Origin of the sequence: Janthinobacterium leeuwenhoeki, from assembly GCF_051380795.1 — a bacterium.
Classification (GTDB): Bacteria; Pseudomonadota; Gammaproteobacteria; order Burkholderiales; family Burkholderiaceae_D; genus Janthinobacterium.
This window is the reverse complement of sequence record NZ_JBNYXT010000002.1, coordinates 1-229,405: the sequence shown is the minus strand read 5'-3', so window position 1 is coordinate 229,405 and position 229,405 is coordinate 1. Positions and strand designations below refer to the sequence as shown.

Annotated in this window: 194 protein-coding genes, 1 tRNA gene and 1 pseudogene; 107 read left to right on the top strand and 89 right to left on the bottom strand. The window is 62.7% G+C overall.

Annotation, left to right across the window (positions count from 1 at the left end):
* The first annotated feature begins 26 nt into the window (after positions 1 to 26).
* Positions 27 to 1,442, top strand: coding sequence for a sensor histidine kinase (locus tag ACQ4WS_RS02915; RefSeq protein WP_436473505.1), 1,416 nt, complete (start codon positions 27 to 29; stop codon positions 1,440 to 1,442).
* 65 nt (positions 1,443 to 1,507) lie between these two features.
* Here the strand turns inward: ACQ4WS_RS02915 and ACQ4WS_RS02910 are convergent, their stop codons facing one another.
* A complete protein-coding gene (locus ACQ4WS_RS02910; protein WP_034783188.1) occupies positions 1,508 to 2,317 on the bottom strand; it encodes a Crp/Fnr family transcriptional regulator in 810 nt (269 codons plus the stop codon).
* 226 nt (positions 2,318 to 2,543) lie between these two features.
* The gene (locus tag ACQ4WS_RS02905) at positions 2,544 to 4,601 is read right to left on the bottom strand and encodes a methyl-accepting chemotaxis protein (protein ID WP_436473502.1); all 2,058 of its coding nucleotides are present in this window, start codon (positions 4,599 to 4,601) and stop codon (positions 2,544 to 2,546) included.
* A gap of 174 nt (positions 4,602 to 4,775) precedes the next feature.
* On the opposite strand from ACQ4WS_RS02905, the gene ACQ4WS_RS02900 reads away from it, so the two are divergent.
* Entirely contained in the window at positions 4,776 to 6,452 is a 1,677-nt protein-coding gene (locus tag ACQ4WS_RS02900) for a peptide chain release factor 3 (RefSeq protein ID WP_436473636.1), read from the top strand.
* Between the two features lie 77 nt (positions 6,453 to 6,529).
* On the opposite strand, the gene ACQ4WS_RS02895 is transcribed toward ACQ4WS_RS02900, so the two are convergent.
* Positions 6,530 to 8,422 (bottom strand): putative bifunctional diguanylate cyclase/phosphodiesterase, encoded by a 1,893-nt coding sequence (locus tag ACQ4WS_RS02895; RefSeq protein ID WP_436473500.1) that lies wholly within the window; start codon positions 8,420 to 8,422, stop codon positions 6,530 to 6,532.
* Between the two features lie 578 nt (positions 8,423 to 9,000).
* Here ACQ4WS_RS02895 and rnk point away from each other — a divergent pair.
* The gene (gene rnk / locus ACQ4WS_RS02890) at positions 9,001 to 9,408 is read left to right on the top strand and encodes a nucleoside diphosphate kinase regulator (RefSeq protein WP_162835757.1); all 408 of its coding nucleotides are present in this window, start codon (positions 9,001 to 9,003) and stop codon (positions 9,406 to 9,408) included.
* Positions 9,409 to 9,471: 63 nt separating this feature from the next.
* Here the strand turns inward: rnk and ACQ4WS_RS02885 are convergent, their stop codons facing one another.
* The 3 genes from ACQ4WS_RS02885 to ACQ4WS_RS02875 form a co-directional block, all read right to left on the bottom strand.
* Positions 9,472 to 10,500, bottom strand: coding sequence for a transporter (locus tag ACQ4WS_RS02885; RefSeq protein ID WP_436473498.1), 1,029 nt, complete (start codon positions 10,498 to 10,500; stop codon positions 9,472 to 9,474).
* Positions 10,501 to 10,616: 116 nt separating this feature from the next.
* Entirely contained in the window at positions 10,617 to 11,315 is a 699-nt protein-coding gene (locus ACQ4WS_RS02880) for a YXWGXW repeat-containing protein (protein ID WP_436473496.1), read from the bottom strand.
* 187 nt (positions 11,316 to 11,502) lie between these two features.
* Positions 11,503 to 11,751, bottom strand: a complete 249-nt coding sequence (locus ACQ4WS_RS02875; protein WP_436473494.1) for a hypothetical protein — start codon at positions 11,749 to 11,751, stop codon at positions 11,503 to 11,505.
* Positions 11,752 to 12,117: 366 nt separating this feature from the next.
* Between ACQ4WS_RS02875 and ACQ4WS_RS02870 the strand changes: the two genes are divergently transcribed.
* From ACQ4WS_RS02870 to ACQ4WS_RS02855, 4 genes are all read left to right on the top strand, one after another.
* Positions 12,118 to 14,433, top strand: coding sequence for a coiled-coil domain-containing protein (locus tag ACQ4WS_RS02870; protein WP_436473492.1), 2,316 nt, complete (start codon positions 12,118 to 12,120; stop codon positions 14,431 to 14,433).
* A 19-nt stretch (positions 14,434 to 14,452) separates the two neighbouring features.
* The gene (locus ACQ4WS_RS02865; protein ID WP_436473490.1) at positions 14,453 to 16,765 is read left to right on the top strand and encodes an SUMF1/EgtB/PvdO family nonheme iron enzyme; all 2,313 of its coding nucleotides are present in this window, start codon (positions 14,453 to 14,455) and stop codon (positions 16,763 to 16,765) included.
* A gap of 224 nt (positions 16,766 to 16,989) precedes the next feature.
* Complete coding sequence (locus ACQ4WS_RS02860; protein WP_353656554.1) at positions 16,990 to 17,388, top strand: OsmC family protein; 399 nt, start codon at positions 16,990 to 16,992, stop codon at positions 17,386 to 17,388.
* Positions 17,385 to 18,272, top strand: coding sequence for a pirin family protein (locus ACQ4WS_RS02855; protein WP_436473488.1), 888 nt, complete (start codon positions 17,385 to 17,387; stop codon positions 18,270 to 18,272). Before ACQ4WS_RS02860 ends, ACQ4WS_RS02855 begins: the two co-directional genes overlap by 4 nt.
* Before the next feature lie 6 nt (positions 18,273 to 18,278).
* On the opposite strand, the gene ACQ4WS_RS02850 is transcribed toward ACQ4WS_RS02855, so the two are convergent.
* The 5 genes from ACQ4WS_RS02850 to ACQ4WS_RS02830 all read right to left on the bottom strand — a co-directional run bounded on the left by ACQ4WS_RS02850 (position 18,279) and on the right by ACQ4WS_RS02830 (position 25,017).
* Positions 18,279 to 20,756, bottom strand: a complete 2,478-nt coding sequence (locus ACQ4WS_RS02850; RefSeq protein ID WP_436473486.1) for a TonB-dependent siderophore receptor — start codon at positions 20,754 to 20,756, stop codon at positions 18,279 to 18,281.
* A 114-nt stretch (positions 20,757 to 20,870) separates the two neighbouring features.
* On the bottom strand, positions 20,871 to 21,839 hold the full coding sequence (locus ACQ4WS_RS02845; RefSeq protein WP_436473484.1) for a FecR domain-containing protein: 969 nt from the start codon (positions 21,837 to 21,839) through the stop codon (positions 20,871 to 20,873).
* Positions 21,839 to 22,357 carry a sigma-70 family RNA polymerase sigma factor gene (locus ACQ4WS_RS02840; RefSeq protein ID WP_436473483.1) on the bottom strand — a complete coding sequence of 173 codons (519 nt, stop codon included), beginning with the start codon at positions 22,355 to 22,357 and terminating at the stop codon, positions 21,839 to 21,841. Before ACQ4WS_RS02840 ends, ACQ4WS_RS02845 begins: the two co-directional genes overlap by 1 nt.
* A gap of 105 nt (positions 22,358 to 22,462) precedes the next feature.
* Complete coding sequence (locus ACQ4WS_RS02835) at positions 22,463 to 23,065, bottom strand: metal-dependent hydrolase (protein ID WP_436473481.1); 603 nt, start codon at positions 23,063 to 23,065, stop codon at positions 22,463 to 22,465.
* A gap of 386 nt (positions 23,066 to 23,451) precedes the next feature.
* Positions 23,452 to 25,017, bottom strand: coding sequence for an FHA domain-containing protein (locus ACQ4WS_RS02830; protein WP_436473480.1), 1,566 nt, complete (start codon positions 25,015 to 25,017; stop codon positions 23,452 to 23,454).
* A 345-nt stretch (positions 25,018 to 25,362) separates the two neighbouring features.
* Here ACQ4WS_RS02830 and ACQ4WS_RS02825 point away from each other — a divergent pair, with 345 nt between their 5' ends.
* A complete protein-coding gene (locus tag ACQ4WS_RS02825; RefSeq protein WP_436473478.1) occupies positions 25,363 to 25,782 on the top strand; it encodes a DUF2177 family protein in 420 nt (139 codons plus the stop codon).
* Here ACQ4WS_RS02825 and ACQ4WS_RS02820 read toward each other — a convergent pair.
* The 3 genes from ACQ4WS_RS02820 to ACQ4WS_RS02810 form a co-directional block, all read right to left on the bottom strand.
* The gene (locus tag ACQ4WS_RS02820) at positions 25,763 to 26,713 is read right to left on the bottom strand and encodes a PP2C family protein-serine/threonine phosphatase (protein WP_436473476.1); all 951 of its coding nucleotides are present in this window, start codon (positions 26,711 to 26,713) and stop codon (positions 25,763 to 25,765) included. The genes ACQ4WS_RS02825 and ACQ4WS_RS02820 overlap by 20 nt on opposite strands.
* Before the next feature lie 143 nt (positions 26,714 to 26,856).
* The gene (locus ACQ4WS_RS02815) at positions 26,857 to 27,303 is read right to left on the bottom strand and encodes a glycine zipper 2TM domain-containing protein (RefSeq protein ID WP_436473474.1); all 447 of its coding nucleotides are present in this window, start codon (positions 27,301 to 27,303) and stop codon (positions 26,857 to 26,859) included.
* Between the two features lie 120 nt (positions 27,304 to 27,423).
* Complete coding sequence (locus ACQ4WS_RS02810) at positions 27,424 to 27,954, bottom strand: GNAT family N-acetyltransferase (protein ID WP_436473472.1); 531 nt, start codon at positions 27,952 to 27,954, stop codon at positions 27,424 to 27,426.
* Between the two features lie 175 nt (positions 27,955 to 28,129).
* On the opposite strand from ACQ4WS_RS02810, the gene ACQ4WS_RS02805 reads away from it, so the two are divergent.
* Positions 28,130 to 29,578 (top strand): M20/M25/M40 family metallo-hydrolase, encoded by a 1,449-nt coding sequence (locus tag ACQ4WS_RS02805; RefSeq protein WP_436473470.1) that lies wholly within the window; start codon positions 28,130 to 28,132, stop codon positions 29,576 to 29,578.
* 55 nt (positions 29,579 to 29,633) lie between these two features.
* Complete coding sequence (locus tag ACQ4WS_RS02800) at positions 29,634 to 30,539, top strand: LysR family transcriptional regulator (RefSeq protein ID WP_436473468.1); 906 nt, start codon at positions 29,634 to 29,636, stop codon at positions 30,537 to 30,539.
* 94 nt (positions 30,540 to 30,633) lie between these two features.
* On the opposite strand, the gene ACQ4WS_RS02795 is transcribed toward ACQ4WS_RS02800, so the two are convergent.
* The 4 genes from ACQ4WS_RS02795 to ACQ4WS_RS02780 all read right to left on the bottom strand — a co-directional run bounded on the left by ACQ4WS_RS02795 (position 30,634) and on the right by ACQ4WS_RS02780 (position 36,780).
* A complete protein-coding gene (locus ACQ4WS_RS02795; protein WP_436473466.1) occupies positions 30,634 to 32,070 on the bottom strand; it encodes an MFS transporter in 1,437 nt (478 codons plus the stop codon).
* A 122-nt stretch (positions 32,071 to 32,192) separates the two neighbouring features.
* The gene (locus ACQ4WS_RS02790; RefSeq protein WP_436473464.1) at positions 32,193 to 33,521 is read right to left on the bottom strand and encodes a hypothetical protein; all 1,329 of its coding nucleotides are present in this window, start codon (positions 33,519 to 33,521) and stop codon (positions 32,193 to 32,195) included.
* Positions 33,522 to 33,651: 130 nt separating this feature from the next.
* On the bottom strand, positions 33,652 to 35,781 hold the full coding sequence (locus tag ACQ4WS_RS02785; RefSeq protein ID WP_436473462.1) for a T6SS effector phospholipase Tle3 domain-containing protein: 2,130 nt from the start codon (positions 35,779 to 35,781) through the stop codon (positions 33,652 to 33,654).
* 141 nt (positions 35,782 to 35,922) lie between these two features.
* Positions 35,923 to 36,780: an MBL fold metallo-hydrolase gene (locus ACQ4WS_RS02780; protein WP_436473461.1), complete on the bottom strand. Its 858-nt coding sequence runs from the start codon at positions 36,778 to 36,780 to the stop codon at positions 35,923 to 35,925.
* 176 nt (positions 36,781 to 36,956) lie between these two features.
* On the opposite strand from ACQ4WS_RS02780, the gene ACQ4WS_RS02775 reads away from it, so the two are divergent.
* The 7 genes from ACQ4WS_RS02775 (at position 36,957) to ACQ4WS_RS02745 (ending at position 45,915) form a co-directional block, all read left to right on the top strand.
* Positions 36,957 to 37,193: a hypothetical protein gene (locus tag ACQ4WS_RS02775; RefSeq protein WP_436473459.1), complete on the top strand. Its 237-nt coding sequence runs from the start codon at positions 36,957 to 36,959 to the stop codon at positions 37,191 to 37,193.
* 123 nt (positions 37,194 to 37,316) lie between these two features.
* Positions 37,317 to 37,565 carry a hypothetical protein gene (locus tag ACQ4WS_RS02770; RefSeq protein WP_436473457.1) on the top strand — a complete coding sequence of 83 codons (249 nt, stop codon included), beginning with the start codon at positions 37,317 to 37,319 and terminating at the stop codon, positions 37,563 to 37,565.
* A gap of 337 nt (positions 37,566 to 37,902) precedes the next feature.
* Positions 37,903 to 38,790, top strand: coding sequence for a methylisocitrate lyase (gene prpB, locus ACQ4WS_RS02765; RefSeq protein WP_096236075.1), 888 nt, complete (start codon positions 37,903 to 37,905; stop codon positions 38,788 to 38,790).
* 76 nt (positions 38,791 to 38,866) lie between these two features.
* Positions 38,867 to 40,021, top strand: a complete 1,155-nt coding sequence (gene prpC / locus ACQ4WS_RS02760) for a bifunctional 2-methylcitrate synthase/citrate synthase (protein ID WP_436473455.1) — start codon at positions 38,867 to 38,869, stop codon at positions 40,019 to 40,021.
* Between the two features lie 11 nt (positions 40,022 to 40,032).
* Positions 40,033 to 42,627 carry a Fe/S-dependent 2-methylisocitrate dehydratase AcnD gene (gene acnD, locus ACQ4WS_RS02755; RefSeq protein ID WP_436473634.1) on the top strand — a complete coding sequence of 865 codons (2,595 nt, stop codon included), beginning with the start codon at positions 40,033 to 40,035 and terminating at the stop codon, positions 42,625 to 42,627.
* Positions 42,628 to 42,724: 97 nt separating this feature from the next.
* Entirely contained in the window at positions 42,725 to 43,915 is a 1,191-nt protein-coding gene (gene prpF / locus ACQ4WS_RS02750) for a 2-methylaconitate cis-trans isomerase PrpF (protein ID WP_436473453.1), read from the top strand.
* 113 nt (positions 43,916 to 44,028) lie between these two features.
* Positions 44,029 to 45,915 (top strand): propionate--CoA ligase, encoded by a 1,887-nt coding sequence (locus ACQ4WS_RS02745; protein WP_436473451.1) that lies wholly within the window; start codon positions 44,029 to 44,031, stop codon positions 45,913 to 45,915.
* A gap of 44 nt (positions 45,916 to 45,959) precedes the next feature.
* On the opposite strand, the gene ACQ4WS_RS02740 is transcribed toward ACQ4WS_RS02745, so the two are convergent.
* On the bottom strand, positions 45,960 to 46,673 hold the full coding sequence (locus ACQ4WS_RS02740) for a S24 family peptidase (protein WP_436473449.1): 714 nt from the start codon (positions 46,671 to 46,673) through the stop codon (positions 45,960 to 45,962).
* 149 nt (positions 46,674 to 46,822) lie between these two features.
* On the opposite strand from ACQ4WS_RS02740, the gene ACQ4WS_RS02735 reads away from it, so the two are divergent.
* The 4 genes from ACQ4WS_RS02735 (at position 46,823) to ACQ4WS_RS02720 (ending at position 48,336) form a co-directional block, all read left to right on the top strand.
* Positions 46,823 to 47,233 carry a FeoC-like transcriptional regulator gene (locus ACQ4WS_RS02735; protein ID WP_436473447.1) on the top strand — a complete coding sequence of 137 codons (411 nt, stop codon included), beginning with the start codon at positions 46,823 to 46,825 and terminating at the stop codon, positions 47,231 to 47,233.
* Positions 47,234 to 47,311: 78 nt separating this feature from the next.
* Positions 47,312 to 47,740 carry a hypothetical protein gene (locus ACQ4WS_RS02730; RefSeq protein WP_436473445.1) on the top strand — a complete coding sequence of 143 codons (429 nt, stop codon included), beginning with the start codon at positions 47,312 to 47,314 and terminating at the stop codon, positions 47,738 to 47,740.
* A gap of 69 nt (positions 47,741 to 47,809) precedes the next feature.
* Positions 47,810 to 48,049 (top strand): hypothetical protein, encoded by a 240-nt coding sequence (locus tag ACQ4WS_RS02725; RefSeq protein WP_436473443.1) that lies wholly within the window; start codon positions 47,810 to 47,812, stop codon positions 48,047 to 48,049.
* On the top strand, positions 48,049 to 48,336 hold the full coding sequence (locus ACQ4WS_RS02720) for a hypothetical protein (protein ID WP_436473441.1): 288 nt from the start codon (positions 48,049 to 48,051) through the stop codon (positions 48,334 to 48,336). The genes ACQ4WS_RS02725 and ACQ4WS_RS02720 overlap by 1 nt, the downstream gene beginning before the upstream one ends.
* A 27-nt stretch (positions 48,337 to 48,363) precedes the next feature.
* Here the strand turns inward: ACQ4WS_RS02720 and ACQ4WS_RS02715 are convergent, their stop codons facing one another.
* Positions 48,364 to 53,406 (bottom strand): diguanylate cyclase domain-containing protein, encoded by a 5,043-nt coding sequence (locus ACQ4WS_RS02715; RefSeq protein ID WP_436473439.1) that lies wholly within the window; start codon positions 53,404 to 53,406, stop codon positions 48,364 to 48,366.
* 678 nt (positions 53,407 to 54,084) lie between these two features.
* Complete coding sequence (locus ACQ4WS_RS02710; protein WP_436473437.1) at positions 54,085 to 54,471, bottom strand: cupin domain-containing protein; 387 nt, start codon at positions 54,469 to 54,471, stop codon at positions 54,085 to 54,087.
* A gap of 24 nt (positions 54,472 to 54,495) precedes the next feature.
* Here ACQ4WS_RS02710 and ACQ4WS_RS02705 point away from each other — a divergent pair, with 24 nt between their 5' ends.
* Both ACQ4WS_RS02705 and ACQ4WS_RS02700 read left to right on the top strand, forming a co-directional pair.
* The gene (locus ACQ4WS_RS02705) at positions 54,496 to 55,485 is read left to right on the top strand and encodes an AraC family transcriptional regulator (RefSeq protein ID WP_436473435.1); all 990 of its coding nucleotides are present in this window, start codon (positions 54,496 to 54,498) and stop codon (positions 55,483 to 55,485) included.
* Positions 55,486 to 55,579: 94 nt separating this feature from the next.
* Complete coding sequence (locus ACQ4WS_RS02700) at positions 55,580 to 55,765, top strand: hypothetical protein (RefSeq protein WP_436473433.1); 186 nt, start codon at positions 55,580 to 55,582, stop codon at positions 55,763 to 55,765.
* 316 nt (positions 55,766 to 56,081) lie between these two features.
* Here ACQ4WS_RS02700 and ACQ4WS_RS02695 read toward each other — a convergent pair.
* Positions 56,082 to 56,165, bottom strand: a tRNA-Leu gene (locus ACQ4WS_RS02695).
* Positions 56,166 to 56,267: 102 nt separating this feature from the next.
* Entirely contained in the window at positions 56,268 to 58,547 is a 2,280-nt protein-coding gene (locus ACQ4WS_RS02690) for a TonB-dependent receptor (RefSeq protein WP_436473431.1), read from the bottom strand.
* A 494-nt stretch (positions 58,548 to 59,041) separates the two neighbouring features.
* Between ACQ4WS_RS02690 and ACQ4WS_RS02685 the strand changes: the two genes are divergently transcribed.
* The gene (locus ACQ4WS_RS02685; protein ID WP_436473429.1) at positions 59,042 to 60,439 is read left to right on the top strand and encodes an HD-GYP domain-containing protein; all 1,398 of its coding nucleotides are present in this window, start codon (positions 59,042 to 59,044) and stop codon (positions 60,437 to 60,439) included.
* Between the two features lie 22 nt (positions 60,440 to 60,461).
* On the opposite strand, the gene ACQ4WS_RS02680 is transcribed toward ACQ4WS_RS02685, so the two are convergent.
* The 3 genes from ACQ4WS_RS02680 to ACQ4WS_RS02670 form a co-directional block, all read right to left on the bottom strand.
* On the bottom strand, positions 60,462 to 60,674 hold the full coding sequence (locus ACQ4WS_RS02680; RefSeq protein ID WP_099403040.1) for a hypothetical protein: 213 nt from the start codon (positions 60,672 to 60,674) through the stop codon (positions 60,462 to 60,464).
* A gap of 79 nt (positions 60,675 to 60,753) precedes the next feature.
* Positions 60,754 to 61,257, bottom strand: a complete 504-nt coding sequence (locus tag ACQ4WS_RS02675) for a DUF2939 domain-containing protein (protein WP_436473427.1) — start codon at positions 61,255 to 61,257, stop codon at positions 60,754 to 60,756.
* Positions 61,258 to 61,382: 125 nt separating this feature from the next.
* Entirely contained in the window at positions 61,383 to 61,829 is a 447-nt protein-coding gene (locus ACQ4WS_RS02670) for a DUF2939 domain-containing protein (RefSeq protein ID WP_436473425.1), read from the bottom strand.
* Between the two features lie 112 nt (positions 61,830 to 61,941).
* Here ACQ4WS_RS02670 and ACQ4WS_RS02665 point away from each other — a divergent pair, with 112 nt between their 5' ends.
* A complete protein-coding gene (locus ACQ4WS_RS02665) occupies positions 61,942 to 62,778 on the top strand; it encodes a hypothetical protein (protein WP_436473424.1) in 837 nt (278 codons plus the stop codon).
* 219 nt (positions 62,779 to 62,997) lie between these two features.
* Here the strand turns inward: ACQ4WS_RS02665 and ACQ4WS_RS02660 are convergent, their stop codons facing one another.
* Together ACQ4WS_RS02660 and ACQ4WS_RS02655 are read right to left on the bottom strand one after the other, a co-directional pair.
* Positions 62,998 to 64,179, bottom strand: coding sequence for a trans-sulfuration enzyme family protein (locus tag ACQ4WS_RS02660; RefSeq protein WP_436473422.1), 1,182 nt, complete (start codon positions 64,177 to 64,179; stop codon positions 62,998 to 63,000).
* On the bottom strand, positions 64,176 to 65,567 hold the full coding sequence (locus ACQ4WS_RS02655; RefSeq protein WP_436473420.1) for a pyridoxal-phosphate dependent enzyme: 1,392 nt from the start codon (positions 65,565 to 65,567) through the stop codon (positions 64,176 to 64,178). Before ACQ4WS_RS02655 ends, ACQ4WS_RS02660 begins: the two co-directional genes overlap by 4 nt.
* Positions 65,568 to 65,857: 290 nt before the next feature.
* Here ACQ4WS_RS02655 and ACQ4WS_RS02650 point away from each other — a divergent pair, with 290 nt between their 5' ends.
* Positions 65,858 to 66,406 (top strand): thymidine kinase, encoded by a 549-nt coding sequence (locus tag ACQ4WS_RS02650; protein ID WP_436473419.1) that lies wholly within the window; start codon positions 65,858 to 65,860, stop codon positions 66,404 to 66,406.
* 2 nt (positions 66,407 to 66,408) lie between these two features.
* On the opposite strand, the gene ACQ4WS_RS02645 is transcribed toward ACQ4WS_RS02650, so the two are convergent.
* A complete protein-coding gene (locus ACQ4WS_RS02645) occupies positions 66,409 to 66,681 on the bottom strand; it encodes a putative signal transducing protein (protein WP_092709723.1) in 273 nt (90 codons plus the stop codon).
* Positions 66,682 to 66,732: 51 nt separating this feature from the next.
* On the bottom strand, positions 66,733 to 68,703 hold the full coding sequence (locus ACQ4WS_RS02640) for a methyl-accepting chemotaxis protein (protein ID WP_436473416.1): 1,971 nt from the start codon (positions 68,701 to 68,703) through the stop codon (positions 66,733 to 66,735).
* Positions 68,704 to 69,226: 523 nt separating this feature from the next.
* On the opposite strand from ACQ4WS_RS02640, the gene ACQ4WS_RS02635 reads away from it, so the two are divergent.
* Positions 69,227 to 71,497: a carboxy terminal-processing peptidase gene (locus ACQ4WS_RS02635; protein WP_436473414.1), complete on the top strand. Its 2,271-nt coding sequence runs from the start codon at positions 69,227 to 69,229 to the stop codon at positions 71,495 to 71,497.
* 161 nt (positions 71,498 to 71,658) lie between these two features.
* Here ACQ4WS_RS02635 and ACQ4WS_RS02630 read toward each other — a convergent pair whose 3' ends face one another.
* Positions 71,659 to 72,585 (bottom strand): LysR family transcriptional regulator, encoded by a 927-nt coding sequence (locus ACQ4WS_RS02630; RefSeq protein ID WP_436473412.1) that lies wholly within the window; start codon positions 72,583 to 72,585, stop codon positions 71,659 to 71,661.
* A 119-nt stretch (positions 72,586 to 72,704) separates the two neighbouring features.
* On the opposite strand from ACQ4WS_RS02630, the gene ACQ4WS_RS02625 reads away from it, so the two are divergent.
* Entirely contained in the window at positions 72,705 to 73,919 is a 1,215-nt protein-coding gene (locus ACQ4WS_RS02625; protein WP_436473410.1) for an MFS transporter, read from the top strand.
* Positions 73,920 to 74,097: 178 nt separating this feature from the next.
* Here the strand turns inward: ACQ4WS_RS02625 and ACQ4WS_RS02620 are convergent, their stop codons facing one another.
* The gene (locus tag ACQ4WS_RS02620; protein ID WP_436473408.1) at positions 74,098 to 74,781 is read right to left on the bottom strand and encodes a pentapeptide repeat-containing protein; all 684 of its coding nucleotides are present in this window, start codon (positions 74,779 to 74,781) and stop codon (positions 74,098 to 74,100) included.
* A gap of 308 nt (positions 74,782 to 75,089) precedes the next feature.
* Between ACQ4WS_RS02620 and alaC the strand changes: the two genes are divergently transcribed.
* The 11 genes from alaC to ACQ4WS_RS02565 all read left to right on the top strand — a co-directional run bounded on the left by alaC (position 75,090) and on the right by ACQ4WS_RS02565 (position 91,119).
* A complete protein-coding gene (gene alaC / locus ACQ4WS_RS02615) occupies positions 75,090 to 76,307 on the top strand; it encodes an alanine transaminase (RefSeq protein WP_436473407.1) in 1,218 nt (405 codons plus the stop codon).
* Between the two features lie 264 nt (positions 76,308 to 76,571).
* Positions 76,572 to 77,474: an HNH endonuclease gene (locus tag ACQ4WS_RS02610; protein WP_436473405.1), complete on the top strand. Its 903-nt coding sequence runs from the start codon at positions 76,572 to 76,574 to the stop codon at positions 77,472 to 77,474.
* A 386-nt stretch (positions 77,475 to 77,860) separates the two neighbouring features.
* A complete protein-coding gene (gene metE, locus ACQ4WS_RS02605; RefSeq protein ID WP_436473403.1) occupies positions 77,861 to 80,149 on the top strand; it encodes a 5-methyltetrahydropteroyltriglutamate--homocysteine S-methyltransferase in 2,289 nt (762 codons plus the stop codon).
* Positions 80,150 to 80,359: 210 nt separating this feature from the next.
* Positions 80,360 to 80,854 carry a hypothetical protein gene (locus ACQ4WS_RS02600; protein ID WP_436473401.1) on the top strand — a complete coding sequence of 165 codons (495 nt, stop codon included), beginning with the start codon at positions 80,360 to 80,362 and terminating at the stop codon, positions 80,852 to 80,854.
* Positions 80,855 to 81,786: 932 nt separating this feature from the next.
* Entirely contained in the window at positions 81,787 to 81,981 is a 195-nt protein-coding gene (locus ACQ4WS_RS02595; protein WP_436473399.1) for a Nif11-like leader peptide family natural product precursor, read from the top strand.
* Between the two features lie 85 nt (positions 81,982 to 82,066).
* On the top strand, positions 82,067 to 84,853 hold the full coding sequence (locus tag ACQ4WS_RS02590; protein ID WP_436473397.1) for a type 2 lanthipeptide synthetase LanM family protein: 2,787 nt from the start codon (positions 82,067 to 82,069) through the stop codon (positions 84,851 to 84,853).
* 885 nt (positions 84,854 to 85,738) lie between these two features.
* Positions 85,739 to 87,328: an aspartate:alanine exchanger family transporter gene (locus ACQ4WS_RS02585; protein WP_436473395.1), complete on the top strand. Its 1,590-nt coding sequence runs from the start codon at positions 85,739 to 85,741 to the stop codon at positions 87,326 to 87,328.
* A gap of 496 nt (positions 87,329 to 87,824) precedes the next feature.
* Entirely contained in the window at positions 87,825 to 89,015 is a 1,191-nt protein-coding gene (locus tag ACQ4WS_RS02580) for an acyl-CoA dehydrogenase family protein (RefSeq protein WP_436473393.1), read from the top strand.
* 16 nt (positions 89,016 to 89,031) lie between these two features.
* The gene (locus ACQ4WS_RS02575) at positions 89,032 to 90,177 is read left to right on the top strand and encodes an acyl-CoA dehydrogenase family protein (RefSeq protein WP_436473392.1); all 1,146 of its coding nucleotides are present in this window, start codon (positions 89,032 to 89,034) and stop codon (positions 90,175 to 90,177) included.
* The gene (locus ACQ4WS_RS02570; RefSeq protein WP_436473390.1) at positions 90,174 to 90,671 is read left to right on the top strand and encodes a MaoC family dehydratase; all 498 of its coding nucleotides are present in this window, start codon (positions 90,174 to 90,176) and stop codon (positions 90,669 to 90,671) included. The genes ACQ4WS_RS02575 and ACQ4WS_RS02570 overlap by 4 nt, the downstream gene beginning before the upstream one ends.
* Positions 90,664 to 91,119 (top strand): MaoC family dehydratase, encoded by a 456-nt coding sequence (locus ACQ4WS_RS02565; protein ID WP_436473388.1) that lies wholly within the window; start codon positions 90,664 to 90,666, stop codon positions 91,117 to 91,119. Before ACQ4WS_RS02570 ends, ACQ4WS_RS02565 begins: the two co-directional genes overlap by 8 nt.
* Here the strand turns inward: ACQ4WS_RS02565 and ACQ4WS_RS02560 are convergent, their stop codons facing one another.
* The 17 genes from ACQ4WS_RS02560 to ACQ4WS_RS02480 all read right to left on the bottom strand — a co-directional run bounded on the left by ACQ4WS_RS02560 (position 91,120) and on the right by ACQ4WS_RS02480 (position 112,137).
* On the bottom strand, positions 91,120 to 92,043 hold the full coding sequence (locus tag ACQ4WS_RS02560) for a diguanylate cyclase domain-containing protein (protein ID WP_436473386.1): 924 nt from the start codon (positions 92,041 to 92,043) through the stop codon (positions 91,120 to 91,122).
* Positions 92,040 to 96,518 carry a PAS domain-containing protein gene (locus ACQ4WS_RS02555; RefSeq protein WP_436473384.1) on the bottom strand — a complete coding sequence of 1,493 codons (4,479 nt, stop codon included), beginning with the start codon at positions 96,516 to 96,518 and terminating at the stop codon, positions 92,040 to 92,042. Before ACQ4WS_RS02555 ends, ACQ4WS_RS02560 begins: the two co-directional genes overlap by 4 nt.
* Before the next feature lie 393 nt (positions 96,519 to 96,911).
* A complete protein-coding gene (locus ACQ4WS_RS02550) occupies positions 96,912 to 97,274 on the bottom strand; it encodes a YgiW/YdeI family stress tolerance OB fold protein (protein WP_436473382.1) in 363 nt (120 codons plus the stop codon).
* A 27-nt stretch (positions 97,275 to 97,301) separates the two neighbouring features.
* Complete coding sequence (locus ACQ4WS_RS02545) at positions 97,302 to 97,874, bottom strand: prepilin-type N-terminal cleavage/methylation domain-containing protein (protein ID WP_436473380.1); 573 nt, start codon at positions 97,872 to 97,874, stop codon at positions 97,302 to 97,304.
* A gap of 87 nt (positions 97,875 to 97,961) precedes the next feature.
* A complete protein-coding gene (locus ACQ4WS_RS02540) occupies positions 97,962 to 98,684 on the bottom strand; it encodes a hypothetical protein (RefSeq protein WP_436473378.1) in 723 nt (240 codons plus the stop codon).
* Entirely contained in the window at positions 98,684 to 99,457 is a 774-nt protein-coding gene (locus tag ACQ4WS_RS02535; protein ID WP_436473376.1) for an ABC transporter permease, read from the bottom strand. Before ACQ4WS_RS02535 ends, ACQ4WS_RS02540 begins: the two co-directional genes overlap by 1 nt.
* The gene (locus ACQ4WS_RS02530) at positions 99,457 to 100,173 is read right to left on the bottom strand and encodes a type II secretion system protein (protein ID WP_436473374.1); all 717 of its coding nucleotides are present in this window, start codon (positions 100,171 to 100,173) and stop codon (positions 99,457 to 99,459) included. Before ACQ4WS_RS02530 ends, ACQ4WS_RS02535 begins: the two co-directional genes overlap by 1 nt.
* Positions 100,170 to 100,904 (bottom strand): hypothetical protein, encoded by a 735-nt coding sequence (locus ACQ4WS_RS02525; RefSeq protein WP_436473372.1) that lies wholly within the window; start codon positions 100,902 to 100,904, stop codon positions 100,170 to 100,172. Before ACQ4WS_RS02525 ends, ACQ4WS_RS02530 begins: the two co-directional genes overlap by 4 nt.
* Entirely contained in the window at positions 100,901 to 101,329 is a 429-nt protein-coding gene (locus tag ACQ4WS_RS02520) for a hypothetical protein (protein WP_436473370.1), read from the bottom strand. The genes ACQ4WS_RS02525 and ACQ4WS_RS02520 overlap by 4 nt, the downstream gene beginning before the upstream one ends.
* On the bottom strand, positions 101,326 to 102,024 hold the full coding sequence (locus ACQ4WS_RS02515; RefSeq protein ID WP_436473368.1) for a hypothetical protein: 699 nt from the start codon (positions 102,022 to 102,024) through the stop codon (positions 101,326 to 101,328). The genes ACQ4WS_RS02520 and ACQ4WS_RS02515 overlap by 4 nt, the downstream gene beginning before the upstream one ends.
* Entirely contained in the window at positions 102,021 to 103,583 is a 1,563-nt protein-coding gene (locus ACQ4WS_RS02510; RefSeq protein WP_436473366.1) for a hypothetical protein, read from the bottom strand. Before ACQ4WS_RS02510 ends, ACQ4WS_RS02515 begins: the two co-directional genes overlap by 4 nt.
* Positions 103,584 to 103,590: 7 nt before the next feature.
* Complete coding sequence (locus ACQ4WS_RS02505) at positions 103,591 to 104,796, bottom strand: type II secretion system F family protein (RefSeq protein WP_436473365.1); 1,206 nt, start codon at positions 104,794 to 104,796, stop codon at positions 103,591 to 103,593.
* Positions 104,796 to 106,499: a GspE/PulE family protein gene (locus ACQ4WS_RS02500; RefSeq protein WP_436473363.1), complete on the bottom strand. Its 1,704-nt coding sequence runs from the start codon at positions 106,497 to 106,499 to the stop codon at positions 104,796 to 104,798. The genes ACQ4WS_RS02505 and ACQ4WS_RS02500 overlap by 1 nt, the downstream gene beginning before the upstream one ends.
* A 7-nt stretch (positions 106,500 to 106,506) precedes the next feature.
* Positions 106,507 to 107,922 (bottom strand): tetratricopeptide repeat protein, encoded by a 1,416-nt coding sequence (locus ACQ4WS_RS02495; protein ID WP_436473361.1) that lies wholly within the window; start codon positions 107,920 to 107,922, stop codon positions 106,507 to 106,509.
* Complete coding sequence (locus tag ACQ4WS_RS02490; RefSeq protein WP_436473359.1) at positions 107,919 to 109,871, bottom strand: secretin GspD/PilQ domain-containing protein; 1,953 nt, start codon at positions 109,869 to 109,871, stop codon at positions 107,919 to 107,921. The genes ACQ4WS_RS02495 and ACQ4WS_RS02490 overlap by 4 nt, the downstream gene beginning before the upstream one ends.
* A gap of 107 nt (positions 109,872 to 109,978) precedes the next feature.
* A complete protein-coding gene (locus tag ACQ4WS_RS02485; RefSeq protein ID WP_436473357.1) occupies positions 109,979 to 111,412 on the bottom strand; it encodes an ExeA family protein in 1,434 nt (477 codons plus the stop codon).
* A complete protein-coding gene (locus ACQ4WS_RS02480) occupies positions 111,409 to 112,137 on the bottom strand; it encodes an ABC transporter ATP-binding protein (RefSeq protein ID WP_436473355.1) in 729 nt (242 codons plus the stop codon). Before ACQ4WS_RS02480 ends, ACQ4WS_RS02485 begins: the two co-directional genes overlap by 4 nt.
* Before the next feature lie 208 nt (positions 112,138 to 112,345).
* Here ACQ4WS_RS02480 and ACQ4WS_RS02475 point away from each other — a divergent pair, with 208 nt between their 5' ends.
* The 18 genes from ACQ4WS_RS02475 to ACQ4WS_RS02390 all read left to right on the top strand — a co-directional run bounded on the left by ACQ4WS_RS02475 (position 112,346) and on the right by ACQ4WS_RS02390 (position 131,058).
* Positions 112,346 to 114,049, top strand: coding sequence for a GspE/PulE family protein (locus ACQ4WS_RS02475; protein ID WP_436473353.1), 1,704 nt, complete (start codon positions 112,346 to 112,348; stop codon positions 114,047 to 114,049).
* 1 nt (position 114,050) lies between these two features.
* On the top strand, positions 114,051 to 115,283 hold the full coding sequence (locus tag ACQ4WS_RS02470) for a type II secretion system F family protein (protein WP_436473351.1): 1,233 nt from the start codon (positions 114,051 to 114,053) through the stop codon (positions 115,281 to 115,283).
* Positions 115,280 to 115,831 (top strand): type II secretion system protein, encoded by a 552-nt coding sequence (locus tag ACQ4WS_RS02465; protein ID WP_436473349.1) that lies wholly within the window; start codon positions 115,280 to 115,282, stop codon positions 115,829 to 115,831. Before ACQ4WS_RS02470 ends, ACQ4WS_RS02465 begins: the two co-directional genes overlap by 4 nt.
* Positions 115,832 to 115,889: 58 nt before the next feature.
* On the top strand, positions 115,890 to 116,357 hold the full coding sequence (locus ACQ4WS_RS02460; protein WP_436473347.1) for a type II secretion system protein: 468 nt from the start codon (positions 115,890 to 115,892) through the stop codon (positions 116,355 to 116,357).
* Positions 116,358 to 116,480: 123 nt separating this feature from the next.
* The gene (locus ACQ4WS_RS02455; protein ID WP_436473345.1) at positions 116,481 to 117,059 is read left to right on the top strand and encodes a pilus assembly FimT family protein; all 579 of its coding nucleotides are present in this window, start codon (positions 116,481 to 116,483) and stop codon (positions 117,057 to 117,059) included.
* Positions 117,046 to 117,675 carry a prepilin-type N-terminal cleavage/methylation domain-containing protein gene (locus ACQ4WS_RS02450; protein WP_436473344.1) on the top strand — a complete coding sequence of 210 codons (630 nt, stop codon included), beginning with the start codon at positions 117,046 to 117,048 and terminating at the stop codon, positions 117,673 to 117,675. Before ACQ4WS_RS02455 ends, ACQ4WS_RS02450 begins: the two co-directional genes overlap by 14 nt.
* Positions 117,672 to 118,565 carry a prepilin-type N-terminal cleavage/methylation domain-containing protein gene (locus tag ACQ4WS_RS02445; protein WP_436473342.1) on the top strand — a complete coding sequence of 298 codons (894 nt, stop codon included), beginning with the start codon at positions 117,672 to 117,674 and terminating at the stop codon, positions 118,563 to 118,565. The genes ACQ4WS_RS02450 and ACQ4WS_RS02445 overlap by 4 nt, the downstream gene beginning before the upstream one ends.
* Positions 118,562 to 119,011, top strand: coding sequence for an agglutinin biogenesis protein MshP (locus ACQ4WS_RS02440; RefSeq protein WP_436473341.1), 450 nt, complete (start codon positions 118,562 to 118,564; stop codon positions 119,009 to 119,011). Before ACQ4WS_RS02445 ends, ACQ4WS_RS02440 begins: the two co-directional genes overlap by 4 nt.
* A gap of 23 nt (positions 119,012 to 119,034) precedes the next feature.
* On the top strand, positions 119,035 to 122,757 hold the full coding sequence (locus ACQ4WS_RS02435; RefSeq protein ID WP_436473339.1) for a LamG-like jellyroll fold domain-containing protein: 3,723 nt from the start codon (positions 119,035 to 119,037) through the stop codon (positions 122,755 to 122,757).
* A 168-nt stretch (positions 122,758 to 122,925) separates the two neighbouring features.
* On the top strand, positions 122,926 to 123,870 hold the full coding sequence (pilM, locus tag ACQ4WS_RS02430; protein WP_436473337.1) for a type IV pilus biogenesis protein PilM: 945 nt from the start codon (positions 122,926 to 122,928) through the stop codon (positions 123,868 to 123,870).
* Complete coding sequence (locus ACQ4WS_RS02425; RefSeq protein WP_436473336.1) at positions 123,867 to 124,529, top strand: MSHA biogenesis protein MshA; 663 nt, start codon at positions 123,867 to 123,869, stop codon at positions 124,527 to 124,529. Before pilM ends, ACQ4WS_RS02425 begins: the two co-directional genes overlap by 4 nt.
* Before the next feature lie 44 nt (positions 124,530 to 124,573).
* Positions 124,574 to 125,248 carry a hypothetical protein gene (locus ACQ4WS_RS02420; protein ID WP_436473334.1) on the top strand — a complete coding sequence of 225 codons (675 nt, stop codon included), beginning with the start codon at positions 124,574 to 124,576 and terminating at the stop codon, positions 125,246 to 125,248.
* On the top strand, positions 125,233 to 125,631 hold the full coding sequence (locus ACQ4WS_RS02415; protein WP_436473332.1) for an MSHA biogenesis protein MshK: 399 nt from the start codon (positions 125,233 to 125,235) through the stop codon (positions 125,629 to 125,631). The genes ACQ4WS_RS02420 and ACQ4WS_RS02415 overlap by 16 nt, the downstream gene beginning before the upstream one ends.
* 13 nt (positions 125,632 to 125,644) lie before the next feature.
* Positions 125,645 to 127,432, top strand: coding sequence for a pilus (MSHA type) biogenesis protein MshL (gene mshL, locus ACQ4WS_RS02410; protein WP_436473632.1), 1,788 nt, complete (start codon positions 125,645 to 125,647; stop codon positions 127,430 to 127,432).
* Positions 127,433 to 128,338, top strand: coding sequence for an ExeA family protein (locus ACQ4WS_RS02405; protein WP_436473330.1), 906 nt, complete (start codon positions 127,433 to 127,435; stop codon positions 128,336 to 128,338).
* A 17-nt stretch (positions 128,339 to 128,355) separates the two neighbouring features.
* Complete coding sequence (locus tag ACQ4WS_RS02400) at positions 128,356 to 129,423, top strand: tetratricopeptide repeat protein (RefSeq protein WP_436473328.1); 1,068 nt, start codon at positions 128,356 to 128,358, stop codon at positions 129,421 to 129,423.
* Positions 129,424 to 129,496: 73 nt separating this feature from the next.
* Positions 129,497 to 130,144, top strand: a complete 648-nt coding sequence (locus tag ACQ4WS_RS02395) for a hypothetical protein (RefSeq protein ID WP_436473326.1) — start codon at positions 129,497 to 129,499, stop codon at positions 130,142 to 130,144.
* Positions 130,145 to 130,155: 11 nt separating this feature from the next.
* Positions 130,156 to 131,058, top strand: a complete 903-nt coding sequence (locus tag ACQ4WS_RS02390) for an alpha/beta hydrolase (protein WP_436473325.1) — start codon at positions 130,156 to 130,158, stop codon at positions 131,056 to 131,058.
* A 116-nt stretch (positions 131,059 to 131,174) separates the two neighbouring features.
* Here ACQ4WS_RS02390 and ACQ4WS_RS02385 read toward each other — a convergent pair whose 3' ends face one another.
* From ACQ4WS_RS02385 to ACQ4WS_RS02375, 3 genes are all read right to left on the bottom strand, one after another.
* On the bottom strand, positions 131,175 to 132,278 hold the full coding sequence (locus tag ACQ4WS_RS02385; RefSeq protein ID WP_436473323.1) for an HD-GYP domain-containing protein: 1,104 nt from the start codon (positions 132,276 to 132,278) through the stop codon (positions 131,175 to 131,177).
* 47 nt (positions 132,279 to 132,325) lie between these two features.
* Entirely contained in the window at positions 132,326 to 133,504 is a 1,179-nt protein-coding gene (locus ACQ4WS_RS02380; RefSeq protein ID WP_436473321.1) for a pyridoxal phosphate-dependent aminotransferase, read from the bottom strand.
* Positions 133,505 to 133,588: 84 nt separating this feature from the next.
* The gene (locus ACQ4WS_RS02375; RefSeq protein WP_215404692.1) at positions 133,589 to 134,023 is read right to left on the bottom strand and encodes a putative toxin-antitoxin system toxin component, PIN family; all 435 of its coding nucleotides are present in this window, start codon (positions 134,021 to 134,023) and stop codon (positions 133,589 to 133,591) included.
* A gap of 30 nt (positions 134,024 to 134,053) precedes the next feature.
* On the opposite strand from ACQ4WS_RS02375, the gene yaaA reads away from it, so the two are divergent.
* Positions 134,054 to 134,824 carry a peroxide stress protein YaaA gene (gene yaaA, locus ACQ4WS_RS02370; protein WP_436473319.1) on the top strand — a complete coding sequence of 257 codons (771 nt, stop codon included), beginning with the start codon at positions 134,054 to 134,056 and terminating at the stop codon, positions 134,822 to 134,824.
* A gap of 125 nt (positions 134,825 to 134,949) precedes the next feature.
* On the opposite strand, the gene ACQ4WS_RS02365 is transcribed toward yaaA, so the two are convergent.
* The gene (locus ACQ4WS_RS02365) at positions 134,950 to 135,753 is read right to left on the bottom strand and encodes an outer membrane protein assembly factor BamD (protein WP_436473317.1); all 804 of its coding nucleotides are present in this window, start codon (positions 135,751 to 135,753) and stop codon (positions 134,950 to 134,952) included.
* A gap of 89 nt (positions 135,754 to 135,842) precedes the next feature.
* Here ACQ4WS_RS02365 and ACQ4WS_RS02360 point away from each other — a divergent pair, with 89 nt between their 5' ends.
* Entirely contained in the window at positions 135,843 to 136,868 is a 1,026-nt protein-coding gene (locus ACQ4WS_RS02360) for an RluA family pseudouridine synthase (protein WP_070220225.1), read from the top strand.
* Positions 136,868 to 137,653, top strand: coding sequence for a peptidoglycan editing factor PgeF (gene pgeF, locus ACQ4WS_RS02355; protein ID WP_436473315.1), 786 nt, complete (start codon positions 136,868 to 136,870; stop codon positions 137,651 to 137,653). Before ACQ4WS_RS02360 ends, pgeF begins: the two co-directional genes overlap by 1 nt.
* Before the next feature lie 16 nt (positions 137,654 to 137,669).
* Here pgeF and ACQ4WS_RS02350 read toward each other — a convergent pair whose 3' ends face one another.
* Positions 137,670 to 137,894: a hypothetical protein gene (locus tag ACQ4WS_RS02350; RefSeq protein WP_436473313.1), complete on the bottom strand. Its 225-nt coding sequence runs from the start codon at positions 137,892 to 137,894 to the stop codon at positions 137,670 to 137,672.
* 114 nt (positions 137,895 to 138,008) lie between these two features.
* On the opposite strand from ACQ4WS_RS02350, the gene phaC reads away from it, so the two are divergent.
* Positions 138,009 to 139,733 (top strand): class I poly(R)-hydroxyalkanoic acid synthase, encoded by a 1,725-nt coding sequence (phaC, locus tag ACQ4WS_RS02345; RefSeq protein ID WP_436473311.1) that lies wholly within the window; start codon positions 138,009 to 138,011, stop codon positions 139,731 to 139,733.
* 225 nt (positions 139,734 to 139,958) lie between these two features.
* Positions 139,959 to 140,522, top strand: coding sequence for a polyhydroxyalkanoate synthesis repressor PhaR (gene phaR, locus ACQ4WS_RS02340; protein WP_010399000.1), 564 nt, complete (start codon positions 139,959 to 139,961; stop codon positions 140,520 to 140,522).
* A gap of 127 nt (positions 140,523 to 140,649) precedes the next feature.
* Here the strand turns inward: phaR and ACQ4WS_RS02335 are convergent, their stop codons facing one another.
* Complete coding sequence (locus ACQ4WS_RS02335) at positions 140,650 to 142,245, bottom strand: hypothetical protein (protein WP_436473309.1); 1,596 nt, start codon at positions 142,243 to 142,245, stop codon at positions 140,650 to 140,652.
* 308 nt (positions 142,246 to 142,553) lie between these two features.
* On the opposite strand from ACQ4WS_RS02335, the gene rimO reads away from it, so the two are divergent.
* Both rimO and ACQ4WS_RS02325 read left to right on the top strand, forming a co-directional pair.
* A complete protein-coding gene (gene rimO / locus ACQ4WS_RS02330) occupies positions 142,554 to 143,909 on the top strand; it encodes a 30S ribosomal protein S12 methylthiotransferase RimO (RefSeq protein ID WP_436473630.1) in 1,356 nt (451 codons plus the stop codon).
* Between the two features lie 107 nt (positions 143,910 to 144,016).
* A complete protein-coding gene (locus ACQ4WS_RS02325; protein WP_436473307.1) occupies positions 144,017 to 145,183 on the top strand; it encodes a cystathionine beta-lyase in 1,167 nt (388 codons plus the stop codon).
* Between the two features lie 37 nt (positions 145,184 to 145,220).
* Here ACQ4WS_RS02325 and ACQ4WS_RS02320 read toward each other — a convergent pair whose 3' ends face one another.
* Entirely contained in the window at positions 145,221 to 145,583 is a 363-nt protein-coding gene (locus ACQ4WS_RS02320; RefSeq protein ID WP_436473305.1) for a DUF4870 family protein, read from the bottom strand.
* Positions 145,584 to 145,669: 86 nt separating this feature from the next.
* Between ACQ4WS_RS02320 and ACQ4WS_RS02315 the strand changes: the two genes are divergently transcribed.
* Positions 145,670 to 147,535, top strand: a complete 1,866-nt coding sequence (locus tag ACQ4WS_RS02315; RefSeq protein ID WP_436473303.1) for a serine hydrolase domain-containing protein — start codon at positions 145,670 to 145,672, stop codon at positions 147,533 to 147,535.
* 4 nt (positions 147,536 to 147,539) lie between these two features.
* Here ACQ4WS_RS02315 and ACQ4WS_RS02310 read toward each other — a convergent pair whose 3' ends face one another.
* The 7 genes from ACQ4WS_RS02310 to ACQ4WS_RS02280 form a co-directional block, all read right to left on the bottom strand.
* The gene (locus tag ACQ4WS_RS02310; protein WP_436473301.1) at positions 147,540 to 147,797 is read right to left on the bottom strand and encodes a hypothetical protein; all 258 of its coding nucleotides are present in this window, start codon (positions 147,795 to 147,797) and stop codon (positions 147,540 to 147,542) included.
* On the bottom strand, positions 147,794 to 148,648 hold the full coding sequence (locus ACQ4WS_RS02305; RefSeq protein ID WP_436473299.1) for an MbnB/TglH/ChrH family RiPP precursor modification enzyme: 855 nt from the start codon (positions 148,646 to 148,648) through the stop codon (positions 147,794 to 147,796). Before ACQ4WS_RS02305 ends, ACQ4WS_RS02310 begins: the two co-directional genes overlap by 4 nt.
* Entirely contained in the window at positions 148,638 to 149,558 is a 921-nt protein-coding gene (locus ACQ4WS_RS02300) for a TIGR04222 domain-containing membrane protein (protein ID WP_436473297.1), read from the bottom strand. The genes ACQ4WS_RS02305 and ACQ4WS_RS02300 overlap by 11 nt, the downstream gene beginning before the upstream one ends.
* Entirely contained in the window at positions 149,555 to 150,283 is a 729-nt protein-coding gene (locus tag ACQ4WS_RS02295) for a hypothetical protein (RefSeq protein WP_436473295.1), read from the bottom strand. The genes ACQ4WS_RS02300 and ACQ4WS_RS02295 overlap by 4 nt, the downstream gene beginning before the upstream one ends.
* A 107-nt stretch (positions 150,284 to 150,390) precedes the next feature.
* Positions 150,391 to 151,233 carry a phosphoserine phosphatase SerB gene (gene serB / locus ACQ4WS_RS02290; protein ID WP_436473628.1) on the bottom strand — a complete coding sequence of 281 codons (843 nt, stop codon included), beginning with the start codon at positions 151,231 to 151,233 and terminating at the stop codon, positions 150,391 to 150,393.
* Positions 151,234 to 151,287: 54 nt separating this feature from the next.
* On the bottom strand, positions 151,288 to 154,731 hold the full coding sequence (gene mfd / locus ACQ4WS_RS02285) for a transcription-repair coupling factor (RefSeq protein WP_436473293.1): 3,444 nt from the start codon (positions 154,729 to 154,731) through the stop codon (positions 151,288 to 151,290).
* Between the two features lie 87 nt (positions 154,732 to 154,818).
* Complete coding sequence (locus ACQ4WS_RS02280; RefSeq protein ID WP_436473291.1) at positions 154,819 to 155,763, bottom strand: 5'-nucleotidase; 945 nt, start codon at positions 155,761 to 155,763, stop codon at positions 154,819 to 154,821.
* A gap of 341 nt (positions 155,764 to 156,104) precedes the next feature.
* Here ACQ4WS_RS02280 and ACQ4WS_RS02275 point away from each other — a divergent pair, with 341 nt between their 5' ends.
* The 4 genes from ACQ4WS_RS02275 to ACQ4WS_RS02260 all read left to right on the top strand — a co-directional run bounded on the left by ACQ4WS_RS02275 (position 156,105) and on the right by ACQ4WS_RS02260 (position 159,757).
* Positions 156,105 to 157,847: a methyl-accepting chemotaxis protein gene (locus tag ACQ4WS_RS02275; protein ID WP_436473289.1), complete on the top strand. Its 1,743-nt coding sequence runs from the start codon at positions 156,105 to 156,107 to the stop codon at positions 157,845 to 157,847.
* Positions 157,832 to 157,981, top strand: a complete 150-nt coding sequence (locus tag ACQ4WS_RS02270; RefSeq protein ID WP_436473288.1) for a hypothetical protein — start codon at positions 157,832 to 157,834, stop codon at positions 157,979 to 157,981. Before ACQ4WS_RS02275 ends, ACQ4WS_RS02270 begins: the two co-directional genes overlap by 16 nt.
* 265 nt (positions 157,982 to 158,246) lie before the next feature.
* The gene (locus tag ACQ4WS_RS02265; protein ID WP_436473286.1) at positions 158,247 to 158,666 is read left to right on the top strand and encodes a hypothetical protein; all 420 of its coding nucleotides are present in this window, start codon (positions 158,247 to 158,249) and stop codon (positions 158,664 to 158,666) included.
* 2 nt (positions 158,667 to 158,668) lie between these two features.
* On the top strand, positions 158,669 to 159,757 hold the full coding sequence (locus tag ACQ4WS_RS02260) for a hypothetical protein (RefSeq protein ID WP_436473284.1): 1,089 nt from the start codon (positions 158,669 to 158,671) through the stop codon (positions 159,755 to 159,757).
* 16 nt (positions 159,758 to 159,773) lie between these two features.
* Here the strand turns inward: ACQ4WS_RS02260 and ACQ4WS_RS02255 are convergent, their stop codons facing one another.
* Both ACQ4WS_RS02255 and ACQ4WS_RS02250 read right to left on the bottom strand, forming a co-directional pair.
* Entirely contained in the window at positions 159,774 to 160,700 is a 927-nt protein-coding gene (locus ACQ4WS_RS02255) for a lipase secretion chaperone (RefSeq protein WP_436473283.1), read from the bottom strand.
* Between the two features lie 10 nt (positions 160,701 to 160,710).
* Entirely contained in the window at positions 160,711 to 161,625 is a 915-nt protein-coding gene (locus ACQ4WS_RS02250) for a lipase family alpha/beta hydrolase (protein WP_436473281.1), read from the bottom strand.
* Between the two features lie 343 nt (positions 161,626 to 161,968).
* Here ACQ4WS_RS02250 and ACQ4WS_RS02245 point away from each other — a divergent pair, with 343 nt between their 5' ends.
* A complete protein-coding gene (locus tag ACQ4WS_RS02245) occupies positions 161,969 to 162,664 on the top strand; it encodes a TetR/AcrR family transcriptional regulator (protein ID WP_436473279.1) in 696 nt (231 codons plus the stop codon).
* 110 nt (positions 162,665 to 162,774) lie between these two features.
* On the opposite strand, the gene ACQ4WS_RS02240 is transcribed toward ACQ4WS_RS02245, so the two are convergent.
* Complete coding sequence (locus tag ACQ4WS_RS02240) at positions 162,775 to 165,102, bottom strand: penicillin-binding protein 1A (protein WP_436473277.1); 2,328 nt, start codon at positions 165,100 to 165,102, stop codon at positions 162,775 to 162,777.
* Positions 165,103 to 165,301: 199 nt separating this feature from the next.
* Between ACQ4WS_RS02240 and ACQ4WS_RS02235 the strand changes: the two genes are divergently transcribed.
* Together ACQ4WS_RS02235 and ACQ4WS_RS02230 are read left to right on the top strand one after the other, a co-directional pair.
* A complete protein-coding gene (locus ACQ4WS_RS02235; RefSeq protein ID WP_436473275.1) occupies positions 165,302 to 167,569 on the top strand; it encodes an OPT family oligopeptide transporter in 2,268 nt (755 codons plus the stop codon).
* Between the two features lie 379 nt (positions 167,570 to 167,948).
* Complete coding sequence (locus tag ACQ4WS_RS02230) at positions 167,949 to 168,176, top strand: hypothetical protein (protein ID WP_035819625.1); 228 nt, start codon at positions 167,949 to 167,951, stop codon at positions 168,174 to 168,176.
* A 9-nt stretch (positions 168,177 to 168,185) separates the two neighbouring features.
* Here the strand turns inward: ACQ4WS_RS02230 and ACQ4WS_RS02225 are convergent, their stop codons facing one another.
* The 3 genes from ACQ4WS_RS02225 to ACQ4WS_RS02215 are packed head-to-tail and all read right to left on the bottom strand — an operon-like array spanning position 168,186 to position 170,983.
* On the bottom strand, positions 168,186 to 168,569 hold the full coding sequence (locus tag ACQ4WS_RS02225) for a hypothetical protein (protein ID WP_436473274.1): 384 nt from the start codon (positions 168,567 to 168,569) through the stop codon (positions 168,186 to 168,188).
* Between the two features lie 11 nt (positions 168,570 to 168,580).
* Complete coding sequence (locus tag ACQ4WS_RS02220; protein WP_436473272.1) at positions 168,581 to 170,284, bottom strand: hypothetical protein; 1,704 nt, start codon at positions 170,282 to 170,284, stop codon at positions 168,581 to 168,583.
* A 12-nt stretch (positions 170,285 to 170,296) separates the two neighbouring features.
* Positions 170,297 to 170,983 carry a UPF0149 family protein gene (locus ACQ4WS_RS02215; protein ID WP_436473270.1) on the bottom strand — a complete coding sequence of 229 codons (687 nt, stop codon included), beginning with the start codon at positions 170,981 to 170,983 and terminating at the stop codon, positions 170,297 to 170,299.
* On the opposite strand from ACQ4WS_RS02215, the gene ACQ4WS_RS02210 reads away from it, so the two are divergent.
* Positions 170,973 to 171,104: a hypothetical protein gene (locus ACQ4WS_RS02210; RefSeq protein ID WP_436473268.1), complete on the top strand. Its 132-nt coding sequence runs from the start codon at positions 170,973 to 170,975 to the stop codon at positions 171,102 to 171,104. The genes ACQ4WS_RS02215 and ACQ4WS_RS02210 overlap by 11 nt on opposite strands.
* Positions 171,105 to 171,114: 10 nt before the next feature.
* On the opposite strand, the gene ACQ4WS_RS02205 is transcribed toward ACQ4WS_RS02210, so the two are convergent.
* Positions 171,115 to 172,563 (bottom strand): peptide MFS transporter, encoded by a 1,449-nt coding sequence (locus tag ACQ4WS_RS02205; protein WP_436473626.1) that lies wholly within the window; start codon positions 172,561 to 172,563, stop codon positions 171,115 to 171,117.
* Between the two features lie 368 nt (positions 172,564 to 172,931).
* Between ACQ4WS_RS02205 and ppnN the strand changes: the two genes are divergently transcribed.
* The 11 genes from ppnN to ACQ4WS_RS02150 all read left to right on the top strand — a co-directional run bounded on the left by ppnN (position 172,932) and on the right by ACQ4WS_RS02150 (position 183,486).
* On the top strand, positions 172,932 to 174,302 hold the full coding sequence (gene ppnN, locus ACQ4WS_RS02200) for a nucleotide 5'-monophosphate nucleosidase PpnN (RefSeq protein WP_436473266.1): 1,371 nt from the start codon (positions 172,932 to 172,934) through the stop codon (positions 174,300 to 174,302).
* 193 nt (positions 174,303 to 174,495) lie between these two features.
* On the top strand, positions 174,496 to 175,563 hold the full coding sequence (locus ACQ4WS_RS02195; protein ID WP_436473264.1) for a LacI family DNA-binding transcriptional regulator: 1,068 nt from the start codon (positions 174,496 to 174,498) through the stop codon (positions 175,561 to 175,563).
* Between the two features lie 220 nt (positions 175,564 to 175,783).
* Positions 175,784 to 176,590 carry a transporter substrate-binding domain-containing protein gene (locus ACQ4WS_RS02190; RefSeq protein ID WP_436473262.1) on the top strand — a complete coding sequence of 269 codons (807 nt, stop codon included), beginning with the start codon at positions 175,784 to 175,786 and terminating at the stop codon, positions 176,588 to 176,590.
* Between the two features lie 91 nt (positions 176,591 to 176,681).
* A complete protein-coding gene (locus ACQ4WS_RS02185; RefSeq protein ID WP_099410165.1) occupies positions 176,682 to 177,374 on the top strand; it encodes an amino acid ABC transporter permease in 693 nt (230 codons plus the stop codon).
* A gap of 1 nt (position 177,375) precedes the next feature.
* Positions 177,376 to 178,026: an amino acid ABC transporter permease gene (locus ACQ4WS_RS02180; protein ID WP_436473259.1), complete on the top strand. Its 651-nt coding sequence runs from the start codon at positions 177,376 to 177,378 to the stop codon at positions 178,024 to 178,026.
* Entirely contained in the window at positions 178,013 to 178,747 is a 735-nt protein-coding gene (locus ACQ4WS_RS02175; protein ID WP_436473257.1) for an amino acid ABC transporter ATP-binding protein, read from the top strand. Before ACQ4WS_RS02180 ends, ACQ4WS_RS02175 begins: the two co-directional genes overlap by 14 nt.
* Entirely contained in the window at positions 178,744 to 179,490 is a 747-nt protein-coding gene (locus ACQ4WS_RS02170) for a sugar phosphate isomerase/epimerase family protein (protein WP_436473255.1), read from the top strand. Before ACQ4WS_RS02175 ends, ACQ4WS_RS02170 begins: the two co-directional genes overlap by 4 nt.
* On the top strand, positions 179,487 to 180,434 hold the full coding sequence (locus tag ACQ4WS_RS02165) for a sugar kinase (RefSeq protein ID WP_436473253.1): 948 nt from the start codon (positions 179,487 to 179,489) through the stop codon (positions 180,432 to 180,434). The genes ACQ4WS_RS02170 and ACQ4WS_RS02165 overlap by 4 nt, the downstream gene beginning before the upstream one ends.
* 20 nt (positions 180,435 to 180,454) lie before the next feature.
* Positions 180,455 to 181,414 carry a 2-hydroxyacid dehydrogenase gene (locus ACQ4WS_RS02160; protein ID WP_436473251.1) on the top strand — a complete coding sequence of 320 codons (960 nt, stop codon included), beginning with the start codon at positions 180,455 to 180,457 and terminating at the stop codon, positions 181,412 to 181,414.
* Between the two features lie 35 nt (positions 181,415 to 181,449).
* On the top strand, positions 181,450 to 182,472 hold the full coding sequence (locus tag ACQ4WS_RS02155; RefSeq protein ID WP_436473249.1) for a porin: 1,023 nt from the start codon (positions 181,450 to 181,452) through the stop codon (positions 182,470 to 182,472).
* 12 nt (positions 182,473 to 182,484) lie between these two features.
* Positions 182,485 to 183,486, top strand: a complete 1,002-nt coding sequence (locus ACQ4WS_RS02150; protein ID WP_436473247.1) for a Gfo/Idh/MocA family protein — start codon at positions 182,485 to 182,487, stop codon at positions 183,484 to 183,486.
* 72 nt (positions 183,487 to 183,558) lie between these two features.
* On the opposite strand, the gene lysS is transcribed toward ACQ4WS_RS02150, so the two are convergent.
* The 3 genes from lysS to prfB all read right to left on the bottom strand — a co-directional run bounded on the left by lysS (position 183,559) and on the right by prfB (position 186,915).
* Positions 183,559 to 185,088, bottom strand: a complete 1,530-nt coding sequence (gene lysS, locus ACQ4WS_RS02145; RefSeq protein ID WP_436473245.1) for a lysine--tRNA ligase — start codon at positions 185,086 to 185,088, stop codon at positions 183,559 to 183,561.
* An 18-nt stretch (positions 185,089 to 185,106) separates the two neighbouring features.
* Entirely contained in the window at positions 185,107 to 185,808 is a 702-nt protein-coding gene (locus ACQ4WS_RS02140) for an HAD family hydrolase (RefSeq protein ID WP_436473243.1), read from the bottom strand.
* A gap of 2 nt (positions 185,809 to 185,810) precedes the next feature.
* Positions 185,811 to 186,915 (bottom strand): peptide chain release factor 2 gene (gene prfB, locus ACQ4WS_RS02135; RefSeq protein ID WP_436473241.1). Its coding sequence is split into 2 segments (ribosomal slippage): positions 185,811 to 186,833 and positions 186,835 to 186,915, totalling 1,104 coding nucleotides; the frame shifts between segments, so codons are not numbered across the junction.
* A gap of 202 nt (positions 186,916 to 187,117) precedes the next feature.
* Between prfB and ACQ4WS_RS02130 the strand changes: the two genes are divergently transcribed.
* Positions 187,118 to 189,151: a bifunctional 2',3'-cyclic-nucleotide 2'-phosphodiesterase/3'-nucleotidase gene (locus ACQ4WS_RS02130; protein ID WP_436473239.1), complete on the top strand. Its 2,034-nt coding sequence runs from the start codon at positions 187,118 to 187,120 to the stop codon at positions 189,149 to 189,151.
* Positions 189,148 to 189,627: a tetratricopeptide repeat protein gene (locus ACQ4WS_RS02125; RefSeq protein ID WP_436473237.1), complete on the top strand. Its 480-nt coding sequence runs from the start codon at positions 189,148 to 189,150 to the stop codon at positions 189,625 to 189,627. The genes ACQ4WS_RS02130 and ACQ4WS_RS02125 overlap by 4 nt, the downstream gene beginning before the upstream one ends.
* Before the next feature lies 1 nt (position 189,628).
* On the opposite strand, the gene ACQ4WS_RS02120 is transcribed toward ACQ4WS_RS02125, so the two are convergent.
* On the bottom strand, positions 189,629 to 190,042 hold the full coding sequence (locus ACQ4WS_RS02120) for a hypothetical protein (RefSeq protein ID WP_436473235.1): 414 nt from the start codon (positions 190,040 to 190,042) through the stop codon (positions 189,629 to 189,631).
* A 24-nt stretch (positions 190,043 to 190,066) separates the two neighbouring features.
* Positions 190,067 to 190,975, bottom strand: coding sequence for a GumC domain-containing protein (locus tag ACQ4WS_RS02115; protein ID WP_436473233.1), 909 nt, complete (start codon positions 190,973 to 190,975; stop codon positions 190,067 to 190,069).
* Positions 190,976 to 191,027: 52 nt separating this feature from the next.
* Here ACQ4WS_RS02115 and ACQ4WS_RS02110 point away from each other — a divergent pair, with 52 nt between their 5' ends.
* The 5 genes from ACQ4WS_RS02110 (at position 191,028) to ACQ4WS_RS02090 (ending at position 196,177) form a co-directional block, all read left to right on the top strand.
* Positions 191,028 to 191,189, top strand: coding sequence for a hypothetical protein (locus tag ACQ4WS_RS02110; protein ID WP_436473231.1), 162 nt, complete (start codon positions 191,028 to 191,030; stop codon positions 191,187 to 191,189).
* Between the two features lie 153 nt (positions 191,190 to 191,342).
* Positions 191,343 to 192,500 (top strand): ABC transporter substrate-binding protein, encoded by a 1,158-nt coding sequence (locus ACQ4WS_RS02105; RefSeq protein ID WP_436473229.1) that lies wholly within the window; start codon positions 191,343 to 191,345, stop codon positions 192,498 to 192,500.
* Positions 192,501 to 192,593: 93 nt separating this feature from the next.
* Positions 192,594 to 193,484, top strand: coding sequence for a branched-chain amino acid ABC transporter permease (locus tag ACQ4WS_RS02100; protein ID WP_034782923.1), 891 nt, complete (start codon positions 192,594 to 192,596; stop codon positions 193,482 to 193,484).
* Positions 193,485 to 193,491: 7 nt separating this feature from the next.
* Positions 193,492 to 195,444, top strand: a complete 1,953-nt coding sequence (locus ACQ4WS_RS02095) for a branched-chain amino acid ABC transporter ATP-binding protein/permease (RefSeq protein WP_436473226.1) — start codon at positions 193,492 to 193,494, stop codon at positions 195,442 to 195,444.
* A gap of 10 nt (positions 195,445 to 195,454) precedes the next feature.
* Positions 195,455 to 196,177 carry an ABC transporter ATP-binding protein gene (locus ACQ4WS_RS02090; RefSeq protein ID WP_436473224.1) on the top strand — a complete coding sequence of 241 codons (723 nt, stop codon included), beginning with the start codon at positions 195,455 to 195,457 and terminating at the stop codon, positions 196,175 to 196,177.
* 61 nt (positions 196,178 to 196,238) lie between these two features.
* Here ACQ4WS_RS02090 and ACQ4WS_RS02085 read toward each other — a convergent pair whose 3' ends face one another.
* The 8 genes from ACQ4WS_RS02085 to ACQ4WS_RS02050 form a co-directional block, all read right to left on the bottom strand.
* A complete protein-coding gene (locus ACQ4WS_RS02085) occupies positions 196,239 to 196,562 on the bottom strand; it encodes a type II toxin-antitoxin system RelE/ParE family toxin (RefSeq protein WP_436473222.1) in 324 nt (107 codons plus the stop codon).
* 8 nt (positions 196,563 to 196,570) lie between these two features.
* A complete protein-coding gene (locus tag ACQ4WS_RS02080; RefSeq protein WP_436473220.1) occupies positions 196,571 to 196,843 on the bottom strand; it encodes a type II toxin-antitoxin system Phd/YefM family antitoxin in 273 nt (90 codons plus the stop codon).
* Positions 196,844 to 196,950: 107 nt separating this feature from the next.
* Entirely contained in the window at positions 196,951 to 197,271 is a 321-nt protein-coding gene (locus ACQ4WS_RS02075; RefSeq protein WP_436473219.1) for a DUF2288 domain-containing protein, read from the bottom strand.
* Positions 197,272 to 197,313: 42 nt separating this feature from the next.
* Positions 197,314 to 198,021, bottom strand: coding sequence for an RES family NAD+ phosphorylase (locus tag ACQ4WS_RS02070; protein WP_436473217.1), 708 nt, complete (start codon positions 198,019 to 198,021; stop codon positions 197,314 to 197,316).
* Between the two features lie 2 nt (positions 198,022 to 198,023).
* Positions 198,024 to 198,461 carry an antitoxin Xre/MbcA/ParS toxin-binding domain-containing protein gene (locus ACQ4WS_RS02065; protein ID WP_436473216.1) on the bottom strand — a complete coding sequence of 146 codons (438 nt, stop codon included), beginning with the start codon at positions 198,459 to 198,461 and terminating at the stop codon, positions 198,024 to 198,026.
* Positions 198,462 to 198,541: 80 nt separating this feature from the next.
* The gene (gene fos, locus ACQ4WS_RS02060; protein WP_436473214.1) at positions 198,542 to 198,958 is read right to left on the bottom strand and encodes a fosfomycin resistance glutathione transferase; all 417 of its coding nucleotides are present in this window, start codon (positions 198,956 to 198,958) and stop codon (positions 198,542 to 198,544) included.
* Between the two features lie 48 nt (positions 198,959 to 199,006).
* Positions 199,007 to 200,707, bottom strand: coding sequence for a single-stranded-DNA-specific exonuclease RecJ (gene recJ / locus ACQ4WS_RS02055; RefSeq protein WP_436473212.1), 1,701 nt, complete (start codon positions 200,705 to 200,707; stop codon positions 199,007 to 199,009).
* Complete coding sequence (locus tag ACQ4WS_RS02050) at positions 200,704 to 201,768, bottom strand: hypothetical protein (RefSeq protein ID WP_436473210.1); 1,065 nt, start codon at positions 201,766 to 201,768, stop codon at positions 200,704 to 200,706. Before ACQ4WS_RS02050 ends, recJ begins: the two co-directional genes overlap by 4 nt.
* 386 nt (positions 201,769 to 202,154) lie before the next feature.
* On the opposite strand from ACQ4WS_RS02050, the gene ACQ4WS_RS02045 reads away from it, so the two are divergent.
* From ACQ4WS_RS02045 to ACQ4WS_RS02000, 10 genes are all read left to right on the top strand, one after another.
* The gene (locus ACQ4WS_RS02045) at positions 202,155 to 205,673 is read left to right on the top strand and encodes an SdrD B-like domain-containing protein (protein ID WP_436473208.1); all 3,519 of its coding nucleotides are present in this window, start codon (positions 202,155 to 202,157) and stop codon (positions 205,671 to 205,673) included.
* Positions 205,674 to 205,774: 101 nt separating this feature from the next.
* On the top strand, positions 205,775 to 206,440 hold the full coding sequence (locus tag ACQ4WS_RS02040) for a PEP-CTERM sorting domain-containing protein (RefSeq protein WP_436473207.1): 666 nt from the start codon (positions 205,775 to 205,777) through the stop codon (positions 206,438 to 206,440).
* A 203-nt stretch (positions 206,441 to 206,643) separates the two neighbouring features.
* Positions 206,644 to 208,809: a type I secretion system permease/ATPase gene (locus ACQ4WS_RS02035; RefSeq protein WP_436473205.1), complete on the top strand. Its 2,166-nt coding sequence runs from the start codon at positions 206,644 to 206,646 to the stop codon at positions 208,807 to 208,809.
* Positions 208,806 to 210,119 (top strand): HlyD family type I secretion periplasmic adaptor subunit, encoded by a 1,314-nt coding sequence (locus ACQ4WS_RS02030; protein WP_436473203.1) that lies wholly within the window; start codon positions 208,806 to 208,808, stop codon positions 210,117 to 210,119. Before ACQ4WS_RS02035 ends, ACQ4WS_RS02030 begins: the two co-directional genes overlap by 4 nt.
* Complete coding sequence (locus ACQ4WS_RS02025; RefSeq protein WP_436473201.1) at positions 210,119 to 211,411, top strand: TolC family protein; 1,293 nt, start codon at positions 210,119 to 210,121, stop codon at positions 211,409 to 211,411. The genes ACQ4WS_RS02030 and ACQ4WS_RS02025 overlap by 1 nt, the downstream gene beginning before the upstream one ends.
* Positions 211,412 to 211,505: 94 nt before the next feature.
* Complete coding sequence (locus tag ACQ4WS_RS02020; RefSeq protein ID WP_436473199.1) at positions 211,506 to 212,783, top strand: lipoprotein-releasing ABC transporter permease subunit; 1,278 nt, start codon at positions 211,506 to 211,508, stop codon at positions 212,781 to 212,783.
* 65 nt (positions 212,784 to 212,848) lie between these two features.
* Positions 212,849 to 214,114, top strand: a complete 1,266-nt coding sequence (locus ACQ4WS_RS02015) for a lipoprotein-releasing ABC transporter permease subunit (RefSeq protein ID WP_436473197.1) — start codon at positions 212,849 to 212,851, stop codon at positions 214,112 to 214,114.
* A gap of 16 nt (positions 214,115 to 214,130) precedes the next feature.
* A complete protein-coding gene (lolD, locus tag ACQ4WS_RS02010; protein WP_436473196.1) occupies positions 214,131 to 214,856 on the top strand; it encodes a lipoprotein-releasing ABC transporter ATP-binding protein LolD in 726 nt (241 codons plus the stop codon).
* Between the two features lie 9 nt (positions 214,857 to 214,865).
* Positions 214,866 to 215,672 (top strand): TatD family hydrolase, encoded by an 807-nt coding sequence (locus ACQ4WS_RS02005; RefSeq protein ID WP_436473194.1) that lies wholly within the window; start codon positions 214,866 to 214,868, stop codon positions 215,670 to 215,672.
* Positions 215,669 to 216,907 carry a PQQ-dependent sugar dehydrogenase gene (locus ACQ4WS_RS02000; protein WP_436473192.1) on the top strand — a complete coding sequence of 413 codons (1,239 nt, stop codon included), beginning with the start codon at positions 215,669 to 215,671 and terminating at the stop codon, positions 216,905 to 216,907. The genes ACQ4WS_RS02005 and ACQ4WS_RS02000 overlap by 4 nt, the downstream gene beginning before the upstream one ends.
* A gap of 37 nt (positions 216,908 to 216,944) precedes the next feature.
* On the opposite strand, the gene ACQ4WS_RS01995 is transcribed toward ACQ4WS_RS02000, so the two are convergent.
* Positions 216,945 to 218,930 carry a helicase-related protein gene (locus ACQ4WS_RS01995; RefSeq protein WP_436473190.1) on the bottom strand — a complete coding sequence of 662 codons (1,986 nt, stop codon included), beginning with the start codon at positions 218,928 to 218,930 and terminating at the stop codon, positions 216,945 to 216,947.
* A complete protein-coding gene (locus ACQ4WS_RS01990; protein WP_436473188.1) occupies positions 218,927 to 219,481 on the bottom strand; it encodes a hypothetical protein in 555 nt (184 codons plus the stop codon). Before ACQ4WS_RS01990 ends, ACQ4WS_RS01995 begins: the two co-directional genes overlap by 4 nt.
* A 259-nt stretch (positions 219,482 to 219,740) precedes the next feature.
* Here ACQ4WS_RS01990 and ACQ4WS_RS01985 point away from each other — a divergent pair, with 259 nt between their 5' ends.
* On the top strand, positions 219,741 to 222,158 hold the full coding sequence (locus ACQ4WS_RS01985) for a DNA internalization-related competence protein ComEC/Rec2 (RefSeq protein ID WP_436473187.1): 2,418 nt from the start codon (positions 219,741 to 219,743) through the stop codon (positions 222,156 to 222,158).
* 115 nt (positions 222,159 to 222,273) lie between these two features.
* On the opposite strand, the gene ACQ4WS_RS01980 is transcribed toward ACQ4WS_RS01985, so the two are convergent.
* Positions 222,274 to 223,197, bottom strand: a complete 924-nt coding sequence (locus ACQ4WS_RS01980; RefSeq protein ID WP_436473185.1) for a LysR family transcriptional regulator — start codon at positions 223,195 to 223,197, stop codon at positions 222,274 to 222,276.
* A gap of 150 nt (positions 223,198 to 223,347) precedes the next feature.
* Between ACQ4WS_RS01980 and ACQ4WS_RS01975 the strand changes: the two genes are divergently transcribed.
* The 5 genes from ACQ4WS_RS01975 (at position 223,348) to ACQ4WS_RS01955 (ending at position 226,841) form a co-directional block, all read left to right on the top strand.
* Positions 223,348 to 224,109 (top strand): sulfite exporter TauE/SafE family protein, encoded by a 762-nt coding sequence (locus ACQ4WS_RS01975; protein WP_034756294.1) that lies wholly within the window; start codon positions 223,348 to 223,350, stop codon positions 224,107 to 224,109.
* Positions 224,110 to 224,130: 21 nt separating this feature from the next.
* Positions 224,131 to 224,826, top strand: coding sequence for an HAD family hydrolase (locus tag ACQ4WS_RS01970; protein ID WP_436473183.1), 696 nt, complete (start codon positions 224,131 to 224,133; stop codon positions 224,824 to 224,826).
* A 58-nt stretch (positions 224,827 to 224,884) separates the two neighbouring features.
* Complete coding sequence (locus ACQ4WS_RS01965) at positions 224,885 to 225,685, top strand: alpha/beta fold hydrolase (protein WP_436473181.1); 801 nt, start codon at positions 224,885 to 224,887, stop codon at positions 225,683 to 225,685.
* Positions 225,686 to 225,818: 133 nt separating this feature from the next.
* Positions 225,819 to 226,388 carry a dCTP deaminase gene (gene dcd / locus ACQ4WS_RS01960; protein WP_035819543.1) on the top strand — a complete coding sequence of 190 codons (570 nt, stop codon included), beginning with the start codon at positions 225,819 to 225,821 and terminating at the stop codon, positions 226,386 to 226,388.
* Positions 226,389 to 226,499: 111 nt separating this feature from the next.
* On the top strand, positions 226,500 to 226,841 hold the full coding sequence (locus ACQ4WS_RS01955; RefSeq protein WP_436473179.1) for a FlxA-like family protein: 342 nt from the start codon (positions 226,500 to 226,502) through the stop codon (positions 226,839 to 226,841).
* Between the two features lie 47 nt (positions 226,842 to 226,888).
* On the opposite strand, the gene ACQ4WS_RS01950 is transcribed toward ACQ4WS_RS01955, so the two are convergent.
* The 3 genes and pseudogenes from ACQ4WS_RS01950 to ACQ4WS_RS01940 form a co-directional block, all read right to left on the bottom strand.
* A complete protein-coding gene (locus tag ACQ4WS_RS01950) occupies positions 226,889 to 228,367 on the bottom strand; it encodes a sensor histidine kinase (protein ID WP_436473177.1) in 1,479 nt (492 codons plus the stop codon).
* Between the two features lie 2 nt (positions 228,368 to 228,369).
* Entirely contained in the window at positions 228,370 to 229,059 is a 690-nt protein-coding gene (locus ACQ4WS_RS01945) for a response regulator transcription factor (RefSeq protein WP_436473175.1), read from the bottom strand.
* Between the two features lie 145 nt (positions 229,060 to 229,204).
* Positions 229,205 to 229,405, bottom strand: a pseudogene (locus tag ACQ4WS_RS01940) (IS1595 family transposase); the annotation flags it as partial.

The following is a 229,405-nucleotide window of genomic DNA, read 5'->3' as shown; positions in this document are numbered from 1 at the left end:
GAACCTTGCTAAGGATGCACACCAGGATGTATTTCACCGCTGAACCGGCCCCGAATCACCGCCTGCCCCTGTACAAGACGATCCTGTGCGTCACTTGCGCCTTGCTGCTTGTACTCAATGGTTTCAGTCTCTATCATAACCTGCAGTCGCTGAAGGGCACGAACGCCTTGCTCAGCCAGAGCGCCCGCGTGGCGGACCGCCTGCAGTATTTGAACGTGCTTGTGCTCGATGCGGAAAGCAGCTTGCGCGGCTATTTCATTTCCGGCTCCGAAACGTATCTTGGACCGTCGAAGACGGCTACCACTGAAATCGAGAACGAATTCAACGAGCTGCAAACCTTGCTCGCGGTCAGTCCCACCCAACTGAAAAACCTGGGCCAGCTGAAAAGCCTGATTCGTCGCAAGATGTCGATGCTGCAACAATCGATCGACGTCTACAAGCAGGGCGGACTGGCCGAGATCGTCAACATTTCCCGTGTGACCGATGACCGCGCCACCATGGACGAGATCCGCCTGCAAGTGGTGATCATGACGCGCGAGCAGAATGAAGCGCTGTCGTCCGGCAGCGCCGCCTTTTACCATGAGTACCAGAAAGCCGTGCTGCTCGGCATCGGCATCAATGCCCTGGCCATTCTCGTGCTGATCATGTTTTACCAGCTGGTGCGGCGCAGCTTCCAGAACCGCGCGGCCGTCGAGTATGCGCTGCAAAATGCCAACGACACCCTGGAATCGACGGTCAGCAAGCGTACCGAGCAGTTATCCGTGCTGTCGCGCCATTTGATCAGCGTCAATGAAGTGGAAAAGGCGCGCCTGGCGCGTGAACTGCACGATGAGCTGGGCGCCAACTTGACCTCGATCAGCATGGACCTGGGCGCCGTCACGCAGCAACTGGCGCACGCGCAACCGGAACTGGCCGCGCAATTGCGGCGGGCCAAGGCAACCTTGCTGGAAACGGTGGAACTGAAGCGCCGCATCGTCGAGGATTTACGTCCCAGTCTGCTGGACAACCTGGGCCTGTGCGCCGCCATTGAAAGCTATTGCGAGGATTTTGCACGCATGAGTTCGGTGCGCTGCGAAACGGACGTGGCCATCAACATCGACAACCGCGAAGCCACACTGACGATTGCCTTGTTCCGCATCGTGCAGGAGTCGCTGACGAATATCCTGAAATACGCGCGCGCCGGCATGGTCAGCGTGACCTTGAAACGCAACGAGCACGGCCTGGTGCTGCGCGTCATCGACGACGGTATCGGCATCACGGAAGATGCCCTGCAAAAACCCATGTCGCATGGCTTGCTGGGCATGCGCGAACGGGCCTTGTTGCTGGGTGGCACCCTTACCGTGCGCCAAGGGCCGGAAGGCAAGGGGACGTGCGTGGAAGCCGTGATTCCGCTGCCGCTGACGCCGGAGCCGGAAGAGATCGACGAGGACGCCAGCGTGTGAGTGTTTCTGGATGCAAAAAAATGGCCGGGCATGCAGCCCGGCCATTTTTTATCTATCCTCTCAGATCAGCAGCGTGAAACATCGCGCAGCAAACGGTCGTATTCCGTCTTGGCGACCTTGTAGCACTCGCCCGCATAGCATTCCAGGCCGGCGCGGTCCAGCACCGTGATATTGCCGCGGCGATAGTGGATCAAGCCTTCTTCCTGCAGCTTGCCGGCGGCGGCCGTGATGCTTTCGCGGCGCACGCCCAGCATGATGGAGATCAGCTCTTGCGTGACTTTCAATTCGTTCGATGGTGAACGGTCCAGGCGGTCCAGCAGCCAGCGGCACAGCTTTTGCTCGATCGAGCTGTGGCGCCCGCCGACGGCGTTCTGCGCCATTTGCGCAAACAGGGCATTCGTGTAGCGCATCAGTAACTGGGGCAGGGCGCCGCCTTGATTGAAGGCATCGCGCAAGCTTTGCGTTTTCAGGCGGTAGCCGTAGCCGGCGCTTTGCACGACAGCCGTGCACATGGCGCGTTCGCCTGCCAGCAGCGAGGCACCCGCCACGCCTTCATGGCCGACGACGGCGATCTCCGTCGTGGCGCCATCTTCCATCACATACAGCAATGAAATGATGGCGGTGGTGGGGAAATAGCTGTATTCCAGGTTGTTACCGTAGGCATACAGTTCCTTGCCGAAAGGCAGTTCCACCAGTTCCAGGTCTTCGAACAGCGATTCGAGCGCGGCGCGCGGCAGGGCGGCCAGCAATTCATTCTGTTGGGCACTGCTGAGGCTAACGCGCGACGCAAGCTTGATTTCCCGTCCGGCCGCCGGCATGGCGCGCGGCAGCAACTGGTTCTTCTGGACCGGGGCGATAAGTTGAGTATGGCTCATAGTATTCCTCACAGGCTTTTTACATCGGAGTGCGACTGCCGCGTTGCTGGTCAAAAAAAGCTGCCGTACGCATGTCGTAACGGCATTTTTGTCAACCGCGCGGTGCAGATCGCGATGTCGTTACTTTAAAAGCTTATGTAAGTGGCGAACATAAGATTAGCAGTCGCCACTTTGTAGTCTCTTTTGAGGCGAAATTGTAGTCCTTGTCCTACACGCACACTTTTGACTAGCTAGCCTTGCGCCGTTCTGCGCGATTTTGTGATATGACGCGCGGCTTGTTGGCGCTCCACAGGCCGGCCGGACGCACGCTGGGCAAGCCGTCGCGCACGGTGGCGGCGGCCGCCTGGCGCTGGGTTGGCGCCTCGTGTTCTCCCAGGCGGAAGCGGCTGACGGCCTGCGTCAGCGCCTCGCCTTCCTGGTGCAGGCGCTGCGAACCGGCGCGCGCCTCGTCGACCAGGCCCGCATTCTGGCGCGTCATGTCGTCGATTTGCGCCAGTGCCTGGTTGATGCGGGCGATCTCGCCATTCTGCTCGGCGCCGGCGCTGCTGATGCGCCCGATGACTACGGACACCTGCTGCACCGCATCGACGACCTGGCGCATGGTGCTGCCGGCCGCATTGACCAGGTCGCCTCCCGCATCCACGGTGGCCACGGAATCGCCGATCAGGCGCTTGATTTGCTGCGCCGCCTCGCTGGAGCGCTGCGCCAGGCTGCGCACCTCGGACGCCACGACGGCAAAGCCGCGCCCCTGCTCACCCGCGCGCGCCGCTTCGACGGCTGCGTTCAGGGCCAGGATGTTGGTCTGGAAGGCGATGCCGTTGATGACGCCGATGATGTCGACGATCTTGTGCGAGCTGGCCTTGATCGAGGCCATGGTCTCGACCACGGCGCCCACGCTCTGGCCGCCGCGCAGGGCTACTTCGGCGGCCGTGGCCACCAGAGTGCGCCCCTGTCCTACGTGGGCTTCGTTGCGGCCCACGGTGGCCGTCAGCTCGCGCATCGAGTCCACGGTGGCACCCAGCGCGTCGGACTGCGTGGCCGTGTGGCCGGACAGGGCGGCGTTGCCCTGGGCGATATCGGCGCCAGCCGCCGCGATGACGGCCGCGCCACCCCGGATTTCCTGCACCAGGGTGGCCAGGCCATGCGTCATGGCGCCGAAGTCGCGCACCAGGTCGCCGATTTCGTCGTGCGCCTGCGAGGTGATGCGCTGCGACAAGTCGCCCGCCGCCGCCGCGCCGACGGCCACGCGCAATTGCGTCACGTCGCGCGCGAACGCGGCATAAAAGCCCGCGCACAGGTAGGCGGCAGCCAGCAGCACCAGCAGCATGGCCGCCAGGATCAGGGCGCGGCGCGCCTCGTCGCGGGCGATGCGCTGCGCCAGCAAGCCGTCCAGGGCGCTGGCCGAGACGCCGGACAGGGCGTGCAGGGCATCGATCGCCTGCATGCCGGCCGCGTGGAATTGCGCGCCCGAGGTCTGGTCGTAGGAATTCGTCACTTCATTCTTGGTGCGTTCGAGGAAGGCCAGCGCAGCCGGCACGGCTTTCAGGGTCCCTTGCAGGCTGGCGCGCAGTTCCGGCTTGGCGGCGAGGATTTCGTCGAAGCGGGCCGGCAGGCGTTCCAGTTCGTGGCGCGCGATCAGGGCGTTGGCGTTGACGAGTTGATCTTCATTCGCCTCGAACAGGCCCGTGTCGATGTAGGCGGCGCCGCGCCCGGCTATGTCCGACAGGCTATCGGCCAGGTCGGGCAGGGTGGCGGTAAACACGGCGCTCAGGTGGTTGGCGCCCGCGTCCGGATCCAGGCTCAGGTGCGAGCGGTCGGCCACCAACTGGCCCAGTTTGGCCGCCTGGCGCAGCAGCGCCGTGTGCGCCGCGTAGCTGTCGCGCGCGGCGATGCCCGCCTGGCGGCCCAGCAGGGCTTGCCACTGCTTCGTCAGCTCGGCCGCCTGGGGCAGGCCGGCGCCCGCCGGCAAGCGCGCCAGGGCGGCCAGCGCGGCCGTGATGCGCGCATTCAGGGCCGTGTTGTCCATGCCCGCCTTGCCGCTCAGGCGCAGATGCTCGAGGCCGCGCCGCTGCTGCAGCAGGCGTGTGCCTTCCTGCAACTGGTGCACATACGCCACGCCCCGCTGCGCATCCTGCGCCTGGGCCAGCGATTTTCCCAGCTCCGAGATCAGCAGGGTGGTCGCCAGCGCCAGCGGCAGCAGGAAGACCAGGCAGACAAGCATGAATTTGGGCAGCAGGCGCAGGCGCTGCATGAGTCGGATGGCGGGAGTGAGGAGCATTTTCATCGGGTTTCCAGGGTGGGGTGACAACATTTCTGCAGCGCAATGTTGCCTGCGGATTGTGACCTCTTGATGAAGTGGACGATTTTGCTGTTCGCCACAGTGAAGCAGTTCACACGGAAGGCCGATCCTTCTGTAAAATCGAGGGTTTTTTGCGAGGGCCATATTATGGTCACCAATATGGCCAACGAGAACGACATCACTACCCCCGATTCCACTGACAATGCGGACAACGCCGCAGCGCCAGCCAGCAGCAAGGCGCCTGCCGTGATCGCGCGCGAAGTGCAGCGCCGCCGCACCTTCGGCATCATTTCCCACCCGGATGCGGGTAAAACCACCCTGACGGAAAAACTGCTGCTGTTCTCGGGCGCGATCCAGATGGCCGGTACCGTCAAGGCACGTAAATCGGGCCGCCACGCGACGTCGGACTGGATGGAGATCGAGAAGCAGCGCGGCATTTCCGTCGCCTCCTCGGTGATGCAGTTCGAATTCCGCGACCACGTCGTCAACCTGCTCGACACCCCGGGTCACCAGGACTTCTCGGAAGATACCTACCGCGTGCTGACGGCAGTCGACTCGGCGCTGATGGTGATCGATGCGGCCAAGGGCGTGGAAGCGCAGACGATCAAGCTGCTGGCCGTGTGCCGCATGCGCAATACGCCCATCGTCACCTTCATGAACAAGATGGACCGCGAGACGCGCGATCCGCTGGACCTGCTCGACGAACTCGAATCGGTGCTGAAGATCCAGTGCGCGCCCGTCACCTGGCCTATCGGCATGGGCAAGAACTTCCGCGGCGTGTACCACCTGCTGAACGACGAGATCATGCTGTTCAAGGCGGGTGAAGAAAAGGCCGACGGCGCCTTCGAAATCATCAAGGGCATCGACAACCCGCGTCTGCAGGAGATGTTCCCGCTGGAGATGGACCAGTTGCGCATGGAAGTGGAACTGGTGCATGGCGCGTCGAACCCGTTCAACCTGGAAGAATTCCTCTCCGGCGTGCAGACCCCCGTGTTCTTCGGTTCGGCCATCAACAACTTCGGCGTGCGCGAAATTCTTTCGGCGTTGGTCGACTGGGCGCCGGCGCCGCGCGAGCGCGACGCCACCGTACGTTCGGTGGCGCCGTCCGAGCAGCCATTTACCGGTTTCGTCTTCAAGATCCAGGCGAATATGGACCCGGCTCACCGCGACCGCATCGCCTTCCTGCGCGTGTGCTCGGGACGTTTCGAGCGCGGCATGAAGGTCAAGCATTTGCGCCTGGGGCGCGAAATCAAGGTGTCGAACGTGGTGACCTTCATGGCATCGTCGCGCGAACAGGTGGAGGAAGCGTACGCGGGCGACATCATCGGCTTGCCGAACCACGGCAACATGCAGATCGGCGACAGTTTTTCCGAAGGCGAGATGCTGACGTTTACCGGCATTCCGTACTTCGCGCCAGACTTCTTCCGCTCGGTGCGCATCCGTAATCCCTTGAAAATCAAGCAGTTGCACAAGGGCTTGCAGCAGCTGGGCGAAGAGGGTGCGGTACAAGTCTTCAAGCCGGTGCAGGGCGGCGAACTGGTACTGGGCGCCGTCGGCGTGCTGCAGTTCGAAGTGGTGGCCAGCCGTTTGCTCAACGAATATGGCGTCGACGCCGTGTTCGAGGGCACCAGCATCAGCAGCGCCCGCTGGGTCAGCTGCGACGACAAGCGCATCCTGCAGGATTTCGAAAATGCGCTGGGCCACAATGTGGCCTACGATGCGGCCGGCAACATGGCTTACCTGGCCACGTCGGGCGTGAACCTGCGCCTGACGGAAGAGCGCTGGCCGAAGCTGACTTTCCACGCGACGCGTGAGCATTCGGCCAAGCTGGCTTAAGTACCGGGTCAGACCCATCGACAGCCGGGGTCGTACCCTGAGGGTACGACCCCAGTCCTTGCACTTGGGTTCCGGCCCTACGCCGGCACGATCGTGCGCGTGCTCCAGTCGCGCCGCTCCAGCAGCAATGCCGTCAACTGCGCCGCCGTCATCGGGCGCGCAAAGAAAAAGCCCTGCACATTGTCGCAGCCGGCTTTTCGCAAAAACTCCACCTGCTGCAGCGTTTCCACGCCTTCGGCCACCACTTTCAGATGCAGGCTGTGCGCCATGGCGATGATGGCCGTGACGATGGCTTCGCCTTCGCCGGGCAGGTCGTGCACGAAGCTGCGGTCGATCTTCAACTGGTCGATGGGCAGGCGCTTCAGATACGACATCGAGGAATAGCCGGTGCCGAAATCGTCGATCGACAGGTGGATGCCCGTTTCCTGCAGGCGCCGCATCAATTCCACGTTGGCGTGGACATTGTCCATCAGGACGCTTTCCGTAATTTCCAGCTCCAGCAAGCCATGCGGCAGCTGCGTTTCTTCCAGGATGGTGCGGATATCGTCCATCAGGCCCGGGTCGCGCGCCTGGCAGGCCGACAGGTTGACGGCCACGTGTTCCAGCGAATCGAGCAAGCCCGCTTTGCACCAGAGGGCCGCCTGGCGGCAGGCGCTTTGCAGCACCCAGCGTCCCAGGTCGACGATGATGCCGCTTTCCTCGGCCACGGGGATGAATTCGGCGGGGCTCAGCTGGCCCATCTCGCGGCAATTCCAGCGTATCAGCGCTTCCACGCCGACGATGCGCCCGCTGCGCAAGTCGATTTGCGGCTGGTAGTGCAAATACAGTTCCTCGTTTTGCAGGGCGCGGCGCAGGTTCGCTTCCATGCGCAGGCGGCGCTGCGCGCGCAATTCCATTTCGGCCTTGAAGACGGCGTAGCGGTTCTTGCCCTGGTGCTTGGCGTGGTACATGGCCGTATCGGCATTGCGCGTCAGGGTCGCCACGTCGTGCGCGTCGAACGGGTACAGGCTCACGCCGATGCTGGCGCTGACATACAGCTGGTGGCCTTCGAGGTCGAACGGCGCGGCCAGCACGGCGAGGATCTTGCGCGCCACACTGGCCATTTCCGAGGCGTCGTCGGCCGGTTCGACGATGACGACGAATTCATCGCCGCCGATACGGCAGATGATGTCGGTGCCGCGCACGATGGCCACCAGGCGCTCGGACACGAGCTTGAGCAGCTGGTCGCCGCAGTGGTGGCCCAGCGTATCGTTGACGATCTTGAAGTTGTCCAGGTCCAGCAGCAGCAGCCCCACGCTGCTGTCCTGGCGGTCGGCCCGGCCCAGCGCGTAGGCCAGGGCGTCGTTGAATTCATGGCGGTTCGGCAGCTGCGTGACCGGGTCGACGTGGGCCAGGTAATGCAAATGGCTTTCCGCATGTCGGGCGGCCGTGCGCGTGCGGCGCACCATCAGGAAGGTCATGCCGAACGCGCACAGGCAGACCAGCAGGGTGAAGGCGGCAAATTGCGCCAGGCTGGCGTACAGCGGCGCCAGGCTGGCGCGCAGGTACAGCGCGCCGCCGCCGGGCAGGGTCTTCAAGATGGCGGCGCTACCGTCCAGGTAATCGATCTGCCAGCCGCTGCGCGGCGCCGCGGGTGCGGCATCGGTGCTGCTGCGCGCGTAGCGGGCAAATGGCGTGCCATAGGGGCTGTAGAGTAGTGCTTGCCGGACATGCGGGGCGGCGGCGAGGGGAGCGAGCACCTGTTGCGCTGCAAGACGATCATCCTGGCGCATGGCCTGGGCGGCGGCAGGCGCCAGCATGTCGGCCTGGATTTGGAGGTTGCGCTGGAAGGATGCCTGGAGGGAAAACAACTGGAAGACGATCAGCAGCAGGCTGGCCATGGCCAGCATGGCCGCCGCGGCCAGCAAGTTCAGCCGGGCAATCCGGTCGCCGCGCCATTGCGCCGACGGCAGCATCAATGGCACCATCATGACGCTTTCTCCTGCCGGCCCCGCTTGCTGCCGCCCCGTGTGATCCCGCCTCGCCCTGCCATACTTTACGTTCCAGTCTGATGAAAACCGAAGTGAGCCGGAACTCTCGACGTGTTGTTAAGGCCGATATATTGTCATTTTGCAGCGTGAAAGTACAGGGCACGCGGCAATTTAGTGTCCATGCCACAGGCAGGTGGCAGCAGGCAAGATGACAAGACAGGCGGAAGAGGTGAGGCGTGTCTTTCTAATAATAATGTAATCTGAATTTTAATCCTTTTTTTGCCCGTCGTTTTTTTCGCTAAAAACATGCTGACGATAAACAAAATACCATCAAGAATAACTTCAATGCCCCCGCCATCCTGGCGCGGATTAACTTTTTGACGGTATAACCCATTGCAAGTCATTGATTTTAATAAATTTTAATGAAGAATGCGCGAACGCTATGGCCTTGCTCCGCGAGTTCGTCCATAATCCGCTGATGATGGACGTTCTGATGCTGTTTGTTTTGTCTGCCGCGGCCAAGCAAACTGCCGCCAGCAAAACCGGACGTCGCCCTAATGATCAATAGTGAGGATATCTTGGAAAAAAAACCAAAAATTATTTTGTCGTCACAAGACCTGGAACGACTGGAAGCGTTGTTGTATGCCTTGGGTAATAATCTGTCGCCGGACAAGGCCGCCTTGCTCGACGAGCTGGGCCGCGCCGAGGTGCTCGAGCCGCAAGAGATTCCGCCGACCGTCGTGACGATGAATTCCACCGTGCGCTTCACGGTGGAAAACAAGGAGGAATTCTGCCTGACGCTCGTGTATCCGAAGGATGTGGAAGGCCAGGCCGACCGCATTTCCGTGCTGGCGCCCGTCGGCAGCGCGCTGCTGGGCTTGTCCGTCGGCGACAGCATCGCCTGGCCCATGCCGGGCGGCGTGGTGAAGGTCAAGATCGAGGAAATCGTCTACCAGCCTGAACGGGCTGGCGAGTACCACCGCTAAGCGCGGCAAGCAGTGATGGCGGACGGCGCCTGCCGTTCGCCTGCCAGGCCGTGTTTCCGATAGTTAACTATTGCGTTGCACGCGCACCACCAGCCATCCCGCCACGACCGTGAACGTGACGATGATGGCAACGATGATCCAGAAGCCCTGCGGGTGCTGGGCCAGCGGAATTCCCCCCACATTCATGCCCAGCATGCCGGCGATGATATTGATCGGCAAGGCCAGCACGGTGACGATGGTCAGCACGAACAGGCTGCGGCTGTTTTCCTCGTTGACGCTGGCGGCGATCTCTTCCTGCAGCAGCTTGATGCGCTCCTGCAAGGACGACATATCGCTGAGCACCACGGAAAATTCCTCCGTCGACTGGCGCAATTCCAGGCTGTCCAGCTCTGATACCCATGAGGGCGGGCGTTGCAGCAGGCGGAACAGGGCTGCCGGTTCCGGCGCCAGCAGGCGCTGCAGCCGCACCAGCACGCGCCGCATGGCGCCCAGGTCTTCGCGTTTCGGCACCAGGCGCCCGGCCAGCAAGTGATCCTCGATATCGTCGACCCGCGCCACGGCGTCGCGCACGATGTTGACCAGCACATCGGCCTGGTCGCGCAGCAAATGAATCAGCAGCTCCACCGACGAGCGGATCGGCTCGTGGTTCTTGATGACGGCCTGGCGCAGGCGCTCGATCGACTGCAGCGGCGCGCGGCGCGCCGTGATGACGAGGTTTTGCGCCACGCTGGCCCACATGGTGGAAATGTCGGACGCCTCGAACGAAAAATTGTGCACCACATCGTTGACCACGGCGATCAGGGTGTTTTCCGCCTGTTCGATGCGCGTCGAGCGCGAGCCCTGGTGCAGGGTTTCATAGAATTCGTCGGCCAGCTGCGTGTGCGTCATCAGCCATTTTTCGCTGGCTGCGTGCGACAGGTTGAAATGCAGCCAGACGAATTCCTGCGCCGGACGCGCCGCGCCATCGGCCAGCCAGGCCAGCGCCGCCGTCGAGTCGAGCGCCAGCGGCTGCCCGTCGCGGCCAAACAGGAAGCCCCAGACCAGGCCCGAAGTGTCCGAGCCGTAGGTAAAAGCGGCAGTTTCCATCGCCATCGTGAATCTTTCTCGCGCAGTGTGATTGATCGTCGCGCGATGTTAATACACGGATGTGTCCGGAAAATGACAAGGCCACCGCGAGGGGTGGCCTTGGTGGGAACTACAGCCGCGTGTTAGTTGCGGTGCGGGTTGTCCGGACGCCGGTCGTCGCGGTTTGGAATGCCATCACCATCGCGGTCGCGGCGGTTGCCATTGTCGCGGTCATGGCGGTTGGGGATGCCGTCGCGGTCACGGTCGCCGTTCGGGCCGCGTGGCGACCAGCGGCCTTGCTCCATCTGCCAGCGGCCATCGCGCTGGTTCCAGGCGGGCGCCGCATACACGTAACCGGGGCGTTCGGCGATCCATACGCCTGGCGTCCAGGCGTAGCGCTGGCTGCGCCACTCCCAGTGGCCCGGGGCCCAGACATAGCCATGGCGCGCGCGCGGGATGCCTTCGCGGCGCGGTGGCGGCGGGGCGATGCGGATTGCGTCATAGCGCACGGGCTGCACTTGCGTGGCGACCCAGCCGCCACGGTCCAGGCGCCAGCGCTGGTTCTCTTGTATCCAGGCGGCGCGGCGGTACTGGTTGCCACCGCGTTCGCGCAGCCACTCGCCGCCGGTCCAGACATGGCGCTGGCCATCCCAGTTCCAGTAGCCAGGCGCCCAGACATAGCCGGCGCGCGGCGCGGGCGCGCTTTCAAAGCGTGGCGGAGGCGGAGCGTTGCCGACGACAATGCTGACGCCGAGCTGATTCTGTGCCATGGCCTGCACGGGCAGGAAAGCCGCGGTGCTGATGGCAAGCATGGCTGCTGCGTAGAGTGTGATGGGTTTCATGGTGTGCTCCATTTCGGTGATTGCGTGAAATGGACTATAGGCGCTTGCGGGCGGTTTTTCGCCTTTGATTCAACTTATTACAATTGACACAATGCTGTGTGTCCGTGTATCCGTGGCGGATACAAATGGCGGCCTGGCGCGTGGCTATTTACGCTGCGCCAGGCGGCGTGGTGTCAGCATCGGTGGCTCACAGGGTGCTGGCGGTGGCGTTGCCCAGCAAGGCTTGCCGTTCCTCGATCAGCGAGATTTTCTTTTCCTGTTGCGTCATGCGCTTGGCGCTGACGACCACGACGGGGATGGCGCTCGCTTGCGCCACATCAGCCGCTTTGGAGGCCGATGGCTGCATGAAGCTGACATAGCTGGCGCCGCAGGCGATGGCGACGGCGACGGTAAAGATGGCTTCCATGTTTTTTAAGGCGTTTTTTGGCGTGTTCATGATGCTTCCTTTCGGGTGGCGGGTGGGTATGCATGCACTGTAGCTAAGCGCGCGCTGTTACGCCATGCAGATGCGACCAGCCGTGGTTTTTGCGGGATGGCCTGCAAAAAAACGGCGCTGAAATGCCTGCGCACGGCGCTGGCGGGCGACCGCTTGAATTGAGGCCTAATTCGCCCTGTATCCCTGCATATGAATGCAATTGCCCTATGGCATTATTTGACACTGCACAGTGTTGTGCGCCTGTTGTGAGCCGTGTCGTGCACGCGTGGCGCGCGGCAGGTGCTGCGCCAGCTGTCCTGCTAGAATCGGCATGGCAGCGGTGTTGCGCACACTTGCGCACACAATCATTCTCATCAGGAGTCACACATGTTCCAATTGTTTGGTTTTGGCGGCGCCCGCTGCCCGCGCTGCGAGCACAAGAACGGCGCTGCCGCCGGCTATTGCGCGCAATGCGGCTTGTCGCTGGGGGCACCCGACAGCGACGCGGTGCTGCATGCCAATCAATGGCATCTTGCTGACGGGCAACTGGCCCTGTTCTTTGGCGTGCGTGAACTGTCCTCGCTGTTCGGCAGCGCCGCGCGGCGCTTGCAGGTGCCGGCCGAGTCGCGCGCCTGGATCGTGCAATCGGACGCTTTCACCTTGATACCTGCCGGCGACTACGACAGCGCCGCCTTCTTTGCGCGCCTGCCCGCGCTGCTGCCGGCGCGTCCGGCCGAAGTGCTGATCGCGCGCGCCGACGCCGTCAGCCTGGAATTCGACTTGCCCGGCCTGGCCAGCACGGAGCGGCTGAACGTTGCCGCATCGCTGCGCGTGGACATCGCGCTGGGCCAGCCCGATGCGTTCGCGCGCCAGTTCATGCGCGCGCCGGGCGCCGTCACGCGGGCCCACCTGCACGCCTTGCTGCTGCCGTCCGTGCGCCAGATTGCGCTGGAATTCATCGGCAGCCGCGCGCTGCGCGAAATGGACGCGAATGCGGACTTGCGGCCCGAATTGAACGAACGCCTGCAATCGGCCCTGACGCAGCGCCTGGCCCCCAGCGGCCTGGCCGTGGCCCGCGTGGAGACGCTGGCGCTACGCCATGACAAGCGCGAGGGAGACGGCGATGCTGCCATCGGCACCCTGTGGCTGGGCGGCTTGCCGGCGCAGGAACTGGAGCAGCACAGCCTGGAACGCATGAAGCAGCTCGACCAGCTGTATGACGAGGAAGAGTGGCAGCGCATCCGCCGCGAAGAGCTGGCGGCGCGCCATGCGCAGCGCCGCGCCGAGCTGCGGCAGGATGCGACGCTGGAAAAAGCGGAACTGAACCATCAGGAAGCGGAACGCCTGCAAGCGCTGCGCGGGCGCCAGATCGACCTGTATGGCCGCATCCTGGAAGCTAAATCGCGGCGCCAGGCGCTCGATCATGGCGCCGCTCTGGCGCTGGGCGAACTGGAACAGGAACTGGCGCAAAAGGGCGCGCAGCGCGCCGATGAAGCGGCCAACTGGGAACACGTGCGGGCGCTGGCCGCCATCAAGATGCGCAGCGAGCTGGAACTGTCGCAGCTGCACGGGCGCGAACAGATCCAGCTGGCGCAGCAGCGCTTTACGCATCAGGTACACCTGCAGTCGATCGCGCAGCAGGTGGAAAGCGCGCTGCTGATCGACGACGAGACGGGCCGCCGCACCCAGCTGGCGCGCCTGCGCCAGGCGGAAACGGATGCGGCCCAGCGCGAGGCGCAGCTGGAGGCGGAGCAGCATCAGGCCGCCTGGCAGGGCCTGATGCTGGCGAATGCGGCGCGCAAGCGCGAAGCGGAGCGGGTACAGGAGTGGGAAGAGCAGATGCAGCTGGCGCGCCAGCGCGAATTGCTGCGCGCCGAGGCGCACAAGGATGAAGCGGCTCAGGTACAGGCGGCGGAAATCGCGGAAAAAGTCGCGGCGCTGCGGCGCGGCGGCGCCCGCGAAGACGCCATCGCGCAGCAGGAAAAGCTGCTGCGCACCATCGAGGCCGACGGCGTGCATGCGCGCCAGTTGCAGCAGCAAACGCAGTTGGCGCAGCTCGACGCGTTGGCCATCGAGGAACAGCGCCAGCAACTGCGCCAGCTGGAACAGGAAGCGCAATGGCAGCGCGACCTGCTGGCCATGGCGCAGCAGCGCGAAAGCGATTACGCGCGCTGGAAGGGCGAATATGAAGCGCTGCTGGCGCAGCAGGCGCATGCCGCGGAACTGGCGCGCATCGACATCGACCGCATCGAGAAAATCGGCTCGCTGAGCGACACGGGCAAGGTGGCCATGGCCGCCGGGCAGAATGCGGCCGCGCTGGCGCAAGTGCTGAAGGTGCAGCTGCAGGCGGGCATGAGCGCCGAACAGATCCACGCGCTGGCGGCGCTGGCGGCAGCCGAGAACAGCGTCGCGCCGCTGGACGCCATGCGCATGGCGCAGGACAGCGTGGCGCAGGAGCGCAGCTACCTGGAAGGCCAGGCCGAACGCGAACGGCGCCAGCAGCTGGACCTGATCAACCTGCAGAACGCGGCGCACGCGCATGGCCTGTCAGCGCAGGCGCAGCTGGGCGTGGCCGTGGCGCAGGCGCTGCAGCCAGGCGCCGCAGCAGCAGCACCAGCCCGCTGCAAGAACGGCCATGCGCAGCGCGCCGGCCATCCGGAAGATAAATTCTGCGCCGCCTGCGGCGTTGCCCTGCAGCCTTGATGGAAGCGTTTCACCCCAGATGATGCAAAAAGCACGAGACAAACTGCGGGAACTGCGCGCCCTCCACGACGACGGGTTGCTCAGCGAGCAGGAATTTGAACGCCGCAAGAACGCCATCCTCGACGCCGAATACGCGCCGCCGGGCGCCGCGCCTGTGGTCGCGCCGTTGCCCGTGCGCCAGGGCACGGAGCTGGGCTTCATGACGGGCCAGGAAATCGGCCCGCAAAACCGCCGCTACCGGCTCGAACGGCTGATCGGCACGGGCGGCATGGGGCAGGTGTGGCAAGCCACCGACCTGGCCACGCACGCGGAGCTGGGCAGCAGCGAAATGGTGGCGCTGAAGATTTTGCCGCCGCAGCTGACGCAAAGCGCCACACACGCAAAATTGCTGATCGAGGAAGCCACACAGGCAAGAAAACTCGCGCATGAAAACATCGTGCGCGTCTACGAGTGGGCGCAGGATCCGGCCACGGCCAGCTATTTCATCATCATGGAATGCCTCGATGGCGAAGACCTCGAGCACTATCTGGCGCGCCAGGGCGCGCTGTCCCTGTCCACCGTGCAGCAACTGCTGCAGCCGGTGGCCGACGCCCTGTCGTATGCGTGGGAAAAGCACAAGCTGGTGCACCGCGACATCAAGCCGGGCAATGTCTTCCTGACGGCGAAAGGCGACGTCAAATTGCTCGATTATGGCATCGCGTCGCGCGTGCGCAATGCGGACAGCAGCCTGGCGCTGGACATGCCGAACGCGGGCACGCACGGCTACCGGGCGCCCGAGGCAGGCGCCAACCAGCGCCAGCCCAGCCCGCGCCTGGACGTGTATGCGGTGGCCGTGATGATTTACCAGATGCTCGAAGGGCGCATGCCGTTCGACGATGCGCGCAGCGCCAGCCATTTGCCTTCAACGCCGGAGGCGCTCAACGCGCAACAGTGGCAAGTCTTGCAGAACGGTTTTTCGCTGACGGCGGAATTGCGTCCGCAATCCGTGCAAGCCTTGCTGGAAAACCTGGAGCGCGCCGCCGGGCCGTCGCCGGAAGAACTGGCGGAACAGGCGCGCCAGCAGCAGGCGCGCGCGGCGCAGCAGCAAAAGCAGGCGGTACTGGCCGCCGAACAGGCGCGCGAGGAAGAGATCAAGCGGGCCCGGATACGCCAGGAAGAACTGGAGCAGCGCCGCAAGGCGGAAATCCAGGCGGCCGCGCTGGAAAAGCAGCGGCAGGACAAACTGCGCCGCGAGCAGGAGGCGCAGCGCCATTTCGAAGCGGAAGAGGCGCGCAAGCTGCGCAAGGAAGCGCTGCGCGGCCAGTTGCGCGCGCGCCGCGAAGCCGATGCCGCCACGGCCTTGCAGGAGCACCAGGAATTGCAGCGCAAGGCCATCGTCGCCAAGGCGGAGGCGGCCTACCGCGCCGAGCAGGAACGCGCGCGCAAGGAAGAGGCCAGCCGCGCCGCCGCCGCATCTGTCCCTGCGCCGGCATCCGCGCCGGTGCCAGAACCGGAGCATGTGGAAGCGGTGGCCAATGCGGAAGGCATCCTGCGCGATGATTTTCTCGATGGCTCAGGGCAGGGGCCGGAACTGGTGCTCATTCCCAGCGGCCGCTTCCAGATGGGCGCGCACGAGACGGAGCACAAGGCCGCCATCCAGGCCGGTTCGCAGCAGGCCTGGCTCGAGCGCGAGATGCCGCAGCACTGGGTCGGCATCGAGCGCCCGTTCGCGCTGGCGCGCCACCCCGTCAGCGTGGGCGAATGGCGTGCCTTCGTGAGCGCGACGCAATGGGCGGGCGGGTCGGAAACGGACTGGGACAATCCCGGTTTCGTGCAAACCGACCTGCACCCGGTGGTGGGCGTGAGCTGGAATGACGCGCAGCTGTACCTGGCGTGGATGAGCGAGCGCACGGGCCGGCGGTACCGCCTGCCCAGCGAAGCGGAATGGGAATACGCCTGCCGCGCCGGCACGCGCACGGCCTTCAACGTGGGCGACACCATCAGTACCGAGCAAGCCAACTACGACGGCCTGTATGTCTACAACGGCGGCCCGCGCGGCATGTACCGGGGCGGCACCACGCCGCTGGGCACATTCGCGCCAAATTCCTGGGGCCTGTTCGACATGCATGGCAATGTGTGGGAGTGGGTGCAGGACGTGGTGCACGACAATTACGAAGGCGCGCCCGTCGACGGCAGCGCGTGGGAAGACGGCAGCGACAGCAGCCGGCGCATCCTGCGTGGCGGCTCCTGGCTGTATCACCCGCGCTACCTGCGCTCGGCCCTGCGCAACGGTTTTTCCACCGTGCTGTCGAACGATATCGTGGGTTTCAGGGTGGCGCGCACGCTCGATTGATTTGTCGTTCAATCGCTTACTTTGACGGATGCTTCAGAGTGTGGCGTCACTTTCATGGCCGCCAACGCCAGAATCCCGAAGACATGCTGATGGTCAGCAGCCTCAACATGGCGCAGACGGTCGACGCCCTGTTCCGTATCAAATGACCAGATAGCCGGGGGGAAGGCTGCGCAAAGCGGGCAAACGGTGTAAATTGTGGCTTTCCAAACGCAGCAAGGAACGCCATGACCATCAAAGCCATCCGCGACCAGTCGCAAGCCATGCGCCACATCGTGCACGTGCGCGATCACATCATTTCCGCCGACGCCTCGGTGGAGGAGGGGGGCGGCGACGCCGGCCCGTCGCCGCACGACCTGTATGACGCGGCCCTGTCGGCCTGCAAGGCGCTCACCGTCGTCTGGTACGCCAGGCACAAGGGCATCCCCCTGGAACACGTGGAAGTGTCGACCGAGCGCGATGCCAGCGAAGAGCGCAAGGGCGTGTACCGCCTGGCCGCCACCCTGCACCTGACGGGCGACCTGACGGATGCGCAGCGCCAGGAATTGCTGGCCGCGGCCGGAAAATGTCCGCTGCATAAATTGATGACGGCTGTGACCACCGAAGTGACGACGGTGCTGGCATGAGCGCGGCCATCCTGAAAAGCCACGAAAAGGACCTCGGTGGCGGCTTTGTCGTGCGGCGCTTGCTGCCTTCTGCAGTGAAACAGGCTGTCGGCCCCTTCATCTTCTTTGACCACTTCGGCCCCATCGACGTGGCGCCCGACGCCAACCACGACGTGCGCCCCCATCCGCATATCGGCCTGGCCACCGTCACCTATCTGTTCGAGGGCGCGATCGACCACCGCGACAGCATCGGTTCCTGCCAGCGCATCGAACCGGGCGCCATCAACTGGATGACGGCAGGTCGCGGCATCGTGCATTCCGAGCGCACGCCGCCCGACCTGGCGGGCCAGCCGCACCGCACGCACGGCTTGCAGCTGTGGGCCGCGCTGCCGAAGGCGCATGAAGAAGACGAGCCGAGTTTCACGCACACGCCGCAAGCCGAGATTCCCGTCGTGCCGCTCGATGGCGCCGTGGTGAAAGTGTTGATCGGCACGGCGTTCGGTCAGACTTCGCCCGTGCGCACCTATATGCAGACGGTGTACCTGGACGTGGCGCTGCAAGCGGGGCGCGAGCTGCGCCTGGAGGGCTTGCCGGCGGAAGCGGCCGTGTATCCGATCAGCGGGGACGTGCTGCTCGATGGCGTGGCGCTGCTGCCGCACAGCATGGCCTTGCTGGAGGAGGGTAAGGTGCCTGTCGTGACGGCAGGCAGCGGCCCGGTGCAATTCGTGGTGATCGGCGGCGAGCCGCTGGACGGCCACCGCTACCTGTTCTGGAATTTCGTCTCGTCGAGCAAGGAGCGCTTGTCGCAGGCGGCCGACGACTGGAGCGCCCAGCGCATGGGGCAAGTGCCGGGCGAGACGGAATTCATTCCGTTGCCGAAGGCGCCCCTGCGCCCGGCGACCTGACAGCGTTTAGAAACGCGCGCGAAGGGTCAGTTGCGCCTTGCGCGGCTCGCCATAGAAATTGCCCCACGCAGGCGCGCCTACCGTCTGGTAGTAGCGCTTGTCGAGTAGGTTCGTCACGGACAGCGACGCCGTCCAGTTGCGGTCGATCTGGTAGGCGGCGCGCGCGCTCCACAGTGCATACGCGCCTTGCGCCACCGTCACGTCGCGCGTCACGCGCGAGCTCTCCGTCTGGAAGTTCACGCCGCCGCCCACGCTCCACTTTTGCAGGGCGCCAGGCAGGCGGTAGTCGCTCCACGCGCGCAGCATGTGGCGCGGCGAGTAGGTGCTGGCAAACATCACGCCCGCATTCGAAGTCTGTTCCAGGTACTTGAAATTGTTCAGGGTATAGCCGGCGAACAGTTGCCAGCCCGGCGCCACCTCGCCGCTGATTTCCCCATCGAGCCCTTCGCTGCGCACCTTGCCCGCCGAGAAATAGCACTCCGTGCCGCTGGAGCAGGTATTGACCAGGTCGAGCTCCGCGCGGTTGCGCTGCTCGATGCGGAACAGCGCCAGCGAGGTATTGACCTTGCCGTCGAACAGTTCACCTTTCACGCCCACTTCCAGGTTGCGGCCCTTCAGCGGGTCGAGCAGGGCGCCGTCCGCCGTGCGCTGGTTTTGCGGCTGGAAGATGTCGGAGACGCTGGCGTAGCCGGACCAGCGCTGGTCAAACGCGTAGATCACGCCGCCATACGGCGTGACGACGCCGTTTTCGCGGTACGGGTCGATGTACACTTCGCCCGTGTCGCGGTACACGCTGCTCCATTTGTAGTTCGACACGCGCGCGCCCGCCACCACGGTGAGCGGATCGCTGACGCTGAAGCGGGCCACGCCGTAGGCGCCCGTCTGCGTCATTTTTGTGACGCTGGGATCGCCCCGGTAGCTGTGTTCGCGGAACCAGGCATCGCTCGGCTCGGCCACGCTGTGATTGGGCCGTAGCGGATGGTTCGCTTGCTGCAGCAGGGCCAGGCTGAAATCGCTGTCGCTTTCCAGCCGGTTCGTGTTGATGCCGGCGCTGAAGCCGTGGCGCCGTCCGAAGGCGTTGAATTTGCCGTCGAGCGACAGGTCGACACCCTTGTTGGTGCTACCGTAGTCGAACACGCCGCCATACATCATCATGCCGGCCAGGGTGGCGGGATTGAGCGCGCCCTGGCTGAACATGTATTTCACGTCATGCCGCTCGCGCGTGTAGTTGGCGCTGGCTTTCAACGACCAGTCGGCGTCGAAGCGGTGCTCGAATTCGGCGAAGACGGCTGTCTGGCGGCTGTCCCAGCGGTTCCAGTCGGCGCCGAGAAAGGTCGAGCGGGGCAGTTTCGGGTCGCTGCCATCGCGGTAGCGGGGCATGCCGGAGAAAAACGGCGTCGAGTGCAGTTTTTCATGGCTGGCGCCCGTCGTCAGCTTGCTGCCCGGCGCCAAGTCGAATTCCAGCACGCCGTACAGCACGTCGGTGCGGCTGTCGGCCACGTCGTAGAAATAATCGCGCTGCTCGTGCGCGGCCACGGCGCGACCACGAATGCTGCCCGATTCGTTCAATGGACCGGTGACGTCGACTTCGCCGCGCACGTCGTTCCAGCGGCCCGCGCTCATCGCCAGTTGCACCTGCTTTTCCGCCAGCGGGCGCTTGCGCACCATATTGATGGCGGCGCCTGGCGAGCCCGCGCCCTGCAGCAGTCCCGTGGCGCCGCGCACGATTTCCACGCGGTCCAGCATGGCCGTATTGCTGGTAAAGCTGTTCGCCTGCGGGTAGTACATGGCGCGGTTGATGCCATCGAACTGGTAGGTCTCGACCATGAAGCCGCGCGAATATACGTAGCGTCCGCCCATGGGGCTGTCATACATGGTGATGCCGGTGGTATTGGCCAGCACGGCGTCGATGGTGTTGAGGTTCTGGTCATCCATTTTCTGCCGCGTGACGACGCTGACGGACTGGGGAATTTCGCGCAGGGTTTGCACGCCCTTGCCGACGGTGACGGCGCGCGCCGCATACGAGTTGCTGTGTTCACTGACGGGGTCGCGCTCCATGCTGGCGCTGACCGTCACGGGCGCCATGGTCTTTTCCACGCCAGTCGCCGAGGCGGAGGATGGCGCCGCCTGGCGCAGCACGTAGGCGCCGTTGGGCAGTTGCACGGCTTCCAGGCCGCTGCCGGCCAGTACCTGGGCAAAACCTTGGTTGACGTTGAAGCTGCCGCGCACGCCGGGCGAACGCAGGCCGCGCGTCTGCGCGGGATCGGTCGACAGGCTGACGCCGGCGGCGACGGCAAAATCGTTGAGCGCGGTGGCCAGCGGGCCGGCTGGCACGCTATAGGCTTGCGGCGCCGTGGTGGCGGCCAGGCCTTGCGCCAAGGCTGGCGCGGAGATGAAGGCGGCTGGCGCGGCGCAAGCCATGGCGATGACGGCCAGGCGGATGGCGCGCGCGGCGGGATGGAGGACAGGGGTGGTCAGCTGCATGCTCGGTCTTTCTGCTCTAAGGGATAAGGATTGGCGTATGAATCGGCTTCTTACTTGTCAAGCCGAAGCAGCGCATCGAAACACCAACCCCTGACGCAAAAAAAATGAAAATAATTAGGCCGGCCGGGCCGCCACCGTGGCCCAGTAGCGCGTGAAGTACGTCACTTGCAGCCCGTGCGAGGCGCACAGGCTTTCCAGCGCGGCGTCGATATCGTCGAGGCGGTAGGTGCCCGTGACGGGGCGTCGCGCCACGCCGGCATCGCAGGCGAGACGCCCGCGCCGGTAGCGCGCCAGTTCCGCCACCAGCTGTTGCAGCGGCCAGTCGGCGGCCACCAGCATGCCGCGCAGCCAGCTGTCCTGGTGCGCTTGCGTGGCCTGCACATTCTCCGCGCCGGTTGCGCCAAAGCGCAGCTGCTGTCCCGCTTCCAGGCGGCGCACGGCATCCGGTCGCGCCGCGCAGCGCACCTCCACGGCGTGCTCGAAGACGCTGACGGTGCTGCCATCGTCGTTGCAGCGTATGCCGAAGCGCGTGCCCAGCGCGCGGATCACGCCGTGCGGGGTGTCGACCAGGAAGGGACGCGGATCGGGCGCCGTCGTGATCATGATTTCGCCATGGTGCAGGCGGATGCGGCGCTGCGTGGCGCTGTAAGCGACATCCAGGGCGCTATCCGTATTGACCTCCAGGCGCCCGCCATCGGCCAGCGTGACGTGGCGGCGCCGGCCAGGCGCCGTGCGCAAGGACGCCGTCAGGGCTTGCCATGGGCCCGATTGCAAGCCCGCCTGGCCCAGCGCGATGCCGCCGCTGGCCGCCACCAGCAGGGCGAGTATCTTGCCGGCCGCGCGCCGGCGCTGCTGCGCCGCCTGCAGCGCGGGAATCGCCAGCGCTGCCGGTATCGTGCCCAACTGGCCGTCCATGCGCTGCAGCAGGTCCCAGGCCCGTTCATGCTCGGCGCTGGCATCGCGCCATGCCTGCAGGGCGGCCGGGTCTGCGCTGCCGCACTGGAGCTCCACATGCCAGTGGGCGGCGGCGGCCAGCACCTTGCGGGGGATAGGCGACGAAGGGGAGGCGGATGCGGCGAACATCAAGCGGCCGCCAACACCAGGCATTCCGTATAGGCGCGCACCAGGTGTTTTTTCACGGTTGGCAGGGATACGCCCAGGCGCCGGCTGATCTCCACATGGCTCAGTTCTTCGATTTGCGCCAGCAGGAAGATGGCCCGCGTGCGCGCGCCCAGGCGGTCGAGCAGGCGGTCGATGGCGAGCAGGGTTTCGATGATGATGGCATGTGTTTCGGCGCACACCGATGCCGGCTCGGCTTGCTGCGCCAGCGCTTCCAGGTAGGCCTGCTCCAGCGCCTGGCGCCGGTAGCGGTCGATCAGCAAGCCACGCGCGATGGTCGCCAGGTAGCCGCGCGGTTCGCGCAGGGGCGCCAGCGGTGTCGCCTCGCGCTTGCCCAGCAGGCGCAAGAACGTGTCCTGCGCCAGGTCGGCCGCCTCGGCGCGGTTGCCCAGCTTGCCGCGCAGCCAGCCATACAGCCAGGCGTGGTGTTCGCTGTACAGGGTGCTCAGGGGGATGGCATGGACGGGACTGACGGTGCTCACTGCGTTCTCCAGGCAAGGGAAGAGCTGGGCTGACGGAACGCGGGGTGCCGGCTGGCTGGGCTGTTTGAGAATGATACTCATTATCACATTGCCGCGCCGCCGGCGTCAATTGGCGTCGCCGCCCAGGCGCCAGCGCTCCTGCCACTGTTGCAGATTTGCCCAGGCCGTCTGGAGTGCGCCGGCGGACCAGTGCAGCAGGCTGTCGAGTGCCAGCAGGGTGCGCCGCAGGTGGATGCCGTCAAAAAACACGTGGTCGGCCACGACGGTGGCGGCCAGCCAGGCGGCGATGATGACGATGATGTCGTGGCGGCCGCTTTTCCACCAGCGCAGCGAGTGGCGGCGAAAAATCCACGGCACGCCCAGCGGATTGGGCCAGTCGGCCAGCAGATGCATGATGCCGCCGGCGGCAAAGCCGAACAGGGGCGGCGCCCACAGGTGGTGCGGCAATTGCAGATAGGTGTAGACGAGCAGGGCGATCCAGGCCAGGCCCCAGTGCGTCCACGTGCGGTGCGTGATCCACAGCCGGTGCGTGCGCGCCCACCAGGCTACTTCCAGCCAGTCCGGCGCCGTGCCGCCCAGCGCCCCCATGACAAAGGCGAGCATGCTCAGCACTTGATAGGGGCCACCGGCGCCAGCGTGCGCGACCAAAGCCGCGGCGATCACGCCGGCAGCCCAACCGGTCGCATGATGCGCTTTGTTGGAAGCCATAGAAAATGTAAAACGCCATGCGGGCGTTGTGTGAAATACAGGGGAATATTAACTGGATGAATATACAGTATGCAAGGGCGTGGAGGGGTGCTATTTGCAGAATATCTGCTACTAAATTGTTAAATTGTGTGTCGGGGGGAGCTCTCCAGCGAACCCGGCAACGCATGCCCGGCGGTCAAGTGTGTTGTGCGGCTGGTAATGCAATTGGCGCAGGGCGCGCTATGCTGAAGGATGTTGCTTGAGGCAAGGAGGTCTCGTCATGAAAATCCCGCGCGAATTGCAGATTTCCGCCAGCGTGTTGACGCTGGAAGCGGTGTTTGTACTCGGCTTGTCGATGAGTTTCCTAGTGCTGATACCGCGCTAGCGGTCAAGTGACGGAGGTGTTGTCAGGCGGTTAGAGCGTTGCTATCGCATAGCGCCGCGCCTTCGGTGCGGATGATCCAGCATTCCGGATACGGTTCGCTGGCGAAGCGCTTGTGCCGCGCGAAGCCGCTGAGCTTGTCGAGTGCGGTGGCGGGTGCCAGCGCGGTTTCCTTGCCGCTGGCGGTGTCCAGGTGCCAGAAGCCGCCGTTGCGGTGGAAAAGTACGGGCAGGCAGCTGGCCTGCGGCGTGGCAAGGTGACTTGCCGGCGTGGGCTGGGTATCGGGCAGCAGCAGGTAAAAACATTCGGCGCGGGCGCCGTGGTCGATGCGGTGCAGGATCACGCCGTGCGCCAGCAGGGCCGTGACGCTGAGCACGACGATGCCCTTGATGCTGGCGGACAGTTCGATGCGCATGCCCAGCCGCAGGGCGATGGGCTTGTGTTTGCCGGGCCACACGCCGTCGAGCAGCATGCCGTAGCGCGATACATCTTCGATTTCAAAGCCTTGCTGGCTGCGCCGGATGATGGCGTGGCGGCCCGACAGGCGGCGCGTCAAGCCATTGTTGTCCTGGCCGTCGGGGCTGAAATGGCTGAGCAGCACATCGGCTTCCGGGTCCACCAGTTCGAAGCGGCCCAGCATGCATTCTTCCAGCGCGAACAGGCGGATCTGGCGCTGTTCGCCCGCTTCCGGCGCCGCATTGACGAGGCAGGCGGCCTGGCTCGGGTGCGGATGGCAGTGGCTGGCGATGGGCAGGTCGACTTCGATCAACTCCTCATCCCAGGCGATGGTGGTAAAACCCATGTCGATCTTGCCTTGCGGCGCAGATAAATCCACGTGGGCAATGCCGGCATTGCGCGCCGTCACGTCGAGGTTGCAGCCATCGCCGCCCGTGACGCGGGCGATCGAGGCGTCGTCGGCCATCACGCGCACGTTCTTGTGCGTGCTGAGGAAGATCTGGTGGATTTCCGTCAGGGTGGCGTCGCGGCGCGGCACGAGGATGACGAAGGTGCATACCCATTTCTGCGCCACGGCGCCATCGAGGTGGCTGTGCACTTCGACTTCGATCTGGTATTGCCCGTGTTCCTTGTTGCGCGAGGAAAACTCGACAAACACGGGACGCCAGTCGCCGCGCGTGGTGCGCACGAAATCATGCTGGACGGCGCCGCGCGGTATCAGGTCCGAGCGCAGGCGCAAGGTCAGCTGCGGTGCGCAGGTGGCGCTCATGCCGCGCAATTCCATTTTCAGGGTTTGCCGTCCGCCTGCCGCACGGGGATCGAAGCCGCTGATGTGCAGATGAGCTTGCACCGGCTGGTAGGCCGCAGGCACTGCTGGCGGGGCCGCTGGCATGAACGTGGTGGGCACGACGGGGGCAGGTGCGGGGCTGCTCGCGGTCCGGAGCGCGGCATCATGGGTCGGGGCGTGCGGGAGCGCCGTTGCCGATGGCTCGGAACGGGTGCTGCGCAGTGCGGTCAACAGGTCGTAGCTGCTGGGGGCAGTCGTCGCTTGCGGGTGCTTGCCCGCGCAGACTGTTTCCCCAGGCAAGACCCAGAACGTACAGTGCGGGTGCTCCGGGTTGCTGCATTTTTTCATGACATTCTGACTCGAATCGAGCGGGGATATTTTGCCCTCTGTTATACATGAGAGCTTACGCGCTTTTGCGCCTGCTTGGCAACTTTCAAGGCGCCTGAATGCGCTCTTTTTGCCCAAATTCATGTCCCTGGTCACACCTTGCCATACATGCCATGGAAACTATTGCTCGAAAAGACATCATATGTCTTTATAGATATGTTATTTTGATATCTATGTAATTGCCTTGCCCTTGATGCAGCTGCGCGCCGCCCCTGCATTCAAGCATCGCGCTGCGAACCTGGCGGCGTTTTGCATTATGCTGGCGTAACCGTTCCCTCATACGCCGCCTGACACCGAAAGATGACCATGCCTGTCCAACGCCCGCTCCAGCTTGCCATTGCCTATGGCGCCACCTTGTGCGTATTCCTGGCCATCGATGCCCTGTGGCTGGCGGTGCTGATGAAGCCCGTGTACGCCGCAGCGCTGGGGCCGCTGCTGGCCGATTCTCCCCGCTGGGCGCCGGCTACGCTGTTTTACCTGTTGTACGTGGCGGGGCTGATGGTGTTTGCCATTTTGCCCGGCTTGCGCGTGCGCCGCGGACGTACGGCGGCAGCGCTGGGCGCGCTGCTCGGGCTGCTTGCTTACGGCACCTATGATTTGAGCAACTACGCGACCTTGCGCGACTGGCCGCTGGCCTTGACGGCGATCGACATGGCCTGGGGCAGCGTGCTGTCGGCTGTGTCGGCGACGGCCGGCTATTTGGCCGCTAGCCGGTCGGGCCGGTAAATTCCGCCTCGAAGCGCAGCGCCAGCATGGTAATGTTGTCGCTATGCAAGCCTTGTGGCGGTTGGGAGAGGAAGTCGTCGAACAGGGCGTTGACGGCCTGTGCCGCAGTCTTGCCGGCACACAAGGCGGGCCAGCGAGCCATGAGGGCCAGCGGATCGTCGCAGGCCCAGAAGCCGTCGCTGGCCAGCAGATAGTGGGCGCCGGGGCGCACGCGCAGCACGCGGCGGTCGCCCAGGTGCGCGAGGAAGGGCGGCAAGGTGGCCGCATCGAGGCCGCGCAGGGGCTTGTCGAGCTGCAAACTATCGCTGATGGCGTTGCCTAAAATAAAGGCCTGCGAGATTTGCGGATGATGCTCGCCATGCACGGCGGCACGCCAGCGCGTCTCGTCGAGCGCGCCGCGCATGGCGTACACGGTGGCCGGCACGTGATCCACGGTCAGGATATTGACTGTCTCGTCGGCAATTTCATACAGGCGCGAATCGCCCACGTGATACAGCAGCGGCGCTTCGCCGGGCGGCACTTCCAGCAAGGTCAGGGTAGTGCCGGGCGGACGCGCCTGCGCTGGCGCGGTCCTGGCGAAAGTGTCCTGCAAGCGCGTGTGCAACTCGTCGAGCCTGCCTGCCAGGCTGGCCGTGTCGAGGCAGGCGGGCATGGCCAGCAAGCCTTGCACGGCCGCTTCCGCCGCTTCGCGCCCCTGGCCGTGGCCGCCCATGCCGTCGAGCACGGCGGCGCGCACGTGACCGGGCGGCCAGCCCGGCACCTGGCAGTGGAACGGCGTTTGCTGCGACAGGCAGACGGCGTGGCCGCTGGCATCGATCAGCAGGAAGTTATCCTGGTTCTCGCGGCGCGGCAGTGGGCCGGCGCCCACGCTGGTGCCGGCGGCGGCATCGAGCCAGGGGCCGAAGTCGAGCTTGTCTTTGATTAAATGCATCGGTTGGTGCGGTCCAGGCGTCCAGCAATGTTGATCATAGGACACAGCTTAGCCGATATTGTGCAGGGGCGATACCTTGCCTGTCGCGCAAAAAAACCTGCGGCAGCAGGCTGGCGCAGGTTGTAGGGGGTGGCGCGTGCCGATCAGCGACGATGGCCCCAGCCGTGACCGTGGCCGCGGCCGCGGTCATAGTAGTCGCGGCGGCCATGGTCGCGGTAATAGCCGCGGCCCGGTTGCACGTAGACAACAGCCGGCGGGCCGTAATAGCGCGGTGGCGGAGCGTAATACACTGGCTGCGGGGCAGGGGCGTAGTACACGGGCTGCGGCGCAGGCGCATAATAGGTTTCGCGGTAGCCGCCGCGATAGCCGCCACGGTCATGATAACGGTCATTCGTGCTGATGCTGTTGCCGACGGCGGCGCCCAGCACGCCACCGACAATCGCGCCATTGCGTCCGCCGGTGCTGTTGCCAATGGCCGCTCCGACAACGGCGCCTGCAACGGTATTGAAGTCGCGGTCACCGGCGACTGCGGCCGAAGACACAGCCACTGCCGCTACCATTACCGCACCCAGGAGTTTCTTGTTCAACATGGCATTTCCTTCCATTCCGGCGAGATCACAATGATCTGCATGAAATGGACTATATCCGCTGCCCGCCGCTTGTTCCACGTCTAATACAACTTATTACAATCCTGCCCCGACAGTAACAAGTCAGCGCAGGCGCGCCTGCCATTCGGGACGCAGCAGGCTGTACATTTTGACATCGCGCATCACGCCGTTGATAAAGAAAGCCTGGCGCATCAAGCCTTCCTGGCGAAAACCGCTCTTTAGCGCGATGCGTTCGGAGCCGATGTTCAGCGGGTCCATCAGCAGCTCCAGCCTGTGATACGGATAGGCGTTGAACAGGTAGTCGATCACCAGGCGCGTCGCTTCGCTGATGTAGCCTTGACCGTCCCGCTGCCGGTCGAACAGGCGATAACCGATCTCGCGCGAGGCTGGCGTGCGGCTCTTGAAATGCGTGATCGTGCCGATGATGTGCAGGGCATGATCTTCGATGAGGAACAATTCGCTATCTTCGGTCACGAAACCCGATTGCAGGAAGTCGCGCCGCATGGCCTCGGGCGACTTGAACTGCATCGAGAAAAACTCGCCGCGCGAGGGCAGGTCGTTGACGAGGGAAATATAGGTATTCAGGTCGGCGGCGGTCAAATGCCGGACGGTACAGAGTGTTCCCTTGAGCATGGCGGTATCCGGTAGCGATCACGATCTTGATGGTAATCGACTCCGGGGGGAGAGGCAATCGATCCCGCAAAAGTTGCTGCAATGACAGAATAAATACGCTATCGTAGAAAAAGTCGCGCCTTGCCCATGGCCACGGCGTACCCGCTTCGACCTTGTTGACTGGAATTGATATTACATGCATACCATCCTGACTGGCGCGTCACTGCGCCGTTCCGCTGTCTCCCTTGCCCTTGGCTGCATCGTCAGCGCCGGTGCCTTTGCCGCCGCGCCAGGCAATACGCCGCAAGCGCTGGCGCAGGTGCGCGACACGGCGCTGCACAGCGACTGGGCGTATGCGCGCCTGGCCGACATGACCGATTTGATCGGCCCGCGCCTGTCCGGTTCGGCCGGCGCCGCCGCCGCCGTGCAACAGGTGGCCGAGACCATGCGCCAGCTGGGCGCCAAGGTCACCTTGCAGCCCGTGAAAGTGCCGCACTGGGTGCGCGGCGTGGAAACGGCGGAAATCGTCGACTATGCGGGCCGTCCGCAGGGCGTGTCACAGCGCGTGGTGCTCACCGCCCTGGGTGGTTCCGGCGCCACGCCGGCCGCCGGCCTGACGGCGCCCGTGATCATCGTCAAGAGCCTGGAAGAACTCAAGGCGCGCGCGGCGGAAGTGAAAGGCGCCATCGTGCTGATCGACACGCCATTCGACCAGGAGATGGCCGAGCGGGGCCTGGCCGGCGTCACCTATGGCCAGGGTTCGCGCTCGCGCGTCCTGGGGCCGAAGGCGGCGGCCGAACTGGGTGCGGCCGCCGCGCTGGTGCGCTCGGTCGGCGGCGCCGATTTCCGCATCCCGCACGCGGGCGCCACGGGCCTGGACGAGAATAAACGCATTCCCGCCGCCGCCGTCACCGTGGAAGACGCCTTGCTGATGGGCCGCCTGGCCGCGCGCGGGCCGATGAAAATGCACCTGACCCTGACGCCGCAAAACTTGCCGGAAGCGGACAGCTACAACGTCATCGCCGACTGGCCGGGCACGGACAAGGCTGACGAAGTGGTGGTGGTCTCGGGCCACCTCGATTCCTGGGACCTGGCGACGGGCGCGCACGACGACGGCGCTGGCGTGGTGGCGGCCATGGGCGTGGTGGAAACCCTGAAAAAGCTCGATTACCGTCCGCGCCGCACCATCCGCGTGATCGCCTGGATGAACGAGGAAAATGGCGGCCGTGGCGGCCAGGCTTATTTCGAGGCCCACAAGCAGGCACTCGCTAAACAATATGCGGCCATCGAGATGGATAGCGGCGCCGGTCGTCCGTTCGGCATCCTTGCCAGCGTGGGGCCGAAGTCGGAAAAATTGTTCGCCCCGTTGCGCGCCGCCCTGCAACCGATAGGCGCGCACGCGTTCACGCGCCGCGACGCGCTGAGCACGGGCGATTTGCACCGCCTGGAAACGGGCGGCGTGCCGAGCTTCGCGCCGCTGGTCGACAGCCACAGCTACTTCCACTACCACCATACGCCGGCCGACACGCTGGACAAGGTCGACCCGGATAATCTGAAGCGCAACGTGGCGCTGATGTCGTCGCTGGCATGGTTCCTTGCCAATATCGACGGCGAGATCGGCCGCGCGCCGGAGCAGGGCGAGTAGGCGCCGGTGGTGGCGCCAGCAATTTGGCGTCAGCAATGCATGTCAAGGTACAACCATGTCGCTACCCGATCTGAACCTGTTAATCATTCTCGATGCCCTGCTGGCCGAAGGCAGCGTCACGCGCGCGGCGCGGCGCTTGCGTTTGAGTCCCTCGGCCATGAGCCGCGCCCTGGCGCGCCTGCGCGAGACGACCGGCGATCCCTTGCTGGTGCGCGCCGGCCGTGAACTGGTGCCCACGCCGCGCGCGCTGGAGTTGCGCGAAAGAGTGGGGCCCCTGTTAGGCGAGGCGCTGGCCGTGCTGGCACCAAAGCAAGCGCTCGATCCGCGCCAGCTGGCGCAAACATTTACGCTGCGTTCGAGCGACGGTTTCGTGGAAAATTTCGGCCCGGCGCTGCTGGCGCATATCGGCGCGCAAGCGCCTGGCGTGCGTCTGCGCTTTGTGCAAAAGCTGGACCGCGAAAGCGTGCAGCTGCGTGAGGGCAGCATCGACCTGGAAACGGGCGTGATCGGCAGTCTCACCAGCCCGGAAGTGCGCACGCGCAGGCTGTTCGGCGACCGTTTCGTGGGCGTGGTGCGCAGCGGCCATGCGCTGGCGCAAGGCGACATCAGCGCCGAGCGTTATGCGGCCGGCCAGCATGTGCTGGTGGCGCGGCGCGACCAGGATACGGGGCCGATGGACGACGCCCTGGCCGCCCTGGGACTGCAGCGCACGATCGCCAGCATGGTCGGCGGCTTTACGGCGGCGCTGGCGCTGGCCGCCGGCTCCGACCTGATCGCCACCGTGCCGGAACGGCATACGGGCAATCTGCGCGCCGGCATGTTCAGTTTTGCGCTGCCGCTAGGCATGCCCGATCTGACTGTATCGCTGATGTGGCATCCGCGCATGGATGCCGATCCTGCCCACCGCTGGCTGCGCGGCTGCGTCGTCGACGCCTGCGCGGCCCGGATCAACGCGGGCTGATGCCGCCGGCAGCGGCTTCCCGGTGCGGCAGGCCAGGGCCAGCAGCACCAGCGGGACAGGCCGGAGCGCGATTGCACGGCGCGCATCATGCGCGTTATCCAGCCTTGCTCAGGGCGCGGCCGAGCGCGAAAATGGCCAGCGCGGCGAGTATCAGCGCGCTGGCGACGGCAAAGGTGGCGTGCATGCCGCCGATCATGGCGGCTGGCTGGGCGCCGCTGATATCGCCGGCGCTGGCAACGAAGACGGCACCCATCACGGAGGCGCCCGTGACGAGGCCCAGATTGCGCGACAGATTGAGCATGCCGGAGATAACGCCGCGCTGATCGGCAGCGATATCGCCCATCACGGCGGTATTGTTGGCGGCCTGGAACAGCGCGTAGCTGGCCGTGAGCAGCGTGATGGGAGCGACATAGCCGGGGATGCCCAGGCTGGCGGGCAGCAGGGCCAGCGCCAGGCAGGCGCCGGCCGCCCCGCACAGGCCAGCGCCGCCCATGCGCTGCGCGCCGTAGCGGTCCACCAGCCAGCCGGACGGCACGCCGCAGAACGCCGCCACCAGCGGCCCGGCCGCCAGCACCATGCCGGTGACGGCCGTGCTCAGGCCCAGGCCACGCGCCAGGTAGAAGGGACCGACCACCAGGGTGGACATCATGACCGTCGACACCAGCATGCTGGTCGCCAGGCCGGCGCTGAGCACGGGCGCGCGCAGCATGGCCAAGCGTATCAGCGGCGCCGGCGCCTTCAGTTCCACATACACGAACAGGGCGCCGCCCACGCAGGCTGCCAGCAGCAGCGCCACGTTGCGCATGCCGAAATGGCCGCGGCACAGGGTCATGGCCAGCGCATAGGCTGCCAGGGTCAGCGCCAGCAGCACGGTGCCGCGGTGGTCGAACACGGGACGTTTGGCGTGCGCGCCGCGCTGGTCGGCCGGCAGGTAGCGCCAGGCCAACAGTAGCGCCACGGCAGCCAGCGGCACGTTGACGAGGAAAATGGCTTGCCAGCCGAAGTGCGCGATCAGCAGGCCGCCCAGCGCGGGGCCCAGCGTGGTGCCGACGGCCGACATGGTGCCGAGCAGCCCCATGGCGCTGCCCGTTTGCGCCTTGGGCACGCTGCTGCCGACAAAGGCCATGGTCAGCGCCATCATGACGGAGGCGCCCAGGCCCTGCAGGGCCCGCGCGGCGACCAGCAACCACAGGCTGGGCGCCAGGGCGCACAGGATGGAGGCGACTGCAAACAGCGCGATACCTGCCAGCAGCAGGCGGCGCCGGCCGAGCATGTCGCCGAGGCGGCCCACGCTGACGATCAGCGCGGTGATGGCCAGCAGATACGCCAGCACGATCCATTGCACATCCTGGAACGGTGCCTGCAGGGCCCTGGCCATGTCGGGCAAGCCCACGTTGGCGATGCTGGTGCCCAGCGCCGGCAGCAGCATCGCCAGGGACAGGCTGGCCAGCGCGCCGCGCACGGGTGTGGTGACGCTATCGGTCTCGGTGGTCTGCTGGCTGGGTGGTAAGGGTTTTGATGCTGAATGCATGACGTGGCTGATCCTCGAATAGGGTCACCACATGGTACTGAGGGATCTGGCATGGCGGAAGACGCATCATTTGCATTGTGTAGTTGCGTCTGACGCCATGTGAGGAGCGGTGCCTTCGGACTTCAATCTGAATAACCCTGCATAGCGTCCGCCGCATCGTGGCGGATGCCCCACCACGGCAGATACGCATGGTTTTCGCCGCGCGCGCGGAACCATGGCTGGTCGTGATTGATGGGCCGCACCGTGGCCGGCGGCGACACCAGCACGCCCGTGACGCTGTCAGGATCGCTGGTGCCGGCCACCAGCACGCTCTTGCCGACGTGGTTCGCATGGGCGATGCCCAGGGCCACGTTGGTCAGCGCCGTGCCGGCGCCCATTTCGCCCAGCAGGGCTGGCGTATTGAAGGTCTGTGGCAGGAAGTCGAAGTCCGGCACTTCCAGGGTCAGCGCCTGCGCCAGCTGGCCCAGCCGGTCGGAGGAGGTGGGCAAGGTCTTGCTGGCGTCGTGGATGACGTAGCCAATATCGGCTTCCGTCTTGCCTCCATGGCGCGCCGCCTCGGCAAATACCGCCTGCCACGCCTGCACGGCGCGCGGCGGCTTGTCCTTGGCCAGTTCAAAATCGGCCTCGCTTTTCGTGGCCGGATAGCCTATCCACGCCAGCGCCGCGCGTTCCGTCTTGTAATCGGGGCCGGCCAGCACCAGCAGCACCAGGTTTTCATTGATCTGCATGGTTTTTGGCCGGCTCGGCGCATCCCAGTTCATGACCCATACGGTTTGCTGCGGATGCGCTTCCAGGTAGGCCAGCGCGGATTGCAGGGAGACGAAGCCCGCATTGTTGCCACCCAGGGTGATGCGCACGTCGGGTGGGGTGGCGCGGGTCCAGAGGGTGGGGAAGTGGGTGTTGCCGATGCTGAAGGTGTTGGTGATGGTTTGCTGCGTGAATTGGTGTACTTCTGTCAGATCAAATTTTCCTTCAGGCAAGGCATATTCCACGCGGATACCCGCCAGTTCGCGCCAGTTCTGTTTTTTATCCTTGGGATAGACATGGTAGAAGTAGGTGGGGCTGGAATAATAAATATCGTGGAAATTGCTCATCAGTTCGCGCAGATATTTATGGTGATAACCCTTGAACGTTTCCCTGCCATCGAGATCGTGAGCAATGGGGGCGACGGCCTGCAGGGTACTGAAGCCCCTGGGATCCGTCCTGACCATATCGTCATTTTCGTTGGGCTTGGCCAATCCCAACGTCCATAGCAGCTGCCACTCGGTCGGATAGTCGAGCCGCTGCAGGGGATTGAGCCATTGCAGGCCCACCACTTGTGCCCGGAAGGGCGCATGGGTCGTGTTTTTTGGGAGATCGTCTTCCTTCTGCACAGGTTTCACGGCGCAGGCCGTCAATAGCGCGTACAGGGTGACAGCGGCGAGCATGGGCAGCGCAAGGAACTGTTTCATGAGTTCTCCAGGTGAATGGATAGTCTGGTGACCTGCATAGCTTGGCCAGTTGAGCCAGAGCGCAAGGCAAATGACAATGAAAGATGCGGCGAGCGCCCAGGCCAGTCGCTGGCGCGGCGTGGCAATGAGGTTACGCACCGTCTGTCCTCAGCGCAAAGTTGGTGGAAGGGTCGGTAGGCTTGGCATTCTGGCGCTCGTCTATGATGTCTTTTGGCTTTCTGGCAGGGCTGTCTTTGTCATTTGCCCATGTAAATAAAGATACATTTTTAAATGTGCCATTGTCGTAGTATTCAAAGAACTCTTCAGACTCGAAAGATGCACCCTTCAGCAGACTCCAATCCGCCGCTACCCGTAACTCGCGCAACGCTTCCTGCCTGATCGTGCACACCCCCACCGCCACGTCATACGCCAGCGCCTTTTGCGCATGCTCGGGATTGGTCATGATGGTCGAGTGATCGGTGGCGTGGGTGTCGATGTTTGCGGCCAGGTAGTTCTGGATTTCCTGCTTGCGCCAGGCATTGAATTCCTTGCTAGCCTCCTCCGGCTTGTCCACCGCCGTCACAGGCTTGCCTTTTTCGACCAAGCCGTCGCGCCTGGCCTGCATGCGCAGCATGCCATTCTGTTCGTAGCGCAGCGCCGCCTCGGTTTGCGCATCGCCCTTGCCCTGGGAACGGTAGGGCGCATACGCGCCATCGGTTTCGGCGGCGCGGTCCTTGTGCAGAGAGTCGGCCGGGGCATCGCAGCCTTCGTCAAACTGATCGCTGATGTCGGCAAAGCGCTTCGAGTGCGGCAGGAATGCCTCGGGCAGCTTGGGCGCCTTCATCGGCAGCCGCCAGGACTTGGGTGGCAGGGCATTGATGCGCGTGCCGGCAGTCTTGGCGAGAATGATGACGATGGGCGCGAACAAAAAGGTCAGTATCTTGCGCCCGATGCCTTTGCTGGCCCGCATGCCCTTTTCGATCGAGTACTCGGCGACCAGCGAATGCGGGTGCCAGAAATCGATGCTGTCCGGTGTCAAGGGCTGGCCATTGCGCTGCCAGATATCGTAGTCCTTTTCATTTTCCTGGCCGACAAGGTGGTTTTGCGCAAACACGCGCTGTGTGAAGACGCCTTCGCCACCCGTATCCGCAATTTCCTGCGCCGACATGCCGCGCCAGCCTATGCCCTGCACGGGGGTGGCCGAAATCACCTGGTCGTGCGGATTGAAATACAGGGTGACCCTGCCATAGGTAGAGCCATGCAAGCCGTAGTCTGCGCGGTCGAACGCGGACGTGTAGCTGTCCTTGCGTTCAGGCTTGCGATTGGCGCTGCACTCGTCGACGAAGGCGGCATCCTGCTGCATGGCCGAGCGTGTGCGCAGGATGTTGAAAAACGCTTTCAAGGTTTGCGTGCGGGCTTCGTACTTTTGCCGGCCCGTATTGCCATGCTCATCCTTCAGATGGCCGCTGACCCAGTTTTCCGTGAAATTGCTATCGAGCAGGCTGTAGGGTGGATTGCACAGCACATAACTGTCGGCCACGGCGGAAGCGCCCAGCGTTTCACCGAGAAAGGCGGCCGCCATGGCCACCATATTGCCCTGGCTATGGCAGACGATGGTGACGGGTGCGTCGTGCTGGCATGCCCTGATCGATTGCACGAGATGCGCCAGGCGCCACGCGGCGAACACAAAATACGGACGCGGTGGGCAGGCATACACTTGCCGGTCATTCGTCGGGTTCATGTGCTGGATATGCATCCACAGGAACAGTTCTTCCGACAAACCCTGGCCCCACAGATCGGGCAGGGCGCTGCAGCCGTTGGCGAACGGCCCGCCGCCCCAGTAATTCTTTTCGTTGAGATAGATGCCGTCGCCGAATGCCTGCAATTCCTCGCCGTTGGCCTTGTAGCCCCAGCGGAAGCGGATCACGGGCGAATTGGCATCGTCCGCCTGCAGGAAGGTGGTGGCATTGCGCTTGGGATTGAGGAAGCCGTCATCCGTCAATTCGCGTGTGTAAGTGGCAGCCTTCATCTGCCCGGCGGCCGGGCCGGGGATTACCAGGTCCTCATCGCGGCGTTTCAGGCGCGCATTCAGGCCGTCACACAGGCCTTGTTCCGCCTGCTCATACCATTCGCCGTCGGAATTGACGCCGTGCACAAAGATGATGATGCCGGGACGCGGCAGGCGCGTCACCGCTTTCAGAAGCGCATGGCTGAACAAGGTCGTGCCTTCGGCTTCGGCGAGCAGGATGCAATTGGTATCGAGCGTAGGGTCGGGCGACATGCGGGCGCTCCGTCAGCGTTAAGCAGGAAAAGGCGGCGCCAAAGTGAACTCAGGCAATCTGCACTGTATGCCGATTGCCTGAGGTGGAACTTGCGTGGTGTCAAGAAAGGATGTGCGAGGGGCGGGGAGTGCCCCGGGCAATCAGATCGCGTTCAGCGGTATTTTGAGGTAGCGCACGCCGTTGTCTTCCGGCTCGGGCAGCTTGCCTGCGTTGATGTTGACCTGGATGGCGGGCAGGATCAGGGTCGGCATGTCCAGCGTGGCGTCGCGGCTGGTGCGCATGGCCACGAATTGCTCTTCCGTGATGCCGTCGCGCAGATGGATATTGCTGGCGCGCTGTTCCGCCACCGTCACTTCCCAGCGCGCTTCGCGGCCATTGGGCGGGTAGTCGTGGCACATGAACAGCCGCGTCTGCGGCGGCAGCGCCAGCAGGCGTTGCGCGGAGCGGTACAGCAGGGCAGCGGAGCCGCCGGGGAAGTCGCAGCGGGCCGAACCCACGTCCGGCATGAACAGGGTGTCGCCCACGAAGACGGCGTCGCCGATCTGGTAAGCCAGGTCGGCCGGCGTGTGGCCGGGCACGTGCAGCGCGCGCACTTCCAATTTGCCAATATGAAACACCTGGTCGGGCGCGAACAGCTGGTCGAACTGCGAGCCGTCTGCCCTGGCGTCATCCTGGTGGTAGACGGCGGCGAACGCCTGCTGCACGGCCTGGATGGCGGCGCCGATGGCCACGTCGCCGCCCAGCTGCTGCTGCAGGTAGGGCGCGGCGGACAGGTGGTCGGCGTGCGCGTGGGTTTCCAGCAGCCAGCGGCACTGCAAGCCGTGTTCGCGCACGAAGGCGATCACCTTGTCGGCAGAGGCGGTGGACGTGCGGCCCGCCTTCGGGTCGTAGTCGAGCACGGAATCGATGATGGCGCAGTCCCGGCCATCGGCCTCGTACACAATATAGGTGACGGTGGCGGTGGCGGGGTCGAAGAAAGCTTGGATTTGTGGAGTCATCGCGGCGGCAGGGGACGGGCAAGGAAGGGCATTATATCGCCAGAGTTCGCTAAAAAAATGCTGCGAACTCATATTTAATATGCGGAAAACAGATAAGAAGGCAAGCCAGGCACGCGACTACCGTGCGCACCCTGTGCCTTGCCGCGTGCTAACCTCATTCTTACAAGGAGGAATTCATGAACGATATCACTGTACGCAGCGAAGAGTACCGCGGTTTTACAATTTCGGTGACGCCGCAAAAGGATAACGATGATTTATGGGACTTTACCTATCGCCTGCAGCGCGAAGGTGAGGCGGAAGCCCAGGCGATCACGCGCAGCCGCACCCTGGGCGGTTATGCGGCGCCCGAGACGGCTTGTACGGCTGGCCTGCAAGTGGCCAGGACGGAAGTGGATAATCTGCTGCGGCCTTGAGCCAGCGTAAATTGTTTAGCCGGAAAGTCAGCCTGACCGCGCGCTGGCGCCTGAAACACGTCGCTAGCGGCCGCGCTTCATGCTAGGATTTCCACTATTGAGTCAGTCACGAAGGAGGCATCCATGGATAGCAGTTCTAAAGTTCACTATAAAGGCTGGGAAATCGTTCCCCTGGCCGTGCCCACCACCGACGGCAAATGGTCGGCCAGTTGCGACATCGAACGCGCCACCGCGGAAGGCCTGGAAGTATTCGAAGGTTCGACCATGCAATTCGTGCGCGACGACGAGGATGGCGCCATTGCCGCCGCCTGCGAAGAGGCCGTGCGCCAGATCGACAACATCATTGCCAATCCGCTGGTGCGTCTGGCCTAGTGTGGTCTTGTAGTTTCAGTTGTATCAGTTGTATCAGTTGTATACATCAGCCGGCGCCCGCCGGCTGTTTTTATTGGTGCGTCTTGCTGCTTGTTGCATGTTTCAAAAAATGTTTCAAAATGGATTGCATGAAACAGAATTGAAACGTTTTTGACGCCAAACGTGATATCGCTGTTGCCTGGTGGGACATCCCTGGTGGGCGTCTATCTCCTGTTTTCACTCTGCCGTCAGGTGTTTTTCGCAGCGCCGCGCTGGCCTGGCACGGCATTTGCAATACTGGTAATCATAGCCACTCCGTGAAACATTCGGGACCATCCGAAACCCATAAGGTGAACACATGACTCAATACTCCGCAGGTGCCGCATTCCGCAAGGCCGTCCAGGAAGAATCCCCGTTGCAAGTCGTCGGCGCCATCAACGCCAATCACGCCTTGCTGGCCAAGCGCGCCGGTTATAAAGCCATCTACCTGTCCGGCGGCGGTGTCGCGGCCGGCTCGCTGGGCTTGCCCGACCTGGGCATTTCCAGCCTGGACGACGTGCTGACCGATATCCGCCGCATCACCGACGTGTGCGACCTGCCGCTGCTGGTCGACGCGGATACGGGTTTCGGTTCGTCCGCCTTCAATGTGGCGCGCACGGTGAAATCGATGATCAAGTTCGGCGCTGCCGGCCTGCATATCGAAGACCAGGTGGGCGCCAAGCGCTGCGGTCACCGTCCGGGTAAGGAAATCGTCAGCAAGGAAGAAATGGTCGACCGCATCAAGGCGGCCGTCGATGCGCGCACGGACCCGAACTTCGTCATCATGGCGCGCACCGATGCGCTGGCCGTCGATGGCCTGGAAGCGGCACTGGAACGCGCCGTCGCCTGCGTCGAAGCGGGTGCCGACATGATCTTCCCGGAAGCCATCACGGACCTGGACATGTACGCCACGTTCGCCAAGGCCGTCAACGTGCCGATTTTGGCCAACATCACGGAATTCGGTTCCACGCCGCTGTTCACGCTGGACGAATTGCGCAGCGCCCACGTGGGCCTGGCCCTGTATCCGCTGTCGGCCTTCCGCGCCATGAACAAGGCGGCCGACAACGTCTACCGTGCGCTGCGCCGCGATGGCACGCAAAAGAACGTCGTCGACACCATGCAGACGCGCATGGAGCTGTATGAGTCGATCAATTACCACGACTTCGAGCAAAAGCTCGATGCGCTGTTCGCGGCGCAAAAGAAATAAGAAAAGTAAAGAAGCCAGGGCCGCATGCCGGCCCCGCAGTGATGCAACCGAGACTAGTCAATTTTTGGAGAAATCAATGAACGCACCGCAAGCCGCCACTTTCAAGCCTAAAAAATCCGTCGCCCTGTCCGGCGTCACCGCCGGCAATACGGCGCTGTGCTCGGTCGGCAAGACCGGCAACGATTTGCACTATCGCGGCTATGACATCCTGGACGTGGCCGACAGCTGCGAGTTCGAGGAAATCGCCTACCTGCTGGTGCACGGCAAGCTGCCGACTGCCGCCGAACTGAAAGGCTACAAGGCCAAATTGAAATCCTTGCGCGGCCTGCCGTCGGCCGTCAAAGCCGCGCTGGAAGCGCTGCCGGCCGCCGCTCACCCGATGGACGTGATGCGCACGGGCGTGTCCGTGCTGGGCTGCACCCTGCCGGAAAAAGACGACCATAACGCGCCAGGTGCGCGCGACATCGCCGATCGCCTGATGGCGTCGTTCGGCTCCATGCTGCTGTACTGGTACCACTACAGCCATAATGGCAAGCGCATCGAAGTGGAAACGGACGACGACTCGATCGGCGGCCACTTTCTGCACCTGCTGCACGGCGAAAAACCGTCGGCGTCGTGGGAAAAAGCCATGCACACCTCGCTGATCCTGTACGCGGAACACGAATTCAACGCTTCGACCTTCACCAGTCGCGTCATCGCCGGCACGGGTTCGGACATCCACTCGGCCATCACGGGCGCCATCGGCGCGCTGCGCGGCCCGAAACACGGCGGCGCAAACGAAGTGGCGCTGGACATCCAGAAGCGCTACGACAATGCCGATGAAGCGGAAGCGGATATCCGCGAGCGCGTCGCCAACAAGGAAGTGGTGATCGGCTTTGGCCACCCCGTCTACACGATTTCCGACCCGCGCAATAAAGTCATCAAGGAAGTGGCCCGTTCGCTGTCGCAGGAAGCCGGTTCCACGAAAATGTTCGACATCGCCGAGCGCCTGGAATCGGTGATGTGGGAAATCAAGAACATGTTCCCGAACCTGGACTGGTTCTCGGCCGTGTCGTACCACATGATGGGCGTGCCGACGGCGATGTTTACGCCGCTGTTCGTCATTTCGCGCACTTCGGGCTGGGCTGCCCACATCATCGAGCAGCGCATCGACAACAAGATCATCCGCCCGAGCGCCAACTACGTGGGCCCGGAAGACCTGGAATTCGTGCCGATCAAGGACCGCAAATAATGAGCATCAATATGAATACCTTGCACCGCAAATCCTTGCCGGGCACCCAGCTAGACTACTTCGATACGCGCGCCGCCGTCGATGCGATCCAGCCAGGCGCCTACGCCACCTTGCCCTATACCTCGCGCGTACTGGCCGAAAATCTGGTGCGCCGCTGCGATCCGGCCACCTTGAACGCTTCGCTGAGCCAGTTCATCGAACGCCGCCGCGACCTCGATTTTCCATGGTTCCCCGCCCGTGTCGTCTGCCATGACATCCTGGGCCAGACGGCCCTGGTCGACCTGGCCGGCTTGCGCGACGCCATCGCGGCCCAGGGCGGCGACCCGGCGCTGGTCAATCCTGTCGTGCCCACGCAACTGGTGGTCGACCATTCGCTGGCCGTCGAATGCGGCGGTTTTGATCCCGATGCTTTCGCCAAAAACCGCGCCATCGAAGACCGCCGCAACGAAGACCGTTTCGACTTCATCGACTGGACGAAAAAGGCGTTCAAGAACGTCGACGTGATTCCTCCAGGCAACGGCATCTTGCACCAGATCAATCTGGAGCGCATGTCGCCCGTGATCCAGGTGCAAAATGGCGTGGCCTATCCTGACACCCTGGTCGGCACGGATTCGCACACGCCCATGGTCGACGCGCTGGGCGTGATCGCCATCGGCGTAGGTGGTCTGGAAGCGGAAAGCGTGATGCTGGGCCGCGCCTCGTGGATGCGCCTGCCCGACATCATCGGCGTCAAGCTGACGGGCAAGCCGCAGCCGGGCATCACGGCCACGGACACGGTGCTGGCGCTGACGGAATTTTTGCGCAAGCAGAAGGTCGTCTCGTCCTACCTGGAATTCTTTGGCGAGGGCGCTTCGCACCTGACCCTGGGCGACCGCGCCACGATCTCGAATATGGCGCCAGAATTTGGCGCCACGGCCGCCATGTTCTACATCGATGCGCAAACCATCAAGTATCTGAAACTGACGGGCCGCGACGATGAACTGGTCAAGCTGGTGGAGCTGTACGCAAAAGAGACAGGCTTGTGGGCCGACAGCCTGGTCGACGCGCAATACGAGCGCGTCTTGAGCTTCGACCTGTCGTCCGTGGTGCGCAATATCGCCGGGCCGTCGAATCCGCACAACCGCGTGCCGACGTCGGAACTGGCTGCGCGCGGGATCTCCGGCGTGGTGGAAAACGAGCCGGGCAAGATGCCGGACGGCGCCGTCATCATCGCGGCCATCACCAGCTGCACCAACACGAACAACCCGCGCAACATGATCGCCGCCGGCCTGATCGCGCGCAATGCGAACCGCCTCGGTTTGACCCGCAAGCCGTGGGTGAAATCGTCGCTGGCGCCGGGCTCGAAAACCGTGGAACTGTATCTGCAGGAAGCGGGCCTGCTGCCGGAGCTCGAAACACTGGGCTTCGGCGTCGTGGCTTTCGCCTGCACCTCGTGCAACGGCATGTCGGGCGCGCTTGATCCTGTCATCCAGGAAGAAGTGGTGTCGCGCGACCTGTACGCCACGGCCGTCTTGTCGGGCAACCGCAACTTCGATGGCCGTATCCACCCGTACGCGAAACAGGCTTTCCTCGCTTCGCCGCCGCTGGTGGTGGCCTACGCGATCGCCGGCACCATCCGCTTTGATATCGAGAAGGATGTGCTGGGCCATGATGCGGACGGCAAGGCTATCCTGCTGAAGGATATCTGGCCATCCGACGAGGAAATCGACGCCATCGTCGCATCCAGCGTCAAGCCGGAGCAGTTCCGCAAGGTGTATATCCCCATGTTCGCCAAGCAGGCCGACGACGGCATCAAGGTCAGCCCCCTGTACGACTGGCGTCCGCAGACGACGTACATCCGCCGTCCGCCGTACTGGGAAGGCGCGCTGGCTGGCGCGCGTCCCTTGAAAGGCATGCGTCCGCTGGCCGTCCTGGGCGACAACATCACCACCGACCATTTGTCGCCATCGAACGCCATCATGCTCGATAGCGCGGCCGGCGAATACCTGGCGAAGATGGGTTTGCCGGAAGAAGACTTCAACTCCTACGCCACGCACCGGGGCGACCATTTGACGGCGCAGCGCGCCACGTTTGCCAACCCGACCCTGAAAAACGAGATGGTGATCGAAGATGGCAAAGTGAAGGCCGGTTCGCTCACGCGCATCGAGCCGGAAGGCACGATCTCGCGCATGTGGGAAGCCATCGAGGTGTACATGGAGCGCAAGCAGCCATTGATCATCATCGCCGGCGCCGATTATGGCCAGGGTTCCTCGCGCGACTGGGCCGCCAAGGGCGTGCGCCTGGCTGGCGTGGAAGCCATCGTGGCCGAAGGCTTCGAGCGCATCCACCGCACCAACCTGGTGGGCATGGGCGTCTTGCCGCTGGAATTTTTGCCAGGCGTGAATCGCAAGACCCTGGGTCTCGATGGCAGTGAAACCTATGACGTCGTCGGCGAGCGCACGCCGCGTTCCACCTTGACCCTGCTCATTCACCGCAAGAGCGGCGAAACGCTCGAAGTGCCCGTCACCTGCCGCCTCGATACGGCGGAAGAGGTGTCGATTTACGAGGCCGGCGGCGTCTTGCAGCGCTTCGCGCAAGATTTCCTCGAGTCGTCCAAGGCAGCATAAACCAGGGGTCAGACCCGCCGGGTCTGACCCCAGCTTTGTGCTGCGGGGAGGCTGTCGTCCTCGCAGCGCGTGCAAAGAACTTCTGCGGAAATATACAATGAGCCACGTACCCCAAATCAACATCCCCGCCACCTACATGCGTGGCGGCACCAGCAAGGGCGTGTTCTTCCGCCTGCAGGATTTGCCCGCCAGCGCGCAAGTGCCGGGCGCGGCGCGCGATGCGCTCCTGCTGCGCGTGATCGGCAGCCCCGACCCGTACGGCAAGCAGATCGACGGTATGGGCGGCGCCACCTCGAGCACCAGCAAGACGGTGATCCTGGCAAAAAGCGCCAAGCCGGAGCACGACGTCGACTATCTGTTCGGCCAGGTTTCCATCGACAAGCCCTTTGTCGACTGGAGCGGCAACTGCGGCAACCTGTCGGCCGCCGTCGGCTCGTTCGCCATTGCCAGCGGGCTGGTGGACGCCGCCCGCGTGCCTGCAAACGGCATCGCCACGGTGCGCATCTGGCAAGCCAATATCGGCAAGACCATCATCGCCCACGTGCCCATGACGCATGGCGAAGTACAGGAAACGGGCGACTTTGAGCTTGATGGCGTGACCTTCCCGGCCGCCGAAGTGAAGCTGGAATTTCTCGATCCTGCGGCGGAGGAAGAGGGCGGCGGTGGCGCCATGTTCCCTACCGGCAACCTCGTCGATGACCTCGACGTACCCGGCATCGGCACCTTGAAAGTCACCCTGATCAACGCCGGCATCCCGACAATTTTTGTCGACGCGGACGCCATCGGCTACACGGGCACGGAACTGCAGGACGCCATCAATGGCGACCCGGCCGCGCTGGCCCGCTTCGAGACCATCCGCGCGCACGGCGCGCTGCGCATGGGTTTGATTTCCCACCTGGATGAAGCGGCGAAGCGCCAGCATACGCCGAAGGTGGCCTTTGTCGCCAAGCCGGCCAGCTATGTCTCGTCCAGCGGCAAACAGGTGGAAGCGGGCGAGATCGACTTGCTGGTGCGCGCCATGTCCATGGGCAAGCTGCATCACGCCATGATGGGCACGGCGGCTGTCGCCATCGGCACGGCGGCAGCCATCCCCGGCACCCTGGTGAACCTGGCGGCGGGCGGCGGCGAAAAAACCAGCGTGCGTTTCGGCCACCCGTCCGGCACCCTGATGGTGGGTGCGCAAGCGGTGCTGGCCGATGGCCAATGGAGCGTCACCAAGGCCATCATGAGCCGCAGCGCGCGCGTGTTGATGGAAGGGGCTGTGCGCATTCCCGGCGACGCGTTTTAGGAAGAAATACGCAGGCAGATGGTAGGCAGATGACACACAGGCGGCACACATAAAGTGGTGGCCAGGCCAGTTCGCCCAGGCCCGATACAGATTGCACGCATACCGGAGGAGATATGAATTTCGCAGCATTTTATCAACGCTCGATCGACACGCCTGAGGCTTTTTGGCGCGAGGAAGCGGACAAGATCGATTGGCATACCCCGTTTTCGCAAGTGCTCGATTATTCCCGCCCGCCATTCGCCAAATGGTTCGTCGGCGGCACCACCAATTTGTGCCACAACGCCGTCGACCGCTGGGTGGACAGCCAGGGCGATGCGGCCGCGCTGATCGCCGTTTCCACCGAGACGAACACCGAGCGCAGCTACAGTTTTCGCGAACTGCAGCGCGAAGTGGAACGCTGCGCGGCCATTTTGCTGTCGCTGGGCGTGGCCAAGGGCGACCGCGTATTGATCTACATGCCGATGATCGCCGAAGCGGCCTTCGCCATGCTCGCTTGCGCCCGCATCGGTGCCGTGCACTCCGTGGTATTCGGCGGCTTTGCCTCTAACAGCCTGGCCAGCCGCATCGACGATGCGCAGCCCAAGCTGGTGTTTTCCGCCGATGCCGGTTCGCGCAATGGCAAGGCGATTGCCTACAAGCCGCTGCTCGACGAAGCCATCCGCATCGCCGCGCACAAGCCGCAGCAGGTATTGCTGGTCGACCGCCATCTGGTGCCGATGGAACTGACGCCGGGCCGTGACCTTGATTACGCGACGCTGCGCGAGCAGCACATGGATGCGCAGGTGCCCGTCACCTGGCTCGAAGCGAACGAGCCATCGTATGTGCTGTACACCTCGGGCACGACGGGCAAACCGAAGGGCGTGCAGCGCGATGTGGGCGGCTATGCGGTGGCGCTGGCGTCGTCGATGCAATACAACTTCTGCGGCAAGCCCGGCGAAACCTTTTTTGCCACCTCGGATATCGGCTGGGTGGTGGGTCATTCCTACATCGTGTATGGCCCGCTGATCGCCGGCATGGCCACCATCCTGTACGAGGGCTTGCCCATCTGTCCCGATGCGGGCATCTGGTGGAGCATCGTTGAAAAATACAAGGTCACGCGCATGTTCTCGGCGCCGACGGCCATCCGCGTGCTGCGCAAGCACCCGGTGGAACTGATGCGCAAATACGACCTGTCGTCATTGAAGGCGCTGTATCTGGCGGGCGAGCCGCTCGATGAAACCACCTCGCAATGGATCGCCGACGAGTTGAAAGTGGACATCATCGACAACTACTGGCAGACGGAGACGGGCTGGCCGATTCTCTCGGTGGCAAAAGGTGTCGCTGATACCCCGACGCGCCTGGGCAGCCCGGGCCTGGCCATGTACGGCTACCAGGTCAAGCTGCTCAACGAAGCGACGGGCGAGGAGTGCGAAGACTACGAGAAGGGTGTGCTGGTGCTGGAAGGCCCGCTGCCGCCGGGCTGCATGCAGACGGTCTACGGCGACGATGCGCGCTTCGTCGACACCTACTGGTCCACCTTCAGCGGCCGGCAAGTGTATTCCACCTTCGACTGGGGCGTGCGCGACGCGGATGGCTATTACTTCATTCTGGGCCGCACCGATGACGTGATCAACGTGGCCGGCCACCGCCTGGGCACGCGCGAAATCGAGGAAAGTATCAGCAGCCATCCGAACGTGTCGGAAGTGGCGGTGGTGGGCGTGGAAGACAAGCTCAAAGGCCAGGTGGCGATGGCCTTCGTGATCCTGAAGGACCCGCAGGGTTTCGACAGCGTTGACGCGAAAGCGGCCCTGGAACGCGAAGTGATGGCCGTGGTTGACCGCCAGCTGGGCGCCGTGGCGCGGCCCGCGCGCGTGCTGTTCGTGGCGCAGCTGCCGAAGACGCGCTCGGGCAAGCTGCTGCGCCGTTCGATCCAGGCCATCTGCGAAGGCCGCAACCCGGGCGACCTGACGTCGATGGACGACCCGGCATCGCTGCAGCAGATCCAGGCAGCATTGGCTTGAGCGTCATGATCCAAGCGAAGTTTATCAATCGATAAACTTCGCTCTCAAATGCGCTCGCTTTCCTTGCGCACGACCCTGCCCACGATCAGACATTCATTGCCGCGGCACAGCTTGCGGTGGTATTTGCGCTGGTCCGGGTTGTCCGACGTCAACCACCATTCGCCGATGTCGCGCGCCATGCGCTTGACCACCGGTTCGCCTTCGTAATTGATGGCAAACACGATGCCGTCGGCCGGCCGCTTGTCGGCCGTATTGATGATCACCACGTCGTCCTCGTACAGGGCCGGCTCCATGCTCTCGCCCTTGACCTTGATACCCACCAGTTTTTCAGGGTGGTAGCCATTGCGCTCGACCCAGCTGCGCGGCACGCTGATGGTGCTGCCGTCGTGCGTCTCCGGTTCGATGGCAAAGCCCGTGATACCGGCAGACAGGCGCAGTTTTACCTTGCGGATCGCGTAAAAACGTTCATCCTCGCCATCATCCACGACCACGGGCTGCACGCCAGGCAGCGCGCGTGCCGCCAGCGCCGCCTGGTCTGGCGCCGCGCCCTGGTCGAAGTACATGCTGTCCAGCTGCAGGTCCGCTTCCAGTTTGCGCGCGATCTTTTCGCTGAAGGCGCGTCCCTCGCGGTAGGTGGGCGAGAGGATTTGCGAGATGCGCGCCTCGCTCCAGCCGCTGACGTCGGAAATTTTCTTGCGCGTGTTGTCGTAGTGCTCGCGGATCAGGGCCAGCAGGCGGTCGCGTCTGTATTGATACATATTCATCTCCACATTAAACCTGAAATTTACCGTTTGATAAATTACCAAATGCTTGACTTTAACATTAGCGATTGATAAAGTCCACTCGTTGCCTGTCGCAAACGCACTACAGCGTTTGCCGGTTGGCGACACCACGGGAGGTCAGGCAGATGTTGAACAGCAGTCAGTTGATTGAAAGCAGGGCGGCGCCACGGCAGGGGCGCCAGTTACAGGGGCGCAGCAAGAAGTCGCAGCTGCATATTGCCCGCATCGCGCAGTACATTCGCGAGCAGGGCCAGGCCAGCGCGGCACAATTGTCCGCCTTGCTGGGACTCGACGCGGGCACCATGAGCCGCTATTTGCGCCACATGTGCGCCATGGGACAGATCCACCTGGCGCAGCGCCACTGCACCGAGCCGAGGCGCCAGCGGCCCGCCCTGTACGCGCTGGGCGAACAGGATGAGGATGTCGATGGCTGGGCCGCACTGCCGCCGCAGGTGCGCCGCACGGCTTGCTGGCCACGCGGTGCCGCGCGCCGCGACCCCCTGGTGGCGGCGTTGTTTGGTCCGGCACAAGCTTAGGGCGGCAAGCCGCCCTCTCACATGAATGACAGCAAGCTGCCAAGCGCAGTTCTTTTTTGCCGCAACTGAAAGTACATCATGCATATCGATATCACCGCCGCAGGGGCTGCCTGGATCAAGCTGCTGGGCGTGCCCTTGCTGGCCGCCTTCTTTGCCACCTTGCTCAGCTTCATGGTCATGTGGCCACGCAGTTGCAAGGAGGCGCTCATCCGTATTTGCTCCAGCATCATCATTGCCACCTTTGCCGGTCCCGTCCTGGTGTCGGCGGTGCTGGCGTGGTGGCCCGGCTTGTTCGACAGCGCGCAAACGGTGGCGGCGCTGTATGGCTGTGATCCAGCCACGGGCTTCCTGTTCATTGCCGCACCGCTGATGGCGCTCGTCGGTTTGCCGGCGTGGTGGCTGGTGAGTGCCAGCGTGCGCTGGTTCGACCGGCGCCGCGACAAGGATATCGGTGAACTGGCGGCGGACGCTGCCGCTGCAGTCAAGGAGGTGCGGACGCGACGTTGACGGCAGCGGCACCATACACATTCATACTGGTTTGCCGCCATAAACTGTATACACACTATCGCCTTCTTCGTGCTGGCCGTCATCTTGTTGGTGGTCAAGTATGGGCGCGGTTTCCTGTCGAATATTGCGGTATTGATCGGCATCATCGCCGGCACGGGCCTGTCGTTTGCACTGGGCAAGGCCGATTTCGCCAAGGTGGCCAGCGCCAAGGCCTTTGCCATCGTCACCATGCGTCAGGTGATGATCGTCGTCATGATCGGGTCGCTGGGCATGTTTCTGGCGCTGGGAGAAGCGGGGCCGGGCTGGTGATGTTCGGCATGGTCGCCGCCACCGGCATCCGCATCCTGTCCGGCGTCGACTGCAAGAGCAAGCGCAACAACCTGTTCATCGTGGCCCTGGCTGTCGGCTTCGGCATGCTGCCGCGGGGGGCGGAACAGTACGCGCAGCATATGCCGAAAGCCCTGTCGCCGTTGCTGCATGGCGGCAACTTGCTGGCCGCCATCGTCGTCATGCTGCTCAATCTGATCTTCAACGGCTGGGCGTCGCAGGAAAAGGCGCAGGAGCAGGCGCGCGCGAACAGTCATGGCAGCGATTGAGGAGCCACCCTGCATCGCGAATGCCGCTCAGCCAGGCGCCAGAATCCTCAGCACCACGCAATTGCGCCCCCCATCCTTGGCCTGGTACAGCGCGGCATCGGCCAGGCGCAGCAGGGCGTCCGGATCGGCGGCGCCAGGTGCCGGCTGCACTGCGATGCCGACGCTGATCGTCACCTGCTGCGCCTGCGTGCTCGCGTGGACGATGCCCAGGTCTTCGATGGCGCGCCGCAGCGCTTCGCCGATCTGGCGCGCTTCGTCCGCACCGGTGTTCGGCAGCACGATCGAAAACTCTTCGCCGCCGTAGCGCGCCGTCAGGTCGCCTGCGCGCCGCATGCCGGCCGCCAGCGCCTGCGCGACCCGGGTCAGGCATGCGTCGCCGGCCTGGTGGCCGTGACGGTCGTTGAATAGCTTGAAGTAGTCGACATCGAGCATGATGACGGCAAGCGGCTGGACGACGCGCGTGGCACGCGCACATTCGGCGCGCAGCACGTCGTCGAAATGGCGCCGGTTCGACAGGCCCGTCAGGCCGTCGGTGATGGACAGGGTCGCCAGCTTGCGGTTGGCGTCTTCCAGTTGCCCGGTGCGCTCGGCAACGCGCCGTTCCAGGCTGTCATGCAGCCTGGCGCTGGAGATCGAGATCATTGCCTGTGCGCCGAGCATGCGCAGGAACGCGACGCGTTCTTCCGTGAACGAGGCTTCGGCCAGCCGGTTCTCGAAGTACAGGATGCCGTCGATCTGGCCGCCGTGCCGGATCGGCAGGCACATGACGGCGCGTGGCCGCTGCAGCTGCACGTATGGGTCGGCGGCAAAGCGCGAGGCGCCCGTGATGCAGTCTTCGATCACCTCCTCACCTGTGCGGATGACGTAGCGTAGCAGCGACAGCGGGAATTGCGGATCGCTGGCGGCGTTCAGGTCGAGCGGGCGCGCTTGCAGGACGGTGGTGACGTCGCCATCGAGATTGGCCTCCAGCTGGTAGCTGCCTCCGGATAGCAGCAGCAGCCGCGCTACCTGCGCGCCAGCGTTTTCGCACACGATGCCAATGAGGCGTGTCAGCACGTTGCGCAGGCCGACTTCGTTCGACAGGATTTGTGCAGCCTTCAGCAGCGACACCAGGTCGAGCGCGGAACTGCCTTGCGGGTGGGAGACCGAATGCCGTTGCGTGCTGCGGCCGTCCAGCCTTGACAGCATGGCGGTGTGGCGCTCCCGCAGCTGCGCCACCTTGCCGTCCGCGCCCCACTGGCCATAATGCGCGATGGCGTCACTGATGAAGACGGCGGCCACGCGCAGCTGTCCCTGGTCGTACCAGCATTCGCCGCACAGCTCATTGCCCAGCGCTTGCATGTTGACGTAACCTGCCAGGCCGGCGGCATCGATCGCTTGCTGATACAGGCGCGTGGCCAGCGGCAGATCTTCCCGGTTGCGTGCCATTTCGGCCATCACCAGCAGATGCTTGGCTACGCTATTGTCCGAGCCTTGCCTGGCCGACTCGGTGAGACTCGATTGCAGCGTGCCGATCACGGTCAGCATATCGCCCGCATCGGGGCGCGCAGGAGCGCGCCGCAACGCGCGGATCAGGATCAGCGCGACGTAGAAGCTGCATTCGGCAACCTTGGCCTGACCGCGCATGATCTGGGTGACGATGCCAAGTTGGCCGGCCATCACTTCGGCGTCGGCGCCGTCGAACAGGTAGGCGTTGCGAATCTTCCCTTGCAAGAAGTAGGCACGGTACAGGTGCGAGTCGCCATACTGTTCGAGGAAGTGCGCCTCGCTGAACGTCGCATCATCGTAGCTGTCATGACGGGGCAGGCGGCCCATCAGGCATTTGATCGGCTGGACCGCGGCGGCGACGCAGCAATCGGCCATCGCCTGCTGGCCGTTGGCACGCATCAGCGCCAGGTCGTGCTCGATGTCCTGCATCAGGTGCGGCAGATAGTCGCCCAGGATGATCCGGTCGGTGGCGCGCACGGCCGCCACCACGCCGACCTGCACGAAATCGGCGATTTCCAGCGCCCAGCCAAAGGCTTCTTCGTACAGGGCGTCGGAGCTGCGCAGGGGCTGCGTCCAGTGGCTGATAAGCGCACCGAACATCAGGCCTGTGAGTGCGCGCGTCTGCAGATTGGCACGCCGCCTGGCCAGCGCCATCGCCATCGCGCCGAAGTCGTAGCCGCGCGCCACGTCGCCGTCGTACAGCGCCAGTATCAGCGCGTAGCCGACATAGGCCACGGCGCTGAAATCGCTGTTCCCCCGTTGCATGGACAGCCGCGTCATCGACACCACCATCAGCGCGCTGAGATCCTGCTGGCCGGCGTAATAGCTGGCCATCCACAGGCCCTGCATCATCTGCATCGCGGCCACCGCGTCCGGCTCGCACATGTCATCTGCCGCCAGCAAGCTGTCGGGCGCATGCGCGCCAGGCTGCCGCCCGATATCGGCGAGAATATCGGAGAAGTGCGCCTTCATCTGCGCCACATCGTGCGCAATGTCGATGTGCAGCAGCGCCAGGCCATCGCGCTGCACGGCGATGGCGTCGAGCAGGCGGCCCTGCAATTGATACTGGTGCGCCTGGATGGCAATGCAGCGCAGCTGCAGCAAGGGGTTCAAGGCACGGGTGCGCACCAGCGGGTAGATCGCCTCGGCGGCATCGAATTGGCCACACAGGTAGGCCGCTTCCGCTGCACCGAGTTGCAGCTCGAGCCAGACGCCGGCGTGGACGTTCCATGCATCCGCCGGCAACAGGTCGAGACCGATTCGCATGTGCTCCAGGGCGGATTGGAACGCGGCGGAACGCCGTGCCTTGACGCCGGCCTGCAGATTGAGCATCGCCAGCTGCATCCGATCGCCGGCATCGTCGAGCAGCGCACGGCCGGCGTTGAGCTGCTCGACGATGTCAAACAGCGTCTCGTCCCGGCGTTGCAGCGGCGTATGCCGCAGGAGCAAGCGGCCGATGAGAAGATGGTTGGCCACGCGTATACCGGTATCGGCGACCAGGTAGGCTGCCTGCTGCACGCGGTCATGCAGGAAGTAGTAACTGACGCCGCTGTTGCCAGCATCGGTGTCGCCATCGACGTATTTATAGCGCTCGTCGAGCGGGTGTATTAATCCTGCCCTGAGCGCCGGCCACAGGTCTTGCTGCGTTTGCCGGGGCGCGCGGTCCACTGCCAAGGTGAGCGTGTCGAGCGTGAAGCGATTGCCGCAGGAGGCGGCCAGTTGCAGCAGGTGCTGCGTTACGGTGGGCAGGCGGCGGATTTTTTCCAGCAGCACCTCGACCACGTTGTCGGTGTACTTGGCCTGTTCTATCGCGGGCAGATCCCAGTCCCAGCAATCGTCGGCGGGCCGGTAGCGCAGATGGCCCGCCTCATTGAGCGCAGCGAGGAACTGATTGAGAAAAAAAGGATTGCCGGCCGTCTTGCGGCAGCAAATGCGGGTCAGTGGTGCGCAGTCGGGGACCGCCACGCGCACGGTGGCCGAGACCATTTGCGCAACCTGCGGCTCGGTCAGTGCGCTCAGTAACAGCGTCGACAGGGGCACGTTACGGGCAAGCAGCTTGTCGCGCAGCGCGATGAGCGGGTGCGCGGCGCTCACTTCGTTATCGCGGTATGCGCCGATGACCAGCATGCAGCTCTTGTCGCAGGAGACCATCAGCCGTTCGATCATCCGCAGCGTGGCCGCATCGGCCCATTGCAGGTCGTCGAGGAACAGCACCAGTGGATGCCCGGCGCAGGCGAAAACTTCGACGAAGCGGGGGAAGAGGCGGTCCAGACGCAGCTGGGCCTGTGCCGGCGCCGACGCCGGCATCGCATCGGTGGGGCCGACGATCAAGGCCAGTTGGGGAACCAGTTCGACAATCATGCCCACGCCGCTGCCCAGGGCCTCGTGCAGTTTTGCGGACCACTGCTGCAGCGTTTCTTCCGGCTGGTCCAGCAACTGGCGCACCAGCCCCTGGAAGGCCTGGATCAACGAGGCATACGGCACGTCGCGCTGGAGCTGGTCAAATTTGCCGGACAGGAAGCAGCCGCGCCGGGCGATGATGGGCTTTTGCACTTCGTTGACGACCGCCGACTTGCCGATGCCTGAATGGCCGGCCACCAGCAGCATCTCGCAGGTGCCCGCAGCACTGCGTTCAAACGCCGCCAGCAGCATGGCGATGGCATCCTCGCGTCCATGCAGCGTTTGCGGCACAAGGAAGCGGCCATTGTGCTCGGACAGCTTGAGCGCCTGCGCCGGCTTTTTCGTGCGGCATGCTTCGAGGTCGCTGCGCAAGCCATGCAAGCTCTGATAGCGCTGATCGGCATTTTTTTCCAGCAGGCGCTGGATGATCGGCAGCAGCTGGCCAGGCAAGCCTGCCAGCGCCGGGTGCGACCAGTCGGGACTGCGCGCAATGTGGCAATGCACGAGTTCCATCTCGTCGCCTGCCTCGAACGGCGCCTGCCCGGTCAGCAATTCGTACAAGGTGGCGCCGAGGGCATAGAAATCGGCGCGCCAGTCGACGCGCCGGTTCATGCGCCCGGTCTGTTCCGGCGCCATGTAGCGCAGCGTGCCTTCCAGGGTCTGGAGATTGACGATGCCATGGCTTTCGTAGGGCAGCTCACAGGCGATGCCGAAATCGATCAGCTGCAGCAGGCGCCGGTCTTCATTCCACACCAGATTGGAGGGATTGATGTCCTTGTGGATCACGCCCTGACGATGGACTTTGTCCAGCGCCGCGCACAGTTGCAGCGCGATGTCGAAAAAATCGTCCAGCGCCAATGCGGGCTGCGACGGCATCCTGCGCGCCGCCACCTGCGCGCGCAATACCCGGTCGAGCGCCTGGCCGCCGGTATCTTCCTGAAGCATCGTCCAGTGCCCGGCGTGCAGCTGCAGCGCCAGCGGACGCGCCACGCCAGGATGGCGGCAGCGGCGCGCGATCGCATACTCGCGCTTGAATTGCGCCAGTTGCTGAAATGAGGGGAACTGCTGATTCGGCATCTTGACGATCAGCGCCGTGCCATCGGCCGCCCTGGCGCGGTACACCCGCGAGCGGGAGCCACTGTGCAGCTGTTGGATGATCTCGTGGTCGAAAAGGGAGCGCATGGGCTGGGCTTGGCGGTACACAGACGGTTGCGGGAGCCTTGAGGCGCACATTTCGGAGCATTACTTGGTTGTTGGTATTATATCAGTAGGTAGTCGCGGCAGAGGGGGCGGGGCGATAGGGGGTGTTGCAAATATGTCGGCACTGACGGGTACTCTGCGAGCGATGATTGGATGCGGCCCGCAGGCCTGTTTCGCAGAATTGGCGAGAGCGAGATAATACTGTTCCGCATTTCTATGCAATATTGCAAGTCTTTTGTACGTCAAGGAAAAAGAATGCCCGGACGCATAGACAGAAGTACATGGTACCTAGTCCCGCCTTCACGCCGCTTCTGGCTCGGTGTGGTCGCGTCCGGCTCAATGCTAAATACTCAGGTATTTCAGGCATATGCCGAGCCTGCGCAGCATAGGCGCGCCGCTCCTGCGCGAAATGCGGCGTGACACCGAGCAGTGCACTGTGGCGTGTTGCCATGGCTATGGCTGTATGCCATGTCGGCGCGCTCCCGGCTGGGCGCCGAAGTGCGCCGCTAGCGTGCACAAACCAAAGGTTCCGGGCTGTCTCACGGGCCTGAGTTTTCCATCATCAAGCCAGCTGCTCGGCCGCTAGACATCATCGCAGGCCGGCTTGATGTACTCTTGCCGACGCTGCGTGAGGTAGTTAAAGCGAGTATTTTCCTGGCATCATAAGTAGCGCAGGCCGTACTTTTCCTGGAGCTGGCCCAGTTGCTCCGGCGTGGGTTTTTCCGGCGCAATACTGCGTATTAATTCACCTGCGTCCTTAAAGAAACCTTCTGCTCCTCCAGGAGTAAAGGTGGTAAGAAAGCGACAATCGCTCTCACCCTCGTTCTTGAAGTACTGCTCGACGCCCCTCGGCGCAACGACATAGCTACCTGGTACAGCCAAGTAGACAGCCTCGCCAATGTGCATGGTGAGTTGTCCTTCCAGAATGAAGTTATTCTCATCCTCTTCCTTGTGGATATGCCGCGGCACGACGCCTCCAGGGGGGAGCACCGTCTCCATAAGCGAATAGACTCCTCCTGTTTCGCTTGCAAACACCTTGATGCTCATGTGCGCGCCAGTCGGGTGCAAAACATGATGGCCACCCTCTGGGCTAATCATGCGTGCCGTGATCGAATTACTACTCATGCTTCCTCCGATAAAATTCAAGAATGGGATGGCGGGATCGCCATCTCGGATCTGCGCAAGATTTTACTTGCATCAGACATGGCAGGATTTATAATTCACGTCAAATTATCTGCAAAAAAGGTCAAAATGTCACAGCATCTGTTTGCGCCTCACGCGCAGTCAGCAGAAAGCGTCACTGGGATTGGTTTTACTGCCCTGAGTGAGGGACTGGCGGCAGCCAAGGCTCATCGTCATGATCAAGGGCAACTGGTGATGTCTTTGGAAGGCGTCGTCTCTTGCGAGGTGGGCGAGAGCCATTGGATAGTGCCACCACAATGCGCGCTCTGGATTCCGGCCGGCCTTCATCACGAGAGTCGTGCCTCTGCCAATGCTCGGGGTTATTTCCTGTTCATCGCCCCTTCAGCTGCCCCGCTGCCAGACGATTGCTGCACGTTCCGTATCACGGCCATGCTTCGAGAAATGATCATTGAACTCTGTGAAGGTCGCAGTGACCGCAGTACGCGTAGCAAAGATCTCTTCGCCCAATTACTGCTTGAAGAGCTTGGGGCTATGCCCAAGGTGAATACACATTTCCCAATACCAAGCGACTCGCGATTGCAACGCATAGCCAAAGCCTTAATCCGGGATCCTGCAGACAGAAGAACGATTGGGCAATGGTCAAGTTTTGCAGGGATGAGCGAACGTACACTTGCTCGTCAGTTGTTTAAGAAAACCGGAATGTCTTTCGGAAAATGGCGTCGACAGCTCCATCTGATGGTGGCGCTGAATTTATTGGCTGAAGGCAAAAGCGTTCAACAGGTCGCAGGAGAACTTGGGTATGTGGCTGTGACGAGCTTTATCACGATGTTTAAAATAGCTTTAGGCACTACACCAGCAAAATATGTCTCATTGATGGACGTGGCACAAATGCGCAAGAAGACTCAGGAGCGACGCTAGGTGGGAGCGCAGTATATTTTGCCTGAGCCTGAGCCGATCAAATTTTTTGTGTAAAAAAGTCATGCGATACAATCGATCCCTGGAAAGGATACGTATGACGATGGACAAAGCCACACTCGGCGAACTGCTTGAAGCCATAGCGAACTGCCACCACTTTTTTGGAAGTGCCGAACACCCGGACACCTTTGAGCATGAAGCGATATCGCCAAAACTTGCCATCCTGAACCGGGATTGCCATTTTGGTAAATTCATTGGTAAATTTTGGCAAATGCTAGGGTAATCTCCCGAGGAAAACATGGGAACATTATTGTAATGCCGTTCAGTTAAGGTTTTTTTGTCCTCATTGCGGACTAAAAAACGAGTGATTGAGGCAGAAGTTCCATGAAAAAAGTACCAAATCCTCTTCAGAAAAGGGGGCTTTTTTGCTTAAGTGAACGAACTTAGGCACGTTCTGGGAATTTTTTGGGGAGTTGGTGCAGCTTCTTAAACGTCTCGTATCGCAATTTCTAGCGCCTGACGAAAAGAAAAAAGGCGATAAATCCTTGTTTCTATTAGATTTATCGCCTTTTATCGCGTACTGCAAAAATGTCTCTGAGTGCCCGGAGCCGGAATTGAACCGGCACGCCCTTACAGGCGGGAGATTTTAAGTCTCCAGTGTCTACCAGTTTCACCATCCGGGCAGCGCGGCGAGATTCTAGCACAGGTGATGCGCATCACGCCATCTTGTGCCTGGGGCAGGCTGTCCGATTTGCACCGGACAGCCTGGTTTTACCTACCCGCCATCAAAACGTCGCCTTGAACTGCACCCCATACGTGCGCGGTTCGTTGACGATGCCCGTCAGGTTGTCGAAATCGATCGCGCCCAGCGACTGGATCTGGTTGGTGATATTGCGACCATACGCGGAGAGTTCGTATTTGTCCCATTTGTAGCCGACGCGCAAGCCGCCTTCGAGCAGTTCCTTGGCCTTGTATTCCTTCGCTTCATACAGGAAGAAGTTGTAACTGGTGCGGTAGGCCCAGTCCGTGTAGGCGTAGAACTCGCCATTGGCGAGGGGGATGCTGTATTTCAGGGTGAAGTTGGTTTGCCATTCCGGCGCGCGCGGCAGCGGGTTGCCGTCGATGTAGGCCGTGCCTTTGAACGGGCCCAGCGGGTCGGTGACGGTGCAGCCGCTGGCCGGGTTGTTTTGCGCGTTGCCGCAGCTTTGCACGAACAGTTTCTTGTCCTGGATTTCCGTGTGGTTGTAGCTGCCGCCCAGGGTCATGCTGAGCGAATCGCTGAGGTTCGCCTGGAAATCGAGTTCCACGCCACGGCCCGTGGCCTTGTCGGCGTTGATCAGCTGGTTCATGTTGACGGCGCCGCTGCCGGCCGTCAGTTGCTTGTCTTTGACGCGGTACTGGAACACGGCCACGCTCAGACGCGCGCGCTTGTCGAACAAATCCTGCTTGATGCCGGCCTCGACGGAAAGGGCTTTCTCGGCGCCCGCAAACGAGGGGCGGTCGGCCAGGCCGTTCAGGCGTCCCTGCATCGACGGCGCGCGGTAGCCGGTGGCGATGCGCGCGTAGGCGTTCGTTTCCGGCGTGAGCACGTAGGTGCCGCTCAAGTCCCAGCTGATGTTGTGCGAGGTGTCGTTGAGGTTGAAAGGGCCGGCCGTGGTCGCTTCCACGCGCTTGGCCGAGAAATCCTTCTTGTCCGTCGTGTAGCGCAGGCCGCCGCGCAGTTTCAGGGCGTCCGAGACCGTGTAGTTCAGCGAGCCGAAGGCCGCGTACGACTTCGAGCTCTGGTTTTGCGTGGCGTAGGCGCTATTTTGCGGGTTGCCGGGCGCCAGGCTGTCAAAGCTGATGCTGTCGATCTGGATATCTTCCTTGAAGTAGAACAGGCCGGCGATCCATTGCAGAGGTCCCTTGGCGCTCGATTCGGCGCGGAATTCCTGCGAAATCTGCTTGTGGTTGGGGATCACGTCGGCCGTTTCCACGACGAAGGGGATGAAGCCGGGGCCCATCGGCGGCGCGTACACGGCGCCATAGCCGCCGTCGACGTCGGCGCGGCTGAAGAAATCGAGTTTTTCGTAGCCGGTGATCGAATGCAGAGTGACGCCCGGCAAGTCCCATTTCAGGCGCATGCTGCCGCCCTTGGTTTTCAGATGCTGGCGGTTGATACCGTCGGTCGGGTAGTTATCGTAATCAAAGCCGTCGACCAGGTCGTTGGTACCCTGTTTCAGGATGTTGGCGCGGAACAGCGTGGCCGTGCCGTCGAGGTTGCGCGCGTGCACGTTGAACAGGGCAGTGAAGTCGCGCGTGGGCTTGACCAGCACTTGCAGGCGGGCGGCGCTGTCTTCATAGCCTTCGAAGTCGCGCGTGCCGGTGGGGCGCGGGTTGTGCACGCGGTCGTCGCGGCGCTGGGTCTGGCCGGAAAAGCGCAGGGCAACGGTGTCGCTGACGGGCACGTTGAAGGCGCCTTCCAGGTTCTTCATGCCATCCTTGCCGAAGCCGCCGCTCAGGTAGCCTTCCGTCTTGAAGACGGGCTTGGCGGAATCGAACTTGATCACGCCGGCCGGCGAGTTGCGGCCGAACAAGGTGCCTTGCGGGCCGCGCAGCACCTCGACCTGATCGACGTCAAACACGGGGAAACCCTTGAGCATGGCGTTTTCCTGCACCACGTCATCCATCACCAGGCCCACGGGCTGCGAGGCGTTCAGGTCGAAGTCGGTATTGCCCAGGCCGCGAATATAGAAGCGGGGGAAGGTGCGGCCGTAATCCGATTCGACGGACACGCTGGGCGAGCGGCTGTTGAGGAAGCGGATGTCGGCGCCGCCGGCCGTCAGGGTGTCGAGCTTGTCGCCTTTCAATGTGGCGATGGACATCGGCACGTCCTTGATGTTTTCCGCGCGCCGCTGCGCCGTCACGATCACCGTTTCCAGTTGGCCAGGACCGGCCTGTGCCACCGGCGCGGCAGGCGCCGGGACGCTGTCCTGTGCCTGCGCCATCGCCTGCAGGGGAAAGGCGGCAGTGATTGCCAGGGCAATCAGGGTGTGGCGTACTGTGCTGGCATGCGGTGTCATCATGAAACGGCTCCTGTCGGTCAAGGTTGTTGGGGCATGCAAGCTGGCGCTGGCCAGCTGAACGAAAAGTCATGCTAGCACGGAAAGTTTTGGTATTCATGCCATTTTTCAGCGGCGGCTATTCATATCTGTTTCGACTCAATACGCGAATAAAATCGTATTTGTCGTCAATATCTGGCGGGTGCATAGTGGAGTGCCGACAGGCTTGTGCCGGCACAAAGGGCCACTTGGCCACCGAAGGTTTCTCCTGAGCCAGCGCAAGCATGCCAACGCCCTGGTGTGCATACGGCCAGTGCGCAGTGCGGAAAATGCGACAGTTTCCGATCTTTCTTTTTGCCATGCGATGTTGTTGTATTGCCACATCATGGGATGGCATGTTGCCTGCCAGCTGTTGCAACGCGGCGCATGCACGCACGATGATCTTGCCGCAAGGCATCGACAGGCAAGATTTCGCGTAGAATGTAATTTATTGCAAATTAGAAACATATATTTCTACCATGTTAATTTTATCCGCAAGTGCACCGGCCGTTGACGGCATCCGACTCTCCGAACTGATCGCCGCCCTGAGCCAGGCCCTCGACATCACGGAGGGACAGCCGGAAGGCCATTGCATCCGCTGTTGCTGGATCGGCATGCACCTGGGACGCGAATTGGGCATGGCGGATGAAGACTTGTGGAATTTGTATTACACCCTGCTGCTCAAGGACCTGGGCTGCAGCAGCAATGCCGCGCGCATCTGCGAGCTCTACCTGACGGACGATCTGTCTTTCAAGCAAGGCTTCAAGACGGTGGGTGACAGCTTGCCGCAAGTGCTCAAATTCGTTCTCAAGCACACGGGCCTGAAGGCGGGCCTGGCCGAGCGCTTCCGCGCCGTGATGACCATCTTGCGCGACGGCTCTCACATCGCGCAAGAGCTGATCGCCACGCGCTGCCAGCGCGGCGCCGACATCGCACGCCTGCTGCGCTTTCCGGAATCTGTGGCACAGGGCATCTACAGCCTCGACGAACACTACAATGGCCAGGGCAAGCCGGACAAATTGGCCGGCCAGGAGATCCCACTGTTTTCGCGCATTGCCTTGCTGGCGCAGGTGATCGACGTGTTTCATACGGCCGATGGCGCGCGCGCCGCCCAGGCCGAAGTGCGCCAGCGCGCGGGCAGCTGGTTTGACCCGCAACTGGTGCAGGCGTTCGAGCGGGCGGCGCAGTCGGGCGCCTTCTGGTCCATGTTGAGGTCGCAGGACCTTACAGCTGCCGTGGCGGCGCTGGAACCGGCGAACCGTTCTGTCCCGGTGGATGAGGACTATCTCGACGACATCGCGGCCGCGTTCGGCCAGGTGGTCGATTCGAAAAGCCCGTATACGAGCGGGCATAGCGCCAGGGTAGCCTTGTACACGGACATGATCGCCGAAACCTTGGGCGTGTCGCCGCAGCGGCGTCGCTGGCTCAAGCGGGGTGCCTTGCTGCACGACGTGGGTAAGCTCGGCGTGAGCAATAGCGTACTGGACAAGGCTGGTAAGCTCGACGCGGATGAGTGGCTGGCCGTGCAGCAGCACGCACACTATACGGTAACGATTTTGTCACGCATTGATGCATTTGCCGAACTGGCTGTCGTGGCAGCTGCGCACCATGAGCGGCTCGATGGCAAGGGCTATCCGCGGGGCTTGACGGCCGACGACATCAGCCTGGAGACGCGCATCATCACCACGGCCGATATTTTCGACGCCATCACGGCCGACCGCCCTTACCGGGGACCGATCCCCATTCCGAAAGCGCTCGAGATCATGGCCGAAACCGTGGGCACTGCCATCGACGCGCAGTGTTTTGCCGCCTTGAAAGTGGCGCTGGCGTGCTTGCCCGACCTTGCGCAGCCCGACGGCACGCGCCTGGCGGCATAAGCCAGGGCTGGCGCGTGCTTGCTTAGATGGGAAACGCGCCCGCGCCCGACACATTCAGGCAGGCGACCTTATCGCTGGAAAAATACTTGATTTGTCCCAGGCCGATGGCGTAACAGCCGTCACTGAGCGGGGAAATGGGACCGGTGAGTTTTTCACCGCTGACCAGGGTCACCACCCAGGGCGTGGTGGCCGGTTTGCCCGCGTGGGTCAATGCGTGTTGGACCAGGTCTGACATGGAGCCTCCGATGGAAATCAAAGCTTGATGATAGCAGTGCCGCACAGCCGCTGGTTTGCCGATACGCGGGGCCGGCGCCTTACGCGTCGGCCAGCAAGTTCTTCGGCAGGGCTACCGACACCAGTTTCCAGTGCCACAGGCCGTCGCGCGTCAGGGTCAGCTCGCCGATATGGCTTTTGCTGTGCGCGCGCTGCACCACGACGCTGTCCCAGGAGGTGTAGCGCAGTTTGTAGTCGGGTTTGGTAGTACGCTCGCGGCCACTGATATCGCTAACCTTGGCGATCGGTTTTTCGTAGCGGTCATTGAGCTTCATCAAGGCGACGATGCCCTCGGGCATCAGCATGGTATCGAGCAAGGGGGCGATGACGTCGGGGCTAATGTCGTCGGCCACTTCCGGTGCCGAGAACAGAGCGTGCAGTTGCTGCCCGAGGCTGCCGCGCAGCTGGGGCAGGTCGATATGCGCAGCCAAGGCCTGGCTATCCTCGTCCATGGTCGCCGCGTGGATATTGTTCATGGTGAAATACGGGCTGCCATAGAAGACGCCGGCCAGCGCGACCAGTGCCACTACAGCGAGAAGCATCATTCTTTTCATCGTGCGATCTCTCGGATGTCTGGCGACCCGGTGCGCCTGAAGTGCTGGTATTCTACATAATATTTCCGAAAATCAATATGGCGGTTTAGGTAAGTATTGTTTTAGATCAAGTTTTTTCAGAGTAATTCTGGCGGCAAGCTAATGTCCGTCAGTTTCCAGTCCCAGACGCCTTGGCGGCGCAGCAAAAATTGGCTGGCGGCGGGGCCGGCACCGCTGCGTCGCAGCACCACTTCGTTCCACGAGCGGTATGCCATGCCGAAGTCGTGACGCTTGCCGTCCGGCCCCTGCTTGCCGTGCAAGATCAATACCGTGATGCCGGGCGGCGAGACGATGGTGTCGAGCATTTCCTTGAAATCGTCTTCGCTGGCCGTTTCGCCGGCCGCCCGCAACTGGCGCGCCACGCTGGCCCGTACGGCGGGCAGGTCGGCCTGCTGCGCCAGGGTTTCCAGGCGCACGGATTTCGCCGCGATGCTGATGCGGTACATGGCGATGTAGGGGCTGACCCAGGTGAAGCCGATGGCGGCAACGGTAAAAATGATCGCGGTGGCGTACTTTCTTTTCATGGTCTGTGTTTTTGGTTGAGCTGTGCCGCCGTGATTTTACCCGGCCAGGCATGGCCGATGGTGTAGCATGCGTGCCGGCGCGCACCATCGCGCCGTAATATTGAGGACAACCATGAATATCACTATCAATCAGGTACTGCAGTCGTATATCGATCCGCTCACCGCCAGCGAATACGCGGCGCTCGAACGCAGTCTGCTGGCCGAAGGCTGCCGCGACGCGCTGGTACTGTGGAACGACGTGTTGATCGACGGGCATAATCGCTATGCCATCTGCCGCCAGCACGGCATCGAATTCAAGACCATCCAGAACACCAGTTTTACGTCGCTCGACGACGTCATGCTGTGGATGATCGACAATCACCTGGCGCGCCGTAGCGTGTCGGACTTCCAGCGCGGCGTGCTGGCCCTGCGCAAGAAGGAAATCGTCGCCGCGCGCAGTCCGGCGCCCGTCAGCGCGCAGGATGCGCCGGACGGCGAAAGCGCGCCAAAACCGGCCATGAGCACGCGCGAAGAAGTGGCCAAGGCGGCGCGCCTGAGCAGCAACCAGATCAGCCAGATCGAGAAGATCCAGAAAGCGGCTGCGCCGGAACTGGTGGAAGCCGTCCGCTCGGGCACGATCTCCATCAACGCGGCGGCCACTGTGGCCTCCTTGCCGCCGGAAGAGCAGGTGGCGGCCGTCGCCGGCGGCAAGAAATTATTACGCCAGGCGGCCAAGGAAATCCGCGAACAGCGCGCCGCCACGCGCACGCCGCGCGAGCCGAAAGTGCATGTATCGCAGGATACGCCGGAGACGGGCAATGAGCCGTGGGCCGAGAATGCAGCCCAGGCGCCTTCGGAAACGGAACGCTTGCGCGGCGAGATCGCCAGCCTGAAACAGCGGGTGGCGCAGCTGCAGGCGGAAAATGTGGAACTCAAGCAGCGTATTGCGGCCCTAATCGACGCGTCCTGATGCTGAGTTGACCATGCCAGTTCGCCCGTGCCTTACGCTTCGGGCAACTGGCGCGCGCTGGCCGCGTATGGCCAGAGCAGCGATCCGCGCTCACCCCATTTCCAGGGCCGGGCGGCCATGTATGCGCGGCTTGAGTTCAAAAAGGTGCTGTTTATCCAGAGCAACTGGAACAGCATCTGGCGCGCCGCTACCATACTGAAAAAAATAGGAGCCGGCCGATCAAATCGCGTCGAGCGCCGTGCGCAAGTCATGGCGCAGGTCTTCGATGTCTTCGATGCCCACCGACAGCCGGATCAAACCATCGCCGATGCCCAGTGTTGCCCGCTGCTCGGCCGGGATGCTGGCGTGCGTCATCAGGGCAGGATGTTCGATCAGGCTTTCCACGCCGCCCAGGCTTTCGGCCAGGGCAAACACCTCGCAGCGTTCGAGGAAGCGCCGCGCGCCGGCCAAATCCGTATCGAGGTCGATCGAGACGATGCCGCCGAAACCATCCATCTGGCGCTGCGCCAGCGCGTGTTGTGGATGCGAAGCCAGTCCCGGATAAAACACCGTTTTCACTTCCTTCTGCTGCTCCAGCCACTGCGCCAGCGCCAGGGCGCTTTCGCAATGGCGCTGCATGCGGATGGCCAGGGTTTTCACGCCGCGCAAGGCTAAAAAGCTGTCGAACGGTCCGGCAATCGCGCCCACCGAATTTTGCAAAAAGCCCAGCTGCTCGCGCCACTCCGCCTGGCGTTCTTCCGCGCCGACGATGGCGATACCGCCGATGATGTCCGAATGGCCGTTCAGATACTTGGTGGTCGAATGCACGACGATATCGAAGCCGTGTTCCAGCGGGCGCTGCACCAGCGGGCTGGCGAAGGTGTTGTCGGCCACGGCGATGATGCCCCGCGCGCGGCAGATGTCGGCAATCGCGCGCAAATCGGCCAGTTTCAGCATGGGATTGGTGGGGGTTTCCACCCACACCATCTTCGTCTCTGGACGCAGCGCGGCCAGCAGATTCTCGGGATTGGTCAAATCGACATAGGTAAATTCGTGCCCGGCCGAGCGCCGGCGCACGCGCTCGAACAATCGGTAGGTGCCGCCGTACATGTCGTCGCCGGCGATGATGTGGCTACCGGCGTCCAGCAATTCCAGCACGGACGCAATGGCGGCCAGGCCCGAGGCAAACGCGAAGGCCGCGCTGCCGCCTTCCAGGTCGGCCACGCAGCGTTCGAGCGCCCAGCGCGTGGGATTGTGCGAGCGGGCGTAATCGAGTCCCTTGTGCACGCCGGGGCTGTCCTGCACGAAGGTGGAGGTGGCGTAAATGGGCGGCATGATGGCACCCGTCGACGGGTCGGGCGACTGGCCGGCGTGGATGACGCGCGTGGCGAGGCGGCTCTTGCGGGTGGTTTCTTGGCTCAAGATAGTGTCCTGCGTAAGTGATTGAGAAGGTCGAAGCGGGTGATCAAGCCATAAAAGGCGCTATCGTCGGCGACGACGGCCGTCAAGCCCCGGTCCAGGGTGGCGCGCAGGGCGGGCAAGCCGCTTGACGGCGCCAGCGTTTCGAGCTGCGTCGTCATGGTGGCGCCCACCAGCGAGGCGAAATACGCGGCGTCGCCCGAGACGCGCAGCAGCAAGTCCGATTCGTCGAGGATGCCGACCAATTGACCTGCATCGATGACGGGTAGCTGCGCCAGGTCGCTGGCGCGCATACGGTTGAAGGCCGTCAGCAGGGTGTCGCCCGGCGCCACGCTGACGACGTCACCCTCGTCGTAGCGGCGCCCGATCAGGTCGCGCAAGTCGCCCGAGAGCGCCCGCTGTAACAAACCCTGGTCGCGCATCCAGCCGTCGTTGTAGACCTTTGACAGGTAACGCGTGCCCGTGTCGCAGACGAAGGTGACGACGCGCTTCGGCGTGGTCTGTTCGCGGCAGTACTTGAGGGCGGCGGCTAGCAGCGTGCCGGTCGACGAGCCTCCTAAAATGCCTTCGGCAAGCAGCAGGGCGCGCGCGGAATCAAAACTTTCCTGGTCCGTGATGGTGTAGGCCTTCGTGACGCCGTTCATGTCGGCGATGGCGGGGATAAAATCTTCGCCGATGCCTTCCACGGCCCACGAGCCGCTCGTGTCCGACACCTTGCCCGTGTCGATGTATTCGGTGAGGATGGAGCCTTGCGGGTCGGCCAGCACGAATTCCAGTTTCGGCTGCGCCTTGCGGAAGTAGCGCGTCAGGCCCGTCAGGGTGCCGGAGGAACCGACGCCGACGACGATGGCGTCCACGTCATGGCCGCTTTGCTCCCAGATTTCGGGCGCCGTCGTCGTTTCGTGGGCCAGCGGATTGGCGGGATTGTTGAACTGGTCGGCGAAGAAGGCGCCCGGCAGTTCGCGCGCCAGGCGCGCCGCGTAATCCTGGTAGTACTCGGGATGGCCCTTGCCCACGTCGGAGCGCGTGGTGTGCACTTCCGCGCCCAGGGCTTTCAAGTGCAGCACTTTTTCTGTCGACATCTTGTCGGGCACGACAAGGATCACGCGGTAGCCCTTGATGCGGCCGACCAGGGCCAGGCCGATGCCGGTGTTGCCGGCCGTCGCCTCGACGATGGTGCCGCCCGGCTGCAAGCGGCCGTCGGCTTCGGCCGCTTCGATGATGGACAGGCCGATGCGGTCCTTGATGGAACCGCCGGGATTTTGCGATTCCAGTTTCAGGAACAGCTGGCACATGCCCGTGGCTAGCCGGGTCACTTCGACCAGGGGGGTATTGCCGATCAGCTTGTATAGCGCTGGCGGCTGGGATGGGGATGGCATTCGATCATTCATGGTGGCTCCTGTCAGAGAAACAACGGCCCCGGATTGTGTCCCGAGCCGCCTTCCGTGCCGCGCAGTGTAGGCGGTTGGACGAGTGCGGCGAACGAATGTTTGCATGCTTGCATATGCGCCCTGCGCATATGGTCGGCAAGGCACGCGATGCGAGTATGCGCCGTTTTTTGCCCGCTTGCCGCGCCAAGGACACGACTATTAAGCTGCCGCAAGCCTACCATTGCGATTTATAATCACGCCTCGAAAAGAGACTAAATAGTATTGAAATTACTCAGACAGGGCAGGCGGCAGTGGCAAAACTTTATTTCCGGTATTCCGCAATGAACGCGGGCAAGTCGACGGCCTTGTTACAGGTCGCGCACAACTATGAAGAGCAGGGCCAGCAGGTGCGCCTGTACACGGCCGCCATCGACAGCCGCTATGGCGTGGGTAGAGTGACGTCGCGCCTGGGCCCGCAGCGCCAGGTCGATATCTTCCATGCCGACACGAATTTCCTCGACGATATTTCCCAGGTGGCTTGCCTGTTGGTGGATGAAGCGCACTTTCTCAGCACGGCACAGGTGCAACAATTGCACCAGCTGGCACAAGTGAAGGGCGTGCCCGTCATTTGCTACGGTTTGCGCACGGATTTCAAGGGTGAACCGTTCCCCGGCTCGGCCTATCTGCTGGCGCTGGCCGACGATATCGAGGAATTGAAGAATATTTGTACTTGCGGCAAGAAGGCCACGATGAGCATCCGCGTGGATGAGCAGGGCCGCCGCATCAAGGAAGGCGAGCAGATCAGTATTGGCGGCAACGAGAGTTACCGCCAGGCTTGCGGGCGCTGTTTCTACTCGTAGGCCTATTCGGCGACGGGCGCGCCCACGTCCGCATCATCGGACAAGGCCAGATCGCCCCGTTCGAAGGCTGCCAGGATGTCATTGGCACGCGCCACGTCGTGTTCGCGCACCATCACGCGGGCGCCGCCGATGGCGGCTGCCAGCAGCATGTCGGCCTGCATGTGCTGGTCGTCCGTCAGCAGCACGTCGATGCCGGCCGCTGCCAGGCAGCCGCGGATGACGTGGGCGTCCGTGGGGATCATCAGCCGGGCAATCAAAACATAGTCGTCGTGCATGCTGCCTCCTGGTAAGGTGAGTTCGTACCCATCTTAGCACCAGGCTAGCCCTTACAGCTTGAACACGCCCACCACCTGGTTCAGCTCTTGCGCCTGCTCCTGCAAGGCGTCGGCGGCCGCAGCCGCTTCTTCCACCAGGGCCGCGTTCTGCTGTGTCACCTGGTCCATCTGGGCGATGGCCTGGTTGACTTGCTCGATGCCGCTGCGCTGCTCTTCGCTGGCCTGCGCGATTTCTGCCATGATGGTGCTCACTTGCTGCACGCTGGCTACCACCGTGTCCATGGTGGCGCTGGCTTGGCGCACTTGCGCGTGGCCCAGGTCCACCGTACCGGCGGACGCCTGGATCAAGTCCTTGATGTCTTTCGCCGCGGCCGTCGAGCGCTGCGCCAGGGTGCGCACTTCGGTGGCGACGACGGCAAAGCCGCGTCCCTGTTCGCCGGCCCTGGCCGCTTCCACGGCCGCGTTCAAGGCCAGGATATTCGTCTGAAAGGCGATGCCGTCGATGACGCCGATGATGTCGGCGATCTTGCCCGATGCGCTGCGGATGGCGTCCATGGTGCTGGCCACTTGCGCCACGGCTGCGCCGCCTTCGGCTGCCAGGGTCGATGAGTCGTGCGCCAGCCGGCTTGCCTGCTGGGCATGGTCGACGTTCTGGCGCACGGTGGAACTGAGTTCTTCCATCGAGGCGGCCGTTTCTTCCAGCGAACTGGCTTGCTGCTCCGTGCGGCTCGACAAGTCCAGGTTGCCGCTGGCGATTTCACCGGACGCCGTGGCGATCTGTCCGGCGCTGCCGCGCACATTGCTGACCACTTGCGACAGATTGTCGCTGATGCGGTTCATGGCGCGCAGCAGGCGGCCGATTTCGTCGTGGCTGCTGGTATCGAGGTGCACCGTCAGGTCGCCGGCGGCAATCTGCGCGGCGGCCGTTTCGGCGGCGGCCAGCGGGCGCGACACGAGGGTGCGCACCAGCCAGTACAGCAGCAGGACGAAGACGAGCAGGGCGATGAAGCCGGAAATGGCCAGCTGGTTGCGCAGCTGGCGCGCTTCCAAGGTGATCTCGTCCGTGAACGTGCCGCCCGCGATGATCCATTGCCAATCCTTGAATTGACGGTAATACAGCTGCTTTTCACGCGCGACGGCAGCCGTTTCGCCGGCTGCCGTCCAGGTGTAGCGCATGGCGCCATTCTTTTGCGCCAGCATTTCCTGGATGAACAGGCGGCCATCGCTGGACTTGAACTCGAGCGCGCTCTTGCCTTCGCTGTTCGGGTGCAGCACCAGGTGGCCATAATTGGCGCCGGGCGCCGTGTCGACGATATAGATGTAGCCCGTCTGGCCGACCTTGACCTGGCGAATCTTCTCTTTCAGCATGGCCAGATTCTTGCTGATGTCCAGGCCGATGAACAGCACGCCCACCACCTTGCCGCCCGCATCGCGCACGGGGTCGTACTGGGTGATGTATTGCTTGCCAAACAAGGTGGCCATGCCCACGAAGCGCTGGCCGGCGCGCAGCGGCGCATAGCTGGGGTGGTTATGGTCGAGCAGGGTGCCGATGGCCCGTTCGCCGTCCTGTTTTTTCAGCGAGGTGCTGATGCGCACGAATTCATCGCCGTTGGCGGCAAAGATGGTGGCGATTACGCCCGTCTGGGCCGTGTAGCGGTCGACCAGGGCGGTATCGAGGTTGAGCACCTTGCCGCCGTTGGCCAGGGCCGGCGTGGCTTTGCCGGCCACGGCCACCATGGCGCCCGTGTCGACCGTGAACGGGCCGGGAAACTCGGCCGCGAACAGGCGCGCAAAGCTGGCTGCCTCGTTGACCATGGCGGTATGAAACACTTCCGTGGTCGTCATGACGCTATTGAGTTCGCTGGTGACGGCCGCTTCGGCGCGTTCTTCCAGGGCAGACGAGGTGCGGATACTGATCAAGGTCGTCAGGCTGGCGAGGATCAGGCTGACGAGCGCAAACGTGAAGACGGTAATCTTGCCGCCGACACTACAGTGGCGGAGGGAGAACGATTTTGTAGGCATAGTGTGAGTCTGGAAAATGGTAATCAGCCCGGCCATTCCTGGTCATGACATGACACGCGGGGAGGGGATCTGCTGGGGAATGCGCTTGAAACGGAGGCGCGCCGGCTTGAGGGCCGCGCACAGGGAAGCAAAATTTCAGGGCGCGATGATAGCATGTAGCTTGCGTTTTGTTACTAAGTGTTTCCCGCAGGAATCATTTTTTTCGCGCAAAAACATCATCTGCATCAACGATTGCAAAAAATATCCATTGACTTTTTAGATTTCAATGATGCATGTTGGTACCAGCGTTGCTGGCGGATGATGCGATTTTTGTCACGAATGTTTCACTTTGTAATGAATGAGACGCCGCCTTTAATTCGCGTTTAAGCTTCCAGGAAGAAACTGATTTTCCATGGGGGGCTGCCAGGCCGTATCCTGTAGCATAATATGCAGACCAGTCGTGTATTCCCCTTACTGTCTTGCTGGCTGGCGCATGCTTATCTGCGCCGCCTGGAATTGATTCAACTAATTTTCGGAGAAGCCGATGAAGAAGCAAATGATGCTGGTCACCCTGGTGCTTGCCCTGTCAGCCCACGCTGGCGCAGCCCAGACGGACAAGAGCGCCGCTCCTCCGCTACCCATGAAGCCGCTGGCCCAGCAAACGCAGGCCGCCTTGTGGGCATCGCGCGTATTGACGCGCGTCCATTACAAGGCCACGCCGCTCGACGACGCCATGTCGGAGAAAATCTTCGACCGCTATTTCAAGTCACTGGACGCGGAAAAGCTGTTTTTCGTGCAAGCCGACATCGATCGTTTCGCGCCGCTACGCACCAAGCTCGATGACGCCATCATGAATGAAGACCTGACGGCGCCGTTTGCCGTTTATAACTTGTACCAGCAGCGTTTCGACGAGCGCATGGCGTATGCGCGTGAATTGCTGAAAACCAAGTTCGACTTTACGGCCGACGAGAGCTATCAGCTCGACCGCGAAAAGGCCGCGTGGCCGAAGAGCGACGAGGAAGTGCGCGACCTGTGGCGCAAGCGCGTCAAGAACGACTGGCTGCGTCTGAAACTGGCAGGCAAGGAAGACAAGGCCATCCGCGAGACCCTGGACAAGCGTTATGAAGGCTACACGACCCGTGCGCGAAAGCTCAACAGCGAAGACGTGTTCCAGATCTTCATGAACGCTTATGCCATGTCGATCGAGCCGCATACCAACTACCTGGGCCCGCGCGCGTCGGATAACTTCGACATCGCCATGCGGCTGTCGCTCGAAGGCATCGGCGCCGTGCTGCAGACGCGCGATGAATACACGGTGGTGCGCGAAGTCGTGCCGGGCAGCCCGGCCGGCTTGTCGGGCAAGCTGAAAGTGGGCGATCGCATCGTCGGCGTGGGGCAGGGCGAAAGTGGCCCCATCACTGAAGTGCTGGGCATGCGCATCGACGATGTGGTACAGCTGATCCGCGGCGCCAAGGATTCCGTGGTGCGCCTCGACATCCTGCCGGCCGATGCGGGCCCCGACGCCAAGCACGTGGTCTTGCCGCTGGTGCGCAAGAAAATCAGCATGGAAGAGCAGGCGGCGAAGAAATCGATCATCGAAGTGCGTGAAAATGGCGTCAAGCGCCGCATCGGCGTCATTTCCTTGCCGACCTTCTACCAGGACTTCGAAGCGCGCCGCCGTGGCGACAAAGACTTTAAAAGCGCCACGCGCGACGTCACCCGCTTGCTGGGCGAGTTGAAGAAGGACAAGGTCGACAATGTCCTGATCGACTTGCGCAACAACGGCGGTGGTTCGCTGAACGAAGCCGTCGAACTGACGGGCCTGTTCATCGACAAGGGCCCTGTCGTGATGCAGCGCAATGCCGAAGGCAAGGTCGACGTGGAAAGCGATACCAGTGCCGGCCTGGCCTGGGATGGCCCGATGGGTGTGCTGATCAACCGCGGCTCGGCATCGGCTTCCGAAATTTTTGCCGCCGCCGTGCAGGACTACGGCCGTGGCATCATCATCGGGGAAGGCAGCTTCGGCAAGGGCACGGTGCAGACCCTGTTCAACCTCGACCGTTTCGGCGGCAGCGAGAAAGCCCGTTTCGGCGAGCTGAAAATGACCATCGCCCAGTTCTTCCGCATCAATGGCGGCACCACGCAGTTGCGCGGCGTCACGCCTGACATCAAGCTGCCAGCCATGTCCGACGCGGAAAACTTCGGCGAATCGAGCTATGACAATGCCCTGCCATGGGTAGCCATCAAGCCGGCGCCCTACATGCCGACGGGCGACCTGAAGGATATCGTGCCGCTGCTGGACAAGAAACATGATGCGCGCGTGGCCAAGGACAAGGATTTCCAGTACTTGCTCGATGACATCGCCCTGGTCGTCAAGCAGCGCAAGGAAAACCAGATTTCGCTCAATGAAACCGTGCGCCGCAAGGAGCGCGATGCCCAGGAAGCGCGCGCCAAGGCCCGTGAAAAACGCCTGATCGCGCAGATTTCGAATCCTGCCGATGACCTGGTGGTGATTCCCGATCCGAAAGACGTGCTGAAAGGCGCGAAAGCGGCCAACAAGACGGCCAAGCAAATTGCCGCCGTGAAAGGCGCCTTGCGCACCGACGACGGCTTGCAGGGCGACGAGCGCGCCTTGAGTGCCGAACTGGATGCTGAAACGGCCGCGAAGAGCGCCAAGGACGTGCTGCTGAACGAAGCGGCGCGCATCCTGGCCGACGAAGTGGCGCTGATCAAGGCCGATACCCGTCTGGCGTCCAAGGTCTTGCCGTATGCAGCGGATGTCAAGGCGACGCCGGTGGCGGCAACATCGAAGTAATGAACGTGGAGTAAGGGGGGAGTTATCTGTTTCGCGTATTTCTATCATTCCAACAATCAATTGGATTGATATGCCGCGACGCAGCATAATGCACTCGTCTCCTCTATTCTCCTCCAAGAAAATAGATTCAGCCCGCTCCTTGTAGCGGGCTTTTTTTTGCCTCAGATTTTATGCGTGGGCAGTTGCACGTCTGGGCAGGCAGCCAGCAGGGCCGAGATCCAGCCGGCAAATGCCTGCAGCTTGGGCGTGGCCAGGCGGCCTTGCGGCGTCAGCAGCGACATCGGCATGGGCGTCGGGGAGCAGTCGGGCAGCACGGCCACCAGGGCGCCGCTGTCGAGGTGCTGGCGCACCTGGTACATGGCCGCCTGCGCCAGGCCCAGTCCCTGCAGTGCGCAAGCGACGCTGGCGTCCGCATCGTTGACGGCGATGGGGCCGGCCATCTGCACGCGCACGACTTCCTTGCCTTGAAGTAAATCCCAGTCGAAGGCGCGTCCCGTGCGGCCCGAGTAATGCATGATGCCCTGATGCGCGGCCAGGTCGGCCAGGGTGTGCGGCGTGCCGTGGCGCGCCAGGTAAGCAGGGGACGCGCAGGTGACGAAGCGCATCAGGCCGATCTGCTTGCCGATGAAGGCGGAATCTTGCAAGGTGCCTACGCGCAAGGCGCAATCGATGCCTTCCTGCGTCAGATCGACCAGGCGGTCCGTCAAGCTCAGTTGCAATTGCATGTCCGGCCAGGCAGCGTGGAATTGCGCGATATGGGGAATGATCAGGCGCCGGCCCACCGTATTGGGCAGGTTGACGCGCAACAGGCCGCGCGGTTTTTTCGCGTCAGGGCCACGGAAGGCCAGTTCCGCCGTATCGACGGCCTTCAGGATGTCGATGCAATGGCGAAAGTACTCGGCGCCTTCCGGCGTCAGGGACAAACGGCGCGTGGTGCGCTGCAGCAGCTGCGTCCCCAGGTAGGCTTCCAGCTTTTGCAGGGTGGCCGTCAGCGCGGCGCGCGGCAAATCCAGTGTCTCGGCCGCCTTGGAAAAGCTGTTGGCTTCGACAATACGTACGAAGGTCTGCATGGCCTTGATCTTGTCCATGGGATGGTTTCCGTTTTAATTGTTCATCTTATGTGAAAAGTGTAAGTGGATTATGCCCTAATTATCTTTGCCTCAGGTTTGCCTAGAATGGCCATACCCTACCGAACCGAGGAAACAATATGAACAAGGCCTCATCTCCTGCTCCCCACGACATTGCGCCCGCCATGGTGCTGCTGCTGGCCATCGCTTCCGGCCTGATCGTCGCCAATCTGTATTACGCGCAAACCCTCGTCGGGCCCATCAGCGCATCGACGGGCCTGTCGGCCAAGGCGGCCGGGCTGATCGTCACCCTGACGCAAGTGGGCTATACCCTGGGCCTGCTGTTTGTCGTGCCCTTGGGCGACTTGCTGGAAAACCGCCGCCTGATCGTCACTGCCTTGCTGGTGACGGCCACGGCCTTGCTGGTGGCCGCGCTGAGCACGGGTGCCGTGGTGTTCCTGGCCGCCGCGCTGGCCATTGGCCTGGGCTCCGTGGCGGCGCAAGTGATCGTGCCGTTTGCCGCCCACCTGTCGCAGGAAGCGACGCGGGGCCAGACGGTGGGCAAGGTGGTCAGCGGCTTGTTGCTGGGCATCATGCTGGCCCGTCCCGTGGCCTCGCTGGTGGCGGCCCACGCCAGCTGGCACGTGGTGTTTGGCGGCGCCGCCGTGCTGATGGTACTGCTGGCGCTGGTGTTGCGCCGCGCCTTGCCCGTACGCCAGCCCGTGTCCAGCATGAAATATCCGGCCTTGATGGCGTCCTTGTGGCATTTGCTGCTGGGCACGCCCGTGCTGCGCCGCCGCGCCGCCTATCACGCGGGCCTGTTTGGCGCCTTCAGCCTGTTCTGGACCGTCACGCCGCTGGTGCTGGCCAGCCCCGCGTTTGGCTTGTCGCAAACAGGCATCGCCATCTTTGCCCTGGTGGGCATGGCCGGTGCCGTCGCCTCACCCATCGCCGGCCGCCTGGCTGATGCGGGCCACACCTTGCCCGCCACTGCCGCTGCGCTGGCGCTGGGCATCCTCGCGTTTGCCTTGCCGATGTTGGCGCCGGAATCGAAACACGTGGCGCTGGGCTTGCTGGTGGTCGCTTCCATCGTGCTCGACATGGGCGTGGCCGCCAACCTGGTGCTGGGCCAGCGCGCCATCTTCAGTCTGGGGGCGGAAGTGCGGGGCCGCCTGAACGGCCTGTATTTCGCGCTGTTCTTCGCCGGCGGCGCGGCCGGCTCGGCCATCGGCGCCTGGGTGTATGCCAGCTACGGCTGGCAAGCAACCTTGCTGACCGGCATGGCGTTTCCGGGCCTGGGCCTGCTGGTGTGGCTGGGAGAATTTTTACCGCTGGCCACGCGTCGCAGGGCGTGAAACCCTGATGGCGGCTCATTATCACTGATGACTATTTCTATCATCATGAATATAAAGTGGCGTGATATGCCGCTATGCCGCAAGATGCTCCTGTCTCCTCTATCTCCTCCAAGGAAATAGATTCAGCCCGCTCCCGCAGCGGGCTTTTTTTTTGCTTTTTACATTAAATCAATACCCATTAGATTACTACCAGATCCAGCGCCCGCATGAAGTTGGCCGCCTGCGCATGCGTGATGACGGCACCTTTCAGCAGCGCCGCTTCGCTCAATTTGAATCCGTCGATATCGGCGCCGCGCAGGTCGGCACCCTGGAACTTCGCCAGTTTGATGGTGGCATTGCGCAAGCTGCCGCCTTCGAAGACGGCGTCGCGGAAGTCGCAGCCGGCCAGGTAGGCGTCGGAAAAATCCAGCTGCTTTAGTATTGCCTTGCGGAACGAAAAGCCGCGCAGGTCGGCGCCCACCAGCAGGCTGTCTTCGAAGCTGAGGCCCAGGTGCGCCACTTCCTCGAACGAGGCGCCCGTCAGCTTGCAGCCCCGGTAGGTGGCCGAGGCCAGCTTGGCGCGCCGCCATTTCGTGTTGTTCAGGTCGCAGCCTTCAAACGTGGCATCGACGGCGTCGACGGATTCGAAATCGGCGCTGCCCGCGCGGCAGCGGCGCCACGTGCTGCGCGCCAGCTTGCTGGCGAATAAGATCGTTTCGGCAAAGGTGCAACGCTCGAAAGTGCAGCCCTGCAAATCGAGGCGCGACAAGTCTTCGCCGTCGAACGCGCAATCGATGAAGTGGCGCGCCGATTGGGCCAGCTGTTGTTCGATGCCAGCGCGGTCCAGGGGCATGCCGGTTACTGTTGAGTCTTGTGTTGCCATCCGTCTCATTCCTAAAATAAAAGCAGGGGAGGGATGGCGCGGCGGGAAAATGCACGAACCAGTACACCTCCCCGGCCGGTGTAACAGCCAAGGGTCAGCGCCGTGGGTCCGCGTGGGCGGGAGCATGCCGGACGGTGCCGGGCACTTACCGGCTTACCAACCGGTGCGCTCATTTTCGATCAGAGCGTATTGTAGCGCGTCCGAATCGCCCTTGCCAGTTTGCGCAAGCTCGGGTTAGTATCGTTGCAGGCGCATGCATTGCGCCAACGTCGCTCGGACGGATCCGGGCGCTTACGTATAGAGATACCATGACCGATAGCCAAGCTCCGCGCAGCTTTTCGCGCATCAATCGCCTTCCCCCCTACGTTTTCAATATCACCGCCGAGCTCAAGATGGCTGCGCGCCGCCGCGGCGAGGACATCATCGACATGTCGATGGGCAATCCCGATGGCGCCACGCCGGCCCACATCGTCGACAAGCTGGTCGAGACGGTGAAACGCCCCGACACGCACGGCTATTCCGCCTCCAAGGGCATCCCCCGCCTGCGCCGCGCGATTGCACACTGGTACAAGAAGCGCTACGACGTCGACATCGACCCGGACAGCGAAGCCATCGTCACCATCGGCTCGAAAGAGGGCCTGGCCCATCTGATGCTGGCGACGCTCGACCGTGGTGACACGGTGCTGGTGCCGAATCCCAGCTACCCCATCCACATCTGGGGCGCCGTCATCGCGGGCGCCGACATCCGCTCCGTGCGCATGGGCCCGGGCGTGGATTTTTTTGCCGAACTGGAACGGGCCATCCGTGAAAGCTACCCGAAACCGAAGATGATGGTGCTGGGCTTCCCGTCCAACCCTACCGCGCAGTGCGTGGAACTGGAATTTTTCGAGCGCGTCGTGGCGCTGGCGAAGCAGCACAATATTCTGGTGGTGCACGACCTGGCGTATGCCGACATCACCTTCGATGGCTGGAAGGCGCCGTCCATCATGCAGGTGCCGGGCGCGCGCGACGTGGCCGTCGAGTTTTTCACCATGTCGAAAAGTTACAACATGGCGGGCTGGCGCATCGGTTTCATGGTCGGCAATGCGGAACTGGTGGCGGCCCTGGCGCGCATCAAGAGCTACCACGACTATGGCAGTTTTACGCCCGTGCAAGTGGCGGCCATTGCCGCGCTGGAAGGCGATCAAAGCTGCGTGACGGAAATCTGCGCCCAGTACCAGCGCCGCCGCGACGTGCTGGTCAAAGGTTTGCATGAAGCGGGCTGGATGGTGGAAAAACCGAAGGCCTCGATGTATATCTGGGCGCATATCCCGGAAGCGTATCGCCACCTGGGCTCGCTGGAATTTGCCAAGCTGCTGCTGCAAAAGGCCAAGGTGAGCGTCTCGCCCGGCATCGGCTTCGGCGAATACGGCGATGAATACGTGCGCTTCGCCCTGATCGAAAACGAGGCGCGGGTGCGGCAAGCATTACGCGGCATCAAGAATATGTTGCGTTCCGGCGACGGGAAAGCGGAAGCGGCAGCATAAAAGTTGCCGCATGGAATGCTTCGTTGCCCGTAATATCACTATGGCGTATTTCTGACATCACGAATATAAAGTGGTTTTATATGCTGCGACGCGGCATCATGCATCTGTCTCCTCTATCTTCCTCCAAGGAAATAGATTCAGCCCGCTCCCGCAGCGGGCTTTTTTTTGCCTGAAAATTCATATTTGTTGTCTGAAGAGTATTTTGTGGACCTTGAATGGCAATGCATGTTTCAATGCGCGGCTATCCTCCTATGAAAGTCCGACATGGCACATGAAAATCTCAGCAAAGGACATCAAAAAGTTCCTGAGGCGGACACGTTTTTCATCAACAGCGATGCAACCTCAAATAATGAGTTCAGTTTTCATAACGAATGGTTGCTCAGGGGCGTTGCGGTGACCAGTGGCGGCCCCGAGTTCCTGGAAAAGATCAAGCGGCCCAAGCGCGGCGATACCCTGCTGTTATGGGTAAACAAGATCGGCATTGTTGCTGCTGGCACGGTGCTCGATGACGCGCCAGTCATCGTGTTTCGGGAAGGGGGAGTGATCAGCCCGAATGAGCCGGAAGAGTATCACCGCATGGTGCGCTGGTATGCGGATCTGCGCAAGACGCCTGTTTCCTCTGCCGAAGTCGTCGTTTTTCACGGTACCAATCCCCGACAAGCTTTTGGGGCCCTGAGCAAGGGGAAGGAAGCCATCCTGGCATTGATCGCTAGCAGGGTGGAGCAAAATGATATCCATGATTTGCTTTCGAGGGGGAAGGGCCGGTCAACGGAGATAGAGATACTGTGCCAGGCCCGGCGCGGCCAAGGCAGGTACCGAGACGAATTGCTGGCATTATGGGATAGGAAATGTGCCGTAACGGGCTGCGATCTTGAGCCGGTCTTGCGTGCATCGCATGCCCTGTCCTGGCAAGGCGCCACTGATCAGCAGCGGCTTGATCCCCATAATGGCTTGCCGCTGATCGCGACCCTGGATGCCTTGTTTGATCGAGGCTTGATCAGCTTTGCTGATGATGGCGCGATGTTGTGTTCCCCCTCGCTGCTGGGGCGGCATCGTGAACTCCTCGGTTTACCCGCTCCGTTGCGTATTGTTTTGAGGGAAGAACAGAAGTATTACCTGCGCATGCATCGGCAACGCTTTGCCTTTTGTTCGCCGCCCCAGGATTGAATAGTGGCCGCCACTGACGTTGATGTCGCTGCCTGTTTCGCAACTTGTACGAGATATGGATAATTCATATCTCCGCTATCACAACATGTAATTGGATAACTATGCTGCAATGCGGCATCATGCATCTGTCTCCTCTATCTTCCTCCAAGAAAATAGATTCAGCCCGCTCCCGCAGCGGGCTTTTTTTTTGCCCGTCGCCATCACAAAGTGCTGGTCGTCGATGCCGTCGTCCGTTTCAGCGGGTCAGGTGTGACCCGCGCAAGACGCCCAGATGCATTCGAGCATGATTTCACATGAGTAATATTCATGGATTTATAAAATATTATCATTATTTTTAATGGATGGAACCTTCTATGATGTGTGCATACTTCATAAGGAGCACCGTCATGACCGTCACGACACACAATCTGGGCTACCCGCGCATTGGCGCCAAACGCGAATTGAAATTCGCCCTGGAAGACTATTGGAAGGGCCAAAGCAGCCTGGAAGCACTGGAAGGCCATGGCGCGGAGTTGCGCCAGCGCCACTGGCAAGACCAGAACGCGCTGGACTTCGCACCCGTGGGCGACTTTTCCTTCTATGACCAGGTGCTGGACCTGAGTTTTGCTCTGGGCAATTTGCCGCAGCGCGTGCGCGGCATGAAAGGCGCGGTGCTCGATAACTATTTCCGCGTGGCGCGTGGCCGCTCGGCCAGCGACAGCGATTGCAGCTGCGTCCACGCGGGCGAAATGACGAAATGGTTCGACACCAATTATCACTACATCGTGCCGGAATTTGCGGCCGACACGCAATTCAAGCTCGACAGCAGCCGCCTGTTGCAGCAACTGGCGCAAGCGCGCCAGCTGAATGTAAAAGCCAAGCCCGTGCTGATCGGCCCTGTCACCTATTTGTGGCTGGGCAAGGCCAAGGACGACTCCGACAAGCTGGCGCTGCTGCAAGGCTTGCTGCCCGTCTACGTGCAACTGCTGCAGGAATTGGCCGCGCAGGGCGTGGAGTGGGTGCAGATCGATGAGCCGATACTCGTCACTGAACTGGGCAGCGCCTGGCAGCAAGCGCTCGTCACGGCCTACGATGCCTTGCGCAAGGTCGATAACGTCAAACTGCTGCTGGCCACGTATTTCGGCAAGCTGCAAGACAATTTAACGCTGGCGTGCAAGCTGCCCGTGCAAGGTTTGCACCTGGACGCCATCAACGCCCGCGATGAAGTGGCGCAAGTCATCGCCCGATTGCCTGCCAGCAGCGTGCTGTCTCTGGGTGTGGTGAATGGCCGCAATATCTGGAAGACGGATTTGAACGACGTGCTGGCATGGCTGGAACCCCTGCATGCCAGCCTGCAATCGCGCCTGTGGATCGCCCCGTCGTGCTCCCTGCTGCACGTGCCCGTCGACCTGGCCAGCGAACAAAAGCTCGATGCTGATATCAAATCCTGGCTGGCCTTTGCCGGTCAAAAGCTCGATGAAGTGCGCACCATCGCCGGCGCCCTGAATAACGGCCGCGCCTCCGTGCAAGCGGCGCTGGACGCCAATCATGCGGCCATAGAAGCGCGCCGCCAGTCGAGCCGCGTGCATAATCCGGAAGTGAAAGCGGCCGTGGCCCGCATAGACGCAAGCCTGGGCCAGCGCACCGGCGGCTATGCCGAGCGTGCCGCCAAGCAAGCTGCGCTGCTGCAACTGCCCAAGTACCCGACGACGACCATCGGCTCTTTCCCGCAGACGGCGCAAATCCGCCAGGCGCGCAGCCAGTTCCGCAGTGGCCAGCTGGATGAAGCCAGCTATAAACAGCTGATGCAGGCGGAAATCGCCCATTGCGTGAAAGAACAGGAAGCCCTGGGCCTGGATGTGTTCGTGCACGGCGAAGCGGAACGCAATGACATGGTGGAATATTTCGGCGAGCAGCTCGACGGCTACGCCTTCAGCCAGTTCGGCTGGGTGCAATCGTACGGTTCGCGCTGCGTGAAACCACCCATTCTATTCGGCGACATCAGCCGCCCCCGTGCCATGACGGTCGAGTGGAGCACCTACGCCCAGTCGCTGACGGACAAGCCGATGAAAGGCATGCTGACGGGCCCCGTCACCATCCTCAACTGGTCTTTCGTGCGCGACGACCAGCCCCGCTCCGTGTCGTGCTACCAGCTGGCGCTGGCCATCCGCGCCGAAGTGCAGGACCTGGAACAGGCCGGCATCCGCGTGATCCAGATCGACGAAGCGGCGCTGCGCGAAGGCTTGCCATTGCGTAAATCCCAGTGGGCCGAATACCTGCGCTGGGCCGTGGAATCGTTCCGTATCACGGCCAATGGCGTGGCTGACGAAACGCAAATTCACACGCACATGTGCTATTCGGAATTCAACGACATCATCGCGCAGATCGCCGACATGGATGCGGACGTCATCACCATCGAAACCTCGCGCTCCGACATGGAATTGCTGGACGCCTTCGATGATTTTAACTATCCGAACGCAATCGGCCCTGGCGTCTACGACATCCACTCGCCCAACATTCCAAGTCAGGAACAGATGGTGAAACTCATGCGCAAGGCGGCCGAGCGCATTCCCGCGCAGCGCCTGTGGGTCAACCCCGATTGTGGCCTGAAGACGCGCGCCTGGAAAGAAGTGATTCCCGCGCTGGCGAACATGGTGGCGGCGGCGAAAACTTTGCGCGGCGATAACGTGGCCTGAGGCTGAGCGGGGGAGAGGGCAGATATAGGGAATAGCTATTTCTATCATCACAACATGCAATTGGATAATGATGCTGCAATGCGGCATCATTCACCTGTCTCCTCTACTTCCTCACAGGAATTAGATTCAGCCCGCTCCCGCAGCGGGCTTTTTTTGCTTCATCGCTTAAGATACCCTTGTTTTACCATACACATAAAAGGAGGGAAGTTGATGATTTCTTTGTTGCGCGCCGTGGGCATGCTTGCGCTGATGGCGCTCGGCGCCTGTTCGGCGGAAAAACACCCGTTCGACCGCCATCTGGCCCAGTTGCGTCCGGACACGGTCGCAGCGCTGCCCGATATGGGGTGGCCGGCCGGCACGCTGCTGTGTCCGATGGGTCTTTATCAGAGCGAGCTGAGCGACTCGGCGCCTCATGCAGATCGCGTTAACTTGTTCCTGAAGCAAAAGCAATTTCTCGGGGATGAAGGTCGTTGGTCGCTCATCGTCGTCAAGCCGCTGCCGCAGGGAGACGCCGGTATCGAGCAGCTGTTTTTCAAGCGTGCAGACTATGACGTGATCAATGATCCGCAACGCATCGCGCGCGATGTGCAGACGGTGCCAGCGGGGTTTGCGCCGCAGGATTGCGTAACCGTAGAGCAAGCCCGCGTGCTGGTGACGGGTGAACCAGGATCGCATCGAAAACTCATTATTTTCGGAACGATCTGACGAGATACTGATAAAAAATATTTCTATCATCGCAACATGCAATTGGATAGCTATGCTGCGATGCGGCATCATTTACCTGTCTCCTCTACCTCCTCACAGGAATTAGATTCAGCCCGCTCCCGCAGCGGGTTTTTTTTGTCTGTTTTTACCGGCCACAGCACATACGCGGCTACAGGTCGCCTCGACTTGCGTGTTCGCCTGTGTCGCGTTATACGCCATGCGCATGGTTCCAGGATTGTTTAACGTCATTCTTCCCCTCTCGCTGGACGGCGGATATGTGTGGCCTACGCGCCATTCCGATCAGCACACGCGCGGCGCCTCAACCGTCGGATGGCGGGCACAACGCTTTAATGCAGCTTGCCCACGGGGCCATGCTATCGATCTTAGCTGTCGAGGAAACGATCGCGCCGCGCCGGTGTCTTCCTGGTCGCGCAGTTGATGTTGGAAAAGCGCTGTTGCACGTTCGATGCTGGGGCCATGCGCTGATTGCCTCAGGCCGTAGCGCCACAGGGTGCGGAATTCGATGGATTAATCAGCGCGTCCATGGCGCTATAAGTCGCGATTAATTATGTAAGTATAGCCGGTAATATTTTTCCAATGTGACAATTGGTGAGGTTGGAGCGATAAAAACAGTATTAAAATAGATCTAACAAATAAAAAATTTCGAAATCCACAACCGTCTCCACGGAAATATTTTCCGTGGAGCGCAATATTTCCCAGTGATACTTTTTGTAACCTACCGTCTGGTATTTGTCGATTTCTAAAAATTTAAAATATTTCTCTCAATGGCGAGGTTGTTTGAGAATATTTTTTTGCTGAATTTTGCGCTGACCAAATCGAGTCACGTAAAATAAATGGAGGCCAGAACCATTTAAAAAACGGATTCGCAAAATTTTCTTTGTGAATAACAGTGAAACTTAAGGAGATTTATTATGCAAAAATTTATAGATGCAGTAAATAGCAATCCAAATTTGCAAAAAGAATTAAGCGAAGCAGTGCGCCATGCATCAATAGCAGTCGCAAAAAAACATGGTTTCGAACATACCGAATCGGATGTCAAGAAGTACACAAGTAATCAGCAGGTTGGGTGTGTAAGTACCGCGTGGACTGCGGTTTGTTCCGTTTAATATAGTGCAGGCCGCCGATGAGGGCGGCCTTTTAAATGGGCGCCAATTTTTATGAATGAGTTAAAAATAGTTAATGCAGATGCTAATGAGAAAAAATAACCCCTTCATAAAAATAGTGCGCAGCTTAATGATGCATCATGAGTTATTTTCTGATTTAAAATATTTGAAAAGATACCATAAAAATGGCATCGAGGATAATTTATTGTGGATGATTAAATTTGTATTGGATGAAGACTATAGTGATTTCATCAAGGGCCGATCAGTTATTGCCGCATTGTTTCCTGAGCTGAGCGAAACATTAAAAATAGGAAAATCAAGCATAGATGACTATGTTGAGGATTTCCAGGGGAATAATGGCGTGCAGCGATTGAAGGAGAAATACCCGCTTCTTTTTTCATTGGTGGGCGTTCAAATTACACAATGCAACAATTACCTGATTGAGATTGAAGAAAATTTTCGTGCTGACAGGAAAGAAATTGCGGAAATTCTCAAAGGATCAGGGGTAATCGGCGAGTTGAAAAGTATAAAAATAAATCTTGGCGATACCCACCAAAATGGAAAAAGTACGGCGATAATTCAGTTGAGTTGCGGAAGCAAGTTCGTATATAAACCCCGCTCCGGTGCCCTCGACATCGCATTCAATTCATTAGTAAATTCCATGAAAATGCCTTCGCCGAGTCTGGGCATGAAAACCTTTTCTATTGTGGACAAGAAAACGTATTCATGGGTGGAGTTTGTCGAAAATTTTCCATGTTCATCAGAAAAAGAATTGAGTAATTATTACTGGCGCTGCGGTTTCTTGACTGCAATTGCGTATGTGTTAATGGGCACGGATCTGCACTTTGAAAACATAGTAGCTTGTGGAGAATATCCAGTTCTGATCGATCTTGAATGTTTTTTTAACTTCACCGATAGCGATTATTATAGCGTCCTCAATACTGGATTGATTCCAGCTACGGAGCAATTTGGGGGGAGTGGTAGTCTGTACGATACTAGTGGCTTTGGTGCGGCGGGAACTATAATGTCAGGAATTGAGGTATGGACGTGGAATGACATAAATTCAGATTCGATATCTCTTGCGCGAAAAATGGGTTATTTTAAAGCAAAAAAAAATCTTCCTATAATGAATGGAAGAAAAATACCGCCAAAATACCATCTTGAGAAAATTATTGAAGGATTTTATGCGACATGCAATTGGTTTTTCGAGAATAAAAATCAGTTCATAAATGAGGACCATATTTTTAACGAATTCAAGAATAAAAATTTTAGAATAATACCAAGAACGACTCAAAATTATAAAACAATAATTGAAAATTCTTATGTTCCGGAAGCATTTTTTTCGATAGTGGCAAGAAAAAAAATTATTGATGCCTGTCTTGACGAGCGCACGATCATTTTTCTCGGTGCGGATTCCGAAAAGGCCGAAGTAGTTAAATTTGAGTCAGCAGCAATAGAGCGCATGGACACTCCGTACATTCTTGCAAATACATCAAGCTTGTACGTGAAAGAGGGTGACAGGATAATTTGCAGCAACCATTACCTGACATCCCCCTATGATTTTGTTTTGGATAGGATAAGGAAAATAGATAGGCATGATATTGATAAGCAGGCAAATTTAATAAAATCTGCTTACGGCATAAGGTATAAGAAGACCAAATTAAATAATTTTCTGAAGAAAACGGAAATCAGTCCCTTATTTTTTGAAGATGAAATTGACATCATCGCAAGCTCGATAAAAATCGCTGCAAAAAAAGACCACGATACATATTGTTGGAGTGGCTCCAGTTCGGAAATCAATGGGGGAACAGCACGCGACACCATTGGAACATCACTTTATTGTGGATCTTTAGGTGTTGCCTTGTTTTTATCTTCTGTTGCGAAATATAAAAATGAGTCTAAATATGATGAAATAATATATTCTGTTGTTGATAGAGAGATATCTTCAGTGCTTAGTGGCAGGAGTGGTGGCAACAAGGCCGATATTGATTTATCATATTCTGTCGGAATTTCCGGATTGATTTATTCAATAATGAATATTAATTTTTGTCAGTATAAAGATCAGGCACTGGAGTTATCTAATTTAATTACAGCTGATGCAATACTAAAGGATGCTAATCTGGATTACATGAGTGGTTGCGCCGGTTGCTTGATTGTCCTGTCAGATCTATATGGCCGCACAAAATCCCCTCAAGTACTGACGACAATGACTTTAATCGGCGAGCATCTTTTGTCGAGCAGGCAGCTCGATGTACGGTCCGGCTATTCTTCCTGGGTAACAGATAGTTTTCCAAGAGCGTTGACTGGATTTTCTCACGGTGCCTCAGGTATCGCGTATGCGCTATTGCGACTATACTCAATCACTTCTGATGAAAAATATCGGACAGCCTTCTACGAAGCGGTGGACTTTGAGAATTTTTATTTTGAGAAAAAATACAATAATTGGCGTGATTTACGGGATAACTTCTCGGTATCTCAAACTGCATGGTGTCATGGCGCACCTGGTATCGGATTAAGTCGCTTGTATTCTTATCAGATATTGAAGGATGCGCGACTATTGCAAGATGTAAGGTCTTCAATTTTGGCAGCCAAGAAATATTCGTCGAACAACAAAGATTTTTATTGCTGTGGCAATAGCGGCCGTTTGGATTTTTTAATCGAAGCATCCAGGGTACTGGGTGATAAAAAATTGTTTCAGTATGTAAAAAATAACATTAAAGAAATTATCATGAAAAAGAAGTCGGTCGGTCATTATCAAGTTGCTTCTATTTTTAATTTGACATTGGAGGATCCTTCGATTTTTCGGGGAACAAGTGGGATTGGATATCTTCTACTTCGCCTTTTGGATAAGAACTTGCGATGCATTATTCATTAATGGTATCAAAGCCGCAAAGAGTGCGTTTCCGGTCTTTATGAGACGATGCTTTGCCACTTTCGGTTAGCGGATACGTGATCGTAAAACGCCTACCCACCGGCGGCAGATCGACGAAAGCGCACAAGGTAAACGGCGTCGGCGCCATTGACCTATTTACGCCGGTGGCCGTATCGAATGGGCCGATCCTGACATTCCAGAAGCGAGTGAGGCTGACGTCACCGTCGCGTCATGGATGGCGCTGCAAGATATTAATAAATCATACTTCTATCATCACAACATGCAATTGGATAGCTATGCTGCGATGCGGCATGATTGCACCTGTCTCCTCTACTTCCTCACAGGATTTAGATTCAGCCCGCTCCCGCAGCGGGCTTTTTTATTGGTGCGCCAGGCATGGCGCGACGCGCGCGAGCGCGGCTCGACTGACTGTGGTGGTTAGTTGAGTGACTTGGAGGTGAAAGTCCTCTGCACACCCGGCAAGGGGAAGTGCTAGCTGAACGGCAAGGGTGTCCGTCGCAAGGCGGAATCTGAAGGAAGCCGCAGGCAAAATGTCACGCGTGCTCTCTGAGCGGGCAGGGCGCAAGCCTCTGATAAAGGAGGGCCTTGGTCAATGGACGAGACCGGAAGTCTTTGCCGTAACCGAGGTGCTTGCAGACCGACAGGCGACACGACGCACGAAACCAAGTTCGCTGGGGCAACCCAGTAGTCAGGAAACGCCGGATACGTGATCCGTACGTCCGGTGTTGTGGGAGGACGGCGGGGGCAACCCCGCCTCCTACCCGATCCCGCTTTTGTTGATCTATATCGCGCACGCTTGCTTGTCATCCAGGCATGGTGTTGCTTTTGTGCATGCTAAACTGGGCCTTCCCCAGACCAAGGTTCCTGATGCTTCAATTATTTCGCCACACGCTGGAGTCCACGCCCATCCTCGCCCTGTTTCTCGTCATCGGCGCCGGTTATGCGCTGGGGCGCATCAGCGTGTTCGGCTTTTCGCTGGGCGTGGGCGGCGTGCTGTTTGCGGGGCTGGCGCTGGGCGCGTTCGCTCCCGGCTCCGTGCCGCCGCCGATGGTTGGCTCCATCGGCTTGCTGCTGTTCTTGTATGGCATCGGCGTGCAGTACGGCGTGCAGTTTTTCGCCGGCTTGCGCGGCGCGGGGCAGAAACACAACCTGATCGCCTTTGCCGCCGTCATGGGCGGCCTGGCCGTATCGGTCTGGGGCGGGCAGTGGATCGATATTTCCCTGCGCATGGCCAGCGGCGTGTTTGCCGGCGCCATGACCAGCACGGCGGCCCTGCAGGCGGCGCTGGAAGCGTCGCACGGCAATGGCGATGCGGCCGTCGGCTATGCGGTGGCGTATCCGTTCGGCGTGGTCGGCCCCATGCTGGGCCTGTACCTGGCCGGGCGCATACTGAAACCCGTGCTGACGCCGCCGCCCGCGCCCATCGTCGTATCCGAAATTACCATCGACGAAGCGAAATTGGCGGGTGCGGCCCTGTCCGAACTGGCCGATGGTCCCCTGGCGGGCGTGCAAGTGATCGGCGTGCGCCAGGGTCACCAGAACCGCTTGCCCGATCCGGGCCTTGTGCTCGGCGTGGGCGACGCCTTGATGGTGTCGGGCACGGTGGCGGGCGTGGAAGCGGCGCGCACGGCGCTGGGCCACCTGGACCCGGGCCGGCTGATGAAGGACCGCAGCGCTTTCGACGGCACGGAAGTGTTTGTGTCAGACGCGGAAATCGTCGGCGTTCCCCTGGGCGAACTGAACCTGTCCAAGGACTTTCCCCTGCAGATCGCGTTCATACGCCGCGGCGACGCCATGATCTTGCCCCATCCCTTCCTGACCCTGGAATTCGGCGACCGCGTGATGGCCATTGCGCCGGCGAAACATGCTGTCGAGGTGCGCAAGCTGTTCGGCAATTCCATCACGGCCACGGCCGAGTTCAGTTATGTCTCGCTGGGCATGGGCATGGTGCTCGGTGTGCTGTTGGGCCTGGTGCCTATCCCCTTGCCGTGGATAGGTTCGTTCAGCCTGGGCCTGGCGGGCGGGCCACTGGTGATGGCGCTGATCCTGGGGCGCCTGGGCAGAGTCGGCAAGATCAGCTGGCGCTTGCCCCTGTCGGCCAACCTGGTCATGCGCAACTATGGCTTGACGATTTTCCTCGCCTCTGTCGGCATGGCGTCCGGCTTGCCCTTCGTGCAGCAAGTGGGCGCCGATGGTTTGCCCATGCTGGCGCTGGGTGCCGTGACGGTGCTGGTGGTGGTGGCATTGGTGGTGATCCTGGGCAAGGTCTTCCTGCGCCTGCCGTTTCCTGAACTGCTAGGTATTGCGGCCGGCGCCACGGGCAACCCGGCCGTGCTGGTGTTCGCCAACCGCCTGGCCAAGTCGGACCGGCCCAACCTCGGCTACGCCATGATTTTCCCCAGCATGACCATCGTCAAGATTGTGGCCGTGCAGGTGCTGTTGCATTTGTATGGGTGATTTTGGCAAGGAGCATTCATAGAGTTAGATCGACCTCATGAGAAAAGCACGTGATTTTGCGGCTAGACCCGTTGCTGAGCAAAAGTGGATTTTGAAAAACACTTGGTGTGATTTTTGCGGTCAAGCCGACCTAGGGATGACGTCTCCCTTTGAGTACGAGGAAAATATGAAGGTCTTCCTCGAGGGACTCTGCATTAGTTGTGGAGGGACAGTCATTAATGAGGTCATCGAACGCGAGGAAGACGCCTAGTAGGGAGTATCGCCGATAGTTGGCTCAACGTCTGCAAATGGGCGAAAGCTGCCTACGACGGCAGCCAGCCAATTCCGGCCACTTTCAAGCAACTTCAGCCACTACCCCTTGCGGCGCCAGTCATTGAAAAGGCCTGGCGCCGCTCATATTCTGTTGTACAATCCTTGAGAACGGTCGTGCTTTTTTGTGCGCTGAGCTTCCTTGCGTGCAGTCATCACGGCAACTTATAAGAACAAGGAGACAGACATGGACTTGCATTACACGGCCGAGGAGAGCGCCTTCCGCGACACGGTGCGCGCCTTCCTCGACACGCATTTGCCGGCGGACTTGCAGCGCAAGGTGCGCCAGCATTTGCGCCTGAACCGCGACGATTACGTGCGCTGGCATAAGATAGTCGCGCAGCAAGGCTGGGCCGCGCCGGCCTGGCCCGTCGAATATGGCGGCACGGGCTGGACGGCCGTGCAGCGCCATATCTGGGAAGACGAGTGCGCGCGCGCCGCCACGCCACCGATTTTGCCTTTCGGCGTCAACATGGTGGCGCCCGTCATCATGGCTTTCGCCAACGCCGAACAAAAAGCATACTACTTGCCGCGCATTTTGAACTGCGACGACTGGTGGTGCCAGGGCTATTCGGAGCCGGGCGCCGGTTCCGACTTGGCTTCCCTGAAAACCACGGCCCAGCGCGATGGCGACCATTACATCGTGAATGGCCAGAAAACCTGGACCACGCTGGGCCAGCACGCGGACATGATCTTTTGCCTGGTGCGCACGGACAGCACGGTGCGCAAGCAGGAAGGCATCAGTTTCTTGCTGATCGACATGAAAACGCCGGGCATCACCGTGCGCCCCATCATCATGCTCGATGAAGAACATGAAGTAAACGAAGTCTTCTTCGATAGCGTGCGCGTGCCCGTCAGCAATCTGGTGGGCCAGGAAAACAAGGGCTGGACCTATGCCAAGTATCTGCTGGGGCATGAGCGCACGGGCATTGCCGCCGTGGGCCGCTCGAAGCGTGAATTGACGTTCCTCAAGCAGCTGGCCATGCAGCAAACCAAGCGCGGCGCGCCGCTGCTGCACGATCCCGCCTTTGCCGCCAAGGTTGCCCACCTGGAAATCGAATTGATGGCGCTGGAAATGACGGTCTTGCGCGTCATCAGTGAAGAAGGCAAGGGGCCGGGCCCGCAGGCATCGATGCTGAAAGTGCGCGGTTCGGAATTGCAGCAGCAGCTGACGGAACTGATGGTCGAAGCCCTCGGCCCGCAAGCCTTGCCCTTCGATCCTGACTTCCTTGACGGCAGCGCGCCGCACAGCAGTGGCGGCGACGACCTGGCCGCGCCGCTGGCCGCGTATTACTTCAATTACCGCAAGACATCGATCTATGGCGGCTCGAATGAAATCCAGAAAAACATCATCACGCAGATGATCCTGGGCCTGTAAGCCAGAAGGAGACGACATGGACTTCCATTTTAATCAGGAACAGCAGCAATTTGCCGATGCGCTCAAGCGCTGGGTCGACAAGGATTACCCGTTTGAAACGCGCAAGCAGATCGTTCACTCAGCCACGGGCGTCTCAAGCGCCGCCTGGGCCACCCTGGCCGAGCTGGGCATGACGGCCTTGCCGCTGCCGGCCAGCGCGGGCGGTTTCGATGGCACGGCCGTCGACATGCTGCTGGTGATGCAGGAACTGGGGCGTGGCCTGGTGGTCGAACCGTATCTGGCCACCGTGCTGGGCGCGCGCTTCCTCACCCTGGCGGGCGGCCACGATGGGGTGCTGGAACAGGTCGCCGGCGGTAGCCTGAAGCTCGCGTGCGCGCTGGGCGAACGGCAGTCGCGCCACGATATGCACGATATTGCCACCACGGCCATCGCCAGTGGCGACGGTTTCGTGCTCGATGGCGAGAAAACCGTCGTCATCCACGGCGCCCAGGCGGGCGCGCTGATCGTCTCGGCGCGCAGCGGCGGTGGCCAGATGGAGACGGATGGCATCTCGCTGTTCCTCGTGCCCGTTGACGCGCCCGGCGTTTGCGTGCGCGACTACCGCACCATCGACGGCCAGCGCGCCGCCAGCGTGACCCTGGTGCAAGTGGTGCTGGGGCATGACGCGCTGGTGGGCCATGTGGGGCAGGGCTGGCCCGTGATCGATGCCGCGCTCGACTATGGCGCAGCGCTGCTGTGCGCGGAAGCCGTGGGCGCCATGGACGCCCTCTTTGCCGCCACCCTCGATTACCTGAAGACGCGCCAGCAGTTCGGCGCGCCGATCGGCAAGTTCCAGGCCTTGCAGCACCGCATGGCCGACATGTTCATTCACCTGGAGCAAGCGCGCTCGATGGCCATGCTGGCCGCCGCCAAGGTCGATAGCGACGACGTGGCGGAGCGCCGCCGCACGGTCTCGGCCGCCAAGGCGCGCGTGGGGCTGGCCGCCACCTTTGTCGGCCAGCAAGCCGTGCAATTGCATGGCGGCATGGGCGTCACCGATGAGTTGCCCGCCGCCCACCATTTCAAGCGCCTCTCCATGATCGCCCTGACCCTGGGCGACGTGGAGCACCATATCGAGCGCTTTATCGCCCAGCCGGGCTTTTTGCCGACGGAGACCGCATGACCGCATTGACCGGAATCAAACCCAAGCACTGGTATTTCGAAGACTTTACGCAGGGACTGGAAATCGAGCTGGGCCAGCGCCACGTGACGGAAGCGGAAATCATCGCCTTCGCCACGGATTTCGACCCGCAACCGTTTCACGTCGACCATGCGGCCGCAGAAAAAACTATCTTCAAGGGCGTCATCGCCAGCGGCTGGCATACCTGCGGCATGATGATGCGCCTGGTGGTGGATAATCTGCTCAAGCATTCGTCCAGCATGGGCTCGCCCGGCCTGGACAGTATCCGCTGGCTCCAACCCGTGCGCGCGGGCGATACCCTGCAGCTGACTTACCAGGTCAAGGAAGTGCGTCCATCCACATCGAAACCGGACCGTGGCATCGTCATTTCCGTGTGGAGCGTGCGCAACCAGCATGGCGACGTGGTGACGACGGTGGAAGGCATGGGCATGTTCGGCCGTCGTCCGGTGGAGCCTGTGGAGCAGAGTCATGCGTGATATCGCCGGCATCACCGGTTTTCAAGCGCTGGCGGGTCAGCACGTGGCCGTTTCCGACTGGCTCACCATTACCCAGCAGCGCATCGACACCTTTGCCGACGCCACCGACGACCATCAGTGGATCCATGTGGACGCCGAACGCTGCGCGCGCGAGTCGCCCTACGGCTGCACCGTGGCGCATGGTTTCCTGACTCTGTCCCTGCTGCCGGCCATGCTGCAGGGGGCGCTGCACATGGCCGGCATCCGCATGGCCATCAACTATGGCCTGAATAAAGTGCGCTTTCCCGCCCCTGTACCCGTCGGCAGCCGATTGCGCGCGCGGCTCGACATCCTCTCCGTCGAGGACGTGCCGGAAGGGGCGCAAGTGAACTGGGCCGTCACCATGGAGCGCGAAGGCGACAGCAAACCCGTGTGCGTGGCGGAGTTCCTGATGCGCTGCTATCCCTGATCACGTCCCCTCCGACGCGCAATACCTGTCCCGTCCCGTTTGCTTGGCGCGATACAGCAGGGCGTCGGCTGCGCGGATCAGGGCGCTGGGGTCCATGCCTTCGGTCGGCATGACGCTGGCCATGCCCAGGCTGACGGTGACGTGCGGGCCGACGCTGGACTTGGCGTGCGCGATGTGCAGGGCGCGCACTTCGTCGAGGATGCGCTGGGCCACCACTTCGGCGCCGTCACGTGTTTCCTGCGGCAACAGGATGATGAATTCCTCGCCGCCGTAGCGCGCCAGCAGGTCGGGCGGGCGCACGGCGCAGCGGCGCAGGGCGGCGCTTACCTGCTGCAGGCACAGGTCGCCGGCCTGGTGGCCATACGTATCGTTGTAATCCTTGAAGTGGTCGATATCGGCCATGATGATGGACATCGGCACGCCGTCGCGCGCGCAGCGCCGCCATTCGCTGTCCATCGTGTCATTGAAGCTGCGCCGGTTGGCCACGCCGGTCAGCGAGTCCGTCAGCGACAGCTCGCGCATGGCGTCGGCTTGCCGCTTGATGGTCAGCTGGCTGCGCACGCGGGCGCGCACGACGGCCGCGTTGAACGGTTTCGTGATGAAATCGACGGCGCCCGCTTCCAGCGCCCGCGTTTCGTCTTCGGGTTGGTTCAGGGCCGTGACGAAGATGACGGGGATGGCGCAAAGGATGGCCGATTCGCGCAGCGCACTGCACACGGCATAGCCATCCATGCCGGGCATGACGGCGTCGAGCAGGATCAGGTCCGGTAGTTGATTTTGCGCAATTTCCAGCGCCTTGTCACCGCTCAGGGCGAACAGCACTTCGTGTTCCTCGCGCAGCAGCTGGTGCAGGATCTGGATGTTTTCCATGGCGTCATCGACGATGAGGATGCGCCCGTTCATGGCAAGGTTGGTCCAGCTCACTTGTTTTCCTCTCGTTTCAGCTGATCGAGCACGAGTTTTTCCGCCTCGGCAAAATTCAGCGTTTCTATCGCATGTGCCATCGCCAGTGCCGCTTCCCGGTCTGACTGTTGCAGGGCGGGGTGCAGGGCGTGGAAGTGCGCCAGCGCTTTCAGGTTGTTGTTGCGTATCAAGACGAGCAGCTCGGCGAGGCCGGCGCGCAGGTCGACCGGCCCGCTGCCGGGTGCGGCCGCCGCCGGCTGGCTGCGCCGCAGGGGCGAGGGCAGGGTGCGCGCCGCGTCGATGACTTCGGCCATCGCGTGTTCCAGACGGCCCAGCAAGGCGGGCGTGGCGTGCGATTGCCCCGTTTTCAGCGTTTTTTCCGTCTCGGCGGCCAGGCTGGCGATATGCGTGGCGCCCAGGTTGGCCGCCACGCCGCACACGCGATGCAGCAGTTGCGCCGCCTGCTGCGCCTGGCCGTCGGCCAGCAGGCGCCGCGTTTCTTCGACGGCGTCGCCTTGCGAATTCTCAAAGCGCTTGAGCAGGGCCAGGAAGGCGCCGTAGTCGCCGCCGAATCGGTGCAGGGCGGCCGCCAGGTCGATGCCGGGCACCGTCGCTGGCAAGTCCAGCGTCTGCGTGACGCCATTGCCTGCCTGGACGGCGCCATCGCCGCCACCCGGGCGCGCGCGCACCAGCCGGGTCAGGGTCTGGATCATTTCGTCGACATCGATGGGCTTGGCCACATGCGCGTTCATGCCGCTGGCGATGGCGCGCAGGCGGTCTTCGTCCATGGCATTGGCCGTCATGGCGATGATGGGCAAGTCCGGCAAACCCAGGGCGCGGATGGCCAGGGTGGCGTCATAGCCGTTCATGACGGGCATCTGCAAATCCATCAGCACCACGTCCCAGGCGTCCGGCGTGCTGGTGAGCAAGTCGACGGCCAGTTTGCCGTTGGCGGCCACGGCCACGCGCGCGCCTGAGTGCAGCAAGATGTACTGCGCCACTTCCTGGTTGATTTCATTGTCTTCCACCAGCAGCACGCGCATGCCTGTGAGCAAGCCCGACAAGGGCGTGGACACGGGCAGCGCGGAAGGGCTGCTGCGGCCTTCGCGCACGGCCGTCACGGCCGCCAGCAGGCGCGCCGGGGTGGCCGGTTTCGAGACGATGCCGGCCAGCATCAGGCTGTCGGCCAGGCGTTCGAGGTTTTCGCTATCCTGGTCGGCCACCAGCATGATCACGGGCGGCAGCGCCAGAAGTGCATCGGCGCGCGCCTCGGTGAGCATGGAAATGCCATCCATGCCGGGCATGGCCGCGTCGAGCAGTATCAGGTCAGCCGGCGGCAAGCCGTCCAGGCCCCTGGCGTGGCGGCGCAGCAGGGCCAGGCCGGCCGCGCCGCTGTCGGCGCTGCGGCTGTGCCAGCCCTGCGCCGCGCACCAGTCTTCCAGCATGGCGCGCACGCTGGCGTTGTCGTCGATGATCAGCAGCGACAGATCCCTGGGCACGCCCTTGGCGGGCAGCTCGGGCGGCGCCACCTTGTCGAAGCGGCAGCGGAAGCGGAAGTCGGAACCCTGACCCAGCGTGCTTGTCACGCTGAGGGTGCCGCCCATCAATTCCACCATGCGCCGGCAGATGGCCAGCCCCAGTCCCGTGCCGCCATATTTGCGGCTGGTGCTGGTGTCGCCCTGGGAAAAGGCGTCGAAGATGCGTACCTGCTCGGCCGCGCCGATGCCGATGCCCGTGTCGCGCACGGAAAACTCCAGGGTCACGCCGGCCGCATCCTCGGCCACCTTGCCAATGGATAGCACCACTTCGCCTTGCTTGGTGAACTTGACGGCGTTGCCCACCAGATTGATGAGGACCTGTTCCACGCGCAGGGCATCGCCGATCAGTTCATCCGGCACGCCGGGGGCGAGCACGAACACGGGCTCCACGCCGCGCGCCCAGGCGCTGCTGGCCAGCAACACGCCGACGCTGTCGAGCATGCGTTCGAGCTGGAAGCGGCGCTGTTCCAACACCATCTGGCCGGCCTCGATCTTGGAAAAATCGAGCACGTCATTGACGATATTGAGCAGCGACTGCGTGGCCATCTGGATCTTGCCCACATAGCTGCGCTCGCGCCGTTCCAGCGGCGACTCTTCCAGCAGGCGCGCCAGGCCGATGATGGCGTTCATTGGCGTGCGGATTTCATGGCTCATGTTGGCGACGAATTCGCTCTTCGCGTTGCTGGCCGCCTCGGCCTTGTCGCGTGCGCGCACCATCTGCTCGTTGAGTTCATGCAGGCGCAATTGCGTGCGCTTGAGCTCGGAGACGTCCGAGGCCAGCACGAAGAAGCCGCGCACGCCGCCGCTGTCGTCGATGTCGGGGATGTAGTTGGTCCAGGTATGGCACACCTGGCCGCCGGGATCGAGCAGGTCGCGCTCGAAGCTTTGCGGCCGGCCCGCCAGTACGCCCTCCACGTGGGGTGCATATACGTCGAGCAGTTCCTGTCCCAGCAATTCGCGCATATGGATGCCGACCAGCTCCGCGCTGCTGCGGCCAAACCATTCGTTATAGAATTTATTTGCAAATAGGCAACGCAAATCGGCGCCCCAGTACGACACCATGCCGGGCAGGTTGTCGGTGACGGTGCGGATGAAGTGTTCGTTCTGTTCCAGGCGCCGGGTGGTGGCGTGCAGCACCTCGGTGGCGCGCTTGCGTTCGGTGATGTCGATCGAGACCCCCAGCACATGGCTGGCGCGCCCCGCATCGTCGCGCAAGACCACCTTGCGCGTGGTGAAGTGGCGCGTGGTGCCGTCGGCCGTATTGATCGCTTCCTGTTCGATTTCCACCATCTGCCCCGTCGCCAGCAGCTTGCGGTCGGCGCTGATGAAGGCGGCCGCCTGCTGCGGCGGGAAGAAGTCGTGGTCGGTCTTGCCCAGTAATTGCTCGCGCGAGCGTCCCAGGGTCAGTTCCGCGTGGCGGTTGACCATTTCAAAGCGCAGCTTGTCGGCGCGCTTGACGAAGACCATGGCCGGGATGTTTTCGATGATGCTGCCAAACAAGTGTTTCGAGCGGCGAAATTCTGCTTCGCTGCGCTTGCGTTCTGTAATGTCCAGCCACAGGCCCGACACGCCCAGCAACTGCTGTTCCGGGCCGAAAATCGGGTGATACGAGACGATCCAGTGACTCAGCTGCTCGCGCTGCTGGCCGCTATAGCCTTGCAATTCGATGTCGACGATGGGCTGTCCCGTCCCGAGTACCTGGCGCACGCAGCGCTCCACTTCCGCGCGCACGGCCTCGTCGAACAGCATGGCGCCCACGGGACGGCCCAGGTGCTGCGCCACGCTGGCCCCGTTGATGGTGGCCAGGTAATGGTTGATCATGACGATGCGCAAGTCCAGATCCACGAACAGCATGCCGATCGGCGCCGTCGCATACACGGTTTCGAGCAGGCGCGTGGATTTTTCTAGGGCCAGCGTGCGTTCGGCCACCAGGCTTTCGAGCTGCGTGCGGTGGCGCCGCAAGTCGCGTTCCAGCGCGCCGAAGGCGGCGGCCATGTCGGCCGATTCGCGGTCCGCATGCCTGTTCGAAGGCAGCGTTTTGCCCTGCGCCAGTGCGTGGATCTGTTGCGTCAGATCCTGCAGGGTGCGGGCCAGGCGGCCGCCCACGCGCCAGGCCAGGGCAAAGCCGGTGGCCAGCAGCAGTGCCAGGATGATGGATCCCGTGACGACGGAACGCAGCAGTGCTTCTGCCACCGTGCTGGTGCGCATGGTCACGGTCACCGTCCAGGAGGCGTCCGGAGCGCGGCGAAAGCCCGTATACACGTCGATGCCTTCCAGCGTGGCATGGCGCAGCACGCCTTCGCGCGCCTGGCGTATCTGTTCCAGCAGGGGCGCCACGCTGCGCTGGCCCACATAGCGCTGCGGCGCCAGGGTGCGCGCCACGTTGATGCCGTCGGCATTGATGATGGCCGCGCCCAGGTAGGCTGGCAGGTGCAGTTCGCGCAGCAGCGAGGGCAGGTAGTCGTCCGGGTACAGCACCGTCAGCACGTGCACGGCACCCTTGTCAGGCGGCAAGGGCAGGTTCAGGGCCAGCCGCGGCACCTCGTCCGGCGCCATGAGCAGGCTGGTCAGGCGCGCCTTGCCATAGTCGCGCGTGCGCTGCATGCTGGCGGCCCATTTTTGCGGCAGGGGAGGCGGCGCCTGGCTGACTGGCAGGGTCGTATTGATCAGCTGGCGGCCCTTGGCGTCGGAGACGATGAAACCACTGAAGGCCGGGCCCGGCGGCAGCAGGCTGTCGGCCAGAGCGCGCAGGGCAGCGATGTCGTCCGTTTGCAGGGCAGGCGAGGCCGCCAGGATGCGCGCGGCCATCTGGGCGCCGCTCAGGTCGCGTTCGACAGCGGCGGCGACGGCCCGCGCCGCCTGCGCTGTTTCGCTGACGACATGCTCGCGTTCGCGCGTGTAGCTTTGCGCCACGAGCAAGAGAAATACGAGCGCCGTCGGAATGACCCATGCGAGCACCAGCCATGAAATTCTTGAGCGTATCGAAGGCAAATCTTGCACCCGGAAAGCTCCCAGAATGGATGAGTCGACAGGCAGGCTCACGCTGGCGCTGGCTGACCTTGAATGAAAAGATGCTAGACGAAATTGATTGTTCTGACAAGTATAAGTAACCCCCAATAAATTATGGTGATTTCTGACTTCCATAACCGGCGCTGTGCGGTGTTGCCCGCAGCTAGCAGTGCTCGCACTGCGTCACTGCAGGCGCCTTGCACAGCATCCGGTTCTGTTCGTCATAAATTCACAATAATTTCCCGAGGATTACTTAGTTTCCGGCATGGAAAAAAGGTTGCGCAAGGCATACAGGAGAGGGGTGACACCCATCCCGCCGTGGCGGCGGGATGGCAAGGCCGCTTACGGCACCAGGGTCAGTACGTCGACATCGATTTCAGGGCTTTCCATGAAGTCCTTTTCCACTTCGCCACGGATTTCCACCCGGGTTTTCGCGTCGATCTTGCGGTTCATGAAGACCTTGTCGTCGATGTCCACGCGGATTTCCGCCGTGCCATCGGAGAACGTGTATTTCTCGTTGCCTACTTTGCGCAGCAAATGGCCGCGCAGCACGACGGCTTGGTCGTCGACGGGATTTTTCAGGATGGCGGCCACATTGGCGGGCGCGGCAGGGCCGGTCGTCGGGCCCACGTACTGGGCTTGCGCGCTACCGGCCAGCAAGGCGCAGGCGGCCAGGGAGAGGATGAGTTTGCGGTGCAGTGACATGCTATTCCTTTGATAGTGACGGGAGGCTCAGAAAAACACGGCGGTGCGTGGAATGATAGCACCGGCATTCCCATAGGGCATGTTCGCCCGAACGCTGCCCGTGCCGGCCACGCCATCGTCGAGTTTGCTGTCGATCTGCTCCGCGTAACTCTCGGGCAAGTTGTCGAAACGGATGCCGTTGCCGGCGCGGCCACCCACTTCGTCGTTGTACAGGTAGACGGCGCCGCCCTGGGCGCTGGTCATGAATTGCGAGGTGCCGTTGAACGCGCCGGTAATGAAGCCGCCCAGCGCCAGGTGTTGCGGCGCCAGCGTGAATTCGCGCGGCTGGCCGTCGCCGATCTGGCCGTCGCCATTGCCGTTGCCGGCCGAATTGGGCACGTGGGTGGTGCCCTGAATATCGTCGCCGGGCAGGGCGCGGAATTTGTCCTGGTAGGCATTGACGGCGGCCGTCAGCGCATTCGATTGCTGGATGATGTTTTTCACCTTGGCGCTATCGATCAAGCCTTGTCCTTTCAACACGCCGCCGAGCAGCAAGCCGATGATGACCAGGACGATGGCGATTTCTACAAGCGTAAAGCCGTGCTGGCGGCGTGGGAGCATGGGATTTCCTTGAAAAAAAGTGCGACAACTTGAGAGAGCAGTTTACTGCAATTGATGCCGGATGCGCAGGGTCTTTCGAACGGCGGCTCATGGCGCCGCCTTTGCTTTCTTCCTGGCAAGTTCGTCGAGCCGGCGCGCCAGGAAAGCCAGTTCCTGCGGGTCGCTGATGTGTCCGCTGGCGATCAGGCCGCCGATCACCAGGCGGGCGCTGTCGAGCTGGTCCATGTCTTCCAGGATGAACGCTTCCATCTCGCGCGCCCATGGCGGCACCTGCTGCCCCGTCGCCAGGCGGCGCAGGGCGCGCGCGTAGCCGAGCGCCAGCGGCAGGTCGTGTAACTGGTGCTTCGCCACCAGCACGGCCTGCGCCATGGCGGGCCAGCGGCGCTGCGGGTCGGCCGCGAAGCTGGCGGCGACAAAATTGAGCATGCGCCGCGCGCGTTGCGGGTCGGCCACGCCAGCGTAGATTTCGCTGGAGGCCATCAGCGCGTAGTTGCTGCGTGGATCGAGCGTTTGCGCCGTCTCCAGCCAGCCCGCCAGGCGGTCGTAGTCGAGTGCGCGCCAGGGCAGGCTGACGCCGGGCTGGTCCTCGAACGATTGCAGGTACAGCAGCATGGCCTTAGCCATGGCCAGCGGCTCGCCCAGGCTGGCCAGACGCGCCATGCTCGCCGGCGGCGCGGCAGGCAGCGGACGCGCCTGTGGCGGTGCGTGCTGCTGCGCCAGGCGCCAGCCCAGCTGCAGCAGCAGGCAGGCGGCCAGCAGCCAGCACAGGGGGCGCGGCACGCTGCTCCAGGGGCGCTGGGCGGTGGCCATCAGATGTTCCTGCGGTAAAAGTCGCACAGCGCGCAGCTGGCCAGCAAGCCGACATAGATGGTCGTTTGCGCCGCCACACTCACCAAGGCTTGCCAGTCGCCGGTGGCGTACAGCAGCCATTCCGTGCGCGTAAAGGCGTCGAGGCGGGGCAGCAGCAGGGCCAGCGCGTCGATGGCGCCCGCCATCGCCTGTTGCGGCCAGGAATCGCCCGCCTGCGGGCCGTGCGCCAGCAGTTGCAGGCTGCCCAGCATGCGCGCCAGCAGATAAAAGCCGGCCGTGGCGGCCAGCGCCGGCAGCGCCTGTTGCAGGCTGGCCGCGCACAGCAGGCTGAAGGCGGCGACGATCCACAATTCACCTAGCAGCGACAGCGCCCACAGCGCGCTTTGCCCGGGTGCGGCGAACAGCGCCATCAACAGGCCGAACAGCAAGGCGGGCACGGCCGCCAGCAGCCCATAGCCCAGCAGCTTGCCCAGCAGGTAGGCGGCGCGCGGCATGGGGAGCGCGAGCAGCAATTCCAGGCCCCGGTCGGCCGCTTCGCGCGCCATGCCGGTGATGATAAAGGTGGCCAGCAGGAAGACGCTGGCCAGGCGCAGAGTGGCCGCCAGCAGCGCCGCCTGCACGGCGCCGCTTTCCGTCAGCGCCAGTTGCTGCAGGAAGCCGGCCAGGGCGGTGGCGCCACAGGCGGCCAATACGAACAGCCACAGCAGGCGGCTGCGCCGCGCTTCGAGCAGCGTGTAGCGGGCGATGGTGAGGGCGGGAAAGAACGTTGGCATCAGCGGGGCAGCCTTTGCGCCGTCACCATGCGGTTGAACAGGATGTTCGGCGACAGCCAGACGACGAGGTCGTCGAACTCGCCACCGGGCTGCTGCGGGCCGCTGGCGGCGCGGCTGATGAAGGTGGTGGCGTTCGATGCATTGTTGCGCTCGTCGACATTGTTGCCGAAAGGTGCAGCCTGGCGCTGGCCCTGCAGACTCGTGGCGCCGAAAGCGTTCTTGCCGTGCGACATGATCATGGCGGGGATGTCGTTCAAGGCTGTCGCTTGCAGCAATGCACCGCCATGGCGCGTGACGATGCTGATATCGCGCGGCGTGCCCAGGTTGAACTGCTGGCCGCTGTCGCTGAAGGCCGGCGTCACGCTGTAGCGCAACAGATGGTTCCAGCTGTCGCCCGGAAGCAGCCCCAGTGTGGCCCACGGCAGAAAGCCGGCGCGTTTTTCGCCCGTGCAGCGCGTGCCGCGCCGGTCTTCCAGGCCGCTCATGGCGGAGACGGCGGGACACGGCAGGTAGCCGTAGCGCAGCGCGTAGCCCGTCAGCGCTTCCTTCGCTTCATTCAGCGCCTGTTGCGTGTCGGTCACCTTGCGCTGTTCCAGTTGCACCGTCAAGGGCGTCACCAGGCCGCCTATCATCAGGCCGACGATGACGAGCACGATGGCGATCTCGATCAGGGAAAAGCCGCTTTGGTGGCGCCGGGAGGCGTAAATCTTGCTCATGGCAGGTTGCGCGCGGCGCGCATGCGTTGGTATAGGGTGGGCAAGGTAATCCAGGTCAGCATGTCGTCAAAGGCGCCGCCCGGCAGCGCGGCATTGCCGCTGGCGGGGCGGGCAATGAAACGGCGGCTGGCGCTGTCGTTGGCGGCCTCGTCGATATTGCCGCGTGCCGTATTGATCTGCGTCACGCCGCTGGCAGCCGTGCCATGCTGATCCTTGCCTTGTGAGAACAGCACGACAGGCAGGCACTGGGCGCTGACGTCGCACTGGTCCTGTCCCGCCACATAAGTGAAATCGCCGCGCGCGTCGCGCTCGAGCACGACTCTGTTGGCGACGGCGGAAAACGAGACGATGGGGGCGCGCGCCATTTCCGGCGTGACGCTGTAGCGCAGCAGCTTGCCCCAGGCATCCACGCCGTCCACGCCCAAGGCGACCCACGGCAAAAAGCCGCTGCATGCGGCATCGTCGGCGCAGTCGGCCGCCCGTTCGCGCCCGTCGAGGGCGGAGGCGGCCGGACGGGGCAGGCGGCCATTGGTCGCCGCAAAGCCCAGCAAGGCTTCGCGCGCCTGCGCCAGGGTGGCCAGGGTACGCTGCTGGCGTTCGGCCTCGCCCGACCGGCGGCCGAAGGCGCTGATCAGGAGGCTGGCTGTGCCCAGGCCTAGCACGGCCACCAGCAGCAACAGGGCGGCGCCGCGCTGGCGACGCGGTTTGCGATGAGTTTGCCGTGGCGTCATGGCGGCGTCTCCTGCACTTCGCTGACCGTGCCGCTGGCCGGGTCGTAGCGCTGGCCGGGTTTGAGCAGCACCATCTGGCCGTTCGACAGGCGCAGGGTCAATGTGCCGGACTTGCCACTGGCAAGGCGGTTGTGCGGCTCGTTCTGCGCTTCCTGGTTCAGCCAGACGGTGGAGCGCCCGCTGCTGCGCAGCACCACGCCATTCAATTCCAGGGGCGGGGCGGGCGGCGGTGGCGGTGGCGGAGGCGGCGCAGCCAGGGCGGGATCGGACGGTGGCGTCCCGTAGCGCTGTGCGTCGAGCTGGGCACGTTGCTCGGGCGACAGGAACAATCGCCCCAGCTGCGGTGACTGGGCGCGGGCCGTCAGCGCGGCGCCGGCCAGCAGCGCACACAGGATGAGGGCGCACGGGACGCGGATGTGCCTCATGGCCGCCCCGGCACGGGCACGCTGTTGACGGTGAGCCACAGCAGCTCGCATTCGGCGCCCAGGACGGGCGCCATGGCGCCCGTGGCGATTGCCTTGCCGTTGCCAGTCCCGGCTGCTGCATGGCGCTTGAGCGTGCAATCCTGCACGGCGAAATAGCCGGCCTGGCGCAAATCGTCAAACAGGTTCAGCAAGTCCATCTCGTGCAGCAAATCCATCTGCAGGCGCATGCGGCTGCCGCGCAAATGATATTGCCCCATCACCATGGGCAACGGCACCTGCAGCACTTGCTGGGCACTGATGTCATAGCTGATCGGCAGCAATTTGCGCTGTTCCTGGCTGTGGCGGATGGCGTCGATCCAGGCCAGGCGGTTTTCCTCGCCGATCAGGCCGCGCTGGCGCAGGGCCAGGAATTGCGGTTCGTAGGCACGGATTTCCTGCTTTTCCGTTTCCGCGTGGTTGAACAGGGTAGCGGCCGCGGCGCGCGTGTGCTGGGCCAGGTACAGCCGTTGCGCTTCGCGCATGCGGTAGGCCGCGCTCAGGCTGAGCAGCACCACGCTGGCCAGCAGGGTCAGGGCAAAGCACAGCAGGGCGCCGCGCACCAGGTGCAGTTCGCCCAGCCAGGCGGGCAGGGTGTGCGTGCGTGTGGCAGCGCGCTGCATGCCGGGCAGGGGGGGCTGCTTGACGGGGCCGCTCATGGCTGCCACTCCAGCAAGAGGGTAAAGCGGGCCTGGCTGTCCGGCGCCGGCGCGGCGCTCTTGCCGGACAGGGCCACGCTGGGACGCAAGTCCAGCGGCGTTTCCTCGATCGTCACCTGCATGCCCGGCTGGCGTGCCAGGGTTTGCGCGAAGGCCATGATGGCAGCCAGTGCGGCGCGGTAATCATTGTTCGGCATGGCCACGTCCGCTTCCAGGCGCAGCGCCTGCGGCGGCGCGACAGGGATGCCGGCCAGGGCGCTGCGGGGCGGCGTATTCGCATCCTGCGGCTGCGCTGGCTGGCCGCCGGCCACGCGCGCGGGCGCGCGGCCCGCATGCCAGTGCAGCTGGCCGAGTGCAACTTGCGGCGCCTGCTCCAGCGCGGCGCCCAGCATGCCCAGCAGGCGGCCCGGTTCCGGCGCCTGCCTGGCGATCATCTGGCCCAGAGTGACAGCCACTTTCATGTTCTGCGTCTTGGCCGGGGCCGGCGGCTGCGTCGACATGACGCTGCGGTAGCGTTCCTGGTCGGACGCCGTTTCCTGCGCCAGGCGCTGCGTGGCGGCCCCGTCGGCAATGCCGCCCAGTAAATTAATCACGCACCACAGGGCGGCCGATGCGCCGATCAGTGCGCTGGCGCCATACAGCGTGTTGCGCGCGCGCTGGAAATGGTAATAGCGGGCCAGCGCGCCGGGCGGATAGTGGCTGGGCGGTGGATGCTTGCCCAGCAAGGTCAGCAGCAATTCGTCGGCCAGCGCCGGCGTCTGGCGCAAGCCTACCCGTTCGCCTGCCAGCTGCAGGTCGATGAAGTGGTAGGCCACTTCCACGCCGTTGTCGCACAGCAATTCGAGCTTGGCGATCTGCGCGGCCGGCGCCAGGATGACGGTATTGAGGACGTCGCCGCGCGCCAGCATGCGCGTGCTGGTGAGAAATTGCCGCGTTTTTTCCGTTTCCAGCGCGATATTCACGGCCACGCCGTCGAGCGCGATGGTGGCCGTCTGGCGCGAAAAGCGCAGCTGGCCTTTTTCATAATAGCTTTGCCGCAAGCCGCCTGACTGCTGCGTCACCAGCAGCAAGTGTTCATGCGCGATCGACAGCTTTTTGACCAGCGCGATACTCAGCAGGCTGGTTGAATAGATGCCTGCCACGGGCAGGCGCAAGTGTTCGAGCGCCTCCGTCCACGGCTGCAGCAGCGACGGATTGGTGAGGGCGTAAAACAGCACCTGGTCGTCGTGGCGGCCCGTGTTTTCGCGGCCCAGCAGGGTGCTGCCCCGGTAGGGCGTATCGCGGTGCAACTGTTGCTTGCGCCGCTCCAGCAAGGCACGGCCCGCCTTGCCGCGCACGTGGGGCAGCAGTTGGCGCTGGAAATCTTCCTCGATCAAGTCCGTCAGCAGGTAGACGGGCACGTCGCGCCTTCGCTCCTGCGGGTCTTCCAGCCAGGCGGCGAAACCGTCCAGTCCGGCCGCGCTGGCGGGGAAGGCCTGGCCCTGGCCCAGCGCACCGTGGTCCCAGTCGTAGGCGCACAGGGCGTCGCTGGTAATGTAAAGTAATTGTTTGCGGAACACGGCGGCCTCAGGTTTTGATGGTGCTGATGGTGTCGTAGATCGGCCCCAGCACCGACAGCATGATCCAGCCCAGCAGCAAGCCCAGGATGACCGTCATGGCCGGCTCGATCATGGCCTGCACTTTTTCTATCAATTCCTTCACTTCACGGTTGTAAAAGTAACTGACATTGCGCAAGGCCGTGTCCAGCGAGCCCGTCGCTTCGCCCACCTTCAGCATGCGGATCACCAGCGGCGGGAAGATGCCCGTGTGCTGGAAGGCGGCGGTGACGCCGTAGCCCTCGCTGATCAGCTGCGCGGCGCGGCGCAGGCCGGCCGCTACCAACTGGTTGCCGGCGATGCCTTCGGACAAACGGATGCATTCGAGTATCGTGATGCCGGAGGCATACATCAGGGCAAAAAACGTGGCGAAGCGGGCCAGGATGATCTTGTGCAGCACGGGGCCGACCAGCCACAGCCGCAGTTTCAGTCCATCCCACGCATAGCGTGCCGCGCTGCTCCTGCGGATGAGGGCGCGCAAGCCGAAAAACAGCAGCACGGGCAAGGTCAGCAGCACATACCAGTAATCGATGAACACATTCGACACGGCAATGAGTACGCGCGTATGCAGCGGCAGCTCGCCGCCCATGTTGCGGATGAAGGCCGTCAGCTGGGGCACGAGATAAATCATCAGGAAAAACGTCACGGCCGCCACGACGATGGCCACGATGACGGGGTACATGACGATCTTGCGCGTCTGCGAGGCCAGCTCGTCCTGCCATTTCAAGCTTTCCGACAGGTTCTTGAAGACGTCGGCGATCCTGCCGCTCTGTTCGCCCGCCAGTATCAGGCTGGTAAACGTGGCGTCGAAAATGTCGCCATGCTGGGCCAGCGCGCCGGACAGGGGCAAGCCGCCCTCGATGCTTTCGATCAGATCCGTGACGACTTCGCGCAGGCGCGGGTGGTCCGTGCTTTCGCGCAAGTCATTCAAGCCTTCCAGGATGGGCACGCCCGTGCCCGTCAACTGCTCCATGTGGAAGCAGAAATTGATCAGGTCGCGGCGGTGGATGATGCGCTTGCCTAGCAGCACCAGATACTGGCCCGTGATCTTGCAGTCGATCAAGTCGAGCTGCATGCGGTGCAAACGCGCTTCCAGGTCCGGCACGTTGGCCGCTTCCATGCTGCCGGGAATCAGCGCGCCGGCGGCATCCATGGCGCGGTAGACATATTGCGCCATCAGGCCAGCCTTTCCGTCAGGTCGACCACGCGGCCCACTTCTTCCAGGGTGGTGACGCCTTCCAGCACGCGGCGCATGCCATCGTCGACGATGCCCTTGAAGCCGGCCGCGCGCGCCGCGTTCTTCAATTCGCGCGAGCTGGCGCGGCGCGCCGTCAATTCGTCGAGTTCGGCCGTCATCTTGAGGATTTCCATGATCGCCAGGCGGCCCTTGTAACCCTGGTGCGCGCAGCGCTCGCAGCCGGCGGCGCGGCAGATGTTGACCGGAGGCGCTTCGAGCGCCAGTCCCAGCAGGCGGCGCTCGACGTCGTCGGCGACCGCTGTTTCCTTGCAATGCGGACACAAGCGGCGCACCAGGCGCTGCGCCACGATGCCGATGATGTTACCGGCCATGATGTCGGGCAGGATGCCGATGTCGAGCAGGCGCGCCACGGAACCGATGGCCGAGCTTGTATGCAGCGTGGAATACACCTGGTGGCCCGTCATGGCGGCGGCAAAGGCCATTTCCGCCGTTTCGCGGTCGCGGATTTCGCCCACCAGGATGATGTCCGGGTCTTGCCGCATCATCGAGCGGATGCCGTCGGCAAAGCCCAGCTTGACGGATTCGTTGACGGAAGTCTGGCGTATCATGTTCATCGGATACTCGACCGGATCCTCCAGCGTCATGATGTTGACGCTTTCCGTATTGATATGGTTGAGTATCGAATACAGGGTGGTGGTCTTGCCGCTGCCCGTCGGGCCCGTCACGAGGATGACGCCATCGGGGCGCGCGATCATCAGTTTGAGCAGCTTCAGTTCCGCTTCTGCCAGACCCAGCGCGTCCAGGGGGACGATGCCTTTTTGCCGGTCCAGCACGCGCAGCACGACGTTTTCGCCATGCGTGGTGGGTTGCGCCGAGGCGCGGAAGTCGATTTGCCGCCCGGAAAACTTGATGCTGATGCGCCCATCCTGCGGCGCGCGCGCCTCGGCGATATTCATGTTCGACATCACCTTCAGGCGCACGGCCATGGCCGGCCAGTACGATTTGTGCAGGCTGCGGATTTGCCGCAGGATGCCGTCGATGCGATAACGGATGCGCAGGAACGACTGTTCCGGCTCGAAATGGATGTCCGAGGCGCCGTTCTGCACGGCATCGGCCAGCAGCGCATCGATCAGGCGCACCATGGGCTGGCTGTACTCGTCCGATGGCGACGCCATGCTTTGATAGCTGACTTCGCCCGTCTCGATTTCATGCAGGATGCCGTCGATCGACAGCTCAAAACCATAGTACTGGTCGATGGCGCGCGAAATGTCCGATTCGTTGACCAGCACGGTGGAAATCGTGATGCCCTTGACCAGCATGGCGCTGATCTGGTCGAGCGCCACGATGTTGCTGGTGTCGGCCATGGCCAGGATCAGATTGTCTGCCTGCCGCTCGTAGACGATGGGGAAGACGCGGTAGCGCTTGGCTACGTCCTTGGGGATCAGTTTCAAGGCGATGGCGTCGACCACCAGGCTAGCCAGGTCCGCGCTGACCTGTTTCAGGTTCTCGCTGAGGGCCTCGCGCACGGTTGCTTCCGTGACAAAACCCAGGGTGATCAGCAGCTTGCCCAGCGGTTCGCTGCTGCGCCGCTGCTCGATCAGGGCGATGCGCAGCTGGTCTTCGCTGATCACGCCTTTCTGGATCAGCAGCTTGCCGAGGGGAAGTTTTGCCTGTTCTGCCATGTGATGCTTATTCCTGACGGGGTGTGATGGTGGCCGGCTCGGCCGGGGCCGAGGGGGTCGCCAGTTCGCGCAAGCGCGTTTGCACGACGGCCTGGTCGAACGCGGCGGGCGTGGTCTGCGCCAGCGTCAGGGCGCGCTGGTAATACGTGGCGGCCAGCCGGGGCTGGTTCAGGCGGTCCAGGCCCACGGCCAGGTTGAAAGCATAGTCGGGATTGCCGGGCGCGGCGCCGTAGGCACGGAAAAATTGCTGCTGCGCTTCGTTCCAGCGGCGCTGCTTGGCGTACACATTACCCAGTGCAAACAGCACGGGGGCACTGTCGGGGCTGCGCGCCAGGATCGCCTTCAATTTTGCCTCGCTCTGCGCCACGTCGCCCTGGCGCAGCCCGATCAGGCCGGCCAGCGCCTCGCCATCGTCGGGATTGATTTCCAGCAAACGCACATACAGCGCCGCCGCCTGCGCGCCCTGCTGCTCGCGCAGGGCCACGGCCGCCAGGCCCAGCAGCGCGTCGCGGTTGGTGGCATCCTGCCGCAGCACCGTTTCATATTGCTGACGAGCAAGGCCCAGCTGGCCCCCGTTGAAGGCTTGATAGGCTTGCTGCACCCCGGGGTTGATTTGCGGCGCGGCCACGCTGCGCTGCACCTGGATCTGGCTATTCTCGGGCGCGGCCACCGGCGGCAGGCTGGGCGGCGCGGGCGGCGCCATGTGCGCCAGCTGCGCCGCCACGGCGGCCTGGGCTGCCGCCTGGATCATCGCCTGCTGTTCCGCCGCGCCGGCTGGCGGGCGCTGTTCGCTCGGCATATCCTGCGGCATCGGTGCGGGCGCAGGGGCGTCCGGCATGGCGCCGCCCGCCGCCGGCACCACCAGCACGGGACCGGCAACGCCGGCCGTGCCCGGAGCGTCCGTCAGCGGCATGGGCACGCCGGGCAGGTTGGCGCCCGCGCCGGGGCTGCTGCTGGCGCGCCAGTACCAGTACGCCATGGAACCGGCCACCAGCAGCAATATCGCCAGCAGCACGGCCAGGCGCACGGTGGCCGGGTCGACGCTGATGGGCCCCGTGGGCCCTTTCGGCGGCGGATTGCTGCGGCTGGCACGGGGCCGGGCGGGCGGCGGTTCGGGGCGAGGGGGCTGCTGCGGACTTGGCTGCGCGCCTTGCTGCGCAGCTGGCTGTGAATCTGGCTGGGTCGCATTGCGCGCCGGCTGCGGCGCGGGCGCGTCCGCCAGCGGTTCCAGGCGCAAGGTGCTTGCCGGCTGCGCGGGCGTCGGCGTTGGCGCGGCAGGCGCGGGATGGGGCGGCAGGGCGTCGGCCGGCGCCAGTTCCAGCACTTGGTCGTAGGCTTCGGACGGCTTTTCCAGTTCCTCGTCGGAAAGGCTGTTCTGCTTGGCGCGCTCGGCCTTCTTGAGCGCCTGCATCAGCAAGCTCATGGGAAGTCTCCCTGCAGGCGCGCCTGCGGCCGGACGGCCGGCGCAGGCGGGCCATCCGTGTAAGGCTGGCTGTTGAGCGGCGCCTGGCCGGGCAGCAGGTAGCGGTAGTCGCGGTAATCGCCATCGACGCTGGCATCCTTGACTACGACGGGGCGCATGAAGATCACCAGCTCCGTCTTGCTGCTTGCCTCATTGCGGTAGGTAAACAGATTGCCCACCAACGGCAGGCTGGACAGGCCCGGCACGCCATCCCTGGCATTGTCGATGGAGTCCTGCATCAGGCCGCCCATCACGGCGATCTGGCCATTGCCCACTTTCATGATCGATTCCAGTTCGCGCGCCTGGATCACGGGCACGCGGCTCACTACGCTGGCGGTGGCCAGGGCCGGATTCGGGTCTTGCACGTAGCCCACGATGCGCGTGATGGTGGGGCGCACGTTCAGGGTTACTTCATCGCTGTCGGAAATCTGCGGCGTGACGCTCATGACGAAGCCGACGGGCACCGTTTCCAGTTTCGATTCATACGTGGCCGGCGTGGTGATGGTGCCCGTCGAGCTGATCACGGCGGGCGTCACCTTGATGGTAAAGAAGACATTGTTGTCGACCACCTTCAGCATGGCCGTCTGATTGTTGAGCACGCTGATCTTCGGACTGGACAGCACTTTCACCTTGCCGAACGATTCGAGCAGCTGGATGGTGGTGGAAAAACTGTCTTTCAGGTAATTGAGCACGAAGATGCCGGGCGTGGCGCCCGGTGTCACGCCGCTGCTGAGGGCCGCAGAGCCCACTTGCTTCTGGGTCAGGCTCAGGCTGCCCGTCAGGCGCGCCCAGTTGATGCCTTGCTGGTATTGATTGCTCAGGCGCACTTCGATGATGGTCGCTTCGATCAGCACTTGCCGCTTGGCGCTGTGCAATACCGCGTCGAGGAATTCGGCGATCTTTTCATGCTGGCGCCCCGTGGCCCGCACGGCGATCAAGCCACCCTCCACGTTGACGACGACGGACGAGGGACTGCCCTTGTTGGCCAGTTTTAACAGCGGCATGCCGTTCGCGTCCAGCGGCTGCCCAGGATTCGTGTTCTGGCCGGTCACCTGCTGGCCCGGCGCAGGCGCATATTGAGCGCCATTCTGCATCGGCGGCTGGGCGCCGTACTGCCCGGTGGCGCCGGTGGCAGGGGAGTTGCCGGCCGGGTTCTGCTGCTGGCCTTGCTGCCCTTGCTGTCCGGGCATGCTCGTCAATTGCTGGTTCAGCTGTGCCAGCGGGTCCACCTGCACGTCGTTGAGCGTGGTTTCGCGCAGCAGGTCGCGGATATTTTTTTCCAGGCTGTACCAGAAGTTATTTTCCGAACGATTCACCACCAGGGTGGTCGAATTGTTATTGCCGTTGCCACCGCTGCCTTGCGTGCTGCCAACGGGGTTGCTGGCATTGTTCGAGCCACCGCCTGCCGTGGAAATTTGCGTGGCGATATTCACGCTGCTGTTGGTGCTGCGCGCCATGTTGACGTAATCGACCTTGTAATTGCGCCACACGGGCGCGTCGGGCAACACCGTCAGGTTCTTGCCATCGATTTCGTAGCGCATATCGACTTGCTTGCCGATACGCGCCAGCAGTTGTGGCAGGGTCTGGTTCAGCGCATTCAGGGTGACGCTGCCTTCGATCTGCGGGTGGATGTCGATATTCATGCCGGCGTCGCGCGCCAGCGCAAACAGCAGCGATTGCACGGGTACCTTGTGCACGGTGACGCTGTAGGTTTCCACTTTGGGCGCAGGCAGGGGCGCGGCCAGCGCGCTGCTTTGCTGCACCGGTTCGGGAATGACGCCGGCGGGAAGGGGCGCGGCATTGAGGTGCACAGGCGACAGCGGCGTTTGATGCGTGGCGCAGCCGGCCAGCACGCTGCTGCAGGCGAGGGCGACCCACGAGGCCAGCACAGAAATAGGGTGTTGAGTCATGAAAAGTTCGCCCTTGGAGTCGTGTTGTGCTTTTGCAATTTTACCCAGCATGATCGCCTAAAAGCAATCGGATGTGCAGGCCGGGGAGGCGATATGCCGAAATAAAGTCAGGGAGTGCCACGCCCCGATTTTACCGTTGCCAAGGCTTTCATTTCCGTGCGGATACTGTCTATGTCGCTCAGCAATATTTTCTGTGGCGATGTGGGTGCTATCCTGGACCAGACGGCTTCGGCGCTGGCTCGGTCGGCAAAGCTGCCATAGACGATGTCCAGGCGCGCGGTGGCGCTCGCCGGCGCTGCGCCTGGCAGGCGAAACACGTGGATGTTGCGCAGGCCGATGGCTTGCTGCGCCTGTTGCAGGAAAGTTTCCGCAGCGACCGTCTCGGTGGCAGGCAGGCTGGCGATTTGCAGCACCAGTTGCTGCGGCCCTTGCCTTGCCAGCCAGTCGCCCGATTCGGCCAGCTTGCTGTCGAGCAGTGTTGACGGTGCCGGCAGCGGCACGTGCGCGGCGGCTGCCTGGAACGCGCCTGGAGCTGCGTCGGCGGGCGCAGTGCGGCGCATCTGACCTTGCTTGCTCGTCAGCCATTGCCACAGCAGCGCAATGGCCAGCAGCAGCATCAGCGCGCTCAAGGCGCCTGCCAGCAGCTTGCCCGCGTGCCAGGGTGGACGGTGGAAGGGGCTGTCGGCAATGGCCAGGCGCACATGGCGCGCGCTGATTTCTTGCGCATCGTCCGCAAATGCGGCCAGCAAGGCCTTGTCGGCCAGAATATTGATCCTGCGCACGATGCCCTGCGCGGCGCGCGCCAGCTGGCGCAGTGCAGCCGGCGAGAAGGCGAGCGGGGCCGTCCGGCCGGCGGCGGCCAGGCGGCATGCCAGATAATCGCCCAGCAAGGTTTGCGGCAGGTGCGGCACGCTAAAACTGTGGGTGATGCGTTCCTTCAATTGGCGGAACTGGGGCAAGTCCAGGGTCTGCTGCAATTCCGGCTGGCCAAACAGGACGATCTGCAGCAGCTTGTGGCTGGCCGTTTCCAGGTTTGTCAGCAGGCGCAGCGCTTCCAGGGTGGCGCCCGGCATGGCTTGCGCTTCTTCGGCCAGCAGCACCACCTGGCGTCCGGCCGCATGCCGGGCGATCAGCTCGCCGTGCAGGGCGCGCAGCACGGCATCGGCGCGGCAGTCGTCCAGTGCCAGGCCCAGTTCGGCGGCGATGGCGTGCAGAACGTCATCCGGTTCCAGGCGGGGATTGAGCAAATACAGCACGTCGACCTGGGGCGGCAGGCGTTCGGCCAGCATGCGGCACAGCATGGTCTTGCCGCTGCCTACTTCGCCCGTCAGCTTGATGATGCCTTCGCCCTGCGTGACGGCATACAGCAGCGCAGCGAGCAGTTCACCGCGTGTATTGCCCGCATAAAAGAAGGCCGGATCGGGCGTGATGCCGAACGGTGCCGTGCGCAAGCCGAAATGGGGCAGATACATACCGTGCGGGGAAGGCGCATAAGGCCGCCCGGGCGGCGTGGAAAGCGGGATGTGCGTGTCGGCGTTCATGCCGCGATGCAATTGAGGAAAGCCTGTTCCAGGCTGGCATCTTTCGTACCGCCATGGCGCGCGCGGCATTCGGCGGGCGTGCCCGTAAACACGATGCGGCCCGCATGCAGGATGGCCATGCGGTCGCATAATTCTTCCACGTCGGCCAGCGCATGCGAAGTGAGCAGGGCGCCGCGGCCCTGCGCGCGCGCTTGCCGCAGCACTTGCTTGAACTGTGCGCGCGCCTTCGGGTCGAGTCCGCTCATCGGTTCGTCCAGCACCAGTTGCGGCTTGCCCGATAGCAAGCAGGCGGCCAGCCCCAGTTTCTGCATCATGCCTTTTGAATAGTCGCGCGCGGGGCGCAGCAAGGCGTCCGGCGCCAGGTCCAGCGCGTCCAGGGCTTGCTGCACGGCTTGCACATCGGGGCGCACATTGTGCAGGCGTGACAGGTAGCGCAGGAAGTCGTTGCCCGTCAGGTAGTAGGGCGCCTGGAAGCGTTCCGGCAGAAACGACAGGGGCTGGCGCGCCGCGCCGTGGCGGTGCGGCTGGCCGAAAATGGCGATCTCGCCCCGCTCGGGCGTGCAAAAGTCCAGCAGGCATTTCAGCAGGCTGGTCTTGCCCGCGCCGTTCACGCCGACCAGGCCGAACAGCTCCCCCGCGCGCACCTGCAGGTCGATGCCGCGCAGCACGGCGTGGCCCGCCAGTTGCAGATGTACGTTGTGAAACTCGATGGCGCAGGCGTTCATAGGGGCAATGGTCGGCAGGCAAGACGGCGTACGACCGCCATTATTGCCATGGGCGCAGGCGGGCGGCAAGTGTTTCCTTGCAGAGTGTTGAAATGCGCGAAAATCAAGGCACGGAATGTATTTTCTTTAAGAAACAACAGGTTCTGGAATAAAATGCCTGTGCGCGCCGCTGGCGTGCAGCATCTGTTGAATCTGTCGAGGAGCAAGCATGGCAAGGCCAGAGAAAGTCAGGCTCGGTGAAATTTTGGTGCAGCAGGAGTTGCTGACGGAAGAACAGTTGGGCCAGGCCTTGACGGAGCAGAAGCGTTCGGGCCGCAAGCTGGGCCGCGTCTTTGTCGAGCACGGTTTTGTCACGGAAGAGCAGATTTCGGGCGCCCTGGCACGCCAGCTCGACATTCCCTATATCAATCTGAAGTTTTTCAACATCAATCCGGAACTGGTGCGGCTGCTGCCAGAAACCCAGGCGCGGCGTTTTCGCGCGCTGGTGCTGGAAGACCGCCGCGAGGGTTTGCTGATCGGCATGTCCGATCCCACCGACCTGTTCGCGTACGATGAAATTGCGCGCCTGGTCAAGCGTCACATCGAATTGGCCGTGGTCAACGAAACGGAAGTGCTGGCCGCCATCGACCGCATCTACCGCCGCACGGAAGATATTTCCACCCTGACGCGCGAGCTGGAGCAGGACCTGGGCGACGTTTCCGTCGACTTCGGCGCACTGGCCGCCAATCCGGGCCTGGAAGAGGCGCCCATCGTCAAGCTGCTGCAATCGGTGTTCGAGGACGCCACGCAGGTGCGCGCCTCGGATATCCACATCGAGCCGCAGGAAGGCCGGCTGCAGATCCGCTTCCGCATCGACGGCGTGCTGCACCTGCAGACGGAAGCGGACAGCAAGATCGCCAGTTCGCTGGCGCTGCGCTTGAAACTGATGTCGGACCTGGATATTTCCGAGAAGCGCTTGCCGCAGGATGGCCGTTTCGCCATCCGCGTGAAAAACCAGCGCATCGACGTGCGTATTTCCACCATGCCGACGCAATATGGCGAATCGGTCGTGATGCGGCTGTTGAACCAGGGCGGCACGACCTTGCGCCTGGACGCCATCGGCATGCCGCCCAAGCTGGTGCAACAATTCCGTGCCATCGTCAACCGCCCTAACGGCCTGGTGCTTGTGACGGGGCCGACCGGCAGCGGCAAGACGACGACCTTGTACTGCGCCTTGTCCGAGCTCAATTCCGTGGAAAAAAAGCTCATCACGGTGGAAGATCCGGTCGAGTACCGCTTGCCCGGCATTAACCAGGTGCAAGTGAACGACAAGATCGAGCTGAACTTTGCCAGAGTGCTGCGCTCGGCCCTGCGGCAAGATCCCGACATCGTGCTGGTCGGCGAGATGCGCGACCAGGAAACGGCGCAGATCGGCTTGCGCGCCGCCATGACGGGCCATCTGGTGCTGTCGACCTTGCACACCAACGACGCCATCAGCACGCCGCTGCGTCTGATGGACATGGGCGTGCCGCGCTACATGGTGGGCAGCTCGCTGCAAGCCGTGCTGGCGCAGCGTCTGGTGCGCGTGATCTGCGAAAGCTGCAGCACGCCCTACGCGCCCACGCCGAACGAATATGAATGGCTGCGCCTGGAACTGGGCGAGCTGGTCGAGCGCAACCAGTATTTCCACGGCAAGGGCTGTTCGCATTGCAACGGCATGGGTTACCGGGGGCGCACGGGCGTGTACGAATTGCTGGAAATCACGCGCGCCGTGGCCGACGCCGCCAACCATGCCGATCCTTCCCACTTCATGAAGGTGGCGATGGCGCAGATGGCGGGCGAAACACTGCGCCGCCACGCCGTGCAACTGGTGGTCCAGGGCCGCACGACGGTGATGGAAGCGATGCGCATCAGCAACCAGAGCGAGGATTGAAGTGCCATTTTTTGCATACAAGGCGCGTAATGCCAGCGGCGAGCTGCTGACCGGCGTGATGGAAGGCGCCGACAGCGGCGCCGTGGCCGACCAGTTGTTTTCCACCGGCGCGACGCCGGTGGAAATCCTGGTGACCAAAAAAGCCGCCACCACCGGCGCCGATATCGGCTGGTGGCAAAGACTGACGGAGAAAAAAGTCAGTTCGATGGACGTGCAGTTGTTCAGTAGGCAACTGTACACCCTGCTCAAGGCGGGTGTGCCCATCATGCGCGGCCTGGCTGGCCTGCAGGAGTCCGCCATCAGCCCCGCCTTCGGGCGCATCATCAAGGATGTGCGCGAATCGCTCGACGCGGGCCGCGAACTGTCGGCCGCCATGGCGCGCCACCCCACCGTGTTTACGCCGTTTTACCTGTCGATGGTGCGCGTGGGCGAAATGACGGGGCGCCTGGATGAAGTGTTCCTGCGATTGTTCGACCACCTGGAGTTCGACCGCGACATGCGCGCACGCGTGAAGTCGGCCACGCGCTACCCCAGTTTCGTGATCGTGGCCATGCTCATCGCCATGGTCATCGTCAACATGTTCGTGATTCCCCAGTTCGTGAAAGTGTTCGCCAGCTTCAATGCCGAACTGCCCTTGATGACGCGCATCCTGATCGGCACGTCGGCTTTCATGGTCAATTACTGGCCGGTGTTGCTGGTGGTGACTATTGCATCGATAGCCGCCTTCCGGGCCTGGTTGCGCACCATTCCCGGCCGCTACACGTGGGACCGCTACAAGTTGCGTTTCCCCATCGCCGGCAAGATCATCCTGAAAGGCACCATGGCGCGCTTTGCGCGCAGTTTCGCCCTGTCCAGCACCAGCGGCGTGCCCATCGTGCAAGCGCTGACGGTGGTGTCGCAGACAGTGGACAACGCCTATCTGTGCGCCCGGGTCGAGCAGATGCGCGACGGCGTCGAGCGCGGCGACAGCATCTTGCGCACCTCGGTGGCGGCGGGCGTCTTCACCCCGGTGGTGCTGCAAATGATCGCCGTCGGTGAAGAGTCCGGTTCACTCGATGATCTGATGGATGAAATCGCCCAGATGTACGAGCGGGAAGTGGATTACGAATTGAAGACCTTGTCTGCACAGATCGAACCCATCCTGATCGCCTTTCTTGGTGCCATGGTGCTGGTGCTGGCGCTGGGCATCTTCTTGCCGGTGTGGGATTTGGGCAAGGTGGCCCTGCATAAATGACACAGCGCCATTCGCCAAAAAACAACGTTGTGGCTGGCACGGCATTGCAGCGGGGATTTACCTTGTTTGAGCTGGCCGTCGTGATGTCCGTCATCGCCGTGCTGGCGACCGTGCTGCTGAGCCGCTTGACCGTGATTCAGCAGGACGCGGAGCGGGTGGCGGTGCGGCAAACGGTGGTGGCGCTGCGGGCGGGCCTGCGCATGAAAGTGCTGGAGCTGTATGCGTCCGACCGGCAAAATCAGGTGCCGGCGCTGGCGGGGCAAAATCCCATCGATTGGCTGGCCGAAAAGCCGGCCAATTATTTGGGTGCTTATACAGCGCCGGCGATAGAAAAACTTCCCCAAAGTCATTGGTTTTTTGATCAAAGTAATGCAGAATTAATTTATATATTAAGTCGAGGCAACATTTTTGGCGGATACCGTTCCGAGTTGCTTCAATTCAAGGTAAGCTTGCAGCAAGCGCCCCTTGCTTCGGCCAGGCCTTCAAGCCCGGTCGATGCGCCGCAGGTGGCCCTGATGCAGATGGGCGAGGCAGGCGGGCTGAAATAGTTTTTTTTCGGCAGGTAAATTTTGCCAGCATTATTTTTTTGATTTTTTGGAGATCAGCATGAAACTGCAGTCAATTCGTCGTTTTCAACAAGGTGGCCAAGCGGGCTTTACGCTGATCGAGTTAGTCGTCGTCATCGTCATCCTGGGCATCCTGGCAGCCACCGCGATTCCCCGTTTTAGCAATTTGTCGATCGACGCCCGCCTGGCAAAAATCAACGGTGCCCGCGCTTCGGTTCAGGCCGCCGCTTCCCTGGCCCATGCGCAATGGCTGGTCAATGGTTCCCCCACCACTGCGCCCGTCACGGTGATAATGGAAGGTACGACCATCTCCATGACGAACGGCTATCCTGATGACAAAGGCATTGTGGCTGCGGCAGGTGGCTTGAGTGATTACAACGTTTCCGGCACGGCACCGGTATCGATTGCCGCCGATCCCGACCATCTCAAATGTGCGTTCACTTATACTCCCGCTACAGGGGTGGTAGGCCCTGCACCTACTGCTCTCGCTGCCAAGACAGATTGCTAATAGCGTGAGCCCCGCATGCGGCGGATAGTCGCGCCGCATGCAATCCGCCTGGCTCGCCAGGCGTTTTTTATTCTTCCGGGCATGTTTCAGCCTACATACCGCTCATCGCCACAGGTGTCCACAATGCTGTCTGCAGCAGGTTTGAGGTTTGCCGGACGGGCCAGTCGCGGTCGCCAGCTGCGCGGCTTCACCCTGGTCGAGCTGATCGCCGTGCTGGTGGTGGGGGGCCTGCTGGCTGCCGTCGCCATGCCCCGATTCTTTCAGCAAGACAGTTTTGACGCGCGCAGCTTTGCCGATCAAAACGTGAGCATGCTGCGCTATGCGCAAAAACTGGCGATCGCGCAAAACCGTCCCGTCTTCGTGCAGCTCAACGGTACCCGCATGGCCCTGTGTTTCAATACTGCCTGCGACGCGGCCAACCGCGTCTTGCCGCCTGCGGGCGGCAACAGCGGCCGCAGCGCTACTATGGGCGCCTGCGCGAATACCACGGCGTGGCTGTGTGAAGCGCCGCCCAACAAGATCAGCTACAGCGTGCCGCTGGAAGCGGCAGCCTTTTACTTCAGTGCCCTGGGTCGCCCTTACAAGTCCATTGACACCGAACCCGTTTCCAGCTTTCCCGCGCGCGTCAGCATCGGCATCAGCGGCGGCGGCATGACGCGCAACATCATCGTCGAAGGGGAGACGGGCTATGTCCATTACTAGGATAACCACCTTGCCGGTGCGCAGGACGGCGCAGCGCGGCGTGACCCTGATCGAACTTGTCATCTTTATCGTGGTGGTCAGCATCGCCGTGATTGGCCTGCTGCAAATTTTCGCCCGCACCACGTCCAGCAGCGCCGATCCGCAATTGCGCAAGCAGGCGCTGGCCATCGCCGAAGCCATGCTCGATGAGATCGCAGGCGCACGCTTTACGTTTTGCGATCCACTCGCCGATCCGGCCGCCGATATGGCGACGAATGCCGCACCGTTCGACAGCGCCACCAATCCCACCGGCTGCACCACGCCGCAAAATGTCAGCGCGACGGTGCCCGCCACGGGACGGCCGTATTACAATGTCAGCGACTATGTGCGGGCCTTCAACACTCCCCTGAACTACACGGACGACGCGGCCGGGCAGCCCTTTCCTGCCGGCTATGTGGTGAGCGTGACCATCAGCCCCGACGCGGGACTGGGGCCTGCAAACGCCTTGCTGCCTTCGGATGCCACGCCCATCAATATGAATGTCTTGCGCATCACGGTCACGGTGACTTACGGTACGAATCAACAGCTTGTGCTGGCCGGCTACCGTACGCGCTATGCAGGCAATGCCGTGCCATGATGATTTCTTCACGCCCCCGGCAGCGCGGTTTCACCTTGATCGAACTGATCGTGGTCATCATCATCACGGCCATCGTCGCCGGCATGGTGGCGGTGTTCATTCGTGCCCCCGTGCAAAGCTACCTGGATGTGACCGCCCGCGCCGAACTGGCGGACGCGGCCGATACGGCGTCGCGGCGCATCACGCGCGACGTGCGCCTGGCGCTGCCCAACAGCGTGCGCGTGACGAGCAATAGCAGCGGCAGTTATCTGGAGCTGCTGCTGACCAAGACGGGCGGGCGCTATCTGTCGGAAGACGATAATCTTAGCGTGACGCCCGGCAATGTGCTGGCCTTTGATCCCCTCACGCCGGTGAGCAATGCGAACGTCTTTACCATCGTCGGCGCCGTGCCGTCGGGCTTGCAAGCCATCGTGGCCGGCGACTTTATCGTCGTTAATAACCTGGGCAATCAGCCTCCGGTGGATGCCTATAATTGCAGCGGGCAATGCAACCGCGCCCAGGTCGCTTCCATCAGCGGCAACGATGTCACGCTGGCCAGCAACCCCTTTGTCGCGCAAACGCCATCCATGCCTTCGCTCAGCTATCGTTTCCAGGTGGTCAGTACGGTCGTGACTTATCATTGCGCGCCGAATGCGAACGGCACGGGCACGCTGACGCGCTATGCGGGTTATGCCATCCAGGCGGCCCAGCCGGTGAGCGCAGCGGCGCTGACCGGCGCGCCGTCTGCGGCGCTGATGGCCAATCAGGTCGCCGCTTGCGGTTTTTCTTTCGCTACGCTACCCAACCTGCAGCGCGGCCTGGTCAGTGTCAGCCTGACCCTGGGCGCGTCCGGCGGCAACGCCGGCCAGATCACGCTGGTGCAGCAGGCACAGGTCAATAATTCGCCATGAGAAACTCCATTTCCCCCATGTCGCACGGGCGGCAGCCATGCCGCCCGCCGCGCGGCTTCAGCATCGTCACCGCCATCTTCCTGCTGGTGGTGCTGTCCGCGCTGGGCGTGGCGCTGCTCTCCATCTCGACCAAGCAGCATGCCGAGTCGGCGCTGGACGTGCAGGGCGCGCGCGCCTACCAGGCGGCTCGCGCCGGCATGGAGTGGGGCGTATACCGGCAGCGCGTGGACGGCAGTTGCGTCGCCAGCCGCGATTTTGCCTTGCCGGCAAATAGCGCGCTGAACGGCTTTCGCGTGACCGTGCGCTGCACGCAGGCGGCGGGAGCGCTGCCCCGTTTTCAAGTGATAGCCACCGCCTGCAATCAGCCGGTGGGCGGCGTTTGCGCCACTGCCAACGCCACCAACCATCCCGATTATGTGCAGCGCGTCGTGCAGGCGGAGTTTTAAACACGCTACTCTAAAGGAACAATATGCAGGCAATCATCGCCTTATGGATAGCCGTTGTGGCCCTGCTTGCTTGCGCGCCGGTCCAGGCGGCAACCTATGCCAACACCAGTTTTGCCTACAGCTGGATCGACGCCAGCAATCATGCCAAGCTCGGCTATAACACCACGCCCTACCGATTCAACGGTTCCGCCGGCTGCGGTACCACGCCGCCCATCCTCGACGACACGCTCAGCGATGCCTTGCCCATCGGTTTCAGTTTCATGTATTCCGGCGTGGCTTTCAGCACCCTGCGCGTGATGACGAACGGACGGGTGCAATTCAATAACAATGTCACTTGCGGCTACGGTAGTCCGGTGCAGACGCTGCCCTATCCGAACAGCAGCTTGAATTACACCATGCGCATCTATGGCAACGACCTCGATCCCACCTCGAAACTGGAAGTACCCACCTACAATACCGCCTGCGCCAGCCGCCTCACGTGCTACGTCAGCTATGCCACCATCGGCACAGCGCCTTACCGCAGCTTCGTGGTGACCTGGAATAATGTGCCGGAATGGACCACCGGCTCCAATCCGACCGGCTCCTACAGCCTGCAATTGATCTTGCAGGAAAACGGCGAATTCATCTACCAGTATGGCGCCGCCGTGGCCGGGCCATCCGGCAAGCTGGGGCAGATAGGCTGGCAGGCGGACAGCAACGATTACGATACGCCGCAGACCGGTTTTCCGGTGACGAACTCGGCGATCAAGTTCTACATTCCCCGCCCGGTGCTCGAGTACCGCATGGAGCAGCCCAGCTGGAACAATACGCCTGGGCAGGTGTCAGATACCAGCGGCAACGGGCGCGACGGCACGGTGCTGGGTGGCGCACAGACGATTGCCGCCGGCCGCGTCTGCCGTGCCGCCAGTTTCCCCCTCAATACCAGCACCGCCGCCATCGATGCGGTCGACAGCGGGCTGTCGGTACCCGGCAGCATGGGCGGTGCCGGCACCATCACCTTCTGGTACAAGGCCAATACGGCCTGGTCCGGCAGCGGGGCGCGCGATGCGCAACTGCTGGACGCCACGCAGCTGAATAACGAATGGTTTTTTCTCGTGCGGCGCAGCACGGGCGCCTTGCGTTTTGTCGTGACAGACAGCCTGGGCAACGTGCGCGTGGTGGAAACGGCTGCCAATAGCGTGCCCGCCGGCACCTGGAAACATATTGCCGTGAGCTGGAGCTTCAATGCGCTGGCGGCAGCCAATAGCGATCGCCTGCGCATCTACGTCGATGGCGTGCTGCAAAAGGAGTCGGCGTTTACCACCGCGGCGGTGGTCTCGCCGCGCATCGGCAGCCTGTTCATTGGCGACAACCGCAGCGCGGTGACGGGACAGAACGGCAGCGGCAATTCCACCGATGGCGCCATCGACGAATTGCGTGCCTATAATTACGAGGGCGGCCTGGCGCTGGTGCAGCGCGACCAGAACCTGAGCCAGGCCGGCTGCCTGAACCATTATGCGGTGACCAATTCAGGCACGGGCCTGACCTGCCAGCAAAGCACGCTCACGGTGACGGCGCATGACGTCAATCACAATAATATCGTGATGCCCAATAACACCACGCAAATCCAGCTGAGTACCTCGAACGGCATCGGCGACTGGGCCCTGATCTCCGGCTACGGCGTGCTTTCCAATGGCACCTTGAACGATGGCGTGGCGACCTATCTGTTCAACGGCGAATACCAGGCCGTGTTTGGCCTGAGCAGCGGCACGGCAGCCACCGTCAGCGTGAATGTGACGGATGGACAGTTCACGGAGCAGGAAGACCAGTCGCTGGTGATCAAGGCGTGCGCGGTGGCGCGCTTCAATGCCTGCGAGGCGACCTCGCCCCGCTGCGTGCCCAGCACCAGCAGTATCAGCTATGCCCGCCTGAATACCAAACTGGCCGACACGGCCTTCAAGCTCGACCTGGTGAAACTGAAGAGCGATGCCAGCCTGGAAACGACTTTCGTCGGCGCGGCCACGGTCGATTTGCTGGTCAATACCGCCACCGGCGTCGCGCTGGGGGCGAATAACTGCCCGCTGACCCAGACGGCGGTTATTCCGCTGGGCCTGGTGGCGTTCACAGGCGGCTATTCGAGTGCCAATGTGAATATCCCGGCTACCGCCATCAGCGCCGTGGCGCCCCGGTACAGCGCTTACCGCGATGTGCGCGTGCGCGTGACTTGCACTGCGGCCGTGTGCGGCACGGCCAATGTGGGTTGTTCGACCGATAATTTCGCCGTGCGTCCACAGCAGTTCACGCTCGGTTCCAACATGAGCAACAGCGCCCTGAGCGGCACGCCCAGCCTGGCGGCGGGCGCCCAGTTCACCTTGAGCGCAGCGGCCGTCGCCGGCTATAACGGCACGCCGCTGGTCGACAATTCCGCCGCCGGACAAAAAATCGTCGGCTTCGTCAGCGCCAGCGACTATAGCGACCGCCTGAGTTCAAGCTCCAACGCCAGTCCATTCCCGCTGGGACAGGCTGTGCTGGCCAGCGGCCAGGCCAGCAGCGGCGGCGTGACTTACAACGATGTGGGCACCTTCCGCATGCTGCCCGAGGCGGTGCTCGACAATGCCTACACCAGCGTCGACCAGCCTGGCGACTGCGTGATCGGCAGCAGCAGCAATACGGCCGTGAATGGCAAATTTGGCTGCAATATCGCCAACCAGGCGCAAACCCCGGCGCCCGTCTTCGGCCGCTTTTTCCCTGACCACTACGCGCTCACGGGCGCACTGACGGCGGCCTGCGGCGACTTCACCTATATGGGCCAGCGCGAACTGGGCGTCGTGCTGGGGGCGACGGCATTGAGCAAGGGCAAGCAGATTCTGGCCCGCTATGGCAGCGCCTATCCCGGACGCGCCAGCGTCAGCGTGGGCGCGGGCAATGCCGGCGCGGCACTTTCCATCGGCCGCCTGGCGCCAGCCTTGCCCGCCTTTGCGTGGAACCAGGGGCGTAGCGGGCGTTCCTACACCACCGATGGTGGCGCGTATGCCGCCGGCAGCACGCAAGTGGTGGTGACAGGCAGCGGCGGCCTGTCGGCGGGCGAACTGATCAAGTTTGGCGGCGACGCCGCCATCTACACGGTGCAGGCAGGCACTGCCGGCGCGGGTAGCATTACGCTCGCCGCGCCTGGCCTGCGGCAGGCGATTCCCAGCGGCGCCACCGGCATCACGGTACTGCACAGCTTTGACCGGCTGGCCAGCGGCCAGGATGGCCCCTACGAGGATTTTTCGCTGGTGGTGGGCATCAGCGACAGCGACGGCGCGCTCATTTCCAGCGTGAATGGTTTGGCGGTCGCGCCCGCTGCCAGTGTCGCCATCGGCGATACCCGGCTGCGTCATGGCCGCTTGCGCATCAACAATATGTATGGCTCGGAACAGCGCGCGCTGCTGGTGCCCTTGCTCGCGCAATACTGGAACGGCAGCGCGTATGCCGCCAATACGCTGGACAATTGCACGGCCCTGCTGCGCAAGAATTTCATCTTGAAGGATTATCTCAATCTGACGGATGCGCAGTTGCCGGCCGCGACCACCTTGCCGCTCGACAGTGGCTTGCTGCAGCAGGGCGCCGGCAGCGTGCTGATGGCCAAACCCGCCGTACCCGTGACCAAAAAAGGGACGCTTACGCTACAGTCGCTGATACCGTATCTGCCGGGACAGGCGCGCCAAACCATAGGCGCATTCAAGAGCGACCCCATACTGCTCTTCATGCGTGAAATATATTGAAGAGCGTGTGATTTTTCGGCGTGTCGTGACAATCGTGGTGTTTTCCTGGAAATATATTGTCAATAATTTCTTTTTTAGCCTGTTCATACCTGCTATGAATTAAAATTGATTGAATGCATCATTCGGACGGCACCGCTGTCGTCACATTTCATTATCTGGATCGGTGGCATGGGTTTATTCGCAAAAGCAAAAAAACACGAGGGTTGGCTGGCGACATCATTGTCAGCGGAAGGCGTGTGCGCTGCCGTGGTCAAGCGGCGCGCGGACGACAAGCCGCTGGTGCAGGCGGCGGTCATGTATCCCGGACGCAAGCCGCTGGCGGCGGCGACCCTGGAAAAAATGAACCGGGATGTGCATGCTCAGTCTTATCGAAACACCACTTTGCTCGGCGCGGGCGAGTATCAGATAGTGACGCTCGATGCGCCGAACGTGCCGCCGGAAGAGCTCAAGACTGCCGTCCGCTGGCGCCTGAAAGACATGATCGACTTTCCGGCGGCGGACGCCACCGTCGACGTCATCGATATTCCAGCCGACAAGAACGGGCCGGGACGCGCGCAATCGCTGTTCGCCGTCGCGGCGCGCAACACGGCCGTGGCCCAGCGCCAGGCGCTGTATGGCGAATGCAAGATCGCCCTGTCGGTCATCGATATCCCGGAAATGGCCCAGCGCAATATCGCGGGCTTGATGGAAACGCCGGGCCGCGGCCTGGCCATGCTGTCTTTCGATGGCGAAGGTGGGCTGTTGACCGTGACGTTCGATGGCGAACTGTACCTGGCGCGCCGCATCGACGTGAGCGTGGCGCAGCTGGCCGATACCAGCGACGCCCAGCGGCAACAGTATTACGACAAGATCACGCTGGAGCTGCAGCGTTCCTTTGACCATTTCGACCGTCAATTCCATTTTATTTCCGTTGCCAGGCTGGTCCTGGCGCCGACCGGTAGCGACGGCCTGCATGCTTACCTGGCGGACAATTTGTACATGCCGGTCGAGGCGCTGGATCTGACGGCCCTGTTTGATTTTTCCAAGGTGCCGGACCTGTTGGCCGCTGCCGGCCAGGCGCGCTTTTTCCTGGCCCTGGGTGCGGCCCTGCGGCAAGAGGAGATGCCAGCGTGAGCCAGCAAATCAATCTGTTCAACCCTGCGTTTGAAAAACGCAAGCAGGCGCTGTCCGCCGTGGGTTTGCTGCGGGGCCTGGTGCTGGTCCTTGCCGCCAGTGCCGCAGTGGTCTGGTTCGGTGCGCGCCAGGTGGACGCGCTGGAGCGGACGGCGGCCGACGCCAAGGGCGTGCTCGATGCACGCGAGGCGCGGCGGGCCGATGTGTTCGCGCGCTTTCCCGTACCCGGCAAGGACCCGCTGATCGCGGGCGCGCTGGGCCAGGCAGAGGCTGATCGCAGCGCCTTGCTGGAAGCCGGGCAAATTCTGCAGGGCGGCGAACTGGGCAATACACACGGCTATGCCGACTATTTCCGCGCCTTCGCGCGCGCCAGGGTCAATGGCTTGTGGCTGACGGGGGCGAGCATCGCCGGCGCTGGCAAGGAGATTGGCTTGCAGGGACGCGTCGTGCAGCCGGACTTGCTGCCGCAGTACATCAGCGCCTTGTCCAGGGAATCGGCGTTGCAGGGCAAATCGTTCGCGCGCCTGGACATGGCCACCGCGCAGCTTCCTGCCCAGGGTGCCGCGTCAGCGCCGGCAGCACCGGCGCCGCGTTTTATCGAATTCAGTTTGCAATCGTCGGCGGCACCCGCCAGCGGCGCAGGGGCGGTCAAGCAATGAAACAGCAATGGCAACAATTTGCCCAGAAATTTGATGCGCTTAGCGTGCGGGAACGGATCATGGTCTTTGGCGCCAGTGCCGCGCTGCTGATTTTCATGGCTGTTTATCTGTTCGTCAATCCGCAGTTGGCCAGGAGCAAGGCGCTGGCCGACACGATTGCCCAGCGCCAGCAGGCCGTCGCGGCCATCGATGCCGAGATGGCGCAAAGGATGGCCGCGCATGCGGGCGACCCCAACCAGCAGGAGCGCATCCGGCTAGAACGGATCAGGCAGGAAGTGCAGCAGATGCGGCAAGCCCTGCAATCGACGCAAAATGGCCTGGTGGCGCCAGAGCGCATCGTGCCGATGCTGCAGCAATTGCTGAAACAGCAGGCCAATTTGCGCCTGGTGTCGCTGGCTACCTTGCCATCCGGCGCCGTGGGGCAGGGCGGCCATGTCGCCAGCAAGGCGGCGCCATCCGCATCTGCCGCAGCGCCTGCCGGGCAGTCACCCGCGGACGCCGAGCCGGCGAAGGCGCCCGCCGTGCTATACCGTCATGGTGTGGAAATTGTATTGCGTGGGAATTATCTGGATATGGTGAATTATATGGATGCCGTGGAGGCCATGCCGTCCCATGTGTTCTGGGGCAAGCTCAATATGCAAGTCGAGCAGTACCCGAACGCCACGCTGAGCCTGACCTTGTACACGCTCAGCCTGGACGAGAAATGGATCGCGCTGTGATGCGCGCCGGTCGTTGCGTTGTCCTTGCAAGCGCGCTGCTGGCGTTGGCGACGGGGGTGTTTGCCCAGGCGCTGGCCGATCCCACGCGGCCGCCCGATGCGGCGCCTGTCCTGGGTAGTGCGGCCTCTGCCGGCGCGGCGCGGCCGCAGCTGCAATCGGTGCTGATTTCGAATCAGCCTGGCGGGCGGCGCCTGGCCGTGATCGATGGCCGCAGCGTGCGCGCGGGCGACAAGGTTGGCGGCGCAGTCGTCGTCAGCATAGGCGAAGCGAGCGTTGCGCTGCGGCGCGGCAAGACGCTCGAAACACTGCGGCTGACTCCGCAGACGGTCGACGCAAATGATGCAATGCATGTACGAAGGAAACAGGTTCATGTCACCCAATAAACACAAGGCGGGAATGCGGAAGATACTTGAAATAAGCAAGCGGGCAAGCGTCCTGGGACTTGCTGCGGGTTTGTGCGCCTGCAACGTCGCGCCTGTGAAGCGCGACACCTACAATGCGATCCAGGAGCAGATGGCAGGCGCAGTGGCCACCACCAGCCCGGCGGCGCAGTCGGCCGCGGTGGAAAACGCGCTGCTGCCGCCGGCGTCCGCGCTGGCCGCGCAGTTACCCAAGGCGCGCGGCGTGCTGGACGAGCGTTTCAATGTCGCCTTCAACAACGTTCCGGCACGCCAGTTCTTTCACTCGCTCGTCAACGGCACGCGCTACAACATGCTCGTGCATCCGGATGTGCAGGGCAACATTTCCGCCAACCTGAAAGATGTGACGCTGTTCGAGGCGCTCGACGCCGTGCGCGAGATGTATGGCTATGATTACAAGGTCGATGGCACGCGCATTGCGATTCGGCCCCTCACCATGCAAACCCGCATGTTCCAGGTGAATTACCTGACGGGCAATCGCAAGGGCACGTCGAATTTGCGCGTGTCCTCGACGTCGGTGTCGAATGCCGGCATCAGCAACAGCGGCCAGAGCGGGGGGAGCAACGGCCAGCAGTCGCCGCAGAACCAGGCGCAGCAGCCAGGCCAGCCCGGCAGCCAGGTGCAGCAAGACAGTGCCAACCTGAGCACCACGTCGGACAGCAATTTCTGGGTAGAATTGAAAGAATCGCTGGGCGCCATCATCGGCGGCACGGGCGATGGCCGCAAGGTAGTGATCAGCCCGCAATCCGGCGTCGTCGTGGTGCGTGGCATGCCCGACGAATTGCGCGCCGTCGACCTGTACCTGAAGGCGACGCAGCTGTCGGTGGACCGCCAGGTGATCCTGGAAGCCAAGATTCTTGAAGTGGAATTGAACGATAATTTTCAGACCGGCATCAACTGGGCCTCGTTTGCCTCCATCAAGAGCGGCCACACGAACCGCATCTCGACGGGCTTCATCCAGCCCGGTGGCAGCCTGGCGCCATTGCCCTTCAATGGCGGCAAACCGCCGAACATGACGAGTGGCAGCGGCCTGACGGCCAGCAGTGGCTTTGGCCTCAGTTCGGCGGCGAACGCGGCCGGCTCGATGTTCGGCCTGGCCTTCCAGACGGCCAATTTCGCCGCCATGATTACCTTCCTGGAATCGCAAGGCGCCGTGCACGTGCTGTCGAGCCCGCGCATTGCCACCATGAATAACCAGAAGGCCGTGCTGAAGATAGGCACGGATGAATTTTTCGTCACTGGCGTGAGCACTACCGTGACCTCGACCGGCACCGCGGGCGGCACCACCTCCAGCCCGAATGTCACCTTGCAGCCCTTCTTTTCCGGCGTCGTGCTCGACGTGACGCCGCAGATCGATGACCAGGGCAATATCATCTTGCACGTGCATCCGTCCGTCAGCCAGGTCACCACCGTCAGCAAGGAAATCGACCTGGGCAGTGCCGGTTCGCTGAAACTGCCGCTGGCCGCGTCCAGCACGTCCGAGATGGACAGCATGGTGCGCAGCCAGGACGGGCGCATCGTCGCCATCGGCGGCCTGATGCGCCAGGCCACTACGGCGGACCGCTCGCAAGTGCCGGGCGCGGGCGATATTCCCGTACTGGGCGCCTTGTTCCGCAACACGGGGCAGGTGATCCAGAAGCGCGAACTGGTGGTGCTGATCAAGCCCACCATCGTCGAGGGCGCGAATAGCTGGAACGAGGATTTGCTCGATTCGGGCAAGCGCATCGAGGCGCTTGACCCGCGTCGTCCGTCGGAGCGGCGCTAAATGTACCAGGCCCATTTCGGCTTGCGCGAGGCGCCGTTCGGCCTCACGCCCGATACCAGTTTCTTTTTCAACGGCCCGCAGTCGCAAAAGGCGCTCAACACCTTGCTGGTGGCGGCGCGCAATGGCGAGGGCTTCATCAAGATCACTGGCGAAGTGGGCACCGGCAAGACTTTTCTTTGCCGCAAGTTCATGCAATCCCTGGGGCCGGACTTTGTCACGGCCTACATCCCGAATCCGAACTTGCCGCCCCGTTCGCTGATCCTGGCGCTGGCCGATGACCTCGATGTGTTGCTGGAGAAAGATGCTGATCAGCATCAGCTGCTCAAGTCCCTCAACTTGCGTTTGCTCAACCTGGCGGCGCAAGGCAAGCGCGTGCTGCTGTGCCTGGACGAAGCGCAGGCGATTCCCGTCGACAGCCTGGAAGCGCTGCGCCTGCTGACGAATTTGGAAACGGAAAAGCGCAAGCTGCTGCAAATCGTGCTGTTCGGCCAGCCGGAGCTGGACGTCAAGCTGGCCCTGCCGGAAATCCGCCAGCTGGCGCAGCGCATCACCTTTCATTACCACCTGGGTCCTTTGAGCCGCGACGACGTGGATTTTTATGTCGCGCACCGGCTGCGCGTGGCCGGTTTCGACGGCGCGCGCCTGTTCAGTCGTGGCGGCGTGGGCAAGCTGTACCAGGCGTCCGGCGGCATTCCCCGCCTGATCAACATCATGGCGCACAAGGCGCTGATGGTGGCGTATGGTGAAGGACGACAGCAAGTCAGCGCCCGCCACGTGGCGCTGGCCGCCAGCGATACCCTGGCCAGCAAGCTGCGCCGTTGTTGGCTGCGGCCATGGCCGTGGCTGGCCGGCGCCGGCGTGCTGGCCGCCGCCTGCAGCATGAGCTGGACCTTATTGAACCGATGACGAAGATGAGCCTGTAGATGAGCCTGATTAACAAGATGTTGCAAGACCTCGATGCGCGCGGCACCCCCGATGGACGCGGCGACGCGGCCGGCATCCGCTCCGTGCCCGAACGCGAGCGGGGCGTCTCGCGCGCGCTGGTCTTCGGCGGTGCTGCCGGCCTGACGGCGGCCGCCATCGCCCTGGGCTGGGTCTACCTGAAGCGTCCGGCCGTGCCGCCCGTGCTGGTCAGCGTGGCCAGTACGCCTGTGTTGGCTCCTGTGTCGGCTCCCGTGTCGGCCCCGGCGCCTGCCGCCGTTGCCCCCGCGCCAGTGCCCGTCGTGGCGGCTGAACCCGAACCCGTGTTCAAGGCCGAGGAAGCCGCTCCCGCGCCGACCAGGGCGCGGCCCGCCGAAGTGCGGCGCATCACGGAAAAGGCCGCCAAGCCTGCCGCTGCACCCGTGGTGAAGACGCCAGCACCGGCCGCCAGCGAGCGCATCATCGATGGCAAGCAAGTTACCGCGCAGCAGCGCGTGGAGAATGAATACCGGCGCGCGCTGGGCCAGTTGCAGGATGGCCGCGTCTCGGAAGCGCTGGCCGGCTTGCAGCAGACGCTGCAGGTGGACCCGCGCCACCAGGGCGCCCGCGAAACCCTGGTGCGCCTGCTGCTCGAAGCGCAGCGTCCCGACGAGGCTGCGCGCCAGTTGCAGCTGAGCCTGGCGCTGGACCCGAAACAGCCGGCGCAGGCGATGATGCTGGCCCGTTTGCAGCTGGACAAGCCCAACGGCGGCGCGGCGGCCCTCGATACCCTCATGCGCAGTCTGCCGTACGCCACCGACAGCGGCGAATACCAAGCCTTCCTGGCCGGCGTGCTGCAGCGCGAGCAGCGTTACCGCGAAGCGTCCGAGCACTACCAGCTGGCCCTGCAGACAGCACCCGACAACAGCGTCTGGTGGATGGGCCTTGGCATCGCCTTGCAGGCCGACAAGCACCCGGCCCAGGCGCGCCAGGCGTTCGAGCGGGCCAAGGGCTTGCAAACTCTGTCGCCCCAGCTGCAGGCGTTTGTCGAGCGCAAGCTGGTGCAGTTGACGGCGGCGACCGCCAAATAGGCGCGGGCCGAGCGCACCACTTTCACCTCCGCCGCAAGCGACATCGCAGGCTGTGGGGGTGGACTTGTACCACATGACTGAAGCGGATGATCCCGCAAACAAGATGACCACTGCCTGGAAATTCCCCGATGCCCCCAATACTGCCTGCTTCACGACCACGGAGGTATTGAACGGTGCTCCCGTCGTGCATGTGTTCCATGATTACGAAGGGGATTGGCAATTTCACGGCGCGTCAGGCGCAACGGCATCGAGCTCCGTCAAAATCGTCAGTCTGGCATATATGATAGGTAGCGATGATTTGCTGGCGCCCCTGCATGACTTGCCCTATGGCTGGCGCGCGCAATGGCATGCAGGCGCAGGAAACTGGGAGCGTTTCAAGGACCATCCTTTTCCCTCGTTTGCGGAGCATGGCTATTACCTGGAAGACGCCATCTGGCTTGCCCAGTATTTGACAGATATCCAGCCTCCGCCCGCGGAAGTGCGCGAGCAACTGGCCATCGGTTCGTACGTGAAACTGGTTTTTCGCTTCGCCGCCGAAGACGGTGCGCGCGCGGATGGCCAGTGCGAAAGAATGTGGGTGCTAGTGACCGGCATCGATGAAGAGGAAGGCTGGTACACCGGCAGCATCGAGAATACTCCGCAGCATCCGGCGGCCAGATACGGCGACCTTATCGCGTTTCATCCCCTGCATGTGGCAGACCTTGCGCCTCAACAGGCATGAAGGAAGCCCGTTTGAAACCTCTTGGCCTGCTCATTGCGTTCTGCTGTTTGTGCAACAGCGCTCTGGCCGCACCCGCCAGCGTGCCTGCCAGCTACGTTCTTGACAATACGGAAGTGCGCGACATCCGTGCACAAGCCCTGAAACGGGACTATCAGCTGTATGTTGCCTTGCCCGATTCCTATCGGCAGGGAAACAAGCGCTATCCTGTGCTGTTCGTCGTGGACGCCAATTACTCGTTCGCCATCGTGCGCAATATCGCGCAGCGCCTGAACAAGCATGCGGGGATGGAAGAAGTGGTGGTGGTGGGGCTGTCATATGCGAATGGCGATGGCGGGGTGTACAGCCGCCGCCGCGATTACACGCCCACCACGCCGCGCAAGCATGACTACCGCTCGGATATGCCGGGGCGGCAGCCCGCGTTCGGCGAAGCGAAGGCGTATGGCCAGTTCATCTCGGGCGAAGTATTTCCCTTCATCGCACAGCATTACCGCGTCAACATGCAGCGCAAGGTGTTTATCGGCCACTCCTACGGCAGCCTGCTGGGCCTGCAATTCCTGCTGACGGAACCGCGCACCTTCGAGCATTACATCCTTGGCAGTCCGTCGCTGTGGTACGACGCCGGCGTCATGTTCGACCGCGAACAGGCGTATGCCGTCAGCCACAAGGACTTGCCGGCGTCCGTGTTCTTCGGCATCGGCGGCCTGGAAAAGCTGGCGGCGGGCAAGAAGCGTTCGCGTTCGGAGGAAGAGGCCGACATGCTGGCCGACTTGCGCGAGTTCGACGGGAAGTTGAAATCGCGCAAGTTCCCCGGCTTGAAAACCCGCCTGCGCGTCTTCGAGGATGAAGATCACGCGAGCGTGTTTCCTTTTGTGCTGACGCACGGATTGCGGGCGTATTTGAAGTCAGTGAAGTGAATCGCGCTCAGGCGCACACGACTGTCTCGCCCCGGAAACGCTGGAGTGGACAACGTTGGAGCTTGGTCTCCAACAGCGGCTGCTTAAGGCTTCCTTGAGGGCGAGCTGAAGCAGCTTTACAAGCGCGCCTCGTCGCCCCACACATGGCGCATGCTGAAATGCACGCCGGCATCGTCTTCGTGCAGCGATGAAACGATGGCGTAGCGGCTGTCGGCCGTGTCGCGCGGCGTCATTTGCGATAGTTCGGCGGCGGCCAGCGGCGCGCCCAGCGCGTCGCTGAGCGGGTGGACATGGGCGGCGCCCCGTTGCGTCACCACCCCCAGCTCGCCGCTGCGCAGGCGCACCAGGGTGCCGGGCGGATATTTGCCCAGCAGCTTGACGAATTGTTCTCCCAGCAGCGGGTCGATGGGCACGCCCTGGTCGAGGAAGATGTGGCGCAGCGCCTGGTCGGGCATGATGGAGCGGCGGTAGTTGCGCGCGGAGACGCGGGCGCAATAGCGGTCGGCCAGGCCGATCAGCTTGGCATTTTGCAGGATTTCGTCGGCCGTGCGCCCCTGCGGGTAGCCGCTGCCGTCGTCGTTTTCATGGTGCAAGAGCACGCAACTGAGCCATTCCTCGTTATCGACGCCGGCGCAGCGCAACAGTTCCGCGCTTTCCTGCGGATGCTGGCGCACGATGCGCATTTCGTCGTCATTCAGGGGGCCGCGCCGGTCCTGGAAGCTGTCGTGGTGGCGCAGCATGCCCACGTTCATGGTCAGCGCGGCTGCGCCGATCAACAGTAATTCATCGTGGGACTTGTGCATGCTGCGGCCCACCAGCATGGCCAGCAAGGCCGTTTCGATGCAGTGGCGCACGGCGTAGCTGCCGGCGATCTGGTTGAGCAGGATGCTGGCCAGGGCGATATCGGCATCGTGTTCGAGCGCGCGCAGCAGTTCGCGGGCGATATCGCGCACGTCGCGCTCGGCATTGCTTTCGCTGCGCAAGTCCAGCAACAAGCGCTCCAGGCGCTGCGCCGCCTCGTTCAGCCGGCGCAGCACGGATGGCTGTTCGGGCGCGCCCACGTAGAGGCCCAGCTGCAGCAAACGGCCCAGCTGTGCGCCGTCCGTGATGATCTGCCCCTTGCGCAGTTGCGGGCCGGCACTCTGGTCTGCCAGAAACAGATCCCAGGGCAGGGGTTCGCCGGGAATCAGGTCGGCCGGGCCGATGCGACGCTGTACCATGCTGTCATCCTTTGCTCCGCCGCAGCGAAGCCATGCTCAGTGCTCGGTTATATGCTGCGCAGGCGCTCCAGGGCCAGGCGCAAGGTCTCGTCTTTCTTGGCAAAGCAGAAGCGCACGATGCCCGACTCCTTGCCCTGGGCGTAAAACGCGGAGACCGGGATGGCGGCCACCTTGATTTCCGTCGTCAGCCATTCGGCGAACTGGGCTTCGGTCTCTTGCGAAATGGCATCGTAGCGCACGCACTGGAAATACGTGCCGTCGGCCGGCAGCAGGGTAAAACGGCTGCCCGCCAGGCCATCGCGGAACACATCGCGCTTGCGCTGGTAAAACGCGGGCAAGTCCAGGTAGGGTTGCGGGTCCGCCATGTAGCCGGCCAGGCCGTGCTGCATCGGCGTGTTGACGGTAAATACGTTGTACTGGTGTACCTTGCGAAACTCCGCCGTCAGGGCCGCGGGCGCCGCCACATAGCCGACTTTCCAGCCCGTCACGTGATACGTCTTGCCGAAGCTGGAAACGATGAAGCTGCGCGCCGCCAGTTCCGCATTGCGCGAGAGCGAGGCATGCGGCACGCCGTCGTAGACCATGTGCTCATAGACTTCGTCGGAGAGTATCAATATTTGCGTGCCACGCACGATGTCGGCCAGCGCCGCTACGTCGGCAGGGCGCAAAATCGTGCCCGTCGGGTTATGCGGCGTGTTGATGATGATCAAGCGCGTCTTGGCGCTGACGGCGGCGGCCAGCTTGTCCCACGGCACGCTGTAGCCTTGTTCGCCCACCTGCATGGAGACCAGCACGGGCACGCCGCCGGCCAGGGCGATGGCGGGCAGGTAACTGTCGTAGGCCGGTTCGATGACGATGACCTCGTCGCCCGGATGCACGCAGCACAAAATGGCCGTGGTGAGCGCCTGCGTGGCGCCGGCCGTGACGGTGATTTCCGTGCCTGCATCATAGCTGTGGCCGTACAAGCTGGCGATCTTCGCGGCAATGGCGCAGCGCAAGGGAGCGGCGCCCGTCATCATCGGATACTGATTGTGGCCGGCGCGCATGGCGTCGCTGACGAGTTCGACTAGTTCCGGCGCGCAATCGAAATCGGGAAAGCCCTGGCCCAGGTTGACGGCCCCATGCTGAGCCGCCAGGCTGGACATGCGGCTAAACACGGTGGTGCCCACGAGAGGCAAGCGAGTGGTCAGGGTGGGAGTCAGATGGGGCAGGGACGGGCTGTTCATGAACGGTAGGGTCGCGGTGCGGAAAGTGGAATCGTGTCCCCATTCTAGCGCAGCGCGCCCCGTTGCGTGCGGGGCTTTGGCGGCTCAGCCTGGCAATGCCCAGCCTTCCGGCAGCATGATCTTGAACATGCCGGCCTTGGCCGTCTTGCGGGCCAGTTTCAGCAGGGCCTTGTCCTTGGTGATGAGGATGTCGGCGTTGGCGTCGCGCGCCAGTTCGAGGAATTTCTGGTCATCCTTGTCCGTGCAGACGGGCAGGCGCACGCCGGAGACGGGCGGTGCCACCACCGTGATGTGCGCGTCGAAGCGGGCGGCGGCAACGGCGCGGCTGGCTTCGTCGAGAGGTAGATGCTTGTAATGCAACACAACCAGATATTCCGCGCGGCAATCTTCGCGCGTGATGGCGTGCACGGCGCCGCTTTCCATGGCCGCCAGCAAAGGTGCCCAGCGCGGGTCGTTGAAGACGAACAGGTCGAGGCAAACGTTGGTGTCGAGGACGAGTTTTTGTGGAGCAGGTATCATGTCGGCAATTCTATTCTGTAGTGATAATTTATGTTGATCGTGCTTTCGCCCGCCAAGAGTCTCGACCTGGAGACGCCGCCAACAACCTCGTTGCACAGCACCCCCGATTTTCTCGACCATTCCGCCCAGCTGATAGCCCGCATGCGCCAGTTTTCGCCCGCCGAAGTGGGCAGCCTGATGGGTATTTCCGACGCCTTGTCGGCCCTCAACGTGGCCCGCTACGCTTCCTGGACGCCCAAGCTGGAAGAGGCGCGCCAGGCCATCATGGCCTTCAATGGCGACGTGTATGCCGGTTTCGAGGCGCGCAGCCTGCAACCGGCCCAGCTCGACTATGCCCAGTCGCGCGTGCGCATTTTGTCAGGCCTGTATGGCTTGCTGCGTCCGCTGGACCTGATTCACCCGCACCGCCTGGAAATGGGCACGCGTTTGTCGACCACGCGCGGCAAGGATTTGTATGCGTTCTGGGGCGACACCATCACCAACGGCCTGAACCGTACAGCGCAGGAGCAGGGCGCCAAGGTGCTGGTCAATCTTGCCTCCGAAGAATATTTTAAATCCGTTAAGCCGCGCCAGCTGGACGTGCCCGTCATCGCGCCGGTGTTCGAGGACTGGAAGAATGGCAAGTATAAAATCATCTCGTTCTACGCCAAGCGCGCGCGCGGCATGCTGGCACGTTATGCGGCGGTCAACGCCATCCGCGATCCGGAACAACTGAAACAGTTCGACGTCGATGGCTATGGTTTCGTGCCGGAAGCGTCGAATGATACTAGCTGGGTGTTTCGACGCAAGGTTGGCGAGTAGGCGCGAAGGAATCAGTAAAGCACCCCAGCTGCAAAAGCTGGGGTCGTACCCTCAGGGTACGACCCCGGTCCTTGCTTTTGGGGTTGACGCAAGAAAAAACCGGAGCAAGCTCCGGTTTTTTTATTTTACTGCCAGAATTTCCACCACTTGCGTTCCTTGTTTACCCCTTCCGGGCTGAGGAATGCCGTGTTCGGGTAGTTCTTGGTCAGCACGCGCAAGGTGTCCTCGCGCAAGTCGGTCAAGCCCAGCTTGTCATACGAGCGGTACATGATGAACAGCGCTTCTTCGATGGCCGGCGAGGCGGCAAAGTCGCTGACCGTCGTTTGCGCGCGGTTGGCGGCGGCCAGGTAGGCGCCGCGGCGGAAGTAATAGCGCGCCACGTGCACTTCGTATTTCGCCATGGCATCGATCAAATAATTCATGCGGGCCAGCGAATCGGGCGCATATTTACTATTTGGGAACTTGTCGACCAGTTGCTTGAAGGCCGCAAACGCTTCGCGCGTGGCTTTCGGATCGCGCTCGGTCGGGTCTTGCTCGTACAGGAAGTTCAGGAAGCTGATCTGGTCATTAAAGCTGATCAGGCCACGCAAGTAGTACATATAGTCGACATTGGCGTGGTTCGGATGCAACTTGATGAAGCGTTCGACGGCAGCCAGTGCCTGCGCCTGGTCTCCCGACTTATAATACGCGTAAGCGATCTCCATCTGCGCTTGCAGAGCATAGTTGCCGAAAGGATAGTTAGCCTCCAGCTTCTGGAACAGGCCGATTGCAGCTTCATAGTGCTGCCCGGCCATTTCTTCACGCGCCTCCGAGTATAATTTCGTAACGGACCAGTTTTTGGTCTCATCCACTTTTTCAGGCAACAAGCTGCAAGCGGACATGCCGAGCAGAACGACTGAAGCGACTACCAACGATAATTTTTTTTGCATGACGTTTTGCAAGAAGGTTTTAACCAAGATTTTACAATAGGCTGATTATAGCCGATGGGAATGCTGTGATATTAACTCCGAAGCCTAATTTGGCTGACCCCGCGTTTGACTCCCTTTCTGACCATGCTGCCGAAGAGGCGTTTGACGGCGATTTTGCCGCCGACGACGTCTTCGAGGAAATGGCCCCGATTACATTGGAACTGACGCCGGACGCCTGCGGCCACCGCCTCGATAAAGTCATCGCCCAACTGGTGCCGCAATACTCGCGCAGCCGCTTGCAATTGTGGCTGGAAGCCGGTTTCGTGACCGTCGATGGAAAAGTTGCCAAACGCAACATGACCGCCTATGGCGACGAGAAGATCGTCATTCTGCCGCAAAGCGCGCCGGAAGACGAGGCTTTTAAGCCGGAAGCGATGGAATTGAACATCGTGCACGAAGATGAGCATATCATCGTCATCAACAAACCGGCCGGACTGGTCGTGCATCCGGGACCCGGCAACTGGTCGGGCACCTTGCTCAACGGCTTGCTGCACCACTGTCCGCAGCTGGCGGGCGTGCCGCGCGCCGGCATCGTGCACCGCCTGGACAAGGATACCAGCGGCCTGATGGTCGTCGGCAAGACCCTGGCCTCGCAAACGGACCTGGTGCGCCAGTTGCAGGCGCGCACCGTCAAGCGCGAGTATTTCGCGCTCGTGTGGGGCACGCCGAAAATGGCGGGCACCATCGACGCCTCCATCGCGCGCCACCCGCGCGACCGCGTCAAGATGGCCGTGTCCGAAAACTTTACGGCCAAGCCTGCCATCACGCACTATGAATTGATCGGCAGCGGCGAACTCGATCGCCGTCCCGTGAGCCTGATGCAATGCCGCCTGGAAACAGGCCGCACGCACCAGATTCGCGTCCACATGCAGCATCTGGGCTTTGCGCTGGTCGGCGACTCCGTGTATGGCAAGCAGCACCTGGTATCCGTCTTCTCGCGCCAGGCGCTGCAGGCGCGCCGCCTGGGCCTCGTGCATCCGGGCACCCTGGAAGCGTGCGAGTGGATCGTGCCGCTGGCCGATGATTTCGCTCAGCTGATCGCCACCGCCGGCATTCCCGAGCCGGAACAGGTCTGATGACGGCTGCCTTGCCTTACATCAATCCCGATTGGCCCGGCCTGCCCGCGAACGTGGGCGCGCTGGCAACCGTGCGTGCGGGCGGCATCAGCCAGGGTCCATACGGTGACGGGCAGGGCGGTGGTGGCTTGAACCTGGGCACGCACGTGGGCGACGATCCTGCGCGCGTGGCGGCCAACCGTGCGCGGCTGGCGGGCGTCTTGCCATCCGAGCCTGCCTGGCTGTCGCAGGTGCATGGCGTGGCCGTGGCCGATGCCAGCAGGCTGGACGGTTGCGTGCCCGATGCCGACGCCAGCATCGCCACGCAGCCTGGCGCCGTGTGCGTGGTGATGACGGCCGATTGCCTGCCGGTATTGTTCTGTTCGACAGATGGGCTGGTCGTCGGTGCGGCCCATGCGGGCTGGCGCGGCCTGGCCAACGGCGTCTTGCAGCACACGGTGGCCAGCATGCGGGCGCAGGGCGCGACGGATATCCTCGCCTGGCTGGGGCCGGCGATTGGTCCGCAGCAATTCGAAGTGGGGCAGGACGTGCTGCAAGCGTTCCGCGACGGCGCGCGTGATGCTGTCGAGCGGCAAGTGTTGAGCGCTTCTTTCGTCGCCATAGCTGGCAAGCCGGGCAAGTACCTGGCCGACATGTATGCGCTGGCGCGCACCATGCTGCTGCGCGATGGCGTGGCGCAAGTGGCGGGCGGGCAATATTGCACTGTCAGCGATGCGGCGCGGTTTTACTCGTACCGGCGCGATGGCGTCACGGGAAGACAGGCCAGCTTGATCTGGCGCAAATAATCTGCACGGCAGACACTTATGTGTCTGCCGTTTTTGTTTTATCGTCTGCTGAGGCAAGTGCGCGGGCGTTCAGTTCAGCGATACGCGCGGCCTTGCGTTTGCGTCGCCGCGAGCCCGTCAGATAGAATAGGATGGACAGCGGAATGACGCAGTACAGCACGAAGGTCATCAGCCCGGCGACGATGGATGGTTCCGTCAGCGCCATGAGGCCGACGACATAGATCCAGGCAATAGCGGTCATGAGCATCATTGGTATTGGCAGTCAGTAAGAGTTTGCATGCAGGTGGCCCGGAAGTAGTTATTTATTAATTCTTGAATGGACTTACATACATCTATGAATATGCCCGATCCTCAAATGATGACCAAGGAATGGATGGCGCAGATCAGCAATCCTGAGCAGTGGAAGACGTGGTTCAACATGGTACCGCAGCCCCAGGGCAATCCGATTGCCGGCATTTTGCAGGATGCGGGTGCCAGCATCAAGCCGGAAGCGATCGAGCAACTGAAAAATGCCTACGTGGCCAAGCTGGCGGGCTTGTGGGCCGACTTTATGGCTGGCAAGGCGCCGGAACTGAAAGACCGCCGCTTCGCCGCGCCGGCCTGGCACGCCAGCCCCCTGTCGGCCTTCAATGCGGCAGCGTATTTGCTGAACGCGGAGTTTCTCAGCGCCATGGCCGATGCCGTGGAAGCGACGCCGCACCAGAAGCAAAAGATTGCGTTTGCCGTGCAGCAAATCGTCGACGCCATGTCGCCCGCTAATTTTCTTGCCACCAATCCCGACGCCCAGCAAACCCTGATCGAGACCAAGGGCGAAAGCCTGGCCAAGGGCTTGAGCAATATGCTGGCCGACATGCAGAAGGGCCGCATCTCGCAGTCCGACGAATCGGCTTTCGAAGTGGGCCGCAACGTGGCCACTACGCCGGGCACGGTGGTGTTTGAAAACGCCCTGTTCCAACTGATCCAGTACACGCCGACGACGGCCACGGTATACCAGCGGCCGCTGCTGATGGTGCCGCCGTGCATCAATAAATTCTATATCCTTGACTTGCAGCCGGAAAACTCGCTCGTGCGTTATGCGGTGGAGCAGGGCAATACCGTGTTTTTGATGTCTTGGCGCAATCCGGACCTGAGCATGCAGCACCTGACGTGGGACGATTACGTGGAGCAAGGCGTGATCGAAGCCATCAAGGTCACGCAGGACATTTCCGGCCAGGACAAGCTGAACATGTTCGGCTTTTGCGTGGGCGGCACCATCGTCTCGACGGCGCTGGCCGTGCTCAAGGCGCGGGGCGAGAATCCGGCCGCCAGCCTGACCCTCTTGACTACCTTCCTCGATTTCTGCGACGCGGGCGCGCTGGACGTCTTTATTGACGAGCCGCAAGTGGCGCTGCGCGAGCAAAGCCTGGCCAAGGGTGGCCTGATGACGGGGCGCGACCTGGGCAGCACTTTTTCCAGCCTGCGGCCCAACGACTTGGTGTGGAACTACGTGCAGTCGAATTACCTGAAGGGCAAGGAGCCGCCCGCGTTCGACTTGCTGTACTGGAATGGTGATGGCACGGGCTTGCCGGGCCCCATGTTCTGCTGGTATCTGCGCAACACTTACCTGGAAAACAGCTTGAAAGTGCCGGGCAAGCTGACGGTGGCCGGGGAACAGGTCGACCTGGGCAGCATCGACGCGCCCGCTTTCATCTACGGTTCGCGCGAAGACCATATCGTGCCCTGGGGCGCGGCTTACGCCAGCACGGCCGTGCTGAACCCGAAAAAACCGAAAGCCAACCGCTTTATCCTGGGCGCTTCGGGCCATATCGCCGGCGTGATCAATCCTGCTTCGAAGAATAAGCGCAGTTACTGGAGCAATGACGCGGGCAAAGGCGCACGCACGGCGAAAGCCAAGCCCTTGACGGCCGAACAGTGGATGGAAGGCGCGACCGAGCATGTGGGCAGCTGGTGGCCCGAATGGGCAGCCTTCCTGGCCGAACACGGCGGCGCCCAGGTGAAGGCGCCCGCCAAACCTGGCAATAAGCGCCACGCGGCAATCGAGCTGGCGCCGGGGCGGTATGTTAAAGTCAGGGCGGATTAGTTTACAAAAGCTTCTCGCCAGGCAAGACCGGCGTAATCTCCGGTCTTGTCAGGAATCTACTTTTAGTTGCGTTGCAATAAATGTGGGAATCTACTACCCTGATGTGCAATGGAGCCGTTTTCCACTCTATAATGGAAAAAGTAGGCAGGTGCGAAAGCGGACCCACGTTCGCTTTTTTTTCGGATTAACTCAGTATGCGCTGCGGCGCAATAAGTGGAACTTGTGATGAGTAGTGCAAAAAAAAGTATAGACCGCCTGATTAAAAAATATCCCAACCGCCGTCTGTATGACACGCAAACCAGTTCCTACATCACCTTGACGGACGTCAAGCAGCTGGTGTTGGATAATGAAGTGTTTACCGTCGTCGATGCCAAATCCAATGAAGATCTGACGCGCAGCATCTTGCTGCAAATCATATTGGAAGAGGAAGCGAACGGCGCGCCCATGTTTTCGAGCAGCGTGTTGTCGCAGATCATCCGCTACTATGGCCACGCCATGCAGGGCATGATGGGGTCCTACCTGGAAAAGAACGTGCAAGCGTTTACCGACATCCAGCACAAATTCACGGGCACGTCGGCCGGCAGTTTCGAAGGCAAGCCATTCAGCCCGGAAATGTGGACCCAGTTCATGAATGTCCAGGGCCCGATGATGCAAGGCATGATGAACAACTACATCGACCAGAGCAAGAGCCTGTTCGTGCAGATGCAGGAACAGATGCAGAGCCAAAGCAAGAATCTTTTCGGCACGTTCCCCTTCGTTCCGCCGGTGCCGCCGACGGACAAAAAGTAAGCCGCAGCCAATGCGGTCCACATAACGGCACAGGAACTCCTGTGCCGTTATAATTTGCGGGTGTCATGCCGACTGCTGCCGATGGGTAATCAGAAGCGCTTGCGGTTGGGCGGCGTGGTTGAAGCGTCTATTGCTTCAGTTGCTGCAGCGTGGAGAGCAGATCCTGGTTTGAATGCTCCAGCTTCCATGTCCTGGCATTGTCCATGGAACTGTGAATGCTGACGTTACCCTTGAAATCTTCCCTGATATTGAGCGCAAGGCCGGAAGGGAAAATCAATGGTGCCCTATGCAATATGTATGGCGCATACGGCCCCCAGGTTTTACCTTCGTCGCCGCTGACTAGCAGTGCGCCCTCGTTATACATGCCGGCCTCCATCAGCAATCTGCCGTCATTGAGTGGCGCAACAGGCGACATCAGGACTTTGAATGGCGAAACGATTTGCGTCCAGTTCTGGCCGCGATCCCGTGAAACATAGGCGTCGGGAAACCTTCCTGCTAAGCCAGCTTCTACCAGAACGCTTTCTGTCCCATTGGGTTGATGGGTAAACTGTGCCAAGTTTTTCTTGTGCGGACTAAAGCGCTCGGTAAACTTGCCAGTGCTGTAGTCGAGTTCGCCGATCAAGCCGCTTTCCAGCGCATATCCGATCCGGTCCGCGTCTTGCCACGTCCAGAATAAGCCTTGGCCATGCAGCCACGATCCGGGCATGGTGGCATGGTACACAGATCGCCATTGACCCGCGTCCAGTTGATTCGCATGGAAAATGTTCAGCTCATCTCCCTTGCGATGCATCACGTACCAGCCATCCTTGGGGTTGCCACCGATGCGCAGCAGGTTGCCGGGCGGCAGGTTGCCTGTATCGATAGGAAGCAGCTTGTCGCCGTCACGCGCTTTGCGTAGCAGGGAGCCGGATTCGCCTACCGCAATCAACTCGGCATTGGGCAGGTCTACAGGAAACACGCAGGACAGCGACTCCACCGATTGCGCATTGATGATATTCCATTGACCTTGCGTCGAGCGTATCAGGACGGCACCCATGCGGCTGGCGGCAGCCACCCGGCCATCGGACATTTCGGTGGCACACTCGGCCCCTGCCGGGTGGGCGCGAGCAAATTGCTCGACATTGTCGTGCGCGTGGCGTGGGCTGCTCCAGCCAAGGCTGGCAGCGGCGCCGAACATGTTGCTGTAGTCGGGGGCAAAGCGCTGGATCAATTCCGCATTGGATGCCACCTGGGCGCTACGACCGTATTGCACGCCGAAATTGCCGCGTGTCACAATCAGTCGACCCAGATCCGTCGATTTGCCCGCTTCGATTTTGAAGCTTCCCACGATGGTCGAGTACACATGCAAGAGCTTGTTGGCACGGGTATCGATCAATTCGACAAACTCATATTCGCCAGGCGGCAGTGCCCCAATGAACAGGGACGTATCGCCTGCCATTGTGCTCTCGACCTTTTTCATCACCAGGTTTGCGGAGACCAGCTTGAAATCACTGCGCTGCTCCCCCGCCACCACACGGCGTAACTTGATCGTATTGAAACCGTAAATATCTTTGGTATTCGACGTGATGCTGACCACCACCGGGGTTTCTCCCGATTGTGCACTCATTTTCAGTGGATCTACCACCGACGTGTTGACGACGCAGCCGCTCAGTAGGAGTGCAGTCAAACCGCAAGCCGCGACAGCCAGGTGCCGCGCTTTCAGATTGGAAAAGGAAAAAGACATGAGATTGATTTAGTTTTTTAAAAAACAATTATATGCTAAGGCATTAGTTTCCTTAGGGCATTATTTTTAATTTCTTGACACGGGGGATGCATGGCGGGGCCTTGTTCGACCACTGCCACGATGGCAGCGGCCGGAAAAAAGCTGCCGTGGAAGCGTTGCAGATGCGCGAGTAAAAGGAGTCGGCGCTGACAGCTAAGGGCGGCTCGGGGTACAATAGCCGATTCGCCTCACCATTTTACTAGCTGCCAACTATGTCTGAAATTCACCGTATTCCCGTTCCTTCCGCCCAGCCCGAGGCCATGCTGGCCATGCCAGGTGCGGCACCGAAAGTGGGCTTTGTCTCACTCGGCTGCCCGAAAGCGCTGGTCGACTCCGAACAAATCCTGACCCAACTGCGCGCCGAAGGGTACGAAACGGCGAAATCCTACGCTGGTGCCGATCTGGTGATCGTCAATACCTGCGGTTTTATCGATGCTGCCGTGCAAGAGTCGCTCGACGCCATCGGCGAAGCGCTGGCTGAAAACGGCAAAGTGATCGTGACCGGTTGCCTGGGCGCCAAGAAAGATGCTGCCGGCGACGACATCATCATGAAGGTGCACCCGAAAGTGCTGTCCGTCACGGGCCCGCACGCGCTGGCCGAAGTGATGGATTCCGTCCACTTCCACCTGCCGAAACCGCATGCGCCGTTCCTCGACCTGGTGCCGCCGCAAGGCGTCAAGCTGACGCCGAAGCACTATGCCTACCTGAAAATTTCCGAAGGCTGCAACCACCGTTGCAGCTTCTGCATCATCCCGTCCATGCGCGGCGACCTCGTCTCGCGCCCGATCGGCGAACTGATGATCGAGGCGGAAAACCTGTTCAAGGCTGGCGTCAAGGAATTGCTGGTCATTTCGCAAGATACCTCGGCGTATGGCGTGGACGTGAAATTCCGCTCCGGCTTCTGGAATGGCCGTCCTGTGAAAACCCACATGACGCAGCTGACGGAAGCGCTGGGCGAACTGGCCAAGTCTTACGGCGCCTGGGTGCGCTTGCACTACGTGTACCCGTACCCGCACGTCGACCAGATCATCCCGATGATGAGCGGCGGCCACATCCTGCCATACCTGGACATTCCCATGCAGCATGCGCACCCTGACGTGTTGAAACGCATGAAGCGCCCGGCCAGTGGCGAGAAAAACCTCGACCGCATCCAGGCCTGGCGCGCCATCAACCCTGACCTGACGATACGCTCGACCTTCATCGCCGGTTTCCCAGGCGAAACGGAAGCGGAATTCGAGTACTTGTTGGACTTCCTCAAGGAAGCGCAGATTGACCGCCTCGGCTGCTTCGCGTATTCGCCTGTCGAAGGCGCGACCGCCAATGCCATCGCCAACCCCGTGCCGGAAGAGCTGCGCGAAGAGCGCCGTGGCCGCGTGATGCTGCTGCAGGAAGAAATTTCGAAAAAACGCCTGAAAGCCAAGGTCGGCAAGACCGTGCGCGTACTGATCGATGAAGTCACCCGCTCCGGCGGCGTGGGCCGCTCGTCCGCCGACGCGCCGGAAATCGATGGCGTCGTGTATGTGAAGCCGCCGTTCGAACCGCACCGCAAGCTGGCGGTCGGCCAATTCGTCGACGTGACCATCACGTCGGCCGATGCGCACGACTTGTGGGGCGCGGCGGAGTAAGCAGGTGTAACAACAGTACGGCAGGCAAGGGCATAAGCCCTTACAATCAAGGTGGACCAGCAATTGCTGGCCCGCCTTTTTATTTGCCCACGTACTTTGCCGACGCCATGACCACACCAAAATCTCCGCAAACCGCGCTGATCCACAGCGATTACCAGGCGCCGCAAGGCTTTGCCGCCTTTCCCAACGCCATACATCACGCGTCGACCGTGCTGTTCAAGGACGTGGCGGCCATGCGCTCGGGCAACTGGAAAGAGAAGAACGCCTACACCTACGGCTTGCACGGCACGCCCACCACCTTCACCCTGGAAGCGCGGCTGGCCGAGATCGAGGGGGGCGCACACTGCTTGCTGGCACCGTCGGGCCTGGCGGCCATCGCCATGGCGGACTTTGCCCTGCTGAAAACGGGCGATGATGTCTTGCTCCCGGAAAACATCTACAACCCGAACCGTGAGCTGGGACGCTGGCTGGCGCAGGATTTCGGCATCACGGCCCGCTACTACGATCCGCTGATCGGTGCCGGCATCGCCGCCTTGATCCAGGAAAATACCAAACTCATCTGGACGGAAGCGCCAGGCTCCGTGACGATGGAAGTGCCGGACTTGCCCGCCATTTGCCAGGCGGCCCACGCGCGCGGCGTGTTGGTGGCTTTGGATAACACCTGGTCGGCCGGCCTGGCCCTGCGCGGCTTCGACCTGGGCGTGGACATCATCATGCAGGCGCTGACGAAGTACCAGTCGGGCGGTTCCGACGTGCTGATGGGCGCGCTGATCACGCGCGAACGAGGGCTGCACGAGCGCCTGGCGCAGGCGCACATGCGTCTGGGCATGGGCGTGGGCGCGGACGACGCCTATCTGGTCCTGCGTGGCTTGCCCACCATGAAGCTGCGCTTCGACGCCCACGATGCGGGCGCGCGCGCGGTGGCCGCCTGGCTCAAGGGAAGAAGCGAGATCGCCACGGTACTGCATCCGGCTTTCGCCGATTGCCCCGGCCACGCCATCTGGCAGCGCGATTTCACGGGCGCGGGCGGCCTGTTTTCCGTGCTGTTCGATGCCCGCTACACGGAGGCGCAGACGGACCGTTTTGTCGATGCCTTGCAGTTGTTCAAGATAGGCTACAGCTGGGGTGGCGCGAACAGCCTGGTGATGCCGTACCGCATCGCCGCCATGCGCAAGGGCTGGCAGTTGCCGGGTCAGCTGGTGCGCCTGAATGTGGGACTGGAAGATCCGCAGGATTTGATCGCCGATATCGAACGGGCGTTCGCGGCGATGTAGCGGCAGTGGGCAAGCACGTTGGCTTGCCCAGAAGTAATTACATGGGCACGGGCTTGTTGTTGTTCAGGTCGAGGAAGCCGCGCAGCAAGCGGTAGGCTTTCCACAGCCAGGCCACGCCCCAGACGAGGAGGGCCAGCGGAATGCCGATCAGCGTGATCCACAGGATGGCGCCGACGACGATGCAGGCCGCATACCACCAGAAGGAACGGATCATCCAGCTGTGATGGCTGTACACGAAGGTCCCGGCCGCTTCGTCCCGCTTCACATAATTGATGATGAGCGGAATGAAGGAAAACGCGCCCAGCGAAAACACAAAGCTGGCGCCATGTATCAGGTATAACCACCAGGCCAGGTTTCTGGTCTGCTGGAGTGGGGTATCCAAAATAATATCTTGTGACATGAAAGCTCCCGTCGTTGCGCAATTTCTAATTGTAACAAGCAAAGCGGCGCGCCAGCGCAGTCCATGAAAAAAGGTGAAAGACATTGTTGAAACGAGATCGATATCCTGCCTTGGCCGCGCGCGCCAGGTCATGGCTGCGGCAGGCTTTGCCGGCCTTGCTGCTGTGCGCCAGCGTGGCCCATGCCGTTAGCGCACCCCTGGAGGCGGAGTTTGCCGCCGGCTTGAAGGAAGAGGGACTGGCGGGCGCCGTCTGGAGTGAAGTCTTGCCTGATGGCACGGTGCGCACGGGCGCAGCAGGGTTGCGCGATGCCGCCAAGCACATGCCCATGCAGGCGGACACGCGCATGCAAGTGGGCTCCGTAGGCAAGGTGGCGCTGGCGCTGGGCGTCTTGCGTCTGGTCAGCGAAGACCGGCTCACGCTCGACACGCCCTTGCAGCAAGTGCTGCCGGAACTGGCGCTGAAAAACCCGTGGCAAGCCAGCGACCCCGTGCGCATCCGCCACCTGCTGGCGCATACGTCCGGCCTGGATAATGTGCGCATCTGGCAAGCGTTCAGCCTGCACCCGGCGCCGGAGACGCCGCTGGCGGCGGCCTTCGACGGCGACCGTAATTTGCTGCGCGTGCGGGCGCGGCCCGGCAGCCGCTATGCGTATTCCAACATGGGTTATGGCTTGCTGGGCATGGTGATCGAAAAAGTCACGGGCCAGCCATACGAGCGCTACCTCGATGCGCAGTTGCTGCAGCCGCTGGGCATGGCGGACAGCACTTTTACTTTCGTCACGCAGGCGGGCGCGCAGCGCGATCCGCGCCTGGCCATGGGCCATTTCGAGCATGGCGTGGCGCAGCCGGCCGTGCCCCAGTATTTGCGTCCGGCCGCGCAATTTACAACCACGGCGGCCGACATGGCCAAGCTGGCGCAATTCCTGATGGGCGAAGGCAAGCTGCAGGGCAAGCGCTTCATCGACCTGGCGTTGATGGGCGCCTTGTCCGAACCGGCCGGCACGGATGCGGCGCAGGCTGGTCTGACAACGGGCCACGGCCTGGCGCTGGCCGTGCGCGACCGCCACAACGTGGTGGGTGCCTGCCACCCTGGCACGGCCGTGGGTTTCCGCGCCATGCTGTGCCTTTATCCTGAACAGAACAGCGCCTTCTTCGTGGCCTTCAACACGGATGCGGAGCGGGCCGACTATGAACGCTTCAACCGCCTGCTGCTGCGCGACCTGGAACTGCCGCTGCGCGCGCCGGCCCCGCGCGGCACGCCCGCGCCCACGGTGGAAAACTGGCAGGGCGTGTACGTGCCTTCGCCCAGCCCCATGGCCAGCATGGCCTGGGTCGATGCCGTCTTCGGCTTCACGCGCCTGAAATGGGATGGCGAATCGCTGTTCCTGATCCCGTTCCAGGGCGAGCCGAAGGAACTGGAACCGGTGGGCGGCTTGCTGTTCCGCGCCAGCGACCGCAGCACGCCGTCGCACGTGCTGATGCAAGAGGACGGCAAGCATGTGCTCAGCGACGGCTTGCGCAGCTATGAGCGCGCGTCGATGCTGCGCATGCTGGTGTTGTGGGGCAGCCTGGCGCTGGGCATGGCGGGCTTGCTGTATGTGCTGGTGGTAGGCGTGTGGCGCGCCGCGCTGCGCAGCCTGGGACGGGGCGACCATCTGTTCGCGCCTTTGCTGTCGCTGCTGGCGCTGCTTTTGCCGCTGCCGTTTTTCTATTTCCAGTCCTACCTGCGCCTGGGCGACGCCACTATCGCCAGCGTGCTGCTGGCACTGGCGACCGGCGCGCTGCCGCTGGCGACGGCGTTCGGCCTGGCCCGCTGCTGGCGCAGCCGCGGCACGGCGGCCGAGGCGGGTTCGTGGGCGAAATGGGATTGGATCGCCTTGCTGGCGGCCTTGCAACTGCTGCTGGTGCTGGCCTGGTGGGGACTGCTGCCGCTGCGGCTGTGGCACCTGTAGGCTGTCAGGTCCAGGCAGCCAGCAGCCGGCGCCACCAGGGTCGCGCCGGCGTGGCCCTGCTACCGTGCGCGGACCGCTTGGCGCGATAGCTGGCCGCCGCCATCTGCAGGCCGATGCGGTCCATCGCCGCCATCGCCTCGGCCTCCTGCGGCGACAAACCATGCAGCAAGGCTTGCGCCCGAGGATCGAGCATGAAGGCTGCACGCAGGGCGTCGTCCGTATACAGCCTTGCCAAATAGGTTTCCAGTGCGGGGGAACTCATGCGCTCCGCCCCGCGCGCAAGGCCGTGCGCGCCAGTTCCAGCTGGCCCAGCACATGCTCGAACGATGGGTAATTGCCGTCGCGTTCGACGATCACCGTCAAGGGCTGGGGCGCGTGGCGCGCCAGCACGGTCAATAGAGCGAAGACGGCGGGCGGTACGTCGTGCAGATGGTCGTCCAGCAAGCGCTGGCTGCCGTCAGGCGCAGCGATCCAGTGGCCGCCGCTCAGGTGCACGGCGCCGACCCTGTCCAGCGGCAAGCGCAGCAGCAGTTCCTCCGGCGCCTCGCCAACATTGACGGCATTCGCATACAGATTGTGCAGGTCGAGCAGCAGCGGCACTTGCGCGCCGTGGATAATCTGCGCCAGCCATGCCGCTTCGTCCAGCGTGCTGGCTGGCGGGGCGACCAGGGTGGCGATGTTTTCCATCAGCGGCGCGCTGCCGACGATGCGCGTGGCCAGTCCAATATTGGCGATCGCGCCGGCGACGCTGTGCGGCGTGCGCGGCGGCGCCGCCAGGTGGCCGATTTCCACGCCGCCGGCGCGCACAAAACTCAGGTGTTCGGACCAGGACTCGGCGTGTACCTCTTGCATCAGGCGCGCCATCGCGTGCAAGCGGCGTGGGTCGGCGGGAATCGTCGAGGCCAGCCCCATGCCCACGCCGTGCAGGCTGAGCGGTACCTGGCGCGCCAGGCTGCGCAAGGCGGCGATGCCGGCGCGTGAGGCGCGGTAATAATCGTCGGCGATCACTTCCAGCACGTCGATCTGCGCCAGGTTGGACAGGATGCCGGCAGCCAGTTCGCCGCGCCAGCCCAGGCCGACGCGGTCGCGCTTGGCGCCCTTGCTAGCTGCCACAGCCACCACCGCAACCGCCACAGCCGCCGGAAGACCCGCCACCGTCGCCGCCGCCGTCGCCACCGCCCGATGAAGAGTCGCCCGAGCTGTCGGACGAGGAGTCGCCGCCCGTGTTTTGCCGGGGCACCGGGTACAGCTCGGCGACATAGGCATACACCGACAAGGGCAGGGCGCCGAGGCCGAAGATGGCGGCCAGCAGGGCCATGTCGGCGCTGCTGCTGCCTGCGTGCAGGCGCGACGAGCGCATGTTCAGGCGGCCAAACAGCATGCGCAAGTCGGTCAGCAGCCGCTGCGCGCTCCAGCTGGTCGCCTGGGTGCGCAAGCCGCGCAGCATGAGCAGAAATATCACCAGCAGCAGCGCCAGGAACAGCAGCTTGTAGTGCTGGCGGCTGATGGCGATGACGGTCTTGACGGCGGCTACCGTCAGCAGCAGGTAGCGCGCGGCCCCGGTGATGCGTTCGCGCCGGCGCAGCAGCGGCGGGCCGACCAGCAATTCCTGCCGCGTCAAGGTGTCCAGGTAGGCGCGGCACGATGGCAGCATGTCTGCCTGCTCGGCCAGCTCCCTGCTGTGGCCCTGGCGGCCCAGGTACAGCCGCAGCACGTCGCGTTCGATGTCGTGATTGGCGAAGCGCAGGCTGTCGGCGCTGGCCGTTTCCAGCAGCGGGCCATCGGCGTGCAGCAAGCCGCGGTCGACCAGCACGATGGCGGCAATTTTCACGGCTTCGAGGGCGCCGCCGCGCAAAAAAGCGATGCGGTAAGGGTCATCGGCCAGCGACAGCTGCGCGTGCGGATTACGCAGCTCCTGGCGGATCAGCAGCTCGCGCGCGAGGTAGTACACGAGCAGGCCGAAGATCAGGTAGGCCAGCAGGAACCATGGCCCGCTCCAGTCAAAGGGATTGTAGCCGTTCACCGCATCGACTCCGCGTGTTCGCGCAAGCGTTCGGTAATCGTCATCAGGCTTGTGAAGGCGGGCAGGGCCTGCCCTGGCGCCAGGCGCGCCGTTTCGCGCGCCTTTGACATGGCTTGCAGAGCCGCGTGCAGGGCCGGTTCGCCCAGCTGGTCGACAAACGCTTCGAGCGCCTGCTTGCCGGACAGCGCAGACTTGCCCTCCAGCTGCGCCAGCGAAGCCGCCGCCGCGCGCAGCGGACCTGCTGCGTCGGCGATGGCGCCAGCCAGCTGCTCTTCATGCAGGCTCAATAGCATATACCGTTCGCGCATGCGCACCTGCTGGTTCAGCAGCTCTTGCCGCAGCCGGCGCAGCACGGCGTCGCGGCTGGTATGCAGGCTGGCGAAAGGGTCAAAGCCGTGCAGCACCTTGTGGCGCGCGATGATGTCGGCGAACTTGACGGCGAAGGCGTCGGCGGCCTGCGTCAATTCGCTCTCGAGCAGGAACATCACCTGCAAATCGATGGCGGCGTGCGCCAGGCGCAAAGGCCCGCGCAGCGCATCGGCAGCCTGCGGCGTAAAGCGCTTGAGCAGCAACAGCAGGTTGACGTCGGAGGTGGCGCGCACCTGTCCATCGGCGGCCGAGCCAAACAGCACGGCGGCGGCAAGGTCAGCGCCGAAGGCACTTTGCGCGGCGGCGACGAACACCTCCAGGTGGCGTTGTATCTCTTCTGGCAGCGGTGGCGGCATGCGGTGTACTTTCACGATGGGTTGGCGGTATGCGCATAAGTTTGCAATATAGCAAACTTATGCCATCGTGCCCATCGTGCGCGCACCGTCCGCCAGATAGCACCGACTCAGGTCAATACGTTCAGCAAGCCATCGAGACCCACAAAGTTCAGCGCCACGTCGGCTTGCGAGCGCACCACGGGCTTGGCGCGGAAGGCGACCGACAGGCCGGCGATGCCCATCATTTTCAAGTCGTTGGCGCCGTCGCCCATGACGATGGCTTGCGCTGGCGTAATGCCCAGCTCCGCGCACACGCGCTCCACGGTGCGCTGCTTTTCCTCGGCGTCGACGATACCGCCAATGACTTTGCCCGTCAGCTTGCCGTCGACGATTTCCAGCTCGTTCGCATGCGTGTAATCGAGGCCCAGGCGCGCCTTCAGGCGCTCGGTGAAGAAGGTAAAGCCACCCGAGACCAGCAGGGTCTTCAGGCCGGCCTTTTGCACGGCCGCCAGCATGGCTTCCGCACCCGGCGACAGTTTCAGGCGTTCGTCGTAGACGCGCTGCAGGGCCGACGCATCGAGGCCTTCGAGCAGGGCCACGCGCTGCTTCAGGCTGGCCGCGAAATCGAGTTCGCCGCGCATGGCCGCTTCCGTGATGGCCGCCACTTGCGGTTTCAAGCCCTGCATGTCGGCGATTTCATCGATGCACTCGATGGTGATCAGGGTCGAATCCATGTCCATCGCCACGAGCTTGAATTCACTCAGTTCGCGCTGGCCCATCATGTAGGTGGCGTCCAGCTGGGCCGCCTGGGCCGCCACCTCGATGGTGGGGCGCAGCGCGGGCGAATAGGCGATCTGTTCGCAGCGCACGGCGTTCGGTCCCAGGCGCGTGATGGACGTGGGCGCGGCCAGCGCGGCGATGCGATCGAGGCGGGCGCTATCGCCGTCCAGGCCCTGCAGGATCAGGTTCATGGTGATGGTCTTGGTGTTGGTCATGGGGCAGTCCTGCATAGATTATCGAATGGTCTACACCGTCAATTGCTTGATGGTGGTCTTGATCTGCGTCACGCGCGCCGCCAGGTCCGGCATGGCGGCCGTGATTTTCAGCTTGTCCTGGCCATGCAGCTTGATATGGCGGTTTTTCTGAATCAAATCGATGATGCGCATCGGGTCGATGGGCGGCTTGGCCATGAATTGCAGGGTAGCCGCCTCGCCATGCACGTCGATCTTGACGATGCCCACGGTTTTCGCCGCGATGCGCAGGCGGTGCGTCTCGACCAGTGCTTTCACCGGGTCGGGCAGCTTGCCGAAGCGGTCGATCAGCTCTTCCTGGATATCGTCGATCTTGTCCTGCGTGGCGCAGTTGGCCAGGCGCTTGTAGATCGACAGGCGCTCGTGCACATCGCCGCAGAAGTCCGCCGGCAGCAGGGCCGGCACGTGCAGGTTGATTTCCGTCGTCGAGGCCAGCGGCGCGGCCAGGTCCGGCTCCTTGCCGGCCTTCAGCGAGCGCACGGCTTCGTTGAGCATGTCCGAATACAGCTGGAAGCCGATTTCCGTCATCTCGCCCGACTGGCTCTCGCCCAGCACCTCGCCGGCGCCGCGGATTTCCAGGTCGTGCATGGCCAGGTAAAAGCCGCTGCCCAGTTCTTCCATCTGCTGGATGGCGTCCAGGCGGCGCTGCGCCAGTTTCGTCAGGCCCTGCACGTCGTGCACCAGCAGGTAGGCGTAGGCCTGGTGGTGCGAGCGTCCCACGCGGCCGCGCAACTGGTGCAGCTGCGCCAGGCCGAACTTGTCGGCGCGGTGCATGATGATGGTGTTCGCCGTCGGCACGTCGATGCCGGTTTCAATGATCGTCGTGCACAGCAAAATATTGAAACGCTGGGCGACGAAGTCGCGCATGACTTTTTCCAGGTCGCGTTCATGCATCTGGCCGTGCGCCACGGCGATGCGCGCCTCGGGCAGCAGTTCCGTCAGCATGGCCAGGCGGTTCTGGATGGTTTCCACTTCGTTGTGCAGGAAGTAGATCTGGCCACCGCGTTTGAGTTCGCGCAAGCACGCTTCGCGGATGATGGCTTCGCCCTCGCTGCGCACAAAGGTCTTGATGGCCAGGCGCTTTTGCGGCGCCGTGGCGATGATGGAAAAGTCGCGCAAGCCTTCCAGCGCCATGCCCAGGGTGCGCGGGATCGGCGTGGCTGTCAGGGTCAGCACGTCGACTTCCGCGCGCAAGGCTTTTAACGCCTCCTTCTGGCGCACGCCGAACCTGTGTTCTTCGTCGATGATGACCAGGCCCAGGCGGGTAAATTTGACGTCGTCCGACAGCAGTTTATGCGTGCCGATGACGATGTCGATGGTGCCGTCGGCCATGCCCTTGAACGCCTGCGTGATCTCCTTGCCGCTGCGGAAACGTGACAATTCCGCGATGCGCACGGGCCAGTCGGCGAAGCGGTCGGCGAAGGTTTGCGCATGCTGCTCGGCCAGCAGGGTGGTGGGCGCCAGGATGGCTACCTGCTTGCCGCCCATCACGGCGATGAAGGCCGCGCGCAGCGCCACTTCCGTCTTGCCGAAACCGACGTCGCCGCACACCAGGCGGTCCATCGGTTTACCGGAAGTCATGTCCTTGATGACGTTGTGGATGGCCTCGGCCTGGTCCGGCGTCTCGTCGAAGCCGAAGCTGTCGGCGAAGCGCTGGTAGTCGTGCGCCGAGAATTCGAAGGAGTGGCCCTGGCGCAGCGCGCGGCGGGCGTACAGGTTGAGCAGCTCGGCGGCCGTGTCGCGCACCTGTTCGGCCGCGCGTTTCTTGGCTTTTTCCCACTGGCCCGAACCGAGCGAGTGCAGCGGCGCGTCTTCCGGCGAGGCGCCCGAATAACGGGAAATGACGTGTAGCTGCGACACCGGCACATAAAGTTTCGTGTCCTTGGCGTATTCCAGGTGCAGAAATTCCGTCTCGCCTTCGCCCAGGTCCATGCTGGTCAGGCCCATGTAGCGCCCGATGCCGTGGTTGATGTGCACCACGGGGTCGCCGATTTTCAGCTCCGACAGGTCGCGCACCATCGATTCGACCTGCGTCACGCCTTCCTGTTTCTTGGTGCCGACCCGGCGGCCGGAACCGGCATACAGTTCCGTCTCGGTGATGAAGGCTAAATTTCCTTCCGGCGTGAACAACTCGAAGCCCGCGTGCAGCGGTGCCACGCCCAGCATCAGCTTGGCGTCGGACTGCAAAAAGCCGTCGCTGCCTTCCACCGGCGTCAGGTGCAGATCGTATTCGGTGAAGTACTGCTGCAGGGTTTCGCGGCGGCCGTTCGATTCGGCGCAGATCATCACGCGGCGGCCCGATTGCAGCAGGTAGCTGCGCAGATTGGCCAGCGGGTCGTCGGCGCGGCGGTTGACGGCGATGTTCGGCACGGGGGCCGACAGTTCTGAGGCCAGCGCATCGTTCGACTTCGCAATGGCCAGGCGCGGATACGGCTTGGCCAGGCCAAAGAACTGCTCGTCGGACAGGAACAGCGATTCTGGCGGCAGGATCGGCCGCTCGCGGTCGGCCTTCAGGAAGCGGTAGCGCGACTGGGTATCGGTCCAGAAGCGCCCGATGGCTGCATCGATCTCGCCCACCAGGGCCAGCGAGGCGTCGGGCGGCAGATAGTCGAACAGGGTGGCCGTCTGCTCGAAGAACAGGGGCAGATAGTATTCGATGCCGGCCGAGGCGATGCCGCTGCTGATGTCCTTGTAGACGACCGAGCGCGAAGGGTCGCCTTCGAACTGTTCGCGCCAGCGGTTGCGGAAGGTGGTGCGCGCCGCTTCGTCCATGGGAAATTCGCGTCCCGGCAGCAAGCGCACCTCGTGCACGGGATACAGCGAGCGCTGGGTGTCGGCGTCAAACGTGCGGATGGTTTCGATGGTGTCGCCGAACAGGTCGAGCCGGTAGGGCAGGGCTGAGCCCATGGGGAACAGGTCGAGCAGGCCGCCGCGCACCGAGTATTCGCCGGGCGACATCACTTGCGAGACATGGCTGTAGCCGGCCAGGGTCAGTTGCGACTTCAAGCGCGCTTCGTCGAGCTTTTCGCCCTTCTTGAAGAAGAAGGTGTAGGCCGCCAGAAAGGACGGTGGCGCCAGGCGCACCAGCGCCGTGGTGGCCGGCACGATCAGCACGTCGCACTGGCGCGTCTGGATTTCGTGCAGCGTGGCCAGGCGCTCGGAGACCAGGTCCTGGTGCGGCGAAAAGGCGTCGTAGGGCAGGGTTTCCCAGTCCGGCAGCAGATGGCAGCGCAGTTCCTTGCCGCCAAACCAGGGAATTTCATCGAGCAGGCGCTGGCCGTCGCTGGCCTGCGCCACCACCACGGCCAGCATCTGGCCCCGCGCTTTCAAGGCCAAAGCGGCCAGCGCCAGGGCATAGGCGTCGGATGAACCATACAGGGCGGGCAGCGCGTAGCGGTTGCCGGGCTTGGGGAGGGCTTTTGTTAAGTCTAAGGACATGCAGGCGATGACACTAGTGGCAGAGGCAGTTGAATGGGAGAGCTGTGGTGCGCGCAGCGCCGCCAGTGACGGCGCCGACAGGCGAGATTATAGACCATCGCCCGCGCGCATATTCGCAATCCCGAACGGCACATGCACCATCGGGATGGTGCCGCCCGCCGATTTCAGGTGGCTCAGCTGATCGTCGAAGAAGATATGCGGCTTGAACACGGCCAGCACGCGCGACTTGTCCATGCCGCCGAGGAAAAACGTCTCGTCGGCCGCCACGCCCCAGCTTTTCAGGGTCGTCACGACTCTTTCGTGCGAAGGCGCGTTGCGCGCCGTGATGATGGCGATGCGCAGGATCTTTTTATAGCCGGGGTCGCGCCGCTGCGCCTTTTCTTCCAGGCGCTGCATGGTGGCCAGCTTCTGAAACAGGTCGGCCAGCGGTCCGGGGCGGTGCGGCGTGCCCACGTTCAGGGTTTCATGGGCGTGGAATTCATCGACGTCATTGTTGCGCTTGAAGACGGTTTCCGCTTCATCGTCGGCGATCACGCCGTCGAAATCGAAGGCCACGCGCAGTTCTTCGTCGTTTTCGTCGTCTTCCGTGCGCGACGGCAGCACCAGACCGGCCGGATAGTTGCAGGCCAGGGCGCTGCGTACGTCGTCTTCATTCGCGCTGAGGAACAGCGATGCATTGAAGGCGGGCAGGTAGGGGTAGGGCGACTTGCCCGTCATGAAGGCGGCGCGTGAAATGTCCAGCCCATAGTGGGCGATTGAGTGCATCACGCGCAGCCCCGTTTCCGGCGAATTGCGCGAAAACAGCACCACTTCCACGGGCGATTGGCGCGGATAGTGCTTGTTGATGTTCAGGAAGCGGCGGATGAAGGGAAAGGCCACGCCGCGCGGCAAGACCGTGTCGATATGCGTTTCCTGGTACTTGCGGTATTCCTCGGGGCCATTGTCAAGGTAGACCTGGTGCGATTCGGCCAGGTCGAACAGGGCGCTGGAAGCGACCCCGATCACCAGTTTGTGTTCGATAGGATAAGCCATGGTCTGCCTGTTGTTTGCTTGTTGCTCATCTTATACGACGATCAACTGCGGAGCCAATAGCGACATGCGGCGATTCTTTTGCACCAAAGCAGGGCGCCATGTCAATTTTTTTGCCCCCTGTGCAATACGCGCCACAGTAAAGAAAGAAATCTTGTCCTGTGTCAAGTATTTGACAGCCAGCGCACCCATTTTCCACTATGCTTCCAATTATGAAATCTCGCCAATTGTAACGAAGCGTACGCCCCATCCCCGCCGCCTTTATACAAGTGTCAGCTGTTTTACTCGAACATGCCAGCCCCGACTTCGCCAGCAGCCTTCGTGACTTTATAAAGGACCTAGCCATGTTTAAGAATTTACTGATCAAATGGAAGTTGGCGACCCTCGTCGCCGTGATGATGCTGGCCTTGCTGGTGGTGGGCATCAGCGGCTACTCGGGCATCGCCACCGTGGGCCGCGCCGTCAATGAAATCGGCGTGGTGCGCCTGCCGTCGATCCAGGGCTTGATGATGATCAGCGAAGGCCAGACGGCCGTCGGCGCCGCCACCCTGACGGCCGCCATGTATGAAAACAATTACCAGGCACAAGACAAGTTCGCGGAAGCGCTGCAGCTGCGCACCAAGGCCTGGAACAATATCGAAGCGGGCCGCAAGCTGTACGAACCGCTGCCGCAAACCGCCGAGGAAGCCGTGCTGTGGCAGCGCTTTCAAGGCGAGTGGACGGCCTGGAAGGCGGATGACGACAAGGTGCGCGCCATCTTGCTCCAGCTGGCCGACAACCGCGACGAGCCGCGGCAGAAAGAGCTGTTCGTGGCTTTCCACCAGCAGTACCAGGATTCGCGCGCGTTGTTTGGCAAGGCCGAAGGCACGCTCAACGAGATCATCAAGCTCAATAACGGCGTGGCGGACGCCAGCGTCAAGGACGGCAGCGCGGCCGTGATCCGCTCGGAAAGCCTGATGGTCATCCTCGGCTTGCTGGCCTCCGCGCTGGGCATCGGCTGCGCCGCCTACATCACGCGCGCCATCACGCAGCCGATCAATTTGGCCGTGAAAGTGGCGCAAACGGTGGCCTCGGGCGACCTGACGAGCCACATCGAGGTGCACACGACGGAAGAAACGGGCCAGCTGCTGCAGGCGCTGAAAGACATGAATTCCAGCCTGGTCAACATCGTCGGCCAGGTGCGCAGCGGCACGGAGACCATCGCCACGGCCTCGTCGGAAATTGCCAGCGGCAACTTGGACCTGTCCTCGCGCACGGAAGAGCAAGCCAGTTCGCTGGAAGAGACGGCGTCGTCGATGGAAGAACTGACGTCGACCGTGCGGCAGAATGCCGACAACGCCCAGCAAGCCAACCAGCTGGCGCTGAGCGCCTCGGGCGTGGCGGTCAAAGGCGGCGCCGTGGTAGGCAAGGTGGTCGAGACCATGGACGCCATCAACGACTCGTCGCGCAAGATCGTCGACATCATTTCCGTCATCGACGGCATCGCCTTCCAGACGAATATCCTGGCCTTGAATGCGGCCGTGGAAGCGGCGCGCGCGGGCGAGCAGGGACGCGGTTTCGCCGTCGTGGCGACGGAAGTGCGTAATCTGGCCCAAAGATCCGCTGGCGCAGCGAAAGAAATCAAGATACTCATCGGTGACTCGGTGGTGGCGGTCGACGCGGGCAGCAAGCTGGTGGCCGAGGCGGGCAGTACGATGGCTGAAATCGTCTCCAGCGTACAGCGCGTGACGGACATCATGGCGGAAATCAGCCTGGCCACGCAGGAGCAAAGTTCGGGCATCGACCAGATCAACCAGGCCATCGGCCAGATGGACCAGGTGACGCAGCAAAACGCGGCCCTGGTGGAAGAGGCGGCAGCGGCGGCCGAATCCTTGCAGGAGCAATCGGGCCAGCTGGCCGGCGTGGTCAGTGTCTTCAAGATCGATGGCGCCCAGGCGCCTGCCGCGCGCGCGCAGCCTGCCGCCCCGCGCGCTAAGCCTGTGCTTGCCCGCCCGCCCGCGCGGCCTGCCAAGGGGCATTCCGTGCTGCACGTTGTGCCCTCCACGCGCAAGAGCGCACCCCCGGAAGGGGAATGGGAAGAATTTTAAGCAAGGTATTCGAGGCGCCTTCCCTGCTGACCCAGGCGGCCGCCTCGTGCGGCCGTTTTGCATGCGGCGCGCCGCGCGCCGGCAGCGTGCATTCTTTGCGCGCGCGCAAACCCGTGGCGCAAAAAAAGGATTGAATAGAAGGCTCAGACAAACCATCCCAGGCATTTCGGTCATTGCCGCCTGGTATTGGCGTCTGCGCAGACACTATGCTCGCATGGTTGTCGCCACCAGGTCCGGCTGATCAGGCACAGCTGCAATGACTTCCCATTCCCTTGTTCCCGCACGCGCCTGTTCGCGCTTGGGCATCGCCTATGGGATCGCTATTTGGCGGGCCAAGCAACTATTGTGGTGGCCCGGTGTTCATTCATCATGCGTAATCCAGCGAGAGGAGGGCGAGCCATGAGCCTTGCCATCATTGATTTCAGCACCACGAAGTGGGTCGATATTCCTGAAACGACTAGCCGCATCAAGGTGCAGCTGCGTGCCGAGCCCCCTGTGGGCGCGAATCTGAAGATCGTCATTTTTAGCCGCGAAATCTCCCAGGAGTCCGAATGGGAGAAAATCGGCTCATCGTTCCTGGACAACCTGGCCCATACGCCCGACGTGCAATCGACCTCGTTTCCCGTCAAGCCCAAACGCTATTACTCGTTCAAGGTGCAGGGTGAAGCCCACCTGCTGATGCCGCAGGTGGATCAGCTTCGCGTGGGCCTGTCCGTCCTTGCCGATAACGACGAGCTGTTCAACTACGGCTCACCGCGCGTGGTCCAGGGCAATGCAGCTGGGCTGATCGGTGTGACTTATTTGCAACTGAGGGGCTAGTCATGCGCTACTTTCCAGCGTATTGCATGGCGCTGTGCATGGGCTTGTACGGTGCCAGCACGGCCGCCGAAAAAGTGCCGCTCAGCACTGTGTTGTCGGACACCGTGATCGACATGCCGGTCACGACGGCGCCGGCTGCCTTCCTGCTGGGCGCATCGGGGCAGCAGGTGCCGCGCCTGTCAACTTTCCGCGAATTCGGTACACAAGTCGCGCGTGCCTATGATGACAGCGGAAAACTCTCCAATGCCGTGGCCGCCGAAATCGCGCCCAGCCTGGTGCTGGGACATACCACGTGGGAGCGCATCGTGAGCAGTTGGCCTAGCCGCGTACTGTCGCGCACCACGGTGTCGTTTGCCACCAAGGTGGGGGAAAACAACGGCACCAAGCAAACGGCGTTGGGCCTGCAGTCCATCTTGTATTCGCGCGAGATGGATGGTGTGTTGCTGGTGGCGGCCGACGAGCGTTGTCGGGGCGCCGCCCTTTCCTTAGATGATAGTGCGCCGCCCAAAGAGCCGTCGGCTCCGGTGTCGATGTCAGCGGAACTCCGGGCGTCCATTGAAAAGTGCCAGGAAGAAATTACAGGCATCCTGACGAAATGGAACCAGACCATGCTGGCCGTCGGCGCGGGCAGGGTATTTTCTTCTGGAAATACACCCGCTGCCAGTGCGGCCGATGCCTCTGCCTATTGGCTGACGGGCAGTTATGGGGGGGATCTTGGCAAAGAGAAAATGAAAACTGGCAAGCGGCTCGGCTACCTGCTGACAGCGCATGTCAGGCATATGAGCAATGCGGCGATGAGAGACCCTGCCGGCAATGACATTCTTGCGCGCCAGCGCGTCGCCGGACTCAACTTGCGCTATGGTAATCCACGCCTGGCTGGAATTGCTGAGTATTCCATACTCAGGAGTAGTGCGCCCGGCTTGAGTCTGGACGACCGCAAGCGAGCGCTGCTGGGCCTGGAATACAAGGTGGCCGATGGCATGTATCTGACCCTGGGCGTGGCCAGTGACAACCAGGCAGGGCAAAGCAAGCGCTCGATGCTGGCCAATGTTAACTGGGGCATTGCCAAGTCGTCCGTCATCTTTCCTTAGCGGACATGGTGCGCGATCATTCGTAGGCGCCCAGCCGGCGCTGCTCGTCGGGCGTGAAACTGGCGTCGCGCAGTTGCTGAAGGGCTGCAGCATCCTGCGCGCCTCCGGGCAGGCCGGCCTGCTGCGCCTTCTGCGCCTGATACGTGATGATGCGCTGCTGCCACTGCGACTCTTCGCGGTCCAGATCCGCCAGGCGCGCCGCCGCTGCTGGCGTGAAGGTGCTGGCGCGCAGGCGGTAGACCTCATTTTCGCCACCGCCCTGGGCCCGCAAGGTTTTGACGGAGGCGTCCAACTGCACCACCTGTAGCGGCGCGTCGCGCGCGGCGCGCTGGGCTGGCGACATTTTCTGGTCCAGCGCGGCCAGTTGCGCCTGGCGCTGCGCTTCATCGAGCGACGTGTCGCCGAGTATGGCCATGCGCGCCACGGCGTCGTCGTCATACGCATCGCTGGCGCCGAACAGGCCCGCGCTTTCCTCGGGCGTAAAGTAATTGCCGCGCAAGGCGCGCATGGCTTGCAGGCGCGCGCGCGCCGCCAGGGCCGCATCGGCTTGCGCCGGCAAGGCTTGTTCCGCACCGGCCAGCGCCTGCTTGTAGGCCAGGTAAGCGTCCAGCAGGCGCTTCGCTTCGCGGGCGGGGACGGGCGCCAGGCGCCGCTCCAGTTCCGCCTCGATCTGGCTGCGGATGGCGGCCAGCGGCTTTTCACCGAGGCCCGCCAGATAGTAGTCGAACAGGTGGCCCAGTTCCGCGTCGACCACCAGCTTGTCGCCGGCGGCCACCGTCACGTTGCCGTCGGGCCGCGTGCCTTGCATCGAGCGCACGAACGCGAACAGGTCCGGTTCCGCCTTTTCCGGCGGCGGGGCGGGCGGTACGCCCGGGTGCAGCACCAGGTACAGGGCCAGGGCTGCCAAGCTGCCGGCGATGATCCATTTTGCGTTCGTGCGCATCGTAGCCTCCTTACAGTCCCAGGCCTTGCAGGCGGTTGGCTTGCTGGCGGAAGACGGTGACGGGGTTCGTCTCGAACAGGTTGACGATGCCGACGAACTGGTTGACTTCATCGAGGTGGTTCATGGCGTAGTCGTCGCGGATCACCTTGCCCAGGTGGCTGGAGCAGCTGCTGACCAGGCCATCGTTCTTGACGCCGCCGAAGGCCAGGCTGATGGCAGCCAGGGCAGGATCGCCCACATCGAGCACATTCGTGTAGGGTTGCGCGCCGCTCCACGAAAAGTAGTACACGCCTTGCACCTGGTAGGCGCCTTCGCCGCAGGCGGAGGTGGGCACTCCTTGCGGATGGCGGCTATTAAAAGCCAGCGAGCCGGCCGTGGACAGGGAGGTGAGCGAGGCGCCCGCGTTTTGCGGCAGTCCCTTGTTGCCCGACAAAATGCCGATCAGGGAGGCGAGCGCATTGCCCAGTGCGCCGCTGGTGTTGGGAATGGCGCCGCTGAGGATATCGGCTACTTTCGAACCCTTGTTGACGCCGGCCACGCTGGTGACGGACGCCACCAGGTCGGGCCGCACGGAGGCGACATAGCGGGCGGTGGGGCCGCCGTGGCTATGGCCGATCAAATTGACTTTGCTTGCCCCCGTGGCGGCGAGGATTTGCCGCACCTGCGACAGCAGCTGCTCGCCGCGCACTTCCGTGCTGTTGGCGGCCGACACGGTGGTCACATACACTTGCGCGCCGCCGCTGCGCAGGGCGGCGGGGACGCCATAAAAATATTCGACGGGACCGAGCTTGTCGAAGCCGAACAGGCCGTGCACCAGCACGATCGGATACTTCGTTTGCGTGTAGCCGGCGGCGCTGGCGCTGCCGGGCAGGATGGCGAGGGTGAGCAGAAGGGTGGATAGCAGTTGCCAAAAGCGAGTCTTCATTTTGTCTCCGTTATGTATTAGTGATCGACTACTGAATAGTCGATTAATAGTGGAAATGTCGATGCTGTAGCGATGAACCGTGCGCTCCTTTACATTCTCGATGCATTAAAAATAGCGAGCGCTCGGTTTTTTGAATGTAGCACTGCTGGATTAAAATTGCAGCGATTTGCATGATGCAGCGCAATAACTGTGGGAATTTGGCGTTGCTTATACGCCTATTGCATAGTTGGAAAGTCACAGTTGTTTTCCTGAGCTATAATCGGCCCGGCATCAGCCGTCCCGCCGTCTTGCCATGCCGTGCCCAGGCATTGCATGGATATCGCTCCTACACCGTTACTTGGGAATGCACTTGTCGACCCATTTTAATTTCGAACAGTTTCAGCAGATGACGCCTTTAAATGGCGAAAACATCTGGGAATATATTCTTGACCGCCACGCGGAGCGCATCGGCGTCAAGCGCCGCAAGCCGGCGCTGGAAAATCTTGAACGCATCTTCGTTGCCACCTTCCGCCTGGCCAATGACGTGGGCTTCCGCGCCATGAGCTTGCGCGACCTGTGCCGCGAGACGGGGCTGTCGATGGGCGGCCTGTATGGCTACATCACCAGCAAGGACCAACTGGCCGAAATGATCGAGGACGTGGTGCGCCACGCGACGCAAGCCTTGCCGCTGCTGTTCGCCGATGTGAAGTCGCCGCTGGACCGCCTGGAGGCGATGATACGATCGTCGATCTACCTGTCCGAAGTGTTGCAGCCGTGGTTCTATTTTGTCTTCATGGATTCGCGCGTGCTGCAGGTGGAGCAGCGCAGCATGGCGAAGAATTCGGAACTGTATGTGCAGACCCTGATCGCATCGACCATCGGCGAAATCGAACCGCAGCCGCAGGGCGATGCCACTTTGCAGGCCGCGCACTGCCTGGCCCTGTTCCAGGACTGGTACGTGAAACGCTGGAAGTACCGCGCCGCGAAGGTTAATGTCGACGATTTCGCCGATAGCGTGGTCAGTACGGTGCGCGGGTATTTGAGCATGGTCAAGACGTAGGCGAGGTAGGTCGGATTAGCGGGGCCGCCGAGGCCTAGCGTAATCCGACACGCGCGGACGGCGGCTCATGTCGGGTTACGCCGTGCCGGCTAACCCGACCTACGGGCTCATCAGTTCGTGGTTTCTATGGGTAGCGTCTCCGGCACTGCGGCCGGATCCGTCGGCGTTTCCACGTCCATGTCCAGCGTCTTGATGCCATTCATGTCGATGAACTCGTCATACAGCCACTCGCCATCGACCTGGCTCAGGCCCGCCGGCACGGCGCGCGTGATTTGCGGGCGCGTCGACAGGGCCGTGCGCATATAGTCGATCCAGATCGGCATGGCCAGGGTGGCGCCGAATTCGCGTCCGCCCAAGGACTTGGGCTCGTCATAGCCCATCCAGGCCACGGCCACGATGCCGCCGCCGTAGCCGGCGAACCAGCCGTCGACGGCATCGCTGGTGGTACCCGTCTTGCCGGCGATGTCGCTGCGTCCCAGTTTTTTCGTTGCCGCTGCGCCCGTGCCCGTGCGGGCCACTTCGCGCAGCATGCTGTCCATCACGAAGGCGTTGCGCGGATCCAGCGCCAGGGTCTTGTCGTCGTTTGGCGCGGGCGGCTTGGTCTGCATCAGCACCGTGCCCTTGGCGTCGACGATGCGATCGATCAGGTACGGTTCCACCTGGTGGCCGCCATTGGCGAACAGGGCGTAGGCGCCCGCCATCTGCACGGGCGTGACGGAACCCGTGCCCAGTGCCATGGTGAGGTTGCTGGGCTGGCGCTTTGGGTCGAAGCCGAATTTTTCCATGAAGTCGTGCGTATATGACACGCCCAGCGCGCGCAGGATGCGCACCGAGGCCACGTTCTTCGATTGCGCCAGCGCGTAGCGCATGGTGATGGGGCCGTCGAACTTGAAGTCGTCATTCTGCGGCGCCCACACCTTGCCGCCCGCCTGCATTTCCAGTGGCACGTCGTTGATCAGGGTGGCCGGCGAAAAGCCTTGTTCCAGCGCCGCCGAATACACGAAGGGCTTCATGGCCGAACCGGGCTGGCGCCACGCCTGCGTGACGTGGTTGAACTTTTGCAGGTTGTAGTCGAAGCCGCCCACCATGGCGTGGTAGGCGCCCGTGTCCGCATCGAGCGAGACGAAGGCGGCGGCCACCAGCGGCACTTGCGTGATGGCCCAGTTTCCCTTGGCGTCTTTGCTGATGCGGATCACGGCGCCCGGGCGCAGCTTGATGCCGGCGCCCGCTTTGCTTGTGAGCGCAGGGGCGGCAAAGCGCAAGCCTTCGCCCGTGATGGCCTTGGCGTCGCCGTCGCCCGTGTCGGCCACCACCTTGCCACTGGCAATTTCCGTGACGACGGCGGCGATCAGGCCATCGCTGTCCGCGCGTTTTTGCAGCGCCGTGTCGATGGCCTCGTCGCGCTGCTCGGGGTCAGCCGGCATGTCGATGAAGGTTTCCGGGCCACGGTAGCCGTGGCGCTGGTCGTAGGCGATGACGTTGCGGCGCGTCGAGGCGTAGGCCGCATCCTGGTCCGCTTTCAGGATCGTCGTGTAGACGCTGATGCCCTTGGTGTAGCTGTCTTCCTTGAATTGCGCATACACGGCCTGGCGCGCCAGTTCAGCCACGTATTCGGCGTGCGTATCGAAGCCCTGCTTGCCGCGGGTATTGACGCGCAGCGGTTGCGCCAGCGCCTGCCGGTACTGGCCTTCGCTGATGTAATCGAGTTCGCGCATGCGTTTCAATACCAGCTGCTGGCGCGCGTGGGCCTTTTTCGGATTGCTGATCGGATTGTGGCGTGACGGGTTTTGCGGCAAACCGGCCAGCATCGCCATTTCCGCGATCGACAGTTCCGACAAAGGCTTGCCGAAGTAGGTCTGCGCCGCGCTGCCGAAGCCGAACGAGCGCTGGCCCAGGTACATCTGGTTCATGTACAGCTCGAGAATCTGGTCTTTCGACAGGGCCGACTCGATTTTGAGGGCCAGCATGATTTCATTGAGCTTGCGCGAGGCGACTTTTTCGCGCGTCAGGAAGAAATTGCGCGCCACCTGCATGGTGATGGTGGAGCCGCCGCCGTGGCCGAAGCCGTGGCGCAGGTTCGACAGCACGGCGCCGCCGGCGCGCACGAAGTCGATGCCGTGGTGTTCGTAGAAGCGGCCATCCTCGATGGCCAGCAGGGCCTTTTTCATCATTTCCGGTACTTGCGCAATCGGCACGAAGTCGCGGTGCTCTTCGCCGAATTCGCCGATCAGCACATTATCGGCCGTGTACACGCGCAGCGGTATCTTCGGCTGGTAGTCGGTGATGACGTCCAGTTCGGGCAGGCGGGGTCGCACGTACAGGAACAGCCAGGCGGCCAGCAGCACGGCGGCGGCCAGCGCGGCGCAGCCGGCGATGATGATAGCGCGCACGGTGGCGCGGCGGGAAGGCCAGGGGAATCCGGTTCGTTTGGCAGTCAAGGCAGTCTCACGTGAGCGTGCAGGGCACGGTGGCAGCGATTATAGACCAATGCGCCAGCGCTTCCCGTGCGTGCGGGGCGCCGGGAGCGGGAGCAAAAAACCTTTTCATCGAAACGCGGCTGTGCGATAGTCTCGGCTTCAAGCAAATAGCCCGGGCGTCAATCCGGGCTGTTTATTTTATACAATTAAGGATTTTTTTATGGCAAAAGATGCAATGCCGAGCGCCGTGAAGCCGTATATTCCGGCCGATGCGAAGCTGCCCGAGATGACCTTCCGCGCGCTGTTCATGGGCGTCATCCTGGGGATGGTCTTTGGCGCCTCCTCGCTGTACCTGGTGCTGAAAGTGGGCCTGACCGTCAGCGCCTCGATTCCCGTCGCCGTGATCGCCATCACCCTGTTCGGCCTGGCCAAGAAGATGGGCGGCAAGGATTCGTCGATCCTGGAAAACAGCATCACGCAAACGGCCGGTTCGGCCGGCGAGTCGCTGGCCTTCGGCCTGGGCGTGACCATGCCCGCCATCCTGATCCTGGGCTTTGACCTGGAAATCTCGCGCGTCATGCTGGTCGGCGTTCTCGGCGGCCTGCTGGGCATCCTGATGATGATCCCCATGCGCCGCACCATGATCGTCGACCAGCACAAGGAACTCAAATTCCCCGAAGGCACGGCCTGCGCCGAAGTGCTGAAGGCGGCCGCCACGGAAGAATCGCGCATCGCCGCCGGCGAAAGCATCGAGAAGGATTCGGCTGCCGCGCTGGACGCCAAGCGCCGCGCCAAGATCATCTTCGGCGGTTTCGCCGTCGGCTTGCTGTACAAGGTATTCAATATCTCGTTCAAGGGCTGGAAGGATACGCCGGGCGTGGAATTTGCCGCGCCGCTGAAGGGCGGCTCCATCGGCGCCGAGATTTCCCCTGAATTGCTGGGCGTGGGCTACATCATCGGCCCGCGCATCGCTGCCACCATGGCGGCCGGCGGCGTGCTGTCCTACCTGCTCCTGATCCCGATGATCAAGTTCTTCGGCGACAGCCTGACCACCGTGCTTTCGCCGGGCACCAAGTTGATCAGCGAAATGGGCGCGGACGACGTGCGCAGCGCCTACGTGCTGTACATCGGCGCGGGCGCCGTGGCAGCCGGCGGCCTGATTTCGCTGGTGCGCGCCATGCCCATGATCTGGCGCAGCCTGTCGGCTGGCCTGAAAGGCATCGGCAAGGGCGTCAAGAGCAATTCCACTTTGCGTACCGACCAGGATATCCCCCTGAAATGGGTCATCATCGGCTGCCTCTCCATCATCGCCGTGATCACCTTCGCCACGCCGCTGCACATGAATTTCCTCGGCGCGCTGCTGATCCTCGTCTTCGGCTTCCTGTTCGCCACCGTGTCGTCGCGCCTGACGGGCGAAATCGGCTCCTCGTCGAACCCGATCTCCGGCATGGCCGTGGCCACCTTGCTGTTTACCTGCCTGATCTTCCTGATCATGGGCTGGACGGGCGGGCGTTACTATGTGACGGCCCTGTCGGTGGGCGCCATCGTCTGCATCGCCGCCAGCAACGCGGGCACCACGTCGCAGGATTTGAAAACCGGCTACCTGGTGGGCGCCACGCCGCGCCTGCAGCAGTATGCGATCCTGGCGGGCGCGCTGTCGTCCGCCCTGATTCTCGGCCCGATTTTGCTGAAACTGAACGAGGCGAGCACCGTCTACGTGCCGGCAGCGCAAGTGGCGCCCGGCCTGACGGTCGACGCGTCGAAGCTGACGGTGACGGGCGAGCTGCATGGCCCGCAAGCCGACACGGACCACAATACGTATAAAGTCTGGCAAAAGACGGATACCGTGGGCGGCCCGGCCGGCAAATATTTTGTCAAGGACGATGGCCAGCTGGCTTACCTGGTCGATCCGGGCATCAATGGCCAATACAGCAAGCGTCCGGACGGCTCGGAAGTGAAGAAATACGACGCGCCCAAGGCCGTGCTGATGTCCTACATCATCAAGGGCATCCTCGACCAGCAGCTGCCTTGGACCCTGGTGCTGTTCGGCGTGATGATTGCCGTGGTGCTGGAAATGGCTGGCATCCCGTCGCTGGCGTTTTCCGTGGGCGTGTACCTGCCGCTGTCGTCCACCTTGCCGATTTTCGTCGGTGGCCTGGTGCGCTGGCTGGCGGACCGCCGCAACAACAAGCTGGAACACAACGCGACACTGAACGAGGAAGAGCGCCAGTTGGCGGGCGACCGCAGTTCGGGCGTGCTGCTCGCTTCCGGCTACATCGCCGGCGGCGCGCTGGCCGGCATCATCATTGCGATTACGGCCGGCGTGCTGACGCACTTCGACCAGATGATGGCCGACTGGGCCGAACACGGCAACCCGTTCTACGCGGGCCTGCATTCGGATGCGCTGTCCCTGCTGCCGTATGCGCTCATCATCGTGCTGCTGTATATCGTCGCAAGAGAGAAGAAGGCTGACCGCCCGCAGGCTTGATGCTGTAGCCCATCCAATGAAAACCGCTCGGTGTCATGACGATCCGGGCGGTTTTTTTTATGCGCGCCCGACGGGCCGCACCGCCAGTTGCGCCGCAGTGGCGTAGATCGTCACGTCCTCGCTGGCCAGCCGTCGCAGGTGCTCATCGTCGCGCAGGTCATCGCGGCCGGGATGGTCGATGCGGCACCAGTGTGTTCCTGATCTTCGTGAGCAAGGTGTGCCTGGCAGTCATGGACAGTAAAGGCGTGGTGGTGGGCTCCGCCTGCTGTAGCGCTGGCCACCGGCAGGGCTATTGATTTTCCGCAAGGATTAGCCGCCGCATCGCTGCGGCCGGAATTGACGCATAATGATTACTTCACCGTCGTTGACGAGGCCCGCCATGAACAATGTCACGCTTGAGTACTCGGTCGTTACCAATCCCGACTCCTTTGTCGGCTTCAAGTATTACGTCAAGGCGGGGCAGGCATTCGATGCCGACGATTTCGCCTATTCCTACAAGCTGAACCGGTCCGACCTGGACCCGGACAGCGTGCTGGCCACCCGCGAGGCGGCGGCAAATTTGCAGCCGGGCGAGTGGCTGACGGTGTCGCATTCGATTGCGGCGTAGCCGGCAGCCCTACGCTGGTGCAAACCACGCCCGCAGTTCATCCTCGGCCCTCTGCGCCGTCTCCTGCGTCAAGGTCAGCACGATGACCTTTTCCTGCGCCGGACGCTGTCCATCGCGACAGGCCAGTTCGATGGCTTGCTCGAAACTCGTGTAGTAACGGCCGAATTCGCGCGGGCATTCTTGAATGATGCGCGCCGCCTTGCCGGCGTTCCGGTCCGCCAGGTTGATCATGGGATTGCCGTCATAAAACGGCTGGCCGTTGGCAAACGCGGTGCGCAGATACGGCGTACATAGACCGTCGAGGAAGGCCAGGCGTGCCTGCCACCAGGCCTCTACCGCCGCATACACGGCATGCTCCTCGAGAAAATCGGCAAACAGGAAGTCGTTCATCATGGTTCCTTCGGCTAAATGCCGAATACTTTCAAGATCGCATCCGTAAAACCTTCGAACCAGCTGCCCACCGTGCCAGGCTGCTTGCCGTGGCGCGGGGTTTCTTCGTACAGGTAGACGCCGTTGTCGCCGTCGAAGCGGTCGTTGAGCAGCGCCTGCTGGCCGCGCAGGTAGGCGATGAAGGTTTCGCTGCGCAGGGTCGAATACAGCACGTCGGTGGTAAAACCCAGGGTGGCGGACTGGCTGATGCTGCGGCCCTGGCCTGCTCGCTCCAGGCGCACGCCGCGGCAGCCGCGCACGATCAGGGTGACGGGGCCGCGAAAGACGATGAAGCGCAGCTGCAGGGTAAGCCAGGCGTGCAGGCTGGCCAGGCGCCAGTGGCTCGATATCGCCAGCGGCTGGGCAGAGTCGCAGATGAATCCCACCAGAGCCCGTGGCTGGAACACGAGCGCGCTGCCGGCTGGCAGGTGGACGATGGCCACTTCCAGCAGCGGATCGTCGCTGGCGGAAATCGTCAGGGATGCCGTGGTATCGCTTTGCAGCCGCGTCAGCGCCACCATGCCGGCGGCCAGGCTGGTGAACGGGAAGCGCCAGTCCAGCAGCCATTGCGTGCGCTTGGTGCTGCTGACGGGCGACGATTGCAGGTATGCGGGGTGGATCAGCATCTGCTGGCCAGGTTGGAGTTGCAGCGCCTGCGAGACGGCGGAAATGCGGGACTGGCCATCGGGCGGCAGGGGCAGGCTGGCATCGCCGGTTTGCAGTTCGCGCGCAATCGACAGCGGCGGCAAACGGGAGGCGATGGGCGCCAGCACGAAGTAAAAGAAGGCCTTGATGGCTAGGGGCAGCGCGATGGCCGACAGCACCAGCAGGGCGGCCGTGGGCGCCACGTCCATGACGGGAGCGCGCCAGCGGGCGATCCAGTTGCGCGCCAGCTGCGCTTCGCCGGCCGCAATCGCCGCCTGTACGGGCGCCAGCGCGCCGGCCAGCGCTTGCTCGTCGATGGCGAATGGCGCGGGGCGGGCGGCGCTCGTGGCGTTGCTGGCGCGCGCGCGCTGCGCTGCCCAGGCCTTGTAGGCTTGCAGATTGATCTCGCGCAGCCGCTGGCCTTGCGCTTCGCGCTGCGACAACTGCGCGTAGGCGTCGCTGCCAGGCAGGTGGGCCGCCACGGGGTGCTGCGCTTCCAGCTGCCGGCGCTGGGCCAGGTTCTGCTGCAGCGCGGCATATGCGCTGACGTGTTCCGCGTGCAGGCGCGCCAGCGTGTGCCGCGCATCTTCGCCTTTGACCGCCGCTTGCACGGCGGTCAGATAACGGGCTTCCTGCGCCAGCACTTCGATTTCCACGCGGCGCGCCGCTTCCTCTTGCGCGTGCAAGGCTAGGGTGTTTGTATCGGGCAGGGGAATGGTAAACAGCGACGGTTGCTGCTGCGCGCGCAAGGTGGTCAATTGCGCCTGCACTTGCGCCAGGCGGGTGGCGATGGCGGTCTGCGAGGCGTGTTGCAGGGCGTTGATCCTCGCCGTGGCGGCACCGGCCAGGCCGGCGCCATGGTTGCCGGCGTTGCTGGAAGCCTGGCGCAGGGTGGCCACGGCCTCGCTGCCGGCGCAGTAGGCGCGCCATTCGGCCAGCAACAGGCGTCCGGCCAGCAGGATGACGATGAACAGGGCAAACTGCAGCGCGTGGCGCAGCAGGAAGCGCAGGATGGCCGTCAGCAGCTGGCGCAAGGAGATACGTCCTTAGCTGGCCGCGCTATCGGCGTCGGCACAGCATTTCTTATACTTTTTGCCGCTGCCGCAGTGGCACGGGTCGTTGCGGCCCGTCTTCGGCACGTCGCGCAGCACGGTAGCGCCACTCTGGCTTTGCACCTGGCTTTTCAGGTGGCGCTGGCGCGCCCAGGCCGCGTTGATGGCGATGACAGCGGGAATCACGCCATCCATGGCCGTTTCGGCTGCATCGTCATCGAGTTCGCTGGCCGTGGCCAGGTGCTGGAACGGCGCCAGATACTCCGGGTGGCTGACGGCCAGTGCCGCCCACTGCGGCTTGTCCAGGCTGGTGCCAAGCAGGAAGCCTGCGCACCAGGCAGGCACGCTCCATTCGGGGCCGCAGACGTAGATAGGCTCGAAGCTGTCCGGGTCTTTCGCCAGCCATTCGAGCATGTAGGCGTGGTGGCGCCGGGCCATGCTGGCCGCCCGTTCGCTGGCTTCGTCGGGTGTTGGCGCGGCGCTGCCGGCCGCCTTGTCCCAGACCCAGGGCAACCATTGCTCAACTGCAATTTGCTTCGGGCTCAGGGCGACGGCCGTCAGAAAACCTTCCAGCATCGACACGTCCATGGCGCCGCCGGCCAGGGCGGGCGCGGCCAGCAGGGTGTCGAGTTCGGCGTATTCGTCGTCGGAGAGGGGCGAGGTGGTGGAGATGCTGGACATGGGATTTCTCTGTAATTTGATTGAAGTGGCCATCGGCCCTGGCCGTATTGTACTGCCCGGCAAGGGGAAAGCCGGTGCCGGAATGAAAAACGGCGGCCCGCAGGCCGCCGTTTTCAGCTAAGGCAAAACGCTTACTTCACGCCGTGCATCAGTTTGTTGATCAGCGGTGCGATCAGGAACAGGATCACGCCGGCGCCCAGCAGGGACCAGAAGCCGAAGGTGTAGCCGGACAGGGCCGATTGCACCGACATGCCGCTTTCGCCGCTGACGTGGCTGGCGAAGATGCCCGACAGGTTGTTGCCGATACCGGTCGACAGGAACCAGCCGCCCATGCCCAGGCCGACCAGGCGCACCGGGGCCAGCTTGGTGACCATCGACAGGCCGATAGGCGACAGGCACAGCTCACCGATCGATTGCAGCACATACACGGTGGCCAGGGTCCAGAACGGGATCTTGTTATCGGCGCCAACCAGGCTCGACAGAGCGAAGATCAGCAAACCGAAGGCCAGCGCATTGCCCAGCAAGCCCAGGCCGAATTTGCGCGGGATCGAAGGGTTGACGTTGTGGCGCGCCAGGAAGACCCAGACGGCGGCGATGATAGGCGCGAAGACGATGATGGCCACCGAGTTGACGGTCTGGAAATAGGCGGTCGGGAAGATCCAGAAGCCCAGGTCGCGGTTGACGATCTTGTCAGCCAGGAAAGTAAACGAGCTGCCAGCTTGTTCGAAGAACATCCAGAACAGGATGTTGAAGACGAAGATCAGCAGCATGGCGATGACGCGGTCGCGCGCCACTTTGCCGTTGCGTATGCCTTCGAACATCAGCATTACGGCCAGGCCGATGAACAGCACCGTCAGGACGATTTGCAGCTTTTCAGCGCCGACAGTCAGCAGGAAGTACATCAGCGGAATCACGCACAGCGAGCCGACGGCTACCCAGACGACGCGCATCGGGTTGCCGGAACCGGCTTCCGGTGCGCCGATGCCCTTCAGGGCGCGGCGGCCGATGGCGAACCATACCAGGCTGATCAACATGCCGAAACCGGAAGCCATGAAGACCATCTTGTACGAAGGCATGGCGCTGGTGCCGAAGATCGACTCGGCCAGCCACTGGGTGAAGACGGGCGCAACCATGGCGCCCATGTTGATACCCATGTAGAAGATCGTGAAGCCACTGTCGCGGCGCGGATCGGCTGTCGTGTACAGCTTGCCGACCATGGTCGAGATGTTCGGCTTGAACATGCCGTTACCGACGATCATGGTGGCCAGGCCCAGGTTGAAGATGTCCTGGTTCGGTACCGAGATGCAGAACAGGCCGGCAGCCATGAAGACGGCGCCCAGCAGGATGGAACGCTGGTAGCCGATGACCCGGTCGGCGATGTAGCCGCCGAACAGGGCGCCGGCGTACACCAGCGCGAGGAAGGAACCGTAAGTCAGGTTGGCCGCTGCCTGTCCCGAACCGTCGCCGCCATGGAACTGGGCCACGATGTACAGTACCAGTGCCCAGCGAACTCCGTAGAACGCGAAGCGTTCCCAGAATTCAGTCATGAACAACATCCACAATGGGCTTGGATGGCCCATAATCTGCTTGAACTCGGGAATAACGGCTTCCTTGTTGGGCGTAGTCGCACCGCTCATGCGGTTCCTCCTGAAAAATTATTATAGTCAATCGATACAACAAACTTATGGAAGCCTGCGGGCGGCGGGGACTCTCATGAAGAACCTCACGCACGGGAATTCCAATAGGCTGGCATTCTAATCTACAAATTGCGCTGAGCGAAGATTTCGATTCGCATTAGCAAGAATGACTGTTTCATATTAGTCAAACCGGTTTGCAGGCAAGGGCGGCCCGGGCGATTTTGCGGCGGCACAGCACAACTTGCCTGACTTGTCGTATATTAAGGCTGCAAGACCTTCGAGCATCGATTTTTAAAGGGATTTTTCGCATTATGGAACACGACGTTATCGATACTCTGGTTTCACCGGAAGGCCGCCTGGACGTGCTCTCCAAGACTGAAGTCAACAAACTGCTCGACACCAGCCAGGGCGGCCTGTACAACACTTTCCGCCGCTGCGCGCTGGCGGTCTTGAATTGCGGCAGCACCATCGACGATGGCCGCGCCCTGCTGGAGCGCTACCAATCGTTTGAAATTTCCATCATCCAGCGCGAGCGCGGCATCAAGCTCGATATCAAGGGCGCGCCGGCTATCGCCTTTGTCGACGGCAAGATGATCAAGGGCATCCACGAGCACCTGTTTGCCGTGCTGCGCGACATCATTTTCGTCAGCGATGAAGTCACGGGCAACCCGAAATTCGACTTGCAGAGCACGGAAGGCGTGACGGATGCCGTCTTCCACATCCTGCGCAACGCGAACGTGCTGCAAACCCAGCTCAATCCGAACCTGGTGGTGTGCTGGGGCGGCCATTCGATCAACCGCGCCGAATACAATTATTCGAAGGAAGTGGGCTACCAGCTGGGCTTGCGCAGCCTCGACATCTGCACCGGTTGCGGCCCGGGCGCCATGAAGGGCCCCATGAAGGGCGCCACCATCGGCCACGCCAAGCAACGCCTGCACAATGGCCGTTATCTGGGCATCACCGAGCCGGGCATCATCGCCGCCGAGTCGCCGAATCCCATCGTCAATGATCTGGTCATCATGCCGGACATCGAAAAGCGCCTGGAAGCGTTCGTGCGCGCCGGCCACGGCATCGTCGTGTTCCCCGGCGGCGCGGGCACGGCCGAAGAGATTTTGTATATCCTCGGCATCCTGCTGCACCCGGATAACGCCGAGATTCCTTTCCCGCTGATCTTCACCGGGCCGGAAACGTCGCGCGAGTACTTCGTGCAGATCAACCAGTTCATCAGCGACACCCTGGGTCCAGAAGCGCAGCAGCGCTACAAGATCATCATCGACGACCCGGAACTGGTGGCGCGCGAAATGCTCGAAGGCATACGCCAGGTGCGCGAATTCCGCAAGGCGCACAGCGATGCCTATTATTTCAATTGGCTGTTGAAGATAGACCACGAATTCCAGAAGCCCTTCCATCCCACGCATGAAAACATGCGCAACCTGAGCCTGCACAAGAACCAGCCCACGCACTTGCTGGCGGCCCAATTGCGCCGCGCGTTTTCCGGCGTGGTGGCGGGCAACGTCAAGGATGACGGCATCCGATCGATCGAAGAACATGGCAATTTCGAGATCCACGGCGACAAATCCATCGCCGGCCCCATGGATGCGCTGCTCGCTTCCTTCGTGGCGCAGCACCGCATGAAGCTGGCGGGTACGGCATACGTGCCTTGCTACACAGTAGTCCAGTAAGCTGTCTTTCAGCCAGCGTCGCCCGTTCCCTGCGTTGTCCGGGGGGCGGGCGGCGCTTTTTTACCTACGCCTCCAGCGTGTGCCTTCGCCACCACAAGTCATCAAATCGCTTGCGTCATCGATTCGTGAGTGCTATCTTTGGAACCGGTTCCAAAATAAAAATATGCATATCAACAGGTAGTGGAGATAGACCTTGGATTCAGTACGCGGCAGTAAAAAAACCCTCTCCGGCGAGCCGGCCCGGCCCGTGACCATCGCTCAGGTGGCGCGCGAGGCGGGCGTGTCGAAGACCAGCGTGTCGCGTTTTCTCGGCGGCGAACTCGATGCTTTGTCCGAGAATATCCGCCAGCAGATCGGTAGCACCATCGCGCGCCTCGGCTACCAGCCGAACCAGATGGCGCGCGGCCTCAAGCGCGGACGCACGCGCCTGATCGGCATGGTCGTCGCGGACATGCTCAATCCCTACACGGTGGCCGTGCTGCAAGGCGTGGAGGCGGCTTGCCAGCAACATGGTTATACCTTGATCTTGTGTAATACAGGCAATGACGAACAGCGCGAACGCCAGTCGCTTGCCGCGCTGCGCTCGTACAGCGTGGAAGGGCTGATCGTCAATACGCAGGGGCGCAATATCGAGTCGTCCGACTTGCAGCAGGCGGACATGCCCATCGTGCTGGTCGACCGCCGCATCGAGGGCGCCGATTTCGACCTGGTGGGCCTGGACAATGTGCAGGCGGGCCGCCTGGCAACCGCGCATCTGATCGAGCACGGTTTCGACGCCATCGCCTTCGTCGCGCCGCCCTTGACGGGCGTCAGCTCGCGCCAGATGCGCGCCGCCGGTTTTCAGGCCGTGATGGCCGAGCATCCCGGCTGCGTGGGCGAAGTGCTGGCGGTGGACCTGGACGACCGGCCCTCCATCGATGCGCAGGTGCGGCAACGCCTGGCGCAATGGCGCGGCCGCCGCGTGGCGCTGCTGGCCTCGAACGGCATGGTGGCGCTGGAACTGGCGCTGATGCTGCAGCGTCTGGCCTTGCGCATGCCGCAAGACGTGGGCCTGCTGGGCTTTGACGAATTGCCGTGGTCGCCGCTGGCGGGCCTGAGCACGATCGAGCAGCAAACCTATGAAATCGGCTTTTCGGCGATGACGTGCATGCTGTCGCGCCTGCAGGGCGAGCAATGCGCGCCACGCGAGGTGCTGTTGCCAGGTAAGTTGATTGTGCGCAACTCCACCCAGCGAGCAATCGCGGACAAGGGCGGCGATTGACGGGAAAGAGGGCGTTGCCCTTTTTTTTGAGGAAGTTATGGAACCGGTTTCATAGCATGTTTTCATACTGGAAAGGGGGGTGGATAGTCAGGCAGGGCAATGCCAGGAGTTTGGCACGAGGTTGTAACGACACGGCAAGAGACGATCTGAATCGTCCATTTGACAATATTCCCGGAAGTGCCTCGACGAGGCCGGTACCGGGATCACAGGAGACGGAAAAATGAAGATGACGACACTGTTCTATTCGAAGATACTGGCTTGCGCACTGGCAGCCACGTGCGCCCTGGGCGCGGCCGCCGACGCCGGCGCCCAGACGCTTGGTGACTTGATCAAGAAGGGCAAGCTGACCATCGGCGTGGTCAGCGGCACGCCGCCGTTCGGCAGCATCGACGCCAAGGGCGCGCCCGTCGGCTATGACGTCGACGTCGCCAACCTGATCGGCAAATACCTGAACCTGCCCGTGGAAGTGGTGCCGTTGACGGCGCCGTCGCGCGTGCCGTCGCTGGAATCGGGCAAGGTCGATTTCCTCGTGGCGACCCTGGCGCCCACGCCGGAACGGGCCAAGACCTTGATGTTCACCATGCCCTACAGCGCCTTCGAACTGGCCATCGTCGCGCCGGTCGGCGGCAAATTCAAGGCCCTGGCCGACTTGAAGGGCAAGAAAGTGGGCGTGACGCGCGGCACCACGAATGACACGGCGCTGAGCCGCATGGCGCCGGCCGGCACCAACATCGTGCGTTTCGAGGATGACGCCACCGTCACCCAGGCCTTGCTCAGCAAGCAGGTCGACGCCGTCTCGATTCCCAGCACGATGGCGCTCGACATCATCAAGACGCGCGGCGCGGGCAAGATCGAGGTCCGCTTCGCCTACTCGCTGCAGCCGAACTCGATGGCGGTGCGCCGTGGCGACTTCGAACTGCACCAGTGGCTTAACAACTTCATTTACTACGTCAAGCTGAACGGCGAACTCGACGCCATCGCGCGCAAGTGGAGCGGCGCGCCGCTGCCGGCGCTGCCGACCTTCTGATACCGCAAGCCGCATAGGCAAAGTGTTGCTCCGTACGGCGCGCCACCATGGTGGCGCGGCCGGGGATGCGCACGTAGACAAGGAGTTGAGTATGCCCTATGAATTTCATTTCGAACTCGTCATGCAATCGCTGGACCGCCTGTTGTGGGGCGCGGCGCTGACGATACGCCTGAGCGCCCTGGCTATGGTGCTGGGGCTGGCGGTGGGCGTGTGCGCCGCCGTCATCCTGAAGAACGGTCCCGCCTATGCCCGCGCGGTGGTGCGCGCCTATGTCGAGATTATCCGCAGCACGCCGTTCCTGGTGCAGCTGTTCATCATTTACTTTGGCTTGCCGTCGCTGGGCTTGCAGCTCGACGCGAATGGCGCCGCGCTGGTCGCCATGACGGTCAACCTGGGTGCCTATGCGGCGGAAATCGTGCGCGCCGGCATAGGCGCCGTGCATCCCTCGCAGCTGGAGGCGGCGCAGGCGCTGGGCATGACGCGCTGGCAGGTGATGCGCCACGTGGTACTGCTGCCGGCGCTGGAAAAAGTGTATCCGGCGCTGGCCAGCCAGTTCACGCTGATGATGCTGGCCTCGAGCGTCGTATCGGCCATTTCCGCCGAAGAGCTGACCGCCGCCGCCCACCTGCTCGACGCGGAAACCTTCCGCAGCTTCGAGATCTACATCGTCGTGATGGTGCTGTACATCCTGCTGGCCCTGCTGTTCCGCTTCGGCTTCTGGGTACTGGGCCAGATCGTCTTCAAACGCCGCCGCCGTCTGGGCGCGGCGCGCATGGGAGCATGACATGATCAGTGACTTTTCCTGGGATAACCTGCAATTTCTGCTCGAGGCCACGCGCTGGACCATCGGCCTGTCGCTGATCGTCTTCATCACGGGTGGCATCGCCGGCTTCGCCGTGGCGCTGCTGCGCACGGCGCGCAGCCCGTTCCTGCGTTTCGCCAGCGCCCTGTATATCCAGCTGATCCAGGGCACGCCCGTGCTGATCGTGCTGTTCCTTACCTATTACGGCCTGGCCCTGTTCGGCTACAAGCTGTCGCCGATCATCGCCGCCGGCGCGGCGATGACGATCTTTGCCAGCGCCTACCTGGGCGAGATCTGGCGCGGCTGCATCGAAGGCGTGCAGCGGCAGCAGTGGGAAGCGTCCGCCGCGCTGGCGCTGAACCGCTACCAGCAGCTGCGCTACGTGATCCTGCCGCAGGCGCTGCGCCATTCGCTGCCGTCGACGGTGGGCTTCATGGTGCAGATCATCAAGAACACCTCGATCACCTCGATCATCGGCGTGGTGGAACTGACGCGGGCAGGGCAACTGGTCAGCAATGCGACCTTCCTGCCTTTCATCGTCTTCCCCGTCGTCGCCCTGATCTACTTCGCGCTGTGCTACCCGCTGTCGCGCTACAGCCATTCACTGGAAAGGAAATTCCATGCCCATCGTTGAAATCGACAATATCAGCAAGAGCTTCGGCGCCAACCACGTGCTCAAGGGCGTATCGTTCGCCGTCGAGCGGGGCCAGGTGATCGCCGTGATCGGCCGCAGCGGTTCCGGCAAGAGCACCATGCTGCGCTGTATCAACGGCCTGGAAACTATCGACAGCGGCAGCATCGTCGTGGCCGGCCATACGCTGACGGCGCGCCAGGAGCACCTGCTCGACTTGCGCAAGGATGTCGGCATGGTCTTCCAGAGCTACAACCTGTTCCCCCACCTGACGGTGGAGGAAAACGTCATGCTGGCGCCGCGCATCGTCAAGAAGGTGCCTGATGCCCAGGGCCGCGCCACGGCGTTGCGCGTGCTCAAGCAGGTGGGCCTGGAGCACAAGCGCGAGGCCTATCCCGAGCAACTGTCGGGCGGCCAGCAGCAGCGCGTGGCGATCGCCCGGTCGCTGGCGATGGAGCCGCAGGTGATGCTGTTCGACGAAGTGACGTCGGCGCTCGACCCGGAACTGACGCAGGAAGTGCTGAAGGTGATGGAAGAGCTGGCGCAGGCCGGCATGACGATGCTGCTGGTGACGCACGAGATGGAGTTCGCGCGGCGCATGGCCGACGTCACCGTCTTCATGCATCAGGGGACGGCGTGGGAAAGCGGGCCGTCGGAAGCCTTCTTCAGCAACCCGCAAACGCCCGAAGCGCGCCAGTTCGTCGGCGCGGGAGCGATCAAATGAGCCCCGTCCTGGTGGCGGCGTCGGCCTATGGCGCAAGCAGGGTAAGGCAGCTGGGGCAAAGCCATTTCATCGACGTGGTAGCCGATGCCGGTGGCGCCGGCATCGAGATCCGCCGCGAGCTGTTCACCTCCGACTTGCCCGACCTGGCGCGCATGGGCGCGGCGGTGGCCGCGCGCGGCCTGTACTCGGTGTACTCCACCCCCATCGAATTGTGGGGCGCGGACGGTGTGCTGCAGCACGAATTGCTGCAGCAGATGCTGGACGAGGCGGCGCGGCTCGGCGCGCGTTACCTGAAGGTGTCGCTGGGCCATTACCCGGCCACGCCGGCCTTGCCGGCCTTGAACGCCCAGTTGTTGGCCGCGCCCGTGGCGCTGCTGGTGGAAAACGACCAGACGGCCCATGGCGGCGCGCTGGCGGCTATGGCGCGCTTCCTGGCGGCGGCGCGGGAGATCGGGCTGCCTGTGGGGTTGACCTTCGACATCGGCAACTGGCGCTGGGTGGGCGAGGATGCGCAGCAGGCGGCGCGCCTGCTGGCGCCGTATGTGCGCTATGTGCATTGCAAGGCCGTCCTCGATGACGGGGGCCGGCTGTCCGCCTGCGCCGTCTCCGAGGCCGATCCCACCTGGCGCGCCGTCTTCGCGCATTTCGCGCCAGGCGTGCAGCGGGCCATCGAATTCCCGCTCGACGGCGCCGATCTGGTGGCCGAAACGGGACGCTACATCCAGATACTGGAGGCCGCATGATGAAGCTCGACGTCGTCACCTACGGCGAGGCGATGGCAATGTTCGTTGCCGAGCAAACGGGGGACCTGGCGGCCGTGGCGCATTTCACGCGCCGTCTGGCCGGCGCCGAGACGAATGTTGCCATCGGCCTGGCGCGCCTGGGCTTGCGCGTTGGCTGGCTGAGCCGGGTGGGCGACGATTCCTTCGGCCGCTTCATCCGCGCCAGCGTGCAGGCCGAGGGCGTCGATTGCAGCCGGGTCGTCGCCGTCGCCGGCCAGTCCAGCGGCTTCCTGCTCAAGGAAAAGGCCGAGAACGGCGCCGATCCGCTGGTCGAATACTTCCGCAAGGGTTCCGCCGCCAGCCGGCTGGCGCCCGAGCACTTCGACCCCGCCTATTTCCTGTCCGCGCGCCACTTGCACGCCACGGGTGTGGCCGCGGCGCTGTCCGCCACCAGCCTGGCGTTCGCTGACCAGGCGCTCGACTTCATGCGCGCCAACGGCAGGACGGTGTCGTTCGATCCGAACCTGCGGCCCTCGCTGTGGCCCTCGCAAGCCGTCATGGTCGAACAGATCAACCGCCTCGCCGCCAAGGCGCACTGGGTGCTGCCCGGCCTGGGGGAAGGAAAAATCCTCACCGGTCACGACTTGCCGCACGATGTCGCCGGCTTTTATCTGCAGCGCGGCGCGCGGCTGGTGGTCATCAAGCTGGGCGCCGAGGGCGCCTATTACCGCACGGCCGATGGCGACAGCGGCATGGTGCCGGGCGAGCGCGTGCCCAACGTGGTCGACACGGTGGGCGCCGGCGACGGCTTCGCGGCCGGCCTGGTTAGCGCCTTGCTGGAAGGCTTGCCGCTGGCGCAGGCGGTACGGCGCGGCAACCTCGTCGGCGCCTTCGCCATCCAGGTAGCCGGCGACATGGAAGGCTTGCCGACCCGCGCCCAGCTCGATGCGTTGGTCCCATCTTGAACCGAACAGGGGAAACACTCGTGAAAAAACATGTGGTTGTGTATAAAAAGCTGGCCGAGCCGCTGCTGGCGCGCCTGCGCGCCGAATGCGAGGTGACGTACTTCGAGGCTATCGATGCGGGCAACCGTGCCGCCTTCGCCGCCGCCATCCGCGGCGCGCATGGCTTGCTGGGCGCCAGCGTGCGCCTGGACCGCGAACTGCTGGAGCCGGCCTTTGACCTGCGCATCATTTCCACCATTTCGGTGGGCGTTGACCAGTTCGACGTCGATTACCTGCGCGAACGCGGCATCTGGCTGGCCAATACGCCGGACGTGCTGACGGAAACGACGGCCGACACGATCTTCGCGCTGATCCTGGCCAGCGCGCGGCGCGTCGTCGAACTGGCCGAATTCGTCAAGGCGGGACGCTGGACGCGCAGCGTGGGTGAAAGCCAGTATGGCGTCAACGTGCATGGCAAGACCATCGGCATGCTGGGCATGGGCCGCATCGGCCGCGCCGTCGCCCGCCGCGCTGCGCTGGGTTTCGGCATGCAGGTGCTGTATGTGAATGGCGAGGCGGTACCCGAGGTGGAGGTGGCCCTGGGTGCGCGCCAGGTGGCGCTCGACGACTTGCTGGCCAGCTCCGATTTCGTCTGCGTGGTGCTGCCGCTGACGGCGCAGACGGAACGCATGATGGGCCGGCGCGAGTTCGCGCTGATGCGTCCCGGCGCCATCTTCATCAACGGTTCGCGCGGGCGCATCGTGGACGAGGCGGCGCTGATCGAGGCGCTGCAACAGGGCACCATCCACGGCGCCGGTCTCGACGTGTTCGAGCGCGAACCGCTGGCGCCGGACAATCCGCTCCCGGGCATGGCCAATGTGGTGGCGCTGCCGCACATCGGCTCGGCCACGCATGAAACGCGCTACGCCATGGCGCAGCAGGCGGTGGACAACCTGCTGGCCGGCCTGCGCGGCGAGCGTCCGCGCCATCTGGTGAGCTAGGCGCAGTTTCCATCAAAAGACAGACAGGGCAAGACATGAAGAACAAGGTAGTAGGAGCAATGATCATCGGCGCCGGTGCCTGCGGCGGCCTGTGTAACGCGCAGTCGAACGTGGCCATGTACGGCATCGCGGACCTGGGCGTGGTGTCCGAGAATGGCGGCGCCGGCGGCAGGGTGCTCAAGCTGACCAGCGGCATCGCCAATGGCTCTCGGCTGGGTTTCAAGGGCAGCGAAGACCTGGGCGGCGGCATGACGGCGATGTTCACAATGGATGCGGGCATCCTGGCCGACACGGGCGCTTCGGCCCAGGGCGGTCTGCTGTTCGGGCGCCAGGCTTTTGTTGGCCTGGGCGGCGCGGCAGGCACGCTGCGCCTCGGCCGCCAGTACACCTTCATCGACAGCAGCCTGGGTGCGCTGGACCCGTTTTACCTGGGTTTTGCGGGCAGGATGAGCAATGTCTTCACGGCTGGTTACATCAGCCGCGTCGACAACAGCATCACCTACAGCTCGCCCGTGCGCGGCGGCCTTTCCGGCGAACTGGCGTACGGCTTCGGCGAAGTGCCCGGCGACGCGGCGGCCAGGCGCTACACAGGCGCCGCAGCTACCTATGCCAGCGGACCGCTGTACTTGCGCATGGCGCACCAGGATGCCAACACCCTGTCAAGCGCGCAGGTGGCGGGCACGGCGCGCAACACGGTGCTGGGCGCCACCTGGGACTTCGGCGTCGTCAAGGCGCATGGCGCCGTCGCCGTCAGCAAGAGCACGGCGGGCGCCGCCACCACGGTCGACAGCGCGGACCTGATGCTGGGCGCCACCGTGCCTTTTGGCCCGCACCGCGTCTTGTTCTCGTACGTGCGGCGCGACGACCGGCGCGCCGCCAACGGCGACGCTTCGCAGATCGGCATCGGCTACACCTACGCGCTGTCGAAGCGCAGCACCTTGTACGCGGCCTATGCGCATATCGACAACCGCAACGGCGCCGCCTATGTGGTGGGCAACGCCACCGATAACGGTAGCGGCAACCAGGCCTGGAACCTGGGCCTGCGCCACACTTTTTAAGGGGAGAATCGAATGAAGAAGATCGGATGGATTTTGGTCGGCGCCAGCACCGTGGCGCGCGAATGGATGGTCGACGCGATCCGCCAGCAGGGTGACGCGGAAGTGCTGGCCGTGGTCAGCAGGGACGCCGCGCGCGGCGCCGCCTTTGCCGAGCAGTTTGGCATCGCCGCCAGCTATACCGACCTGGATGCGGCGCTGGCCCATCCGGGCGCGGACGCGGTCTACATCAGCACCACCAACGAATGGCATATGGCGCAGACCTTGCAGGCGGCGCGCGTGGGCAAACATGTGCTGTGCGAGAAGCCGCTGGCGCTGAACCTGGAGGACGCGCGCCGCATGGTCGACGGCTGCGCCGAAGCGGGCGTGGTGCTGGGAATTAACCACCACTTGCGCAACGCCGCCAGCCACGGCAAGGTGCGCGAGCTGATACGCGCCGGCGAGATCGGCCAGCCCTTGTATTGCCGCGTGCTGCACGCGAACAACCTGCCGCAGCACCTGCGCGGCTGGCGCCTGCACGCGCCGGAGTCGGGCGGCGTCACGCTCGACATGTTCGTGCACGATGTTGACACCTTGCGCTTCCTGCTCGATGCGGAGCCGCGCCACGTCACCGCCTGCGCCACCAGCGGCGGCATGACGGTGGCCGGGCTGGAAGAGGGCCTGATGGCCGTCATCGAGTTCGACAACGGCACCCTGGTGCAGGTGCACGACGCGTTCAACGCGCCGCATTCGCTGTCCGGCGTGGAAATCATCGGCAGCAAGGGCACCATCTTCGCCACCGGCGTCATGACGCAGCGCCCCGTCGGCAGCATTTGCCTGACGCGCGACGGCGGCAGCATCGACATCCCCGTCGAGCATGAAAACCTGTATGTGCGCTCGGTGCGCGCCTTCCAGCGTGCCATGCGCGGCGAAGGACAGCCGGCCGCCACTGGTGACGACGGCATGCGCGCGCTGGCCACGGCCTTGGCGGCGCAGCAGGCCAGCCGCAGCCACCAGCGTGTGACCCTGGCCGATTGACGGCCTGCGGCAGACGTAAAAAAGCCGCCTGATCGCAAAATCAGGCGGCTTTTTATCGGCTGGCGTCCGTGATTAGTCTTCGCGGCGCAGGTGCGGGAACAGCAAGACGTCGCGGATGTTCGGCGAATCCGTGATGATCATCATCAGGCGGTCGATACCGATGCCGCAGCCGCCGGCTGGCGGCATGCCGTATTCCAGCGCGCGGATGTAGTCGGCGTCGTAGAACATCGCCTCTTCATCGCCGGCGTCCTTGGCAGCGACTTGCGCCAGGAAGCGGGCCGACTGGTCTTCCGCATCGTTCAACTCGGAGAAGCCGTTGGCGATCTCGCGGCCCACCATGAACAGTTCAAAACGTTCGGTGATGCCGGCCACCGTGTCGGAAGCGCGCGCCAGTGGCGACACTTCGACCGGATAATCGATGATGTAGGTCGGTTCCCACAGCTGCGCTTCAGCCGTCTCTTCGAACAGCGCCAGTTGCAGCGCGCCCAGGCCGGCCGTGGCGAAGGGCTTGACGCCGAATTTCTTCAGCTCTTCCTTGATGAAGTCCGCATCGTTCAACTGTTCCGGCGTGTAGCCTGGCGCGTACTTGTTGATCGCTTCGACGATGGTCAGGCGGTGGAACGGCTTGGCCAGGTCCAGCTCGCGGCCGCCGTAGGTCAGGGTAGCGGTGCCGTGCGCGTCGATGGCGGCCTGGCGGATGACGGCTTCCGTGAAATCCATCAGCCATTTGTAGTCGGTGTAGGCCGCGTAGAATTCCATCATCGTGAATTCAGGGTTGTGACGGATCGACACGCCTTCGTTGCGGAAGTTGCGGTTGATTTCGAACACGCGGTCAAAACCGCCCACGACCAGGCGCTTCAGATACAGCTCGGGCGCGATACGCAGGAACATCTGCATGTCCAGCGCATTGTGGTGCGTGATGAACGGCTTTGCCGCCGCGCCACCCGGGATGGTGTGCAGCATCGGCGTTTCCACTTCCATGAACTCGTTCTTTTCCATGAAGCGGCGGATCGACGAGATGGCGGCGGTACGCGCCTTGAAGGTGCGGCGCGTCTCTTCGTTCATGATCAGGTCGACGTAGCGCTGGCGGTACTTGGTTTCCTGGTCGGCCAGGCCGTGGAATTTGTCCGGCAGCGGGCGCAGCGACTTGGTGATCAGGCGCAGCTCCGTGACCTTGATGGTCAGTTCGTCCGTCTTGGTCTTGAACAGCGTGCCCGTCACGCCCAGGATATCGCCCAGGTCATAGTGGTGCAGGGCAGCCATGGCCGCTTCGCCTGTCAGGTCAAGCGTGGCATAGATCTGGATGCGGCCGTCGGCTTTCGGTCCGGAAGCGTCTTGCAGGGTGGCGAAAGCGGCTTTCTTGCCCGCTTCGCGCTTGAGCATCATGCGGCCGGCCAGCACCACGGTGACAGGTTCGGCTTCCAGCTCTTCGCGCGTCTTGCTGCCGTATTGCGCGTGCAGATCTGCCGCCTTGTGCTCGGGACGGAAATCGTTCGGGAAGGCGACGCCTTGTTCGCGCAGTGCTGCCAGCTTGACGCGGCGCTCGGCGATGATCTTGTTTTCATCGGGGGCGGCGGCTTGTTCTTGGATATCCGTAGTCATGGTGTTCTTCGTTGGTGATTATTGATGATGTGGCGCCAGCGCTGGCGCCACGCTGGCAAACAGTGCGTCGACGTCGAGTGCGGAGAAATCCGGCACGATGGCAATGACGTTGTCGAAGGCGGCGAACGCTTCGGCCGGCAGGGTGGTGGTGAGCGCCACGACCCGCATGCCGGCACGGCGCGCCGCTTCCACGCCCAGGGGCGCGTCTTCGAAGACGATGCAGTTGTGCGGCAGCGCGCCGGCCAGCAGCGCGCCTTTCAGGAAAACGTCCGGGTGCGGCTTGCCCCGTTCCACGTCGGCGGCGCCGACGATGGCATCGAAGCGGTGGCGCAAGTCCAGGCCGTCGAGCGTGAACGCGATGTTCTCGTCCGGCGCGGCCGTGCCCACCACCAGCCCGACGCCGGCCTGGCGCGCGCTGGCGATCAGCCGGTCGAAACCGGCCACCGTTGCCAGGTGCGGGCCATACAGTTCGCGGTAGACGACTTCCTTTTCAGCCAGCAGGGTGACGTGGTCGGCATCCTCGCCCAGATACTTGGCGATGATTTCGCGGCCTTGCCGTCCTGCCGTGTCGCGGAAAAAAGCGTCCGCCTCCAGCACATGGCCCTGGCGTTCAAAGAACGCCAGCCACGAGGTCGTGTGGAAGGCCATGTTGTCGACAATCGTGCCATCCATGTCGAACAGGAAGGCCTGCTTTGCCAGTGCCGGAGCGGATGCGTTCATCCTTATACGCCTTGCTTGAGCGAGGCGGAAATGAACTCGTCGATGTCGCCATCGAGCACGCCCTTGGTATTGCCCGTCTCGAAACCGGTGCGCAAGTCCTTGATGCGGGACTGGTCCAGCACGTAGGAGCGGATCTGGTGACCCCAGCCCACGTCCGTCTTCGAGTCTTCCAGCTTTTGCTGTTCGCTCATGCGCTTGCGCAGTTCATGCTCGTACAGTTTCGCTTTCAGCATTTCCATCGCTTCGGCGCGGTTGCGGTGCTGCGAACGGTCGTTCTGGCACTGCACCACGATGCCGGTCGGCGCATGGGTCATGCGGACGGCGGAGTCGGTCTTGTTGATGTGCTGACCACCGGCGCCCGACGCGCGGTAGGTATCGACGCGGATATCGGCCGGGTTGACGTCGATCTCGATCGAATCATCGACTTCCGGATACACGAACAGCGACGTAAACGAGGTGTGGCGGCCGTTGGCCGAGTCGAATGGCGACTTGCGCACCAGACGGTGCACGCCCGTTTCCGTGCGCAGGAAGCCGTAGGCGTGATCGCCTTCGACCTTCAGCGTGGCCGTCTTGATGCCGGCAACCTCGCCGTCGGACTGTTCCAGGATTTCGACCTTGAAGCCCTTGCGTTCGCAATAGCGCAGGTACTGGCGCAACAGCATCGAGGCCCAGTCTTGTGCTTCCGTGCCGCCGGCGCCGGCCTGGATGTCGATGAAGCAGTTGTTCGGGTCCATCGGATTGTTGAACATCCGGCGGAATTCCATGCTTTCGATGACCTTGCGGATTTCCTGCACGTCCTGCTCGATCGCTTCGAGCGTCTCGTCGTCGCCTTCTTCGCGGGCCATGTCGAACAGGTCGCGGGTGTCGCGCAGGTCGGCATCGGCCTTGCTGAGGGTGAAGACGATGGCTTCCAGCGCCTTCTTCTCTTTACCGAGGTCCTGGGCGCGCTTGGGATCGTTCCAGACGGTCGGATCTTCCAGCTCTTCGTTGACTTGCTCTAGTTTCTCCGACTTGACAGTGAAGTCAAAGATACCTCCGAAGTTCGGCTTCGCGGACCGTCAGGTCGTTGAGCAGGGCGGAGATGATATTGATGCGTTCGGCTTCCATAATGTTCTGGTCTTCTATGGTGAAATCAAACCTTGAATTATACGCGAGCGCGGCGCGTTTCCGCTGCCGCTGCGGCGCAATTGCTGGCGCACGGGGCAATAAAATGACGATTTTGCTGTATTTACGACAATATTTTTGCCTTGATGATGGCTACCGTGCTGCGTATGATGTTGGCGATATTGTCTTTCCACAGGAATACGTCATGTTTCAATCTCCCCGTCTCGCCCTGTTACCGCTGCTGCTGGCCGGCTGCGGTGCCTTGCCGTCCGCCGACACCGGACCCGCCCAGCAGTTGGCCGCCGCGCCCGCGGGCAGCAGCGCCACCCTGGCCCTGCTGGAGACGACGGACTTGCATGCGAATGTGCTCAGTTATGACTACTACAAGCTGCAGGCGGAGCCGTCGATCGGCCTGGAACGCACGGCGGCCCTGATCGCGCAGGCGCGCGCGCAGTTCCCGAACAACCTTCTGCTCGACAACGGCGACACCATCCAGGGCACGGCCCTGGCGGACTACCAGGCATTGGTAAAACCGCTGGCCTGCGACCAGACCCTGGCCATCTACAAGGCTATGAATTTGCTGAAAGTGGACGGCGGCGGCATCGGCAACCACGAATTCAACTACGGCCTGGCGTTCCTGAGCCAGGTGACGGGCAACCGTTTTGACGTCGACAGCGTGGACGCGGCCAAACCGCGCTGCGCCGGCCCCGCGTTCCCGCAAGTGCTGGCCAACGTCTACAGCGTCAAGACGGGCAAGCCCCTGTTTGCGCCATACCACATCATAGCCAAGCAGATCACGGCCACCGGCCCCGATGGCAAGCCCGTGACGAGTACCGTGAGAGTGGGCATCATCAGTTTTGCGCCGCCCACCATCATGGCCTGGGACAAGCGCTGGCTCGAAGGCCGCGTCTACACGCACGGCGTGCGCGAGACGGCGGAAAAATTCATTCCCGAGATGCGCGCCAAGGGTGCCGAGCTGGTGGTGGCCATTTCGCACGGCGGCCTGGATGACAGCCCGTATTCGCCGACCATGGAAAACGGCAATTACTACCTGTCGCAAGTGCCGGGCGTGGACGCCATGCTGATCGGCCATTCGCACCAGCTGTTCCCGAACGCGGCCAGCACGGTGCCGCAATTTAATTTGCCCGGCGTCGACAAGGTCAAGGGATTGGTCAATGGCGTGCCCACCGTGATGGCCAATTTGTGGGGCAAGCATCTGGGCGTGATCGGCTTGCGCCTGCGCCATGACGGCAAGCAGTGGACCGTCGACAAGAGCGCCACCACAGTGGAAGCGCGCGGCATCCAGAATGCGGACAAGAGTTATGTCGCGCCCGATGCGGCCATCGCCAGGCTGGTGGCGGAAGAACACGCGGCCACCATCGCCTACGTGCAGACGCCGGTGGGCGCCACGGACTTCCGCATGTCGACGTATTTTGCCGACGTGGGTGATGTCAGCGCCATCGAGGTGGTGAATCAGGCGCAATCGGGCTATCTGGCCGCGTATGTGAAGGCGAACCTGCCGCAGTATGCGCACTTGCCCGTGCTGTCGATGTCATCGCCGTTCAAGAGCGGCTCGGCGGGCGTGTCCGACTACACGGACGTCAAGGCGGGCAATGTGGCGCTGAATAACGCGGCCGATTTGTATTTGTATCCGAACGCGCTGTACGGCGTAAAGATGCATGGCGCGGAGCTGAAAGCCTGGCTGGAAAAGTCGGCGCAGCGTTTCAATACCATCGATCCGAACAAGCTGGAAGCGCAGGAACTGGTCAACACGGCCCACCCGAGCTACAACTTCGATGCGATCACCAGCGCCGACGTGCGCTACCAGATCGACGTCACGCAGCCGCCGGGCCAGCGCATCAAGGGCCTGACGTACAAGGGCAAGCCGGTGGACGCGGCGCAGGAATTTTTGATTGCGACGAATAACTACCGCGCCAGCGGCGGCGGCAATTTCCCTGGCCTCGACGGCAGCAAGACGGTGGTGGCCTCGCCCGACAACAACCGCGAACTGCTGATCGCCTATGTCACGCAAGAGAAAAACCTGACGCGCGCGAAAAACGGCTCGGCGCGCAGCTGGCGCTTTGCCAAAGTCGCCACTAAAGGCCCGGTGGTCTTTCATTCGGCACCGAACGTGATCGACCTGGCGAGAGCGGCCGGCATCGATAACGTCACGCAGTTGAAGGCGGACGATGGCGCGGGCAAGGGCTTTGCGCTGTACCAGCTCGATTTGTCGAAATGATGCTGGCAAACCTGCTGCTGGCCGCCGCCCTGGCGTCGCCCGTGCCCGACGTCACGGCCCGGGCCAAGGTGTTGATGCGCGCGGGAGTAGCGTCCCAGCCGCAAGCGCGCACCCTGTTCGAACAGGCGGCGGGGCAGGGCAGCGGGCCTGCCGCGTATTACCTGGGCTTGATGTTCAAGAATGGCATGGGCGGATCGCAGGACAGTGGTGCCGCGCTGCGCTGGCTGGAACTGGCCGCCCAACGCGGCGTGGCGCCCGCCATGTTCATCGTGGCGAACCTGCTGCAGGATAGCGACGAAGCCAGGGCGCGTTACTGGCTGGACGCTGCCTGCGACCTCGAATACCCGGAAGCACTGCAGCAGAAATCCGTAGCCCTGGCCGAGGGACGCATGGGCTATGCGCACAGCGAGGAGCAGTCCTTCCTGTACCTGAAGATGGCCACGCATGCGATGGGACACCGCCCGCCGGAACCCTGAGCTACACCGGCTCTTCCTTCCTCGGCTTGGCCCGCAGACTGGCCGCCGCATCGCCGATGGCGATCGGGTCGCGCGACAAAATGGCGGCGCCCAGGTCGACCAGCCTGGCCGCCGCGACTATAGCTGCCTTGATGTCGGCGATGCGCTTGAGCTGTGACTTGCCCTTGGCGATGGCGCCCTCGATATCGCCGCGCGCCTGCTCCGCGCCTTCGGCCGTCAGATAGATGCCATATGCGCGAAACAGGGCCACCATCTGGTCCAGGTGGCTTTCATATTGCTCCAGCAGCGCGCGCTCGTCCGCCGCCAGTGTCTCGCGTTCGCGGATGCGCAATTCCAGCACCAGGCTTGACGCTTGCGCCAGGCTGTCGGCGATGGCGTAGCTTTGCTCTTTCGTCAGTTCGGTCAGTGGGGCCATGGGATACTCCTGTGTGCGCGCTGCTTACCAGCGGGCGGGGGCATAGAACGCCGCTTGCCGCTGCAGCGCTTCGACGTTGCGTGAAAACTGCGCCAGCTGCCGTTCCAGTTCTGGCGCCTGCAGGCGATCGAGATTGGCCCGCAGCGTGGCCACGCTGGCTTGCAGTGCGTCGACGGCGGCGACGTACGCGGCGATGATCTTTTCCCTTTCCTGCAATTGCCGGCCTTCCAGGTGCAAGCGCATGCGGATGTAGTTGGCGGCCAGCGGTTCGCGCGGCGCGGCGTTATCGACGGCGCCGCGCAGCAGGGCCAGGTCGCGCAATTCATCCTGCAAGCCGGCACGGTAGCTGCGCTGGGCATACTCCTTGAGCGCATTGCTGATGATATCGACGGCTTCCTGCTCGTCGAGCAATGCGCGCAAGGCCGACTTCTGCAGGCGCTGCGTGGCCAGGCGGCTCAGGTGCTCGCTCAATTTGACGACCTTGGACAGCTTGCCCGCATCGAGCAGGGGCGCGCCGCCGCCCGGCTGCGCCAGGCCGCCCAATGCATCGCCGAGTCCACCAAGCTCTTCCTTGTAGACGGGCAGCTTGTCATCGGCCAGCGCCGCCAGGGTGTGGGCATAGCGCAGCAGGAGGTCGTTCAGGCGGGCAAGCGATGCGCTGGCCTGCGCGATGGCAGCGCACTCGGCGCGCGCCGCCTGTTCGCTCGCTTGCGCATCGAAACGCTCGGCCAGGATCAAACGCTTGCGCATGGCCTTGTCCATGCAGCTGTGGACGCCGCCCGCCAGCATGGGTTCGAAGTGCCGCGACATCTTTTGCGTCTGTTCGGCGAAGGTGCGCACGGGCGCCAGGTCGGTGGCGCAGCCGCCCAGCAGCAGGCTGGCGATGGCGCCAAGTAGCAGGGGAGAAATGGACGAGTTCGACGGGCGCTGCATATGGCCTCCATGTGGTGGGAGTTGCTGATTGGGCCGGCGCGCACGCGCTGGCATGGCCGACGTTAGCATGCTGAGCATTGGCAGTATTGCGCCAGATCAGCTCGCTGTCGAAGTCGCCTGGCGGCCCCGCATCGGCGGCTGGACTGTTGCCGAATGGCGCAAGGTGCGCCAATTTGCTTCATATTTTCCTTACAAAAGACTGACATTTGGCTAGTAATTCGGGCTTTTCTGCATGTTGCGACGCGTCATATGTAGTTGTTGCTGGTGCATGTTTACTCACCTACAATGATTTATCGATGGGGCGGTTATCCAGCGTACGACTATAAAAATAAGTGGCATTAAAAACGTTGTATCAGAGGAGATGACAATGAATTTGAAACAGAAATTGCTAGTGGCAAGTTTGGTTTTGGGTTTCTCTCAGGCGGCAGTCGCAGCCGACCCCATCAAGATCGGCGTGTCCGGTCCGTTCACGGGCGGTTCCGCGCCGATGGGCGTGTCGATGCGCGACGGCGTCAAGCTGGCCGTGGCTGAAATCAATGCCAAGGGTGGCGTACTGGGCCGTTCCCTGTTGCTGATCGAGCGCGATGACGAAGCGAAGAACGAACGCGGCGTGCAGATCGCCCAAGAACTCATCAACAAGGAAAAGGTCGCCGCCACCGTCGGCTATATCAACACGGGCGTGGCCCTGGCGTCGCAGCGCTTCTATCAGGAAGCGAAAATTCCCGTCATGAACAATGTGGCGACTGGCTCCATCGTCACCAAACAGTTCGCCGACCAGCCGGAAAACTACATCTTCCGCAATGCGGCCAATGACACCATCCAGTCCGGCATGATCGTGCATGAGGCCATCGAGAACCGCAAGTTCAAGAAAGTGGCGATCCTGGCCGACTCCACCAACTATGGACAGCTGGGCCGCGAAGACCTGGAAAAGGCGCTGGACAAGAAGGGCATCAAGGCTGTCGTTGTGGAAAAATACAACATCAAGGACGTCGACATGACGGCCCAGCTGCTGAAAGCCAAGCAGGCGGGCGCGGAAGTCGTGCTGACCTACGGCATCGGTCCGGAACTGGCGCAGATCGCCAACGGCATGGAAAAACTGGGCTGGAAAGTGCCGCTGATCGGCAGCTGGACCCTGGCCATGGGTAACTTCATCGACAACGCGGGCAAGAACGGCAACGGCACGCGCATGCCGCAAACCTTCATCCAGGATGCCAGCACGCCGAAGCGCAAGGCCTTCATCGATGCCTACGTGGCTGCCTACAAGCCATCGGGCGGACGCATGCCGTCGGCCGTCTCGGCCGCGCAAGGCTACGATTCCATCTACCTGCTGGCAGCCGCCTTCAAGCAAGCCGGCGGCACGGAAGGGCCGAAAGTGCGCGCCGCGCTGGAAAGCCTGACGGAGAAAGTGGAAGGCGCCGTGACCACCTACAACAAGCCGTTCAGCAAGACCAACCATGAAGCGATCAGCGCCGAGCTGACCGTGTTTGGCGAAGTCAAGGACGGCAAGGTCGTCCTTGCCAAATAAGTCCGGCTAATTCCAAGTCTCTAGCCGCGAAATGGCCAGCCTTGAGGAATCAGGACTGGCCATTTTTTCATCTTTCGTCTTCCGGGGAACACCATGGAAATCTTCCTGCAGCTCGTCTTCAGCGGTATCGCGCTGGGCATGATCTATGCCGTCATCGCCTTCGGCTACCAGCTGACCTTTGCCACTTCCGGCACCCTCAATTTCGGCCAGGGGGAATCCCTGATGCTGGGCGCGCTCGTGGGCCTTTCCCTGGTGGGCACCATCCACGGCGGCCCGTACATGAGCTATCTCCTGATGATCCCCATCGTCATCGTCTTCGGCGCCTTGCAGGGCGTGTTCGTCGAATGGATCGGTGTGCGGCCCGCCATCAAGATCAAGTCCGAATTCGGCTGGATCATGTCGACCATCGCGCTGGCCATCATTTTCAAGAACGTGGCGGAAAACATCTGGGGCAAGGATGACCTGATGTTCCCGTCGCCGCTGTCGGCCGCGCCGTTCCAGGTATTTGGCGCCAATGTGCAGCAGATGCAGGTGGCCGTCATCGTCGGCGCGCTGGCCATCATGCTGGCCGTCGAAGTGTTCAACCGCAAATCGATCTACGGCAAGGCCGTGGTGGCGACAGCCAACGACCGCGACGCGGCCGGCCTGATGGGCATCAACACGGGCATGGTCATCACCTTTTCCTACGCGCTGTCGTCGGCCACGGCCGCCTTTGCGGGCGTGCTGGTGGCGCCTTTGACACTGACGGGGGCCACCATGGGAGCGTCACTGGGCTTGAAAGCGTTTGCCGTGGCCATCATCGGCGGCCTGACCTCGGGCGTGGGCGCCATCGTCGGCGGCCTGATACTGGGCATCGCCGAGACGACCACCGGCTACTACATCTCCACCGGCTACAAGGAAGTGCCTGGCCTGCTGCTGTTGCTGCTGGTGCTGGCCATCAAGCCGTCCGGCCTGTTCGGCAAAGCCGCGATCAAGAAAGTCTGAGGATCACATGAACAAGAAAATCACCATGCTGGCGCTGAGCGCGGCGGGCCTGGCCGCGCTCGCGCTATTCCCCATCGTCTTCCCGAATCCCTACTATATCCACCTGGCCGAGACCATCCTGATCTACGCCATCCTGCTGTTCGGCCTCGATATCGTCGTCGGCTACACGGGGCAGGTGTCGCTGGGCCATGCGGGCCTGTTCGGCATCGGCTCGTACGTCACGGGCGTGCTGGTGTTCAAGCTGGGCTTGTCGTTCTGGCTGGCCATCCCCGCCAGCATCGTCGGCGCGGCCGTGTTTGGCGCCATCCTGGCCTTGCCGGCCCTGCGCGTGACGGGGCCCTACCTGGCCATGGTGACCCTGGCTTTCGGCACCATCATACAAATCCTGATCAATGAAATGAGCTTCCTGACGGAAGGTCCGATGGGCATCAAGATCCACAAGCCCGTCCTGTTCGGCCACAAGCTCTCCGAGGTGGAGTACTACTACATGGTCGCCGCGCTGCTGGTGATCTCGCTGGTGGTGGTGCACCGCATCCTGAAATCGAACCTGGGGCGGGCGTTCGAAGCCTTGCGCGACAGCCCCATCGCTTCGGACTGCATGGGCGTGTCCGTCTACCGCTACAAGGTCTATGCGTTTGTCATCAGCGCCGGTTTCGCGGGCCTGGCCGGCAGCCTGTATGCGTATTCGGAAGAATATATCTCGCCCAATACCTACAACTTCGAGCTGACGATCTTGTTCCTGCTGGCCGTCATCATGGGCGGGCGCAAGACGCGCTCGGGCGCCTTGATCGGCGCCCTGATCGTCGTCATGCTGCCCAGCTTGCTGGCCGACATCGAATTGTTCCGCAAGATCGCCGTCAGCGCCGCCGTGCTGGGCGTGATCGGCTCCGCCTTCATGCTGGCGAAAAAACGCTCCACCGTGCGCGGCGTGATCGTGCCGCTGGTGGCCACCATCGGCCTGGCAGCGTTCTCCTACAAACTGGAGAACATGGTCGACTGGCGTCTGACCATCTTCGGTCTGATGACGCTGTTCGTCGTGTACTACCTGCAGGATGGCATCGTGGGCTTCTTGATGAGCTTTATCGGCAAGGCCCGGCGCCATGTGCAAGCCGTCGCTTCGCACGGCGTGGCGCCGTTCGCGCAGATCGACGCTGCGCAAGGCGGATCGCACGGAGCGCCTTTGCTGCGCGTGGACCAGGCCCTGATGCAGTTCGGCGGCCTGAAAGCGCTGAACCAGGTGGACCTGACCGTCACGCAAGGCTCCGTGCACGGCTTGATCGGGCCGAACGGCTCGGGCAAGAGCACGATGATGAACGTGCTCACAGGGATCTACAAGCCGACGGCGGGCAAGGTGGAATTTGCCGGCGCCGTGATCTCCGGCCGCACGCCGTCCGAGATCGCCCTGGGCGGCGTGGCGCGCACTTTCCAGAACGTGCAGCTGTTCGGCGAGATGACGGCCACGGAAAACGTGCTGGTGGGCCTGCACAATACCTTCAAGTCGAACGTGCTGGACGTGATGCTGCACACGCCCCGCTACAAGCGCGAAGAGGCGGCCGCGCGTGAGCGGGCCGCCAGCATCCTCGAATTCGTCGGCCTGGCCGATCTGGCCAACGAAGAGGCGCGCAATCTGCCGTATGGCAAGCAGCGGCTGCTGGAAATCGGCCGCGCGCTGGGTCTCAATCCCCGTTTGCTGCTGCTCGACGAGCCGGCGGCGGGCCTGACGGCGCCCGACATCAAGGAGTTGATGGCCATCATCCGCAAGATCCGCGAGCATGGCATCACCATCATCCTGATCGAGCACCACATGGATGTGGTGATGGCGCTGTCGGACGTGGTGACGGTGCTGGACTTCGGCCAGAAGATCGCCGAAGGCGCGCCCGCACTTGTCCAGAGTGATCCGAAAGTGATCGAAGCCTACCTGGGCGGCAGCGCCGAAACCCTGGCGCCAGCGGCGCACTGAGAGGAAGACCATGCTGAGCATTCATAATCTGCACGCCGCCTACGGCAAAGTCGAAGTCCTGCACGGCATTTCGCTCGACGTCCCGAAGGGCAAGCTGGTGACCCTGATCGGCTCGAACGGGGCCGGCAAGACCACTACCATGCGCGCCATTTCCGGCATGCTGAAACCCAAATCCGGCACCGTCACCCTGGGCGGCAAGGACGTCACGGGGCTCGATTCGCACCGTATCGCCCGCGCCGGGCTGGCCCACTCGCCGGAAGGGAGGCGCGTGTTTGCCTCGATGTCGGTGACGGACAATCTGCTGCTGGGCGCCTTCCCCCGCTTTACGCGCTCGCGTCCGAAAGGCGACATCAAGGGCGACCTGGACAAGGCCCTGGAACTGTTCCCCCGCCTGAAGGAACGGCGCGACCAGCTGGCCGGCACGCTCTCCGGCGGCGAACAGCAAATGCTGGCCATGGCCCGCGCCGTGATGCTGAACCCGGAAGTGATCCTGCTGGACGAACCGTCGATGGGCCTGGCGCCCATCCTGGTGGAAGAAGTCTTCCGCATCATCACGCGATTAAAGGCGGAAGGCGTGACCATGCTGCTGGTCGAGCAATTCGCCGCCGCCGCCCTGAACGTGGCCGATTACGGCTATGTGCTGGAGAACGGCAGTATTTCGGTGCATGGCCCGGCCGAGAGTTTGAAGAACGATCCGAAGGTGATCGCGGCGTATCTGGGCGGTGGGCACTGATGATGGCCTGACAATGCGCTTGCTGCGCATTGTCAGATGCCCAGACAACGTCCTGCCAGTACTACGTATTGAGCAAACGACGGCGTATCAACGCTTCCAGGTCACGGCTGGTATGGGCAACCATATGAACATAAACGATATCGTTATGCGCGTGTTCGATGATGATGCGATGCTGACCGGCTAACAGTTGACGGTGGGTCGTCAAATGAAGGTCTTCAAGTTCAGGAATAAAGGCGCCTTTGTTTTTCCAATCTTGGAGAGAATTGACTTGAGCCACAATCGCCTGCGTCACCTTCCTGGCAAAAGCAAGGGATTCGTTATGCTTCAGATAGGAGCGAATGTCTTGCAAATCGTTCAGGGCATATTGCGTCCAAAGAATTTTCATTTGCGTAATCAATTGTCCTCGTCTTCAGCTTCCAGTAGGGCCACAACGTCATCATGATCAATGACTTTACCTTCCTCAATCTGCTTGCGGCCGAGAGCAAGGATGCGGAGCATGGCAAGTTGATCTTGAGTCTTTTGATAGCTAACAGGGTCTTGAACAATTGCCTGAACTCTACCGTTTACAGTGATGGCGACTGGGTCATGCGTTTCCAGCACCTGTTTGACCACGTCGCTGGTGTTCGTCTTCAAGTAGCTAATTGGTTGAATGTTCAGAAAGTTCATACTGCCCTCCATAATTAGGCAGACCGATGATAGCACTGGATAACTAAATTAAGTGCCAAATTTAGTTGGCTGCACATTTTCCTTGCTTCGAGCGCAGCCTGTAAGCATCAATGCCGGGTGGGCTTGTCCTGCTGCACCAGAATAAACGGGCTGACGACGACGGCCCACAGGGCCGCGTCGGCTGCCTGCCAGTCCAGCGCCTGCTGGTCGGAGACCTTGGCCACTTTGCCTTCGCTCATCCATTGCGTGATGGTGGCCTTGTCGTCGTGCGAGATGCGCACGGCCACTTCGACCAGATCGAGTTCATTGGCGACCCAGACGACATTGCCTTGGGCGAAGTGCTTTTCCAGTTCGCTCCAGGCCAGGCGGGCCGTTTCGCTGTTCACTTTGAGGCGCAGTTCGGTGTCTTTTTCAGGATTGGTTTGCATGTGAGATCAAGTTGCGGTGAGTCGGGTGCCGTTGTGCGCGCTTTATTTGCCTGGCAAGGCTTCCACGTGCGGCGTCGGCGTACCCCGCCATGTTAACCGATAGGCGGCGCCTTTGCGAACATTGCCCACGAGGGCGGGGCGGAAACAGGCCAGGTTGGTACCGCTGGCGTGCCGCACGCTGGGGAAGATCACACCCATGGAACCGGCTTCGAGCAGGATGGCGGCCAGGTCTTGCGAGGCGATGTAGCTGGCCGGATCGAGGCAGGTCGCATAGCGCTGCTGGCCGCGCAAGTCGTGGAAGCTGGCGGAAAAATCGGCCAGCAGCGACTGGTAGTTGACGCTGTCGTCGAAATAGTCGATTTCCTGGTATTCCACGGTTTTGTGGAAAATGATCTCGGCCAGCGCCGTTTGCATGTCGAAGGCGCAATACCAGGCGCCCCGCTCGCCATCGTTGAAACGCGCCCCTTCCGGGCGCGCATACGTGTAGGCGGCGTTAATGATGCGAAAGTGCGGTACGCCAAAAACCAGCTCGTCCACGCCAATTCCTGGCGCGCCGCCGTACTCGGCCACCAGGCGCGCGTTGGTCGCGTTATCGAGCTCGAACAGCTCGCGCAGGTGCTCGTCGTCTTCGGCCAGGGGCGCCAGCACCGAGTCTTCCATGTCGGCGAAGCGCGAGGGAATCAGGCGGCAAGTGTCGATCTGGCGCAAGGCGGCCAGCGGCGGCAGGGGAGTATGCGGGGCGGCAGGCACGCTTACAGCCCTCCGCGGCGCGCATCGAGCAGCTTGCGCACCGTCTGCATGGCCAGCAAGCCGCCGGCCAGTATCTGCGACAGGGGCGTGCGGCCGCCGAAGATGGAGTTTTTATTGGGCAAACTCACCCATTCGTCCGCCAGCTTGTCGCCATACAGGATGTGCAAGGCCTTGTAGATGCCCAGCAAATAGGAAATGCGCGTGATGCGGTCCACTTCCAGCACGCGGTCCGGGTGTTTCTTCCACTCGTACCAGGCGCTGCTGGACAGGCCGCCCAGCAATTCGCGCGCATCGTCGTCGCGCAGGCGCCAAGCGGCGGCCAGCTTGAAAAACCCCTTCAGTGCCGCCTGCGACAATCGCTCGCGCTCGGCTTTGGCATTCAGGTCGACGAGCACGGCAGGCTCGAAGCGGCTCTTGGGATAGGCGTAGGCAAGATTCATGATGAACTCCTTTTATGGATTAATATTACTCCTTTTAGGGAATTTTTGCTGTCCTCTGCCAACTGTGCGCGCCCACGCCCTTAGTCGTCAAAGAATTGCATGCCTGCATAGGGCGTCGTGCGGCATGCCGCCAGCCGCTGCGCCAGGCTGCCCGCATGGGCTTCCAGCCGGTGGCCGTCCGGATCGAGAAAATACAGGGAATCGCCAGCGCTGCTATTTTGTTGCCATTCAGGCACGCCGGCGGCGCGCAGGCGGGCGGCAAACGGGGCGAAGTCGGCGGGCGCGATGGAAAAGGCGTAATGCGTGTAGCCGGGACTGGCCAGCGCAGCCCTGTCTTGCCCGTCCAGCGCCAGGCACAGCCACAAATCCCCAGCCGATAGATGCGCGCCCCTGGCCCAGCACGCATGCAGGCGCAGGCCCAGCATATCGCGGTAAAAGACGATGCTGTGCGCCAGGTCGCGCACCGACAGGGTGAGGTGGTTCAGGCCGGTCAGCATCGATTGGAAGGCGTCTCGAAGGCGATTAATAGGTTTGGGCCGGAGCCATCAGACAGGTTCGGCGTGCTCCACCATCAGCTGCACCTTGGTCGTGCCATTGTATTCATTCGCATCAAGCCGGAAGGCCACGCGCGTGCGTTCGCCCAGGGCGTCCGTGTGGCCGAACCAGATGGCGTCGAAGCGCACGCCGTTCTTTTCCAGCAGCAGTTTCAAATGGCGCTCTTTCAGGATGCGCTGGCTGACGACGCGGAATTCATCGCAGAAGACGGGCGGGGCGAAGCCCTGGCCCCACACTTGCCCATCCATCAGTTCGATGAAGGCCGTCGTGTAATAGGCGTCTTCCAGCGGGCCGTCCGTTTCCACGACTCTTTCCAGTTGCTGCTGGCTGAGCCAGGCTTGCCCCACGGCTTCGAAGGCCTGGCAAAATGCGTCGAAGGCGTCGGCGCGGATGGTCAGGCCCGCCGCCATGGCGTGGCCGCCGAACTTGTCGATCAGGCTGGGCGCCCGTTTCGACACGAGGTCGAGCGCGTCGCGCAAGTGGAAGCCGGGTATCGAACGGCCCGAACCCTTGATCCAGCCGTCCGCGCCGGGTGCAAACGTGATGGTCGGGCGATAGAATTTTTCCTTCAGGCGCGAGGCCACGATGCCGATCACGCCCTGGTGCCAGGATGCGTCGAACACGCTGATGGTGCTGCTGTTGGCCGGTTCGAAAGCGTCGAGGTGCAGCAGGGCCGTATCCTGCATTTCCGCCTCGATTTCGCGGCGCTTCAGATTGATGTCGTTGAGTTGCTGGGCCAGCGCCCAGGCGCGGCCTTCGTCGTCCGTGATCAGGCACTCGATGCCCAGCGACATGTCTTGCAGGCGCCCGGCCGCATTCAGGCGCGGTCCCAGGGCAAAGCCCAGGTCGAACGGTGTGGCGCTGCGCGCTTCGCGGCCCGCCACGCGGAACAGGGCGGCCACGCCCGCGTGCATATTGCCCTTGCGCATACGTTTGAGACCTTGGGCGACGAGGATGCGGTTGTTGGTATCGAGGCGCACCACGTCGGCCACCGTGCCCAGCGCCACCAGGTCGAGCAGATTGTCGAGCTTGGGTTGCGTTTGCGCATCAAAGATGCCGCGCCGGCGCATTTCGGCGCGCAGGGCCAGCAGCACGTAAAACACCACGCCCACGCCGGCCAGGTGTTTGCTGGGAAAACCGCAGGCGGGCTGGTTCGGGTTGACGATGACGGCCGCGTCGGGCAGGGTGTCGGCCGGCAAATGGTGGTCGGTGACGACTACCTGGATGCCGCGCCGGTTCGCTTCGGCCACGCCGTCGATGCTGGCGATGCCGTTGTCGACGGTGATGATGATGTCGGGCGACTTTTCGCGCGCCGTCAGTTCGACGATTTCCGGCGTCAGGCCGTAGCCATACTCAAAACGGTTGGGCACGATGAAATCGACGTCGGCACCCATGGCGCGCAAGCCGCGTATGGCCACGGCGCAGGCGGTGGCGCCGTCGCAATCGTAGTCGGCGACGATGACCATGCGCTTCTTGGCGGCAATCGCGTCGGCCAAGAAGACTCCGGCCGCGCCGATGTGCAGCAAGCCGGACGGCGGCATCAGGGCCGCCAGTTCGCTCGACAGTTCTTTCGCGTCGGACAGGCCGCGCGACGCATACAAGCGGGCCAGCACGGGGTGGATGCCGCCTTGGCGCAGCAGTTCGGATTCGCGGTAGGGGCAGGGACGGGTGGCGATGCGGGTACGGGTCATGATGCTTTCAACTTGTTCAGGGTAATCGCGCGCCAGAATTTGCGCTGCGCATGCTTGCTGGTGGTGCACGCTAGCCAGGCGTCACGGTGGCTGAGCACCAGGCGCAACTGGCCCAGGCGACCATCTTTTACGGCCGCCAGCAGGGGCGCGAACCAGTCCGCTTCCAGCGCTTGCAACTGCTGCAACCACATGCCCCATTCCTGGGCTTGCGCCGCCTCGATCAGGCCACCCAGCACAATGATCGCGTCGGATTGGTCTGCCAGCACACTGCTTGGACTGGCATCGCGCCGTGATGGTTCCGCCAGCGCGGCCAGCCAGGCTGGCGCGTCCTTGGTATGCAGGCTGGCCGCGCAGCGCGCAGGTGCCGGTGCAGATTCCGCCGTGGCCAGGCTCCCGCCCCAGATCCAGAAGGAGTTGATGGCTTTCAGGCCACGTTCTTCGCGCGCCGCGTTGACAGGATGTTCATGCCACAGCATCTGCACTTCGTTTTGCAGGCGGCGCGCGGCGCGCGCGTGCTCGCCTTCCGGCATCCAGACGGACAGGTCTTGCGTGGTGGCCGCGTCCGGCGTGGCGCACTGCAAGTCGCTCCAGGCGTCGGCGCGCATGAACCAGGTGCCCGCGTCGCCATACGCCAGGGGTTGGCCGAGCTCGTCGAAATAGGGGGCCGCAATGTCAAACAGGGCGCGGCTATCGGCCTCGCTCAGCTTGAGCTGGCGCAAGTCTTCCAGGCTGATATGGCTGCGGGCGACGGCCAGGTGGGCCGGATGCAGCAGGAAGTAGCGCGCGTCCGGTTCCGGCGCGAGGCCATAGCCGCGCATGGCTTGGGCCGCGAAGGCCGCCTGCGCCGCCTCGCCGTTGCGTGCGGACGCCAGGCCCAGCGCGTGCGCCAGCCACGCTTCGTGCGGCAGCAGGCGCTTGGCGTTGTCAAAAATTTCCAAATTGCAAGTGGAGGTGCGCGACAGCAGGGCCGCCAGGGCGGGCGCCTGCAAGACCTTGAGCAGGTCGGCAGCCAGTTCGGCATTGGGCAGGGCGAAGGGCAGGACGAGGGTAAGTTGATTCATCCCGAGATTGTAGGCGATTGTGACCATACCAGAGTAGGGGCATGCCATCTAGAGTGATCAGAGATAGTATCAAAAAAACATCACAAATATAATAATTAAACTATTATTTTGGGAAAACAATTTGCTTTTGAAAATATCGACGATATAATTGCGCTAACTTAAATGTCAGAAAGACAATCACACCCCTGCTGTGTGGTTGCGTCGTTTGGCTCCTGTGTCCCTCGAAACTGTATACAAGATGCTGCCGGCTTCATTTTTTAAACAAGTTTCTTTCTTGGAAGCCCACTCATGTATACATTCGCCGCTTTGCACGGCCAGGCTGATCGCGCTCTGGCCCCCCGTATTTCCGCTCCTGCCGCCGCCGTGGCATGCCGTCAGGAGGCCGCATGACTACTTACAACCTGTCGACCACGGTGCACGTGTGCGAAGACATCAACAAGAATTTCGATATCCGTGACCTGCTGATCCAGGCCGGCTATTCGGTGCAAGGCGAACTGAACATCAATAATTTTACGGTTTTATTGCCGGATGATACGGAATCGACCGAGAACACGCCGCTGTTCGGCATGCTTGACGCGGATACCGTGTATGTGCGTCCCGGCGCCTGGGCAGCCAACTATAACGGCAATTTCTCGACCATCCAGGTGACGATCGACAAGGGCAATGGCGATATCGTCCAGTTGCAACTGCAAGTGATCATCGATCCCGTCAATGACGCGCCTGATGCGGCCGACAAGACCTTCACCCTGGTCGATGGCGGCAGCGTTGTGCTGAGCGAAAGCGATTTCGGCTTCCACGACGACGTCGAGCACAACGGCTTCAAGTCCGTCGTCATCACGAATACCACCACGGCGGGCCAGGTCTTGCTGAACGGCGTGGCCGTTGCGGTGGGCACGGAAATCTCCATCGATGATATCCGCGCGGGCCACCTGGTCTTTGTGCCTAGCCAGACCGTGGCCGGCAGTTTCGACCTGGGCTTCAAGGTGCGCGACGATGGCGGCACGGAAGGCTGCAATGCGCAAGACCTGAGCCTGGCGCCCCATTACCTGACTTTCAAGGTGCCGATGGCCCACCTGGGCGATTTTGTCTGGGAAGACAAGAATGCCAACGGCGTGCAGGATGCGGGCGAAGCGGGCATCGCCAATGTCGTGGTGCAATTGAAAGATGGCGCGGGCGTGGTGGTGGCATCGACCACGACCGATGCCAACGGCGGCTACCATTTTGACGTCAATCCAGGCACGTATTCCGTCACCGTCGTCACGCCGAATGGCTACACGGCAACAGCTGCCAACCAGGGCGGCGACACGGCCAAAGACAGCAATATCGATGCGGCCGGCAACATGGCGCCTGTCACCCTGGCGCCGGGCCAGACCAACTTGAGCCTGGATGCGGGCCTGTACCGCGCTGCCGAACTGGGCGACCGCGTATGGTTTGATGTCAACAAGAACGGCGTGCAAGATTCGGGCGAAGCAGGCGTGGCAGGCGTGAAAGTGACCTTGCTCGATGCGTCGGGCAATGCCGTCGGCAGCCCGCTGGTGACGGACGCGAACGGCAACTACCTGTTCACGAATCTGAAGCCGGGCGCCTACAGCGTACAGTTTGACAAGACCAGCCTGCCTGCCGGCTATGCCTTCACGGGCCGGGACCAGGGCGGCGACGACCAGCGCGATTCCGATGCCAGCGCCATCGATGGCAAGACGGCGCAAGTGCTGCTCGCTTCCGGCGACAGCAACCATAGCCTGGATGCGGGCATCGTGGCCCTGCCGGCCTCCTTGGGTGACCGCGTCTGGCATGATGCCAACTTGAACGGCGTGCAGGATGCGGGCGAAGCCGGCATCGGCGGCGTCACGGTACAGCTGAAAAATGCAGCTGGCAGCGTGATCGGCTCGACCGTCACGGATGCCACCGGCTATTACAATTTCAGCGTCGATGCTGGCACGTATTCCATCGCCGTCGTCGCGCCGCCCGGCTATTTGACCACCGTCAAGGATGCGGGCGGCAACGATGCGCTCGACAGCGATATCAATGCCGCAGGCCAGAGCGGCCTCGTAACGGTTGCAGCCGGCCAGAACTACAAGGACCTGGATGCGGGTTTGTACAAAACGGCTGCCATTGGCGACCGCGTGTGGTTTGACGCCAACGGTAACGGCACGCAGGATGCGGGCGAAGCGGGTATGGGCGGCGTGAAAGTCAATCTGTTCGACGCCTCCGGTACCGTGGTGGCCAGCGCCACCACGGATGCCAGTGGCAATTACTTGTTCAGCAACTTGGTGCCTGGTTACTACTTCCTGGGGTTCGTGCCACCAGCCGGCTACACTTTCACCAAGCCGGACGTGGGCGGCTACGCTACCGATTCCGATGTCGATCCGGCCACCGGCCTCACCACCACCTGGATCGGGGTGAAATCGGGCGATGTCCAGCTGGAATGGGATGCCGGCTTGGTCAAATGCGCGCCTGTCACCGGCAGCATCGGCGACCGCGTGTGGGAAGACAATAACTACAACGGCGTGCAGGATGCGGGCGAACTGGGCGTGGCGGGCGTGAAAGTCAACCTGCTCAATGCGTACAATCAGGTCATCGCCACGACGACGACGAATGCCAGCGGCAATTATCTGTTCGACAAGCTGGTCGCTGGCGGCTACAAGGTGGAAGTCATCCGTCCATCGGGCTTTTACTACACCAAGGCCAATCTGGGCAGCGATACGGCCGATTCCGACGTTGATGTCAGCACGGGGCGCTCGGGCCTGATCAATCTGGCCGCCGGCCAGAACGACATGAGCTGGGATGCGGGCATCTACCGCAAGGCCAGCCTGGGCGACAAGGTATGGCGCGACGCCGACCATGACGGCGTGCAGGACTACAACGAGGCGGGCATCGCCAACATTAAAGTGCAGTTGTACTCGGGCAGCGGCGCTTTGCTGGCCACCACCTACACGAATGCCAGCGGCAACTATCTGTTCAGCAACCTCGATCCGGGCAGCTATTCGCTCAAATTCGACAAGAGCAACGTGATGCATGCTGGTTACGCCATGAACAGCTGGAAGTGGGGCGCCAAGAACGTGGGCAGCAATGACAACATCGATTCGGACGTCAACAGCAATGGCTCGTATGCCAACGTGGTCTACACGGATATCCTGAAACTGGCCTCGGGTCAGAACGACATGAGCTGGGATGCGGCCATCACGCCGATCGTGATCGATCTGAACGGTGACGGCGTGCACACGATTGCCCGCGCTGATTTCCACGGCAGCTTCGACTTGCTGGGCACGAGCAGCGCCATCCAGACGGGCTGGGTCTCCGCCCAGGACGGCTTGCTGGCCATCGACAGCAATGGCAATGGCAAGATCGACAATATCTCCGAATTGTTTGGCGGCAATGAAAAGGGCACGGGCTTTGCCAAGCTGTCCAGCTATGACTCGAACGGCGACGGCGTGGTCGACGCGAAAGATGACAAGTTTGCCGAACTGCGCATCTGGCGCGACGCCAACAGCAATGGCGTGACGGACGATGGCGAACTGATGTCGTTGCACGACGCCGGCGTGGCCAGCCTGACGGTGAGCTACACGGAACTGCCGTTCCTCGACGCCAACAGTAATCTGCACCTGGAGCGCAGTAGCGCCACGCTGGCCGACGGCAAGACGGTGGACATGACGGACGTGTATTTCAACGTCGACGCCAAGGATGCGGCCAAGGCCGGCATCACCTTGCCGAGCATGGCCGACCTGCTGCGCGATGACAGCACGCTCGACGTGGTGCTGGGCCAGGATGGCACGGTGACCACGGTGGCCGCCGCGCCAGCCGCCGCAGCCCCTGCTGCCGAAGCCCAGGCCCAGTGCGAGATGGCCGACCTCTTGCGCCGCGCCATGGCCCACGCGAATGCCCAGCCCCAGGAAATGGCTGCCTGATGTCCTGTTTTACCAGGCCCTACCCGCCTGGCTGATGTGTTCCGGCGCCCCTGTCCGCAGGCGGCGCCGGCGCTCTCCAATCACTTTAAAGAGAATACGCAATGAAAAAATCCATGCACCTGATCGCCCGCGCCAGCATCGCAGCGGCCGTTTTCGCCCTCGCCAGCAGCAGCGTCCTGGCAGCGTCCAACCTGCAAGTCATCGACTCGCACAGCGTCAGCCTGTTTACGGCCAGCGGCGGCGCCTTTGGCTCCGGCAACGCCATCTCGCCTACCTTGTGGGAAGTCAAGTACGACAGCAACACCTTCCTGGCTTTTTGCCTCGATCCCCATGTCGCGCTGAGCAATACCTCGAATAGCTACAGCAGCAGCGCCTTTGCGGCCAGCGATTCCGTCAAGCGCCTGTATGAGGGCTATTACGCCTCGTCCGTCGCGAATGTGTCGACCAGCGCCAACAGCGCTGCCGCCTTCCAGCTGGCCCTGTGGGAATTGAATAACGACAACACGAACCTGCTGACGGGCGACCTGCGCTTCAAGAACCTGAGCAATGCCGTCGTCAGCCAGGCGAACAGCATGCTGGGCGTGGCGACGGGCAATGGCGCGATCCAGAACCTGTACAGCTACACCAGCCTGAGCAGCGTCAATCCTGCCTCGCAAACCCTGCTCAGCGTCTCGCCGGTGCCGGAAGCGCAAACCTGGGCCATGCTGGTTGCTGGCCTGGGATTGCTGGGCTTCATGGCGCGCCGCCGCAAGGCTGGCACAGTATAAATCGGCAGCAGCGGTATTGACTTGGTAGTTTCTGCTGCGGTGCGTCCGTCACGACGCACCGCAGTTTTTATTTTTTTTCACAACATCATTCTGAATAGCAGTTATTACTATGGCACAATGTTTCTGCAAGCCACCATTGCGCGACCTTGACAATAGTTTCTCACTGTTCCTTGTAACTGCCTGAGATCGGACTTGAGCTCATCATGACGCCACCTTCTGCCGCGCACGCCACCGTCGACGCCACCCCATCCACCACCTGTGCTGACACGATTGCCGACGCCGTCGTCTTCCTGGCCCGCTTTCTTGGCACCGGCGTGCAAGCCGAGCGCCTGCGCGCCAGCGTGAGCGCGCATGGCGACCAGGCTGCCGCCGATTTTCTCGACCAGGCGCTCAGCCATGCCAGCCTGGCCGGCACGCCGCTGCCTATGGACAAGCCGCGCCGCGCCACGGAAATGCCGGCCTTGCTGCTCAACGGGGAAGGGCAGGCGCTGGTGGTACTGGCCATTACCGGTGGTAAATATGAATGCCACGTGCCCGGCATCGAAGGCAGTGCCTGGTTCGATGCGGCCGCACTGGCGCAGGAGGTGCCTGCTGGGCGCTGGGTGGCTGTGCGTCCTGTGATGTTTTTCGACCAGCGCAGCTTGCTCTACAGCATGCCGGCGGCGGGGCGATGGTTCTGGGATGTCTTCAACCGCAACCGCTGGGTCTTCCGCTGGGCCCTGCTGGGCACCCTGGTGCTGAACGTCATCGGCGCGCTGGTGCCGTTCTATGCGATGGCCGTGTATGACCGCGTGATCCCGAACAATGCCACTTCCAGCCTGTGGGTGCTGACCATTGCCGTGGTGGTGCTGACGGGGTTCGAGCTGGCCCTGCGCCTGCTGCGCGGCGAACTGGTGGAAACGGCGTCGCGCCGCATGGACGTGGCCCTGTCGTCGAACATCTTCGCCCAGTGCCTGCGCCTGCGCGCGGCCAGCCGTCCCGCTTCCGGGGGGACTTTGGCCAACACCGTGCGCGATTTCGAATCCGTGCGCGAATTCTTCGCCTCGACGACCCTGACGACCCTGGGCGACCTGCCGTTTTTGCTGCTGTTCCTGCTGGTCATCGCCTTTGTCGGCGGCTGGCTGGTGCTGGTGCCCCTGGCCGCCATCCCCATCCTGCTGCTCGTCGCCTTTGCCTCGCGCGCTGCCCTGGCGCGCCACGTGGCCGCCTCGATGCAGGAAAGCGCGCAGCGCACGGCGCACCTGTTTGAAACCATGAATGGCCTCGACACCATCAAGGCGCTGGGCGCCGAAGCGTGGAGCCGGCGCAAGTGGGAGAGCCTGACAGTGGCGATTGCGGCCAACAGCGTCGAGACGCGCGAAATCGTCAGCCGGGTCAACTACATCAACACGGCCGTGCTGGCCCTGTCCGGCGTGGCCGTGGTGGCCACGGGCGCCTTGCTGATGGGCGAACACCTGCTGACTCTGGGCCAGATCATCGCCGTGAGCATGCTGACGGGACGCGCCCTGGCGCCCGTGAGCCAGATCGCGGGCTTGATCATGCGCTGGGAACAGACCAAATTGTCGTACCACGCACTGAATAAAATCATGGAGGCACCCACGGACGACGACGCGGCCAGCCTGCAGGCGCCGCCCCTGTCCGGGCGTATCGAATTTCGCGACGTGGGCTTTGCCTACCCGAATTCGCCGCCGCTGCTCGATAAACTGAGCCTGCAGATACGTCCAGGTGAAAGAGTCGGCGTGATCGGCAAGCTCGGTTCCGGCAAGAGCACCTTGCTGCGTTTGCTGCTGAACCAGTACGGCCCGCAAAGCGGCAGTGTGCTGTTCGACGACCTGGCCAGCACCCAGCTCGAACCATTGAGCCTGCGCCGCCAGATCGGCTATGTGCCGCAGGATGTGACCCTGTTCCACGGCACCCTGCGCGAAAACATCGAACTGGGGCGCAGCCAGCCCGACGATGTGGCCCTGTTGGATGCCATCCGCCTCGCCTGCCTGGATGACATCATCACTCAGCTGCCCAACGGCGTGGCGACGGAAGTGGGCGAGCGGGGCGAGCGCCTGTCCGGCGGCCAGCGCCAGGCCGTGGCCATGGCCCGCGCCTTGCTCGTGAAACCGCCCATGCTGCTGCTCGATGAGCCGAGCAGCATGTTCGACCCGGCCACCGAGCAGCGTTTGATCGGCCGTCTGCGTACATTAAAAGATACGACCATCGTGCTCGTCACGCACCGCATGGCCATGCTGGCGCTGGTGGATCGCCTGATCGTCTTCGACAAGGGGCGCATCGTGGCCGACGGCCCGCGCGATGACGTCATGCGCGTGCTCAATAGCCAGGCGGCCAAGCCTGCGGTGGAGCAGGGAGCCACAGCATGAGCGCCCTGAACGCCCGTCCGCTGCCAGCGGCTCACCCGGACCCGGAACGCGAACCGCAGCGCATCGTCCTGGGCATGCTGGCCCTGATCGCCGTGCTGCTGGTGCTGGTGCTGGCCTGGGCCACCTTCGCCCAGCTCGACGTGTCCGTGAATGGCCGGGGCGCCATCACGCCGCCATCGCACCTGCAGGAAGTGCAAAGCCTGGAAGGGGGTATCGTGCGCGAAATGCTGGTGAAGCCGGGCCAGCGGGTGCGCCGCGGCGACTTGCTGCTGCGCCTGGACACGGCCCAGTATGAGGCCAACCTGGGCGCCAGCGTGCAGAACCGCCTGGCCGCGCTGGCGGGCAGGGCACGCCTCGACGCGCTGCTGACGGGCGGCACGCCCCAGTTTGCGCCGGAATGGCAGAAAGAGGCGCCCGAACTGATCGCCAAGGAAATGCAGTTATGGCGCGATGGCCAGCGCGAATTCGCGTCGGCCACGGCGGCCGCGCGCGAAGGCGTGACGCGCCGGCGCGGCGAGCTGGCCGAGGCGCACAGCCGCATCGCCCAGCTGGACGCGGGCATGAAGCTGGCGCTGGAAAGCTTGTCGATCGAGGAGCGCCTGTTCAAGGAGGGCGCTGGTTCGCGCGGCGACTACCTGAATGCGCAGCAGCGCGTGCAGCAGCAGCGCACGGAACTCGACAGCCTGCGCACGTCCGTGCCGCGCCTGGCGGCCACCCTGGCCGAAGCGCAGGCGCAGGCCGGCGAAGTGGAGGCGCGCATGCGCGGCCAGTGGGGCGCGCAGCGCAGCGAATACGAAACCAAGGCCGGCGCCCTGGCCAGTACCGTGAAAGGCCAGCAGGACCAGGTGAGCCGGCGCGATGTGACGGCGCCCGTCGACGGCGTCGTCAACCGCGTGCTGGTGGCGACGGTCGGCGGCGTGGCGCAGCCGGGCAAACCGATCCTGGAAATCGTGCCCGCCGATTCGGAAATGCTGATCTCCGTGCGCGTGAAACCGTCGGACATCGGTTTTATCCACGTGGGGCAGCACGCATCGGCCAATGTGCTGGCGTATGACGCCACCACCTATGGACGCATGCAGGCGCAGGTGGTGCGCGTGGGCGCCGATGCGATTCCCGATGAACGCAACGAGCCGTATTTCGAGGTGCAGCTGAGCACCGACCGCAGCCAGTTGACGGCGCACGGTAAGGTGCTGCCGATTACGCCTGGCATGCCGGTCGACGTGGGCATCCTGACGGGGCGCCGCTCGGTGCTGCAATATGTATTCAAGCCCGTGCTGCGCGGCTTGCAATCTTCCCTGCAGGAGCGTTGATGCGTGCTTTCTTACTCTGCATGGCATTCGCCTGCGCAAGCGCGGCGGCCCAGCCGGCGCCGCCGGCGACCTTCCAGGCTGTGCCCACGCGCGGCTTGCCCGCCTTGCTGGCGCGCGCCGTGCCGCGCGACCCGCAGGTGATCGCGGCGCAGGCGGCGCTGGCCACCACCGAAGCGCGCTACAAGCAGGCCCGCTCGCGCCTGTTCCCGACTGCGGCGCTGCAGGCGACGCGGGGGCGCAGCAATGACCTCGATGGCGCGCTGGACGTGCAACGCCGCACGCACCAAGTGGAAGCGAGCGTGCGCTGGAATATGTACAACGGCGGCGCCGACCGCGCCGAACTCGATGCGGCCGAGCGCGAAATGGCGGGCGCCGCCTTCGACGTGCAGCGGGCACGCGCGGAAAGCGCAGAAAAGCTGGCCGAAGCGTATTTCGACATGCAGCGCCTGGAACGCAACCTGCTGCAGTCGCAGGAACGCCTGCGCGACGTGACACAGCTGGTAAAGCAGGTGACGCGCCAGGCGGAGCTGGGCAAATCGTCGGAAGTGGACCGCGAACTGGCGCAAAGCTCGCAGCTGGATGCTGAACTGGTGCATGACGGCTTGCTGACGGACCTTTTGTCCGCGCAGATCAAGCTCGAGGCGCTGGCCTTCGAGCCGGTGGCGCAGTTTGCCGATTTTACGTTTGCGCCGCTGCCGGCGCAGGCCCTGGCGAATGCCGACACGCAGCAGGCGCAGTTGCGCGCTGCGCGCGAGCGGGCGGCGGCGGCCCAGTTGCGCGTGCGTGGCGTGGCGGCCACCCTGGCCCCTAAAATTGATCTGAATGTCAGCCATCTGCTCAATAACAAGACCACGCCGCCGCCGTCGACCATCCAGCAGCGTGGCTGGTCGGTGGGCGTCTCCTGGGAATTCCCGCTCGGCGGCGGCAGCCTGGCGCAGCGCGACGAGACTATCAGCCGCGCCCAGTCGGCCGAGGCGGACGTGGCGCGCGCCGAGCAGGGCACGCGCGCCGACCTGGCCAGCATGTTGCCGCGCATCGCCAATGCGCAGCGCACCCTGGCTCTGCTCGACGAACAGGAAAAGAAGATGGCCTTCGTCGTGCGCGGCGGGACCATCCAGTACGAGGCTGGCCGGCGCAACCTGCAGCAGGTCATCCAGACGCGCGACAGCTACTTCACGATACAGCAGCGCCGGATCGACCAGCTGCACCGTTTGACCCTGGCGCAGATGCGGCAATATGCGCTGGCGGGGCAGTTGCTGGCCGCGTTCGGCCTGGCGCAGGAGGAAAAATAGGGCAGGAGTGCGCTGTTTCACGCAGACTTGATGCATGAAATGCCCATTGTGTGGCACACTGCGCGCTCGCATATCATCGTTGTCGCGGGAGCGCATGAGCATCATCAAACAATTTCCCTTTGAGTGGCAGGTCGGCGTGCGCTATACGCGCGCCGGGAAACGCAGTGGCCGCAACAGCTTCATTTCCTTCATCTCCCTCATTTCCGTGGCCGGTATCGGCCTGGGCGTGGCTGCCCTGATCGTCGTCCTCTCCGTCATGAACGGCTTCCAGAAGGAAGTCACCGACCGCCTGATGTCGGTGCTGGCGCACGTCGAGGTGTTCGATACCAGCGGCTCCATGCCGAATTGGCAGGCGCAGGAGCACGCCGCCTACGCCAATCCGCAAGTCAAAGCCGTGTCGCCATTCGTGGAAACCCAGGGCATGCTGCTGAACGACGAAACCATGCGCCCGTCCGTCGTGCGCGGCGTGCTGCCGCAGCAGGAAGCCACCGTCTCCAGCGTGGCCTCCCAGATGAAGCAGGGCAGTTTCAAGGATCTCACGCCAGGCTCGTACAACATCGTGCTGGGCATCGACCTGGCCAAGGCGCTCGACGTGAAAGTGGGGCAGAACGTCACCCTGATGCTGGAACGCGAGCCGAGGGCGGGCGACCCGGCCACTGGCATCGTGATGCCGCGCATGCGCGCGCTGACGGTGGCCGGCATCTTCGAGGCGGGCCACAATGAACTCGATGGCAGCCTGGCGTTCGTCAACATGCAGGACGCCGAGCAGCTGCTGCAGCTCGATGGCCCGTCCGGCCTGCGTTTGCGCCTGCATGACATGAACCAGGCGCCGCAGGTGGCGCGCGAACTCAAAGCGTCGATGCCGGGCCAGCTGTGGATGCGCGACTGGTCGCGCGCCAGTGCCAGCTGGTATGCGCTGGTGCAAAGCCAGAAGAACATGATGTTCATCATCCTCAGCATGATCATCGCCGTGGCGGCCTTCAACCTCGTCTCGACTTTGGTGATGTCGGTCACCGACAAGCAGGCCGATATCGCCATTTTGCGCACCCTGGGCGCCTCGCCGTTCTCCATCATGAAGATTTTCATGATCCAGGGCGCGCTGGTGGGTTTGCTGGGGAGTGCTTTGGGCGTGATCGGCGGCGTCGTGCTGGCGCTGAACGTGGGCGTCATCGTGCCTTTCATCGAAGGCATCTTTGGCCTGCACTTCATCTCCAAGGAAATCTACCAGATCAGCGCCGTGCCGTCGGACGTGCATTGGCTGGACGTGGCGCAGATCGGTCTGATCGCCTTTGGCCTGGCGCTGGTGGCGACCATCTATCCGAGCTGGCGCGCCGCGCGTGTCAGGCCGGCCGAGGCGTTGCGCTATGAGTAAATGGCTGCTCAATAAACTGCTGGGGTCAGACCCGGCGGGTCTGACCCCTTAGAAATAGCGAATCAATGAGCATGTTAAAAAATATTCCCTTCGAATGGCTGGTCGGCTTGCGCTACACGCGGGCCGGCAGGCGCAGTGGCCGTAACAGTTTTATCTCCTTCATCTCCCTCATTTCCATGGCCGGCATCGGCCTGGGCGTGGCGGCGCTGATCGTCGTGCTTTCCGTGATGAACGGCTTCCAGAAGGAAGTGACGGACCGCATGCTGTCCGTGCTGGCCCACGTGGAAGTGTTCGACAACAGCGGCAGCATGCCCGACTGGCGCGCCGAGGCGGCGCAGGCGTTCAAAAATCCGGCCGTGAAAGGCGCGGCACCGTTCGTGGAAACGCAAGGCATGCTGCTGCGCGACGATGCGCTGCGCCCGGCCATCGTGCGCGGCGTGCTGCCCGAGGAAGAGCCGAACGTCTCCGACGTGGCCGGCCAGACGCGGATGGGCAGCTTCAAGGCGCTGCAGCCGGGCACCTTCAATATCGTGCTGGGCATCGAGCTGGCGCGCGCCTTGCGCGTCAACCTGGGTGAAAAAGTCACCCTGATGCTGGCGCAAGGTCAGGTCACGCCGGCCGGCGTGCTGCCGCGCATGCGCAGCTTTACCGTCAGCGGCATCTTCCAGGCGGGCCACAATGAATTCGACGCGGGCCTGGCTTTCATCAATATCGAAGATGGCCAGCGTTTGCTGCGCCTCGACGGTCCATCGGGTCTGCGTTTACGCCTGGCCGACATGAACCAGGCGCCGCAAGTGGCGGCAGAATTGAAAAAAACCATGCCCGGCGACCTGTGGCTGCGTGACTGGTCCAAGCTGAACGCCAACTGGTTCGCCGCCGTGCAGACGGAAAAGCGCATGATGTTCATCATCCTGACCCTGATCATCGCGGTGGCCGCCTTCAACCTGGTCTCGACCCTGGTGATGACGGTGACGGACAAGCAGGCCGATATCGCGATTTTGCGCACGCTGGGCGCTTCGCCCCGCTCCATCATGAAGATATTCATGATCCAGGGCGCGCTGGTGGGCATCCTCGGCACGATCCTCGGCGTGGGCGGCGGCGTGCTGGTGGCCATGAACATCGACGTCATCGTGCCATTCATCGAGCATTTGCTGGGGGTGCAGTTCCTCTCCAAGGATATCTATTTCATCAGCACCGTGCCGTCCGACCTGCGCTGGCCCGACGTCACCAAGATCGGCGTGCTGGCCGTGATCCTTGCCTTTTTGGCGACCCTGTACCCAAGCTGGTGGGCTGCCCGCGTCAAACCTGCGGAAGCCCTGCGCTATGAATAAACCACTGACGACTACCATGACCGATCTGAATAAACCCGCTTCCAACGGCGCTTCCGCTGATTCTGCCGTGCTTTCCTGCCGCGGCCTGGGCAAGACTTTTACGCAGGGCGCCTACAAGGTGCAGGTGCTGGCCGGTATCGACATCGACGTCCACCGCGGCGAGCGGGTCGCCATCGTCGGCGCTTCAGGCTCGGGCAAGTCGACCCTGCTGCACTTGCTGGGCGGTCTCGATACGCCCACCAGCGGCAAGGTCACCTTGCTGGGCAAGGACTTCGCCACCCTCAGCGAAAAGGCGCGCGGCGACTTGCGCAATGCCTCCCTGGGTTTCGTCTACCAGTTCCACCACCTGCTGCCCGAGTTTTCCGCACTGGACAACGTCGCCATGCCTTTGATGATACGGCGCATGAAGCGCGCGCCCGCCACCGAGCAGGCGCAGCAGATACTCACGCGCGTGAACCTGGCCAAGCGCGTCACCCACACGCCGGGCGAATTGTCCGGCGGCGAACGCCAGCGCGTGGCCCTGGCCCGCGCCCTCGTCACGCAGCCGGCCTGCGTGCTGGCCGATGAACCGACGGGCAACCTCGATCACGCCACGGCCGAACAGATTTTCGACCTGATGCTGGAATTGTCGCGCACCCTGGGCACGGCCTTCGTCATCGTCACGCACGATATCGAACTGGCCAAGCGCTGCGACCGCGTGCTGCGCCTGACGGACGAAGGGCTGCAGCCGTACCAATATTAGGAGTTCGCCATGTGGATCGACACGCATTGCCACCTCGACGCGCACGAATTCGGCAGCGAATCGCTGCAGGTGGCGGCACGCGCGCGGCAGCAGGGCGTGAGCATGATCGTCATCCCCGCCGTCGAACGGGCCAATTTCGCCATCGTGCGCGATCTGGCGGCAGCGGCGCCCAACGCCTGCTATGCGCTGGGCATCCACCCGATCTACGTGCCGCACGCCACGGACGACGATTTGATCGCGCTGCGCGAGGCAGTGGCGCTGGCCATGAACGACCCGCGCTTTGTCGCCATCGGCGAAATCGGCCTCGATTTCTTCCTCCCCATGCTGTGCGAACCGGCCATGCGCGCCAGGCAGGAACACTTCCTGCGCGAACAGCTGAAGATTGCCCGCGACTTCGATTTGCCGGTGCTGACCCACGTGCGCCGCTCGCAGGATATCGTCCTCAAGCACGCGCGCCAGATTCGCCCGAACGGCGGCATCGCGCATGCGTTCAACGGCAGCTTCCAGCAGGCGCAGGGTTTTATCGATCTCGGTTTCAAGCTCGGTTTCGGCGGCGCCATGACGTTTACGCGCGCCTTGCAGATACGCCGCCTGGCCGCCGACCTGCCTTTGGCGTCCATCGTGCTGGAGACGGACGCGCCCGACATTTCCCCCAGCTGGATCCACCCGGGCCGCAACAGTCCCGAAGCATTGCCGCGCATCGGCGCCGTGCTGGCCGAATTGCGCGGCCTTGATATTGCGCAAGTGACGGCTGCGACCAGCGTCAACGCACGCACCGTGCTGCCCCGATTACCTTTGATGGAAACACCCTCATGAACAAGAAGATCATCGCCGGCGCCCTGGCTGCATGCATGTCCACCGTGTTGGCGCCCGCCCTGGCGGCGCCCGGCGCCCAGTGCGACGGCTTGCCGCGCCTCGACGTCACCACGCCGGCCGGCTTTTGCGTGGCCGTGCTGGCCGACGGTTTGAAATTCCCCCGTGGCGTGCTGCCGCTGACGAATGGCGACATCCTCGTCACGGACATGGCGGGATGGGCGCCGAAGCAGGGGAAATTGTGGCTGTTGCAGCGCAAGGCGGCCGGTGGCGGCTACGAGCGCAAGCTGCTGCTCGACAAGCTCGATCGCCCGAACGGCATCGTGCAGGGACCGGACGGCATGGTCTACGTGGGCGAGGTGGGACGCATCTTCCGTTTCGACTTGCGTGATCCCTCGCGCGCGCTCACCGATATCATCGGCGGCACAGCGAAAACGCCGCGCCTGCCGGGCCTCGGTTTGCACCTGCTGACGACGATGCGCTTCAGCCCCAAGGGCGACCTGTATGTGAACGTGGGCTCGAGCACCGACCATTGCGAGAACGATGGCAAGGCGCCCGACCCGGCCAAGGCTTGCCCTTCGGCGGAAGGCCTTGACGCGCTAGGCGCCATCCGCGAATACACGATGGCCTGGCCGGCCGGCACGGTGACGAGCTGGCGCACGCATGCGCGCGGCTTGCGCAATTCGATGGCGCTGGCCTTCCATCCGGTGACGGGCGAGCTGTGGCAGGCAGAAAACGCGCGCGACGCCATCCAGGCCGCCATGCCGCAACTCAAAAGCGACGAGAATTTGCCGCACGAAGAACTCAATTTGATCAAGGCCGACCGGCACTATGGCTGGCCGTACTGCTACGACGACAATGTGGCCAGTCCCGAATATCCGAAGACGGCTTGCTCCGCCCAATATGCGGCGCCGCAGCGCCTGCTGCCCGGCCACGCCGCGCCGCTGGGCATGACCTTTTACACGGCCAGCCGCTTCCCTGATCTGTACAAGAATAGCCTGATCATCGGCTACCACGGCTACCGCAGCAACGGCCACCGCCTGGTGGCCCTGCTGCCCGACAAGGCCGGTGCGCCGCTGGGCAAGTCTGTCGACTTGATCAGCAACTGGGAGCGCAAGGGCAAGCAGGGCAGGGGCGCGCCCGTCGATGTCAAGCAGGGGCAGGATGGCGATATCTATATGGCTGACGACCATAATGGGCTGGTGCTGAAATTGCATTATGCGGCGGCCAAGCCGTAACGCATATTGCTTGAACTTCGGGCCACTCAGTTGACGCTTATTTGAACTTCTTCGAGCGTCCGCGCGAAGCCGCATTGTGCGCGCGCAGGATGGAGTCGACCCGTTCCGACGCATCGCGCGACAGGTTTTGCGCCACGGCGATATCGGGAAAGAATTCGGGCAGGCGGTAGCTGAGCCAGGCATACGCCGAGTAGTAGCGGCAAGTGTCTTCCACCTGCTGCAAATTCTGCGTACCACCGCCATACGCGTGCTGGCGCAAGGTGCTGGTTTTTCCCTGCGACAGATTCTTCGCCCAATGCTCCCACGCCGTTTGCAAGGACGGCACCTTGCTCGATATCGGCACCAGCGACAGGGTGAACTTGTCGGCCACGGACAGGGGCAGGGTGTCGAGCCAGACGGCGCGCTCCTTCTGGTCTTCCGTGATGCGGGGGAAGAAAAAGCCGTCCGGCACGTCGATATTGTGGATGAAGCGGCGCAGCAGTTTTGACAGCGACAGCTCGCCCGTCACCGACGAAATGCGGTGCAGATGTTCCAGCGACGGCGCCACGGCAAAGCCGCTGGTGTTCAGCGGGTGCAGCTTTTCCTTCAGCAAGGCGCGCATCACTTCATGCGTCTCGTTGTCGTAGCCGGCCACGAGTCCCTCTTCATGCACGCCGTAGCGGCCCGCGCGCCCGGCGATCTGGCGCGCCAGCGCGGCCGAAATCTCTTCCTCTTCGCGGCCATTGTATTTGACGCAGGTGGTCATGACGATGCGCGCGATCGGCATGTTCAGGCCCATCGCCAACGCATCCGTGCCGACGACGATATCGGCCGTGCCATCGCGGAAGCGCTGCGCCTGCGCGCGCCGCACTTCGGGCGACAGGTTGCCGTAGACAGTGGCGACCGACAGCCCCGTTTCCGTGATCATGTCGCGCCACATCAGCACTTCGCGGCGCGAAAAGGCGATGACGGCGTCGCCGCGGCGCAGATTGCGCACCTTGCGCACGGCGCTCGGCTCCATCGACAGGGGCGCCATGCGTTTGAGTACGTGCACTTCCAGCGGGCAGTCCAGGCGTTCGGCCAGCGCTTCGATGGCGCGCCGCGCTTCCGGCGCCCCCACGAGATACACGGTATGCGCGGGCGCGCCGCAGACGGCGGCCGTCCACGCGGCGCCCCGGTCAGGGTCGGCCAGCATCTGGATTTCATCGATGACAGCCACTTCGACGACGGTCTTCGTGTCCAGCATTTCCACCGTGCTGGCCACGTGCGTGGCGCCGTCGACAACCCTGCGCTCCTCGCCCGTGATCAGGCTCACGGCCAGCGGCTTGCCGTGCGGCGCGGCTTCCTGCAGGCGTTCGTAGTTTTCCAGGGCCAGCAAGCGCAGGGGCGCGAGGTAAATGCCACTCTTTGCCTTCACCAAGGCTTCCATGGCGCGGTGCGTCTTGCCGGAATTGGTGGGGCCCAGCAGGGCGATGAAGCGGCGCGGCAGGCGGCGCGCCATTTCAAACGAGGCCGGATACTCGGCCAGGTTGATGCTCTGGCGCGTGCGTGCCGCGTGCTGCTCTTCCTGCTGGCGTTCGATGGCGTGATTGAAGCGCTGGCGGATGCGGTCGAAGACCATGCCGGCCGGCTCCGACGTCTGCATGTCGGCCAGGGTATGCAGGAAGACCATCGGGTCCGTGTCCACGTCTTCGCTCAGGCCCGCGATATCGGCGACGAAATCGATCACGTGCTGGCGCAGGTCCTCGAAGACGGCCGCGCTGGCACGTTCGCGCACCAGGGCCAGTTTGGCCTCGCGGTCCATCTTGCGCCACTTGGCCGGCCGCGCCAGCACGCCCTGTGCGGGCACCAGCGCATACGGCACCACCAGGTGCCCGGCCTTGACCGTGCCGGAAAAGCGCACGAAGACGCGGCCTTCCATCTTGACGAGGCGGATATGCTCGGCCAGTTCCCCCAGTTCCGCGACCAGGGTGGCGTCGTTATTGTCTTCGCTGCTGTCGGAAATGTCGGTGGAAGTATCGGGAGGAAGTGCGGAGGAAGTCATGTCGTGCCTGGGTGTTGAAGTAAGCGAGGCCGATTATACCGTCGATGGCGGTGGCCGGTGCTGACAGGCCTCGGTGCTTGCACATTCAGGCGGCGTGCGCCCGCACCAGGCGCAGGCCCCAGCCGGTGGCGATCTTGCCATCGCTGCCTGGCGTCATCTTCCAGGCGGTCGATATCGTAGGTGTCGGTCAGGGCGGCCCACAGTTCGTCGGGCGCGGGTGACCAGGGTACGTCGATGTCGTCAAAGGCGACATGGGTGAAAGCGCCATCGAGCAGCTCGCGCCAACCGGCTTGGGAACCTGTGCGCCGGTCGCCGAAGCGCAGCGGCGGCAGTTCAGCCTGGTTCATGTCGACGCCGAGCAGTTGCAACCGGGGCTGTCGCCTGGCAGCCAGCAAGCCCAGCAGATGGCCATCGCCGCAGGCCAGGTCCAGCACGGTTAATGGCCTGTCCACGGCCGGTACCAGGCTGGTCAGCACCTCGTAGGACGAGGTCCAGCTGCCGGCGGCGGAACTGGCTGGCAGATGCGCAAACGCGGCGCTGGTGACGCCCACTTGCCTTTGATGAAAGTCTTGCAGTAGGTTTCGGCCGCAGTCAGTCGGGGCATGCAAGATTCGCTAAGTCGTGGCGCCTTGGCGCCGGATGGCCATCTTGGCACGGAGAACGTTTCACCAGCGGTGGCGACGGATGGCGTGCCTGAGCGTTTTTATCCATGCCACCATTGCGCCAGATCAGACGGCAAGTAGTGGGAAAGGGGCACAGTACCTGAGTCCCTTTCGCAGCGAGCGGATTTTGCCTTGATCCTGCCTTCCCATGCGCACCCTGATACTCGGCTTTGCCGCTGGCGCCGCCTGGTTGCAAACGCAGGCAAGCTTGCCGCCGCATGCCGGCGTGCTGCTGTGGGTGATCGCTGGCGCAGGGTTGACGGCTAGTCTGGCGCTGCGCCGTCATGCGCGCTGGCGCTGTGTTGTGGCGCTTGCCGCCGGCGTGGGACTGGGCTTTTACTGGGCCGCCTGGCTGGCCCACGCCGCCATGGTGCCGCAACTGGCGCTGGCCGATGAAGGGCAGGACATTATCGTCACGGGCACCATCGCCAGCCTGCCGTACCGTTTCGAGCAGGGCGTGCGCTTCAATTTTGCCGTGGAAAAGGCGGTTGGCGCGAAGGTGCCTCCCTTGATCGCCCTGTCCTGGTACGCGGGTTTTCGTGATGCAGTGACGAACGAGGTGGGCGACGTGCAGCCGGGCCAGCGCTGGCGCCTGACGGTGCGCTTGCAGCGTCCGCACGGCAATGCGAATCCCATGGGTTTTGACTACGAGGCGTGGCTGCTGGAGCAGGGCGTGCGGGCCACCGGCTATGTGCGGCCACAGCCGCGCGCCGATACGCCGAATGTGCGCATGGCTGCCTTCGTGCCCCGTTTCGGTAACGTGGTGGAGGCCAGTCGAGCGGCCCTGCGCGCCCGCATACTGCGCAGCCTGGAAGGCAAGCAGTATGCGGGCGTGATCGTGGCGCTGGTGGTGGGCGACCAGCGCGCCATTGCCCAATCGGACTGGCAAGTGTTCAATCGCACGGGCGTGAGCCATCTGATTTCGATTTCTGGCTTGCATATCACCATGATCGCGGGCCTGTTCGCCCTGGGCGTGGGCGCGCTGTGGCGGCGCTCGGTTTTCACGGAGTGGCAACTGCCCTTGCGGCTGCCGGCGCAAAAGGTGGCGGCGCTGGCCGGTGCGCTGGCCGCGTTCCTGTACGTGCTGCTGGCCGGCTTTGGCGTGCCCGCGCAGCGCACCTTGTATATGTTGCTGGTAGTGGCGCTGGCCCTGTGGCTGGGGCGCATCACCAGCATCGTGCATATCCTGTGCCTGGCGCTGGGCGTGGTCGTGCTGCTCGACCCGTGGGCCGTGCTGTGGCCTGGTTTCTGGCTGTCGTTCGGTGCCGTCGCCACCATACTGTATGCGACGGCAGGGCGCACCACGGCGCCCATGCCGCTGCAGGGCTGGCGCCGCTTGCGCGCGGCAGTGGCGCTGGGCGCCCACACGCAATACGTGGTGACGGTGGGGCTGGTGCCGTTGACGATGCTGCTGTTCTCGCAAGTCTCATTGGTCAGCCCCGTGGCCAACGCGCTGGCCATTCCCGTCATCAGCCTGGTCGTCACGCCCTTGTCCTTGGCCGGCAGCCTGCTGCCTGCGCCCCTGTCTGACGGGTTGCTGTTGCTGGCGCACGTCATCGTGCAGATGCTGGCGCAGGTGCTGGAATGGCTGGGCGCGCGCCGCTTTGCCGTGTGGACGGCGCCCACGCCGCCGTGGTGGAGCTTTTGCTGGGCATTGTTTGGCACGGCATGGCTGCTGGCGCCACGGGGATGGCCGCATCGCTGGGCCGGTATGCTGGGCTGGCTGCCCCTGCTGACGGCCTTGCCGTCCAACCCGCCGCCGGGTGGCATGTGGGTGACGGCCTTTGATGTGGGACAAGGCATGGCCGTGCTGGTGGAAACCCACGGCCACCGCCTGCTGTACGACACGGGGCCTGCCTACAGCCTCGATTCCGATGGTGCCAGCAGGGTCATCGTGCCGTATTTGCGTGCGCGCGGCATCGCCAAGCTCGACGGCGTGATCATTTCCCACAGCGACCTCGATCACGCGGGTGGCGCCATGTCCTTGCTGGAAAATATAGACCTAGGCTGGCTGGCATCGTCGCTGTTCGACGGCCACCCGGCCATCGAGGCCCGGCGGCAAGCCCGCCGCCCGTATGTGCACTGCATGGCGGGCCAGAGTTGGACGTGGGAAGGCGTGCATTTCGCCATGCTGCATCCTTTGCCCGCCAGCCACACGGACATTGCCCTGAAGCCGAACGCCCGCAGTTGCACCGTGAAAATCACGGCAGGCAAGCACTCGATATTGCTGGCCGGCGATATCGAAGCGGCGCAGGAAGCGCAACTGCTGGCGCGTTCCGCCGAAGGCGAACTGGCGGCCGACGTGCTGCTGGCACCGCATCATGGGAGCGGCACCTCGTCCACGCCAGCGTTTTTAAGCGCCGTCCATCCGACCCTGGCGATTTTTCAGGTGGGGCACAGGAATCGCTATAAGCATCCGAAGGCGCAGGTGTATGCGCGCTATGGCGAGATGGGCATTGCGCGGCTGCGCACGGATGTGGAAGGGGCGGTGGTGCTGGCGTTTGGCGACGGTATCGGCGTGACGCAGTATCGGGCAAGTCGGCCGCGCTACTGGCATGGGCGCTAGCGCTGCCAGGCTCGGGAAATGATCGTCGGAAGAGTCCGGAGTGAGTCATCCCAGCCGGGCTTGTTCATGCGCATGGTTCGCCGTGTATGGCGATGCTATCGTGGCGCAATAGTCGCTAAATTACGCGTTCATCGGGTATCTCCAGTCCTCGCTGCCGCACATACTCGAGAAACAGCCGCGCCCCCTTGGCCATGCGCGAGGTGCCATACACGGCATGGATGCTGGGATCGAGCTCTTTCGATGACGTCAGCCGGTACGCCGTGCAGACCCGGCGCAAGGTGCCGGCGGCGACGGCAGGCTCCGCCAGCCAGCTGGCCAGGCGCACAATGCCCGCGCCTTCCAGCGCCGCCTGGAAAGTGGCTATGCCGGAAGTGAAGCGGAAACGCGGTTGCACCTGGTAGCGCACGTTGCGCGTAGCAGAAACGAAATGCCAGTCGCGCAGGATGCGCGGGGCCGAGTGCATGATGATGTCGTGGCCGGCCAGCTCTTCCGGTTCGTCCGGCGCGCCCATGCGTTCTATATAGCCGGGCGAAGCGTACATGTAGCGGCGGTAATTCCACAGGGGATAGCCGATCAGCTCGCTCGACTGGGGGAAGGCGCCGCGGATGGCAAAGTCCAGCTTTTCCTGGATGGGGTCGATCGATTTGTCCGAGAAATGGATGTCCACGGAGACGTTCGGGTAGTCGCGCGAAAATTGCGCCACCACCTTCGGCAAGAATCCCAGCGAGAGGATTTCCGGCGCCGAGAGGCGTACCCAGCCTTGCGGAGAGTTGCTCAATTCCGCCAATTGGTCTTCCGCCTCGGCCTGCGTTTCCAGCAAGTGCTTGGCCGACGCATAATACGTTTCGCCGGCCGTGGTCAGGGTGAACTGCTTTTGCGTGCGCAGGATCAGCTCGGCGCCGATGGCGTCTTCGAGGAACTGGATGGCGCGCGTGACGGCCGACGGCGAGCGTCCCAGCATGCGCGCCGCGTGGATGAAACTGCGCTTTTCGACCACGCTGCAAAAGGCGCGAATTTCCCACATCAGTTTCATCGACATCGCGTGACTCCGGCAAAAGAGGCCAGTAGACCGCACGGGGCGCATTCCGTCAAGCGTTACGCCTGATTGCGTTTTCCGCAATATGAAGTTGCATCCGGAAAAATCCACGGCGCCTATACTGCCGCTATCGCCAATTCCTCATTGCCTATCATGCTGACCATCTCGCTGCTGTGTTTATTTGCCTTCTTTGCCGGCCTGATCGATGCCGCCGTGGGCGGGGGCGGGCTGATCCAGCTGCCGGCCCTGTTCAACCTGATGCCGAACATGGCTTCCACATCCTTGCTGGGAACGAATAAACTGGCGTCCGCCTGCGGCACCACGTTTGCCGCCCGCTCGTTTGTCGGCAAGGTACACATCCCGTGGCTGCTGGTGCTGCCGGCCGTGGCCAGCGCCTTCGTCATGTCGTTTATCGGCGCGGCCGCCGTGTCGTATGTGCCGCAGCAGGTGGTGCGCCCGATGGTGCTGGTATTGATCATCATCATGGCCATCTACACCTTCATCAAGAAGGATTTTGGCACGACGCGCGAAGCGCGCCCCATCGGGCCGCGCGAACGTATCCTGGCCATCGTCATCGGCGGCGCCATCGGCTTTTATGACGGCCTGTTCGGGCCAGGCACGGGCAGTTTCCTGATTTTCCTCTTCATCCGCGTCTTCGGCTTCGATTTCATCCTTGCCTCGGCTTGCTCGAAACTGGTGAATATCGCCACCAACGTGGCCGCGCTGGCTTTCTTCATTCCTGCCGGCCACGTGGTCTATGCCGTGGCTGCACCGATGGCCGTGTGCAATATCCTGGGCGCCCTGACGGGCACCTGGATCGCCGTGCGGCGCGGGGCCGCCTTCGTGCGTATCCTCTTCCTCGTGCTGTTGGTGCTGCTGATCGTCAAGTTGTCCTACGACATCTTCTTCAAGTAAGCTTTCAAACGACAACAAGCCATGAAAACCATCCAGGGCGTGCTGTGGGACAACGATGGCGTGCTGGTCAACACCGAGCAGCTGTTTTATGAAAGCAACCGTGACTTGCTCTTGCCTTACGGCATAGACCTGACGCCGAAGCAATTCTTTGACTGGTTCCTGGACAATAACTACGGCGCCTGGCATGTGCTGCTGGGGCAGGGCCACGCCATCGAGCTGGTAGAGCGCCTGCGCGCCGAGCGTACCGTGCTGTTTGCGCAACGCTTGCGCCAGGCGCGCCAGCTGGCCATGCCCGGCATCGGGCAAGTGCTGGCGGCGCTGCGCCCGCACGTGGCGATGGGTGTGGTGACGAGCGCCTACGCACAGCATTTCCAGATCAGCCATGCGGCCACGGGCTTGTTGCCGCACTTCGACTTCGTGCTGACGCGTGAAATGTATGGGGAAAGCAAGCCAGCGCCCGACGGCTACCAGCTGGGCTTGCAGCGCCTGGGCCTGGCCGCTGCCGACTGCGTGGCCGTGGAAGACTCGCCGCGCGGCTTGCGCGCCGCTAACGCTGCAGGACTGGAATGCATCATTGTGCGCAATCACATGAACCGGCATCACGCGTTTGACGACGCCTTTTGCGTGGTGGAATCGATGGCCGAGCTGGGCGAGGTACTGGCTTCGTTCGTGCCCGGCATGGCGCTGGCACCCCGGAAATTAGAGGCCTTCCTCTGATACGCCTTGCCGGCATGCCATTACAATTGCCTATCGCATTCACCGGCACCATCCCACGATGACACTCCCGCAACTGCACTTTGCCCATGCCAACAGCTATCCTGCAGGCACCTACCGCAAGCTGTTCGCCTTGCTGAGTCAGCACTACAGCGTGCAGGCGCTCGACATGCATGCGCACGACCCCGCGTACCCCGTCAGCACGGGCTGGCCCGAGCTGGTGCGCGAGTATATTGACGAGCTCGAGCGCCGCTACAGCGCGCCCGTGATTCTCGTTGGCCATTCGCTGGGCGGCATGCTCAGCGTGATGGTGGCCAAGCAGCGGCCCGATCTGGTGCGCTGCGTCGTCTTGCTCGATTCGCCCGTGGTGGCGGGCTGGCGCGCCTTGCTGGTGCGTCTGGCGCGCAATACGGCGCTGGGTGAACGGTTTTCTCCTTCGCGGTTTTCCGCCCGGCGGCGCAAGCTATGGCCCGACGCGCAAGCCGCGTATGCACACTTCGCGGCCAAGGACATGTTCGCCATCTGGGCGCCGCACGTGTTGCGCGACTATATAGACAGTGGCCTGGTTCCCCATCCGGAAGGGGTGCAGCTGCGCTTTACGCGCGAAGTGGAAACGGATGTTTATCGCAGCTTGCCGCATCATATCGGCAGCCTCGTCAAGGATGGCTTACCCGTGCCCATCGGTTTTATCGGCGGCACTGAATCGGTGGAATGCCGCCAGGCGGGTTTGAAGGCCACGCGCAAGCTGGTTGGCAAGTTTTTCCGCCAGGTGCCGGGCGGGCATCTGTTTCCCATGGAAAACCCGGTACTGACGGCGCAAGTGGTGCGCGAGATGATCACTGCATTGCTGGCGAAACAATAGCCTGACGCCAAGGATTTTCAGGGGATGGGTGCCAACAGCGGCGGATTTTCGCGTAAAATCCTGCCATCCGGGCCGCGCCTGCAGCAGGCGTGCGGCTCCAGCCATTCCGATATTCTAGAAAGAACCCCCTGCGATGACGATTAAAAGCGATAAATGGATACGCCGCATGGCGGAAACAACGGGCATGATCGAGCCGTTCGAACCGGGCCAGGTCAAGGAACGCGATGGCAACCGCATCGTTTCTTATGGTACCTCCAGCTATGGCTATGACATCCGTTGCGCCGACGAGTTCAAGTTGTTTACCAACATCAACACCACCATCGTCGACCCGAAGGATTTTGACGCGAATAACTTCGTCGACGTGTCGGGCAAGGGCTATTGCATCATTCCGCCGAACTCGTTCGCGCTGGCCCGTACCGTGGAATATTTCCGTATTCCCCGCAATGTGCTGACGATTTGCCTGGGCAAGAGCACGTATGCACGCTGCGGCATCATCGTCAACGTCACCCCGTTCGAACCGGAATGGGAAGGTTTCGTGACCCTGGAGTTTTCGAATACGACACCGTTGCCGGCGAAAATCTACGCCAACGAAGGCGTGGCGCAAGTGCTGTTCTTCGAATCCGATGAAGTGTGCGAAACCTCGTACAAGGACCGCGGCGGCAAATATCAGGGCCAGGTCGGCGTGACGTTGCCCAAGACCTGATTGGCGTGAAAGGCGGCGCGCCAGCCGTCTTTACCTGCCTTTACACCCGCAGCACTAGACCCGCGCCCATGCTTGCCGTTAACCTTGGTATCGGAACACTGAGGAGGCATCATGGTAGCGGCAATCGGTTCAGGCGGCACATTTGGCGCGGCCAGTAGCGCCAGTGCGGGCAGCAGTTCGCAAATCGCGGCGCTGCAAAAGCAGATCACGGCGGCGCAAAAGCAGTTGACGGAATCGCAGAAGGGCGAGCAGACGGAGGCGTCGCAAAAGCTGCAGCAGCAGCTGGCGCAGCAAATCCAGGCCTTGCAGGCGCAAATTGCCCAGTTACAAGCGGCCGCTGCGCAGAAGTCGGCGCAACAAGAGACTCAGACGGCCAGCAGCGCCGATACGGCGGCCAGTCCAGCTAAAGCCACCTTGTCGACCCTGGGCAGCATCATCGATACGCAGGCGTAGCAACACATCCACATCCGCGCGTAAAAAACGCCAGGCTCGCCGACAGGTCAGCCTGGCGTTTTGACGGGCAACAACATTTCCACGCACAGCCCGCCGCCGCTGCGCAAGCTGGCCCCGATGCGGCCACCATGGGCGTTGATGACGTGCTGGGCGATGGCCAGGCCCAGGCCATGGCCGTCCGTGCTGTGCTGGGTATTGCTGGCGCGGAAGAACGGTTGAAAGATGTTGGCCAGGTCGGTGCCGGCCACGCCGGGTCCCCGGTCCAGCACGGCGATGCGCAGCCAGTCATGCTGGCGCGACAGCGCCACGTCCACCGTGCCGCCATCGGGACTGTGCTTGACGGCATTGCGCACCACGTTTTCCACGGCGCGCGCCAGCAGTTCTGGCTGGCCCGTGACGCTGGCGTCGGCCGTGGTCGCATCGCCCGTCAGGGCTATGCCCAGCAGGCGCGCCCTGGCTTCATAGCGGGCGTCGTCCACGATGTCGTGCACGAGGTCGGCGATGCTGACGTCTTCGCTGTGCGTGTGCCCTGCGCCCGCTTCCAGCCGTGACAAGGTCAGCAGTTCACCGATCAGTTTATCCATGCGTTCGCTTTCGCGTTCGATGCGCTGCATCGAGGCGGCCATCTTTTCCGGCTGCTGATGCGCCAGGCCGATGGCAGCCTGCAAGCGCGCCAGCGGCGAGCGCAACTCGTGCGACACATCATGCAGCAAGCGCGTCTGGCTCTCCATGAGATTGCGCAAGCGGCCCGTCATGCGGTCGAAATCGCGGCCCAGGTCCGTCAACTCGTCGCCGCGCTTGCCGCTGGCGTGAAAGCGCGGTGCCAGGTTGCCGTGCGAAGCGGCCTCGAACGCTTGCCGCAGGTCGCGGATGGGACGCGCAAAATACCAGGCCAGCAAGAACGAGAACAGCAGGCTGGCGGCGATGGCGGCGGCCAGGGGAATGAAGGTGCGGTAGGGGCTGTCCATGCGCGGGCCGGGCGGCATGCCGCGGCCGAATTCGCCGCGGGGCGGCGGGGCGCCCGCTGCGCTGGGCCGTGGAGCGGGTCCCATGGTGCGCGGGCCGCTCATGGCGACGGCATTGAGCGTGTCGCGCGCGGCGCCCGCCTCGGCATTGCGGAAGCGTTCGGACGAGGGCAGGAACAGCAGGTAGCGCTGGCTGTCGCTGCCGGCCGCTTCGCGCACCACGGGATGGGGCTGGCTTTGCTCCAGCATGGCGCGCGCCTTGGCCAGCATGGCGGGATGCACCGTGCGGCCCATCAGTTCTTGTCCTTGGGTATCGACGGCAAACACGCGCATGCGTTCGAGCTTGCCCAGGAATTGCCGCAAGGCCCTGCTGCCGCCCGCTTCCAGGGTGGCGCTGGCGGCCTCGATGATCATTTGCGCTGGCGGACTGGTGTCGATGTCGAGGGCTCGCTCCTGCTGCGCGGCCCGGTTTTTCAGCCAGAAGGTGCCGCCGATGCCGATGGTGGCCGTCACTTGCGCCAGCATGATGCACAGAAAAAACTTCCAGAACAGGCGGCCCACGCTTACTCCTTGATCAACTGGTAGCCGAGACGGTACACGGTTTGCAGGCAGGAGCGGCCATCGGCCAGGCTGCCGAGTTTACGGCGCAGGCTGCTCAAGTGCACGTCGATATTGCGGTCGAAGCGGGCCATGGGTCGTCCGAGGCCAAGTTCCGACAATTGATTCTTGCTGACGGGCTTGCCCGCATGGCGTACCAGCACTTCCAGCAGGTTGAATTCCGTGCTCGTCAGCTCCAGGTGCGCGCCGGCCCAGGCGGCGCGGCGCTGCTCGGGCCACATCGTCAATTGGCCCACGGTCAGCGGCGCCAGGCCTGAGGTATCGTGCGGCACGGCTTGCGCACGGCGCAGGATGGCGCGGATGCGCGCCGTCAGCTCGCGCGGCGTGCACGGCTTGGTCACGTAATCGTCGGCGCCCAGCTCCAGCCCCACGATGCGGTCCGTATCGTCGCCGCGCGCCGTCAGCATCAAGATGGGCAGGCTGCTGCCGGCGCGGATGCGGCGCAGGGTTTCCAGGCCATTCATACGCGGCATCATGACGTCGAGGATGGCGATGGCATACAGGCCCGTCAGTGCTTCGGCCGCGCCGCTTTCGCCGTCATGCACGGCGCGGGCCTCAAAACCTTCCTGCGTCAGGTATTCCTGGAACATGCCGACCAGTTCCACGTCGTCATCGATTAACAAAACCTTGCTCATGCCTGTGCTTTTTCGGGTGAATATCGCCCGATGATAGCAGTCAAAGGGGGGTGTTCACGGTGGTTTTACCCGCTTTTACATGCGTCCGCTTACATTTGTGCACCTTCCTTTACCCGCTTTTACGGGGCCCTGAGGTTGTTTTAGGCTATGTCACCGTCAAGTGTGGGAATGCTCCCAGCGCTGCTTTCAATAACGTTTCTGGTGAACGGATGCGCCTGGCGTCGAGTATCCAGCGCCATCCCAGGTAGTTCGGTAGGTAGCGCGTCGCCACGCCGTGAAAGGGGCGCAGCCATTCGCGCAAGCGGCTGTGATAGGCGTTGACGTTCTGTACGTGAGTGGCACCCCG

Coding starts and splice junctions, on each gene's coding strand:
- ACQ4WS_RS02545 (WP_436473380.1), bottom strand. CDS start 97,874: ATGCTCCCACGCCGCCAGCACGGCTTTACGCTTGTAGAAATCGCCATC.
- ACQ4WS_RS02455 (WP_436473345.1), top strand. CDS start 116,481: ATGCTGTCTGCAGCAGGTTTGAGGTTTGCCGGACGGGCCAGTCGCGGT.
- ACQ4WS_RS02020 (WP_436473199.1), top strand. CDS start 211,506: ATGAGCATCATCAAACAATTTCCCTTTGAGTGGCAGGTCGGCGTGCGC.
- ACQ4WS_RS02610 (WP_436473405.1), top strand. CDS start 76,572: ATGGCACATGAAAATCTCAGCAAAGGACATCAAAAAGTTCCTGAGGCG.
- ACQ4WS_RS02850 (WP_436473486.1), bottom strand. CDS start 20,756: ATGCAGCTGACCACCCCTGTCCTCCATCCCGCCGCGCGCGCCATCCGC.
- ACQ4WS_RS02120 (WP_436473235.1), bottom strand. CDS start 190,042: ATGGCCCCACTGACCGAACTGACGAAAGAGCAAAGCTACGCCATCGCC.
- ACQ4WS_RS02030 (WP_436473203.1), top strand. CDS start 208,806: ATGAGCGCCCTGAACGCCCGTCCGCTGCCAGCGGCTCACCCGGACCCG.
- ACQ4WS_RS02635 (WP_436473414.1), top strand. CDS start 69,227: ATGAAGAAGCAAATGATGCTGGTCACCCTGGTGCTTGCCCTGTCAGCC.
- ACQ4WS_RS02325 (WP_436473307.1), top strand. CDS start 144,017: ATGACCACACCAAAATCTCCGCAAACCGCGCTGATCCACAGCGATTAC.
- ACQ4WS_RS01980 (WP_436473185.1), bottom strand. CDS start 223,197: ATGTCGATGAAACTGATGTGGGAAATTCGCGCCTTTTGCAGCGTGGTC.
- ACQ4WS_RS02490 (WP_436473359.1), bottom strand. CDS start 109,871: ATGACTCAACACCCTATTTCTGTGCTGGCCTCGTGGGTCGCCCTCGCC.
- ACQ4WS_RS02365 (WP_436473317.1), bottom strand. CDS start 135,753: ATGCAAAAAAAATTATCGTTGGTAGTCGCTTCAGTCGTTCTGCTCGGC.
- metE (WP_436473403.1), top strand. CDS start 77,861: ATGACCGTCACGACACACAATCTGGGCTACCCGCGCATTGGCGCCAAA.
- ACQ4WS_RS02865 (WP_436473490.1), top strand. CDS start 14,453: ATGATGCAAAAAGCACGAGACAAACTGCGGGAACTGCGCGCCCTCCAC.
- ACQ4WS_RS02540 (WP_436473378.1), bottom strand. CDS start 98,684: ATGGCCACCGCCCAGCGCCCCTGGAGCAGCGTGCCGCGCCCCCTGTGC.
- ACQ4WS_RS02150 (WP_436473247.1), top strand. CDS start 182,485: ATGAAGAAGATCGGATGGATTTTGGTCGGCGCCAGCACCGTGGCGCGC.
- ACQ4WS_RS02380 (WP_436473321.1), bottom strand. CDS start 133,504: ATGAACAGCCCGTCCCTGCCCCATCTGACTCCCACCCTGACCACTCGC.
- ACQ4WS_RS02730 (WP_436473445.1), top strand. CDS start 47,312: ATGCATATCGATATCACCGCCGCAGGGGCTGCCTGGATCAAGCTGCTG.
- ACQ4WS_RS02735 (WP_436473447.1), top strand. CDS start 46,823: ATGTTGAACAGCAGTCAGTTGATTGAAAGCAGGGCGGCGCCACGGCAG.
- ACQ4WS_RS02855 (WP_436473488.1), top strand. CDS start 17,385: ATGAGCGCGGCCATCCTGAAAAGCCACGAAAAGGACCTCGGTGGCGGC.
- ACQ4WS_RS02645 (WP_092709723.1), bottom strand. CDS start 66,681: ATGCACGACGACTATGTTTTGATTGCCCGGCTGATGATCCCCACGGAC.
- ACQ4WS_RS02770 (WP_436473457.1), top strand. CDS start 37,317: ATGGATAGCAGTTCTAAAGTTCACTATAAAGGCTGGGAAATCGTTCCC.
- ACQ4WS_RS02185 (WP_099410165.1), top strand. CDS start 176,682: ATGCCCTATGAATTTCATTTCGAACTCGTCATGCAATCGCTGGACCGC.
- ACQ4WS_RS02495 (WP_436473361.1), bottom strand. CDS start 107,922: ATGAGCTTGCTGATGCAGGCGCTCAAGAAGGCCGAGCGCGCCAAGCAG.
- ACQ4WS_RS02125 (WP_436473237.1), top strand. CDS start 189,148: ATGATGCTGGCAAACCTGCTGCTGGCCGCCGCCCTGGCGTCGCCCGTG.
- ACQ4WS_RS02810 (WP_436473472.1), bottom strand. CDS start 27,954: ATGCTCAAGGGAACACTCTGTACCGTCCGGCATTTGACCGCCGCCGAC.
- phaC (WP_436473311.1), top strand. CDS start 138,009: ATGATGACCAAGGAATGGATGGCGCAGATCAGCAATCCTGAGCAGTGG.
- ACQ4WS_RS02515 (WP_436473368.1), bottom strand. CDS start 102,024: ATGAGCGGCCCCGTCAAGCAGCCCCCCCTGCCCGGCATGCAGCGCGCT.
- ACQ4WS_RS02155 (WP_436473249.1), top strand. CDS start 181,450: ATGAAGAACAAGGTAGTAGGAGCAATGATCATCGGCGCCGGTGCCTGC.
- ACQ4WS_RS02250 (WP_436473281.1), bottom strand. CDS start 161,625: ATGAAGACTCGCTTTTGGCAACTGCTATCCACCCTTCTGCTCACCCTC.
- ACQ4WS_RS02825 (WP_436473478.1), top strand. CDS start 25,363: ATGCCTGTCCAACGCCCGCTCCAGCTTGCCATTGCCTATGGCGCCACC.
- ACQ4WS_RS01945 (WP_436473175.1), bottom strand. CDS start 229,059: ATGAGCAAGGTTTTGTTAATCGATGACGACGTGGAACTGGTCGGCATG.
- ACQ4WS_RS02705 (WP_436473435.1), top strand. CDS start 54,496: ATGATGGCCACCCTCTGGGCTAATCATGCGTGCCGTGATCGAATTACT.
- ACQ4WS_RS01985 (WP_436473187.1), top strand. CDS start 219,741: ATGCGCACCCTGATACTCGGCTTTGCCGCTGGCGCCGCCTGGTTGCAA.
- ACQ4WS_RS02520 (WP_436473370.1), bottom strand. CDS start 101,329: ATGAGGCACATCCGCGTCCCGTGCGCCCTCATCCTGTGTGCGCTGCTG.
- ACQ4WS_RS02860 (WP_353656554.1), top strand. CDS start 16,990: ATGACCATCAAAGCCATCCGCGACCAGTCGCAAGCCATGCGCCACATC.
- ACQ4WS_RS02350 (WP_436473313.1), bottom strand. CDS start 137,894: ATGACCGCTATTGCCTGGATCTATGTCGTCGGCCTCATGGCGCTGACG.
- ACQ4WS_RS02140 (WP_436473243.1), bottom strand. CDS start 185,808: ATGAACGCATCCGCTCCGGCACTGGCAAAGCAGGCCTTCCTGTTCGAC.
- ACQ4WS_RS02335 (WP_436473309.1), bottom strand. CDS start 142,245: ATGTCTTTTTCCTTTTCCAATCTGAAAGCGCGGCACCTGGCTGTCGCG.
- ACQ4WS_RS02230 (WP_035819625.1), top strand. CDS start 167,949: ATGAACAATGTCACGCTTGAGTACTCGGTCGTTACCAATCCCGACTCC.
- ACQ4WS_RS02475 (WP_436473353.1), top strand. CDS start 112,346: ATGGCAAGGCCAGAGAAAGTCAGGCTCGGTGAAATTTTGGTGCAGCAG.
- ACQ4WS_RS02080 (WP_436473220.1), bottom strand. CDS start 196,843: ATGAACTTTCTGAACATTCAACCAATTAGCTACTTGAAGACGAACACC.
- ACQ4WS_RS02525 (WP_436473372.1), bottom strand. CDS start 100,904: ATGACGCCACGGCAAACTCATCGCAAACCGCGTCGCCAGCGCGGCGCC.
- ACQ4WS_RS02800 (WP_436473468.1), top strand. CDS start 29,634: ATGTCGCTACCCGATCTGAACCTGTTAATCATTCTCGATGCCCTGCTG.
- prpF (WP_436473453.1), top strand. CDS start 42,725: ATGAGCCACGTACCCCAAATCAACATCCCCGCCACCTACATGCGTGGC.
- ACQ4WS_RS02165 (WP_436473253.1), top strand. CDS start 179,487: ATGATGAAGCTCGACGTCGTCACCTACGGCGAGGCGATGGCAATGTTC.
- recJ (WP_436473212.1), bottom strand. CDS start 200,707: ATGACCCGTACCCGCATCGCCACCCGTCCCTGCCCCTACCGCGAATCC.
- ACQ4WS_RS02225 (WP_436473274.1), bottom strand. CDS start 168,569: ATGATGAACGACTTCCTGTTTGCCGATTTTCTCGAGGAGCATGCCGTG.
- ACQ4WS_RS02690 (WP_436473431.1), bottom strand. CDS start 58,547: ATGATGACACCGCATGCCAGCACAGTACGCCACACCCTGATTGCCCTG.
- ACQ4WS_RS02440 (WP_436473341.1), top strand. CDS start 118,562: ATGAGAAACTCCATTTCCCCCATGTCGCACGGGCGGCAGCCATGCCGC.
- ACQ4WS_RS02210 (WP_436473268.1), top strand. CDS start 170,973: ATGCTGGACATGGGATTTCTCTGTAATTTGATTGAAGTGGCCATCGGC.
- acnD (WP_436473634.1), top strand. CDS start 40,033: ATGAATACCTTGCACCGCAAATCCTTGCCGGGCACCCAGCTAGACTAC.
- ACQ4WS_RS02435 (WP_436473339.1), top strand. CDS start 119,035: ATGCAGGCAATCATCGCCTTATGGATAGCCGTTGTGGCCCTGCTTGCT.
- ACQ4WS_RS02530 (WP_436473374.1), bottom strand. CDS start 100,173: ATGAGCAAGATTTACGCCTCCCGGCGCCACCAAAGCGGCTTTTCCCTG.
- ACQ4WS_RS02205 (WP_436473626.1), bottom strand. CDS start 172,563: ATGGGCCATCCAAGCCCATTGTGGATGTTGTTCATGACTGAATTCTGG.
- ACQ4WS_RS02565 (WP_436473388.1), top strand. CDS start 90,664: ATGCGTGATATCGCCGGCATCACCGGTTTTCAAGCGCTGGCGGGTCAG.
- ACQ4WS_RS02310 (WP_436473301.1), bottom strand. CDS start 147,797: ATGAGTTCCCCCGCACTGGAAACCTATTTGGCAAGGCTGTATACGGAC.
- ACQ4WS_RS02085 (WP_436473222.1), bottom strand. CDS start 196,562: ATGAAAATTCTTTGGACGCAATATGCCCTGAACGATTTGCAAGACATT.
- ACQ4WS_RS02450 (WP_436473344.1), top strand. CDS start 117,046: ATGTCCATTACTAGGATAACCACCTTGCCGGTGCGCAGGACGGCGCAG.
- ACQ4WS_RS01970 (WP_436473183.1), top strand. CDS start 224,131: ATGAAAACCATCCAGGGCGTGCTGTGGGACAACGATGGCGTGCTGGTC.
- phaR (WP_010399000.1), top strand. CDS start 139,959: ATGAGTAGTGCAAAAAAAAGTATAGACCGCCTGATTAAAAAATATCCC.
- lolD (WP_436473196.1), top strand. CDS start 214,131: ATGACCGATCTGAATAAACCCGCTTCCAACGGCGCTTCCGCTGATTCT.
- ACQ4WS_RS02675 (WP_436473427.1), bottom strand. CDS start 61,257: ATGATGCTTCTCGCTGTAGTGGCACTGGTCGCGCTGGCCGGCGTCTTC.
- ACQ4WS_RS02375 (WP_215404692.1), bottom strand. CDS start 134,023: ATGATACCTGCTCCACAAAAACTCGTCCTCGACACCAACGTTTGCCTC.
- ACQ4WS_RS01965 (WP_436473181.1), top strand. CDS start 224,885: ATGACACTCCCGCAACTGCACTTTGCCCATGCCAACAGCTATCCTGCA.
- ACQ4WS_RS02255 (WP_436473283.1), bottom strand. CDS start 160,700: ATGCGCACGAACGCAAAATGGATCATCGCCGGCAGCTTGGCAGCCCTG.
- ACQ4WS_RS02505 (WP_436473365.1), bottom strand. CDS start 104,796: ATGGCGCAATATGTCTACCGCGCCATGGATGCCGCCGGCGCGCTGATT.
- ACQ4WS_RS02095 (WP_436473226.1), top strand. CDS start 193,492: ATGAACAAGAAAATCACCATGCTGGCGCTGAGCGCGGCGGGCCTGGCC.
- ACQ4WS_RS02180 (WP_436473259.1), top strand. CDS start 177,376: ATGATCAGTGACTTTTCCTGGGATAACCTGCAATTTCTGCTCGAGGCC.
- ACQ4WS_RS02275 (WP_436473289.1), top strand. CDS start 156,105: ATGTTTAAGAATTTACTGATCAAATGGAAGTTGGCGACCCTCGTCGCC.
- ACQ4WS_RS02785 (WP_436473462.1), bottom strand. CDS start 35,781: ATGTCGCCCGACCCTACGCTCGATACCAATTGCATCCTGCTCGCCGAA.
- ACQ4WS_RS02895 (WP_436473500.1), bottom strand. CDS start 8,422: ATGATGGTGCCATTGATGCTGCCGTCGGCGCAATGGCGCGGCGACCGG.
- ACQ4WS_RS02105 (WP_436473229.1), top strand. CDS start 191,343: ATGAATTTGAAACAGAAATTGCTAGTGGCAAGTTTGGTTTTGGGTTTC.
- prpC (WP_436473455.1), top strand. CDS start 38,867: ATGAACGCACCGCAAGCCGCCACTTTCAAGCCTAAAAAATCCGTCGCC.
- ACQ4WS_RS02830 (WP_436473480.1), bottom strand. CDS start 25,017: ATGAAAAAATGCAGCAACCCGGAGCACCCGCACTGTACGTTCTGGGTC.
- mshL (WP_436473632.1), top strand. CDS start 125,645: ATGCGGAAGATACTTGAAATAAGCAAGCGGGCAAGCGTCCTGGGACTT.
- ACQ4WS_RS02900 (WP_436473636.1), top strand. CDS start 4,776: ATGGCCAACGAGAACGACATCACTACCCCCGATTCCACTGACAATGCG.
- ppnN (WP_436473266.1), top strand. CDS start 172,932: ATGGAACACGACGTTATCGATACTCTGGTTTCACCGGAAGGCCGCCTG.
- ACQ4WS_RS02630 (WP_436473412.1), bottom strand. CDS start 72,585: ATGGACAAGATCAAGGCCATGCAGACCTTCGTACGTATTGTCGAAGCC.
- ACQ4WS_RS02000 (WP_436473192.1), top strand. CDS start 215,669: ATGAACAAGAAGATCATCGCCGGCGCCCTGGCTGCATGCATGTCCACC.
- ACQ4WS_RS02245 (WP_436473279.1), top strand. CDS start 161,969: ATGCACTTGTCGACCCATTTTAATTTCGAACAGTTTCAGCAGATGACG.
- ACQ4WS_RS02480 (WP_436473355.1), bottom strand. CDS start 112,137: ATGAACGCCTGCGCCATCGAGTTTCACAACGTACATCTGCAACTGGCG.
- ACQ4WS_RS02715 (WP_436473439.1), bottom strand. CDS start 53,406: ATGCGCTCCCTTTTCGACCACGAGATCATCCAACAGCTGCACAGTGGC.
- ACQ4WS_RS02805 (WP_436473470.1), top strand. CDS start 28,130: ATGCATACCATCCTGACTGGCGCGTCACTGCGCCGTTCCGCTGTCTCC.
- ACQ4WS_RS02915 (WP_436473505.1), top strand. CDS start 27: ATGTATTTCACCGCTGAACCGGCCCCGAATCACCGCCTGCCCCTGTAC.
- ACQ4WS_RS02100 (WP_034782923.1), top strand. CDS start 192,594: ATGGAAATCTTCCTGCAGCTCGTCTTCAGCGGTATCGCGCTGGGCATG.
- ACQ4WS_RS02745 (WP_436473451.1), top strand. CDS start 44,029: ATGAATTTCGCAGCATTTTATCAACGCTCGATCGACACGCCTGAGGCT.
- ACQ4WS_RS02170 (WP_436473255.1), top strand. CDS start 178,744: ATGAGCCCCGTCCTGGTGGCGGCGTCGGCCTATGGCGCAAGCAGGGTA.
- ACQ4WS_RS02130 (WP_436473239.1), top strand. CDS start 187,118: ATGTTTCAATCTCCCCGTCTCGCCCTGTTACCGCTGCTGCTGGCCGGC.
- ACQ4WS_RS02570 (WP_436473390.1), top strand. CDS start 90,174: ATGACCGCATTGACCGGAATCAAACCCAAGCACTGGTATTTCGAAGAC.
- ACQ4WS_RS02820 (WP_436473476.1), bottom strand. CDS start 26,713: ATGCATTTAATCAAAGACAAGCTCGACTTCGGCCCCTGGCTCGATGCC.
- ACQ4WS_RS02685 (WP_436473429.1), top strand. CDS start 59,042: ATGTTAATTTTATCCGCAAGTGCACCGGCCGTTGACGGCATCCGACTC.
- ACQ4WS_RS02710 (WP_436473437.1), bottom strand. CDS start 54,471: ATGAGCATCAAGGTGTTTGCAAGCGAAACAGGAGGAGTCTATTCGCTT.
- ACQ4WS_RS02320 (WP_436473305.1), bottom strand. CDS start 145,583: ATGTCACAAGATATTATTTTGGATACCCCACTCCAGCAGACCAGAAAC.
- ACQ4WS_RS02580 (WP_436473393.1), top strand. CDS start 87,825: ATGGACTTGCATTACACGGCCGAGGAGAGCGCCTTCCGCGACACGGTG.
- dcd (WP_035819543.1), top strand. CDS start 225,819: ATGACGATTAAAAGCGATAAATGGATACGCCGCATGGCGGAAACAACG.
- ACQ4WS_RS02885 (WP_436473498.1), bottom strand. CDS start 10,500: ATGGCGATGGAAACTGCCGCTTTTACCTACGGCTCGGACACTTCGGGC.
- ACQ4WS_RS02115 (WP_436473233.1), bottom strand. CDS start 190,975: ATGCAGCGCCCGTCGAACTCGTCCATTTCTCCCCTGCTACTTGGCGCC.
- ACQ4WS_RS01955 (WP_436473179.1), top strand. CDS start 226,500: ATGGTAGCGGCAATCGGTTCAGGCGGCACATTTGGCGCGGCCAGTAGC.
- ACQ4WS_RS02050 (WP_436473210.1), bottom strand. CDS start 201,768: ATGAATCAACTTACCCTCGTCCTGCCCTTCGCCCTGCCCAATGCCGAA.
- pilM (WP_436473337.1), top strand. CDS start 122,926: ATGGGTTTATTCGCAAAAGCAAAAAAACACGAGGGTTGGCTGGCGACA.
- ACQ4WS_RS02465 (WP_436473349.1), top strand. CDS start 115,280: ATGACACAGCGCCATTCGCCAAAAAACAACGTTGTGGCTGGCACGGCA.
- serB (WP_436473628.1), bottom strand. CDS start 151,233: ATGAACCTGATCCTGCAGGGCCTGGACGGCGATAGCGCCCGCCTCGAT.
- ACQ4WS_RS02460 (WP_436473347.1), top strand. CDS start 115,890: ATGAAACTGCAGTCAATTCGTCGTTTTCAACAAGGTGGCCAAGCGGGC.
- ACQ4WS_RS02740 (WP_436473449.1), bottom strand. CDS start 46,673: ATGTATCAATACAGACGCGACCGCCTGCTGGCCCTGATCCGCGAGCAC.
- ACQ4WS_RS02260 (WP_436473284.1), top strand. CDS start 158,669: ATGCGCTACTTTCCAGCGTATTGCATGGCGCTGTGCATGGGCTTGTAC.
- ACQ4WS_RS02270 (WP_436473288.1), top strand. CDS start 157,832: ATGGGAAGAATTTTAAGCAAGGTATTCGAGGCGCCTTCCCTGCTGACC.
- ACQ4WS_RS02835 (WP_436473481.1), bottom strand. CDS start 23,065: ATGGCTTCCAACAAAGCGCATCATGCGACCGGTTGGGCTGCCGGCGTG.
- ACQ4WS_RS02880 (WP_436473496.1), bottom strand. CDS start 11,315: ATGAAACCCATCACACTCTACGCAGCAGCCATGCTTGCCATCAGCACC.
- ACQ4WS_RS02005 (WP_436473194.1), top strand. CDS start 214,866: ATGTGGATCGACACGCATTGCCACCTCGACGCGCACGAATTCGGCAGC.
- ACQ4WS_RS02280 (WP_436473291.1), bottom strand. CDS start 155,763: ATGGCTTATCCTATCGAACACAAACTGGTGATCGGGGTCGCTTCCAGC.
- ACQ4WS_RS02445 (WP_436473342.1), top strand. CDS start 117,672: ATGATGATTTCTTCACGCCCCCGGCAGCGCGGTTTCACCTTGATCGAA.
- ACQ4WS_RS02845 (WP_436473484.1), bottom strand. CDS start 21,839: ATGTTCGCCGCATCCGCCTCCCCTTCGTCGCCTATCCCCCGCAAGGTG.
- ACQ4WS_RS02110 (WP_436473231.1), top strand. CDS start 191,028: ATGGCCGACGTTAGCATGCTGAGCATTGGCAGTATTGCGCCAGATCAG.
- ACQ4WS_RS02500 (WP_436473363.1), bottom strand. CDS start 106,499: ATGGCAGAACAGGCAAAACTTCCCCTCGGCAAGCTGCTGATCCAGAAA.
- rimO (WP_436473630.1), top strand. CDS start 142,554: ATGCCAGGTGCGGCACCGAAAGTGGGCTTTGTCTCACTCGGCTGCCCG.
- ACQ4WS_RS02535 (WP_436473376.1), bottom strand. CDS start 99,457: ATGCCAACGTTCTTTCCCGCCCTCACCATCGCCCGCTACACGCTGCTC.
- ACQ4WS_RS02190 (WP_436473262.1), top strand. CDS start 175,784: ATGAAGATGACGACACTGTTCTATTCGAAGATACTGGCTTGCGCACTG.
- yaaA (WP_436473319.1), top strand. CDS start 134,054: ATGTTGATCGTGCTTTCGCCCGCCAAGAGTCTCGACCTGGAGACGCCG.
- ACQ4WS_RS02620 (WP_436473408.1), bottom strand. CDS start 74,781: ATGGCAACACAAGACTCAACAGTAACCGGCATGCCCCTGGACCGCGCT.
- ACQ4WS_RS02625 (WP_436473410.1), top strand. CDS start 72,705: ATGAACAAGGCCTCATCTCCTGCTCCCCACGACATTGCGCCCGCCATG.
- lysS (WP_436473245.1), bottom strand. CDS start 185,088: ATGACTACGGATATCCAAGAACAAGCCGCCGCCCCCGATGAAAACAAG.
- ACQ4WS_RS02815 (WP_436473474.1), bottom strand. CDS start 27,303: ATGTTGAACAAGAAACTCCTGGGTGCGGTAATGGTAGCGGCAGTGGCT.
- pgeF (WP_436473315.1), top strand. CDS start 136,868: ATGACGGCTGCCTTGCCTTACATCAATCCCGATTGGCCCGGCCTGCCC.
- ACQ4WS_RS02780 (WP_436473461.1), bottom strand. CDS start 36,780: ATGACTCCACAAATCCAAGCTTTCTTCGACCCCGCCACCGCCACCGTC.
- ACQ4WS_RS02910 (WP_034783188.1), bottom strand. CDS start 2,317: ATGAGCCATACTCAACTTATCGCCCCGGTCCAGAAGAACCAGTTGCTG.
- ACQ4WS_RS02405 (WP_436473330.1), top strand. CDS start 127,433: ATGTACCAGGCCCATTTCGGCTTGCGCGAGGCGCCGTTCGGCCTCACG.
- ACQ4WS_RS02265 (WP_436473286.1), top strand. CDS start 158,247: ATGAGCCTTGCCATCATTGATTTCAGCACCACGAAGTGGGTCGATATT.
- ACQ4WS_RS02400 (WP_436473328.1), top strand. CDS start 128,356: ATGAGCCTGATTAACAAGATGTTGCAAGACCTCGATGCGCGCGGCACC.
- ACQ4WS_RS02385 (WP_436473323.1), bottom strand. CDS start 132,278: ATGGTACAGCGTCGCATCGGCCCGGCCGACCTGATTCCCGGCGAACCC.
- ACQ4WS_RS02395 (WP_436473326.1), top strand. CDS start 129,497: ATGACTGAAGCGGATGATCCCGCAAACAAGATGACCACTGCCTGGAAA.
- ACQ4WS_RS02175 (WP_436473257.1), top strand. CDS start 178,013: ATGCCCATCGTTGAAATCGACAATATCAGCAAGAGCTTCGGCGCCAAC.
- ACQ4WS_RS02680 (WP_099403040.1), bottom strand. CDS start 60,674: ATGTCAGACCTGGTCCAACACGCATTGACCCACGCGGGCAAACCGGCC.
- ACQ4WS_RS02775 (WP_436473459.1), top strand. CDS start 36,957: ATGAACGATATCACTGTACGCAGCGAAGAGTACCGCGGTTTTACAATT.
- ACQ4WS_RS02640 (WP_436473416.1), bottom strand. CDS start 68,703: ATGCCTACAAAATCGTTCTCCCTCCGCCACTGTAGTGTCGGCGGCAAG.
- ACQ4WS_RS02035 (WP_436473205.1), top strand. CDS start 206,644: ATGACGCCACCTTCTGCCGCGCACGCCACCGTCGACGCCACCCCATCC.
- ACQ4WS_RS02790 (WP_436473464.1), bottom strand. CDS start 33,521: ATGAAACAGTTCCTTGCGCTGCCCATGCTCGCCGCTGTCACCCTGTAC.
- ACQ4WS_RS02295 (WP_436473295.1), bottom strand. CDS start 150,283: ATGCCGCCACCGCTGCCAGAAGAGATACAACGCCACCTGGAGGTGTTC.
- ACQ4WS_RS02590 (WP_436473397.1), top strand. CDS start 82,067: ATGAGAAAAAATAACCCCTTCATAAAAATAGTGCGCAGCTTAATGATG.
- ACQ4WS_RS02040 (WP_436473207.1), top strand. CDS start 205,775: ATGAAAAAATCCATGCACCTGATCGCCCGCGCCAGCATCGCAGCGGCC.
- ACQ4WS_RS02045 (WP_436473208.1), top strand. CDS start 202,155: ATGACTACTTACAACCTGTCGACCACGGTGCACGTGTGCGAAGACATC.
- ACQ4WS_RS02235 (WP_436473275.1), top strand. CDS start 165,302: ATGGCAAAAGATGCAATGCCGAGCGCCGTGAAGCCGTATATTCCGGCC.
- ACQ4WS_RS02075 (WP_436473219.1), bottom strand. CDS start 197,271: ATGCAAACCAATCCTGAAAAAGACACCGAACTGCGCCTCAAAGTGAAC.
- ACQ4WS_RS02905 (WP_436473502.1), bottom strand. CDS start 4,601: ATGAAAATGCTCCTCACTCCCGCCATCCGACTCATGCAGCGCCTGCGC.
- ACQ4WS_RS02875 (WP_436473494.1), bottom strand. CDS start 11,751: ATGAACACGCCAAAAAACGCCTTAAAAAACATGGAAGCCATCTTTACC.
- ACQ4WS_RS02415 (WP_436473332.1), top strand. CDS start 125,233: ATGGATCGCGCTGTGATGCGCGCCGGTCGTTGCGTTGTCCTTGCAAGC.
- prpB (WP_096236075.1), top strand. CDS start 37,903: ATGACTCAATACTCCGCAGGTGCCGCATTCCGCAAGGCCGTCCAGGAA.
- ACQ4WS_RS02485 (WP_436473357.1), bottom strand. CDS start 111,412: ATGAACGCCGACACGCACATCCCGCTTTCCACGCCGCCCGGGCGGCCT.
- alaC (WP_436473407.1), top strand. CDS start 75,090: ATGACCGATAGCCAAGCTCCGCGCAGCTTTTCGCGCATCAATCGCCTT.
- fos (WP_436473214.1), bottom strand. CDS start 198,958: ATGCTGACCGGCCTGAACCACCTCACCCTGTCGGTGCGCGACCTGGCG.
- ACQ4WS_RS02700 (WP_436473433.1), top strand. CDS start 55,580: ATGACGATGGACAAAGCCACACTCGGCGAACTGCTTGAAGCCATAGCG.
- ACQ4WS_RS02795 (WP_436473466.1), bottom strand. CDS start 32,070: ATGCATTCAGCATCAAAACCCTTACCACCCAGCCAGCAGACCACCGAG.
- ACQ4WS_RS02025 (WP_436473201.1), top strand. CDS start 210,119: ATGCGTGCTTTCTTACTCTGCATGGCATTCGCCTGCGCAAGCGCGGCG.
- ACQ4WS_RS02065 (WP_436473216.1), bottom strand. CDS start 198,461: ATGAATCTTGCCTACGCCTATCCCAAGAGCCGCTTCGAGCCTGCCGTG.
- ACQ4WS_RS02600 (WP_436473401.1), top strand. CDS start 80,360: ATGATTTCTTTGTTGCGCGCCGTGGGCATGCTTGCGCTGATGGCGCTC.
- ACQ4WS_RS02550 (WP_436473382.1), bottom strand. CDS start 97,274: ATGTCACTGCACCGCAAACTCATCCTCTCCCTGGCCGCCTGCGCCTTG.
- ACQ4WS_RS02090 (WP_436473224.1), top strand. CDS start 195,455: ATGCTGAGCATTCATAATCTGCACGCCGCCTACGGCAAAGTCGAAGTC.
- ACQ4WS_RS02585 (WP_436473395.1), top strand. CDS start 85,739: ATGCTTCAATTATTTCGCCACACGCTGGAGTCCACGCCCATCCTCGCC.
- mfd (WP_436473293.1), bottom strand. CDS start 154,731: ATGTCCTTAGACTTAACAAAAGCCCTCCCCAAGCCCGGCAACCGCTAC.
- ACQ4WS_RS02870 (WP_436473492.1), top strand. CDS start 12,118: ATGTTCCAATTGTTTGGTTTTGGCGGCGCCCGCTGCCCGCGCTGCGAG.
- ACQ4WS_RS02670 (WP_436473425.1), bottom strand. CDS start 61,829: ATGAAAAGAAAGTACGCCACCGCGATCATTTTTACCGTTGCCGCCATC.
- ACQ4WS_RS02575 (WP_436473392.1), top strand. CDS start 89,032: ATGGACTTCCATTTTAATCAGGAACAGCAGCAATTTGCCGATGCGCTC.
- ACQ4WS_RS02655 (WP_436473420.1), bottom strand. CDS start 65,567: ATGAATGATCGAATGCCATCCCCATCCCAGCCGCCAGCGCTATACAAG.
- ACQ4WS_RS02595 (WP_436473399.1), top strand. CDS start 81,787: ATGCAAAAATTTATAGATGCAGTAAATAGCAATCCAAATTTGCAAAAA.
- ACQ4WS_RS01995 (WP_436473190.1), bottom strand. CDS start 218,930: ATGACTTCCTCCGCACTTCCTCCCGATACTTCCACCGACATTTCCGAC.
- ACQ4WS_RS01975 (WP_034756294.1), top strand. CDS start 223,348: ATGCTGACCATCTCGCTGCTGTGTTTATTTGCCTTCTTTGCCGGCCTG.
- ACQ4WS_RS02720 (WP_436473441.1), top strand. CDS start 48,049: ATGTTCGGCATGGTCGCCGCCACCGGCATCCGCATCCTGTCCGGCGTC.
- ACQ4WS_RS02665 (WP_436473424.1), top strand. CDS start 61,942: ATGAATATCACTATCAATCAGGTACTGCAGTCGTATATCGATCCGCTC.
- ACQ4WS_RS02215 (WP_436473270.1), bottom strand. CDS start 170,983: ATGTCCAGCATCTCCACCACCTCGCCCCTCTCCGACGACGAATACGCC.
- ACQ4WS_RS02015 (WP_436473197.1), top strand. CDS start 212,849: ATGAGCATGTTAAAAAATATTCCCTTCGAATGGCTGGTCGGCTTGCGC.